At 39.8% G+C, this 230,686-nt stretch carries 220 protein-coding genes and 5 tRNA genes (2 of these 225 running past the window's edge); 83 read left to right on the forward strand and 142 right to left on the reverse strand.

Annotated elements, in window-relative coordinates:
* Positions 1-1,623 carry the 3' end of a vitamin B12-dependent ribonucleotide reductase gene (locus tag EHQ49_RS14375; RefSeq protein WP_135580351.1) on the forward strand. Its footprint begins 1,995 nt before the window's first position, so only the last 1,623 of its 3,618 coding nucleotides appear in the window; its start codon lies beyond the left edge, outside the window; it ends in the stop codon at positions 1,621-1,623.
* 330 nt (positions 1,624-1,953) lie between these two features.
* Here EHQ49_RS14375 and gspN read toward each other — a convergent pair whose 3' ends face one another.
* Genes gspN through EHQ49_RS14445 form a run of 14 tightly spaced genes read right to left on the reverse strand, consistent with a single transcriptional unit; the run spans position 1,954 to position 15,345 of the window.
* A complete protein-coding gene (gene gspN, locus EHQ49_RS14380) occupies positions 1,954-2,916 on the reverse strand; it encodes a type II secretion system protein GspN (RefSeq protein WP_135580352.1) in 963 nt (320 codons plus the stop codon).
* Position 2,917: 1 nt separating this feature from the next.
* Positions 2,918-3,442 (reverse strand): hypothetical protein, encoded by a 525-nt coding sequence (locus EHQ49_RS14385; RefSeq protein ID WP_100720138.1) that lies wholly within the window; start codon positions 3,440-3,442, stop codon positions 2,918-2,920.
* Positions 3,442-5,064 (reverse strand): cell division protein FtsA, encoded by a 1,623-nt coding sequence (pilM, locus tag EHQ49_RS14390; protein ID WP_135580353.1) that lies wholly within the window; start codon positions 5,062-5,064, stop codon positions 3,442-3,444. Before pilM ends, EHQ49_RS14385 begins: the two co-directional genes overlap by 1 nt.
* Positions 5,065-5,066: 2 nt before the next feature.
* A complete protein-coding gene (locus tag EHQ49_RS14395) occupies positions 5,067-6,110 on the reverse strand; it encodes a type II secretion system minor pseudopilin (RefSeq protein WP_135580354.1) in 1,044 nt (347 codons plus the stop codon).
* A 19-nt stretch (positions 6,111-6,129) separates the two neighbouring features.
* Positions 6,130-6,762, reverse strand: coding sequence for a type II secretion system protein GspJ (locus tag EHQ49_RS14400; RefSeq protein WP_425269869.1), 633 nt, complete (start codon positions 6,760-6,762; stop codon positions 6,130-6,132).
* A gap of 11 nt (positions 6,763-6,773) precedes the next feature.
* Entirely contained in the window at positions 6,774-7,301 is a 528-nt protein-coding gene (locus EHQ49_RS14405) for a prepilin-type cleavage/methylation domain-containing protein (RefSeq protein WP_135580356.1), read from the reverse strand.
* Complete coding sequence (locus EHQ49_RS14410) at positions 7,279-7,911, reverse strand: prepilin-type N-terminal cleavage/methylation domain-containing protein (protein ID WP_135580357.1); 633 nt, start codon at positions 7,909-7,911, stop codon at positions 7,279-7,281. The genes EHQ49_RS14405 and EHQ49_RS14410 overlap by 23 nt, the downstream gene beginning before the upstream one ends.
* Positions 7,886-8,347: a type II secretion system protein GspG gene (locus tag EHQ49_RS14415; RefSeq protein WP_135580358.1), complete on the reverse strand. Its 462-nt coding sequence runs from the start codon at positions 8,345-8,347 to the stop codon at positions 7,886-7,888. Before EHQ49_RS14415 ends, EHQ49_RS14410 begins: the two co-directional genes overlap by 26 nt.
* A 5-nt stretch (positions 8,348-8,352) precedes the next feature.
* On the reverse strand, positions 8,353-9,579 hold the full coding sequence (locus EHQ49_RS14420; protein ID WP_135580359.1) for a type II secretion system F family protein: 1,227 nt from the start codon (positions 9,577-9,579) through the stop codon (positions 8,353-8,355).
* A 5-nt stretch (positions 9,580-9,584) separates the two neighbouring features.
* Positions 9,585-11,261 (reverse strand): type II secretion system ATPase GspE, encoded by a 1,677-nt coding sequence (gene gspE / locus EHQ49_RS14425; protein WP_135580360.1) that lies wholly within the window; start codon positions 11,259-11,261, stop codon positions 9,585-9,587.
* The gene (gspD, locus tag EHQ49_RS14430) at positions 11,258-13,018 is read right to left on the reverse strand and encodes a type II secretion system secretin GspD (protein WP_135580361.1); all 1,761 of its coding nucleotides are present in this window, start codon (positions 13,016-13,018) and stop codon (positions 11,258-11,260) included. Before gspD ends, gspE begins: the two co-directional genes overlap by 4 nt.
* 1 nt (position 13,019) lies before the next feature.
* Positions 13,020-13,934 (reverse strand): general secretion pathway protein GspC, encoded by a 915-nt coding sequence (locus EHQ49_RS14435; protein WP_135580362.1) that lies wholly within the window; start codon positions 13,932-13,934, stop codon positions 13,020-13,022.
* 29 nt (positions 13,935-13,963) lie between these two features.
* Positions 13,964-14,962, reverse strand: a complete 999-nt coding sequence (locus EHQ49_RS14440) for a peptidoglycan DD-metalloendopeptidase family protein (protein ID WP_135580753.1) — start codon at positions 14,960-14,962, stop codon at positions 13,964-13,966.
* A 17-nt stretch (positions 14,963-14,979) separates the two neighbouring features.
* Positions 14,980-15,345: a type II secretion system-associated lipoprotein gene (locus EHQ49_RS14445; RefSeq protein ID WP_135580752.1), complete on the reverse strand. Its 366-nt coding sequence runs from the start codon at positions 15,343-15,345 to the stop codon at positions 14,980-14,982.
* Positions 15,346-15,428: 83 nt separating this feature from the next.
* Between EHQ49_RS14445 and EHQ49_RS14450 the strand changes: the two genes are divergently transcribed.
* Positions 15,429-16,907, forward strand: coding sequence for an ATP-binding protein (locus EHQ49_RS14450; protein ID WP_244241499.1), 1,479 nt, complete (start codon positions 15,429-15,431; stop codon positions 16,905-16,907).
* Here the strand turns inward: EHQ49_RS14450 and EHQ49_RS14455 are convergent, their stop codons facing one another.
* The 28 genes from EHQ49_RS14455 to rfaE1 form a co-directional block, all read right to left on the reverse strand.
* Positions 16,908-17,108 carry a hypothetical protein gene (locus EHQ49_RS14455; protein WP_002987385.1) on the reverse strand — a complete coding sequence of 67 codons (201 nt, stop codon included), beginning with the start codon at positions 17,106-17,108 and terminating at the stop codon, positions 16,908-16,910.
* A 103-nt stretch (positions 17,109-17,211) separates the two neighbouring features.
* Entirely contained in the window at positions 17,212-17,559 is a 348-nt protein-coding gene (locus EHQ49_RS14460) for a YraN family protein (protein WP_135580363.1), read from the reverse strand.
* Positions 17,560-17,595: 36 nt separating this feature from the next.
* Positions 17,596-18,783, reverse strand: coding sequence for a cyclic di-GMP phosphodiesterase (locus EHQ49_RS14465; protein WP_135580364.1), 1,188 nt, complete (start codon positions 18,781-18,783; stop codon positions 17,596-17,598).
* A gap of 34 nt (positions 18,784-18,817) precedes the next feature.
* The gene (locus EHQ49_RS14470) at positions 18,818-19,078 is read right to left on the reverse strand and encodes an EscU/YscU/HrcU family type III secretion system export apparatus switch protein (RefSeq protein WP_135580365.1); all 261 of its coding nucleotides are present in this window, start codon (positions 19,076-19,078) and stop codon (positions 18,818-18,820) included.
* Positions 19,075-19,731 (reverse strand): hypothetical protein, encoded by a 657-nt coding sequence (locus EHQ49_RS14475; RefSeq protein WP_135580366.1) that lies wholly within the window; start codon positions 19,729-19,731, stop codon positions 19,075-19,077. Before EHQ49_RS14475 ends, EHQ49_RS14470 begins: the two co-directional genes overlap by 4 nt.
* Positions 19,712-20,362: a ribonuclease HII gene (locus EHQ49_RS14480; protein WP_244241500.1), complete on the reverse strand. Its 651-nt coding sequence runs from the start codon at positions 20,360-20,362 to the stop codon at positions 19,712-19,714. The genes EHQ49_RS14475 and EHQ49_RS14480 overlap by 20 nt, the downstream gene beginning before the upstream one ends.
* Before the next feature lie 113 nt (positions 20,363-20,475).
* Positions 20,476-20,913: a 50S ribosomal protein L19 gene (gene rplS, locus EHQ49_RS14485; RefSeq protein WP_167481627.1), complete on the reverse strand. Its 438-nt coding sequence runs from the start codon at positions 20,911-20,913 to the stop codon at positions 20,476-20,478.
* 8 nt (positions 20,914-20,921) lie between these two features.
* On the reverse strand, positions 20,922-21,575 hold the full coding sequence (trmD, locus tag EHQ49_RS14490; protein ID WP_135580368.1) for a tRNA (guanosine(37)-N1)-methyltransferase TrmD: 654 nt from the start codon (positions 21,573-21,575) through the stop codon (positions 20,922-20,924).
* Positions 21,565-22,101: a ribosome maturation factor RimM gene (gene rimM, locus EHQ49_RS14495; protein ID WP_135580369.1), complete on the reverse strand. Its 537-nt coding sequence runs from the start codon at positions 22,099-22,101 to the stop codon at positions 21,565-21,567. Before rimM ends, trmD begins: the two co-directional genes overlap by 11 nt.
* Positions 22,091-22,321, reverse strand: a complete 231-nt coding sequence (locus EHQ49_RS14500; RefSeq protein WP_002974362.1) for a KH domain-containing protein — start codon at positions 22,319-22,321, stop codon at positions 22,091-22,093. The genes rimM and EHQ49_RS14500 overlap by 11 nt, the downstream gene beginning before the upstream one ends.
* A 7-nt stretch (positions 22,322-22,328) precedes the next feature.
* Positions 22,329-22,586, reverse strand: a complete 258-nt coding sequence (rpsP, locus tag EHQ49_RS14505; protein ID WP_135580370.1) for a 30S ribosomal protein S16 — start codon at positions 22,584-22,586, stop codon at positions 22,329-22,331.
* Positions 22,587-22,633: 47 nt separating this feature from the next.
* Positions 22,634-23,296, reverse strand: a complete 663-nt coding sequence (gene rpe / locus EHQ49_RS14510; RefSeq protein ID WP_135580371.1) for a ribulose-phosphate 3-epimerase — start codon at positions 23,294-23,296, stop codon at positions 22,634-22,636.
* Between the two features lies 1 nt (position 23,297).
* On the reverse strand, positions 23,298-24,317 hold the full coding sequence (locus tag EHQ49_RS14515) for a PASTA domain-containing protein (RefSeq protein ID WP_135580372.1): 1,020 nt from the start codon (positions 24,315-24,317) through the stop codon (positions 23,298-23,300).
* The gene (fmt, locus tag EHQ49_RS14520) at positions 24,314-25,282 is read right to left on the reverse strand and encodes a methionyl-tRNA formyltransferase (protein WP_135580373.1); all 969 of its coding nucleotides are present in this window, start codon (positions 25,280-25,282) and stop codon (positions 24,314-24,316) included. The genes EHQ49_RS14515 and fmt overlap by 4 nt, the downstream gene beginning before the upstream one ends.
* A gap of 12 nt (positions 25,283-25,294) precedes the next feature.
* Complete coding sequence (gene priA / locus EHQ49_RS14525) at positions 25,295-27,247, reverse strand: replication restart helicase PriA (RefSeq protein WP_135580374.1); 1,953 nt, start codon at positions 27,245-27,247, stop codon at positions 25,295-25,297.
* A 1-nt stretch (position 27,248) separates the two neighbouring features.
* On the reverse strand, positions 27,249-28,067 hold the full coding sequence (locus EHQ49_RS14530; protein ID WP_135580375.1) for a hypothetical protein: 819 nt from the start codon (positions 28,065-28,067) through the stop codon (positions 27,249-27,251).
* 1 nt (position 28,068) lies between these two features.
* A complete protein-coding gene (locus EHQ49_RS14535) occupies positions 28,069-29,421 on the reverse strand; it encodes a sigma-54-dependent transcriptional regulator (RefSeq protein WP_135580376.1) in 1,353 nt (450 codons plus the stop codon).
* The gene (locus EHQ49_RS14540) at positions 29,421-31,244 is read right to left on the reverse strand and encodes an LIC_11548 family sensor histidine kinase (protein WP_135580377.1); all 1,824 of its coding nucleotides are present in this window, start codon (positions 31,242-31,244) and stop codon (positions 29,421-29,423) included. The genes EHQ49_RS14535 and EHQ49_RS14540 overlap by 1 nt, the downstream gene beginning before the upstream one ends.
* The gene (locus EHQ49_RS14545; RefSeq protein ID WP_167483012.1) at positions 31,234-31,509 is read right to left on the reverse strand and encodes an HPr family phosphocarrier protein; all 276 of its coding nucleotides are present in this window, start codon (positions 31,507-31,509) and stop codon (positions 31,234-31,236) included. The genes EHQ49_RS14540 and EHQ49_RS14545 overlap by 11 nt, the downstream gene beginning before the upstream one ends.
* Positions 31,484-32,452, reverse strand: coding sequence for an HPr(Ser) kinase/phosphatase (gene hprK / locus EHQ49_RS14550; RefSeq protein ID WP_135580378.1), 969 nt, complete (start codon positions 32,450-32,452; stop codon positions 31,484-31,486). The genes EHQ49_RS14545 and hprK overlap by 26 nt, the downstream gene beginning before the upstream one ends.
* A gap of 4 nt (positions 32,453-32,456) precedes the next feature.
* Positions 32,457-33,878, reverse strand: coding sequence for an RNA polymerase factor sigma-54 (gene rpoN / locus EHQ49_RS14555; RefSeq protein ID WP_135580379.1), 1,422 nt, complete (start codon positions 33,876-33,878; stop codon positions 32,457-32,459).
* Positions 33,879-34,586 carry an LPS export ABC transporter ATP-binding protein gene (gene lptB / locus EHQ49_RS14560; protein ID WP_135580756.1) on the reverse strand — a complete coding sequence of 236 codons (708 nt, stop codon included), beginning with the start codon at positions 34,584-34,586 and terminating at the stop codon, positions 33,879-33,881.
* Positions 34,587-34,641: 55 nt separating this feature from the next.
* Positions 34,642-35,979, reverse strand: coding sequence for an LptA/OstA family protein (locus EHQ49_RS14565; protein WP_135580380.1), 1,338 nt, complete (start codon positions 35,977-35,979; stop codon positions 34,642-34,644).
* Positions 35,976-36,521 carry an LPS export ABC transporter periplasmic protein LptC gene (lptC, locus tag EHQ49_RS14570; protein ID WP_135580381.1) on the reverse strand — a complete coding sequence of 182 codons (546 nt, stop codon included), beginning with the start codon at positions 36,519-36,521 and terminating at the stop codon, positions 35,976-35,978. Before lptC ends, EHQ49_RS14565 begins: the two co-directional genes overlap by 4 nt.
* Before the next feature lie 12 nt (positions 36,522-36,533).
* Positions 36,534-37,379: a 3-deoxy-8-phosphooctulonate synthase gene (kdsA, locus tag EHQ49_RS14575; protein ID WP_135580382.1), complete on the reverse strand. Its 846-nt coding sequence runs from the start codon at positions 37,377-37,379 to the stop codon at positions 36,534-36,536.
* Position 37,380: 1 nt separating this feature from the next.
* Entirely contained in the window at positions 37,381-39,003 is a 1,623-nt protein-coding gene (locus tag EHQ49_RS14580; RefSeq protein WP_135580383.1) for a CTP synthase, read from the reverse strand.
* Positions 39,004-39,066: 63 nt separating this feature from the next.
* Positions 39,067-39,555, reverse strand: coding sequence for a D-glycero-beta-D-manno-heptose 1-phosphate adenylyltransferase (gene rfaE2 / locus EHQ49_RS14585; RefSeq protein ID WP_135580384.1), 489 nt, complete (start codon positions 39,553-39,555; stop codon positions 39,067-39,069).
* Position 39,556: 1 nt separating this feature from the next.
* On the reverse strand, positions 39,557-40,570 hold the full coding sequence (rfaE1, locus tag EHQ49_RS14590; RefSeq protein WP_425269872.1) for a D-glycero-beta-D-manno-heptose-7-phosphate kinase: 1,014 nt from the start codon (positions 40,568-40,570) through the stop codon (positions 39,557-39,559).
* Positions 40,571-40,681: 111 nt separating this feature from the next.
* Between rfaE1 and EHQ49_RS14595 the strand changes: the two genes are divergently transcribed.
* Positions 40,682-41,233 (forward strand): LON peptidase substrate-binding domain-containing protein, encoded by a 552-nt coding sequence (locus tag EHQ49_RS14595; protein WP_244241501.1) that lies wholly within the window; start codon positions 40,682-40,684, stop codon positions 41,231-41,233.
* Here EHQ49_RS14595 and EHQ49_RS14600 read toward each other — a convergent pair.
* From EHQ49_RS14600 to EHQ49_RS14610, 3 genes are all read right to left on the reverse strand, one after another.
* Positions 41,217-41,888 (reverse strand): LIC11631 family protein, encoded by a 672-nt coding sequence (locus EHQ49_RS14600; protein WP_135580387.1) that lies wholly within the window; start codon positions 41,886-41,888, stop codon positions 41,217-41,219. The genes EHQ49_RS14595 and EHQ49_RS14600 overlap by 17 nt on opposite strands.
* Positions 41,889-41,969: 81 nt before the next feature.
* Positions 41,970-43,904 (reverse strand): AMP-dependent synthetase/ligase, encoded by a 1,935-nt coding sequence (locus EHQ49_RS14605; RefSeq protein WP_135580388.1) that lies wholly within the window; start codon positions 43,902-43,904, stop codon positions 41,970-41,972.
* A gap of 135 nt (positions 43,905-44,039) precedes the next feature.
* On the reverse strand, positions 44,040-44,561 hold the full coding sequence (locus EHQ49_RS14610) for a TlpA family protein disulfide reductase (protein ID WP_135580757.1): 522 nt from the start codon (positions 44,559-44,561) through the stop codon (positions 44,040-44,042).
* Positions 44,562-44,563: 2 nt separating this feature from the next.
* On the opposite strand from EHQ49_RS14610, the gene EHQ49_RS14615 reads away from it, so the two are divergent.
* Complete coding sequence (locus tag EHQ49_RS14615) at positions 44,564-44,959, forward strand: hypothetical protein (protein WP_244241503.1); 396 nt, start codon at positions 44,564-44,566, stop codon at positions 44,957-44,959.
* Here EHQ49_RS14615 and EHQ49_RS14620 read toward each other — a convergent pair.
* The 8 genes from EHQ49_RS14620 to recN all read right to left on the reverse strand — a co-directional run bounded on the left by EHQ49_RS14620 (position 44,942) and on the right by recN (position 55,316).
* Complete coding sequence (locus tag EHQ49_RS14620; RefSeq protein ID WP_135580390.1) at positions 44,942-46,081, reverse strand: glycosyltransferase family 4 protein; 1,140 nt, start codon at positions 46,079-46,081, stop codon at positions 44,942-44,944. The two genes, EHQ49_RS14615 and EHQ49_RS14620, sit on opposite strands and share 18 nt — an antisense overlap.
* Complete coding sequence (locus EHQ49_RS14625) at positions 46,075-46,944, reverse strand: 3'(2'),5'-bisphosphate nucleotidase CysQ (RefSeq protein ID WP_135580391.1); 870 nt, start codon at positions 46,942-46,944, stop codon at positions 46,075-46,077. Before EHQ49_RS14625 ends, EHQ49_RS14620 begins: the two co-directional genes overlap by 7 nt.
* 19 nt (positions 46,945-46,963) lie before the next feature.
* Positions 46,964-47,392: an LIC11625 family surface-exposed protein gene (locus EHQ49_RS14630; RefSeq protein WP_135580392.1), complete on the reverse strand. Its 429-nt coding sequence runs from the start codon at positions 47,390-47,392 to the stop codon at positions 46,964-46,966.
* 18 nt (positions 47,393-47,410) lie between these two features.
* Entirely contained in the window at positions 47,411-49,594 is a 2,184-nt protein-coding gene (locus tag EHQ49_RS14635) for an ATP-dependent helicase (RefSeq protein WP_135580393.1), read from the reverse strand.
* Positions 49,595-52,471, reverse strand: a complete 2,877-nt coding sequence (locus tag EHQ49_RS14640) for a BamA/OMP85 family outer membrane protein (RefSeq protein WP_135580394.1) — start codon at positions 52,469-52,471, stop codon at positions 49,595-49,597.
* Positions 52,472-52,475: 4 nt separating this feature from the next.
* Positions 52,476-52,907 carry an ExbD/TolR family protein gene (locus EHQ49_RS14645; protein WP_135580395.1) on the reverse strand — a complete coding sequence of 144 codons (432 nt, stop codon included), beginning with the start codon at positions 52,905-52,907 and terminating at the stop codon, positions 52,476-52,478.
* Between the two features lie 6 nt (positions 52,908-52,913).
* A complete protein-coding gene (locus EHQ49_RS14650) occupies positions 52,914-53,531 on the reverse strand; it encodes a MotA/TolQ/ExbB proton channel family protein (protein WP_135580396.1) in 618 nt (205 codons plus the stop codon).
* Between the two features lie 75 nt (positions 53,532-53,606).
* Complete coding sequence (gene recN / locus EHQ49_RS14655) at positions 53,607-55,316, reverse strand: DNA repair protein RecN (RefSeq protein WP_135580397.1); 1,710 nt, start codon at positions 55,314-55,316, stop codon at positions 53,607-53,609.
* 129 nt (positions 55,317-55,445) lie between these two features.
* Here recN and EHQ49_RS14660 point away from each other — a divergent pair, with 129 nt between their 5' ends.
* The gene (locus EHQ49_RS14660; protein ID WP_135580398.1) at positions 55,446-57,152 is read left to right on the forward strand and encodes a patatin-like phospholipase family protein; all 1,707 of its coding nucleotides are present in this window, start codon (positions 55,446-55,448) and stop codon (positions 57,150-57,152) included.
* Here the strand turns inward: EHQ49_RS14660 and EHQ49_RS14665 are convergent.
* From EHQ49_RS14665 to EHQ49_RS14710, 10 genes are all read right to left on the reverse strand, one after another.
* Positions 57,149-58,150: a PLP-dependent cysteine synthase family protein gene (locus EHQ49_RS14665; RefSeq protein WP_135580399.1), complete on the reverse strand. Its 1,002-nt coding sequence runs from the start codon at positions 58,148-58,150 to the stop codon at positions 57,149-57,151. The genes EHQ49_RS14660 and EHQ49_RS14665 overlap by 4 nt on opposite strands.
* Entirely contained in the window at positions 58,150-58,527 is a 378-nt protein-coding gene (locus tag EHQ49_RS14670; protein ID WP_135580400.1) for an FKBP-type peptidyl-prolyl cis-trans isomerase, read from the reverse strand. The genes EHQ49_RS14665 and EHQ49_RS14670 overlap by 1 nt, the downstream gene beginning before the upstream one ends.
* Positions 58,528-58,534: 7 nt before the next feature.
* Entirely contained in the window at positions 58,535-59,161 is a 627-nt protein-coding gene (gene leuD, locus EHQ49_RS14675) for a 3-isopropylmalate dehydratase small subunit (protein ID WP_135580401.1), read from the reverse strand.
* A gap of 1 nt (position 59,162) precedes the next feature.
* A complete protein-coding gene (gene leuC / locus EHQ49_RS14680) occupies positions 59,163-60,557 on the reverse strand; it encodes a 3-isopropylmalate dehydratase large subunit (protein WP_135580402.1) in 1,395 nt (464 codons plus the stop codon).
* A 77-nt stretch (positions 60,558-60,634) separates the two neighbouring features.
* Positions 60,635-61,453, reverse strand: a complete 819-nt coding sequence (locus EHQ49_RS14685; protein WP_135580403.1) for a hypothetical protein — start codon at positions 61,451-61,453, stop codon at positions 60,635-60,637.
* Positions 61,454-61,457: 4 nt separating this feature from the next.
* Positions 61,458-62,918 carry an FHA domain-containing protein gene (locus EHQ49_RS14690; RefSeq protein ID WP_135580404.1) on the reverse strand — a complete coding sequence of 487 codons (1,461 nt, stop codon included), beginning with the start codon at positions 62,916-62,918 and terminating at the stop codon, positions 61,458-61,460.
* Positions 62,878-63,633 carry an ATP-binding cassette domain-containing protein gene (locus EHQ49_RS14695; RefSeq protein ID WP_135580405.1) on the reverse strand — a complete coding sequence of 252 codons (756 nt, stop codon included), beginning with the start codon at positions 63,631-63,633 and terminating at the stop codon, positions 62,878-62,880. Before EHQ49_RS14695 ends, EHQ49_RS14690 begins: the two co-directional genes overlap by 41 nt.
* Positions 63,620-64,207: an SIS domain-containing protein gene (locus EHQ49_RS14700; RefSeq protein ID WP_135580406.1), complete on the reverse strand. Its 588-nt coding sequence runs from the start codon at positions 64,205-64,207 to the stop codon at positions 63,620-63,622. The genes EHQ49_RS14695 and EHQ49_RS14700 overlap by 14 nt, the downstream gene beginning before the upstream one ends.
* Positions 64,197-64,970 (reverse strand): LBBP_01157 family protein, encoded by a 774-nt coding sequence (locus EHQ49_RS14705; protein ID WP_135580407.1) that lies wholly within the window; start codon positions 64,968-64,970, stop codon positions 64,197-64,199. The genes EHQ49_RS14700 and EHQ49_RS14705 overlap by 11 nt, the downstream gene beginning before the upstream one ends.
* Positions 64,954-65,778: a glycosyltransferase family 2 protein gene (locus EHQ49_RS14710; RefSeq protein ID WP_135580408.1), complete on the reverse strand. Its 825-nt coding sequence runs from the start codon at positions 65,776-65,778 to the stop codon at positions 64,954-64,956. The genes EHQ49_RS14705 and EHQ49_RS14710 overlap by 17 nt, the downstream gene beginning before the upstream one ends.
* A 30-nt stretch (positions 65,779-65,808) precedes the next feature.
* Between EHQ49_RS14710 and EHQ49_RS14715 the strand changes: the two genes are divergently transcribed.
* Positions 65,809-67,692: an O-antigen ligase family protein gene (locus tag EHQ49_RS14715; protein ID WP_135580409.1), complete on the forward strand. Its 1,884-nt coding sequence runs from the start codon at positions 65,809-65,811 to the stop codon at positions 67,690-67,692.
* A 198-nt stretch (positions 67,693-67,890) separates the two neighbouring features.
* On the opposite strand, the gene EHQ49_RS14720 is transcribed toward EHQ49_RS14715, so the two are convergent.
* Together EHQ49_RS14720 and EHQ49_RS14725 are read right to left on the reverse strand one after the other, a co-directional pair.
* Positions 67,891-67,974 (reverse strand) — tRNA-Leu (locus tag EHQ49_RS14720).
* Positions 67,975-67,989: 15 nt separating this feature from the next.
* Positions 67,990-68,060, reverse strand: a tRNA-Cys gene (locus tag EHQ49_RS14725).
* A 132-nt stretch (positions 68,061-68,192) separates the two neighbouring features.
* Here EHQ49_RS14725 and EHQ49_RS14730 point away from each other — a divergent pair.
* A complete protein-coding gene (locus EHQ49_RS14730) occupies positions 68,193-68,606 on the forward strand; it encodes an LIMLP_04285 family protein (protein ID WP_135580410.1) in 414 nt (137 codons plus the stop codon).
* Positions 68,607-68,642: 36 nt separating this feature from the next.
* Here the strand turns inward: EHQ49_RS14730 and guaA are convergent, their stop codons facing one another.
* Entirely contained in the window at positions 68,643-70,442 is a 1,800-nt protein-coding gene (guaA, locus tag EHQ49_RS14735) for a glutamine-hydrolyzing GMP synthase (protein WP_135580411.1), read from the reverse strand.
* Positions 70,443-70,484: 42 nt separating this feature from the next.
* Between guaA and queF the strand changes: the two genes are divergently transcribed.
* The 3 genes from queF to EHQ49_RS14750 are packed head-to-tail and all read left to right on the forward strand — an operon-like array spanning position 70,485 to position 71,359.
* Positions 70,485-70,886, forward strand: coding sequence for a preQ(1) synthase (gene queF, locus EHQ49_RS14740; protein ID WP_135580412.1), 402 nt, complete (start codon positions 70,485-70,487; stop codon positions 70,884-70,886).
* The gene (locus EHQ49_RS14745) at positions 70,887-71,144 is read left to right on the forward strand and encodes a SemiSWEET transporter (RefSeq protein WP_135580413.1); all 258 of its coding nucleotides are present in this window, start codon (positions 70,887-70,889) and stop codon (positions 71,142-71,144) included. It abuts the gene before it with no gap.
* On the forward strand, positions 71,141-71,359 hold the full coding sequence (locus EHQ49_RS14750) for a ferredoxin (RefSeq protein WP_100719354.1): 219 nt from the start codon (positions 71,141-71,143) through the stop codon (positions 71,357-71,359). Before EHQ49_RS14745 ends, EHQ49_RS14750 begins: the two co-directional genes overlap by 4 nt.
* Before the next feature lie 9 nt (positions 71,360-71,368).
* Here EHQ49_RS14750 and EHQ49_RS14755 read toward each other — a convergent pair whose 3' ends face one another.
* A complete protein-coding gene (locus EHQ49_RS14755; RefSeq protein ID WP_135580414.1) occupies positions 71,369-72,253 on the reverse strand; it encodes a LysR family transcriptional regulator in 885 nt (294 codons plus the stop codon).
* Positions 72,254-72,390: 137 nt separating this feature from the next.
* On the opposite strand from EHQ49_RS14755, the gene EHQ49_RS14760 reads away from it, so the two are divergent.
* Positions 72,391-73,059, forward strand: a complete 669-nt coding sequence (locus EHQ49_RS14760; protein ID WP_135580415.1) for a type 1 glutamine amidotransferase domain-containing protein — start codon at positions 72,391-72,393, stop codon at positions 73,057-73,059.
* Between the two features lie 36 nt (positions 73,060-73,095).
* Here EHQ49_RS14760 and EHQ49_RS14765 read toward each other — a convergent pair whose 3' ends face one another.
* The 7 genes from EHQ49_RS14765 to EHQ49_RS14795 form a co-directional block, all read right to left on the reverse strand.
* Positions 73,096-74,499, reverse strand: a complete 1,404-nt coding sequence (locus tag EHQ49_RS14765) for an alkaline phosphatase family protein (RefSeq protein WP_425269873.1) — start codon at positions 74,497-74,499, stop codon at positions 73,096-73,098.
* 154 nt (positions 74,500-74,653) lie between these two features.
* The gene (gene fliM / locus EHQ49_RS14770) at positions 74,654-75,679 is read right to left on the reverse strand and encodes a flagellar motor switch protein FliM (RefSeq protein WP_002974265.1); all 1,026 of its coding nucleotides are present in this window, start codon (positions 75,677-75,679) and stop codon (positions 74,654-74,656) included.
* The gene (locus EHQ49_RS14775) at positions 75,676-76,662 is read right to left on the reverse strand and encodes a hypothetical protein (RefSeq protein ID WP_135580417.1); all 987 of its coding nucleotides are present in this window, start codon (positions 76,660-76,662) and stop codon (positions 75,676-75,678) included. The genes fliM and EHQ49_RS14775 overlap by 4 nt, the downstream gene beginning before the upstream one ends.
* A gap of 61 nt (positions 76,663-76,723) precedes the next feature.
* Positions 76,724-77,323, reverse strand: a complete 600-nt coding sequence (locus EHQ49_RS14780; RefSeq protein ID WP_135580418.1) for a hypothetical protein — start codon at positions 77,321-77,323, stop codon at positions 76,724-76,726.
* Positions 77,320-78,201 carry a peptidylprolyl isomerase gene (locus EHQ49_RS14785; protein WP_135580419.1) on the reverse strand — a complete coding sequence of 294 codons (882 nt, stop codon included), beginning with the start codon at positions 78,199-78,201 and terminating at the stop codon, positions 77,320-77,322. Before EHQ49_RS14785 ends, EHQ49_RS14780 begins: the two co-directional genes overlap by 4 nt.
* A gap of 2 nt (positions 78,202-78,203) precedes the next feature.
* Positions 78,204-79,634: an argininosuccinate lyase gene (argH, locus tag EHQ49_RS14790; protein ID WP_135580420.1), complete on the reverse strand. Its 1,431-nt coding sequence runs from the start codon at positions 79,632-79,634 to the stop codon at positions 78,204-78,206.
* On the reverse strand, positions 79,631-80,059 hold the full coding sequence (locus tag EHQ49_RS14795) for a heme-binding domain-containing protein (protein ID WP_135580421.1): 429 nt from the start codon (positions 80,057-80,059) through the stop codon (positions 79,631-79,633). Before EHQ49_RS14795 ends, argH begins: the two co-directional genes overlap by 4 nt.
* Before the next feature lie 92 nt (positions 80,060-80,151).
* Here EHQ49_RS14795 and EHQ49_RS14800 point away from each other — a divergent pair, with 92 nt between their 5' ends.
* The 3 genes from EHQ49_RS14800 to EHQ49_RS14810 all read left to right on the forward strand — a co-directional run bounded on the left by EHQ49_RS14800 (position 80,152) and on the right by EHQ49_RS14810 (position 82,542).
* Positions 80,152-80,607 carry an NfeD family protein gene (locus EHQ49_RS14800; RefSeq protein WP_135580422.1) on the forward strand — a complete coding sequence of 152 codons (456 nt, stop codon included), beginning with the start codon at positions 80,152-80,154 and terminating at the stop codon, positions 80,605-80,607.
* 92 nt (positions 80,608-80,699) lie between these two features.
* Positions 80,700-81,620: an SPFH domain-containing protein gene (locus EHQ49_RS14805; protein ID WP_135580423.1), complete on the forward strand. Its 921-nt coding sequence runs from the start codon at positions 80,700-80,702 to the stop codon at positions 81,618-81,620.
* 1 nt (position 81,621) lies between these two features.
* Positions 81,622-82,542 carry an SPFH domain-containing protein gene (locus EHQ49_RS14810; protein ID WP_135580424.1) on the forward strand — a complete coding sequence of 307 codons (921 nt, stop codon included), beginning with the start codon at positions 81,622-81,624 and terminating at the stop codon, positions 82,540-82,542.
* An 11-nt stretch (positions 82,543-82,553) separates the two neighbouring features.
* Here the strand turns inward: EHQ49_RS14810 and EHQ49_RS14815 are convergent, their stop codons facing one another.
* From EHQ49_RS14815 to fliN, 3 genes are all read right to left on the reverse strand, one after another.
* Positions 82,554-83,021, reverse strand: coding sequence for an RNHCP domain-containing protein (locus tag EHQ49_RS14815; protein WP_135580425.1), 468 nt, complete (start codon positions 83,019-83,021; stop codon positions 82,554-82,556).
* A 191-nt stretch (positions 83,022-83,212) separates the two neighbouring features.
* Positions 83,213-83,665 (reverse strand): GNAT family N-acetyltransferase, encoded by a 453-nt coding sequence (locus EHQ49_RS14820; protein ID WP_135580426.1) that lies wholly within the window; start codon positions 83,663-83,665, stop codon positions 83,213-83,215.
* Positions 83,666-83,697: 32 nt separating this feature from the next.
* Complete coding sequence (gene fliN / locus EHQ49_RS14825; protein ID WP_135580758.1) at positions 83,698-84,216, reverse strand: flagellar motor switch protein FliN; 519 nt, start codon at positions 84,214-84,216, stop codon at positions 83,698-83,700.
* 87 nt (positions 84,217-84,303) lie between these two features.
* Here fliN and EHQ49_RS14830 point away from each other — a divergent pair, with 87 nt between their 5' ends.
* The 4 genes from EHQ49_RS14830 to EHQ49_RS14845 all read left to right on the forward strand — a co-directional run bounded on the left by EHQ49_RS14830 (position 84,304) and on the right by EHQ49_RS14845 (position 87,731).
* The gene (locus tag EHQ49_RS14830) at positions 84,304-85,554 is read left to right on the forward strand and encodes an AAA family ATPase (protein ID WP_208732235.1); all 1,251 of its coding nucleotides are present in this window, start codon (positions 84,304-84,306) and stop codon (positions 85,552-85,554) included.
* Positions 85,555-85,675: 121 nt separating this feature from the next.
* Positions 85,676-86,509, forward strand: coding sequence for a flagellar-coiling protein FcpB (gene fcpB / locus EHQ49_RS14835; RefSeq protein ID WP_135580427.1), 834 nt, complete (start codon positions 85,676-85,678; stop codon positions 86,507-86,509).
* A gap of 52 nt (positions 86,510-86,561) precedes the next feature.
* Positions 86,562-86,999, forward strand: coding sequence for a hypothetical protein (locus EHQ49_RS14840; protein ID WP_135580428.1), 438 nt, complete (start codon positions 86,562-86,564; stop codon positions 86,997-86,999).
* Positions 87,000-87,002: 3 nt separating this feature from the next.
* Complete coding sequence (locus EHQ49_RS14845; RefSeq protein WP_135580429.1) at positions 87,003-87,731, forward strand: RsmE family RNA methyltransferase; 729 nt, start codon at positions 87,003-87,005, stop codon at positions 87,729-87,731.
* On the opposite strand, the gene EHQ49_RS14850 is transcribed toward EHQ49_RS14845, so the two are convergent.
* Positions 87,721-89,316, reverse strand: a complete 1,596-nt coding sequence (locus EHQ49_RS14850) for a hypothetical protein (protein ID WP_135580430.1) — start codon at positions 89,314-89,316, stop codon at positions 87,721-87,723. The genes EHQ49_RS14845 and EHQ49_RS14850 overlap by 11 nt on opposite strands.
* Positions 89,317-89,473: 157 nt before the next feature.
* Between EHQ49_RS14850 and EHQ49_RS14855 the strand changes: the two genes are divergently transcribed.
* From EHQ49_RS14855 to metW, 3 genes are read left to right on the forward strand one after another with little or no spacing between them, the layout of a single operon-like run.
* Positions 89,474-90,778 carry an O-acetylhomoserine aminocarboxypropyltransferase/cysteine synthase family protein gene (locus tag EHQ49_RS14855; protein WP_135580431.1) on the forward strand — a complete coding sequence of 435 codons (1,305 nt, stop codon included), beginning with the start codon at positions 89,474-89,476 and terminating at the stop codon, positions 90,776-90,778.
* Between the two features lie 8 nt (positions 90,779-90,786).
* Positions 90,787-91,923, forward strand: coding sequence for a homoserine O-acetyltransferase MetX (gene metX, locus EHQ49_RS14860; RefSeq protein WP_135580432.1), 1,137 nt, complete (start codon positions 90,787-90,789; stop codon positions 91,921-91,923).
* Positions 91,920-92,537: a methionine biosynthesis protein MetW gene (gene metW, locus EHQ49_RS14865; protein ID WP_135580433.1), complete on the forward strand. Its 618-nt coding sequence runs from the start codon at positions 91,920-91,922 to the stop codon at positions 92,535-92,537. Before metX ends, metW begins: the two co-directional genes overlap by 4 nt.
* 76 nt (positions 92,538-92,613) lie before the next feature.
* Here the strand turns inward: metW and EHQ49_RS14870 are convergent, their stop codons facing one another.
* The 3 genes from EHQ49_RS14870 to EHQ49_RS14880 all read right to left on the reverse strand — a co-directional run bounded on the left by EHQ49_RS14870 (position 92,614) and on the right by EHQ49_RS14880 (position 96,419).
* Complete coding sequence (locus EHQ49_RS14870) at positions 92,614-93,468, reverse strand: Lcl domain-containing protein (protein ID WP_135580434.1); 855 nt, start codon at positions 93,466-93,468, stop codon at positions 92,614-92,616.
* Between the two features lie 591 nt (positions 93,469-94,059).
* On the reverse strand, positions 94,060-95,292 hold the full coding sequence (ilvA, locus tag EHQ49_RS14875) for a threonine ammonia-lyase IlvA (RefSeq protein ID WP_135580435.1): 1,233 nt from the start codon (positions 95,290-95,292) through the stop codon (positions 94,060-94,062).
* 278 nt (positions 95,293-95,570) lie between these two features.
* Positions 95,571-96,419 carry a flagellin N-terminal helical domain-containing protein gene (locus tag EHQ49_RS14880; RefSeq protein WP_002974229.1) on the reverse strand — a complete coding sequence of 283 codons (849 nt, stop codon included), beginning with the start codon at positions 96,417-96,419 and terminating at the stop codon, positions 95,571-95,573.
* Positions 96,420-96,658: 239 nt separating this feature from the next.
* Here EHQ49_RS14880 and ispH point away from each other — a divergent pair, with 239 nt between their 5' ends.
* The 10 genes from ispH to EHQ49_RS14930 are packed head-to-tail and all read left to right on the forward strand — an operon-like array spanning position 96,659 to position 108,280.
* Positions 96,659-97,606 (forward strand): 4-hydroxy-3-methylbut-2-enyl diphosphate reductase, encoded by a 948-nt coding sequence (gene ispH, locus EHQ49_RS14885; RefSeq protein WP_135580436.1) that lies wholly within the window; start codon positions 96,659-96,661, stop codon positions 97,604-97,606.
* 1 nt (position 97,607) lies between these two features.
* Positions 97,608-99,230: a sensor histidine kinase gene (locus tag EHQ49_RS14890; protein ID WP_135580437.1), complete on the forward strand. Its 1,623-nt coding sequence runs from the start codon at positions 97,608-97,610 to the stop codon at positions 99,228-99,230.
* Between the two features lie 48 nt (positions 99,231-99,278).
* Positions 99,279-100,586, forward strand: a complete 1,308-nt coding sequence (locus tag EHQ49_RS14895) for an ATP-binding response regulator (protein ID WP_135580438.1) — start codon at positions 99,279-99,281, stop codon at positions 100,584-100,586.
* Positions 100,579-100,944 carry a response regulator gene (locus EHQ49_RS14900; protein WP_135580439.1) on the forward strand — a complete coding sequence of 122 codons (366 nt, stop codon included), beginning with the start codon at positions 100,579-100,581 and terminating at the stop codon, positions 100,942-100,944. Before EHQ49_RS14895 ends, EHQ49_RS14900 begins: the two co-directional genes overlap by 8 nt.
* 2 nt (positions 100,945-100,946) lie before the next feature.
* Positions 100,947-101,318 carry an STAS domain-containing protein gene (locus EHQ49_RS14905; protein WP_135580440.1) on the forward strand — a complete coding sequence of 124 codons (372 nt, stop codon included), beginning with the start codon at positions 100,947-100,949 and terminating at the stop codon, positions 101,316-101,318.
* Positions 101,318-103,522 (forward strand): chemotaxis protein CheA, encoded by a 2,205-nt coding sequence (locus EHQ49_RS14910; RefSeq protein WP_135580441.1) that lies wholly within the window; start codon positions 101,318-101,320, stop codon positions 103,520-103,522. The genes EHQ49_RS14905 and EHQ49_RS14910 overlap by 1 nt, the downstream gene beginning before the upstream one ends.
* A gap of 7 nt (positions 103,523-103,529) precedes the next feature.
* Positions 103,530-106,244, forward strand: coding sequence for a methyl-accepting chemotaxis protein (locus EHQ49_RS14915; protein WP_135580442.1), 2,715 nt, complete (start codon positions 103,530-103,532; stop codon positions 106,242-106,244).
* Positions 106,245-106,257: 13 nt separating this feature from the next.
* A complete protein-coding gene (locus tag EHQ49_RS14920) occupies positions 106,258-106,734 on the forward strand; it encodes a chemotaxis protein CheW (RefSeq protein ID WP_135580443.1) in 477 nt (158 codons plus the stop codon).
* Complete coding sequence (locus tag EHQ49_RS14925) at positions 106,735-107,223, forward strand: chemotaxis protein CheD (RefSeq protein WP_135580444.1); 489 nt, start codon at positions 106,735-106,737, stop codon at positions 107,221-107,223.
* A 4-nt stretch (positions 107,224-107,227) separates the two neighbouring features.
* Positions 107,228-108,280 (forward strand): protein-glutamate methylesterase/protein-glutamine glutaminase, encoded by a 1,053-nt coding sequence (locus EHQ49_RS14930; protein WP_135580445.1) that lies wholly within the window; start codon positions 107,228-107,230, stop codon positions 108,278-108,280.
* On the opposite strand, the gene EHQ49_RS14935 is transcribed toward EHQ49_RS14930, so the two are convergent.
* From EHQ49_RS14935 to EHQ49_RS14955, 5 genes are read right to left on the reverse strand one after another with little or no spacing between them, the layout of a single operon-like run.
* On the reverse strand, positions 108,281-111,034 hold the full coding sequence (locus EHQ49_RS14935) for an ATP-binding protein (protein WP_135580446.1): 2,754 nt from the start codon (positions 111,032-111,034) through the stop codon (positions 108,281-108,283). It lies immediately after the preceding gene.
* A gap of 5 nt (positions 111,035-111,039) precedes the next feature.
* Positions 111,040-112,686 carry an acyl-CoA carboxylase subunit beta gene (locus EHQ49_RS14940; RefSeq protein WP_135580447.1) on the reverse strand — a complete coding sequence of 549 codons (1,647 nt, stop codon included), beginning with the start codon at positions 112,684-112,686 and terminating at the stop codon, positions 111,040-111,042.
* Between the two features lie 47 nt (positions 112,687-112,733).
* Positions 112,734-113,075 carry an STAS domain-containing protein gene (locus EHQ49_RS14945; RefSeq protein ID WP_135580448.1) on the reverse strand — a complete coding sequence of 114 codons (342 nt, stop codon included), beginning with the start codon at positions 113,073-113,075 and terminating at the stop codon, positions 112,734-112,736.
* Entirely contained in the window at positions 113,072-115,819 is a 2,748-nt protein-coding gene (locus tag EHQ49_RS14950; protein ID WP_135580449.1) for a SpoIIE family protein phosphatase, read from the reverse strand. The genes EHQ49_RS14945 and EHQ49_RS14950 overlap by 4 nt, the downstream gene beginning before the upstream one ends.
* 4 nt (positions 115,820-115,823) lie before the next feature.
* The gene (locus tag EHQ49_RS14955; protein ID WP_015682429.1) at positions 115,824-116,135 is read right to left on the reverse strand and encodes a hypothetical protein; all 312 of its coding nucleotides are present in this window, start codon (positions 116,133-116,135) and stop codon (positions 115,824-115,826) included.
* 75 nt (positions 116,136-116,210) lie between these two features.
* On the opposite strand from EHQ49_RS14955, the gene EHQ49_RS14960 reads away from it, so the two are divergent.
* The 3 genes from EHQ49_RS14960 to EHQ49_RS14970 all read left to right on the forward strand — a co-directional run bounded on the left by EHQ49_RS14960 (position 116,211) and on the right by EHQ49_RS14970 (position 120,216).
* Positions 116,211-116,283, forward strand: a tRNA-Ala gene (locus EHQ49_RS14960).
* Between the two features lie 114 nt (positions 116,284-116,397).
* Positions 116,398-116,937, forward strand: coding sequence for a peptide deformylase (gene def / locus EHQ49_RS14965; protein WP_135580450.1), 540 nt, complete (start codon positions 116,398-116,400; stop codon positions 116,935-116,937).
* A 24-nt stretch (positions 116,938-116,961) separates the two neighbouring features.
* Positions 116,962-120,216 carry an efflux RND transporter permease subunit gene (locus tag EHQ49_RS14970; RefSeq protein WP_135580451.1) on the forward strand — a complete coding sequence of 1,085 codons (3,255 nt, stop codon included), beginning with the start codon at positions 116,962-116,964 and terminating at the stop codon, positions 120,214-120,216.
* 124 nt (positions 120,217-120,340) lie between these two features.
* Here EHQ49_RS14970 and EHQ49_RS14975 read toward each other — a convergent pair whose 3' ends face one another.
* Both EHQ49_RS14975 and tyrS read right to left on the reverse strand, forming a co-directional pair.
* Positions 120,341-121,531 carry a polysaccharide deacetylase family protein gene (locus EHQ49_RS14975; RefSeq protein ID WP_135580452.1) on the reverse strand — a complete coding sequence of 397 codons (1,191 nt, stop codon included), beginning with the start codon at positions 121,529-121,531 and terminating at the stop codon, positions 120,341-120,343.
* A 71-nt stretch (positions 121,532-121,602) separates the two neighbouring features.
* The gene (gene tyrS, locus EHQ49_RS14980) at positions 121,603-122,829 is read right to left on the reverse strand and encodes a tyrosine--tRNA ligase (RefSeq protein ID WP_135580453.1); all 1,227 of its coding nucleotides are present in this window, start codon (positions 122,827-122,829) and stop codon (positions 121,603-121,605) included.
* A 97-nt stretch (positions 122,830-122,926) separates the two neighbouring features.
* Here tyrS and EHQ49_RS14985 point away from each other — a divergent pair, with 97 nt between their 5' ends.
* Positions 122,927-124,534, forward strand: coding sequence for a glycerol-3-phosphate dehydrogenase/oxidase (locus tag EHQ49_RS14985; RefSeq protein ID WP_135580454.1), 1,608 nt, complete (start codon positions 122,927-122,929; stop codon positions 124,532-124,534).
* A gap of 61 nt (positions 124,535-124,595) precedes the next feature.
* Here the strand turns inward: EHQ49_RS14985 and EHQ49_RS14990 are convergent, their stop codons facing one another.
* From EHQ49_RS14990 to EHQ49_RS15015, 6 genes are all read right to left on the reverse strand, one after another.
* Positions 124,596-125,696, reverse strand: coding sequence for an NADase-type glycan-binding domain-containing protein (locus EHQ49_RS14990; protein ID WP_135580455.1), 1,101 nt, complete (start codon positions 125,694-125,696; stop codon positions 124,596-124,598).
* A gap of 57 nt (positions 125,697-125,753) precedes the next feature.
* Positions 125,754-127,526 (reverse strand): RNA polymerase sigma factor RpoD, encoded by a 1,773-nt coding sequence (rpoD, locus tag EHQ49_RS14995; protein WP_100742789.1) that lies wholly within the window; start codon positions 127,524-127,526, stop codon positions 125,754-125,756.
* Positions 127,527-127,542: 16 nt separating this feature from the next.
* Positions 127,543-129,354 carry a DNA primase gene (gene dnaG / locus EHQ49_RS15000; protein ID WP_135580456.1) on the reverse strand — a complete coding sequence of 604 codons (1,812 nt, stop codon included), beginning with the start codon at positions 129,352-129,354 and terminating at the stop codon, positions 127,543-127,545.
* 11 nt (positions 129,355-129,365) lie between these two features.
* A complete protein-coding gene (locus EHQ49_RS15005) occupies positions 129,366-129,821 on the reverse strand; it encodes a GatB/YqeY domain-containing protein (protein WP_135580457.1) in 456 nt (151 codons plus the stop codon).
* 18 nt (positions 129,822-129,839) lie between these two features.
* Positions 129,840-130,058 (reverse strand): 30S ribosomal protein S21, encoded by a 219-nt coding sequence (gene rpsU, locus EHQ49_RS15010; RefSeq protein ID WP_109019595.1) that lies wholly within the window; start codon positions 130,056-130,058, stop codon positions 129,840-129,842.
* A gap of 87 nt (positions 130,059-130,145) precedes the next feature.
* Positions 130,146-130,970 (reverse strand): hypothetical protein, encoded by an 825-nt coding sequence (locus tag EHQ49_RS15015; RefSeq protein WP_167483013.1) that lies wholly within the window; start codon positions 130,968-130,970, stop codon positions 130,146-130,148.
* 105 nt (positions 130,971-131,075) lie between these two features.
* Between EHQ49_RS15015 and fbp the strand changes: the two genes are divergently transcribed.
* Together fbp and EHQ49_RS15025 are read left to right on the forward strand one after the other, a co-directional pair.
* Positions 131,076-132,110 carry a class 1 fructose-bisphosphatase gene (gene fbp / locus EHQ49_RS15020; protein ID WP_135580458.1) on the forward strand — a complete coding sequence of 345 codons (1,035 nt, stop codon included), beginning with the start codon at positions 131,076-131,078 and terminating at the stop codon, positions 132,108-132,110.
* A 53-nt stretch (positions 132,111-132,163) separates the two neighbouring features.
* On the forward strand, positions 132,164-132,448 hold the full coding sequence (locus EHQ49_RS15025) for a hypothetical protein (protein ID WP_244241505.1): 285 nt from the start codon (positions 132,164-132,166) through the stop codon (positions 132,446-132,448).
* A gap of 87 nt (positions 132,449-132,535) precedes the next feature.
* Here the strand turns inward: EHQ49_RS15025 and EHQ49_RS15030 are convergent, their stop codons facing one another.
* Positions 132,536-133,819 (reverse strand): hypothetical protein, encoded by a 1,284-nt coding sequence (locus EHQ49_RS15030; RefSeq protein ID WP_135580459.1) that lies wholly within the window; start codon positions 133,817-133,819, stop codon positions 132,536-132,538.
* Positions 133,820-133,925: 106 nt separating this feature from the next.
* On the opposite strand from EHQ49_RS15030, the gene pdhA reads away from it, so the two are divergent.
* Genes pdhA through EHQ49_RS15045 form a run of 3 tightly spaced genes read left to right on the forward strand, consistent with a single transcriptional unit; the run spans position 133,926 to position 137,239 of the window.
* On the forward strand, positions 133,926-134,912 hold the full coding sequence (pdhA, locus tag EHQ49_RS15035) for a pyruvate dehydrogenase (acetyl-transferring) E1 component subunit alpha (protein ID WP_135580460.1): 987 nt from the start codon (positions 133,926-133,928) through the stop codon (positions 134,910-134,912).
* Positions 134,913-135,887: a pyruvate dehydrogenase complex E1 component subunit beta gene (locus tag EHQ49_RS15040; RefSeq protein WP_135580461.1), complete on the forward strand. Its 975-nt coding sequence runs from the start codon at positions 134,913-134,915 to the stop codon at positions 135,885-135,887. It abuts the gene before it with no gap.
* 11 nt (positions 135,888-135,898) lie between these two features.
* Positions 135,899-137,239 (forward strand): pyruvate dehydrogenase complex dihydrolipoamide acetyltransferase, encoded by a 1,341-nt coding sequence (locus EHQ49_RS15045; RefSeq protein ID WP_135580462.1) that lies wholly within the window; start codon positions 135,899-135,901, stop codon positions 137,237-137,239.
* A gap of 18 nt (positions 137,240-137,257) precedes the next feature.
* Here EHQ49_RS15045 and EHQ49_RS15050 read toward each other — a convergent pair whose 3' ends face one another.
* Entirely contained in the window at positions 137,258-137,467 is a 210-nt protein-coding gene (locus tag EHQ49_RS15050; protein ID WP_002973897.1) for a hypothetical protein, read from the reverse strand.
* Positions 137,468-137,597: 130 nt separating this feature from the next.
* Here EHQ49_RS15050 and fliG point away from each other — a divergent pair, with 130 nt between their 5' ends.
* Positions 137,598-138,617 carry a flagellar motor switch protein FliG gene (fliG, locus tag EHQ49_RS15055; protein ID WP_004788610.1) on the forward strand — a complete coding sequence of 340 codons (1,020 nt, stop codon included), beginning with the start codon at positions 137,598-137,600 and terminating at the stop codon, positions 138,615-138,617.
* 13 nt (positions 138,618-138,630) lie between these two features.
* Here the strand turns inward: fliG and EHQ49_RS15060 are convergent.
* Positions 138,631-138,707, reverse strand: a tRNA-Asp gene (locus EHQ49_RS15060).
* A 103-nt stretch (positions 138,708-138,810) separates the two neighbouring features.
* Between EHQ49_RS15060 and EHQ49_RS15065 the strand changes: the two genes are divergently transcribed.
* Complete coding sequence (locus tag EHQ49_RS15065; RefSeq protein ID WP_135580463.1) at positions 138,811-139,485, forward strand: CDP-alcohol phosphatidyltransferase family protein; 675 nt, start codon at positions 138,811-138,813, stop codon at positions 139,483-139,485.
* 97 nt (positions 139,486-139,582) lie between these two features.
* On the opposite strand, the gene EHQ49_RS15070 is transcribed toward EHQ49_RS15065, so the two are convergent.
* The 3 genes from EHQ49_RS15070 to EHQ49_RS15080 form a co-directional block, all read right to left on the reverse strand.
* Complete coding sequence (locus EHQ49_RS15070; RefSeq protein ID WP_135580464.1) at positions 139,583-140,452, reverse strand: ankyrin repeat domain-containing protein; 870 nt, start codon at positions 140,450-140,452, stop codon at positions 139,583-139,585.
* 236 nt (positions 140,453-140,688) lie between these two features.
* On the reverse strand, positions 140,689-140,994 hold the full coding sequence (locus EHQ49_RS15075; protein ID WP_015682593.1) for a hypothetical protein: 306 nt from the start codon (positions 140,992-140,994) through the stop codon (positions 140,689-140,691).
* Between the two features lie 468 nt (positions 140,995-141,462).
* Positions 141,463-142,086: a TetR/AcrR family transcriptional regulator gene (locus EHQ49_RS15080; protein ID WP_135580465.1), complete on the reverse strand. Its 624-nt coding sequence runs from the start codon at positions 142,084-142,086 to the stop codon at positions 141,463-141,465.
* Between the two features lie 155 nt (positions 142,087-142,241).
* On the opposite strand from EHQ49_RS15080, the gene EHQ49_RS15085 reads away from it, so the two are divergent.
* The gene (locus EHQ49_RS15085) at positions 142,242-142,886 is read left to right on the forward strand and encodes a class II aldolase/adducin family protein (protein WP_135580466.1); all 645 of its coding nucleotides are present in this window, start codon (positions 142,242-142,244) and stop codon (positions 142,884-142,886) included.
* A gap of 71 nt (positions 142,887-142,957) precedes the next feature.
* Complete coding sequence (locus EHQ49_RS15090; protein ID WP_135580467.1) at positions 142,958-143,689, forward strand: class II aldolase/adducin family protein; 732 nt, start codon at positions 142,958-142,960, stop codon at positions 143,687-143,689.
* A 25-nt stretch (positions 143,690-143,714) separates the two neighbouring features.
* Here EHQ49_RS15090 and EHQ49_RS15095 read toward each other — a convergent pair whose 3' ends face one another.
* From EHQ49_RS15095 to EHQ49_RS15110, 4 genes are all read right to left on the reverse strand, one after another.
* A complete protein-coding gene (locus EHQ49_RS15095; protein ID WP_135580468.1) occupies positions 143,715-144,203 on the reverse strand; it encodes a GyrI-like domain-containing protein in 489 nt (162 codons plus the stop codon).
* 62 nt (positions 144,204-144,265) lie between these two features.
* Positions 144,266-145,126, reverse strand: a complete 861-nt coding sequence (locus EHQ49_RS15100) for an AraC family transcriptional regulator (RefSeq protein ID WP_135580469.1) — start codon at positions 145,124-145,126, stop codon at positions 144,266-144,268.
* A 23-nt stretch (positions 145,127-145,149) separates the two neighbouring features.
* Positions 145,150-146,166, reverse strand: coding sequence for an HD domain-containing phosphohydrolase (locus EHQ49_RS15105; RefSeq protein ID WP_135580470.1), 1,017 nt, complete (start codon positions 146,164-146,166; stop codon positions 145,150-145,152).
* Positions 146,156-149,509: a PAS domain S-box protein gene (locus EHQ49_RS15110; protein ID WP_135580471.1), complete on the reverse strand. Its 3,354-nt coding sequence runs from the start codon at positions 149,507-149,509 to the stop codon at positions 146,156-146,158. The genes EHQ49_RS15105 and EHQ49_RS15110 overlap by 11 nt, the downstream gene beginning before the upstream one ends.
* A 388-nt stretch (positions 149,510-149,897) precedes the next feature.
* Between EHQ49_RS15110 and EHQ49_RS15115 the strand changes: the two genes are divergently transcribed.
* Positions 149,898-150,650 (forward strand): SDR family NAD(P)-dependent oxidoreductase, encoded by a 753-nt coding sequence (locus EHQ49_RS15115; protein WP_135580472.1) that lies wholly within the window; start codon positions 149,898-149,900, stop codon positions 150,648-150,650.
* 342 nt (positions 150,651-150,992) lie between these two features.
* On the opposite strand, the gene EHQ49_RS15120 is transcribed toward EHQ49_RS15115, so the two are convergent.
* Entirely contained in the window at positions 150,993-151,853 is an 861-nt protein-coding gene (locus EHQ49_RS15120) for a flagellar hook-basal body protein (RefSeq protein WP_135580473.1), read from the reverse strand.
* A 112-nt stretch (positions 151,854-151,965) separates the two neighbouring features.
* Between EHQ49_RS15120 and EHQ49_RS15125 the strand changes: the two genes are divergently transcribed.
* From EHQ49_RS15125 to EHQ49_RS15145, 5 genes are read left to right on the forward strand one after another with little or no spacing between them, the layout of a single operon-like run.
* A complete protein-coding gene (locus EHQ49_RS15125) occupies positions 151,966-152,334 on the forward strand; it encodes an RNA-binding protein (RefSeq protein WP_004788891.1) in 369 nt (122 codons plus the stop codon).
* Positions 152,335-153,537, forward strand: coding sequence for an ATP-grasp domain-containing protein (locus EHQ49_RS15130; RefSeq protein WP_135580474.1), 1,203 nt, complete (start codon positions 152,335-152,337; stop codon positions 153,535-153,537). It begins immediately after the preceding gene.
* A complete protein-coding gene (locus EHQ49_RS15135) occupies positions 153,534-154,142 on the forward strand; it encodes a class I SAM-dependent methyltransferase (protein WP_135580475.1) in 609 nt (202 codons plus the stop codon). The genes EHQ49_RS15130 and EHQ49_RS15135 overlap by 4 nt, the downstream gene beginning before the upstream one ends.
* Positions 154,142-155,023 (forward strand): class I SAM-dependent methyltransferase, encoded by an 882-nt coding sequence (locus EHQ49_RS15140; RefSeq protein ID WP_135580476.1) that lies wholly within the window; start codon positions 154,142-154,144, stop codon positions 155,021-155,023. Before EHQ49_RS15135 ends, EHQ49_RS15140 begins: the two co-directional genes overlap by 1 nt.
* A 9-nt stretch (positions 155,024-155,032) precedes the next feature.
* On the forward strand, positions 155,033-157,384 hold the full coding sequence (locus EHQ49_RS15145) for a YhjD/YihY/BrkB family envelope integrity protein (protein ID WP_135580477.1): 2,352 nt from the start codon (positions 155,033-155,035) through the stop codon (positions 157,382-157,384).
* A gap of 53 nt (positions 157,385-157,437) precedes the next feature.
* Here the strand turns inward: EHQ49_RS15145 and EHQ49_RS15150 are convergent, their stop codons facing one another.
* The 14 genes from EHQ49_RS15150 to rimP all read right to left on the reverse strand — a co-directional run bounded on the left by EHQ49_RS15150 (position 157,438) and on the right by rimP (position 172,038).
* Complete coding sequence (locus EHQ49_RS15150) at positions 157,438-157,920, reverse strand: rod-binding protein (RefSeq protein ID WP_135580478.1); 483 nt, start codon at positions 157,918-157,920, stop codon at positions 157,438-157,440.
* A 35-nt stretch (positions 157,921-157,955) separates the two neighbouring features.
* On the reverse strand, positions 157,956-159,107 hold the full coding sequence (locus EHQ49_RS15155) for a flagellar basal body P-ring protein FlgI (RefSeq protein ID WP_135580479.1): 1,152 nt from the start codon (positions 159,105-159,107) through the stop codon (positions 157,956-157,958).
* Complete coding sequence (locus tag EHQ49_RS15160) at positions 159,108-159,884, reverse strand: flagellar basal body L-ring protein FlgH (protein ID WP_135580480.1); 777 nt, start codon at positions 159,882-159,884, stop codon at positions 159,108-159,110.
* Positions 159,885-159,891: 7 nt separating this feature from the next.
* Entirely contained in the window at positions 159,892-160,833 is a 942-nt protein-coding gene (flgA, locus tag EHQ49_RS15165; protein ID WP_135580481.1) for a flagellar basal body P-ring formation chaperone FlgA, read from the reverse strand.
* On the reverse strand, positions 160,833-161,630 hold the full coding sequence (gene flgG, locus EHQ49_RS15170; protein WP_004788667.1) for a flagellar basal-body rod protein FlgG: 798 nt from the start codon (positions 161,628-161,630) through the stop codon (positions 160,833-160,835). The genes flgA and flgG overlap by 1 nt, the downstream gene beginning before the upstream one ends.
* Positions 161,631-161,702: 72 nt before the next feature.
* A complete protein-coding gene (dut, locus tag EHQ49_RS15175) occupies positions 161,703-162,146 on the reverse strand; it encodes a dUTP diphosphatase (protein ID WP_135580482.1) in 444 nt (147 codons plus the stop codon).
* 40 nt (positions 162,147-162,186) lie between these two features.
* Complete coding sequence (locus EHQ49_RS15180; protein WP_135580483.1) at positions 162,187-163,473, reverse strand: M16 family metallopeptidase; 1,287 nt, start codon at positions 163,471-163,473, stop codon at positions 162,187-162,189.
* Positions 163,474-163,510: 37 nt separating this feature from the next.
* Positions 163,511-165,601: a polyribonucleotide nucleotidyltransferase gene (pnp, locus tag EHQ49_RS15185; protein WP_135580484.1), complete on the reverse strand. Its 2,091-nt coding sequence runs from the start codon at positions 165,599-165,601 to the stop codon at positions 163,511-163,513.
* Positions 165,602-165,606: 5 nt separating this feature from the next.
* Positions 165,607-165,873, reverse strand: coding sequence for a 30S ribosomal protein S15 (gene rpsO / locus EHQ49_RS15190; protein WP_100742754.1), 267 nt, complete (start codon positions 165,871-165,873; stop codon positions 165,607-165,609).
* 26 nt (positions 165,874-165,899) lie between these two features.
* On the reverse strand, positions 165,900-166,829 hold the full coding sequence (gene truB / locus EHQ49_RS15195) for a tRNA pseudouridine(55) synthase TruB (protein WP_135580485.1): 930 nt from the start codon (positions 166,827-166,829) through the stop codon (positions 165,900-165,902).
* A 113-nt stretch (positions 166,830-166,942) separates the two neighbouring features.
* On the reverse strand, positions 166,943-167,368 hold the full coding sequence (gene rbfA, locus EHQ49_RS15200; protein WP_135580486.1) for a 30S ribosome-binding factor RbfA: 426 nt from the start codon (positions 167,366-167,368) through the stop codon (positions 166,943-166,945).
* A 10-nt stretch (positions 167,369-167,378) separates the two neighbouring features.
* The gene (gene infB, locus EHQ49_RS15205; protein WP_135580487.1) at positions 167,379-170,111 is read right to left on the reverse strand and encodes a translation initiation factor IF-2; all 2,733 of its coding nucleotides are present in this window, start codon (positions 170,109-170,111) and stop codon (positions 167,379-167,381) included.
* 15 nt (positions 170,112-170,126) lie between these two features.
* Entirely contained in the window at positions 170,127-171,524 is a 1,398-nt protein-coding gene (nusA, locus tag EHQ49_RS15210; protein ID WP_135580488.1) for a transcription termination factor NusA, read from the reverse strand.
* 4 nt (positions 171,525-171,528) lie between these two features.
* Entirely contained in the window at positions 171,529-172,038 is a 510-nt protein-coding gene (gene rimP, locus EHQ49_RS15215; protein ID WP_135580489.1) for a ribosome maturation factor RimP, read from the reverse strand.
* Positions 172,039-172,149: 111 nt separating this feature from the next.
* Between rimP and EHQ49_RS15220 the strand changes: the two genes are divergently transcribed.
* The 4 genes from EHQ49_RS15220 to EHQ49_RS15235 are packed head-to-tail and all read left to right on the forward strand — an operon-like array spanning position 172,150 to position 176,100.
* Positions 172,150-173,256 carry an LIC_12708 family protein gene (locus EHQ49_RS15220; protein ID WP_135580490.1) on the forward strand — a complete coding sequence of 369 codons (1,107 nt, stop codon included), beginning with the start codon at positions 172,150-172,152 and terminating at the stop codon, positions 173,254-173,256.
* Complete coding sequence (locus tag EHQ49_RS15225) at positions 173,257-174,747, forward strand: NAD(P)H-hydrate epimerase (protein ID WP_135580491.1); 1,491 nt, start codon at positions 173,257-173,259, stop codon at positions 174,745-174,747. It begins immediately after the preceding gene.
* The gene (locus EHQ49_RS15230) at positions 174,747-175,364 is read left to right on the forward strand and encodes a hypothetical protein (protein WP_135580492.1); all 618 of its coding nucleotides are present in this window, start codon (positions 174,747-174,749) and stop codon (positions 175,362-175,364) included. Before EHQ49_RS15225 ends, EHQ49_RS15230 begins: the two co-directional genes overlap by 1 nt.
* Entirely contained in the window at positions 175,357-176,100 is a 744-nt protein-coding gene (locus tag EHQ49_RS15235) for a methylenetetrahydrofolate reductase (protein ID WP_135580493.1), read from the forward strand. Before EHQ49_RS15230 ends, EHQ49_RS15235 begins: the two co-directional genes overlap by 8 nt.
* A gap of 60 nt (positions 176,101-176,160) precedes the next feature.
* Here EHQ49_RS15235 and EHQ49_RS15240 read toward each other — a convergent pair whose 3' ends face one another.
* The 4 genes from EHQ49_RS15240 to EHQ49_RS15255 form a co-directional block, all read right to left on the reverse strand.
* Entirely contained in the window at positions 176,161-176,580 is a 420-nt protein-coding gene (locus EHQ49_RS15240; RefSeq protein WP_135580494.1) for a DUF1398 domain-containing protein, read from the reverse strand.
* A gap of 10 nt (positions 176,581-176,590) precedes the next feature.
* Complete coding sequence (locus tag EHQ49_RS15245; protein ID WP_135580495.1) at positions 176,591-177,061, reverse strand: MarR family winged helix-turn-helix transcriptional regulator; 471 nt, start codon at positions 177,059-177,061, stop codon at positions 176,591-176,593.
* Positions 177,062-177,617: 556 nt separating this feature from the next.
* Positions 177,618-177,692, reverse strand: a tRNA-Arg gene (locus EHQ49_RS15250).
* A gap of 18 nt (positions 177,693-177,710) precedes the next feature.
* Positions 177,711-178,553: a hypothetical protein gene (locus EHQ49_RS15255; protein WP_135580496.1), complete on the reverse strand. Its 843-nt coding sequence runs from the start codon at positions 178,551-178,553 to the stop codon at positions 177,711-177,713.
* Between the two features lie 32 nt (positions 178,554-178,585).
* Here EHQ49_RS15255 and EHQ49_RS15260 point away from each other — a divergent pair, with 32 nt between their 5' ends.
* The 5 genes from EHQ49_RS15260 (at position 178,586) to EHQ49_RS15280 (ending at position 183,802) form a co-directional block, all read left to right on the forward strand.
* Entirely contained in the window at positions 178,586-178,942 is a 357-nt protein-coding gene (locus tag EHQ49_RS15260) for an HIT family protein (protein ID WP_135580497.1), read from the forward strand.
* A 65-nt stretch (positions 178,943-179,007) separates the two neighbouring features.
* Positions 179,008-179,763, forward strand: a complete 756-nt coding sequence (locus EHQ49_RS15265) for a polyphosphate kinase 2 family protein (protein ID WP_135580498.1) — start codon at positions 179,008-179,010, stop codon at positions 179,761-179,763.
* Positions 179,760-180,500: a UDP-galactose-lipid carrier transferase gene (locus EHQ49_RS15270; protein ID WP_135580499.1), complete on the forward strand. Its 741-nt coding sequence runs from the start codon at positions 179,760-179,762 to the stop codon at positions 180,498-180,500. Before EHQ49_RS15265 ends, EHQ49_RS15270 begins: the two co-directional genes overlap by 4 nt.
* 1,335 nt (positions 180,501-181,835) lie before the next feature.
* Positions 181,836-182,849, forward strand: a complete 1,014-nt coding sequence (locus EHQ49_RS15275; protein WP_244241508.1) for a PAS domain S-box protein — start codon at positions 181,836-181,838, stop codon at positions 182,847-182,849.
* Positions 182,850-182,989: 140 nt separating this feature from the next.
* The gene (locus tag EHQ49_RS15280) at positions 182,990-183,802 is read left to right on the forward strand and encodes a PhzF family phenazine biosynthesis protein (RefSeq protein WP_135580500.1); all 813 of its coding nucleotides are present in this window, start codon (positions 182,990-182,992) and stop codon (positions 183,800-183,802) included.
* 160 nt (positions 183,803-183,962) lie between these two features.
* Here the strand turns inward: EHQ49_RS15280 and EHQ49_RS15285 are convergent, their stop codons facing one another.
* Genes EHQ49_RS15285 through EHQ49_RS15295 form a run of 3 tightly spaced genes read right to left on the reverse strand, consistent with a single transcriptional unit; the run spans position 183,963 to position 189,217 of the window.
* The gene (locus EHQ49_RS15285; protein WP_135580501.1) at positions 183,963-185,765 is read right to left on the reverse strand and encodes a methyl-accepting chemotaxis protein; all 1,803 of its coding nucleotides are present in this window, start codon (positions 185,763-185,765) and stop codon (positions 183,963-183,965) included.
* Positions 185,766-185,825: 60 nt separating this feature from the next.
* Entirely contained in the window at positions 185,826-187,994 is a 2,169-nt protein-coding gene (locus EHQ49_RS15290) for an adenylate/guanylate cyclase domain-containing protein (protein WP_135580502.1), read from the reverse strand.
* Positions 187,991-189,217, reverse strand: coding sequence for a M48 family metalloprotease (locus tag EHQ49_RS15295; protein WP_135580503.1), 1,227 nt, complete (start codon positions 189,215-189,217; stop codon positions 187,991-187,993). Before EHQ49_RS15295 ends, EHQ49_RS15290 begins: the two co-directional genes overlap by 4 nt.
* Before the next feature lie 100 nt (positions 189,218-189,317).
* Here EHQ49_RS15295 and EHQ49_RS15300 point away from each other — a divergent pair, with 100 nt between their 5' ends.
* Entirely contained in the window at positions 189,318-190,853 is a 1,536-nt protein-coding gene (locus tag EHQ49_RS15300) for a hypothetical protein (RefSeq protein WP_135580504.1), read from the forward strand.
* A gap of 14 nt (positions 190,854-190,867) precedes the next feature.
* Entirely contained in the window at positions 190,868-192,325 is a 1,458-nt protein-coding gene (locus EHQ49_RS15305) for an OmpP1/FadL family transporter (RefSeq protein ID WP_135580505.1), read from the forward strand.
* Positions 192,326-192,380: 55 nt separating this feature from the next.
* On the opposite strand, the gene EHQ49_RS15310 is transcribed toward EHQ49_RS15305, so the two are convergent.
* From EHQ49_RS15310 to EHQ49_RS15320, 3 genes are read right to left on the reverse strand one after another with little or no spacing between them, the layout of a single operon-like run.
* The gene (locus EHQ49_RS15310) at positions 192,381-193,280 is read right to left on the reverse strand and encodes a patatin-like phospholipase family protein (RefSeq protein ID WP_135580506.1); all 900 of its coding nucleotides are present in this window, start codon (positions 193,278-193,280) and stop codon (positions 192,381-192,383) included.
* Positions 193,281-194,519, reverse strand: coding sequence for a C40 family peptidase (locus tag EHQ49_RS15315; RefSeq protein WP_135580507.1), 1,239 nt, complete (start codon positions 194,517-194,519; stop codon positions 193,281-193,283).
* 24 nt (positions 194,520-194,543) lie between these two features.
* On the reverse strand, positions 194,544-196,418 hold the full coding sequence (locus tag EHQ49_RS15320) for a patatin-like phospholipase family protein (RefSeq protein ID WP_244241509.1): 1,875 nt from the start codon (positions 196,416-196,418) through the stop codon (positions 194,544-194,546).
* 164 nt (positions 196,419-196,582) lie between these two features.
* Here EHQ49_RS15320 and ruvA point away from each other — a divergent pair, with 164 nt between their 5' ends.
* Positions 196,583-197,182 carry a Holliday junction branch migration protein RuvA gene (ruvA, locus tag EHQ49_RS15325; protein ID WP_135580508.1) on the forward strand — a complete coding sequence of 200 codons (600 nt, stop codon included), beginning with the start codon at positions 196,583-196,585 and terminating at the stop codon, positions 197,180-197,182.
* Position 197,183: 1 nt separating this feature from the next.
* Here ruvA and EHQ49_RS15330 read toward each other — a convergent pair whose 3' ends face one another.
* Together EHQ49_RS15330 and EHQ49_RS15335 are read right to left on the reverse strand one after the other, a co-directional pair.
* Complete coding sequence (locus EHQ49_RS15330) at positions 197,184-197,789, reverse strand: hypothetical protein (protein WP_135580764.1); 606 nt, start codon at positions 197,787-197,789, stop codon at positions 197,184-197,186.
* Entirely contained in the window at positions 197,789-199,333 is a 1,545-nt protein-coding gene (locus tag EHQ49_RS15335) for a restriction endonuclease (protein ID WP_135580509.1), read from the reverse strand. The genes EHQ49_RS15330 and EHQ49_RS15335 overlap by 1 nt, the downstream gene beginning before the upstream one ends.
* On the opposite strand from EHQ49_RS15335, the gene EHQ49_RS15340 reads away from it, so the two are divergent.
* The 7 genes from EHQ49_RS15340 (at position 199,327) to EHQ49_RS15370 (ending at position 203,910) form a co-directional block, all read left to right on the forward strand.
* Positions 199,327-199,935, forward strand: a complete 609-nt coding sequence (locus EHQ49_RS15340) for an ABC transporter permease (protein WP_135580510.1) — start codon at positions 199,327-199,329, stop codon at positions 199,933-199,935. The genes EHQ49_RS15335 and EHQ49_RS15340 overlap by 7 nt on opposite strands.
* The gene (locus EHQ49_RS15345; protein WP_002973757.1) at positions 199,935-200,606 is read left to right on the forward strand and encodes an ABC transporter ATP-binding protein; all 672 of its coding nucleotides are present in this window, start codon (positions 199,935-199,937) and stop codon (positions 200,604-200,606) included. Before EHQ49_RS15340 ends, EHQ49_RS15345 begins: the two co-directional genes overlap by 1 nt.
* 3 nt (positions 200,607-200,609) lie before the next feature.
* Positions 200,610-201,506 (forward strand): ROK family protein, encoded by an 897-nt coding sequence (locus EHQ49_RS15350; RefSeq protein WP_135580511.1) that lies wholly within the window; start codon positions 200,610-200,612, stop codon positions 201,504-201,506.
* Between the two features lies 1 nt (position 201,507).
* Positions 201,508-201,852: a histidine triad nucleotide-binding protein gene (locus EHQ49_RS15355; RefSeq protein WP_135580512.1), complete on the forward strand. Its 345-nt coding sequence runs from the start codon at positions 201,508-201,510 to the stop codon at positions 201,850-201,852.
* Positions 201,853-201,862: 10 nt separating this feature from the next.
* On the forward strand, positions 201,863-202,816 hold the full coding sequence (locus tag EHQ49_RS15360) for a lysylphosphatidylglycerol synthase transmembrane domain-containing protein (RefSeq protein WP_135580513.1): 954 nt from the start codon (positions 201,863-201,865) through the stop codon (positions 202,814-202,816).
* Positions 202,817-202,907: 91 nt separating this feature from the next.
* Entirely contained in the window at positions 202,908-203,369 is a 462-nt protein-coding gene (locus EHQ49_RS15365; RefSeq protein WP_004788496.1) for a VOC family protein, read from the forward strand.
* Positions 203,370-203,577: 208 nt separating this feature from the next.
* On the forward strand, positions 203,578-203,910 hold the full coding sequence (locus EHQ49_RS15370; protein ID WP_135580514.1) for a YkvA family protein: 333 nt from the start codon (positions 203,578-203,580) through the stop codon (positions 203,908-203,910).
* Between the two features lie 77 nt (positions 203,911-203,987).
* Here the strand turns inward: EHQ49_RS15370 and EHQ49_RS15375 are convergent, their stop codons facing one another.
* Positions 203,988-207,149, reverse strand: a complete 3,162-nt coding sequence (locus EHQ49_RS15375) for an efflux RND transporter permease subunit (RefSeq protein ID WP_135580515.1) — start codon at positions 207,147-207,149, stop codon at positions 203,988-203,990.
* A 112-nt stretch (positions 207,150-207,261) separates the two neighbouring features.
* On the reverse strand, positions 207,262-209,307 hold the full coding sequence (locus tag EHQ49_RS15380) for a methyl-accepting chemotaxis protein (RefSeq protein WP_135580516.1): 2,046 nt from the start codon (positions 209,305-209,307) through the stop codon (positions 207,262-207,264).
* Positions 209,308-209,445: 138 nt separating this feature from the next.
* Between EHQ49_RS15380 and EHQ49_RS15385 the strand changes: the two genes are divergently transcribed.
* Positions 209,446-211,005, forward strand: a complete 1,560-nt coding sequence (locus tag EHQ49_RS15385; protein ID WP_244241510.1) for a hypothetical protein — start codon at positions 209,446-209,448, stop codon at positions 211,003-211,005.
* 16 nt (positions 211,006-211,021) lie between these two features.
* Here the strand turns inward: EHQ49_RS15385 and EHQ49_RS15390 are convergent, their stop codons facing one another.
* Genes EHQ49_RS15390 through EHQ49_RS15400 form a run of 3 tightly spaced genes read right to left on the reverse strand, consistent with a single transcriptional unit; the run spans position 211,022 to position 215,588 of the window.
* On the reverse strand, positions 211,022-213,736 hold the full coding sequence (locus EHQ49_RS15390) for a PAS domain S-box protein (RefSeq protein ID WP_135580518.1): 2,715 nt from the start codon (positions 213,734-213,736) through the stop codon (positions 211,022-211,024).
* A gap of 25 nt (positions 213,737-213,761) precedes the next feature.
* A complete protein-coding gene (locus EHQ49_RS15395; protein WP_135580519.1) occupies positions 213,762-214,007 on the reverse strand; it encodes a hypothetical protein in 246 nt (81 codons plus the stop codon).
* 33 nt (positions 214,008-214,040) lie between these two features.
* Positions 214,041-215,588 (reverse strand): sensor histidine kinase, encoded by a 1,548-nt coding sequence (locus EHQ49_RS15400; RefSeq protein WP_244241511.1) that lies wholly within the window; start codon positions 215,586-215,588, stop codon positions 214,041-214,043.
* Positions 215,589-215,739: 151 nt separating this feature from the next.
* Here EHQ49_RS15400 and argC point away from each other — a divergent pair, with 151 nt between their 5' ends.
* Positions 215,740-216,762 carry an N-acetyl-gamma-glutamyl-phosphate reductase gene (argC, locus tag EHQ49_RS15405; RefSeq protein ID WP_135580521.1) on the forward strand — a complete coding sequence of 341 codons (1,023 nt, stop codon included), beginning with the start codon at positions 215,740-215,742 and terminating at the stop codon, positions 216,760-216,762.
* The gene (locus EHQ49_RS15410) at positions 216,749-217,381 is read left to right on the forward strand and encodes a phosphorylase (protein ID WP_135580522.1); all 633 of its coding nucleotides are present in this window, start codon (positions 216,749-216,751) and stop codon (positions 217,379-217,381) included. The genes argC and EHQ49_RS15410 overlap by 14 nt, the downstream gene beginning before the upstream one ends.
* A gap of 9 nt (positions 217,382-217,390) precedes the next feature.
* Here the strand turns inward: EHQ49_RS15410 and EHQ49_RS15415 are convergent, their stop codons facing one another.
* Both EHQ49_RS15415 and EHQ49_RS15420 read right to left on the reverse strand, forming a co-directional pair.
* Positions 217,391-217,999 (reverse strand): glutathione S-transferase family protein, encoded by a 609-nt coding sequence (locus EHQ49_RS15415; protein WP_135580523.1) that lies wholly within the window; start codon positions 217,997-217,999, stop codon positions 217,391-217,393.
* A gap of 46 nt (positions 218,000-218,045) precedes the next feature.
* Positions 218,046-219,206, reverse strand: a complete 1,161-nt coding sequence (locus tag EHQ49_RS15420; RefSeq protein WP_135580524.1) for a deoxyguanosinetriphosphate triphosphohydrolase — start codon at positions 219,204-219,206, stop codon at positions 218,046-218,048.
* Positions 219,207-219,255: 49 nt separating this feature from the next.
* Here EHQ49_RS15420 and EHQ49_RS15425 point away from each other — a divergent pair, with 49 nt between their 5' ends.
* The 6 genes from EHQ49_RS15425 (at position 219,256) to EHQ49_RS15450 (ending at position 224,470) form a co-directional block, all read left to right on the forward strand.
* Positions 219,256-219,876, forward strand: a complete 621-nt coding sequence (locus EHQ49_RS15425; RefSeq protein ID WP_135580525.1) for a DedA family protein — start codon at positions 219,256-219,258, stop codon at positions 219,874-219,876.
* Positions 219,873-220,355: an LIC11661 family lipoprotein gene (locus EHQ49_RS15430; protein WP_135580526.1), complete on the forward strand. Its 483-nt coding sequence runs from the start codon at positions 219,873-219,875 to the stop codon at positions 220,353-220,355. Before EHQ49_RS15425 ends, EHQ49_RS15430 begins: the two co-directional genes overlap by 4 nt.
* A gap of 166 nt (positions 220,356-220,521) precedes the next feature.
* Positions 220,522-221,424: a TRAP transporter TatT component family protein gene (locus EHQ49_RS15435; RefSeq protein WP_135580527.1), complete on the forward strand. Its 903-nt coding sequence runs from the start codon at positions 220,522-220,524 to the stop codon at positions 221,422-221,424.
* A 20-nt stretch (positions 221,425-221,444) separates the two neighbouring features.
* Positions 221,445-222,452 carry a TRAP transporter substrate-binding protein DctP gene (dctP, locus tag EHQ49_RS15440; RefSeq protein ID WP_135580528.1) on the forward strand — a complete coding sequence of 336 codons (1,008 nt, stop codon included), beginning with the start codon at positions 221,445-221,447 and terminating at the stop codon, positions 222,450-222,452.
* A gap of 21 nt (positions 222,453-222,473) precedes the next feature.
* Positions 222,474-223,169, forward strand: a complete 696-nt coding sequence (locus EHQ49_RS15445) for a TRAP transporter small permease (RefSeq protein ID WP_135580529.1) — start codon at positions 222,474-222,476, stop codon at positions 223,167-223,169.
* Positions 223,169-224,470, forward strand: a complete 1,302-nt coding sequence (locus EHQ49_RS15450; protein ID WP_135580530.1) for a TRAP transporter large permease — start codon at positions 223,169-223,171, stop codon at positions 224,468-224,470. The genes EHQ49_RS15445 and EHQ49_RS15450 overlap by 1 nt, the downstream gene beginning before the upstream one ends.
* 125 nt (positions 224,471-224,595) lie before the next feature.
* On the opposite strand, the gene EHQ49_RS15455 is transcribed toward EHQ49_RS15450, so the two are convergent.
* From EHQ49_RS15455 to fliS, 3 genes are read right to left on the reverse strand one after another with little or no spacing between them, the layout of a single operon-like run.
* Complete coding sequence (locus EHQ49_RS15455; protein WP_135580531.1) at positions 224,596-225,123, reverse strand: J domain-containing protein; 528 nt, start codon at positions 225,121-225,123, stop codon at positions 224,596-224,598.
* On the reverse strand, positions 225,102-225,515 hold the full coding sequence (locus EHQ49_RS15460; protein ID WP_135580532.1) for a flagellar protein FlgN: 414 nt from the start codon (positions 225,513-225,515) through the stop codon (positions 225,102-225,104). The genes EHQ49_RS15455 and EHQ49_RS15460 overlap by 22 nt, the downstream gene beginning before the upstream one ends.
* Positions 225,516-225,527: 12 nt before the next feature.
* Entirely contained in the window at positions 225,528-225,974 is a 447-nt protein-coding gene (fliS, locus tag EHQ49_RS15465; RefSeq protein ID WP_135580533.1) for a flagellar export chaperone FliS, read from the reverse strand.
* 77 nt (positions 225,975-226,051) lie between these two features.
* Between fliS and purN the strand changes: the two genes are divergently transcribed.
* Genes purN through fsa form a run of 5 tightly spaced genes read left to right on the forward strand, consistent with a single transcriptional unit; the run spans position 226,052 to position 230,331 of the window.
* On the forward strand, positions 226,052-226,666 hold the full coding sequence (purN, locus tag EHQ49_RS15470; protein ID WP_135580534.1) for a phosphoribosylglycinamide formyltransferase: 615 nt from the start codon (positions 226,052-226,054) through the stop codon (positions 226,664-226,666).
* Positions 226,663-228,204, forward strand: a complete 1,542-nt coding sequence (purH, locus tag EHQ49_RS15475) for a bifunctional phosphoribosylaminoimidazolecarboxamide formyltransferase/IMP cyclohydrolase (RefSeq protein WP_135580535.1) — start codon at positions 226,663-226,665, stop codon at positions 228,202-228,204. Before purN ends, purH begins: the two co-directional genes overlap by 4 nt.
* Positions 228,204-228,920 carry a hypothetical protein gene (locus EHQ49_RS15480; RefSeq protein ID WP_135580536.1) on the forward strand — a complete coding sequence of 239 codons (717 nt, stop codon included), beginning with the start codon at positions 228,204-228,206 and terminating at the stop codon, positions 228,918-228,920. The genes purH and EHQ49_RS15480 overlap by 1 nt, the downstream gene beginning before the upstream one ends.
* A 43-nt stretch (positions 228,921-228,963) precedes the next feature.
* Positions 228,964-229,635: a hypothetical protein gene (locus EHQ49_RS15485; RefSeq protein WP_135580537.1), complete on the forward strand. Its 672-nt coding sequence runs from the start codon at positions 228,964-228,966 to the stop codon at positions 229,633-229,635.
* Positions 229,636-229,686: 51 nt separating this feature from the next.
* Positions 229,687-230,331 (forward strand): fructose-6-phosphate aldolase, encoded by a 645-nt coding sequence (gene fsa, locus EHQ49_RS15490; protein ID WP_135580538.1) that lies wholly within the window; start codon positions 229,687-229,689, stop codon positions 230,329-230,331.
* 4 nt (positions 230,332-230,335) lie between these two features.
* Here fsa and EHQ49_RS15495 read toward each other — a convergent pair whose 3' ends face one another.
* Positions 230,336-230,686 carry the 3' portion of an HPP family protein gene (locus EHQ49_RS15495; protein WP_425269881.1) on the reverse strand. Its footprint extends 141 nt past the window's final position, so 351 of the gene's 492 nt are visible here — the last part of the coding sequence; its start codon lies beyond the right edge, outside the window — the gene reads right to left on this strand; its stop codon occupies positions 230,336-230,338.

A 230,686-nucleotide genomic window follows, 5' to 3' on the forward strand; every position in this document is an offset into this window, starting at 1 on the left:
GCATTAGAACTTGGTGAATTGTATGGGTACCGTAACGCACAGGTGACTGTGATTGCACCAACAGGAACCATTGGTCTAGTGATGGACTGCGATACAACAGGAATTGAACCAGACTTTGCTCTAGTGAAATACAAAAAATTAGCTGGTGGTGGATATTTCAAAATCATCAACCAATCAGTACCAGTAGCACTTAAAAAACTTGGTTATAGCCAAGCAGAACAAGATGCCATTGTAAACTACTGTAAAGGCCATGCTACTTTTAACGGAGCACCAGGTGTAAACACTGCTCGTTTGAAAGAAAAAGGTTTTACAGAAGATGTATTGGAAAAACTCGAAAAACAACTTCCATTTGTTTTTGATATCCAATTTGCATTTAACAAATTCACATTAGGTGAAGATTTCCTTTCTAAAACATTGGGAATTGATCCGGCAGTTTACAACTCAATGGGTTTTAACCTTTTAGAAACATTGGGGTTTTCTGCGGATGAAATTTCACAATCGAACGATTATGTTTGTGGAACGATGACAATCGAAAACGCTCCTTTTATCAAAGAGAAGGATCTCGCCGTTTTTGATTGTGCAAACAAATGTGGAAAATACGGAAAACGTTTCTTATCTTATCAATCACATATCCGAATTATGGCTGCGGCACAACCATTCATTTCGGGTGCGATCTCTAAAACGATCAACCTTCCCGAGGAGGCAACCATCGAGGATGTTAAAAATGCATACCTCATGTCTTGGAAAGTAATGATCAAAGCAAACGCTCTTTACCGTGATGGCTCTAAACTTTCACAACCACTTAACTCCGTATTCCAGTTGTTAAGCGCTGTGGGTGAAGAAGAGGAAGAACTACAAACTTCTTCTGCTCCTAAAACGGTAACAGAAGTAGCGGAAAAACTTGTTTATAAATACATTGCGGAAAGAAGAAAACTTCCACACCGCCGTGCAGGTTATACACAAAAAGCAATGGTTGGTGGTCACAAAGTATACCTTCGTACTGGAGAATACGAAGACGGCCAACTAGGTGAAATCTTTATCGATATGCATAAAGAAGGAGCCGCTTTCCGTTCTCTTATGAACGCTTTTGCGATCGCAGTTTCTCTTGGTTTACAACATGGAGTTCCATTAGAAGAATTTGTAGAAGCATTCACTTTCTTCAAATTTGAACCAAACGGTATGGTTTCTGGCAACCCTCACATTAAGATGTCAACTTCTGTGATCGATTACATCTTTAGAGAACTTGCCATCACCTACCTGGGAAGATACGACTTGGCACAAGTATCTCCCGAAGATCTAAGAACTGATGAAGTAGGCAGAAAGGCAGAACCGGCGAAGGATCTAGTGGGAAAGCAGGAAAGTAGCGGACTACGTGTTCCGCTACAAGTGGCTCCCATTTCAATGAAGTCTGTATTGGAAGAAAAACCAGAAGCAGTTGCAATCGCTTCTGGGACACCGCCAACTGCAGCACAATCGGCGGCAGCAACTCTGAAAATCATTGCAGAAGCAAGAACCAAAGGATATACAGGGGATTCCTGTACAGAATGCGGTTCCTTTCAGATGGTTCGAAATGGGGCTTGTCTCAAGTGTATCTCTTGTGGGTCCACAACTGGTTGTTCTTAAAAAAACGAACCAACATTTCTAAACTCTGATTGTACAATCAGGGTTCAGTGTTTACGAAAAAAAGATCTCTTGGAATCTTCCTTGAGATCTTTTTTTTATCTCTTCTATCAACTACAGCTAACATTGAATGAAAGATACCTGAGGAATCTAACCCGGTGGTAAGAGAGATAAATTTTGAATCATCTCGCGCGATTTTTAGCTAAATGCAACCGTGGAGATGTCAGGAAAAATCTAGAAAGATTTAAAGAAAAGAAACTAATCCCTTAGTTGTGAAAGTATCACAAAGACAGTTTTGCCAAATATAATCATTTTGATCCAACGAAGTTATACTTAAGGAACTGGGGCCGGTTCGATAGAAGTATCTTCTGCTTTGGGAGCACCGCCACCTAACTGATTTAAGTTGGGCAGGTCGACCTTGGGTGCAGAAAAAGTACCACGAATCGGGATACAGGTTTTTCCACCTTCTTGAGGAAGAAGTGCTACCATTCCAACTAGGTCCTGGCGTTCCTGAGCAAATTTTTCCGTAAGAGTAAAACAAACCTTAAGATCCAATTGTGAATATGAGAAATTATCCGATAAACGGACTACACCTTGAAACTGAAATTTAGCAAGCGAAGATTCCAAACTTCCTCGTTCGATTAGCAATTTACCGGAACGAATTTTAAACAGTACATTCGCCTTACGGATATCAGTTCCTTTCAAACTTCCTAAAAAAGGGATCTCTGCAGATTCTTTAATTTTTCCACCGGATAAGTCGATTTCCCCTTCTCCGTTCCATTTGGTAATTTTATCATCAAGTGGAGAAAGACGGAGAGGGATGTCTAATGTTTGCACACTCATTGCCCATTCACTCCCTTCAAAATTAAAATACCCAATATTCGCATCACCGTCCAATCTCGACTGCATTAAGCCGAGAAGCGAAATTCCCAAACTAACTTCTTCTGCTTTGATCGAAGTTCCAGAAGGAAAACTGGCAATAAAACTATCAAAAGACTTTCTTCCAAACATAGGGAAATGGATTTCTTTGGCATCCATAAAGATACCGGTTTCTTTTCCGGTTTTGATCAGGATAGAACGAACAATCTCATTCAATGGGAAAATAAAAAGAGTAAATACTAAAAAAGAAACAACCGCAATGGTTACTAATGTAACAATCTGTTTACGATTTACTTTGGAATGTTCTTCATCCCCATCCTCATCAAATAAATCACCATCGTCCTCCAAAAGACTTTCTTGGATTTCTTGGTCTTCATCGGTTAGGAAATCTTCTTCCAATTCATTTTCTTTTGGCATATTATTTCCCTTTGGACAAACGACTATAAGATGAAACTTTTAAATTTACATCATAAATTTCTTTTTCAGCAAACGGCTTACGAAAACTAAGTAAATCTACTTTGGCTTGAATTTGTTTGTTCTTTTCTATATCATAAACAAGTTTGATGATATCTTGTAAAAGTACAGACCGAAAGGATACATCAATGGTAATTTTATTATAGTCCTTTTGAATGACATTACTTGTATCCTTCATGGTTTGGACTTTGTCTTTGAGATTGTAACGAACCAAAATTTGATCCAGTTTCGAATACATCACACTCACATCTTCTTCACTTCCACCAGATTGTAATCCACGTAGATAATTGTATTCCCGGATCACTCGGTCAAGTTCCGTAGCTTGCGATCTGGTTTCAAAAATTTCTTCTGTAAGACTATTTCTTAAATCAGAAAATAAAGTGATGATGGTATAAATTCCAAGTAGGGCTACAAAACTAATGAGCCCAGTGACTAAAACTCGTTCTCTATCATTTAAGCGATCAAACATTATGGTTCATCCTTAGGAGTCACAACATCCATTTTGATTTTAAAACTGACTTTGAATTTGTTTACGCCAGTGATTAGTCTTTTGTTTTGAATTTGTATATTGGTAAATTTTTCAGATTTTTCTAAAGCTGACTGAATAGTTCCAATTTCTCCAAATTCATTCACTCGACCATAAATTTGGATTTCCTTTTCTTCGAAATTAAACTGATCCAAAATAAAAGGCAAAACTTCAGGGGAAGGAAATTGTTCAGTGGCTTCATTCAAAACGTCTAAAACACTTTCTTGTGAAAGAAAAAGGCGATAGATTTCCGTTTTTTTTCGTTCTGCTTTTAACTTTTTATTAGCTTCTGCAAGTGGATCTTCTTCTTCCCCGAGCTCCCCGCCAATTCCATTTTTATATTTCTCAAGTAACACTTGTTTGTTAGCAGCAATTTTACGTTTATCTAAAATAATACCTATTAAAAATACTCCAAAGAGGAGCACCAATGATATACTGACAAGGATTAGATGAGGCTTAAAAGCAGATAACTTAAAACGATTCGTGTGAATTCTTTTTGCAAATCCAGTTTCTAGAAAATTAACTCGATTACGAGATTCAAAATGAGTACCAGTAGCTACTGCCGTAACAAAACTAGGATCATTAATTCCTAAAAATTCATATCTCCCTGTTTTGATCCCTAACTTTTCTTCCAAATAGGATGTGAGGCCTGGATATAAACTAGCCCCGCCGGACAAAAGGATGAGGTTTGGTCTTTCTGTTTCAGGAAGAGAGAAAATACTATTTTCTACTTCGTGAATGAGTTGGTCCAGTTTTGCCAAAATGAATTTACGAAGAGTTTTCCACTGAGTCGCAGTGATATGGAATTTTGAAAGAAAATTCGTTTCTTCTGATTTTTCCATAGTATCAAAAAGGAAACCAACGGGGAGAGATTCCTTAAGAACTCGTGCATCTTCTAATTCAATTTTGAGTAAGTTTGCAATCTCCAAACTAACATCTTCTCCACCAATATAAATTTGGCGTGTATGTCGGAGTTTTCCTTCAAAGAGAACATTTAGAATTGTATACTTACCACCTAAATCTAGTTGTAAGATGGTCTGTTCTGTGATTAGGAGTGGATAGTTTTTGGTCACTAAAGAAGAAAGGGCAAAAGAATCCAAAGACAAACAAGATAAGGAAAGATCTCCTTTTGCAAATGGTTTTAAGGCCCGAAGTAATTCCGAATGGTGGACATTGAAAGAGATGACTTCCGAATTTTCTTTATTGGATCTCCAAGTTTTACCAATGACTTCAAGTTCCTCCATGGGATAGGGAACTAAATTTTCTACCTCAAAAGGTAATACTTCTTGGATGGCTTTTTCAGAAACCAAAGGAACTGTTAAATCTCGAACAAAAAGATTGTGGATTCCTAAATTGAGAAGGAACCGATTTTCTTCTGGAAAAAAACTTTGAATGAAACGGATGATATTGTATTCGAAGGGATCTCCTTCAGATTCGTCGAGTTCGACAACCGGAAGGCTTTCCGTCCGTAGGATTACGACTTTGCCGAGTACCTTTTTAAAAAGGACTCCTTTTAGAAATGTCGAACCATAATCGATAGCTAGGTATTGGTCAAATGATAACATAATTAATCTTCAGTATAGTATAACATTTGGTTGTTGGTAAGGTCAAATAGACCAGATACCTTACGAACCACTTTATCCTTTATAATCCCAACCCCTGTGATTTTATAAACTTCGCCTTTGGTTTTAATTCGCCCACCAGAGACATCCGTCCCCTCTCCCGCCAGTTCCTTATACAGAGTGAGATCCCCTGTGGTTTTGACTTGAAATTCTGGCTCCGTCTCCAGATCTTTCAATTCTTTAATATAGCCTCCTTTCTGCAACTTGAGTTTCAAAATTTTCATGGCGGCTTGTTTGGTCATAAAGTCGGAAAGAGAAATGAGGACAAAATAAGGTGCCGTATTGATATTGATCCGGTCATCATAAGAATCACCCGCAGGTAAATAGGCAGTAATATTATTCGAGAGCACATAATCTTTATCGGAACGAAGGGCCCTTTCCTCCTCTGTCATAAAGTCCTTAGAGTTATTTTTGTCATAGTCTCTCGGTTTTAAACTTTCATAAACCACGGACCGATCAAATCCTTTGACACTTAGGAGTTCCGAAAGGGAATAAAATGGTGCATTTTTGATCTTTCTTGGGGGAGTGAGCCGGTTGTAGTAATACTGCTCCGCACCACCGCCGGTCTCCTGATGGTTCTCATCAACCCAATCTAAAATCGGGAAAATCATTTCTCTTTTTAATCCAAATTGATAGAAGAGACGAGTTACCATTTCAATCGTTCTTTGATTGGGTTGGTCGTCATAAATTTTCACAAGAGAGTTGATATTGATTTTTCCATCTTCTGGACTCATGGTGTAATAAATGACTCCTCCCCCGAGTGGAATCGGAGGTGGATCCATGGCAAGACCCGACTGGTACAATACTTCTTCGGGAATTTTTTTCAAAGCTCCCACTGCACCCATAAACCCGGCCTTTGCAAGCATATGGGCCCGAAATCCGTCTGCCTGCGAACGAGCCACTCGGTATTCAGTGGCGGCATCTTCAAAAAATTTAGATGCCGTAAACATAGAGGCAGTTCCTATCGCCATCACCAGGAGATAGACCATAAACCCCTTTTTTACATTTTTATTTGTAGAGGATAACCGGATGCGCAAGCGATTCATATTTAACAAAGGCATTCCCCACTAGTGATATAATTTCAAACCGAATCAGTCTTGGAATTTTTTTGGTGGTACGGGAATTCCAATCATCAACCCATTTGTCTCCGCGTTCCGAAAATTTCATTTGGAAACTTTTTACGTTTTCGAGTAATACATGTTCGACGCCACCTTGAGTTGGGAAGGTGTCAATCATTTCATCTTCCCGACGAATCAGATAGGACAAACCATCCATTTTAGGGTTTGGCATCTTTCTCAAAAAAAAAGAAACTTCTCTTACGGAAGCTTGTCCTTCCTCTTCAGAATTTGGATTGGCAGTAGCAAAAACAACGCGGTCGTTTCTTGCCCCAGTCACACCTTCTTGTTTACCAACAAACAAAATTCTTTTTTGGTTATCTATAAAATAAGTACGAGCAAGAGTCCCTCGTATGTTTTCCATCGCATAAAGAATATCTTTTCGATTTGCACCTTTGTTCGAGGCGCCTTTTTTCGAAATTTTATTCGCTGTATAAAATACAGAAAAAATTCCAGTAAAGATTACAGCCATAATCATCACAACGATGGAGATCTCCACCAGAGTAAAACCACGTCTGTATCTCACCTTCGCAAACATTAGTATTTTGTACTCCGGAATGTTTCCACACTATATGTTTCTTTTTTGTTCCCATCCAAATAAAAAATAGAAACTTTCACCCGGAAAACTTTTAATACTCCACCTGTTTCAAAACTTTTTTTCTGGCCTCTTTTTTTCATTAAATCACTAAAACCTACATCCTTATCACCTAACATATCTTTTGGTGCTTTATTACGTAGTGCTTCTGCATTCGGACCACCAGCTAGTTTGAGTAAGTCCATTTCTTCTTCTTTGATTTCTGTTTCAAAGGTATAACCAGGAAAAGCTTCGATCGAACCCCGAGAGGTATCAGTTTGCATGGTAGTGGAAGAATCCACTTGTGCCATTTTGATTTTGGCCAAATGAACTGCATTGGCAAGTAAAACAGCCTTTTTCTGATAAGAAATTCCCTCTGCTATAAGAGAATAAGTATATGTCATTACCATCGCTGCCATAGCCATAGCAATGGTGACTTCAAAGAGAGTAAATGCCGAACGGATATTTTTACTTAGGTTGGGTTTTCGCATTGGAGTCCACCTGTTCATCCCGTTCGTCCAGTCCATAAGAAACCTTTTGTATAGATGCCGGTTCTGGTTCTGGAAAGTATTCAGTTTTATGAATTTTGATTTTTCCACCATAACGGTAGATTTGAATGGTCCTCTTAATTTCGGTATCGGAACCCACGTATAAAAATAAGTCTGTTGTTGTACCTTGCGGAGTAAAAACGATACGGATTTTTCCTTCCGACCTTGGTTTTCCACCTAAGTCACGTACGCTGACAATTTTCGAATAAAACGGAAGAGTATTTTTTTTTAGAATGGGTTCTTCTTCGAGTCCACCCTCTTCTCTTTTTAAAAGGAAAAACTGATATTCTCTTTTTTCGAAGTCATATTGAAATAAAACAGCTTGATTCGTGAGTTGAGCTTTGTTGTATCCGAACTTAAAAGATTCCTGTAATTTAACAGCGATATCTTCCGTAGAAGGAACAATGAGGTTACGAAGAGTTCCCCCAACAATCACCATGATAAGACCAAGGATGGAGATCACAACGACGATCTCAATTAAGGTGAGACCATCGCGTAATTTTCGTTTGGTTTTCAGAACCGGTATTTTATCGGAAAGCTGCCGGGTAATCATCCGGTGAAAGGATATTAAAGTCTTTACCTTTTCCTTCTCCACCTTCTTTTTTATCTTCACCTAAGGTTAAAATCTGAGGAACAGAACCTTCAAACTTTAACACGTATGGTGTTTTCCACGGATCTTTTAGAACTGCCTTTTCACGGATGATAGGTTCGTAATCATCACCGATTTTATCATCGTCTGGTTTTTCAATGAGAGCTTGTAAACCCTGTTCTTCGGAAGGGTATTTGTCATACACTTCTAAGTAACGTTCCAGAGCTGTTTTGAGAACGGCGCTATCATTTTTCAGTTTCAATTTTTTTTCGCCTTCACCCCGGTTTCCGATACTGGAGTAAAGAATTGCCATAAGAGACCCTAAAATGAGCATTACCACGGTAATCTCGATTAGGGTAAGTCCCTCACGTATCTTTCTGTGTTTCCCTTTAGTTTTCATAAACTCTACATCCCCTGGATTTCTTGAGTTAGTTTGTACATTGGCGTCATAATTGCCGCCATGATTGTAAAAATAATTCCACCCATTACAATGATCATCATTGGTTCTAATGATTGGGTCAAAGATTTTATTGCCGTGTCTACCTCGGATTCATAGATTTCCGAAAGTTTATTCATCATTTCGGGAACTTTATCGGATGCTTCTCCAGCACTGAGCATCCCGAGTACCATTTGAGGAAGGACCTGCGATCCTTGTAGGGAGTCGGAGAGTTTCCCCCCCTCTTTAATTTTAATGATAGCACTATCAATTTCTTCTTTAAAAACCGTATGGCCCACAACATCAGAAACAATGTTCAAAGACACGATGAGAGGTACCCGGTTCATGAGAAGAATGGATAAATTCCGAGCAAAATTGGAAACAAGGATCTTACGTAACAAAGTTCCAATCACCGGAAGGCCAAGTAAAAATTTGTCCCAAACTTTTTTACCTTCCCCCGAACTTTTCCATTTCATAAATCCAAGAAGGCCACCGGCCAAAGCCCCTAAAATAAAAAACCAATAGTTGGTTAACACATAGGATAAAAAAATTACACTTCTTGTGAGTAGAGGTAATTTTGCATCAAATGAAGCAAATAGTTGTTCAATTTGTGGGATCACCACAACGAGAAGGAATATAGAAACACCGAGAGAAAGTAAACCCATAATCATGGGATAAATCATCGCCACTTGGACTTTGGATTTTAATTCTGAAGATTTCTCTTCCAACTCCGCTAACCGGTGCAAGGTGTTTTCATAATTACCCGTTGACTCACCCACAGAAATCAAACTGGGATACTGGTCAGGGAAAACTGTTTTGTGTTTTTTCATGGACTCAGAAAGACTCATTCCTTCCGTAATGTCCGCTCGCATCTCTATCAAAACTTTTTTGAAATAGATATTTTCCACTTGGTCAATGATAGAAAGTAAACATTTATCAAGAGGAATCCCTGCACCAATCAGAGTTCCTAACTGTTTACAAAATAATCCGACTTCCTTTCTTGGGATTCGGTATAATAACTTAGATAAAAATGGAAATAGTTCTCTTTCTTCTTTTTCACGGTCTTCTTGAATGGAGCGAACATAAAGACCCTTCGCCTTTAGCTTGTTCCGTGCCGCCTGCAAATTAGGCGCATCTATGATATTCTTTTCTTCTTTGCCCTTTCGATTGAATGCAACGTAAGTAAAGAGTGGCATAAAATTTAGGATACCCGAAGGACTTCTTCTGGAGTGGTAACACCTTCGATCACCTTGAATTTGCCGTATTCTTGGAGAGTGGAAAGTCCGTTTTTCACAGCAAGTTCTTTGATCCTGTTGGCATCGGCACCTTGTAAAATGGCACGTTTGATTTCATCATTCATGGTGAGAAGTTCATACAAACCAGTTCTGCCTTTGTATCCAGAGTTTAGACAGGAAGAACAACCTTTCCCGCGGTAGAGGACTCCATTTTTTAATTCTTTTCTCTGGATTCCAAGACCTGCCAAATCCTTGTCAGTAGGTTTGTATGATGTTTTACAATCTTTACAAATTACCCGGACAAGCCTTTGCGCCATAAACCCAAGTACGGAACTTGTGATCAAATATGGTTCAATTCCCATATCCACAAGCCTTGTGACAGCAGCGGAGGCGTCGTTAGTATGTAGAGTGGAAAAAACCAAGTGACCAGTGAGAGAGGCTTGAATCGCAATCCTTGCCGTTTCTTCATCTCGAATCTCCCCCACCATAACCACATCCGGATCTTGACGAAGAATAGAACGAAGGCCTGCAGCGAAAGTGAGACCAATTTTATCATTCATCTGCATTTGGGAAATCCCATCCATTTGGTATTCCACGGGATCTTCACAAGTGATGATATTACGTTCTTCCGTATTGATTTCTGAAAGTGCGGAATAGAGAGTTGTCGATTTACCAGATCCAGTAGGACCTGTTACCAGAATAATCCCATAGGGTCTATAAATGAGTTCTTTAAAATCGTTGAGAATTTCTTTATTGAAACCCATCGTCTCGATTGAATACTTTTGATCCGTTTTATTTAAAATCCGCATTACAATCCGTTCTCCGAATTGACAAGGGATGATAGAAACCCGAACGTCCACATCTTTTCCAGCTAACCGAAGTTTGATCCTACCATCTTGTGGCAAACGGTTCTCCGCAATATTCAAATTGGACATGATTTTGATACGAGTTGAGATTCCCGCTAAGTATGACTTAGGTGGACTTAATACTTTCTGTAAAACACCATCCACACGATAGCGAACCACCACGGATTTTTCAAATGGTTCTACGTGGATATCCGAAGCTCTTTCGGAGACGGCTTGCGATAAAATCACATTCACCATCTTAATGATGGGAGCTTCGTTGGAAAGATCGAGTGCATCGGATTCAAAGGCATCGGATAGATCACCAAAACTCCCATCCATCTCATCCATCATTTCTTTGGCTTCGGCAGTGGTTTTATCGAACTGGGAGTGGATGATCCTCATGATCTCGTTTTCTGTAGCGAGAACAAACTGGATCTCAAATCCTTTTAGAAAGGAACGCATATCATCCATAGGATGGAGATCCGTTGGGTCAGAAGTGGCAACGACTACTTTTTTGCCTTTAACTGAGACTGGAACAATTTTAGAACGTTGGACGAGTTTTAGAGGAATTTTCCCAAAAACATCTTCATTGGCAACAAACTCAAGTTTGTCGATAAACTCAATTCGGTGGAGTTTCGATAGTGCCTTTAGAATATCAGTTTCAGAAGCGAGGCCTTTTTTCTGTATGATATGAGTGATCGGAAGATTCGTTTTTTCCTGTTGTTTGGAAATATCTTCGAGATCCTTTAAAGTCAGGATCCCATCTTCTAATAAAATTTGACCTAAACTCTTTCTCATCGCAGTTTCTTTTCTCGTTCGTCGACCATCCTTTCTTGTTCATTTTTCTTTTGGATGGTGATACGATCCGATTTGTCTCGGTCGTCCAGAATATGCGGTGTTAAAAACACCATCAAATTGGTTTTACGATTTTGGTTTGTGGTTCTACGAAAAAGTGTTCCAAGGAGCGGAATCTCCCCTAAAATCGGGATCTTTTGAACTTTCTTTTGTTTGTCATTGGAAAGTAGTCCCCCAATTACAATCGTTTGGATATTGTCCACAACGATTGTTGTTTTGATATCTCGTTTGTTAAAAGTTGGGTTTCCGCCCGTTGCTTCTGAAGAAATTCCTGCAACGTTTTTAATCTCTTGGTAAAGATCTAAGGTGATACGATTGTTTTTATTAATGTGTGGAGTGAATTTCAACTTAATCCCTGTTGGGCGATATTCAAAGTTTGCCACAGTCACAGCATTGTCTCCACCAAGACCGGCGTTACGGTTCTGGGTTCGGACAGGTACATCTTGCCCCACATTGATCTCAGCTTCCTGGTTGTCCAAAGTCAAAATCTGAGGTGCTGATAATACATTGAAGTTTTCATTTGTTGAGTTAGCGTTTAAAATACCAATGATTTGTTGGCCCCCACGACGGATGAAACCAAGTGAAAAACCAGAAAGTGTGTTTACGTTCGTGGGTCGTCCGTTTTTATCAATCACACCCCCTTGAGCCGCAAGACCAGTGTTAAACTGTCCATATGCCAATTCCTGGTAACGCCAGTCGATACCAAAATCATTTAAATCAGTAGAACTTAACTCTACAATCAGAACCTCAAGTAACACCTGTTTTCTGGGTGTGTCCAAAATTTTAATAATTTTTTTGATTTCTTCCCATTCCTGAGGAGTCGCAGTCACAATCAGTGAGTTGGATTCTTTGTGGGCAACAGCTTTGATTTTATCTTGTTTGCCTGGAACTTTTGCTTGTTGTGCCACAGGTTGCGGAGGTGGTGTTGGTTTCCCATCTGGGCCCGGTTCACCGGGAGGACCCTGAGCCGGAGTCGTCGGAGCATCAGGCATATCCAACTTGACTAAAATGGCTGCCAATTTTTCTGCTTCATTGTATTCTAATGTATAAATATGAATATCTCCGGCGGAAGAGATGGAACCTGGACCATCCGCTCGAACATCTAAATTATCAACTAACTTAAGTAATTTGTTAATATCTGATGTAGATCCAGAAAAAATCAAAGTGTTTTGATTTTTAGGAATGATGATGTCTGTATCAGGAGACGTAACTCGCTTTAATATTGGTTCAAGTTCCACTGCATTCGAAAACTCTAAGGGAACAATCTGTGTAATGGTTTTGTTTAAGGATACTTCTGATTCAGAAACCGGATCCTTACCGATACGAACGATAGGAGACTTGGCAAGTGCATCTTTGATTTTGACTACTTTAATGAGATCGTTTTCTTCGATAAGACCAAAACCTTGTGTCTCCAAAACGGATTTCATAAATCCGTATGCATCTTCTATTTTCACTCTTTTTTGTGAAATGATGGTGATCTTCTTTCCTTTCACAGCATCATCAATGAGAATGTTCCGTTTGATGATGGCGCTCATTCCCATAAGGAAGTCTTTGAGTTCCGTATCTCTCCAATCAGCGGTAAAACTTGCCGGTTCCGGAGAAGACTTGGCCTTTGGTTTTCCTTTCTCTTGGGAAAAACTAGGAGTGACTATTAAATAAAGGCAAATACTGAGTACAACGATGGGAAGACGATTTCTCATTTTAATTCCGAATGATAAATTCATATGTGATTATTTTGCCTTGTCTTTCTAAATCCACTGTAATTTTCGGAGCTTGTTTGATCGAACCCCAAATTTCCAACATTTTCTCTGTTTCGTTCAGTGGCATTCCATTGACTCGTTTGATAATATCCCCACCGCGAGCGCCTAGGGAATAAAACACATGGTCTTTTGCCACCTGATAGATCTTGTAACCCTCGATCTTTCCGTCTACCAAATGCGGGCCAAACCTTGCATTTTTATAGATAGTATTCGGGTCTTTCAATTTGCGATTTACGTCCTCACGGGAAAGAACTTTTTGAACCGTTTGGCTGGAAGGTCCTAAATTGGAAACGGCAGCTGCATCTTTCGGCCGGATTCGTTCCTTCGCTTGCGCTGGAGTTTCGCCGATATTCACCCGAAGGCTTAGACCACCCTTTTTTAATACCACGTAATGTTGTTCGATCGTTTGGATTTTATAACCGCCCACCATTTCACCAGTTCCATACTCTTCAGAATCGTTGTTTTGTTTTTCCCGGATGGTCACTCGAGCAAAAGACCAGTGACCCGAAAGAGTTCCGGTAATCAACATTTGGTCATCATCCCCGTTGTCTTGAGCAATTTCCGGATCTAGTGGAGCCCCATCTGCCCCTCGTTTGGTGGCATCATTAGGATCATACACTTGGCCTCGGATTAAATTTCCGGTAACGATATCTTCATAGGTGCTGACAGCCAAAATGACTTCTTGGCGCATTTGTTTAGGTCGGACATTGCCTGCGGCACTAATCCCCGTTTCTGTAGAAAACAAAAGTAAAAGGACAAGTTTTAACAGATAGGCAAGAGAAAAAGAGAAAAGTAAAACTGCCGGAATCAATGTCAAAAATTGACTCGATTGGATTCTTTGAAGGATTAAATTCATGCTCCCCACAAATCGGAGAAAGGCTCCGACTACATTCCGGCTACTTCAGATTTAGGGAGTTTGGTGACTTGTTTTTCCGTGATGCTAAGAGCCGATTCAGGATTCATAATCTTCCCGTTTCGAAACACTTCAAAATGCAAATGTGCACCTGTTGCCGTTCCTGTCCTTCCGACAAGAGCCACAACACGACCCATCTTCACCGTTTCCCCAACCTCAACTAAAATCTGGGAACAGTGGGCGTAAACTGTTTTATAACCGTTTTTGTGTTGGATGGTAACCGAATTTCCGTACCCACCATTGCGGCCTGTAAAAACCACTTCTCCGTCGGCCGAAGAAAGGACGGGAGCTCCCACTTTGGCTGCTAGGTCAAGACCCGTATGATAAACACGGTTGTATTTATTGAAAGGATCAACTCGCCTTCCATACCGAGAAGTCACTCGGCTTTGCGGAACTGGCAGAATGAAGATTTTTTTGAGAACCACTCGAGAAGAGGAAGCATTCTTCACTTGCACTGGGACTTCCAAAACCTGACCAATTTTTAGTTGGTCAGAGTTTAGCCCATTGTGTTTTTTTAGTTTCGCTAACTCAATGGAAAAGGAACGAGCAATCTTTGAGAGATTGTCCTTCTTTTGGACTGCATATTTTTTGATAATGATACCGGACTCGTGGACCACTGTATTGCTGACTACAGGAGAAACATCGATGTATTTGGGAAGGTCGAGTGAGGCTAGTTCCACTTCTTCTTCTTCGGAAGAAGTATTGACACCTACGGAAAAGAGTTTGTGGACTTCAGCTTCTTGTGATTGAGAGCCGAAAAGACGAAACATTCCCGATTCACCGCCAGGTAATGTTTCATTAATCTCTGAATGGATTTTTTGAAATGGATTGGCTATAATTTGGGTTCCCGATAGAACCAAAAGGGAAACTGTTACCAACCGAAGGACCTTCACAAGTAGAATATCGGGACTTGGGGGCAAGAATCTTGAACAAGAAACAAAGAAAGAATCAAAACGAACCACTGGAGACAATACGACTTCCCTAATCATTATTTCTTTTTTTTGACATTGGCTTCGACTAGAGTGAATTTTTTACCAACCCACTCTTCGATATCTTCCAAATCATATTGCTTTTTCTTCACATCATCATTGATGATGTAGGCTGCCAATTTTCCCACAGAAGACTCTCTCGAATCAGCAATGGGATAAACCTTCAACTTTAACAGAGAAGGAGTGGACTCGATATAGATCTTAACTAAGGTTCCTTTCTTCCAAACTTCTGTCTGAGAGAATTTGATTTCCTCTTGTAAGGCATATGTCTTTCCATCATAGAATTCATTGATTTCCCTTAATCTTTCTTTTTTGATCAACCGTTGAGAACAGTGACTGAACGCAAGGAGAAGAACGAGGGGAATTACACGAATGATACTACAATCCAAAGCAAACTCTTAGGAAAAGTCACCATGATGCCTTAATTATGAAAAGTCTTTTTTATTTTTTGGCCCAAAAGAGAGACTTCAGCACCCATAACAGTATGATCCCCAAACGAGCAGAAGTCGGAAGTCTGTTATACGAATGGAATGGAACGAAAGAAATCCAAGTGGAAGTGGGTATCCGCAGAGGACTTCCTAATTTCCAAATTTTAGGTTCCGCAACTTTATCCACCAAAGAGTCGAGAGACCGTATTCGTTTGGCTTTAGAGGCTTCTGGATACCAATTCCCACTCGAAACCATCATTATCAATTTAAAGCCTGCCCATATTCCCAAACGGGTGGTTTCTTTGGATTTGGCCATGGCTGCTGGCATCCTTCTTGCCACAGAACAAATTCCAAATCCACCATATCCTGTTCGTTATCTCGGTGGTTTGGGTTTGGACGGAAGGATCCTCGGAGGAAAAGAACTACTTCCCTACTTATGGCAAAGTCCTGAGTCAATGGATCATTCTTTTTGCCTTCCTGCATCCTTAGAAAAAGAATCTCTCCCTCGTGGAAGGTATCAATTTATAGAACACTTGGAAGACTTAAAAAACCTACCTGAGGCAAGACCGAACACAAGAGATTCAGTGGAACCCACCTGCTCTTTAGTTTGGGATACGGTCCACTTGGATCCTTACCAAATGAAAGTCTTTCAAGGACTGCTTTATTCTATCCTGGGAAGCCACCATAGTTTGGTTTTAGGAAGTCCAGGATCAGGAAAGACAATGCTCCACAGACTGGTGGAACCCTTACTCCCACCAAAAGATGCGAGAGACCAGAGTGACCAAGGCATTTGGACCTCTCGTGGTGAATTTGAAATCCCCACAAACAAAAGACCTTTCCGATCCCCTCACCACTCAGCAACAGAAGTGGGACTTGTTGGCGGTGGACTTCCTTTCCAACCAGGTGAGATCTCCAAGGCCTACGGAGGAGTTCTTTATTTGGATGAAGCACTGGAATTCAAAGACCGTATTTTAGATAGTCTACGGATGCCCATGGAAGACTCCTATTTGGAGATAGTCCGGATGAATGAAAAAACAAAACTTAAAACCGATTTTACTCTGATGTTATCAGCAAACCCCTGCCCTTGTGGGAACTATCACAGTAAGCAGACTTGCCATTGTTCCCTACAGAAGATTCGTCTGTATTTACAAAAAATCAGTGGTGCCTTTCTCGATCGAATCACCATCTTTCAAACATTATTCGAAACAACAAATGATCGATGTATCAAACTAGAAGAAATAAAAATGAAAGAACTTCTATTAGAGCGTTTTTTGTTTCGGAAATCAAGAGTGATCCCCGAGGGAGAGGAAAATAAAATTCAAAAAATCTTAGATACAGAACACCAAACCAAACAACTATCCTTACGAAAGAAAAAACAAATCATTTCTTTAACAAGGACCATTGCTGATTGGAATCTCTCCTCCCGAACAAAGGAAGTACACATCTGGGAGGCAGTTCAATACTGTATCGGTTACCAGTGGATTTATAGTTTAGGGTAATTACTTTGAAATAAAATGCGATATTTCCATCGCAATTTTATTGATCGCATAATCCATATAAGCTGGATCATCAATCTTCTTCTTGTAATTTTCGAATTTTTTCTGAATGGTAGATGCCATTCCCCTTTTCCGGAGTAATACCGGATCTGGACCAAATTCGTCGGTTTCTGCTAAATTTCCAAAAATACTAAATTGTCTCATGCGGTTACTTCCTTGTAACAATCAAACTCTCATCCTTGAGAGCGTTTTCCCTTAAGGGATACATGACCAATCGGCCCGGTTCAAAAATCCCTTGATGAAGTATTTAGAAGATTGACGAATAAAAACGAACTTCCTTTTTTTCAGAGATATGGATCAAATTAAACGAAGGTGTTAGGTGACAAAAAGCAGGAATCTCCGTTAGTAAATAGTAATATACCTTCCGCATTCTACGGCGTTTTGTCTCATGAAAGCATTCTAAGGGATGAAATCCGCTACTTTCGTTCCAGGCCTTTACCTCAGAACAATGTAAAGAATCGTGCCAAATACTAATTATGTCTAATTCACCAAAAGACTTCCGGTAATTCCGAAAAAGAATCAAATGCCCAATTGACTCCAAGTATTCGGCTGCGATGTCCTCGCCGACCTTTCCCCACTTTGTTTTTTCTCGCATTCTGGGAGGTTCCAAAAATGGTTTGAATCGGGAGTTTTAATATATCTGTGAAAAAGGAATGGCTTGTTGGATATAGAGATTCAGGTCTTTCATAAGATCCACAAATTCTAAATGTTTGAGGCGTTTGCCTTCTGTATCTTTTGTCACCCGTACTACCGGGCGAAGGGGTTTGTCTTTATTGGATTCAATGACCATACCCATTCTTAGGTCAGAAAGAATGACTCCGGACCCTACAGGGAACATAGAAAGTTTATTTAAAAACAACCTTACCATTTTTAAATCAAAACGGTTCACGTTTTCGCTAATCATAATCTTCATAGCTTCATAAGGAAGGATGGCCTGTCTATATGGTCTTGGATGGATCATTGCAGCGAATTGATCCGCGATCATAAATACTTTTGTGAGTTCTTCAATTTGGTTGGCTAAAATTCTCTGTGGATAACCGGAACCATCGACTGCTTCATGATGTTGTAAAGCCACAATGGCGAGAGAGTTTTTTAACTTCAATCTTTGGGTAAGAATTTGGTAACCGGTCACCGGATGGCGTTTGATGGTTTTGAGATCCAGTTCGGAGAGGGTCCCTTTTTTTTCGGAAACTTCTTCGGGAACCGTCACCATTCCAATGTCGGCAAAAAGAGATGCGAGGGCCAAATCAATCAGTTTAGGCCGAGAAAACTCTAAAAAGTTTCCGAGCATGACGGAAAAAAAAGTCGCATAACAAATATGAGTGTATAAATAATAACCAGAATGGGAATGAGATAAAAGTAAAATGGGGATCTGTGCATTGGCCTTGGTATGGTCTGCAATCCGTTCGGCAATTTCCCGAAATTCCCTTATCTCCGTATAACGGCCCTCAGATGCTGACCTATACGTTTTTTGGACCAAATCAAAACAATCTTTAAAAACGGCATTAAACTCAACTTTAGTGGTATTGGCTTTCTCTAATAGATATTTGAACCTTGTCGAGTTTTCATCATCCTGATAAAAAGGAAGGTTGGTATCAAAATATCCGGGTCCTTGTCCTGGAGCGGTTTTATCCCCTCCATCAGCCATCACCTTTTCTCCATCAGTTAACACAAAGGTAATTCCAAATTGGACCAAGCGGTCTAAGTCTTGTTGTGTGATAGGTTGGTCGGCACCGACAAAAACTGTATCCTTATCTAGATAAATTGACTTAGTATACTTGGATCCAGGTTCTAAGTCACGTATAGAGATTTTCCGCATAATTGCGTAAATCCTAGTAAGAAGCGTAGAAACTTCAATTGTTTTTCTTTTGTCTCTCTAAAACAAGGATTCGAAACACTGCTGCTACTGCATCATACAAATCCCTTGGAATTTCTTTCCCATTAGGGAGATGATCTAAGGTTTGTACCATCACTTCATCTTGAATGATAAGAACACCTGACTCACGCGCGATACGAATCAAATTCTCAGCAAATCTTCCTTCAGCTTTCGCAACGAGTTTTGGTGCCATATGGAGGGCTGGATCATAAGCAAGGGCAGCCATTTTTTGTTTCATCTATAATCACCGTTAAAGGAATCTTCCTTCCAAGTTTCCATTTGCACCGAACGAATTTGGGGAAAGTCCCGAATTAAATCCACAAATGATTTGGTAAAACTCTCTCCTTGAAAGGACCTTTCTGTGGTGAGTTGTACGAGGATCGGTTTTTCTTTTTCGGGATCATAATGAAACTGGATTCCCATTGCTCCGGTTTCTTTCGATTCCCAAAACACATAGAGAACCAAACCTTTGTTTTTTGGTTCCACAATCATTTGTAATGATTCTTTCGCATCAGGATGAATATAAGAAAGTAGATCCGTAAATCCAGTTTCTCCCAGTAAATAATTCCAAAGTGGTTTTAAATCAGAAACTTCAATTGTTTTCGAATCTGCTTGTGTGGCCATCCATTGGGTCCAACGCATTCGATTCTGTATCTTTCCTGAATTGGTTTGCACTTCCTTATCAAACCCTTTTGCCATCATATGTTTAGAATCAAGAAGATCGTTTTGGATGCGAACCTTCGTCTGCGGACGACCACTACCTATAGTAGATAAGCCTTGTTGTGATGTACTGCTTTCTGATAAGAAAAAGTGATCCTTTTTCTGCTGGGTCAACTTGCCCATAGAAACAAACAAAGGCAGAGGGCTAAGATTAGAAAAGAGTGGGCTCACTCCCTTCCTTTCGGAGGAATTTACAAAAACTCAACCTATGAATGGGAGAAATTCCGAGTTTTCCCAGAGCTTCCCGATGTTCTTCGGTTCCATACCCTTTGTGTTTGGCAAACCCATAACCTGGGTGTTTTAAATCCATTTTTTCCATATATTCATCTCGATAGGTTTTGGCAAGAATGGAGGCAGCCGAAATGGAAGGAATCAAATCGTCCCCCTTCGGAAGAGAAAAATAACCTTCGATGGGTTTTGTGATCTTTAGTTTATAATTTCCATCGGCGAGAAGAAATGGTTTCGTATCTAATAATTGGTCTTCGCTCTGACTTATCTTTTCTTTGCCGGAAGGAGTGGTCGCATTCGAATTTTCATTCTCCTTATTCTTGGATGCCAATAGTGGGAGATGAATCGGCAAACACCGGTTCATACCATAAAAAATGGCCTGATTGATATTGAACCGGTCAATGAACTTTGCACTCACAAAAGTCACACGATAATAAGAAACATATTTTAGGATTTCTGTACGGAGTTCGATTCGTTTGGGTTCAGGAATCTTTTTGGAATCACGAAGTCCTTTTAGGATTTCACCGTTTTTGATTTTTTCCAAGGTCTGGAGATCAAAGGAAACACAACCCACAGAAACGGGGCCGGCAAGCGTACCACGACCTGCTTCATCGAGTGAAAAACAGGTCAGGTGAGGGATTTGAAATTCAGGAAAGAACGGTCGTGTAACGACCGTTTCAAGAGAGATTATGCGCTAGGTGCTTCTGCAGCTTTTGCTTGTGCAAGAGCGGCTTTAGAAGCCTCATCCTGTCTCTTTTTATCTTTCGCAACGATCGCTTGACCGCCTTTTCTTTCTTTGATACGTCCCGCTTTTCCTTTTTTATCACGGAGATAGAAAAGTTTTGCACGACGAACAGATCCTTTACGAACGAGTTCAATCTTTGCAATTCTTGGGCTATGAAGTGGGAAAATTCTTTCCACTCCGATATCATAAGAAACTCGTCTTACAGTAAAGGTTTTGCTTTGTGATTTGTTTGCAATAGAGATCACAATACCTTCGTAAACCTGAACCCGCTCTTTACCAGATTCAACGATTTTGTAGTGAACTTTTACAGTATCACCAATTTCGAAATTAAGTTCGTTCTTTGCTTCGCCTGCGAGTGCTGTTTCTAGAATCTGATTCATGGCTTCCTCTAAGAATGATTTCTTGTTTTGCGGTTTTTTTGCCGCCATTTCCGGATCTCTTCATGATGTCCACCGAGGAGCACATCCGGAACAGTCCAACCCATAAAATCATAGGGTTTTGTATATTGGGGGTATTCTAATTCTTCCGTTTCGTTGTGCGACTCTTCTAGAAGACTTTCTTCTTTTCCTAAAAATCCCGGAACAAACCGAGAAAGGCAATCAGCAACAACGAGAGCAGCTAAATCCCCCGATGAAATAACATAGTTTCCAATGGCCACTTCCCTGTCAATTAAATGCTCCGCGACACGATGGTCGACCCCTTCGTAATAGCCTGAAATCAAGGTGATGGTTGCGGAAGACTCATAAATTTCGCGAGCAAGCGTTTGGTTGAACAATTCTCCCGAGGGACTGAGAAGGATGACTTTCCCTTTATCTTCGCCAAGGGATTCTAGAGCCCGGAAAATCGGGCCCACTTGTAAAAGCATCCCCGGCCCACCTCCGTAAATGGTATCGTCCACCTTTTGGTGTTTGTTGTCTGCAAAGTCCCGGAGATGGACGGTGTTGATTTCCACCACCCCTTGTTTCACCGCTTTCCCTGGGATTCCAGTATCAAAATAGGAGGTAATTTTTTCTGGGAAAAGAGTGATGAAATTAAACTTCAAACCACTGCTCCCAGCCTATGATTTCTAAGGTTTTGGATTCTAAGTTCCAATCTCCCACAAACTGATGTAGAAAAGGAATGAGGACAGTTTCGCCTTCGCCATTTTTTGGTTTTAGTTCCAAAATGGGATGAGCGGGATTGTCAATGACTTGGGTCACTACATAATTTAGAGAACCATTTGTTTCTTTGGAGATGGCAAGGAGACCCACCAAATCTTCGGTATAAATTTCCCCTGCTGTAGGTTTCGGCAATTCATCCCTTTTCCACATCAAAGAAAACCCACGGTATTTGATCACAGTTTCTGGCGTTTCAAAACCTTTTAGTTTTAAAAGGAAATGGTTTCCGTTGGGTTTGATTTCTTCGATTTGGATCGTGGACTGGTTCCCACGAGGATCTTCAACAGTGCAGGTAAGCGGTGGTTTTGCAGAACTTAGGGTGTCACCTTCTGTAAAAAGTTTGATGAACCCTTTGATTCCATGTGAGGATCCGATGACCCCCACTTTCACTAAACTTGGTTTAGTCGACAATTTCTAAAGTATAGTTTTTGCCTTGTTTGGTTCCGGCTGCTTGTAAAACAGTTCGCAAAGATTTTGCAATCCTTCCGTTTTTTCCGATCACCTTACCTAGGTCTTTCGCTGCTACCCGAAGTTCGATCACTGTTTCTTCCTCTCCGGGGACTTGATTGACAGCCACTTGTTCTGGTTGGTCAACGAGAGATGTAACGATATAACGAACTAAGGATTCCATGTATCAATTAACCTTTGAACTTTGACCAAACGTCGTCTTTTTTCAAAAGAGCAAGAACTGTATCAGTAGGTTGTGCACCTTTTTTAAGCCAAGAAAGTGTTTTTTCTTCATTGAAAGTTGCTTTTTTCACAGAAGAAGTAGTTGGGTGAAAGTGCCCAATCGCTTCAATGAACTTTCCGTCACGCGGAGCACGGATATCAGCTGCTACGATGCGATAGTGCGGGTCTGCTTTTGTTCCCGTTCTTTGTAATCTTAATTTAACCAAGGAAAAATACCCCTTTTATAGCGAGTTTTTTGAATAGGGACGATATGTCAAGAGCGAGTTCTAGCACTTGCAGCGAGATCCTTTAATTTTTTGCCCTGTGCATTTGGGTCCCCTGTTTTATAAAGCCCTGAACCCACAACCGTAATGTCCACACCGAGTTTTGCAAGCTCCTCCATATTGGATTCGTTCACTCCCCCATCCACTTCCAATTCAATATTGTAAGGTTTGGTGAGTTTCCGAACGGCAGCAATTTTTTCAAATCCTGATTTTACGAAAGATTGCCCATAAAATCCAGGATCCACTGTCATGAGTAATACAAGATCCAAATAAGGGAGGATTTGCGAGATGGATTCCGGTGAAGTTTGTGGGTTGAGCGATACTCCCACTTTGATTCCGGCCTTTCGGATCTCTTCCGCAAGTCTTACTGAAAAATTCGTAGTTTCAATATGGAAAGTAATACAATAAGGATTGAGGTCAAAGTATTTGGGAACATGGAGTTCCGGATTACTTACCATAAGATGAACATCTAAAGGAATATTAGTATGGGATTTAACTTCCTTGGTAAAAGCTTCACCAAAAGAAATTTGAGGAACAAAGTTTCCGTCCATCACATCAATATGGATGAGGTCGATATTTTCTTTTTTGTATGTGGGAAGCTCTTGTGAAAGTCCCGTAAGTTTTGCTGCGAGGATTGATGCAGAAATTTTCATATTAATAAGTTCCCTTTAATTTCCAAACCTTGGCTACACCGGTTTCTTTACCAGTCAAAGTAACCTTTACATTCCCCGCTCTATGGATGAGAAAACGGACCGGTTCATCTTCTTTTAGTTTTTGACTGATAAAAATTTCTTTTTCGACTTCCGTATCATCGCCGGGCTTCGTATAACTGATTTTAGCTGAATATAAATCATCGTCGTCAACTTCATACTCAAGAAATTCGTAATCTTGAACAAATGTCTCGGATGGATTTAAAAAGAAAGCACCAACTTCCGCCCCAGTCGGTTTTAATTCAAAGGAAGAAACGAGACCATGTAAGTCACGAAACTCCGGCTTGGTGGCTTCTTTCAAACGATAAGGAATTTTTTTGCGTAATAAATAATCCACTACAAAAGGAACCGGAGTTCCCACGAACTTTGTGGAATCTAATGAATCATTTGAGGATTGGTTGGACTTTTTTTCTGTATTTGGCTCAGTTACGAGTAAATAGATTTTTTCACCAGAATGTGTTTCTTTACCAGGACCGGGAATTTGGTCAACGATGGTATCAGCCGGTTCATCACCCACAGCTGGCACATAAGTGATCCCACCAATTTGTAGAGGTACATACACCTCGCCAGAAAGTACTTTTTCTAAAATGGCCTTGGCTCGTTTGAGATCCTGGCCTTTGACGTCGGGGATAGTGACTCGATCAAATCCAATATTAACAGTGAGATAGAGTTTGGATCCGGCTTCCACTTCCTTACCCGGATCAATGGATTGTGCAAGAATGATCCCATCGGTTTTTTCGGGAATTCTTTGGGTTTCTAAACGGACTTTAAGTTGGAGTCTTTGTAATTCGTTATGAACCTCAATGTAGTTTTTACCAATCACATAAGGCATCATCACCTTTTGTTCTTCTTTGGTTCGTACGACTACGACCATAAAAGCAGCCACAAAAAAAACAAGGAGTCCTAAACCAACAAATAGAACATAACCACTGTAAGGTAGGATTTTTAGAAACTTTTCTTTCACGTAAATGATTCTCCGGCTAAAACCCGCGCCCCATTGAAAAACTCAAATCCTTTCATGGGTTTTTTCCCTTCGGGTTGTAAGGTATCTATACCAAGCAGGTTTCCGTCTCCACAGAGGCAGAAAAGCCTTTTTTTCTGGTAGAGGAAAAAGGAACCAGGAGGGAGATCCGGCGGAATCGGAACCGGTTCCTCGCCTTCTTTTAAAAGAAAGGAGGTGATGAGGATTAGTTTTTTTCCCCGAAATTCGGTCACGGCCAAAGGATCGGGATACAGGGCTCGGATTCGGTTGTGGATGTTTTTTGCCGGTTCCGACCAGTTTACGGGACGGTCGCTTGCAGTGATTTTTTTGCAATGGGTCGCTTCGGCTGCCTTTTGTGGTTTTGCCACCCAAGGGGATTCTTTGGATTCTAATTCTCGCAAAAGCTGAATGAGTTCGGCTCCCCCTTCCTTGGTAATCGACTGCAAAAGAGATGCGGTGGTTTCTGCACTTTCCACCTTCCACGACTTTTGAGAAATGATATCCCCTGAGTCTACTTCCTTTGCTAAAAATTGAATCGTAAATCCGGAATTCTCCTCGCCACTCAAAAGAAAACTTTGAACCGGGGAAGCACCACGGTATTTCGGGAGCAAACTTCCATGTAGGTTGATGCTTCCAAATTTGGGATCTTGGAACACAATTTCTGGAACAATCGATCCATAGGCATACACAATATGAACAGGAGAACCGTAAGATAAAATTTGTTTTTGAGCTTCTTCATCGGTTCGGAGTTTCGGAGATTGGATGACAGGGATTCCCTTTGTTATGGCCAGTTCCTTTACGGGAGTTGGTGTGATGATTTGTTTTCTTCCCACTGGTTTGTCGATATTGGTCACAACAAAGTCGACGGTAAACCCAGCATCGATTAAGATAGAAAGTAATTCCTTGGAGTGTTCTGGAGATCCAAAGTATCCAATTGAAAGTTTCATATTTTTTTCCTATTAAACAAGTTCCAGAGGATCCAAATCATATTCAATATAACATTTGGAATCTGCTTTAAATTTGGTTTTGGTTTCGCGTAAAAGATTGCGAAGTGTGGTGATGGATTTTGATTTTAAGAGAATATGGTATCTAAAGTTATTATCAATCTTATAAAAAGGACATTGGCTTGGTCCAAGAAGTGTGATGGATGCATCCATATTTTCCTTTAAAAGTTCAGAATAAACAACAGATTGTTTGTTTGCAATTTCTTCATACTTTGACCGAAAAACAAGCCTCGCCAAACGAGAAAAAGGTGGATAGAACAAATCCCTTCTAAAAACAAGTTCCCATTCAAAAAAAGCAAGATAATTTTGTTCCATGGCCATCTTGAGAACAGGATGTTCGGGATCATTGGATTGGATGAGCACCTCCCCTTTTTTCTCACCCCGTCCTGCCCTTCCCGCAACTTGCGAAATGAGAGAATAAGTTCTTTCGCTACTGCGAAAATCAGGAACACCCAAACCATGGTTAGCATTTAAAATTCCAACAAGAGTGACATTCGCATAATCAAGTCCCTTTGCAATCATTTGGGTTCCAGTAAGGATGTCTAAATTCCCTTCCCCTAACTTTTCAAGTACGTCACGAGTGACTTCTTTATTTTTGGAACTGTCTTGGTCTAATCGTTCGATCCTTGCTTTCGGAAAATGAGAAAGTAAATACTCTTCCAATTTTTGAGTCCCAGCTCCAAACAAATCCAAATCATCTCCGTGAATTTGTTTTAAATTTTGTAAGGTAGATTTATACCCACAAAGATGGCACCGAACCGTTTTGTCAGAATGGTAACAAAGCGTTGCCGTACATTTCGGACAATGGATGAATTCTTTTGTGGCAGTAGAATAAATAAATGGGTTATAACCCCTACGATTGAGAAGAATGATCGTTTGTTCTTCTTTTTTCAACCGATCTGCCACTTTAAATTGTAAGTCCCCCGAAAGAAGTTCACTATCTTCTTTTTTCTCTGTAATTTCCACAGTAGGCAAAGTGGCATGAGGATTGGCTCTTTCCTTTAGTTCGGAATATCCAATTTGACCCGCTTTTGCTAAATAATAAATTTCAAGGCTTGGAGTTGCAGAACCTAACAACAACTTGCCGTTGTTTTTTAAGATTCTTTGTAAGGCAACTTGCCGAGCATGGTATCTCGGAGAGCCATGTTCTTTGTAAGAACCATCATGTTCTTCATCTAAAATGATTAAACTTATGTCAGACAAAGGTGCAAATACAGCGGAACGAGTCCCAATACAAATTCGTTTTTTTCCTTCTTTTAAATCCAAATAGTTTTGGAACTTTTCTGAAGTTCTTAAATGCGAATGTAGTACCGCCACTTGGCCAGGAAAAATTCTTTCAATCCTTGTGATGGTGGGATAGGTCAGTGAAATTTCAGGGACAAGAAAAATCACGGATCCTTTGGGTTTACGTAATATCTCTGCCATCAGATGCAGATACACTTCCGTTTTCCCACTTCCCGTAATTCCGTATAACAAATGAGTGTTGAAATTTCCGTTCGCATTAATTTCATCCAAGGCTTTTTTCTGCGAACCATTTAACGGATGTAATAGATCCGATTGAATTTGAACGGGAGTCGATTTTTCCTGTTTTCGTTTTTTCCCTTTGGGAACCATTAAAAACAAGGCTTCCCCAAGTGAGGATAAGTAGGTATCCGCCATCCAGTGTGCTAGTTCCAATTGTTCTTCGGTAAGAACCGGTTCTAAATCAATTTGTTTTAAAATGGAAAGCGTTTCATAGTTCGGTTCATTCGAGTGAATCTCGATTACCACCCCTTCCCATTCTTTTCCATTTAAAGGAACAAGGACGCGGACTCCCCTTGGCAAACTTTTTATTTCTTGTGGAATTTCGTAAGTGAGAGTTCGACTTTCCCAAGATAGATTGAGGGCCACTTCCGCAAATTGGATCATATTAGAGGTAGGGTTTTAAAAGGGATAAATGGGAAATAAAACTCTCTTCCAGTTCCTGTTTTTCCTTTCCATATTGAAAGAGATTGGTTTCGGAATCGGATTTTTTGGCTTTTTCTCCAAGAAACACCAGAGCTTCAGGAGATCTAGTAGTGACAATAGGAATGGAAAGTCCCGACAGATCCCACTGAGTTTGTTTGCCAAGAAACTCCTTTGCTTTATCGGCACCAAACAATAACTTAGCGGATGATCCTAAAATTACGATCATTTTAATACCATATTCCTCAACAGTTTCCTTTACATGGAATTTACAGTTTTCTACACGAGTGGCCCAATCCAATTCTTTGGAATCCATATGTGAGAATGTACAAGCTGGGTATTCTTGGTAAAAAAATTCTTCAAATGAAAAACCAAAAACCTTTTGTATGATTTCACCCCAACTTGTTTCCGTTAGTTTATCTTTAAAAATTTGATTCGGTTTGGTTTTGGTAAATGGTTTTTCCTTTGGGTTTGTAGCTCCCGTATAGTGTAAAACTAGAACCGGTTTCCTTCCTTTATGCAAAAATTGACGAACCCCACTTAGTTTTCCCTGGCATAAAGTACAAGAAAAATTGACTAAATCTTTATTTTTTCTTTGGTTTTCTTTTTGTTGTTTTTTCTGGATTTCTAATGATTCAGGAACTTTTGACTTCCAAGGAAATCCATGATCATTAGGATCTTTTTCTTCTTGAAATCTATAAACAGAAACAGACTTGTTTTGAATTAAAAACTTTGCTTCTGTTAGAATGTCATGAAACCGTCCTAATATCGTTTTTTGATCCATACTAACCTTCGTTCAATTGTTCCATAGAAATATTCAAAGACCTTAGTTTTCTATATAAATGTGTACGTTCGATCCCCAACGCTTTAGAGGTTCGTGTCACGTTGCCTTCGCAAATCTGTAAAGTTTTGATGATGTATTGGCGTTCAAACTCTTCTTTAGCATGTTTCAAATCCCCACGAGCGACCATTTCATTGGCTTTTTTGAATCCATGTAAGGCTTCCTTTACATCCTTGGCTCGGATGGTATCTCCTGGAACTAGAATACTGAGGCGTTCCAAAATATTTCCGAGTTCCCTAACATTCCCTGGCCAAAAATGAGTGGTGAGTGCATCCAAACCTTCCCGATCAATTGTTTTGGGTGTAAGGTTGTTCTCAGCAATGGATTTTTTTAAATAATATTCAGCGAGTAAAGGAATGTCTTGGTTTCTTTCCCGAAGTGGAGGGAGCTCCAGGGGAATGACACTCAACGCATAATATAAATCTTCCCGAAACCGACCTTCCCTGATGGCTTCGTCCACATTGGAATTAGTTGCCGCAATCACTCGAACATCAACCGGTATATTTTCTTTCCCATTTACCCTGTCTAATTTTTGCTCGAGAATGGCTTTTAATACTTTGGATTGTAAACCGGGACTTAAATCACAGACTTCATCTAAAAATAAGGTTCCATTATGGGCCGCTTCCCATTTCCCAATTTTAGTTTCATGAGCTTCATTGTTTCCAAAGTTTTCTAGCCCAAATAACTCTTGTTCTAAGATATCTTCCGGATATTCAGCACAATTAAACTCAATGTATGGTTCTTTTTTTCTTTTTGAATTTTGATGGATAGCCCTTGCCGTTAATTCTTTACCTGTTCCATTTTCACCGAATAAAAACACCCGAGCATTGGTCTGTGCCGCTTGAAAAATTGCAAACTTAAGTCTTTTAATGGAAGAAGACTCACCCAAAATTTCATCTACCTCTAATTGAAATTCAGGAATTTCTGTATCCTTAGATTTTTCTAGAGAGGATTCGATGGTTTGAATGACTTTCTCTATTGAAAGTGGTTTTTCTAAAAAGTCAACAGCTCCTTTTTTTGTAGCATTGACCGCAAGTTCAATCGTACCGTGCCCCGAAATCATCACAATCGGCAAACCTGGGTAAAGTTTTTTACATTCCCCCAATATAGTCAGTCCGTCTTCTTTACCAACCCAAACGTCCAATAAAACAAGAGACGGTCTCTCTTTTGAGAGAGCTTTGAGTAGTGCCTTTCCGTTTGCAAAATCTTCTACAGAATAATCTTCATCCTCTAAAATCACTCGTAGAGATTTTCGAATTTCTGTTTCATCATCTAAAATATAGATTAACTTTTGCATTAATGATTATCCAAAGGAAGTTCAATTCTAAATTTGCAACCACCTAACTTCGAATTCTCCACAGAAATATGTCCGTGGTGATCGATGATAGTTTTCTGAACTATCGCTAGTCCAATTCCTGATCCATGTTTTTCCTTAGTTGAAAAATATGGTTCAAATACTTTTTCTTTCCATTCTTCTTTCAAACCAGGGCCAGAATCATCAATTTCGATAACAATGGATTTACGTAATGCCTTCTTCTGCAATTTGGACATAATTCGAATTTTTTTCCGTTTGAGACTCAAAATATCGAGTTCTTCTTTGGGATTTTCAGCAGTTAAAATGGCTTCCACAGCATTTTTAATTAAATTATTAACAACACCCAAAAACAAACGTTTGTCCAAAAAAACTTCAGGTAAACCTTCAGCTAACTTCAATTCAAATTCAATATCAGTTGTGTCTTTAAAAAGGGCAACTGCCTCTTCCAAAATTGGATTCAATTTTTGATTGATAAGAACCGGTACCGGCATTCGAGCAAATTCACTAAACTCTTTTACCAAATGTTCCAGAACGCGAACCTGTCCGATAATCGTTTCTGTAGCATCAAAAATAACAGATTCCAAATTCTCCGATTTAGGATTTTGAAATTTACGTTGGATTCTCTGAGCAGACAACTGAATGGGTGTTAGGGGATTTTTAATTTCGTGTGCCATACGCTGTGCAACTTCTTTCCAGGCAGCAATTCTTTGTGTATGCATCAGTTCTTCTGACTTAGCGTCCAAATCACTCACCATTTGATTGAAACTATCAATCAGTATCCCCATCTCCCCCTCTTCTGTTTTTTCCAATCGAATATCAGATTCACCAAGAGAAACTTTCTTAGTTGCATTTGCTAAATTAATGATTGGTCTTGAAATTCTACGAGCAAATAAAAAGGAAAACAAAATAGCAATGAGAAACATAGCAAAGGAAAATGAGGCTATGGTTATCCTTACGCTAAAAGGAATTTTTTCTTTCCATAAACTGACTTTCTCATACGTAGAAGTAGCGTTCACAATATTTTGAACATCTGCTTCCATTCCCTGATGTATTCTTTGTCCCACATAAACTTCGGTGTTTTTCTCTAAAAAAAATTTACAAAGGATGTACGACCGATCATTAAGATATAATCTTCCCAGAAAAATACCTGGATGGTGTGATTCTAAAAAATCGATTCGTTCTATTGTATGATAGAGTCCTCTAGATTCAAAACTTAGTTTTCCCGAGTCCACAAATCCTAAATAATATTCATTTTTTTCAAAAAGACCATTTTCAACGCCTTTTTGAAATACGGTATATCCGTCGGGTTTCAACCCATTTAACCTAGATCTTAAAATACTAACTTTTTCGATAAACTCTGATTCAATTTCTTTTTCTTCATTCTGTATAATTAGATTTGCTGATCTAAGAGCATTAGAAATATCCACTCGATAGAAACCTTCGATGAGTCTACCTGTAAGATTAGAAGAGAGAATAAAAATTGGCAAAGAAGGAACTAATGCGACAAACAAAAAAGCAAGCGTTAGTCGATAACGAATAGAACTACGAATTTTTCCTGTTTCGCGGTTACGCCGGTTGCGATATACATAACTTAAAATTAAAGAGAGGATAAAAAATGGAATGAGGATAAATACATAAGTGTCCAGTTTCGAAAAGAAAGAAATGTCTTCCTCTTGTCTAAAAAAGACAAGTTCGGAAAAGCCAATAGAGATACCTAATGTGAGAAAAAAGATAAAAATATCCCGCAAATAATATCTGTTTTCATCAGATAAACGAGGAAGGATTTTTAAAAATTTAAGTGGCATTGGCTTCAAAATTACGGCCAACCAAAGCTTCTAAAGCGAGAAGCGCCTCCTCCTCTCGTTTTCCATCGGCTTTGACGAAAAATATTGATCCTGGTCCAAGTGCTAACATCATAAGACCCATAATTGATTTTCCATTCACTTCGATGTCATCTTTGACAACAAAAATTTCACAAGGGAAACTTGCCGCTACCTTTACAAATAAGGAGGCAGGCCTTGCATGTAGTCCACTGCTGTCTTCTCTAATCTTTAATTGGATTTGTTTCAATGGAACTCTGCTGGATATAGGTATTTAGTTTATTCGAAAATTCTTTTGCGCTATTTTTTCCCATTTTACGTAATCTTTGGTTCATCGCAGCGGTTTCCACAATGATAGGAATATTCCTTCCTGGTTTGACAGGAATTTCAATATAGGGAACCGAAACTCCAAGAATTTCTTCCATACTTTGTTCAATTCCTGTTCTTTCATATTCACCGGAAGTTTGTTCTTCCCATTCTTTTAAATTGATAATGAGTTCGATCAGTTTATGGTCTCTCACTGACCCAACACCAAACAGATCTTTAATGTTTAAAATTCCGAGCCCACGAATTTCCATGTGATGACGGAGTAAGTCGGAACAAGATCCAATCAAATAACTTTCACTCAGGCGGCGAATCTCTACCATATCATCTGCAACAAGTCTATGACCTCTTTCAATGAGCTCTAGTGCTGTTTCACTTTTACCAACACCAGATCTCCCTGTAAGTAAAGTTCCTATTCCAAAAACTTCAATAAGAACCCCATGACGCATAGTTCTTGGAGCCAAAGCTCTATCTAAAATTTGGGAAATAAGAGTGATAAATCTATGTGTTGCAATTTCTGTTTTAAAAAGTGGAATTCCTTTTGATTTAGCTCTTTCTACAAAGGGAATTTGTGGTTCGTTCCCATGTGTATAGATGATACAATTCAAATGAAACTCAAAAAATTTATCAGTGATTTCGTGTAACTTTTCTTCGGAAAGAGAATTGAGATATGCCCATTCACCTTTACCTAAAATTTGAATGCGGTCATTGGCAAAAAAATCAAAAAAACCAGTAAGAGAAAGACCTGGACGATTGATCTCTGCATTGTTAATACGATTGGAAAGTCCGGCTTCACCGGTGACCAAAATCAATTGGAGATCTTCGTGATCTCTTAAAATTGTGTCTACTGTGATTCCAGGAACTGGCATTGGTTTACCCCTTTAGAGAACTAATCCGTTTCCTTTCGTTGGAAGGAAGGATTCTTAAAACCTTTCTATACTTTGCAACTGTCCGACGGGCAATTTCAATTCCTTTTTTCTCCATGAGTTCAACGATATCTTGGTCAGACAAAGGATTGTTTTCATCTTCGTCTTTTACCAAATTTCGAATCATTTCATGAATTTTTTTGGAACTTTCTTTTCCACCTTCTGCGGATTTTACCCCAGAAGAAAAAAACCACTTTAATTCAAAAATTCCCCAAGTGGTTTGAATGTATTTATTTGTAGTTATGCGAGAAATTGTAGATTCATGAAGATTTAATTTCTCTGCAACTTCTTTTAGGGTTAAAGGTTTGATAAACCCAATCCCTCCTCGAAAAAAATCTACCTGAAAATCAATGATACAACTCACCACACGTTGTAAGGTTTGTCTTCGTTGTTGGATGGAGCGAATGAGCCACTGTGCAGAGCTATATTTAGTTTGAAAATATTCCTTCTCTTTCGGGGGAAGTTTATGGTTTAAAAGTTCTCTATATTCTTCTTGGATCGAAAGTTTAGGTAACCACTCATCATTAATAAAAATATTAAACTCGTTCCCAACTTCTTTAACAACGACATCAGCTACGACATAATCAATTTTTCTTCCTTGGTAAGTTGTCGCAGGATAAGGTTCTAATTTTTTAATTAACCTTGCTAAACTTAAAATCTCCTCTTCAGTGATCTTAAGATTTTTGGCGATTTTTTTATAATCTACCTTTTCTAAATCCGACAAAAATTCGCCGATCAACTGATGTAAAAGTATATTGTCAGGAAAAAGGATTTTACCCTGAATCAGAAGGGTCTCTTGCATATCCTTGGCGCCAATCCCAATAGGATCCAACTCATTCACCACTTGCAAAACCCGTCTCAGTTTCGATTCTGGATATCCCATTTCTTTTGAAACGACAGACAAATCATCGGTAATAAATCCTTTATCGTCAATCATGCTGATAAGGACTTCCCCAATTTCGAACTCTAACTTAGTTAGTTTGATCAGTCTAAGTTGGTTTAATAGGTGTTCCTCTAAAGTTTCGCCACGAGTCGATGATTCTATATATTTTTGGTTTCTATCACTAGCTTCGGTATCGTAAGACCTTGGGCCTTCTAATGAATATGAATCTTGCCAATTAACATCTGTACTTTTTTCATGATTCAATTTCTCTAATCGTTTTACTTCGTCGATAGAGAACAGTTCCGGCATCTTTGTTTTTTCATCCACACCTACTTCATCTAAAAGTGGGTTTTCCAAAAGTTCGTTTTGGATTTTATCTGAAAGTTCTAAAGTAGATAAAGATAATAATTCGATGGACTGACGTAAGTCCTGGGTCATCACTAATTTCTGCGTTTGGCGTTGTGAAAGTGAAGCCCCGAGTTTCATTTATAGTTTAAAATCCTCACCAAGATAAATTCGCCTTGTTTCTGGATCGCTTACCAAATCATCTGCGGTTCCAGAAATAAGAATTCGACCGCTATACATAATATAGGCCCTATCAGTAATTTTTAATGTCTCTCTTACATTGTGGTCGGTAATCAAAATTCCAAGACCTCTATCCTTTAAGGATTGGATTACGTTCTGAATGTCCTTTACCGCAATGGGATCGACACCGGCGAACGGTTCATCCAAAAGGATAAAGTCGGGATTGGTAACAAGGGCTCTTGCAATTTCACAGCGCCGTCTCTCTCCCCCTGAAAGTGTATATCCTTTTTGGTTGGCAACACGCATGATCTGTAATTCCATTAAAAGGGCATCACGTCGCCGAATGATCTCGTCACCTGGAAGATTCATTGTTTCTAAAATGGCTTCTAAGTTCTCGGCAACGGTTAATTTACGAAAGATACTTGCTTCTTGGGCTAAATACCCAACTCCCATCCGAGCTCTAATGTGCATGGGGGCTTTAGTCATATCTTCATTATCGATAAACACATGACCTTCGTCAGGTGTCACAAATCCGACACTCATATAAAAACTAGTTGTTTTCCCAGCACCGTTGGGACCTAAAAGGCCAACAATTTCACCTTTTTGAATATAAAAACTAACACCATCAACAACCTTACGTTTGTTATAGATTTTAACTAAATTCTCCATCCGAAATGTTTTCACATTCGGATCGATTTCTCGTTTGACAGTTTGAGTCTCTGATTTACTTTTTTTCGCCATTCGGTATTACCTTAAGTCCATCTGTCAGATAGGCTCTGTCCGATTTAGGGAAAAGAATGATTTTCCCTGCTGATACTTTGGTGTTATCTTTTACAAGGGTCGGATTCCCTTCTAAAACCAATTCATCTCGCTTTTCATAATAAGTTGCAAATTCACCAGTTGCGTTGGCAGTCTGGGTTTCCACTTGAACATCACCCCGAGCGACAGTTTCGAAACGTTCATCAAATCGCTCCAAAAAAACTGCTGTGAGTTGTCCTCGTTCGTTCAATTCCTTTTTATCTAAAAAAACGATCCGGGGGTTTTCTGTCAGATAAGAATAACCTTTTTCTTTATCATAAGACAAAAGTCCACCCTCCATACGATACCCATTTTCGCGATCCAAATAACTTACGTTACCGGTTGCTTTAATATCTTTATTATTACGACGACTTTCCAAAAGATTTGCTTTAAATTCAGAAGTTTTTCTGTACATAAAAGCATCTCCATTCATGGAAGTAACGGTTTCCTTTCCTTTGTTTTGGTGAGTCAAAGTTTTTCCAGTAAACAAAGTCACCACACGTTCTTTGGTTGTAGTATCTTTTTCTTTGTCTTTTTTATTTTCGTAAGATACTTGGTAGATAGTAGCATCTCCATCCAACTGAATGCTACCTTCCTTCACAAAATAACTAAGTGTTTTACCAATTAAAAAACGATTTTCGGAAAATAAAAATGGTTCTCCTGCTAGATCAATCCGATCTTCTTTTTCTGAAAAAATAGCATCCTCGCCAAACACTTGAAATTCGTCGGAAGTGACAACAACCTTTCCAGCCAATGTTGTTTTTGCCTCTTCCAGATAACGAACAATGGATTGGCAATGAATCTTAACAACCTTACCATCCTTCTTTTGAACAAGTACCGGATTGTTTTCTAAACTTACAGTTCCGGCCATTTTATTATAAATTCCTTTAGCGGCAGTTAAAGTAACTCCATTTTGAAAGTCTTCCACGATGACTTGACCCTTCAAATTCCCAACAAGGGCATCTTCACCAATGATTTCAATTTCCCTGGCACTGAGTTTGATGGTTTTATGCATGATATATGCCCCTCCACCTAAAATATATACCTTCATCGGAATTCCATTGATGATACGTTCTTCTTGGGTTAAGCTACTTCCTCCCCAAAGTACAGGGATTTTATCATGTTTATCTTTTTTTTTCTCAGGAGAAAAAACGGAATTTTCTTTTTTCAAAAAATCTTCCGAGCCATATAACACAGGTATAGGCGATGGATTTGCACGAAGGATGGAAACAACAAATACAAAAAAAAGAATTTGTTTTTTCATGGTTTTTCCTTCAGCGGGTTACTTCCCCCCACAGTCACTGCTTTTGGCTGGATGATAGTGAATTTGTTCAAACTTTTATCGGCCCGAAGCCCTTTTCCTCGAATCGTGGTTCCATCCGAATATACAAGAACATCATCTTCTGAGGATAAGGTTTTTTCATCTAAATTGTATGTTAATGATTCCGATTCGATGTATTTGCCGTCGTTTGTTTTTAATCTAACTTTTCCGCTAAGAACCACTGTCTTTGTGGAATGGTTGATTTCCCCTCGATCTCCCGTCATAGCAGAAGTTACATTCCCTTTTTCCAGTTGTTTGAATTCAAAACCGTAAACAATAGTTTTGTTTTCTTTGGGAAATATATAAGATTCCGCACCTTTCAATTTCCACTCTAGTTCCCCAGATTCTTTATAAGATGAACGGGAAAAATTTCTCATGGAAACCATCGAACCTGATTCTTTTTCTGCTTCGATGCGAAGGTATTCCTTATCTTTGCAACTAACAATTGCTAAGAAAAAGAAAATACTAAGTAACCTTCGCATCATAAAAGGTATTTTTTAATCCTCTAAAAATTTGGTTTTTACCAAACGATCTAATTCCAAAAGTTGAGTTAACAAACCCCTTGCTTTTGCTAAAGGAAATTGAGTTGTCGCATCCGAAAGTGCCTTTTCAGGATCAGGATGAACTTCCATAAAAAGTCCCTCTACACCTACGGATACTGCGCCACGCACCATATGAGGAATGAATTCACGAACTCCACCAGTAATATTTCCGGCAGCTCCTGGAAGTTGTGCAGAATGAGTTGCGTCAAACACAATTGGAATTCCATGTTTGTGCATCATAGGAATGCCACGAAGATCAAAAACTAAATTTCCATAACCAAAACTAGCTCCGCGTTCCGTTACCATGTATTTTTCTGATCCCGATTCTTGGATTTTTGTTTTGATATGACGAGTGTCATCCGGTGCCATAAACTGACCCTTTTTTACATTCACCCATTTACCTGTTTCTGCTGCCTTCGCAATAAGGTCTGTTTGGCGGCTAAGGAAGGCAGGAATTTGAAATATGTCGACAGTGTCTTTTAAAGGATCTACTTGAATGGTTTCATGAATGTCTGTGAGTACAGGAACATTGTATTTATTTTTAATAAAATCGAGTAGTTTCCTTCCTTCCTCTAGACCTGGTCCACGATAAGAATTGATGGAAGAACGATTTGCTTTATCAAAGGAAGACTTAAAAATATAAACAATCCCTAAGTCATCACAAATGGCTTTCATCTCTCCACAGACCCGATCGAGTAAATCTTTGTTTTCCATCACACAAGGTCCGGAAATTAAAAAGAAGGGATTACGACCCCCGATTTTTTTACCGAAAAATTCTCTTTCTTCAATTAAATCGTACATCTTAATCCTCCGTTTTTTTAGCTAGTTTAGATGCGGCTTTAATAAATCCCGCAAAAAGTGGATGTGGGTCAGTGGGTTTAGATTGGAATTCCGGGTGGAATTGAACACCGACAAACCAAGGATGGTTCGGAACTTCGACTATTTCCGCTAAACTTCCGTCAGGTGAAAATCCAGAAAGATTCATACCTTTTTTTTCAAAATCATCTTTATAACGTAGTGTGAATTCAAACCTATGCCTATGTCTTTCTGAAATTCGTTCGGATTTGTATTCGGAATAAGCAAGGCTACCTTTTTTAACAACACAAGGGTAAGCTCCGAGCCGCATCGTTCCGCCCATACGTTCGATTTCTTTTTGTTCTTCGATCATAGAAATCACAGGATAATTGACGTTAGGTTTAAATTCAGTAGAATTTGCGTCTTTGAATCCAAGAACATTCCGTGCAAACTCAATCACCGCACACTGCATTCCAAGGCAAATTCCAAAAAATGGAATTTGTTTGGTTCTTGCATATTGGATGGCTGCAATTTTTCCTTCAATCCCCCGTTCTCCAAATCCACCAGGAACCAAAACTCCATGAACTCCTTTTAGGTGTTCTTTTACATTTTTGGCATCAATATCTTCTGGATTGATTTTGATTACATTGACTTCCACATCATTTGCGATCCCGCCATGAGCCAAAGATTCATAAACAGACCGATATGCATCTTGAAGAGAAATGTATTTTCCAATTAACGCTACTTTTACGGTCTTTTTCGTATTACGAATTTTTTTGACCATATTTTCCCACTGGGAAAAATTCAGTTTCCGAAGATCCATTCCCAATGCATTGAGAACTACTTCATCCAATTTATCTTCCCGATACATTAAAGGAATTTCGTAGATAGAAGTATCGATATCAACGGCAGAAATCACATTTTGTTCTTTTACGTTACAAAAAAGAGAAATTTTATTTTTCATCTCTTTGGACATAGGTTTATTGATTCGACAAATCAAAATGTCCGGTTGGATTCCGAGTGCCAGTAGTTCTTTTACGGAGTGTTGTGTTGGTTTGGTTTTTGCTTCCCCAGCAGCAGTAATGGTGGGAACAAGTGTTAGATGTAAAAACAGAACTTGGTTTCCGCCATGTTCGTACCGCATTTGGCGGATGGCTTCTAGGAAAGGAACTGACTCAATGTCTCCGACAGTCCCACCGATCTCTACAATGACAAAATCTGTTTCTTGATCACGAGTCAGGTTATAAATGCGATTCCGAATTTCATTGGTGATATGTGGTACAACCTGTACGGTTCTTCCTAAATAATCACCCTTTCTTTCTCTTTCAATGACTGCATGGTAAATTTGGCCAGTGGATACAGAATTCTTTCTAGAGAATTTTGATTTTGTAAAACGCTCATAGTATCCTAAATCAAGATCGGTCTCTGCTCCGTCTTCTGTAACATACACTTCCCCATGTTGGTACGGACTCATTGTACCTGGGTCAATGTTAATGTAGGGATCCATTTTTTGTAAAGAGACGGTATAACCTCTGGCTTCTAACAAACAACCTAGAGCCGCAACGGTGACCCCTTTTCCTAAAGAAGAGGAAACTCCACCGGTAATGAAAATATATCTAGTCTTGGACAAACTGGACCTCAAAAAAGAATGTTTTTTACAGACTGGCGGGATTTGGGTCCAAAATCAATACGTTTAGGAAGGAGATTTGGCTTTTTCTAAAATCTTCGTTGTGGATTTTCCTACAACAAAAGGTAAAATTTGAATATCCGCTCCCATCTCTTTTAAAATCTGGTATTCCGGCAGGGTTTCGACTTGGTAGTCCCCTCCCTTAGAATGAACGGATGGTTTCACTTTTTTTAAAATTTCAAGTGGAGTGTCTTCTGTAAATGGAGATACAAAATCAACCGAGGAAAGGCCCGCAAGCACAAGCATTCTGTCCTCACAACTATTGATGGGCCTAGATTCCCCTTTTAATCGCCTAACACTTGCATCCGAATTCACACCAATCCATAGTAAATCTCCTAAATCTCTAGCCTGGGCCAGATAAGTCACGTGACCTGGATGTAGGATATCAAAACACCCATTGGTAAAAACAATCCGTTTTCCTTCCAAAAGTTTTCTTTGTGTTTCGATTTGTTCTGCTGTAATGATTTTTGCATTTAGATGGGAGTAAAAACTCATATTATCCTTCCAAATATCCTAAAGTTAACAGGGCTTCTTCAATTTCAGTCACTGTTACCGTCGCAGCACCTAACTTTCCAACAACGATACCTGCACTGACATTAGAAATAAGAGCTGCATCGGCAATGGCCATTCCCGTAGCAACAAAAGCAGTATAAGTAGTAATGACCGTATCTCCCGCTCCCGTCACATCAAATACCTCTTTGGCAACGGTCGGAATGTGATAAAAGGAATCAGTTTTCCTTTCATAAATGGACATTCCTTTTTCCCCGCGTGTGATCATCATAGCATCTGGAGTGAGTGTGGTTGTTATTTCACGACAAGCAGTTTCAATTTCTGAATCGGTCATCAGTTTTCTACCAAGAGCTTTTCCTGCTTCGTGGTGGTTCGGGGTCATAATATGAATATTTTTATATAAGAAAAAATGGCTTACTTGTGGATCGACTGTAACAATTTTATTCTCTCGGTTACAAATCGCAATCACTGATTGAATGAGTGAAGGGGTTAAATACCCTTTGTCGTAATCGGAGAGGATCACTGCCGAACATTCTTTTAATTTATTTTCAAATTGGGTGAGTATGGATTTTTCCTCTTCCGTTGTGAGGGGTACCACTTCTTCTCTATCCACTCGACAGATCTGTTGATGAGTGGCAATGATTCTTGTTTTTAGAATGGTAGGAAGGGTTTCTGATTTTAATAAAACCAAATCTTTAGGAGTTACAGAATTCCCTAGAAGAAGGCCTTCTAAAGAATCCCCTGCTTTGTCTTTTCCGATCCTTCCAAATACCACTCCTGATACACCAATGGCAGAAAGATTCTGGACCACATTACCCGATCCACCTAAGGATTGTTTTTCGTTCCGAACCCAAACCACAGGAACGGGCGCTTCGGGAGAAATCCTTTCCACCGAGCCAATCAGATATTCATCTAAAATCAAATCTCCGATCACAAGCACTTTGATTTTGCCTAAATCCTCGAAAGATTTATGAAGTGAAGTTTTCTTTATTTTCAACAAAGCCAGATCCTTGAATTGGTTTACAACTAAACAGAGAATCTAAAACCTTTCTCTGTGTCAACCTTCCCCTTACCTCTCTTTCCGCTACCGGATGTATTTCTGTTTCCGGGAATGTTTCTGCCCCTCCATATCTTTGAACCAAGATATCGGATGATGTTGGATTTTTGTATGGAAAACGGCGGAGAACTCGGAATGGCACCTTATCCTAAAAATTGGGTCGGGCTTGGTTTGCCCCCCATTCCGGAAGTGGTGGGTTATGGGCATATCATTCAAAAAGAGTCCTTACCCGATGGCAGATCCAATATCATTTTAGAAGGTATTGGAACAGCAGAAATTGTGAGTTTGGACTCCACGGAACCTTTTTATATTGCTCAGATCGTTCGCAGAGAACACGAACGAAACAAAAACGTCTCCATGGATTTAAAAGAAAAAATTGAAGAACTACTGGTTCTCACCAAACGAATCTTACTTGCTGAAGGCGCAGAAGAAGACCTAATTCTCAAAATGAACCAAATTTTGGTTCACCCTTATCCCGTTGATTTTATTGCTTCCCTGATTTATTTCGACTTCAAAACCAAACAAACAATTTTAGAAACCACTCATTTAGAAACCAAAGCCGACCTTTTGAAAACAGTCTTACTCGGTCTCAATTTGAGTGAGTAGAAGGTTTTGCTTTTAACTCAGCCACTAAAAATAAAAACTCAGGTAAATCCGTAGGTGTTTCACGAAAAAATACTCTTGGGTTGGTTTCTTTTGAATTCAAATACAAATAACTCGAATTTTCCTTTCGAATGTATGCTCTTTCCAAATAATGATTGGTCTGAGAATAATGCAAAAAATCTTTCATCAGATCACTGATTGCTACATCGCCATCACTTTGTTTATTTGTGGCAGAAAAAAATACAGAAGTTGTTTCCTTATCTTGTTTTTCCCAATGGAATTCAGTAGCCCAGTGCCCTTTACCACCAAACTCAGTGATAGGTGGTGTCGTATCTGTCACCAGATTGGGAATAAAATCCAAAGATTCCCAAGAAACCCCTTTGCCTAAAAAGTTTACCTTGGCAAGGTAAGATTTCCAATGTTTAGAAAGTCCTTTCACTTGGAGTTTTGGTAGAGACAAACTTTCCCGTAAAAAACCTCTTAAGGTCAAAAATCCTAAAAAACCTAAATGCACCTGCGAAACCGATTGGAAGTCCCAGACTTCTTCTTGTTTCAGGTGCGATAAAAACAAGGAATCCATCGCATAAAAGTCCTGGTGTTGGTAGGGGTAAAAAACGCCTGTAGATGAGGAAACTAAAGATCCGTCCGATCGATTCACAATAAAAGTATCGACGGAAGGAGAAAAATGGAAGAGTAAAAACCGCCCACACTAGCAGGCGGTAGAGAAAATTAAATTCCCTTAATCAGCAGCATACAAAGTTGTGATTTTATCTTTGTATTTTTCAGTGATCAAGTGGCGTTTCATTTTGAACAGGTTTGTCAATTCATCACCCACTTCAAATGGTTTGGTAATGAGGATGAACGGAGTCACTTGTTCAAAAGACTTAAATCCAGTTTTGGTATTGTTTAGGGCCTTAATTTCTTTTTTATAGAAATCGAGAACTTTTGGATGATCGATCAGTTTCTGTTTGTCTGTCTCAGAAACTCCGTTTTCCTTCGCCCACTCGCTCAATTTGTCAAAATCTGGAACAACAAGGGCACCCAAATTCTTTTGGTCTTGGCCAATCACCATAACTTGCGCAATGAAAGGAGATTCCGTTAGTTTGTCTTCGATCGGAACCGGCTCAACGTTTTCACCACCAAGGAGAACCACAGTATCTTTCGCACGACCAGTGATGGTAAGGGTTTTTTTGAAATTGAACATTCCAATATCTCCCGTATCCATCCAACCGTCTTTCAGAACTTTTGCAGTGGTTTCTGGATTTTTATAATATCCTTTCATCACTTGGGGTCCACGAATATGAATGACTCCACGAGCTCCGTATTTTCCAGAGATTAGTTTTTGGTTGGCATCTACATGAGTCAGAACCTTTCCCAAATCATCCCGAATTTGTACGGAAGTTTCCGGAGTGATCATACCCACAGAACCTTGGACTAACTTTTTGAAAGTGCGAACAGAAATGACCGGAGATGTTTCCGTCATTCCATAACCTTCCAATACGTTGATACCGATATCATTGAAAAATGCATCCACATGTCTTTGTAGAGCACCACCACCGGAAACAGAAGCTTTTAGTTCCCCACCAGTCGCTTCTCTAATTTTAGAGAGTACAACCAAATCGAGTAAGAAGTATGGAATGGCTAAAACAATTGCAACAACCAGATAGTAGAATCCTCTAAAAAGAGAAACAATAGGGTTTCTTCCTACATAATCTACTTGGTTTCCTTTCAAAAACCTTGTGGCTGCATTAAAATGTTTGGAGAAAAAATAAGCCATGTTAAACAAACCACGACGGATCGCAGGAGTTTGTTTTGGATCATTGATTCTTGTATAGATTCCGTTATAAATACTTTCCCAAAGTCTAGGTGCTGAGGCCATAAAAGTCGGTTTTGACTTTTTCATGTCATCACGAAGGTCACGAACATTGGTATAGTAAGTTGCACAACCGGCAGCAATTGCTAAGTATTCAAATACTCTTTCAAATACGTGCCAAACAGGAAGGATAGACAACATCCTTTCGTCTTTTTTAATTTCGATCATACTGTTTAGAATGACAGAGGTTTGGTGGATCATGTTGCTGTGTTTCAACATCACACCTTTAGGCATTCCAGTTGTTCCAGATGTGTAAATGATTGTAAAAAGATCATCAGGAGCAATTGCTTTCATTCGCTCTTCTGCTTTTTTAGAACCCTTTGAACGAAGTTCCTTACCTTTTTCAATTAGATCATACAACTTTAGCACACCAGTTGCTGTGGATTTTTTATCCATAACAATTAGGGTCTTTGCATATTCTAATTGAGAGCGATTCTTTTGGAACTTCTCTAACATTTTGTCATTTTCTAAGAAAACAACTTTTGCTTCGCAATGATTTAGAATATAAGCAATTTCTGAATCGGTAATGTCTGTTCCTCTCGGAACATCACAAGCACCAGACATGAGAATTCCGTAATCGGAAACAATCCACTCCAATCGGTTATCTGCAAGCAAGGCAACATTCTCTTTCGCAGAGACACCCAAATCAATGAGAGCTTCAGCTAAGTTGATACCAAGATCATATACTTCTTGAAAAGTTACGGGTTTATAGGACTTAGATTCGTCCTTACTAACGAACGCGGGGCGGTTCCCAAATTTTTCAGCACTCTGCTGGAAGAGTTCGGGCAAATTGGCTGGCATTATTCTGACTCCTTTCTCAAAAGAAAACGTAAAAAGGTATCTTTAAGGGACTTTTTAAACGAACATGAGTCAAGACATTTTCAATCTTGTCATTGAAATCAAGGGAAAATCAAAATGTTGTTTCGCATTGCACAATTATGGCAGATCCGACGCCGCCCATACATGAGAGCGAATGATTAGACCTGAAAGTTCGGCCTCACTAAGTCCATACTGACGGTACACGATCTTACCAGACCGATCAAATACAAGCAGGCATGGAATTCCCTCTACTTGATAAAAATCTGTCATTTTCCAGTCTTTATCCAGTAAGGTGGGATAGTTCATTTTTAATCGTTCCATATCTTTTTTGATTTTTTCCATGGGTTCCGTTGTATCTGTATTGATCCCACGAAATACAAAATCCTTTTCGGAAACAGAGGCTTTCCACTGGTTAATGGTAGGAACGGCTTTTGCACAAGGTTCACACCATGTAGCCCAAAAATCGAGGACAACCACCTTTCCCTTAAAATCTTCCAATATTTCTTTTCCACCAGTTAGGTTCGGGAGAGGTTCCGAATAAAAATCACTGACAGTCCCTTGCGGTTTACAAAAAAAGAGAGATAGGATACAGATCAGATAAAATCTGGATGTATGGCTGAAAAAAGCCTTGGTCATCATATTTGAATTCATTGATTTATAATTACTTCTCCAATTTAGACGAATGGAATGCTTATGTAAAGGGAAACTGGAGCGGAAAAGGAATTTCTATGATTCCTTCCACAGTCCAACCCTATGAAACGGGAGACGAAACAACTGTTATATGGAAGGCGCACCAAAAAGAAATCAAGTCCCATTTCAAACGGGGAAAATCGGATTTTTCTTTGGTTTGGATTCTGGAAGGGCCAGTGCTTTGTGACAGAATCAAACTCGTTGCCCAAAGTGCAGATTGGGAGTGTGAAATCCAAGCCATGACAAACGATCGTTTTCACCTACATGTCCTTCCCAAGTCGGACAAATCCAAAATTCTATATTCTGGGGTTGTTACGAAAAAAAAGGGGCTATTCTCCTTCCTCTAATACTTTTCGAAATACATCCTCAGTAATTTTTGCTGCGTTTTCCCAAGTAAAATTTTCAATAGATACATTAGGTGGCGTTGGATTCTCATAGAACTTTTTGATTGTCCCAGCCCAAAGTTTTGCATCTTCTTTTGTTTGATACGGAAGATAAGTCACTCCTTGTTTGCCAATTTCATGGAAGGTGGGAATGTCGGAAACCACACAGTTCAAATCATGAAAGAGAGCCTCAACCATAGGAATTCCAAATCCTTCATATTTACTCGCAAAAACAAACAGGCCGGCTCTTTTGTAGAGATGTTGTAATTCAGAATCAGAAACAGAATCCAATATATGGATGTCTTTGTATAAACTACGTTCTTGTAATAATTCTTCGATAAATTCTGGTGATTCCCAACCTATTTTTCCTACAATCACCCAAGGTCTATAATGATGGGGATCCAGTTTACGATACTCACGAAATACCTCGAGTAAAAATGGATAGTTCTTTCTTGGTTCAATCGTGGATACAGATAAAAGATAATCAGTGCCTAAGTCTTTCACTCGGTTAGAAGGTTTTGCATCCAAAAGATTTTTCATCTCAATGGAATTTACACCCGGATAAGAAACTCCCGTTTGGTCCGCGGGATATCCAAATTTATGACACATATCGTCGCTTGTTTGTTTGGATATAGAAAGGATAAAACTCGATCGCCTAACAGAGTAACTTTGAAACAATCTCTGTTGAACTTTGGCAATCCAACGCATGGTTTCAGGATACAAATACAAAACCAAATCACAATAAGTAAGAACAGCTCGTAAACTTCTTGGTAAAAACGGAGGTAATACTTGTTGGGATCCCCAAAACAAATCCAATCGGTGTTTGAGTAAATAAAATGGAACAAAAAGATTGTAATACAATCCCCCTTTCCATTTAAATAATCCGCCTCCGCCAACCCAAGTGACATTCGGTAAATCTAAAACAGCTTTATGATCATCATGGATACGTAAATGGGAAAATAAAAAGAAATCGTATTCTTCCTTATGCGGAAATGCCTTTAAGGTTTCAGCAATCAGTCTTCCCACTCCAGAAACCCTTGTAGACAAAGGTCTGGCATCGAGTCCAATCCGTTTGGTTTTTACCATCGTTCCTTTACCTTAAGTGATAATTGGTGGAAGTCTATTTTGGATTCTAAATATTGCACAGCAGTTTTTTTACCTGCTACCAAACCAAAGGAAAGTGTTTGTGCTTGGTTGAATTGATACCCTTTGTCTTTTAAAGGAAAACAAGTGAAGTTTTCTTCATCCAATAGGGCAATACCCCCACAGATATCCCATTCATTTTTGGGTTTTAAGGAAACAATGAGGTCGATAAACCCTGCAGATAAAAGTCCCAGTTTATAGGCAATACTACCCATCGAACGAATCTCAAAGTCATCATGCCAAAAGGAATCAGAAAAAAGTCCCTCTTTCATTTCAGATAATGAAACAAGAAGGATGGGTTTTTTTGCAACAGGTTTTGATTCCTCTAACGGGTGTAATATGGATCCACTTTCAACAAGTAGGATTCTAAAGTTTTCTTCTGTAGCAAAAGGAGGATGAACTTTGGCAAAAAAAGTATTTCGATTTTTGGAAAAAAACTCACCAGTAGCAGGATTAAATATCACCCCCCAAATGGCTTCCCCATTTCGCACAAGACCCAAACTCAGCGCAAACTGATCGTTTTTTTTAACAAATTCGCGAGTACCATCAATGGGATCTAAAATCCAAACCCATTCTTTATCCAAACGGGTGTTAGTATCTAATTTTTCTTCAGACAAAAAACCATGAGAAGGAAATCTATTTGATATTTTTTCAAAAAGAAACTCACTGGCAAACAAATCCGCTTCTGTGACAGGATCGTTCCCACCCTTGTCACGAATCTGAAAGTCCGATTTATAAATGGAAAGGATCGAATCCCCAACAGATAATACCCAACGCCAAACTTCCCTAAAATCGTTTTCTTCCATTCCGTCCTTATTGGAAAATCTAATTCTTTTTTTCTTCTTTGTGTGCGTTCGACCCGAGGTCTAAACCTTCCGGTTTCTCTAAAACAATTTCTTCTGAGGGAGAAGTCACGTAAGTCTCTGGATCTACAGGAAATTGGTATTGAAAATAATAGTTCTTATACTTCACAAAAAAGGTATTGGTACCTTCCGGACGTTCTGTTTGTAAATCCTGAAATTTTAGGTCTTTTAAATCTCTTTTGGGATTGGCGAGTCGTTTTGATAATGTACTACGAACTGAACTTACCAGATTGGTTTCAAAATTCTTTTTTTTCTGTTCTTCAGTAATTTTTGGATTTCTAAGATAATCATCTAGTTTTGTAAACTCTTCCGCCAAACCAGAGTTTTGCTCCGAGTAAACAAATGTTACCGGAAATAATACAATAATACATAAAGTCCAAATTCGTTTCATCGCCGTTCCTCTTCTAGTTTATGAAATTATCTCTAATGGTGTGTATGCCAATAAGAATTTTTTATCCAAATGAGAGCCAAAACGCACTTCGACCTTACGATTATCCCCTGATCCTGAAATAGTAAGGATCCGTCCTTCTCCGTAAACTTTATGCCGCACCTTTGTTCCGACCTGAAAATCCCCATCACCGGCTTTTGCCTGTACCGATTCAAATTTTTCTTCTGATTTTTGGAACCTTTCTGCCCTTGGAGTAAATTCTGGTCTACGCACTCCATACCGGTTTTCCGTAAATTCTCCCTCGACAAATTCGCTGGGGAGTTCTTCCAAAAATTGAGAAGGAAGCCTTGCATCCACATCACCAAACTTACGTGTAAATCTAGAAAAACTAATCTCTAAATTTTTACGGGCACGAGTTATGGCAACATAGGCGAGCCTACGTTCTTCTTCAAGTCCATCGGGTGAATCAATCGATAGAAAATGGGGAAAGGTTCCTTCTTCCATTCCTGCCATAAATACATGTTGAAATTCCAATCCTTTCGCATTGTGGACAGTCATCAAAATTACATAGTCCGGCAAATCTTTGGTATTGTCTTCGCTAGTTATGAGAGATATATTTCCCAGGTATTCTTCCAAAGTGGCTTCTGGATTATTTTCTTCAAATTCTTTGAGAGCATTTACAAATTCATTTAAATTGGAGAGTCTTGAGAAAGAATCCTCTGTGCCTTCGTTTTCCAAAAATTCCCGATAACCAGAATGTTCTAAAACCTCATAGGCAATTTCAGATGGTGTTTTTTTTCCAAGATCTTCCATGGCAGAATCAAACATTCGATACAAAGAAGCTAACTTTTGCGAGGTGCCTTTTTTAATATCCGGAACTGCTTTTCCCAAACATTCAAATAAGGAGAGACCTTCATTTACGGAATAAGATAACAAACGACTGACCGTTGTGTCACCAATTCCACGCGGTGGTGAGTTGATAATTCGTAAAAGCGATGTGGAATCTACCGGATTCACAACAACTGAAAGGTAAGCGATTAAATCTTTAACCTCTTTCCTATCAAAGAAACGAAACCCACCAAAAATTTTATAAGGAATGGCTCTTTTTCGCAAGGCTTCTTCAAAATACCGGGATTGTGAATTGGTTCTATAAAATACTGCAAAACTTGAATACTTTTGTCCCCTTCTCGCACTGGATTGAATTTTTTGAACAATTCCCTCTGCTTCTTCCATTTCATTTTGATAAGAAGTAACTTTGATTTTATCCCCCATCGGATTTTCAGTGCGAAGGGTTTTATTGGTTCTTTGTTTGTTATTAGAAATAAGAGCAGCCGCAGTTTCAATAATGGTTTTCGTGGAACGATAGTTCTCTTCCAATTTTACAACGACAGCCTCCGGATAATCCTTTTTGAAGTTTAGAATATTCGAAATATCAGCACCGCGCCAGGAATAAATAGACTGGTCATCGTCACCTACAACACAAAGATTTTTGTGAAAAGAAGACAAAGACTGTACTAAATGATATTGAATTTTATTTGTATCTTGGTATTCGTCCACCATGATGTATTTCCAAAGTCTTTGGTATTTTTCCAAAATCACAGGAAAATCACGAAACAAAATAACCGTCTTTAAAATCAAATCACCAAAATCCAGAGCATTACGTAAGTCTTTACGTTTTTCATATTCTAAGAAAACAGAAGCTATGGTCTTTGTATAGGAGTCGTCAGCCTTTTTTTTAGCATATTCTTCAGCTGTCATAAAGGAATCTTTTGATGAAGAAAAGGTATTGGCTAAACTTGATGGCCGAAATTCTTTTGTGTCCATATCTTTGGATTTTAGAATTTCTTTGATGAGGGACTCTTGCATATCACTGTCATAAACAGTAAAATTATTTCCAATCCCCAAAACTTTTCCTTCTCTTCGCAACAAATACAAACAAAGAGAGTGAAAGGTTCGAACCAATGGTTCACCATTTCCTTCTGGCAACAAACTACGGCATCGGATGCGCATTTCTTCCGCTGCTTTGTTGGTAAATGTGACTGCTAAAATTTGATTAGGATATACTTTATGATTTAGGATTAGATTGGCAATGCGGTAGGTAATCACTCGAGTTTTACCAGAACCAGCACCAGCCAAAATGAGTAGAGGGCCGTCTACTGATTCAACAGCCTTTTTTTGTTCGGAATTGAGTCCAACTAACTCCACTTAGAATCGCATATCCCCAATACCAAAAACAAACTGAAAACTATTATTATCTGGATAAAGTCCAAAAGGCCTTTCTTCTACACCCGTATAACGAATCCTTTGTGCAAAATACAAACGAAGTGGTAATACTGGAATTTGAATCCTGAGACCAAAACCCCATGAAAATCGAAAGTTTGACATAGATAAGTTTTTACTGGAAAGAACTAAGTTTCCAGGATCATTTACAACAAGAGGTGACTCTGGAAGTTTTTGGCCATACGAGTTGTAATTTTCATAAAGATAGGTTTCCACTGGTTCCGAATATCTTTGTGCTCGAACCAGGGCATCATAGTTTTTAAAATATTCTTTCCTTTCTCCGACTGCTCGATTGAGTTCTTCATACATTGCGCCCGCATCGAAGAAAACAACAAACCAAAGTAATGAAGGTTCAATCGGAAATCTTAACTCAGAAGTAAACAAGACCCGGCTGGAAGCACCGTTTTTCCATTCATCCGGATAATATTTATCATCAAAGAACCAACCACGAAGAGATTCATACCCTCCAAGAAACAAACGGTCTTGCACCTGAATGTATGGAATTCGTTCTTTATCTTGATTTTTATATTTCGGAGTTCTCTCAAATGTGAATACAGATGAAGTTCTAAATTGTTGCACCACTCGCCATCGCCTAAGAGCATTTTTGCGAATGAGTCCAAAAAAAGTATAATCAAACCAAGTATGGTAGTATTCCAAAATAGGGCTGAATTGGTCGAAATGCGACTCTCCACCAAGGAACTGCCCGACATTGTCCACAGAGAAAATCAAATTAAAACCTTGAGTCGAATTAAATACGTTATCCCTACTATCGTAAGCGATACCATTTGTAAGTTGCGATCGAAATTGCCAACCGCGATCAACTTCCGCAAGTACTTGGTCAGATACAAGTGAGGTCGGACGAGTGGATGCGAAAAAAGACGGTGAGTAACGATGAAAATGTGTCCAGTTGATCAGAAATCTATGACCAAGACCCGCACTCACACCCACCCCAGATCTTTCATAGGAAGCAACTTCTTTAATCCCTTGGTTGTTGTTTTCTGTGATAGATGTGGCTCCCACAAACAAAGTTCGGGAAGAATAAAATGCAGAAAGAGTGAGTGACCAAGGTTTATCCATAAACCAAGGTTCTGTCCAAGATATTTGCAAATAACGGCGAATTGGTCCAAATTCCACACGGCCTGTGATTTGTTGCCCGGATCCATTTAAGTTATTTTCACCTAATTGAGTAAAAATGGAAAACCCGGTAATGGTTCCGTATCCACCCCCCATAGAAACAGTACCTGTTGGTTGTTCTACGAGCTCAATAATGAGGTTCATTTTCGTTTCGTCAGAACCAGGCCTCATATTAAAGTTTACTTCTTTAAAATAACCTAAGTTAAAGATACGTTCACGAGACCGGTTTACTAAAGTGGAATTAAAAAGATCTCCCGGTTTAAAAAGAAGTTCCCTTCGAATCACACGGTCTTGTGTTTTTTTATTTCCTTTAATAATAATATTTTCGATAAAAGCTAAGTTGTTTTCACGAATGGTAAAATCCACGTGAATGAATTTTTTTCCTCTTAGTTTAGGTTCATCTTCGTAAATTTTTCTTAACTTAGCTACATTTAGGCGATTGTATTCTTCATTACAATCAGAAGTAGCATCAGCACTTCCTCGTTTATCACAATTCTCATAACGTGACAGAGAACCATCACTCAACTCGATTACCTTTCTACGAGGTATCACTTGCGCAAATAAATATCCTTTTGCAGAATAGGCTTCGTTGATGGATGCTCTATCCTTCTGAAATTTGGTTTCATCAAAAACTTCACCCACATCAGCCGGAGCAAATTCAAATTGGTCCTCTAAATATTTCACAGGATAAACGGGAGACCATTCTTCTTTAGGTGTTCCGATTGGGTTATTTTCCTTATTTAAAAACTGAGGCATCCCATTGGGAGCAATGGTCATATCATGACTTGTCGAATACCCGTTATAAAAATACTGTTCCCCTTCTATGATTTTAAAATTAACAATAACAACTCGTTTATCTTTTTTTTGAGGATTTTCCCAACGAATTTCCCAATTGGTTCCTTCGTTGCTAAGTTCTGCATCGACATATCCTCTGGATTTTAAATAAGCAGCGATTTTTTGTTTGTCTGATTCAAAAGCCGATTCTTTAAAGACTCCCGATTCAATGATTCCGCTTTCTTTTAAATCCATGATTCCTTGGACATCATAGGTATCAATTTCACTATTCCCAAAGATATTGATTTTACTGACAGGGATCTCTTCCCCTTCATCAATAATGAATTTTACTTTTACAGTGTTTGTGTCCGGGTTAACGGGCTCTGTTTCAAAACGAACGTAAGCTAGGAAAAAACCTTCGTCGCGATACTTCTTTAAAATCACTTCCTTCGATAAAGTAACTTTTTTGGGAGTGATTACCTCATTTTCTTTTAGCGGAATTTTATCACGTAAGTCAGAAGGGAATACTTCGTCGGCACCAATAAAATCAATGTCTTTCACTCGTGGTCTTTCTTTGACTACCACAAGGATTTTAACACCATCCCCGTCTGCTTCGCCTTGGATATCAATATGATAGAAGAATCCAGAAACAAACAAAGCACGCATGTCTGCATTCAGTAAACCTTGAGACAATTGCATGCCAGGGCGCATGTCCATTAAATCTAAGATATCATCAGAAGATGTATTTATATTTCCCTTAAATTCAACTTTAGTAATGACTTTATCTAAGAATACAGATCGATTCGACCAAAGAGAAACCCACTCTGCCGAAACCAGTAAAAGGAGAGATAAAACAAAAAGACTTAAAAACTTTATTTTTTTTCGAATATTCAAAAAATCACTTAGATGTGCCTTTTACCATTGCTAGGTTAAAGCGACTAACACCGGCAGCATTGACTGCATCGATTACCTTAACCACAACTTGGTAGGACGCACCACCATCTCCACGAATAATGACTTTATTTTTTTTCGGATCTCTTTCTTTTTCTGGGCCAAGGAATCCATTGATTTTTTCAGTGAGCCCCTCGAGAGCCACTGGCTCCGAATTTTGATCTAAATATATTTTTCCTTGTTTGTCTACAGTGATCACTAGTTCATCTTTTTGTTTTTCTTTAGCAACACTGGAGGAACGTGGCAACTCCACCTTCAACGCAGTGTTTTTCTCCAAAGTTGCGTTCATCAAAAAGTAAATCACTATAAAGGAAATAACATCGATTAGAGGCGCTAGTTCGATATTATTAAATGATTTTTGCGTTTTGCGAAATTTCATTTAGATCTATCGTTTGTTTAAGTGAGGTAAAACAAGATCAGTCACGTTTTCCATTTCTATAATTCTTTCCTCTTTCATTCGAGTAAAAAGATTATAAAAAATATACGCAGGAATGGCAATTCCAAGCCCCATGGCAGTGGTAATCAGCGCTTCTGAAATCCCAACTTCTGCACCTTGAGTTCCCGCACCCTCTGCAAAGGAACGAACAATTCCGATTACAGTTCCAAGAACACCAAGTAATGGGCCTATTGTGGCAATGGTTCCAAGACCAGTTAGATAACGTTCCATAAGATAAATTTGGCGAAAACCTTCTTGGCGGATGTCGTCTTCCCAAAACTGGACTCCACGACGTTTGAGATCAAACGCCATACGTAAAAGAACGGCTGCAGGTGACTGAACATCTTGGCCGAGTATATCTTTTGCCTCATCCCATTTTTGTTCACGAGCCAATTCCCGAACTCTTCGGAAATGATCTTGTGGGATAGCTTTTAATCTCCAGTAATAAACAAGTCGTTCCACAATGATGGTAAAACCAACGATGGATACAAAGATGATTAAAATGGGAATGGTTTGCGGAGGAACCGAGGAAATGATTGAATCTGATTTAGCGAAAGGAAAAGACATGAATGGGACCCCATTGAAGGATTACGAATAGAGTTTTCAGTCTTCCCTTTTTCGCCAAATACTATTTTTAAGACACTAACCTGCTTTTTTCATTAGTAGATCTGTCGCTGCTTTTAAGACCGCAGAAGTCAACTGTTTACCACCAATCATTCGGGCAAGCTCCCTTTTCCTTTCCTCAAAGTCAAGAATCGCAGCATAGGACACAGTCCTACCACCTTCCTGGCGTTTTTCGATCTTGATTTGATGATCCCCAGCGGCCGCCACCTGTTGTGTGTGTGTGATTAGGAGAATTTGTGAGTTTCTTGCTAGTTTTTTAAGCTTAGTTGCCATCGCCTCCGCAGCCTCCCCACCAAGACCTGTATCCACCTCATCCAAAACCAACATTTGAGGCGAAGGGGCCTGTTTTCCGAGAACACTCCTCAGTGCAAGCATCACCCGGGACAATTCACCACCAGAGGCCACTTTGCGAAGTGGACGTGGTTTTTCTCCTGGATTGGCGCTAAAATAGAACTCAATTTGGTCGAGTCCCGATTCCGAAAGAAAATAAGACTTCGATCCTTCTTCCACTTCACCTTCAGGATTTTCTTCCCAACGAAGAACCACTTGGAGTTTTCCTCCCTCAAGTCCCAAATCCGCCATCTCTTTTTGAACATCCTCTTCAAACTGCGATATCACATTACGACGTAATTTCGAAAGTTGGAATCCTAGTTCTTTCATCTCCGTTAAGCATTGGTCTTTTTTGATTCGTAAAAAATCCTCATCCCCTGCTTGTTCGTTCCAACGTTCGAGCTCCGATTTTTTCTCTTCGAGCAAAAGGTTGATCTCGGTTAAACTGACATTGTATTTTTTCTTTAGTTTTTTAATGTCCTGGAGTCTAGACTGAACCATATCCAAACGTTCTGGGCTAAAAAATAATTCCTCTTCTTCTTCTCTGATAATTGATTTCAGCGATTTTAACCTGTCATAAACTTCTTCCCATTCTTCCAACATTTCCTTCTTTTCAGGAATCAAAATAGAAACTTTCTGAATGGCATGGATGAGAGTTGGGAATACTTTCAAAATTGAGTTTTCTTTCTCTGTCAATTCCTCTAAGACCAAACGGTAGTTCTCCGCTAGTTTTTCGCCATTGGCCAAAAGAGATTCTTCTGAAGATAAACTTTCATCTTCTCCTTCTTTGGGTGAAACGGATTCGATCTCTTCGATTTCATACTCGAGGATTTCTTTTCGTTTGAGCATCGTACGTCTCGTTTCTTCAAAATCGGAAAGTTTTTGTTTCCAATGACGGTATTGTTGTAATGCGGATTTAAATTTGAATTTTAAGGATTCCAAATTGCCATAGCGGTCTAAAAATTCCAACTGGTTGGATTTTTCGAGTAGGAATAGTTGTTCGTTTTGGGAATGGATTTCCGCCATCGTTTTTCCAAGCTCCCGAAGATGGGTGGTGGAAGCCAAACTCTCTCCGATTTTCACCCGCGCTTTTCCATCTTTCATTAGCTCCTTAGTGATGATAATCTCATCACCCGTATAACGAAAGCCTTGTTCCATCAAATAGTCTTTGGCTAAGTTTTGTCCGGTTAAAGATAGAACAGCTTGCAAAGAATACCGCTCCTTTCCTTGTCGAATGTTGGCCGTGGAACATCGCCCTCCAAACAAAGAAGCCAGGGCATCGAAAATTAAGGATTTTCCGGCACCGGACTCGCCAGTAAAGACAGAGAGACCATCCGCAAGGGAAAGTTCCAGGGATTCAAAGAGTGCAAAATCTTTAATTTTCAAATGTGTAATCATATAGACTCCTGTTTGCTAAACATACAATTACCACTTAACAAACAAGTAGTCAATGAAATTTTTTAGTTTTTAGGAAAAAACGAAATTTCTCTCTCTTTCCCCTCTGAAACCCTGGTGGAAAAGGTCCTTATGAAAGATTTAGAAGGAAAAATTCACCTTGTTTCCAGCCTTCCTTTATTTCGGAGTTTATCCCGAAAAGAAAAGGTTTGGGTTGCCGAATCCGTTCATATCGTGGAATCAGAAAGAGAAGAAACACTCTTTACTGCGGGAGACTCTGATCGAAGTTTATTTTTAATTCTTTCTGGCGGAATCAAATTGTTTCTCCCCAAAAAAGGAGAAGGGAAAAGGGAAGAAGAAGTACAATACCTCAAAAAAGGTGAGTATTTTGGAATTCAATCTCTGCTCACAGGAGAAAAACATAGCCATACAGCCGTTACTGTTACTGAATCAAGATTTCTTGTTCTCTCTCAATCTGGATTCCAAAAATTAATCCAAAAAATTCCTTATCTTTCAATTACCTTTTCCAAGATGCTCACCAAATCTCTCCGAGGAGAACTCATTGGTGGAAGAGAATACTTTCGTAATTCTGTGGTTTGTCTTGTACATTCCGACCCTGTGGCAAGCGACCATTTGGCAAAGGATCTAGTTTCTTCCATAGAAGAGGAATCGGGAAAAAAATCCATTGTCCTCCACTTTGCACAAAATGGACAATCAGAAAGCCCTTATCTTAAGTCATATAAGTTCAAAGACTCAGACCGAATCAAAGAAACTCTAGGCAAACACTACGCAAGCCATTCCTTTATTTTTTTGGAAGTTTTTCCTGACACTGACGAAGAACTCAAACGTCTGTTAATTGACGAATCCGACCATATAGAAAACTACCTTTCTCCTGATAAAAAAATCAACCTTTGTGATTCGATTACTAGTGAATCCAAAGAAAATGAAATTCTCTACCATGAAACCAATATCAGAGATTTAATCGAACATGGGAAATGGGAAATCCATATCAGACGAAAGGCAAGAGAACTTTCAGGAGTTCAAATCGGGGTGGCCCTTGGTGGAGGAGCAGCCCTCGGTCTTGCCCAAGTGGGAATCATGAAAGTCATGGAAGAAGAAGGACTGGTTCCTGATATGATCGCAGGCACTAGTATCGGCGCAGTCATCGGAGCATTTTGGGCCAGTGGACTCGGTTACAAAGGAATATTACCACTCCTTGCGGAAATCGACAGTATCTTCAAAATGTTCAAACTTGTGGACTTATCATTCCCTGGCCAAGGACTTTTACATGGAAAACATGTACGTTCCCTTCTTGAAAAGTATTTAGGAGACTTGTATTTTGAAGACCTTCCGATCAAACTGAGACTCATTAGTTGTGATATCACAACGAGACAAGAAATTGTTCTTTCGGAAGGAAAGGTATTGGATGCGGTGATGTCGAGTATTTCGATTCCAGGAGTTTTTGTTCCCCAACCCCAAGAGAATGGAAAAACCTATGTGGACGGCGGAATTGTAAACCCTCTCCCGGTTTCTGCTCTCACCCATGAAGGAGTTGGGAAAATCATTGCCGTCAATTCTATGCCCAGCTCCAAAGATGAGATGAAAACAAATAAACTTTTGAATTTGAATGTTTTGGATATCATTGTGAACAGCCTGTATTCCCTCCAATACCGAATTGGAAAGTACAGTGCTCAAGAAGCGGATGTATATTTAAATCCGATTCTGCCAAATTCCAATTGGTTTGAATTTTGGCGGAGTGCTGAATTCATCCAACTAGGGGAAACCGTTGTCAAAAGTTCCCTAGAGGAAATCAAACAATTGTTTAGCGAAAAATCTTAATCTCTATCAGGCGAAAGGATAACAATGTTGATTGGGTTTCTTTCGTTTCTTTCCGACTCTGGGATGGATTCTGAAAATCGGAGGGCGCCAGTAATCACTGTTCCTGTAGTAAGTCCTGCAAAAATTCCTTCCTTTTCATAAAGATCGGCTTGCAAGTGTAAGGCGTCATCTTGAGTGACATGGAAATAATGATCAATCAATTTGGGATCATAAACTGCCGGAAGTTGGATCCTTTCCCTTTCTTTGGGATTGTCAGTTTTTCCATATTCCATAAATGGCGAGTTTTGTTTTCCAGCAATAATGACTTTGACTCTGCGGTCTTGGGATTTCAAATACCTCCCAATTCCAGTAATGGCCCCACCCGATCCAGGAGCAGAAATCACAGCATCCACTTTTCCTTGTAAGTCTCTCCAAATCTCAGGCCCCGTGGTTTTGAAATGGAAATTAGGATTTGCGGGATTGGAGGCTTCATCAGGAATCCAACCGCCAATTTTTTTGGCTTTGTCTTCTGCAAGTTCTGTAAGTCGTCCTAAATCAGATTCATTACTAACAGTAACTTCGGCCCCGTAACTTCGTAATAGTTGAATCCGTTCGGGAGCCGTATGAAGAGGAACAAGACAAAAAACAGGATATCCTTTTACTTTTCCAATCCAAGTAAAACTAACTGAGGAAGAACGAGCACCCACGAGGACAACAGACATTCCTTTTTTCAGTTTCCCTCTCCTTTCTGCATCCAAATACATAGCGAGTGCTGTGCGATCCTTAGCAGAACCAGTCGGATTTAAAAACTCAGCTTTAAGGTAAAACTGCACTCCCGTATATTCCGATCCAATTCGATTCAAACGGATGAGGGGAGTGTTTCCAATGAGTTGGAGGATATTATCCTGAATAGGTTTGGCAACGGAAAGTTCCTTTCCAAAGATACCTTGTACATTGTTAAGAGCCTGCAACAGACTGTTGCCAAGGTCATCGATGCCTTTGGAAATTGGATCTATCATTATTTTACTTTAATCAGTTCCACATCAAAGATAAGAGTTGAATTCGCCGGAATTGGACCAATGGCACGAGCACCATATCCATATTGCGGAGGGATGGTCAGTTTCCTTTTTCCACCTTCTTTCATTCCTACAATGCCTCGTTCCCAACCTTGGATCACTTGACCTTGGCCCAGTTGGAAACTAAAAGGTTCCCCACGATCCACAGAAGAATCAAAGACTTTTCCGTTGGTTAACTTTCCTGTGTAATGAACAACTACTGTCGTTCCACGAATGGCTTCTCTACCTAACCCTTGTTTGGTGTCTTGAATAAGAAGTTCTTCAGCGAAAAGTCCAGTTGTTACGAATAAAAATCCGACAAAAAGAGAAAACAGTTTCATACAGCGATTATACAGTTTTTGCGTACAACCAGGGAACTTCTTTTTGGTTCTTTTCCTCAAATTTTTGAATAAAATCAGCTTTTTGGAGAGTGAGTCCAATATCATCCAAACCGTTGAGAAGGCAATGTTTGCGAAAAGCATCCACTTCAAATGGATATTTTTTCCCGTCTTCTGTGACCACAACTTGGTTTTCTAAATCGATTTCCAAGTTAGCACCGGGTTTTTTATCTATGGTTTGGAAAATTTCCTCTATCTGCGCTTCAGGTAAAACAATGGGCAACATCCCATTTTTAAAACAGTTATTATAAAAGATATCTGCGTAAGAAGGAGAAAGGATAGATCGAAACCCGTAATCTTCTAAAGCCCAGGGTGCATGTTCTCTTGACGATCCACAACCAAAGTTGTCACGAGTGACAAGAATATTTGCACCTTGGTATCTTGGTGCATTGAGAACAAATTCTGGATTTGGTTTCTTTCCCGCATCATCCAGAAATCTCCAGTCGTGGAATAGGTGTTGGCCAAATCCAGACCTTTCAATTTTACGAAGGAATTGTTTCGGAATGATTTGGTCTGTATCAACGTTTGCCTTATCCAATAAAGCGGCGATTCCTTTTAATTTCGTAAATGCTTTCATCTTATTTCCACTCCCGAATGTCTACAAAATGCCCTTCTACTGCGACTGCCGCAGCCATGGCAGGTCCTACCAGGTGGGTACGTCCTCCCTTTCCTTGCCTTCCTTCAAAGTTTCTATTGGAAGTAGATGCACAGCGATCTCCAGGAGAAAGAACGTCATCGTTCATTGCAAGGCACATGGAACAACCTGGGTTTCTCCATTGAAAGCCTGCGTCTAAAAAGATTTTATCTAGTCCTTCAGATTCCGCTTGTCGTTTCACACGACCAGAACCAGGAACAATGATCGCTTCGACTTCTTTACTAACTTTTTTTCCTTTGACGGTGTCTGCAACAACACGTAAATCTTCGATACGAGAGTTTGTGCAAGATCCAATAAACACCTTATTCACTTTTACATCGCTAAGTTTCTGGCCAGGTTTTAAATCCATGTAAGCAAGAGCTGACTCAGCTGATTTTTTTTGAACTGGGTCTGTGAAATCCGTTGGTGCAGGTACAGTCGCAGTCACTGGAATCACTTGGCCAGGGGATGTTCCCCAAGAAACCATCGGTGCAATTTCACTTGCATTTAAGGTTACCGTTTTATCAAACTTGGCTCCTGCATCCGTGGCATAAGCCTTCCATTTAGCAGCCGCTATATCAAAGGCCTCACCTTTAGGAGCAAAATCTTTTCCTTTGATATAACTTACAGTAGTATCATCAGGAGAAATGAGTCCTGCTCGAGCACCAGCTTCAATCGCCATATTACAGATGGTCATACGACCTTCCATACTGAGAGAACGAATTGCCTCTCCAGTGAATTCGATCACATAACCTGTGGCCCCATCAGTTCCTATTTTACCAATGATAGCAAGTACGATGTCTTTTGCAGAAACAAGAGGAGATAGTTTTCCATCTACTCGAATCTCTAATGTTTTTGGTTTCTTTTGGACAAGTGTTTGAGTTGCGAGAACATGTTCTACTTCCGATGTTCCAATTCCAAAAGCAAGTGCACCAAAAGCACCGTGAGTCGCAGTATGCGAATCCCCACAAACAATAGTCATTCCAGGATGAGTTAGACCGAGCTCTGGTGCCACTACGTGAACAATTCCATTGTCCGGGTGGTTGATATCAAATAATGTGATTCCGTTTTCTTTGCAATTGTCCATCAGGGTTTGCATTTGAAGGACAGAGATTGGGTCCACCGATTTCCAATCGCGGGTTCTTGTGGACACGTTGTGATCCATAGTAGCGAACGTAGCATCCGGGCGACGCACCTTTCGATTGGTTAATTTCAAACTCTCAAAAGCTTGCGGGCTTGTTACCTCATGGACAAGGTGTCTGTCGATGTAGATGAGGCAGGTTCCATCATCCTCGTGGACCAAATGGTCATTCCAAATCTTCTCAAACATGGTTTTCATAACTAGACTCCCCCACTTCCAGTCATAACTCGGACACGGGGTGGTATGTCCAGGGAATTTGGAAAAATAGAGAAGTTCTAAGGAGTTTGGACAGTAGAACCGTCTACGTAAGTTCCTGAAATTCCTGAACAGTGCGCAGCAGCGGTGCCCGCGCCCCCCGTAAGCGGTGCTGTGTAGACACTGATGATATAACCAACACTCGATTGAGTTAGTTTGCAAGATCCCACAACACTGGTCTCTGTACATTTAGACGTCTGTTTGGTTCCCGATAGACAACTCGTTAGATATCCATAATAATTTTGACAGACACCGCCACCGACGGCACAAGCAAATTTAAAGGTTTTGATCGATCCTCCATTCAAAAGGTCAGAAAGATCCGAATCGGAAATGGTTTGTACGGGAGTCCCATCTGTAAGCACGGTCAACGGATTGTTGGCTGCACTTTCCTTTTGATAAAGATAAATCAAATAACTTCCTGCTTTTGTGAAACTAATCACCGTAGCCGGTGAATCAACCTTAGAATATTCAGTTCCTTCTTTGGCGATTACGGCAGAAGAAAGATCCAAAGGACAACTCGTTGATACATAAATTGCAAGTTTCGCATAACGGGAAAGTACGACCCGAGTTCCAATTTGAGCACCGGCAATCTGCATGACTGCGTAATAGGTATCACCAGCGAGAGAAAACGATACTGCTTTGGAAGTAGTTGTGATTCCTGTATAACCTGCCTTAATCTGGGTTCCAAGGCCTGCCACAGTACAACCATCGGCACCAGATTCTTTGGCAAGTAGAAGAGATGAAGTCGCCGCATTGTCCGAGGTCTCACCGGAACAGTGAACTGTGAATGAAAGTAAAACGATGATTAAGACAAAAAATTTATCTAACATACGAACCATAACCCTACCTTCCTCGAAACGAGAGAATCGTCTTTCCGATTTGAATTTCGTCCAAATTATGAAGCACTTTGGGGCGAAGTAATTTTTTACCGTTCAAGTATACCCCTGTTTGTGACACACAATCAAACAATATATACTTTCCCTTTCTATTTTTTACCTTCGCATGAAGGCCGGCAACTGTTGGATCAGGAAGAACTAGGTGGTTCGATTCCCAACTACCAATGGTAACCTCATCGAACTGCAATGGGAATTGATCCGTGTTATGATTGCCATCCCTTAATATCAGAACGGCATAAGAATAGGAGGACCCGGCAAGCGGAATTTTTTCTGCAATCGCTACTGCGATTTCACGATCGCGAGCAGCCTTTTCCATTGTCTCTCCATACATTCGATCATAAACTTGGAGTTCTTCTTTCCTTTCTGAAAACTCAGATTCAACATTTGTTATGGTCGCCAAACTTTGGTTTGTTTCTTCATATCCCCGTAAATAGTATAAAGCAGCTAAACAAAGAAATATCAGAAATAAACTAACAGGAAAAAAGAATAGTGGATCAGATAATTGAAGATACAAAGTTCGAAAAAAGGAAAGTTCATATCGGAAAACAAACCGAATGCCTTGGTCTACTGATACGAGTTTACCTGAAACAAAATTAGTTTTCCATCGGGATAGTTTCCATGGCGATTGATAAACAAGTTCATAATCTTCCTGGCCAAGGGCACGAAGATAAGAAAATAAATCAGAATAACTATCTGATTTGGTTATGGGATAGTGTTTTCCATTGGCATAACTGGCAAGTTTTGTAGCTTCCAAGGAACTCGGTGCTAACACGATCAACTGTAGATTTTTATCCCGAATTCTTTTTGCCAATTCCGGAATCTCGAATCGATCTTGCCATTCCGGTGCAAAACTAACTAAAACAAGAATATGATCTTCCTCGGATTGATTTTTAGCAATTCCCTCAAGGAAGTTCTCCCAATTACGAATGGGATAAATCGGAGCTGGTTCTTTTGGAAAGGGAAAGGAAATATCCAAAACCTGAGAACGAATTCGTTCGAAGGAATGTTTGGTTCCATCGGATTGGATTTGTAATTTTGAAGTCCCACCACTTTGTTCAGAAGATTTTACCAATTGGTTTGCCAACTGAATGATCCAACGTCGGTCTTCTGCGTTTGTATAACTGGGAATAGAAATATATAAGTGAATGGGATTTTTGGATTCTATTGGTTCGAACCGAAAGGATTCTGTAAGTCTTGCTACAGAATCCAATTCTTCGGATAGGACAAATCCTGTCGGATCAATCGGGGTGTTGGAATGGAATCGAATTTTGACTTCTGGGTAAGAACGAATGTCGATGGATCTAAGTTTGAATCCAGGGTCCGCAAAAAGAACCACAGGTGCAAAAATAAGGAAAAGGAAAGTTCCTTTACTGAAAGAGGAGAGAAGCTTCCTTAAGTTGTTTTCCATATTCTGTTTTTGGCTCCAGGTTGTGGTTTAGAACCGGAATGGTTTCTATGACTTCCCCTTCTTTCATTATCGTAACTTGGGAGGCCAGACTTTCGACGATCCGAAGCTCGTGTGTAATAAAAACAACTGACATCCCCATTTTTGCAAGGTTTTGAACGGTTTCCAAGACAATTTTTTCAGAAAAAGAGTCGAGACCTGTCGTTGGTTCATCTAATACCAAAATCTCCGGATTTCGTAAAAATGCCAAAGAAAGAAGAATTCTTTGTTTCTCTCCTCCTGAAAGCGTTCTTGCATATTTTTTCCAATGATTTCGGGGAATAGACAACTGATCCCAAATTAAAAATAGAGATTCGTATGATCCTGTATTCAGTCCTGATAGTTTAAAAAAATCTTTGGTTTGCGCCTCTATAGTACGGAAAGGATGAAATGCTCCATTGGGATTTTGTGGCACCATAAATAGTTTGGAACCTAAACTTTTAGAAAGAACATCTTCACCTAGCACAGTAAAGGTTGTATAGGATAAACGACAACCTGTTGGGACCATTCCAAAAAGAGAAAATCCAAGTGTGGACTTTCCTGATCCCGATTCTCCAATGATCCCGTAAATGAATCCTTTCGGAATTTCTAAAGAAATTCCCTTCCAAATCTTTTGCCCATCCCTTGTTTCAATGGTGGCATTTTTGATTTGAACTACATTCAAATCAATCGAGGCCAAAGAGTTCCTTTTCTATGATGCTACAAAGAATATGACCGATGAGAATATGGCATTCTTGAATCCTTGCCGTGATTTTCGAAGGGACAATGATTTCCACATCTCCCTTACCCTTTAGTTTCCCCCCATCACCACCTAAAAAAAGGACTACCTTCATTCCTATTTTTCTAGCCTCTTCCACCGCCAAAATAATGTTTTGCGAATTTCCCGAAGTGGTAAGACCCACAAAAACATCTGCTTGTTTCCCAAAAGCTTGGACTTGTCTTTGAAAAACATATTCATAACCATAATCATTAGAACATGCGGTAAGAACCGCTTGGTCACTATTGAGTGCAAGGGCAGGAATGGCTTTCCTTTCATTCCCAGATTTATAACGAACCACAAGTTCAGCTGCGATATGGGAAGCATCACAACTAGATCCACCGTTACCACAAAAATACAATAACCCATTTTGTTTTAAGGATTCTACAAGTAACTTTCCCGCCGATTCAATAGATGGCAAAAGGATTGGTAATAACTGCTGTTTTACGGCAATCGAATCTTCAATATGTGATTGGATAAGTGATTTATGATCCATGGTTTTCTTCCTTTTCCCGTTTTTCTTTTATCATGTTAATGGTATTTCCAAATTCGATAAGTGCTGTTCCAAATCCGAATAAGTTTTTGGCTTTCGAATAGGGATTGTTTTGGTCTGTATTTCCCAAATTCAAATAAAATAGTTCGTCTCGAACCAGCCGCTTCTGTCTTTCTGTTGCTACAGATTCAAAAAAAACCCGACATTCCTCACCAATGGCAAGTAGAACAAGGGCCATGGAATTTGGTTTCATTTGTAAAACCAACTGTTCTTTCCAAAATCGTTCCCAAGTGAGAACAACTCTCCAATCTTCTTTAGGAGCATCCGCATCTAAAAATAAATCCGATTTAGGAATGGAAAACGCTCCAAGTAACCCATCCAAACTAGACAGATCTTTGGATAAATTTTTGTTTAATTCACCCTCATCCACAAATAAAACGCCAGCCCATTTCTCATCTTTATTTTTATAAATGTGATTCCCTGTGGCTAAAATAACGGAATAATTTGAGCCTTCAGCACGAAACAATTTGTCATTTGTTTTTGTTAAGCGAAACTTAGGAGTTTCGAAAACGATCCCTGATGTTACCTGTTTGGTACGAAGTTTCTTTTTCCAATTTTCTACGGCTTGTGCCCACTCCATAGCAAAGGATTTTGGTTCTTTTTTTCGTTTTCCCGGATCCTCTTCTTTAGAATTCCTTTTAGAGCCAAACAAGGATAGAACACGTGTAAACCAATTCCCTTGGGATTTTTTATTCGTTTTTGCCATAATCTTTTCTTATATTGGACGGTCGCTCAATTTGTTTACGATCTAGTTCATACAATTTTGCAAATTTAAGAAAGGTAGAAAAGGAAGATGCAATGGCGATCCAAAGCCCTGGGATCCCATCCAAAAACCCAAACTTAAAAATATAAATTTCGATAAATTTTCCGAATGGTTTGAATATGGTTTTTGTAAGAGAAAACCTCTCCCCTTTCGCATAACGAGTATAAGCAACAATACTAGAAAACTGATTGATAGTTGTAATTTGGTGACTAAAGTCAGTAAAACTATAATGAAGGATATCTCCTTTCATTACTTTCCCATGAGAACCAGGTTTTAATTCGATATAATCATGTGGGTTTTCGCCAACCCAAGTGGCCGCATTTTTTTGGAAAAGACGAAATCTACGAAGTGGATACCAACCGCTATACCGAATCCACCGACCCAAATGATAAGTGAGTCTCGCAATTTTAAACCCATCGGCATAAACTGACTCTGATTCTAAAAACAATTCAATAGACTGAATTAGAGTTTGGTTCGCACGTTCATCCGCATCAAGTGATAAAATCCAATCATTGGAACAAAAACCAATGGCTTTGTTCTTTTGTTCCACATGACCTGGAAACGGAGACTCATAGAATTTTACTTTGGAAAAGGAAGTCGCAATTTCTTTGGTACGGTCAGTACTCAATGAATCCAAAACAATGATTTCATCAGCAACTGCCAGAACGGACCGGATACAATCCCCGATATTTTTTTCTTCATTGAAGGTGATGATGGCCACCGACAATTTTCTTTTTCTCTTGCCTTCCATAGGAGTTAAAACCTATTCTGAGAACCAAATATGATTGGGAAAGAAACATTTCATAAGATTTCTGTCGTTTTTCTATACCTTTTTTTTGCACTCTCCCCCTTTTCGATTAGTCTTTGCCAAATCTTTGCCGGGGCCTCTCTATTCTTTTTGTTTTTGAATGTAATTTTAAAACGAAAATTTCAGCATTTCGAATCTCAAATCCTTTTTTGGATCCTTCTTTATGTAAGTTTTCTCATCACTCCGATTCTACATTGGAATCAAACCAATTGGAAAGTCACTATCTTAAAATCTGAGTTTGGTGATGTATGGATGGCATTGTTGTTATTACACCATTCAAACTTATCAACTTTCGAAAAAACAAAATTAAAAAAAGCAGTTCAGATTGGAGCTCTATTTCTCATTGTAGCAGGGCTGGTATCACTGGTTTTCCCTTACAGACTTGCTCCGTTTGTGATGGATGGATTCCAATATACCGAGGGGAGACGTTTACCTCACCTTTTGGCAATTTTTATGGGAAAGTTTCCTCTTTATTTGCCCATTGGTTTCCAAAGTACTCACCTAACATATGGAGGATTACTTGCTCTCTATCTCCCCTCTCTTTTAGATCACAGCTTCCGCATTTTTAAAATAGTCAAACGAACAGCAAAGTTTCGTTTTCTTCTCATTGGATTTTTCATTTTATCTTTGTTTGGACTCGTTTTACTTTTTCTGAACCAAAGTCGTTCCATTTGGTTTGGACTTTTATTTGGATTCTTTCTGATTTCCCTACACAAAAGAATTTCGATTAAAAAATACCTACCTGCTCTGGGAATTGGTGTGTTGGCATTTGTAGGTATTCTCTATTTGCTCTACCAAAACAATTGGCTTTTCCAAAGGGCAATCGATGATTTATTCGCTAAACGCTCGTTAGAGAATCAAAGAATTTGGATTCATAAAATGAATTTTCAAATTCTAAAAGATTCTTATTTCTTCGGAATTGGATCAGGAAATTATACAAATGAGTTTATCACACAAGCGAATGAATTAGTAAACAATCTTCCCGAATTGTATTATGACTTGTTTATCACTCCGAAATCACATGCTCATTTTGACTTCCTACATTTTTGGATTTTGGGAGGGTTCCTCTCAGTGTTTTTTTTCCTCTATTTTTTATATTTAGAAACAAAACTCATTTTAAATACGGGGAAACATACTATTTTCTTTTTAGGATTTTTTGCTGTTGTATTTGCAGGCAGTTTCCAATGTTTTCTGTTAGATGATGAAGTCTTGTTTCCTTTCCTTGGAATTTTATGTTTACTTCCTTCCTACAAAGAAAAAAGAATCATTCAAAATCATTTAACGAGTAAAAACCATCAAAAGAAAATTTTTGGATTGGTCCTTTTTTGGATTCTACTTTCTTGTTTGGGGGCTTTTTATTTAACAAAAACACCTGATCAGGACCTCTTTTTACACCGAACTCGCACTGAACAGAATTTTCCTTCCTTACAAGCACAGTCATCCATCAATGGGAAAGTGCCAATCGTTTTGCCAGAAGGAACCAAAGAACTTTATTTTAAACTTGCGGGATGTTTGGATCATGATTCTAACTTTAACAAAACTTCCGTTATCAGAGAGGCACCGATTCTCTTCCAAATTCATTGGGAAGAAAAACAAAATGGGAATCTACCGGAAACTCTTACATTAGAAATTCGGAAAAGAGAAAGCTTCGACCAAGACAAAGAATACAAAGTCCAGTCGGAACGAATTGTAAAAACTGAAAGTTTTCGAAATACAAATCAGGCCCAAAAGATCCAAATCTATCCTAAAGATCATTTGGGCGTTGGGTTAGAGTTTGTTGATTTTGGATTTAAATATACTTGGAAAGGAGAAAATCCGGTTCTTCCCAGAATTGAGATCTCAGGGAACTGTAATTAGATCTGCATAGTTAAGAGATGTTGATTCTAGTTTTGTTTGATTGAGAAAGTCCGCGGGAATCGCTTCAAACTTCGGCCTTCCTGGCCTTTCGTTTTCAGCCCGTCTTGCTCGTCACCTCAGGCTTCCTGCCTTCGGAAAAAACGCTTTACGCTCCCTATGGGTTGCTACGTTTTTTTTGACTCGCAATCGTTCGATTTATACCTGGAGCGGGAATCGAACCCGCACGGGATTACTCCCACAGGATTTTAAGTCCTGTGTGTCTACCAATTCCACCATCCAGGCGAATCAATCGTGAGAAGGCGTCGGCCGGATTCGAACCGGCGGTCAAGCTTTTGCAGAGCCATGCCTTACCACTTGGCCACGACGCCAATCGTGACTTTGGATAGGCTAAAATAGGAAGGCCTGGTGTCAAATGGAAACTGAATTCACTTTTCATCGGATTGTAACATTTCTCTCAAAAATCAAATTGCGGAACCTTTGCAAAAGATTGGGCTGTAAATATGAACCTAAAGACCTTTCTCATCGTATCCATACTATCGATTGTTTCTCTAAATTCTTATGCGGACACGGTGAAAGTGAAAGCAACCAAAGAGGTACTGGAGAATGTCAAAACTTCTTCTCCAACTGCCAATTATGTTTTGGTCGAATCAAAAGATGGCACCAAACAAGCGTTTAAGAAAACAGCCGTAGACGTCGTATCTCTTCCTGTAGAATGGGAAGCTCCGAAAGAGGAAGAAAAACCTGGATTTTTTGGATCCTTAATCGCTTCCAAAGATACCAAGGAAGAAACAAAAACAGAATCCGCAGCACAGGAAGAACCAAAAGAAAATCCAGAAAACCAAAGTTTTTTCAAAAGAAAACTCCCCGAACTCGCAATGGGTGGAATGGTTCTCCTTTGGTTTTTACTGCCTTAATCTTTTTTCTAAATTTGTTTTTAGAAAGATCCTAACTTATTCCCACTCAATCGTTCCCGGTGGTTTGTGGGTAAGATCATACAACACCAAAGAAATTTGCGGTAAAACTAATAATTCTTTGGTGATCCGTTCCAAAATTTTTCTATCCATCTCATAAAAATTAGCAGTCATTGCTTCGGTTGATTCCACTGGGCGTAACACTACCCCATAAGAATTTTCACGAAGTCCCACAGGAACAAGGACCACTGGCATTTGCCAGATAGACGTATGAATGGATTCCTCATAGAGGATTCGATTCACAATCGCATCCGCCTCTCGTAAAATATCAGAGTGTTCTTTGTCTAAGGTCAGTTTGGTATAATGAAAAGCTCCCGAGAAAGTTTGAATCCCCGGTGCAAAAACCACACGATTGATTTCCTTTTTGAAATTGGTGATCTCAACGGCACATTCGTCCAATTCCTTCCAGTTGGTAGTGAAATCATTTAACACGGCACAGTGCGCATAACTTCTTTGGTCCCCTTGTACCCCGACAGAAAGAATCGGTAAAATTTTCACCGTAGCTTTTTTTCCAGAAAGGGACAAATCAGAAAAATCAAGGACAGGAGGTTTTGTCTCAGGGCTCGCAATCATTCTTACCACAAGGCCTGGGCCCGGGAAAGGATGCCTTTCGATCCAACGTTCTGGTAGGCCGAGAAGCCTTCCGAGTTCTCTCACTTCATCTTTGTACAAATCGGCAATGGGTTCGATGATTTTCCCTTCTTGGATGAGTTTTTCAATTTGAGGGACGCGGTTGTGATGGGTTTTGATTTTATGAGAATGTTTGGTTCCCCCAGATTCGATGGTGTCTGGGTAAATGGTTCCTTGACCAAGAAGCCAATGTTCAGAATCCAAACCAAGGGAATCTGTGGCTTTACTTTGTGCTTCTAAGAATAGATCTCCAACAATCCGACGTTTTTTTTCTGGTTCAAATTCTGATTCTAAGTGTTTGTAAAAGATCTGACTTTCATCCCAAATGGTGAGATCAAAACCAACGTGGTGGAGGTTGTCTATAAGATCCTTCACTTCATTTTTACGCATAAAACCAGTGTCGACAAGGAGTCCTTTGACACGATCTTTCCCAAGTGCTTTGGCAAGTAGTAAGTAGGCGACAGAAGAATCCACACCACCGGACACGAGTAAAAACACATTTTTACCTAGTGGGACTTTTTTTTGTAACTCGGAGATTTGTTCTTCCAAAAACTGCGAAATACTCCAACTGGATCCCGCATTACAAAGATTCACAAAGTTACGAAGTAAAACTTCCCCTTCTTCAGAATGAGTGACTTCTGGATGAAATTGGATTCCAAATTGTTTTTTAGACTCATTAGAAACAAACGCATAACGGCAATTATCCGAAGAAGCAACAATTTGAAAACCATCCGGCATTCGAACCACTTCATCACCGTGACTCATCCAGACTTTCGTTTTAGGAGAAAGGGATTTAGAAAGTAAGGAATCAGGATTTTGAATTTCTAAAATAGCAGGGCCATATTCTTTTGAATTGGAAGAAACAACCTCACCACCAAGGGCCTTCATTAAAAGTTGGTGGCCATAACAGATTCCGAGAATGGGAACAGAAGTGTTAAAAAAACCATCTGGTAGAAGTGGAGCACCCTTTTCGTACACACTACTGGGGCCACCCGATAGAATGATTCCAGCATAGGATGCGTAAACAGACAAAGGTTCTTCGTTGGAGAGAATTTCCGTATAGGCACCAAGCCTACGAATTCGGGATGCGATGAGGTGAGCGTATTGACCGCCGAAATCGACGACTGCAATTTTTTTATCACTTTTCATGGGATGATTCCAAAATAATTTTGCAATTGTCGGGGTAAACAAATGTCGGAAAAAAAATCAGAATCTTCTTACGAGGACAAACAAGACCATATCCCGTCCTGGAAAACCCCGGAAATCGAGTGGTTTGCCAATGTTTATGCCGGAAAAGAATATAATATCGAATTCACAATCCCGGAATTTACCGCTGTTTGTCCAAAAACAGGCCTTCCCGACTTTGGTTCTATTTTTATCGAATACATCCCTAGGGAACGCTGCGTAGAACTAAAATCGCTAAAAGAATACATGATGTCCTACCGGAATGTGGGAATTTTCCATGAAAACGTTGTGAACAAAATCCTCGAAGACTTCGTGGCTGCCGTAAATCCTCTCTTTGTGAAAGTGGTAGGTGATTACAATGTTCGGGGCGGGGTGAAGACAATAGTTAGGCGAGAGTATAAAGCTTAAATGGAAAACCTAATTGGCTACGTTGCTGCATTTTTAACTACGGTTTCCTTTCTTCCCCAGGTATTACGTGTCGTAATGACCAAACAAACTCGCGATATCAGCCGCAATATGTACATTATGTTTTTTTTTGGTGTACTTTTGTGGTTAGTTTACGGAGTATTGCGGTCTGATTTTCCAATCATCCTTGCTAATACTGTGACCATTTTCTTCGTAGCTATCATTTTATATTATAAACTCAAAACAGAGGATAAATCATGAGAAAGGCTTATGTAGACAAAGACAATTGTACTTCTTGTAATCAATGTGCAGATAATATGCCTAAGTATTTTATGATGGATGAGGATGATGTTTCCCAAACTCATATCGGCGGTGAGTCGATCAACGATGCGATGATCCCAGACGAAGATGAAAAGAAGGTGCAAAAGGAAATGGATGAATGCCCAGGGGAATGTATCCACTGGAAAAAACATTAATTTAAACCTTTAAACATTCATCCAATCATACAGTGTAGGGAATTTTTCTTCTAAAAAATCGACATCCTCTTCTCGGCTAACAAGATACAATTGGTTTTCAAAACCATAACAATCTTTATCATTCGTGTATAATGGAGATTTTTTCCCAAGTAAATACGTAGGCAAAACAGAAACACCGCTCCCGAGTTCCAATGCCGTTCTGATATCATGAAGGTTCGGCAAAACAGAATACTCCTTTAATTTCGGCCTGGAATCAAAGTTCACCTTCCAGAACCTGCGAACTATGGCAAAATCCTCACTATACACAAACCAATGTTGGTTTTCCATCCAAGTTTTGATCATTTCGATTTTGGGTTTGGTTTGTCCACGAAATGGAAAATTCGCCTCCAAACTGATGGATTTTGAGGTTACAAATACAAATTTTTCTCTGTATAATTCTTCTAATAAAATCCCAGGAACGTTTAACTTTTGATTGGTGATAACTAGATCGATTTCCTTTTTTTCCAAAGAATCCAAAAGTTCAGGAGGATGACCATACTGCACATGAAATCTTTCTCCTGATGCAGAAAGTTTTGGCAAAATTTTTTCTAAAAAAATCTCCTTGGCTGAACCAATCCTAAACTTGCGGATATTTTCTTTCGGTTTCCATTGCCCTTCCATTTTTTCCAATTCTTCGATTGGGCCTGCAATCTGAACATACAAACGTTTGGCGGCGTCAGTGGGAATTAAGTCTCGAGATGTACGCCGAAATAAAACTTCTTTTCTATGCCTTTCCAAGGATTGTAAATGCAAACTAAGTGCCGGTTGGGACAAACCAAGGATTTTTCCTGCTTTGGTCAAATTCCTCTCCCGATAGATACAATAAAAACTCTGGTACAATTCGATCGGATTCATTCTGATATTATATTTTTAATACCAGATTATAAACACCATCATTATTCTAATAACTAGTTTCCCTTGTCTAAAAAATCAGATAGGAAAAAATTTTCCTAAGGCAGGTATTTAGAACCTGCAAACAAAGCGAGGATCCAATGAAAAAAGTATTATTTGTATTAACAAGCCACGGAGAAAAAGGAAACGCCGGTTCCACGGGTTACCATTTGGGAGAAGTAGCTCACCCATGGAAGGTCTTACACGATGCCGGTGTGGAAATGGATTTGGTCAGTCCGAAAGGGGGTGAACCTCCTGTGGATGGATTTGATTTGGAAGATGTGGCCAACAAAGAATTTTGGAACCATCCCCTTTACCAGGAAAAACGCATCCATACCAAGTCCCCAAAAGAAATTAAGGCAAGTGACTACTCTGCCATTTATTTTGCCGGTGGGCACGGAACCATGTGGGATTTTCCAGACAACGCGGAACTCCAAGGCCTCACAAGATCCATCTATGAATCAGGTGGGATTGTGGGAGCTGTTTGTCACGGTCCCTCGGCACTTGTCAATGTCACTTTGTCCAATGGGTCCAAACTGATTGAGGGAAAACGAGTGAATGGATTTTCCAACGAAGAAGAAGAGATTGTGAAACTAGAAGGAGTGGTTCCTTTCCTATTGGAAGACAAACTGATCGCTGCCGGTGGTACGTATTCCAAATCAGCACCTTGGAACTCTCATGTGGAAGTGGACGAAAGGCTTGTGACAGGACAAAATCCGCAGTCGGCAAAAGCTGTTGGAGAGGCCATTCTTAGTTTATTAAAAAAATAAGAATCACCGTTTCATCCGAATCGGTTTGATTCTAGATTAGGGTTTTGTGGAAACACGAGGCCCTTTGTTTTTTTTCTCTTTAAGACCTAACATATCTTTCACGATTCTAAATACATCTTTTACCGATTGGAATTGGTGTTTTTTTCCCGTTGGGTCATACACAAATCCAATGGTTTTCATCTCAGGGTTTGTATTCCAATACCCATGTCCGTGAATCTTTGTTTGGGACTTGGTAAACACTTCCCCTTTTCTGGTTCCACTAAAAAACATAGATTGCGAAGTCCGTAAAAGTCCTAAAGCATTGGGATGAATTTTCTTTTGCAGATTACGATTCTCCTCGCCTTCTGAGGTTTGGTTGATTCCTTCACCTAACATATTGCTATTAGCAGGAATCCATTCGGCTCCTGGACAGGCCGCTAGAATTTCAGAAACAAGGGATTGGATTTCCGCATCCGCTAGTTTTGCATTCCCACCAGGCAAAAGGACGGCGGTTCCACCAGAACTTTTAAAGGTGAGTTGGAAAGTTCCGTCCTCATCCCGAATGTACCCTTTTTGTTTTAAAACCACATTCGGTGCACAAACCACATCGGCAGAATGAAACCCGTGATCAGAAACGATCACAAGTCCCGGACCTTTGGGTGAAAATGCTCCCACGGACTGTAAAAATTCAAAAATGGCTTTGTCCAATTCCAAAAGTCGGGAAAGGGCTTTTTCTGATCCAGGGCCAAACCCATGGTGGTTGGTGTCCAAATCCGTTGTGTAAACCAACATCAGATCCGGTTTTTTATTTTGAAAGAGCCAAGTGGCTGTTTTTAATTTCACTTCATCTTTTGAGACGTCGTTTAACGGTGCTCCTACGGCAAGTTCCGCTTCTTTATGAAGATCCTTTGTGGAAAGCACTCGAAGGAGTTTGTCATCCTCTGGGATTTTTTTTCTCCAATATTGGGGGAGATTCCAATCGATACCGGCCCCCACAGTGACAGGCCAAAATACATTCGCAGTGGATTTCCGATTCTCTTTTGCCAAATCCCAAAGTGTAGGACTAAAGATGTCTTCCGCATACCACATCCATCCCCCATCGTTTTTTTCAAAAGGATCGGATAAAGTATTGTTGAGGATTCCATGTTCTGCCGGATCTTTTCCTGTCACCATCGAAGTATGTGCCGGATACGTTACCGATGGATTGACTGTTACAATTTCAGAAACACCATACTTTTGGAAAATTTCGTTTAGGTGTGGGAAATAAGAATGGTATTTAGTATCCAATAAGTAGTAAGCAGGAAATCCATCGATAGAAAGAACAATGGTTTGGCGAATCTTTGAGGATTGACTCGCACGTTTTTCTGAAGGTTTATTGGGTTTGGCTTCTAAAGGCAGAAAAACAAACAGAACCAAAAGGAATCCAAAAGCAAAAAATAGAAATTTCCTGATTTGTTGCAAATTTGAAATGCCTTCAATCGCTCTACTATTGAAACAGGTTTTGTACCGGCAGTTATGGAAACACCTGCTTACACAAACTGACGAATTAGCAAAAGCGGACAAAAATACTTCGCTAGGCCTTTTCATTCGCATAAACTCTGTTTAGCGAAAAAACTTAGTATTCTTGTTCCGATCTGGTAGATCCAAGGAGTTCGTCTGGAATGTCCTCAATGCTATCTCCAATTTGGATGGCAAGACGGTTCCCCACACGACCCGGTGTGGCCTTAAACTTACTACGATCCCCTACCTTTACCATAAGGTCTGTTTTGATCGGCGTGTTTTCCAGTTTGATCACATCCCCAACGTGTAAGTTCATGAGATCATTCAGAGAGATGTCCACACTTCCCACTTCTGAAATCAGAGGGATTTTGACTTGGTCGAGTCGTTCTTGGATGACGGCACGGTTTTCGTCCACTTCCCCTTTACGAATCGAGGAATACCAATACTGTGCAGAAAGTTTATTGATGATTGGTTCAATGGTGATGTAGGGAATACAAAGGTTGGTCATCCCTTCCACTTCACCCACTTTGGTTTCCAAAGTAATTAATACCACCATGTCATTTGGAGGAACGACCTGTGCGAATTGTGGGTTCGTTTCAATATTTCCTAGTCTTGGACGCAAATCAATTACCGTAGACCAAGACTCTCGTAAGTTTCCGAGAATCCTGACAATGATACCTTCCATTACCGATAACTCGATATCAGAAAGTTCTCTGTTGACTTTGGAAGACTCACCCTTACCACCAAACAGACGATCGATGATGGTGAACGAAATGGATGGGTCAATTTCTAAAATGGCAGACCCACGGAGTGGATCCATATTGATCACAGCAAGAGTTGTGGGATTCGGAATGGATCGAATGAATTCTTCGTAGGTTAACTGGTCCACCGATGCCACGTGCACCACAACCAGGGCTCGTAACTGAGCCGATAGACCAGTGGTTGCCAAACGGGCAAAAGTCTCGTGCATCATCTGCAAGGTACGAATTTGGTCTTTTGAAAATTTATCCGGACGTTTGAAGTCGTAGATTTTGACTTTCTTTTGTTCCCCAACCGATGAGTATTCATCCTCGGATACTTCGCCCGAGGAGATGGCATTTAACAGGGCATCAATTTCGTCTTGGGAAAGGATTTCCGTCATTTTTTTACCTTTACGAGTAAGTTTTTAATCTGCCAAAATCCAACTCGGCTTCCTTCTTCTTGTCGCAAGGTGTATATATATTCGTACCTTGTTTTGAACCGACCCATCATTCTTTCTACATAAACCTGGACTCTCGCATCCCGTTTGGAGGGATAGTCCACATTCATCACTTTAAAGTATTTTAAAACACCAGAGGGTGTCTCCGTCAAATACTCTTTGAAATCTTCAATGATTGTTTCGCGTTCCCCAAGACCTGCTTCGGTATAGGCACTGCTGTAACGATCATATGCAAGAATATACTCAGAAAAATCGATCCACTTAAAATGGTATTCCCAATGTTTTTTCATCTCAGCACCGAGAAAGAGGAAGATCGTTTCCTCAGGGGAAAGCCCCCCGTTTTCCGTGATTTGGCGGGTGACGGTTTCTTTTCTCTCTGCTTTGGAATTTTGAAATAAGAATCCTACGGTATTTCCAGAGCGAAGGAAAGCTGATTTATCTTCCGTATAATTAGGATAAAAATAACCGGTCACATAGAATTTTTGATCTGGTAAAAAACTATAATGTTCGTCCAGATAGATGGTTTTGGAAAACGACTCATTGCGATGAAGGCTCACTTCTTTATTTTCATCGCCTACCAAATTGACGATGGTAGTCCTACGTTTGAGGATGGGATCTGGAAATTCTGGATCTTCTATAGGTGTGAGGATCCGGTCGTTCTCATCTTTCACAATGATTTGAAAAGAGTAACGGTAGTCGAAGGAAGGAAAGATTCGAACCACTTCCTTACCGGTATTAGTGACGGTAAAAGTCAGTGGCACTCGTTCCCCTGACTGGTAACTCCGTTTCGTTAAAGACAAACTAATTTTTGACTGTAATGAGACAAAGTTATCAATTCGTTCTCCCCGAGCATCCCTATCAGGAAATGCAAATAGGGAATCTACCAATAGAATTCCTAAAATGATACAAGTTCGGAGAGACCGCATACACTTAAAGATTTCGGCAGGACTTGCAATTTTCGAAAGAATTTTTAGGACATAAAACCGGTCATCCGGCCCCCATTTTTGCCTCTTCCAAAATATAATCCGCAATCCGAATGAGCCTTGTCGTCACTCCCACTAACTTTTTGTACTGGTAGTAATTTTCCCTTTGTTTGTCCAAATGTGGTTCGACGAGGGCCACTGTTTTTGAGGAAACTTTTAGGTTTTTGATCTCGTTTTCGGTAACCCCATACAGATTGGCTTCAGAAACAAAACGATTTAGTTCCTTCACCAAACTCTCGTCTGTCAAATCCTGAATTTCGAATACCTTTTCTATTTTTAAAATAAAGTCAGTTAATGTTCGTTTGATTTTCGATTCTTCTTCTGTTGGCCGGCGTTTGGAAGTGACCTGGTTTAAGGATTCGTACCGTTCCAAGGCCGTTTCATACAGGTGGCTCATTTTTGTTTTTTGGCCGAGGATAAAACTGATAAAACTTAGGAGACCGACGAAGGTATCAGGGTAACGATTGATTCCCCCGATTTCATCAAGTGCATTCGCAAATGCTTCTTCATTATGAGGTACGGTCATAATGAATTTTAACACCGGTTCCACGGAGGAACCCGACGTGTATTTTTGAATGACTTCGATTCCTTCTAAGTAGTTCATTGGCGTTTGTCGATGATGACAACCTTTCGAATTGTCGTCTGAAGGTTCCCCTTTTCAATGATTCGGTCAAGTACATCATACCCGGAAACTAAAAATCCAAAGACAGTATGAAGACCATCCAAATGTGGTGTGTCTACCTGATTGATAAAAAATTGTGATCCGTTGGTATTGGGGCCGGCATTGGCCATAGCCAAGGATCCACGAAGAGCCTTTTTACTAGGAACGACTTCATTGTAACGGTAACCCACTCGGTGTAATACTTCCAAAACAGGTAATTCCATAGCTTCTTGGTAAGCTTTTTCTACTTCGGTTCGTTTTTCTTCAAACTCAGCTCTCGATTGGATTTTGAATTCAGCAAGAACTGCTCGTTGCAATTGGGCTTGGTATTGGGGTGCATCTTTGATTTTGAGTTTGTCGAGTCCCAATGCCTTTCCATTGATTTCATCTTCTGTTTGGTATCCAGGCCCACCGGTTCCGTCACCTCTAGGACAGCCACCTTGTGCCATAAAGTTTTCAATGACACGGTGAAATTTCAAACCATCGTAAAACGGTCGTCTTTCGGAACCTTTGTCCGTTCGAAATTCTTTTTCACCTTGGGCGAGATCAATAAAGTTCTGCACAGTCTTTGGTGCTGCATCATCATAAAGTTCCAAAACCAAATCACCTGCTGTCGTTGAGAACACTGCGTAAATGGCGGGTTTTTCAGGAAGTTTGGCTAGGGTTTGATCGGCACGTTTGACAATTACCTTGGAAGGAGAATAGGAAACGGGTTCATATGTTATTTTTTTGAATCTTTGGTCACTACAGAATATGGTTTGTGAAGCAAGTAAAAAGAGAAAGGCGAAGAAAGGGACTTTGTGGAAAAACGTTGGTTTCATACTTATTTTTTACCTTTGGATTCTATCGATTTTAGTTTTTTGGTCAATTCGTTTACCTTCGCTTTCGCCCGTTTGATTTGTTCTTTTTGACGAAAAAGCGAAGTTCCACCCATCACATCTTTTTTGTCGCAAGATGTTTCAAGGGAAATAGCTGCTTCATATCCGGGATCTGTCAGGACGGCATGGATTTGTCCCCTCTCTCCGCTAGGGATGGTGAACAAATCATAACCCTTCGATGAGCAATGTTTGACAAGTTCCCCAACAATTTCATGAGCCGAACGAAATGGAATTCCCTTCGCACTCACTAACCAATCGGCAAGGTCGGTGGCTGTGGAAAATCCGGAACGAAGGCTACGGATTGCATTTTCAGGAAACACTTGGATTCCCTGAACCATATCCCTGACCCCTTCAATACTCAGTTTGATTTGTTTGACAGTATCAAATAATGGAAGTTTATCTTCCTGAAAATCTCTGTTATACGATAAAGGTGTACCTTTTACCATCACAAGTAGGTGGGTTAAACTTCCAATCACACGGCCCGCTTTTCCTCGAATGAGTTCAGCAACATCGGGATTTTTTTTCTGAGGCATAATGGACGATCCCGTAGTTAAATGATCGGGGAGTTTAAAATAACTGAATTCCTGGGAAGTGTAAAGAATGATCTCTTCACAAAACCGAGAGACATGGATCATAAACTGAGACGAAGCAAATAAAAATTTAAAGATATGATCTCTTTGACTTACCGCATCTATAGAATTTTCGGAAATCCGAGAAAGAGACAAATCTTTTTTAAGAAACTCTCTATCAGTTGCATAATTGACACCAGCCAAAGCACCAGAACCTAACACTAATTCATCCGCCCTCTCGTAAGCGTCGAGAAAATCCTCGAAGTCACGTATGTTGGCCCAAAAATGGGAAAGAAAATAATGGGAAGCGCGAATCGGTTGAGCAATTTGAAGATGGGTATATCCAGGGATAATGGTTTTGGTATGTGTCTCTGCCTTTCCTATCCAAGCAACAAGTAAATCAGCAAGTAAAACAAGAATTGTTTCCACTTCCGATTTGATATACAAACGAACATCCTGCGAAACCTGGTCATTACGACTACGTCCCGTGTGGAGTTTTTTTCCCAAATCCCCAAGAAGTTCCGTTAGGCGAGACTCCACAGACATATGGATGTCTTCATTTTCGATTTTAAATTCGAACTTTCCAGAATCGATTTCTTTTTTGATCTGCACAAGACCAGTTTCGATTTTTCTTTGTTCTGATTCTGATAAAATTCCGATTCGTTTTAACATTCTCGAATGGGAAATAGAACCTTCAATATCATGAGCATAAAGTTCTTTATCGAAACTAATGGATTCTCCAATTCGAATCATCAGCGAAGATGGCGGTGCATCAAAACGGCCACCCCATAATTTTTTTTCTTTCATTCTGATTCCTTATTATAAGTATCCGTCCAAACTTTCAAAACCTCTTTATCTTTTTCAGATAACTCAGCACCAGGATGTAGCAACAGATAATCTTTCGGAGGCATCTCGGCTTCCTCCACCTGTTCCCAAACTTCATATATTTTTTTGTTTTGTTTTCTTTCAGCAAGAAGTCCAAATTCTGAAAAATTCAATTCTTCTCGCCCTTCCTCTACATGGTGTGAAATCAATAACGAAGCCGGGAAAATATAAGAATAAGCTGGCCAAACGGTTTCATTCGAATGGCAGTCATAACAACTTCGTTTCAGAACTTCTTTCACTTCTACATTAGTTTGAATTTCGGAAGTGATGGGAGGATTGGTTCTTGCAACTGGGAAAAACTGGAGGATGAGAAAAACTCCCAAAAGAATGAGGAAAATTCGTTTCACACAAGACAGGTTCTTAGCCTTCCTCCGAAATCAAAGTATTATTTTTCTTGCCTTATCTAGAATCCAGTATTCCTTTTCTTTAGAGGAACACATTGGATTTTATTTTTGCAAACACAGCCTATCTATGGATTTTCCTTGGACTCATTTTACTGTTTTCAGAATTTCTCCTACCCGGAACTTTTGTGATGTTTTTAGGAATTGGGGCCATTTTTACCGGTATTTTTACCCGTTTGGTGCCCATTGAATTCTACACCCAAGTGGTGGTCTGGGTGGTTTCTAGTCTTGTTTCCATCCTCGTGGGTGGATCTGCCGTCAAAAGATTTTTTAAATCTGAATCTTCTGTGGATCCTTTCATCCAAGATGATTTTTTAAATCAAATTGTTCCTGTTGAAACAGATATCCTTGTCCAAAGACATGGTGGGAAAATAAAATTCCAAGGAACTTTATGGGATGCGGTCTCCACTAATTCGAAAATTCCTAAAGGAAACTTTGTTCGTATCCTTTCACGAGATAATCTTACCTTCACCGTGGAACGAGTGGATTCATAACCAAAAGATTTCATTTTTTTTTAATCCAATTAAAAAAACCCTTTTCTCTTTTTGATCCACCAGTATGGTCAAACGTCACAGAGGAGGAAACTATGGGCGCAACCGTCATCGTTGTATTTTTGGTCGTTGTTTATATCATCAAAAAAACAATTATCATTGTTCCAGAACAAAGTGTTTACGTAAAAGAAAGATTAGGTGTATTGAATGGTGTTTTGAAATCGGGATTTTATTTTATGATTCCATTCGTAGATCAAATTCGTTACCGACAAAATTTAAAAGAACAAACCATTGATATCGATCCACAAGTTTGTATTACAAAGGATAACGTATCCGTTGAAGTGGATGGTGTATTGTATCTAAAAGTTGTGGATGGAGAAAAGGCATCTTACGGAATCGATAACTTTATGTTAGCAACCACACAACTTGCACAAACCACTCTTCGTTCCGAAATTGGAAAATTAATTTTTGATAATTTACTTTCAGAAAGAGATGAAATCAATGGTCGAGTTGTTTCTAACATTGACCGTGCCACAGATCCTTGGGGAATTAAAGTCACAAGATACGAAATTCGAAATATCACACCTCCCAAACAAATCCTACTGGAGATGGAAAATCAAATGAAATCCGAAAGGGAAAGACGAGCAGAAATCACTATCTCCCAAGGAGAAAAGGAAGCTCGGGTCAATCATTCCGTAGGAGAAAGACAAGAATCGATTAACATTTCCGAAGGGGAAAAAATTCGGTTGGTCAATGAAGCGGAGGGAAGAGCTCTAGAGATCACTGTGATCTCGAATGCCACTGCAAAAGGTTTACAATTGATTTCGGAAGCCATTAGTAAAAAAGGCGGAAAGGAAGCTGTGAGTTTACAAATCACACAAGAATATATGGATGCCCTAGGCCAAATTTTCAAAACTTCGAAAACCACTGTGGTTCCAGAAAACCTTGCCAATATCGGTGGAGTTTTTGAAGGACTTTCTAAAATCACAACAAAAATCCCGCAGGTAGGAGAATAGTATGGAATTCGTATACTTAGCATTTTGGGCGATTGTTGCCATTTATTTAATCTACAATATCTTTCGCTGCATTCGGATCATCCCCGCACAAGATGTTCTTATCGTGGAACGTCTCGGAAAATACTCTCGTAGTTTACGTGCAGGATTTCATATCCTCATCCCGTTCATTGACCGTGATGCTTATTACCACACTCTCAAAGAACAATCCATAGATGTCCAACCGCAGATCTGTATCACACATGACAATGTGCAGGTGAAAGTAGATGGAGTGATTTATCTCAAAATCATTGATCCGGTTCGAGCTTCTTATGGAATTGAAGACTTTCAATTTGCTGCCATCCAACTCGCACAAACAACTATGCGTTCTGTGATTGGAACGATGGAACTCGATAAAACAATCGGTGAAAAAGACTTAATCAATTCTACGATTGTCGCAGCCATCGACCAAGCATCTGAACCTTGGGGAATCAAAGTGAATCGGTATGAGATTCTCAATATTGTTCCACCCAAATCAGTTCTTGATGCCATGGAAAAAGAGAAAAAAGCCCAGATCGCCAAACGTTCCCAGGTACTTCTTTCTGAAGGGGAAAGAGATTCAAGAATCAATCGTTCTCTTGGTTTTAAAGAAGAAGCTGTAAACAAATCGGAAGGGGAAAAACAAAGAAGGATCAACTCTGCGGAAGGAAAAGCAACAGAAATTGAAGCTCTTGCCGTTGCGACAGCAAAAGGGATTGAAGCCATCGCTGGTGCCATCTCTGACCAAGGGGGAGCTTCTGCGATCAAACTTCAGATCACGAAGGCTTTCATCCAAAACTTCCTACACGTTGCCAAAGAAAATACGGAAATCCTTGTGCCTGCAGATGTAATGAACTTACCAAACCTCATTGCAAACTTAACAGAACCAAAGAAACCAAAAACATAACCTAACAAATATTAATCCGGTGGAACTTCCACCGGATTTTCTTCGAACAACCGAAAACTTGGTTTGGCCATAGCTTGGGCCGCAAGTGACAATAACAAAGATTCATTATCGTCCGGTCCAATGCGATTGGCATGGATCACTCCGCATCCCTTACATCGATGTAAGATCACCCATTCTCCGTTACGCACCCAAATGGAAATGGCTTCCATTTTACTTCCACAGTTTGCTTTTCTGTCGCCTGGTGCTGAGTCTATATGCAAACTGGTAAGACAATTGGGGCAATGGTTTCTCTGTCCGGTTCCGTATCCTGGAGGAAAAACCATTTGTTTACATTCTACACAACGGAATTCACCTGTATCGGAACGAAAACGAAAAGACTTCGTTTGAGAATTAGAGGTAGAAATATCATCGTCTTCGTCATCAAAACGTTTTTTCTTAGAGAACTTTTGGAATTTAGATAAATCGGATTCTCGTGACATATCCAGTTTTTGCGGCAAAACAAAAATAGGAGACCAAAACAGTGTATGAGAGGGAAAAGACCGCCTGTGCGAAGATAGCCGCCTCCTAATTGAATTTAGGCGGGGAATCCAAAACAAGTTCACCGTTTTGGCGGTCTATACAATGGCTAGAGTTAACATATGAGTCAAACTTGGTAGAAAGCAGAAAGCTGTCAAGTGAGTTCAGAAACTAATTTTTTACAAAGGAAGTAACAATTTTGACCCTCTGGATAGTTTGAAATTTTTCCCACTTCCTCATAACCCAGTTTTATATAAAACTTAGGAGCTTGGAATCCAAAAGAATATCCAAACACAAGAGTGGCACCGAGAGTTTTAGCCTCTTCCTCAATTTGTTTGAGTAACTTGGTTCCTAAATCCATCCCTCGTTTTTCTTCGGCCACCCAAAGGAGTTGGAGGTTGAGTCCTTTAAAAAATAAATAACATAAGGATGCAGCTACAAGTTCCTCACCCTCTTTTACCAAAAGAGCAAAAAACTCTTTTTTTTCCATACCAGGATCACCTAATTTGGATACGCTGAATTCATGAAGCCGATTCCAAAGATCCGTTTGTAAATCTTCAGAAGGATTTTTGATTCTTTCTAATGTATAAGTAACTTCAAATTCCATTAGGATAACTATCGATTTGCAAAGGGCAAAATCTATAAAAAGGCAGGACCACCAAGTCTTTCCATAGGGTCTACAATTTGAGTGATTTGAACACCGTAGTAATCATCCAAAATAATCAGTTTTCCCCGTCCTACTAATTTTCCGTTCGCAAGGATATCGAGTTCCTCGCCAATGTTTTTATCCAGTTCAACAACGGTTCCTTCTGTGAGCTGGAGGACGTCTTTGATAAACATGGTCGTGCGACCAAGTTCAATGGTGAGTTGGAGAGTGACATCTAAAAGTAAATTGAGGTTTGCAGTATTACTTCCTGGACTGGACTGGGATTTAGCACCTGACCGGGCAGGAGTTGGTGTTGCACTAGGACCTAAAGCTGCTGCAATGTCTGCAAAAGAAGGACCATTGTCATCTCCGCCACTTCCACCGACAAGAGCGTCCAAATCATCCAGGCCGCCTCCGCCTCCGGAACCACCACCCGCAGGAGCATTTCCTCCGCCGCTAAATCCGCCGAGTAATGCATCTATATCTTCTTGTGATAGTGAACCTTCACCCATTGTTCGTACAACCTCTCCAATGTATTCGTCGGAGGAAATCAAAATCCTTCCTTGAAAAAAAAGGGAAAGTTCCGCATTTTGTTCCTTATGTCCAATTCCCTTCCCCATCTAGACTATTTTAAAGCCAAGGAGCTCTTTGCGACCGAACTGAAAGATGCCAACTACCAGTTCGTTCACGAAAAGGAAGAAACCTTATTTCGATTCCGGACTGAAGGTGCTAGTAAGGACCGAATTCTGGACTGTTTGGGAATTGTGCGAAATTATATCGAAAATTTTCGTATCTACAATTTTGAGGAAGGTTATTTGAGCATCCAAACCTTAGGGGAAAATTTGTTTGAGCCGCAGAAGAACCTAACCGGGAAATTTCGAATTCGTTTTTCTTTCAAATCTGATTTAAAAGTAGAATGTTCCAAACTAGGCGATTTTTCCACCAAAGAAGTCCAAACCATCTTGAGCCTCTTCCAATTTTTGAAAGCAGAAGGACAAGCCGCGAAAGATCCCCGCATTCTTCTGCACCAATTGGGAGCGGAAGTTTATGACCCCCAATTAGAAAAAGCAAAAGGAAATGATTTAGGTTTTGATTCTGTTTTTGGTTACGACCAAGTGAAGGCACAAATTTTAGAAAGTTTGGTTTTCCCTCTTTTGAAACCTGAACCCTTTTTGGAGATCACCAAACTCACCCGCCAAAAACCGAGTCCGAACCTTCCTCGTGCAGTTCTCTTTGAAGGGGAACCTGGTGTTGGAAAAACCAGTATGGCAAAAATTGTCTCCCATCTTTGTGGGGTTCCGATGGTCTATGTTCCCATTGAATCCATCTTAAGTAAATATTATGGAGAATCTTCCCAAAACCTGGCCATGGTCTTCGATGCGGCGGCCCTATTCCCACAATGTATGTTATTTTTGGATGAAATTGATTCCTTAGCCACTTCCAGAGAAGACGGACTCTTTGAAGCGACACGAAACCTTCTCAGTGTTCTTCTCCGTAAACTAGACGGGTTTGCCGACCGAAGTGGCACCATCACAATCGGTGCTACCAATCGCAAACGAGACCTTGATTCTGCACTTTTATCACGTTTTGACAGAAAGATCTATTTTCCTTTGCCAAACCAGGAAGAACGTGCCAAAATTTTGGAAGGATATGCCAAACAACTCAAACTGAATGACCGCCAAAAACTCGCAGAAGTCTTAGACGGAGCCTCTGGCAGAAACTTAAAAGACTACTGTGACTATGTAGAACGTCGTTGGATTACGAAAAATTGGGAAAAACCGGAAGGATTGCACGCACCGACCATTTCTTTTTATTTGGAATCCTTTCCGGATTTTGGATGGAAACGCTAAAAAGTAAGAGTTTCGGCTTCAATCTTCTAGGTGATTTACCGATAATTTTTACAGGATATTTGTTTACGTCCATTGGTCGTTCTTTGGTATCCTCAAATTAACCTTTTAGGAAGATTCGGACATGAAAATAAAATTAATTCTCCCCATCCTTTTGCTCAACTTTGGGGTTTTCGCTCAAACTGGTAGCTCAGAAACAGGCTCAACTTCTGCAGGAATTGATTCCACTCAATCTGGTAAGTCCATCACTGAGACGGAAAAAGAACTAGATGATAATATCTCTGAAGTGAATAAACGACTTCGTTTACACACTGTTCTATTTAAAATGAGAGTGAAAACTCTTCCACATCGCACAGTCCTTTACAAAGGAAAACCTAGTGCTGATGGCGAAAGATGTGAAGCAAGTGATAAACAAGAAGCACAAGAAAACACTTGTTTGCATTTAGAAGTTTTTGACTTTGTTGGAAGTGAAGATGGAAGATCAGGAAGAAACCTGGGTGCCAAATTCAAAAAGATGGAACTCTTTTTTGAAGGTTCCAATAATGCAGATCCAGATCCAAGAAAAGAACAACCACGAAACCTAACAAAGATTAGAACTTACATCTATCAAAATAACTTTTTGTTAGAAGATAAAATCATCTCTGTAATTGCAGACGTTGCGCCAAATGGAGCAGCTCCACATGATGATAAAATTGAATTGTTCTACCAACATGATGACTATCCTGTTTGGGGAACTCCAGAAACTCCTTCTGAAAAAGGTGTTGGTAAATACATTCTCTCAAACGTAGAGAACACAAAATCAAACCCAATTAGAAACAATTTCAAAAAACAATTCTATTTCAAAAACTTGGACTACTTCGACAAACTGTTTACTAAACTTTTCGATTATAACGATAGAGATTCTAATAAACATTATAAGAAAAACGTAGAAGCATTGAAGAGTTCTTTAAAGTACTAAGAACGAAGGTTCTTAATTGAATCTCGTTAAACAATGTCCGAATTGTTCCACGATGTTACGGTTCCCTGCTACCCAGGGAACCATTTTGGTGCAATGTCCAGTATGTTCTCATCGATTTACTTTTGTACCAGATTTGGAGTCGGCGGAAGATTCTCTACGACATTCCGAACCAATTCCATCCTTTACCTTTCAACCATCTTTCCAAAGTTATAAAGAACTAATCCTCGATTTACTTTATGCGCCCATCGATTATTTAAAATCAAAACGTGGATCAAAGAAACGAGAGTTTCGTTTGATTCCTATTTTACTTTTCACAATTCTGCTTTTGTATTTTTGGAAATGGTCTTTGACCAGTTCCCAAACGGTAGAAACCAATGGAAATAAAATCCAAAATCCGATTTTAGAACAACCAAGTCCAGAATCAGAACCGGAGCCGACACCGAAAACGGAAGATTCTCTACCCGATAAAAAACCAAGTTACGAGATCTAAGAATTGAATTGGATCCTTATCTATGAAAGAGAATTAGATACTAACAAGATTATCCATCTAACAGGAGAGAGGCATAATCATATCCAAACCATTCTGAAGAAAAATACAGGGGAAACAGTTCAGGTAGTCATTCCTAATTTGGGAAATTTTTTATTTAAAATCCAATCAACTTCTGAAAATTCAACAACTTTGCTCAAAGAAAGTTTGGTTCCTGGTGTTTTGAAACCTTTAGACATCAATATTTTCTTTTCCCTCCCTAGGCCACAAACAGGGAAAAAACTTTTGCATTTGAGCGGTGCTTACGGAATCAACTCACTTTATTTTTATGCGACGGAAACAAAAAATAAAGAATATTGGACTTCCCCGGTTTACAACAAAGATACTCTTTCTTATTTAGAGACCGGACTAAACCAAACAGGAAATAGTCGACTCCCCTCTCTCCATCTAGAGAGAAGAATGGTTTGGAAATCATTTCTTAAGTCTTGGTCTGGAAAAGTTATGGTTTTAGATCGCGAAGGTCAGAATTTCCAATTTAGGGATACTGTAGAAAAGCAGCTCGCTCAAGAAAAAGAAATTCTGTTTCTGTTTGGGCCAGAGTCCGGATGGAAACCTGAGGATATTTTATTTTTTAAAGAGAGTGGATTTCCGCTTTTGAGTTTGGGTAAAATCAACCTCAGAACTGAATTTGCCTATTCGGCCCTTTTGCATCAATTGTTTCTAATTAGAAACTAATCCCACCCGAAACTAAAAACCGGATTTCATCAATACTCACGAATGACTTTTCACTACTATCTAAATAGTATTTACGATAGTTCTGTAACCTAAGGACAATGGGACCAAAAGATTTAGAAATTTCTGCCGCTGCTTGCGTATTATTATCCATTTCAAAAGCTTTGCCTTGTGATTCATATCCTTTCTTTGTATAATAAAAAGACATTAAAAAAGAAGATCCGAGAGGTATATAGGCAGCAGCAAACACTCGTTTGTTTCCTTTTAGTCCGTAATCCTCAACCGCAAATTCAAAACCCAAGTGATAAAAATTGATATAAACGGTATGGTAGTATCCAGTGACTTTCGCATTGGACTGATTTTCTAGATAATCATATTTGGGGCGGAGAGGTGCAGAAACTGGGAACTTTTGAAACCTTTCCACTTCATAGAAACTATCAAAATACATTGGTGCATAGTTTGCCGTCATCTGACGGAACTCTGGTTTTAAAATGATATTTAAATCCTTGGTTCCCAATCGGAAGATACTTCCATAATGAGTACCTTGGGCTCCGTCGAGGCCTTTGATTTTATTAAAATCTAAATAGGGAGTCAATTCTACAAAAGGTAAATTAAGAAGTCGGTATTCAATGTCCATACCTTCCACTGATGCGCGAGTGACCTGTGTGGTTTTGGGATTATCTAAATTCTTTTCTGTGACAGGAGAACCGTTAGTATTATAAGACATTTGTACGGGAGCGGCTCTATCCCAAGCTCTCGTGTAACCTATCGTCAAACGGTTGTACCATGGATCATTGTCTACAAGTTCCATCCGCGAATCTTTGTTAATGGGTCGGAGTTCTTTTTTCCTAGCTTCTTCTACTTTTTTATTTTTGGTTTCTTCCGAACCTGCTTCTTCCTCTACACTCAGTCGTCCTGATTCATCTAGAACATTTCCTCTTAGATTCATCAAATAAACTAAATCAGAAGATTTATCAAATAAAGAAAATAACGATTTACCAATTGCCAAAGGTTTGATATAAACCCGAGCAGCATTTACTTCAAAGTTCACAACTGAATTGGCGAAGTATTGGACTCCCACGTAATCCGTATTTAAGTCGGCCATCACACCAGGATTATAAGAATCAAAGCGTGAAGAACTTTGATATTTGTTCACAATGGTCCCATGACCGACATAACCATCTACCATTTTACCAGTGTAAGCTGAATAGGTAACTTTACCTGGAACTTGTTGGTTATAGGTTCCGTAAGAAATATAATTCAAAACTCGAGAATAGTCATTTTTACTATTATAATCCATTTCTCGAATTTTTCCCGCTTTGCTATCCAATTGCAGCGGATCTTTATCCACCGCGAGTACATTGAGAGGAAGGGAAAAGGAATACCCGAAATTACTGCCGTGATTGTAGGTGAAATTAGGCGCTAAATACCCATAATAATCTTTTTGGAAGCTGGATGCACCAGCATCAAATTGTAAAGCAGAGGCACGTCTTGATTCAGTTCCCGTAGGCACCCAGACCTGCGCTTCCAGGGCAAAAAGTGGGAGTAGTAATAGAAGTCCAAGGCCTTGGGTCAGACGGTATTTCATCACGATACGATCATTATCGTATGGTTTTACCCTGAAAATAAGAAATAATCTCCTACCGAGGCCATCCAATAAAACAGATCAATATTCTATTTTATTGGATATTTTGTTGACAAACAAGAGAGAGATGTCAAATTTGGCCAGACCATCGGAGGAAACCATGCCACGTAATTTTAAACCAGAAACCATCGCACTCCACGGAGGACAAGAACCAGACCCGACGACAACATCGCGTGCTGTGCCTTTGTACCAAACCACATCTTATGTATTCAAAGATACTGACCATGCAGCAAGACTTTTCGGCCTCCAAGAATTTGGAAATATCTATACAAGACTGATGAACCCAACCACAGACGTTTTAGAAAAACGTGTGGCCGCTTTGGAAGGTGGTGTGGCAGCTCTAGCAACAGCTTCTGGCCAAAGTGCGGAGACGTTGGCACTTCTAAACATTGTAGAAGCAGGACAAGAAATTGTGGCCTCATCCTCTCTTTATGGCGGAACTTACAACCTACTCCATTATACATTTCCAAAATTGGGAATCAAAGTACACTTTGTAGACCAATCGGATCCAGAAAATTTTCGCAAAGCATCCAATGAAAAGACTAGAGCTTTTTATGCTGAAACTTTAGGAAATCCTAAACTTGATACACTCGATATTGCAGCTGTCAGTAAAGTTGCAAAAGAAGTGGGAGTTCCTCTAGTGATTGATAATACAATGCCTTCTCCTTATTTAGTGAACCCAATCAAACATGGAGCAGACATCGTTGTCCACTCTCTCACTAAATTTTTAGGCGGTCATGGAACTTCAATAGGAGGGATCATCATCGATGCAGGTACCTTCAACTGGGGAAATGGAAAATTTAAAAACTTCACGGAACCAGATCCATCATACCATGGTTTAAAATTCTGGGATGTGTTTGGAAAATTTGAGCCTTTCGGTGGAGTGAATATTGCTTTTATTTTGAAAGCTAGAGTGCAAGGCCTTAGGGATCTTGGCCCAGCAATTTCTCCTTTCAACGCATGGCAAATTCTACAAGGTGTGGAAACTCTCCCACTCCGTATGGAACGACATTCCAGCAATGCCCTAAAAGTGGCAGAGTTTTTGCAAAAACACCCCAAGGTGGAATGGGTCAATTATCCAGGACTTTCTACAGACAAAACACATGCGATAGCCAAAAAATACCATGAACGTGGACTCTTTGGTGCGATCGTAGGTTTTGAAATCAAAGGTGGAGTGGAAAAGGCAAAAAAATTCATCGATGGACTCGAACTTTTTAGCCTTCTCGCTAACATTGGTGATGCGAAATCGCTCGCCATTCACCCTGCGTCCACAACTCACCAGCAGTTGACAGGAGCCGAACAAATTTCTGCGGGAGTCACTCCTGGATTTGTTCGTTTGAGTGTAGGACTTGAAAACATCGATGACATTCTGGTAGACTTGGAAGAGGCATTAAAAAATATCTGATTAAGACTATGCCTACCTCCGAACAGAATGAGTTTTCCCACGGATCCGTAGGCGTAGTATGCACTCAAATCATTCAATTTGATTCTTTGACCTTAGAGGGGGGTGAAACCATCACTCCTCTCGAAATTGCCTATGAAACTTACGGCACATTAAACGATAAAAAAGACAACGCAATTCTTGTTTGCCATGCTCTTTCTGGTGACGCCCATGCTGCCGGTTTTCATGAAGGTGATAAACGCCCCGGTTATTGGGATTTTTATATCGGTCCAGGAAAAGCCTTTGATACCAATCGTTACTTTATCATTTCCTCCAATGTGATCGGAGGTTGTAAGGGTTCTAGTGGGCCACTCACGACTAACGGGAAAAATGGGAAACCATTCCAATCCACTTTTCCTTTTGTTTCCATTGGCGACATGGTCAATGCACAAGAAAAATTAGTTAGCCATTTCGGAATTAACAAACTATTTGCAGTTGCAGGTGGATCCATGGGGGGAATGCAAGCCTTACAATGGTCAGTTGCTTACCCTGACCGTTTGAAAAATTGTATTGTGATGGCATCTTCTTCCGAACACTCTGCACAACAAATTGCTTTTAATGAAGTGGGAAGACAGGCCATACTCTCCGATCCTAATTGGAACCAAGGTTTATACTCTCAAGATAATCGACCGTCCAAAGGACTTGCCCTTGCCCGGATGATGGGACACATTACATACTTAAGTGATGAAATGATGAGAGAAAAATTTGGTCGTAAACCTCCCAAAGGTAATATCCAATCTACAGATTTTGCTGTAGGAAGTTATTTGATTTACCAGGGAGAGTCCTTTGTGGACCGTTTCGATGCAAACTCATACATTTATGTTACAAAAGCTTTAGATCATTTTAGTTTGGGTACAGGTAAGGAACTCACCAAAGTTCTATCGAAAGTTAGGTGTCGATTTTTAGTAGTCGCTTATACGTCTGACTGGTTGTATCCACCGTATCAATCGGAAGAAATTGTAAAGTCCCTAGAAGTCAATGCGGTACCAGTTAGTTTTGTAGAACTTAACAATCCTGCTGGACATGATAGTTTTTTATTACCAAGTGAACAACAGGATTCTATACTTAGAGATTTTTTAAGTTCTACTGACGAAGGAGTTTTCCTTTGAATATTCATACGAATGAAGCCCTCGGTTTAGATCTAAAAAACAGACCAGATATATCTTACATTGCCAATTTGGTCAAACCAGGTGAAAGAGTTTTGGATCTCGGTTGTGGGTATGGCGAACTTATGTTAATCCTAAAAAACAAAGGGGTTCGTGTTCAAGGAATTGAAAAGGATGATAAATGTATCATCCAATGTGTTAAAAAGAGTTTATATGTTCATCATGGTGATATTGATGATGGTTTGAAACACCATTTAGATCATAGCTTTGATTTTGTAATCCTCAACCAAACCATACAACAAACATTAAATCCAGGTGAAATCATTAAAGAATGTTTACGAATTGGAAAACAGGTCATCATTGTATTTCCAAATTTTTCTCATTGGCAAATTCGTTCTTCTATCCTTCTCAGCGGAAAGACACCTGTGACAGAGCTTATGCCTTTTCATTGGTATGATACACCGAACTTACACTACTTATCAGGAAAAGACTTTGAGGATTTTTGTGACTTCGAACGAATCAAAGTTTTACACCGGGCTTTTTTCAATCAAACTAGACAAATCAAACTATTTCCCAACTTATTTGCAACATTGGCTTTGTTTGTGATTCGTGCCTAAAGCCAAAATAAATCTCGTTTTTTGAATTCAAATTAGATGAGAGAACCGATTCGATTTTTAATACTAAAAATAATTATTATAACTCAGAGACACACCGAACAAAACCGGTGGCATCTTTAAATTCATACGATTGGTTTCCGATATTGAAGTCGACCATATAAGTTTGCTGATCGCCCAACGCCTGAAATGTTTGTGAACTCCAATATCTAGCCGCCTGTGCATTTGGAAATAGAATGGGATCTGCAGTTGCCCCTGCATATTTTGTCATATCTCCAACAGAGGCACAGCCATCTTCACCAGTAATTACACCAGTATTGGTAGCACTACAGCGAATCACAGAAAACATCTCTTGGTAAAATGGGAGACGCCAGAAAGTTCGTAGATAAGAAGAAGAAACTGTACGAGCCAAACAAGAAGTATAAACCTGCCCTACATTGACTAACAAAGAGTTGTTCCCACTATTACAAGCATTAGGATTTGTGGAAGCATTGTAACCTTCTGCTACAGTACAAAAACTAAGGGATTGTGGAGAACCCACAGAACAATCGCCTTTACCAACACCAATACTTGTCCCATCCGGATTCCAAGAAGACCCATAAGTACATCTATCCCAAAGCAAAGTTTTGCCATTCACAACGGTTCGAACAAAGGGACAGGTAATTTTAGCGTTGATAAAACCATCACCCGTCCAGATACCACGATCCCAAACCATACAATGTACGTCTGCAGGTTGTGTGGGAAAATCAAGTTGGATGTATTTAGGAGAGGCATACACAGATAAGGCAAAAGAGCCATTGGTAGGAACAGTCGTATAACTTCCATCAGTTGGAGAGCGAACAACCAAAGGTGAATTGTTAAGTCCAGTCACCGTTCCTCGAATTGTGAATGGACGCGGGTGAGCTACGATCCATTCCTCGACAAATCGAGTCATCCAAAACTCATTCGTATAGGGATCTCCCGCATTTCTTTTCCAATCGGGTTCACAACAAAGAATCGAAAGGAAAATCCCTAAGAAAAGAAAGCAATGAGTAGAAAGGATTCGGTAGTTTCGCACTAAAGGCTTTCTCCAACGAACCAATCATTTCAGAGAAAGGTTTGAATACAACGAGTTTTAATAAAGGAGAAGGTCGCTGGTTTGTTTGTGGAGGTGATACAACGGTATACTATCCCCGCCCTGATCGAACTGGGTGGGGTTATCCACCCGCCACCCAATAACGCCTGTTTACCACAGTATCAAAGAAAAATAAAATCAATTCTTGGAATCACTTTTTTTTATTTTTAAAAGTTCATCTTTATGCAAAAAAGCCCGGCAATCACTCCGGGCTTTTTAGCTGTACGGCGATCATTCAATCACTAAAGATATCGAACGATTTCGAGAATCCTTTAGGGATTTCCTGAAAATTATATAAAAACAGTGGAGTTTCTATACAACGAAATCAAAAACAAACACCAATTTAAGAATTCAATGAAACTGGGGAATGTCAAAACAACTAACGAATATTATTTCATTAAATCACTTTATCTAGATTAAATATTCAAAAAGATTTTCATCTTGGTTGACCAAAGTGTAATTGAGATGGAAGGCATCCATCCTTTCCAACAAAGTTCGGAAATCATCCCTAGATTTTAATTCTATCCCAATCAATGCCGGGCCTGATTCTTTATTATTTTTTTGAATGAATTCAAACCGGACGATATCATCGGTTGGTCCAAGAATCTCGTTTACAAATTGTTTAAGGGCTCCGGGTCTTTGAGCAAACCTTACGATAAAATAATGTTTTAGGCCTTCATACAAAAGGGAACGTTCCTTAACTTCCTGCATCCGATCAATGTCGTTGTTTCCTCCACTCAGGATACAAACGACCTTTTTACCGCGAATTTGATCTACATATTGCTCAAGAGCCGAAATACTAAGAGCTCCAGCAGGTTCTGCTACGATTGCATCTTCATTGTATAGTTTTAGAAGAGTAGAACTTACCTTTCCTTCTGGAACAAGCAACATATCAGCCAACACTTCTTTACAAATTGGGAAAGTGAGATCTCCTACCTTTTTAACAGAGGCTCCATCCACAAACTTTTGAATTTTTTCCAAAGTCACAGGTTTCCCTTGTTTGAGGGCTTCCGACATAGATGGAGCACCCAAGGGTTCCACACCAATAATCTTAGTATTTGGAGAATGGCTTTTAAAATAACTTCCAACTCCGGCACAGAGCCCCCCGCCTCCAACTGGAACAAACACATAATCAATATTAGATTCTTCTTCTAAAATTTCTTTGGCAACAGTACCTTGACCTTCCATAATTTTAACATGGTCAAAAGGAGGAATGAATACCTTCTTATTAGCACGAGCAAATTCAAGAGCAACCAATTGACATTCGTCAAAGGTATCGCCCACAAGGACAATTTCGATCCAGTCCCCACCAAACATCTTTACCTGATTGATTTTCTGTTTAGGAGTGACACCTGGCATATAAATCACTCCATGGAGATTCAACAGTTTACAAGAAAAAGCGACCCCTTGTGCATGATTGCCTGCACTCGCACAAACCACACCTTGTTTCCTTTCTTCTGAATTCAAACTTTGAATTAAGTTGTAGGCTCCTCGAATTTTATAAGAACGAACTACTTGTAAGTCCTCTCTTTTGATATAAATATGAGCACCAAAACTTTCTGATAGTTTTGTATGAAATTGAAGAGGAGTTTTCAAAACAATCGATTGGATCACATTGTAGGCGGAATCAATATCTAAATTCATTTATTATACTCACAATTTCTAATAAAACGTAAGTTCCAATTTTGGAGAATGAATTTATCTTTTGATTTAAAAAAAATGAAAACGGAAGTGTTCCTGAAAATAAAACAAAAATAAGTCACCTTATTTGTAGAGGAATCAGCGAAAAACCGAATCTATTTCAAAAATGAATGAAGGTGAAAAAGAAATATCTGAGAGTAAGTTGAGATGAAAAAAGAAAATCGAGAAACCAAAGGCGGGCCCCAACCACCCTGCCCAGGCCGTTGGTTTCTCTTATCCTATTACTGGAGCAATCTCATCACTGACTGAGACTTCATGTTTGCTTGCGCAAGCATTGATGTTGCAGCCTGAGTTAAGATTTGGTATCTCGTGAAGCTGGTCATTTGTTCAGCCATGTCAGTATCACGGATACGAGACTCAGAAGCTTGTGTGTTTTCATAAGCATTCATAAGTCCTTTCGCAGCATGCTCCATACGGTTGTAATAAGCACCAAGGTCAGCTCTTTGTTTAGAGATCACTCTTAGGGCATCATCACAAAGTCCGATTACGGAGTTTGCTTTACCTGCAGTCGAAAGAGAGATGAAAGTAAGAACCGTAGGGTTTCTTAATCCCAATGCCGCAGTGTTCATTGTTTCAATGTACACGCGCTCTCTTTGGTGCATGTTAGCTCCAATATGGAACCACATACTAGCAGTTGGGTTGAGACGAGCAAAAGCTCCTGTAAGCAGTTTCATTTTGTTGAATTCTGCTTGAGAAGCAATACGATCGATCTCGTCCACTAGCTGTGAAACCTCGACTTGGATCTGTTGTCTATCTTCTTCCGAGTAGATACCGTTCGCAGCTTGCACCGCGAGTACACGAACACGTTGAACGATTTCGTGTGTTTCTTGAAGATATCCTTCCGCCGTTTGAATGAGGGACATACCATCTTCAGTATTCTGTTCTGCACGTCGAAGACCAGCAATCTGAGTTCTCATTTTCTCAGACACTGCAAGTCCAGATGCGTCATCTCCGGCTTTGTTAATACGCATACCAGAAGACAACTTTTCGATATCTTTGCTCAGGTTCGCGTCGTTAGACTTCAAAGTTCTGTGTGCAAAGATCGCACTTACGTTGTGGTTGATAATCATCCGGGTTCCTCCTTGAATCCGTTCCTTCGCCACTTCAGGTTTTCACCAGAAGCCCGAAAAATTGATGAATTTTCGAAGAGGCCATCCTTGGCCCTTTCAAGATAAGGATCGGTCATTCCGGTAGGGAGGATAATAGGGAAAAAGAAATAAAATTTGAATAAAAATAGAACTTCCCCTTTTCTAAAATATGTCCTAGGAATTCTATGGAATTGGATTTCAGAAAAAGGCAGGCTTTTGACGTGTTAGAGACCATTTATTTAGCGAACCCCCGAGGATTTTGTGCCGGAGTGAAATATGCCATCTCCTATGTGGAAACGGCTTTTCAGGAAAATCCTGAGACCCCTCTTTACGTTCGCAAAGAAATTGTCCATAACCAAAGAGTTGTAGAAGAGATGAAGAAAAAAGGAATCCGCTTCATTAGTGAACTCTCAGAAGTCCCCGATGGAGCTACCGTTGTATTCTCCGCTCACGGAGTTTCCCCCGAAGTGGTAAAGGAAGCCACAGAAAGGAAAATGAAAATTGGGGATGCCACCTGCCCCCTAGTGACAAGGGTACATAAAAAAGCCCGAAATATCAAAGACTCACACCAAATCATATACATTGCCCACAGGGGTCATGACGAAGCCATCGGGACCATGGGAGAGGCGGAGATGTTTTTAGTGGAATCTCCGGAAGATGTAGAAAACCTAAAAGGTAAAATTACAAAAGACAAACCTCTTACTTATCTTATGCAAACCACACTTTCTGTAGCGGATACAAAGAGTATCGTAAAAAAAATCGAAGAAGTTTTCCCTTATGTAGAACACCCACAAAAAGATGATATTTGTTATGCGACGACAGAAAGACAGGAAGCAGTTCAATCTATGTTGGAATCAGTAGATGCTATGCTTGTGATTGGAGCTGAAAACTCATCCAACTCTGTAAGACTTTGCCAATTGGCCAAAAAAACAAGACCTGACAGCTTTCAAATTTCACGGAAGGAAGACGTGAATCCCGATCACATTAAAAATTCCAAAATTAAAATACTTGGAATTACGGCTGGTGCCTCTAGCCCCCAAGTCCTTGTAGACGAAATTGTCGGGGAAATTTTGAAACACTTTCCCGATGCCAAAGTATCCCTCTTTCCTGCAAGCAGAGAAGATACTATGAGTTTCAGACTGCCCAAAGAACTTCTCAAACAATACTAGTATGGATTTGGATCCTTGGTCACTTCTCAAAGCCTCACTCGAAGGAGACGACTCAGGAACCAGTATCCTATCCATTGATAAGATCACAAAAAAATTTGAATTCATTCTAAAGAATCAACTCTTTGAATCCTTAGAATCTGGATTTGATTTAGATGGTTTCCTTACGAATAAAATAGACAATACTAATTTTTCAAGGGAACTCATTTACAAAAAAGATGGAATTATATTAGAATCTTCTTTTGGTAAATTCAATCTCCCTGGGCAAAACGAAAACAAGGAATACACAAAGTTTTCCATCAAAGATATCACCACCAAACAACGACAAGAAGAGGAAATTGCTTGGCGGTTACGATTTGAATTAGGGGTTGCCTCATCCATTCAAATTCTCATCCAACAGCCATCCATTCGAGATGGATTACCACATGCCCTTTATCAACTGTTATATTTCACGGAAATGGACTCCATTTTTTTTCTTAAATACGAACCCGTTGAAAATATAGACAAGTTCCATGTTTGGGTCAACGAAAGGAAAACTACAAAATACCCTCCGTTACCAAAAGAACTCCACAACGCTGATTGGTATGATTTAGGACTTGGTCGTTGGGTTCACAAATTAAAAAAAGAAAAAAGTATTTACCTCGCTCGAGACAAAGCTCTAACAAGAGAGAAATGGTTCTTTGACCAAACAAAAGCAGAAACCCTCCTTCTCATTCCAGTACGTTTTGAAAAACGGTTTTTAGGTGTCATGGGATTTCTAAAATACAAACAAAACTCCCCTATCCATCCTGAAAATCTTATGATTTACCAATCAGTAAGTCGGTGGATGGGCCTTTTTGTACAAAGAGATATGGATATTACAGAACTAAATCGTTATAAATCTACTTTAGAGTCTTTGGTCTTAGAAAGAACCTTGGATCTCACAAAAACCAAAGAGGAACTAGAAAGAGCCTACAAAGTCAAAACTGAATTTTTAGCACATATGAGCCACGAACTTCGCACTCCCTTAAATTCGATTATTGGATTTTCGAAACTCATCGACTTACCAGCCACAGACGAAACAGGGAAAGAATATTTAAATTATATTTATACGGGTGGAACCAGACTTCTAAATATGATCAACGAAATCCTAAATTTGATGAAAATCGAATCTGGACAAATTAAGATCCAAATAACAACGTTTAAACCAGAAGATATATGTCGCCAAACTTTAGAATTAATCCAACCACAAGCGAATGCAAAGGGGATGGACATTCGTTTTCGTCCCCCCATCCAATCGAAGCCCCTAACATCGGATTCAGGAAAGATCCAACAAATCCTGCTCAATTTACTTTCTAACGCGATCAAATACGCAAATCAACCCTATATCGAAGTAGATTGTGAATGGATTCATGACTTATTGACTATTTCTGTACGTGATTTCGGCCCAGGGATCTCCGAAGAAGATCAAAATCGTATTTTTCATACCTTCACTCGGTTAAACGATGACGGAAAAATAGAAGGAACAGGGCTTGGACTTTCTATTTCACAGGGACTTGCCATCCGACTTGGTGGCAGTTTGGAACTTGTTTCCCAAGTGGGCCAAGGATCTAATTTTAAACTCAAGTTACCTGAAATTATAAAATAAAGGAATTGAACCCTGTAGAATTCTCCCTTAGGATTTCCGATAATCTATATGGTGGAATCGAACGTAAATTCAAACAAACCCACTCCGACTCGGACGAAGGAACACCTAAGGCGCCCTAAGGAACCTATCCTAATCATTGAGGACAAAAAGGAAAACCAAGTCCTTTTAGATGCCATTTGCAAACGAATCGGAATGGAGACAGATATCGCCGAGGATGGAAAAATCGCCTTGGAGATGGCTGCAAAACGTCCATATAGCCTTTATTTGGTGGATTTGATGATGCCAGTTCTCGATGGAAAATCATTCATCCAAGAAAGAAAAAAACTAGAACCGTCCGCTGTATTTATTGTACAAACCGCCATCGACCAGACGGAAGAAATCATCGAGGTAATGAAACTCGGTGTCTATGATTATCTTTTAAAACCCCTTCACGTAGAAATTGTATCAGATCGTTTGGAAAAAGCATTAGAATACGTCTATTTAAAAAGAATGGAATTTCTTCTCATTGATGAGGAATCAAAAGAACTCAAAAGCCAATTAGAATGGTTGAATTATAAAGAATCACATCGAAAAACAAATGAAATCAATTCCGAGTTACATTCCATTTTAAATCTAAAAACAACTTTGATGCAAGGGTCGGGACTTGGTGCTATGTCTACGATCATTGATTCCATCCAACAAATAAAAGTGGATAAGGGAAACGACTATTCGATCAACAAAGAGTTTTGGGATTTATTGTATGAAAATCATGAACATAACATGGCGATGATGTCTGGCCTAGACCTTGCCGTTGATATCATTCAAAACCCTACAAACTTAGTAAGATCAAAAAGTGAACACCTACTCGAACTATTACCTTCCCTTGTAGAAACGTTCAAAGATGAAATTGCAGAACGCGAACTAAAAGTAAATCTACCGGTAGTTAAACAATCTGTATACCTCGATCTTGATATTGAAGCGATGAAAGTGGCAATTCACGAAGTTTTCACCAATGGGCTCAAATACTCCAAAAAGAAATCTCACTTTGATGTTTTTGTCACTTTTGTTGACGGTTATTTCTGTTTATCAGCCAAAAACAATATCATCGAAGATGAATATGCAAAACAATTAACCCAAGTTGAAAAAAAACTAGTGGAACCTTTCTATCGAATCCATCCACCTGTGGAAAGTTTTTATTCAAAAGAAAAATTTAGTTTAGGTCTTGGTTTAACTATGGTTGATTTTATTCTTCACAGGCATAATGGAATGTTTTTCATTCGAAATGCCATTGATCACACTACGGAAGTTAAAGCAGACTGTATCATCGCCGAAATATTTTTACCAATCAAAAACGAAAAGGAAACAAACCATGAATAGAAAAATTCTGATTATTGATGATTCTGCAGTATTTCGAAAGATTATCTCAGTACACCTAAAAAACGCTAACTTTGATTTGATTGAAGCTGGTGATGGATTAGAAGGTTTAAAACAATTAGAAACGAACGAAGTGGATTTGATTGTTTCTGATATGAATATGCCAAATATGGATGGAATTAGTTTTATCAAAAAGGTTAAAGAAAATCCTAAATATAAGTTCACACCAATCATCATGTTGACCACAGAATCCCAACCTGAAAAGAAACAACAGGGAATGGATGCTGGTGCAAAAGCTTGGCTCACAAAACCCTTCTCTCCCGAAGAGTTGTTAGACACGATTTCCAAACTACTACCTTAACTATGGAACCAGTCCAGACCCTTCGAGAATCCAATTCAGGTTTCGAAATCGTTTGGCAAGGGTATTTAACTGTACCCTTCGTTCAGGAATGGAGGAAACTTTCTGAAATTTGGACGGACACCCAAGGTAAAATCATTCAATTGGACCTAAGTGCAATTCAAAGAATTGATTCGGCGGGTATCCAACTTCTAATGTATTTAAAAGTCTTAAGTGAAAAAAAACATCAGTCCCTTCAACTCAAAAACCATTCGCTCGCTGTGCTTAAGGTTTTAGATATATTGGGACTTGTTAGTTTTTTTGGAGACCGAGTTAAAGTAAAAAAAGAACATTCTGGTGAAGTAGAATTTAGATATGGAACGAGGAAAGTCGGATAATGGATTTAACAGAGGTTATAGATGCCTATCTAGTTGAATCCGAAGAATTTCTTCGAGATATGGAAGCAATCCTTCTTCGTACTGAAGTTTCTAGTCCTTCCGATGATGATTTAAATGCAATTTTCCGAGCAGTTCATACCATCAAAGGTACGGCAGGAATGTTTGGATTCGAGTCTACTGTAAAGTTCACCCATGTTGTAGAAAATCTTTTAGACCAGTTACGTTCTCACGAAATCCCCTTCCAATCTGAACTGACAGAAATTTTACTCAATGCCAAAGACCATCTCTCTTATTTAGTTTCCGAGGAAACCAAAGGTAAAATCCCTGATTCAAAAATCGCAAACGGAAATTCCATTTTGGAAATGATGAAACCCTTTCAAAAGGGGGATATCAGTGTATTTGCAAAAAAAGATTCTAATCAAATTCGAAACGAAGATGAAAAAGAAAGTGGAATGACAAAGAAAGAGGATTTTTCTAAAAGTCCGATTTCGGAACCAAATTCTAGTTATAGAATTCCAGGATATTTAATTTCCTTTCGACCCAACCGAAATGTCTTTTCCCAAGGTTTGGACCCTATTTCATTCATTGGATATTTAAAAAAGATAGGATCCATTCATTCTTTAAAAACTATTTCTGAAATTGTTACTCACTGGGAAGAGTTTGACCCTGAATCTTGTTATTTGGGATTCGAAATCCATTTGGTTTCTGATTCTGATTTAGAAACAGTTCGAAAAGTTTTCAATTTTATTGAAAATGATTCTTTTTTACATGTTCTACCGCAGGGATCAACCATCGAAGACCTTGCCGACCTTTCGGGACAACTCCCAGAAGAAGAAATATTACTTGGCAATATTTGGAAAGAGATCGGAATCCTAACAGACATTAGCCTAATCCATTACTTTGAAGAATTAAAATCGCGGAAAACAGGCTTTTCCTCTTCAGTCAACTTTGGCACAAAACTGTCTTCTTTAGAAGTTCAGGCACAAGAAGTAGCAGAAACAAAACTTTCAGCAAATCCAATCAAAGATCAAAATAAATCGGCAACGATTAAGGTCGATTCCAAACGAATCGACAACCTAATCAACCGAGTGGGTGAACTTGTTGTTTCCTGTGCCAATATGAACCAACTCATTGGATTTACAGAAGATTCAAACCTACAAGAGTCTTCCATTCTTGCTATGAGACTCCTTAATGAAGTTCGTGAAATTTCTCTCAAACTGCGAATGGTTCCCATTGGAGATAGTTTTCAAAAGTATACAAGAACGGTCAGGGACCTAGGAAAAGAACTTGGAAAGGATATCAAACTCATCACTGAAGGTAATGAAACCGAACTAGACCGTAACATAGTAGAGAAGTTAGGTGATCCTCTAACCCATTTAGTGAGAAACGCTTGTGATCATGGATTGGAAACCCCGGAAGAACGAGAAAAAAAAGGGAAACCGAAACAAGGCACAATCAAACTGAATGCCTATCATGAAGCAGGAAGTGTAGTTATTGAAATTACGGATGATGGCAATGGTATTCAAAAGGAAAAGGTATGGCAAAAGGCCATCGATAAAGGTCTCGTTTCTGGTTCCATACCTGATTCGGAAGAAGAAATATTTAAACTTCTATTCCATCCAGGTCTGTCCACTGCCTCTCAAATTACAAATGTTTCTGGTCGAGGTGTGGGCCTTGATGTTGTACTTCAAAACATAGAGTCACTACGTGGTGCCATCACAGTCAAATCCACGCCCAATCAAGGAAGTCGTTTCATCCTTAGGTTGCCATTAACTTTAGCCATTATCGACGGATTTTTGGTAGCGGTTGGACAAAACCAATTCATCATTCCGATGGATATGGTTTTGGAATGTTTACACTTTACAGATGACAACAAAACTGATTCCAATCAATTTTTTGCCCTTAGAGGGAATTTGATTCCCTTTCTCCGATTAAGAGACTATTATCCAACAGACTCCGTCGGGAATACATTACGCGAGAACATTGTCATTGTTAGAAATGGAGAAAAAAAAGCAGGGATCGTTGTAGAACGACTGCTCGGAGAATACCAAACGGTAATCAAACCAATGGGTTCCGTATTTCGACATGTAAAAGGTGTGAGTGGATCAAGTATTTTAGGAGATGGAAATGTCGCTCTTATCATAGACATTCCTTCTCTTTTTGAAAGAACCATAGCGATTGAAAACGAAAGATTATATAAATGAGGATGATATGAAAAATAATAAGATAAACACAACACTAATAGTTTTTTTCCTTACGGGTTTACTGTTTGTGATTTGGACTTCCTTTTATTCTTGGGGAACATTAACAGACTCTTTTCCCTCAGAAGAAACCAAAAAAAATCAAATTCAAAAACAGGAAACACTAGAAACGGTTTGGAACTTAAGCCAATCCATTCAGTCTGATCTTTTTACTATCTTACAATCCCAAGAACTGGATAAAACTTTAGTTGCTAAAATAAAATACGATTTAGAAAAACTAAACTCCTCCTTCGAACGGACTTCCGCCCTTCCCTCCTCTAAAGAGGAATCTTCCATTTTAAAGGTTCTCACTACAGAAAAAGACAACTATGTCAAAAACATTCAGGTGTATTTGAACGAACCAGAAGATCTTTCCAAAAAAGACCTCATTAAATCGTCATTACCACAGTTATGGAAATCTTATTCTAATTCCATTTCTCATTGGAATGTACAACTCGCAAAGGATAACCTTTCGGAAAATACAAACGAATCAAACTCTCCAAAAGAAAAATTTTTACCAATCGTTATTTCCGGTGGAATCTTTGTTTTTATCACAGCGGTTTTATTATTACTTTTACGAAAACAAATGGGAAAACCTTTAAAGGATGCCATTCAAATCAAAACTGCACTTGATAGTGTATCAACGAATGTGATGATTTCCGATTTAGATTTGAACGTTGTGTATATGAATAAAGCCATTCATACTATGTTTGCCAAATCGGAAGCAGACATCAAAACTCAAATTCGTAATTTTTCACTAAAAGATTTAATGGGAAGTAATATTGATGGTTATCATAAAGATCCAAGCCACCAAAGAAAACTACTAGGTACTTTTACTTCCGAACACAAAACCAGTATTAAAATTGGTAACCGAGAGTTCAGTTTGATTGCCAATCCTATCATCACTCCAAGTGGAGAAAGATTAGGCAGTGTTGTGGAGTGGGCCGATGTCACGGAATCCAACGCAAATTCAAGAGCCATTGACAGGTCACAAGCAACTGTCGAATTCAATATGGATGGAACAGTTACTCATGCGAATGAGAATTTCTTAAATTTAATGGGCTATAACCTGACTGAAGTTAAAGGGCAACACCATCGAATTTTTGTCGAATCCCAAGAAGCAAATTCGGAAGGATATCGGCAATTTTGGGCATCTCTCGGCCGAGGAGAATTTCAAACGGCTGAATACAAACGAATTGGTAAAAATGGAAAAGAAGTTTGGCTCCAAGCAACTTACACACCGATCCTAGATGCCAACGGTAAACCTTATAAAGTGATTAAATTTGCCACAGACATCACTGAAAACAAAAAACAAGTGAGAGAATTTATCGGCCAAATTGAAGCCATCAATAAAGCACAGGCAACCATCGAATTCAATATGGATGGAACGATCATTACTGCCAATGATATCTTTCAAAAAACAATGGGATATAGCTTACAAGAAATTGCAGGGAAACACCATCGAATGTTTGTGGAACCTTCCATGGTCAATTCGGAAGACTACCGTCAGTTTTGGGCAACACTCAACAGAGGGGAGTATCAAACGGCAGAATATAGAAGGATCGGCAAGGGAGGAAAAGGAGTTTGGCTCCAAGCAACCTATAACCCTATCCTTGATCTCAATGGAAAACCTTATAAAGTAATCAAATTTGCAACAGACATCACTGACCAAAAAAACATCGCAATCGAAACAGCTCGCATTGTAGACGACCTGGTGATTGGTCTGGCAGCATTAGAAAATGGAGACCTAACTCAACTCATCACTAATGATTACGATGGAGGATTTGCAAAACTAAGGGACTCCTTTAACAATACTTCAAAAAAACTGGTGGATATCATAAACGATGTAAGAACCAATACCGATGCATTGGTGAATGCTGCCGACGAAGTTGCATCAACCGCAAGTACCCTTTCACAAGGAGCAAGTGAACAAGCAGCATCTGTAGAAGAAACTTCTGCATCCTTAGAAGAAATGGGTGCCTCCATCGATCAAAATGCAGAAAATGCAAAACAAACAGATACCATTGCCACCAAATCGGCAAAAGATGCAAAACAAGGTGGGGAAGCGGTAAGGAATACGGTATCCGCAATGAAAGAAATTGCAGATAAAATTTCTATTATTGAAGATATTGCTTATCAAACCAACTTACTTGCATTAAATGCAGCGATTGAGGCGGCAAGAGCCGGAGAACATGGAAAAGGATTTGCTGTTGTCGCTTCTGAAGTTAGAAAACTAGCAGAACGTTCACAAAAATCGGCAAATGAAATTGGAAGCCTAGCTGGAACTTCTGTGCAAATTGCAGAATCAGCAGGAAAACTCATTGAGGAAATAGTTCCAGCCATCAATAAAACTGCAGATCTTGTTCAAGAAATCACTGCGGCAAGTCAAGAGCAGTCCTCGGGTGTGAACGAGGTCAATAAAGCCATGGGACAACTCGACCAAGTCTCTCAACAATCAGCATCTGCTTCAGAAGAATTAGCAGCAATTGCCGAAGAACTCCAGGCTCAAGCAGAGAAACTACTCTCCTCCATTAGTTTCTTTAAATTGGGAAAACAAAGTGCCTTCCAAGCGAGTTTAGAAACAAGACAATCAAAACCTGTTGCAAAATCATCGGGGAGACAACCAATACCAGGTAATAGGAAGGCAAACCCGTCGGATGAAACAGATAAGTTTCAAAAGTATTAAATAGGATATCCATATGCAGGAACTCCAATACTTAACCTTTCTCATTTCAGAAGAACTTTTTGGTTTGGGAATTTTGTACATCAAAGAGATCATCGAATTTGAATCGGTGACTCACGTGCCCATGATGCCAGATTACATTCCTGGCGTGATTAACCTCAGGGGAAACGTGGTGCCAGTCATCGATCTCAATACAAGATTCTACAAAAAGAAAACAGGAACCACTCGTAAAACCTGCATCATCATCACCGAAATCAAACTTGAAACAGAAACCATTGATGTCGGACTCCTTGTAGATGCTGTAAACGAAGTGGTAGACATTACACCTGAATCCATCGAAGAACCTCCAAGTTTCGGCTCTAAAATCCGATTGGATTTTATCCAAGGGCTCGGAAAATTAGATAACAAATTTGTGATTATTTTAAAGGTGAATCAAATTTTGGAGCTATCTGAGTTACAAGCCATCCAAGAAACTTCGTCCAATGTTACTTAAATGGACTCACCCAAAGAAGTTACAGACCGGTTTTTGAACCCCGGGGAAATATTTTTCGGCGGGGCCGAATTTAGAGTTCGTACTTTACTTGGATCCTGTGTTTCCATTGTTTTGTGGCACCCCACTCGCCATATCGGGGGGATGTGCCACTACCTCTTACCCACTCCTGCTGACATTCACTCTGAAAAAACGCATAAATATGGCCAAGATGCTGTTACGTTTTTTTTAACAGAAATTAAAAAACAAAAATCAAAACCAAATGAGTTTTATGCTAAAATTTTCGGAGGATCCAATATGTTCCTCCACGAAGAAAGAGAAATTCTAAAAGATAGTTCTACTTCACATGTTGGATCACGGAATATTGAGTTTGCTAAAAAAATTCTAAAAGAAAATGAATTTAAAATTATATCCGAAGACATTGGTGGAACTTTATCTAGAAAGATCTATTTTACAGTTTGGGATGGCGAAGTTTGGGTAGAGAAAAAATAATTTTATGAAAAAAATCAAAGTATTTGTAATTGATGATTCGGCCGTCGTAAGACAGGTATTAGCTGAAATTTTCAAAGAAGATTCTAGTTTTGAGTTTTTAGGAAGTGCTTCCGACCCTATTTTTGCATTAGACAAAATGAATAACGATTGGCCTGACGTCATTGTTTTGGATATCGAAATGCCAAGAATGGACGGATTGTCTTTTTTAAAAAAAATCATGTCGGAAAGACCTACACCTGTTGTTATCTGTTCCACATTAACTACAGAAGGATCAGATACAGCAATGTTTGCCATGAGCCTAGGTGCCATTGATATCATTACCAAACCAAAAATTGGATTAAAAGATTTTTTACATGAATCGACAATTGAGCTCACAGATGCAGTGATTGCCGCTGCTTCTGTTTCTTTAAAAACATTACCCTCCTTATCTGACAAAAAACAATTTTCTATCAAAACAGAAAAAAAACAAGATATCTCTCAACTACAAGCAACGGAGAAGATTGTTGCGATTGGAACATCCACCGGTGGAACCATTGCTTTGGAAGAAGTGCTGACAAAATTGCCAAAAGACAAAACACCTGGAATTGTTATTGTCCAACATATGCCAGAAAAATTTACGGAAACCTTTGCCAATCGATTGGATTCCATTTGTGATATTAGTGTGAGAGAGGCAAAAGATGGAGACCGCATTGTTCGTGGCCTTGCCCTTATCGCACCAGGAAACCGCCATATGACCGTTCGTCGATCCGGGGCACAGTATTTTGTGGAAGTGATGGATGGTCCTCTTGTAAACCGCCACAAACCGTCTGTAGATGTACTCTTTCGTTCCGTAGCAAGACAAGCCGGTAAAAATGCCAAAGGAATCATTATGACAGGGATGGGAGATGATGGTGCATCCGGATTACATGAAATGAAAGAAGCGGGGGCAGAAACCATTGCTCAAAACGAGGAAACTTCTGTTGTGTTTGGGATGCCGAAGGAAGCTATTAAGAGAGGAGGAGTTGATCACATCCTACCTCTCTCTGAAATTTACAAAACAATTGTGGGTTACGGTTGATTAACCTAAACCCAACTCTTTTGTTACCTTTACTTTTCTAGATCGAATTTCTTCAGGAGATTCTTCCTTTAGAATTTCGTCTGGTTTGATTTTGAAGATAGGTTGTGCTTTCGAAACAATCTTTCCATCAGAATCCACCATTAAATTTTTCACAATGGTTCCACTCACTGGAGCTAGAATTTTGTTAAACATCTTCATAACTTCAATGATAAAGAGTGGTTGTCCTGCTTGGAAATGATCCCCTTCGTTGATGAGAGTTGGTAAATTCGGAGCTTCCTTGGAATAGAACATTCCACCCATTGGTGCCACAATTTCGTCCCCAGACATTTTTGGCGGAGGGTTGAGTGTTTTGATAAAAGCATCTCTTGTATCTTTGCTTTTAAATTCATCAGGAACCACACCATCCAAATCTGCATTCACATCCAAACCAAAGAAGTTTGATTTGATACCGATTTTAGGAAGCAAAAGTAACGTTTCGAGACCGGCTTGAAAGCCATTATGACTTGCAACAGATGCATTCCAAAGATCCTCAGAAAGTGCCTTCGATGGATTTTTACCTTTCGCGAGAGCCTCAGATAATTCTTTCCAAGAACTAAGACCCGTTCGATTCGATAATTCGGAATAAAATGCTTTGGCTTCCAAAAGTAAATTGGCATCGTGATCCCAAATTTTTTCGGAACTTGCTTTTTCTTCCGTTGTATCTAGATTCAAATAGTAATATAAAGAATCTAAAAATTGGATTGGGTTCTCACTGAAAGCCAAATTGTTTCCCGTGCGAGTCCAAAGTTTCCCATCGAAGTATCCGAGAAATCCACCGAGTAAATGTGGGTTCGCGAGAAGACGTTCCATAGGTCGAATGACAAGAGTCATTTTTTTGTTTAGGACTTTTTTGAGATCTGCGTCTGCCGCTTTTGTTTTTTCAGACCAAAGATATTCTAAATCCAAATCATTGATGATGGATTGTAAAGCTCCGATACCTGCCAAATACGAAATCATAAATGCCGTAGATGGTTTGAACATAGCATCCTTACCCAAAATCCACTGGATGAGTCCGTAATGAACAAGTAAGTTTGTTTCTAGGTTTTGACCTCTAAGCTCAGTTTTGCGAAGGATATTTCCTAAAATTTCTAAGTTCTCTGTTCGGCTAGTTCCATAAGAAACGATGAGAGCCACGTTGGAATCGTAGGCACCCGCTAGGTTGTAGTGAACAAAAGCTCCCGTGTCTGGGTTACGAGTACAAATCCCTTGGTCATCTCGAATCTCTTCAGGAAGGGCATTCGACCAGTTTTGGATGATCCCACCTGCGTGAGGTTGGAGAGCACGGTTAGTCGCATTGATTCGAACTTCCGCGCCGGATACATTGCGAACAATACGTTCTGGTTTTGGAACTCTTGGTCCATGAATAGAAAGAACCGCCATCGCTTCCACAAGGGAATCAATGTAGAAAATATCATTCGGATCATTGGGATTGGTAAACTTCATTTTGTATACCATCTCAGTAACCCGATGTTCTACCTGAATCCGCGTGTTTACTTCCATAAAGAAGAAACTATTTCCTTCTACAATACATTCAAAAGTTGAAACAGAATTCAAACGAATGGCTTTACCAAACACCTCTGCTTGGTTTTCCATATCTTTTAAAGTTTGTACATCTTTATCCAAGATAGCTGCTTTTTTAGAATTTGTGGAACGAACGGAATCTGCTTCTTTTTGGAGTAATTCCACAGTCTGCGAAATTTCCAAAAGTTTTTGTTCGTGCATTTGCAAAGAACAATCACGACCACCAAGAGACAAAGACCACTCCCCGTTACCGATGAGTTGGATTTCGTTGTGGCGGGTGTTTTCGATGTTAAGTTCAATTAGAAAGTTTCTATTAGAACCAACAGCAGTGACTTTGGATTCTGCAAGGATTTCCATAACGGCTGCATCAATTTCTGATTTTTCACCGATGACACGTTGCCCTTTTCCACCACCACCACCGATGTATTTGAATCGGATTCGTTTTCCAGGGTATTGTTTCCAAATGTCTTCACAAAGAATCGCAGACTCTTTTTGTAAGTCTGGGATCGAAGTGATGTCTATGGTTTTTTCATAAGAAAGTTGGAGTAAATCTTCTGCATTGTCTTCAAGTGATCTTGAATCATTAAAAGAAAAATTTAAGTTATTTTCTTTAGCAACTTTAAGGAGCCCGTCTTTTGAATTGCCCGTTTTACGAAGTAAAGCAAGAGCTGTGATATTATCAACCCCAGGAGTTACAGATACTTTTAGACTTCTTGCAAGTTTTTTTGCTTCGTCTTTGGCACCAGCACCTTTCGCCACATGGGAACTTGGTCCCATAAAAGTGATTCCAGCTTTTTCAATGGCTTCAATGAATTCGGCATCTTCTGCCATAAATCCGTAACCAGCAAAGATATGAGTGTACCCATTTTCTTTGGTGATCCCAATGATTTGGCGGATCCTTTGTTCTTTCTCTTCTTTACCAGCGCCCATATAATCAGGAACGCGGTGGATGTTTTCGGGGAATCGAAAGTTACGAAGTTCAGGAGCGAGAGCCTTCGGATAAACGATGGAATCTTTTTCAGAAAGTAGAATTCCATATTCCTTCACACCAATGGCATCAAAAACATCCATAGTCTCCTTACGAACAGGACCACGACATACGATGAGACATTTGATCGATTCCACACTGAAAGACCGAATCCATGCAGATTCGGATTCTTGGAATTGAATGCGTTTTAAATTCTTATCTAACATGGAAATTACTCAAACTCCCTTTGAGGACCGGACATTTCCGCCGGTTTGTATTTGGACATCAGGAAACTCAAGTTTTTAGATAATACATTTCTTGTGTAGCCTGGCAAAATGATGGAAGAAACAGAACCAAGAGAAAGTGCTTCTTTTGGATTCATGAGTTCCTTTTCGTATCGTTGTCCGATTTCGAAAAGTTTGCCATCACGAACGGCGCTTGCTTCTTTTTCACTCATTCCTTTTTTCACATTGGCCAAAAATTCTTTTTGGATGGTTGTGATTTCGTCTTTGTAAACATACTCTTTTCCTGCAGGACCCATTACTGCAATTCTTGCAGTAGGGAGAGCAAACACCATCGAAGCTCCCGTAAAATAAGAGTTAAATGTTGCATAAGCTCCACCAAAGGCGTTACGAATGATGAGAGTGAGTCTTGGAGTTCTAAGATCAATGATGGAATCTAGAAGTTTTCTACCTTCGAGAACAATACCATTATGTTCTTGGTCACGTCCTGGTAAAAATCCTGTAGTATCTTCTACAAAAACCATAGGGATATTGTATAAGTTACAGAATCTTACAAAACGAGTTCCCTTACGAGAAGCACCGATATCAATCTGACCGGAAGAAACAGCAGAGTTGTTGGCAAGAAAACCAACTACATGTCCACCAATTCGACCAAACGCTGTTACAATGTTTCTTGCTCTTTGTGGTTGTAATTCAAAGAACTCACCATGGTCACAGATTTGTTGTAAATACAAAGTAATATCAAATGGAGTGTTCATCCCTGTTGGGGAATTAAAGGTCTTACGGAAAAGAATGTCTTCTTCGTAAATGAACCTGTCCACTGGATCCGATGTAGGATAAAACGGCGCAAAACTATGATTATTGTCTGGTAAATAGGAAAGAAGGCGAATGGCAGTTCTGAGTGAGCCAAGTTCATCATTGGTAACAAGGTCTACTACACCGGACTGTCCGTGAACTTTTGGTCCACCCAAATCCTCAGCCGAGATATCTTCACCAAGAACAGACTTCACAACACCGGGACCTGTAAGTCCAAAGAAGGTTCCATCACATTGGATCATAAAAGATCCTTGGCGAGGGAGATAAGCTCCACCACCTGCGTTAAAACCAAACATGAGCATAACGGAAGGAACCACACCACTGATCTTACGAAGTGCGGTAAAGGCCTCCGAATAACCGTCGAGTCCACCCACTCCCGCCGGTACATAGGCACCTGCAGAATCGTTCATCCCAATGAGAGGGATTCCGTGAGTTCCAGCCATTTGGATGAGACGGGCCAGTTTGCTACCGTTCGTTGCATCCATGGAACCAGCACGAAGAGTGAAGTCGTGTCCGTAGACCGCAACATCGCGACCTTTGATATTTAAAATTCCTGTTACAATCGAGGCACCATCGAAATTTGGTCCCCAGTTTTGGTAAGTAATGTTAGGTTCTTCGTCGGTAAGGACTTTGATTCTCTCCCAAACCGTCATACGGCTTTTGGAGTGTTGGACGCGGATTCTATCTTCTCCGCCTCCTAGGAAAGGTTTTTCAATGAGTTCCTTTCCTAGTTTGAGAGCATCATCATAAATTCCGGTTTGAGTTTCCGGAGCCTTGGTTTCTTTAAACGGGTTGTTTAGGGAATACTGCTTGGTTTCCATAAGTTTTTTTCCAATGTTTTGTCTAGGATCACTTAGAAAAGTGATTTTTACTTCAGAGCAGAGCTCAAATCAGGATAAATTGTAAATAGCTGCTGCATTCCAATGATATCGAATACTTTCTCTACCGCAGGTTGAAGACCGCAGATAGAAATGCTTATTTTTTGCTCTTGGCAAAGGCGTAGTGTTGTGACGAGCAACCGAAGTCCTGCAGAAGAGATAAAGGGAACATCACTTAAATTGAAAATGACTGGTTTTCCTGCCGCACCGACAAGGGCCATTAAGTCCTTTTCTATTTTATGTGTATTGTGAACGTCCAAATTGCCTTGGACATGTACAACCAACTTGTCACCAATTGCTTCCGAATGGATTCCAATTTTGTCTTCGTTCATACGATCGTTTTCTCCAAATAGGTTATGTTTTGTTTCCCGTTGAAGTCATAGGACACTTTGTCCATCAGAGTCTCCATTAGATAAACGCCAAATCCGCCCTTCCGTTCCCCTTTTACATTGGCTTCTACGGAAGGTTTAGGAACTTTTTTTCTGTCAAAGGGTTTCCCCTCATCGATGAGAACAACCTTAAGGTTGTCCCCTAACAATTCCAATCTACATTCGAAACTAGGATGGTTTAGTTCCGTATCTTTGTAACTATGCATGACTATATTGGTCGCTGCTTCATCCAAAGATATAAGAATATCATCGAAAGCAAAGGGTTTTGTGATTTTGCCTTCTAAATGTTCAGAAATAAAATCGCGAAGTTTTGGAATCTCGTCTGGAACTGCAGGGAAAATCCGAGAAATTTCAAAACTAACCACTTCCGCAAATTTGAGGATCATAACAGTAAAGTCATCGTATTGTTCTTCGGACCTAGAAAACTTTCGAATGTCATCATAGACCTCTTCCACGATTTTTTGAGAGGATTCTTCTCTTCTTTCTATGATAAATTCGATAAACCGGTCGAGGCCATACTCCTCTTCATCCGGGTTTTTTTCCTCAATGGCTCCGTCTGTATAAAAAACTAGGATATCTCCAGGTTCAATTTGGATTTCACCACCCTGGTAGTTGGTATGTGGAACAACACCGAGTGGCGCCCCCTTCCCTTTGAGGAGTTCAAAACTTCCATCTTTACGAATCCAAATTTGGTCATTATGACCGGCAGATGCAAACTTTAAGGTTCGAGTCCGCCTTTGGTAGTTTACGAGAAATAAAGTCACAAACATTCCCGATTGGGAATCCTCATAAATCAATTGGTTGGCACGAAATAAAAGTTCGGAAGGTGAAAGATCCGTTGTCCGGGAAAGGGTGCGAATGATGGAACTAGACATTGCCATAAAAATGGCTGCGGGTAAACTTTTCCCAGAAACATCAGCCACTAAAAAAGAAAACTGGTCATCTCCAAAAGAATGGAAATCATAAAAGTCACCTGACACTTCTTTGGCGGCAACAGACATCACACCCAAATCAAAAAGTGGAGATTGTAATAAAGAATTCGGTAAAATATTATTTTGGATTTTTCGAGTAATTTCGATTTCTTTTTCAATGGATTTTTTGGTGATGATCTCTTGATTGAGTCGTAAGTTTTCATAAGCCTTTGCCAGCGGTGAAGAAAGGGTCTTCAACATACGAAGGTCAGTTTCATTGAAGGAATGAGCCGACTGTTTTCCACTTACGTATAATGCGGCTCTTAAATTTCCACCCCGAGGAGCAATGGGAAGGATGAGAAAGTTTTTCTTTAAAGTATAAAACTCTAATTCCAAAAAGGATTCCTCTAGTTGTGAGGACACCACAGCCATACGAGGATTTCCCGACTCCATAAGACTTAAAAAAAGCCGACTCTCTTGCATTGGGAAAAAAGACTCTCTCACAATTCCCAGTTGCCTTGCATAAACCTGAATTCTGTTTTTATTTTTTTCTTCAATGATCACCATACCTGCATCTTCACATGACAGTTCTTTGGTGAGAATACTTAAAGTTTTGGACATGAGCCCAAGTTCATCATGAGATTCAAGCACTGCTTGTCCCAAATCAAAGATAGATTCTAAAGTGCTGAGTTTTTGTTTGAGTTCTAAGTTGGTTTCATTTAAGTTTTCGAGAAGCCTCGTTTTTTGAATCGCAACAGCACAGGCACTGGAAAAAGACAAAAAAGTATCTATATCATCTTGGCTAAAATTATTTCTATCGATGGTATTGATGGCTTCGATTACGCCGATCACCTCATCACCTACAATCAGTGGACTTGCAAGAATATTCCTCGTAATGAAATTGGAAGCTTTGTCCACATCCCGGAAGACTCGGTTGTCGTTTTGAGCATCGTTGATGATCATCGGTTGTTTAGTAACAGCGACCGTTCCCGCAATTCCTTGCCCAACAGGAACCTTAATTTTTGCCACTTCTTCGCGTTTTTCACCTGTCACTGTATGAAAGATTAGGTATTCTTTTCTTTCATCTAACAATAATAAAGAACTCGCTTCCGTACGAAACACTGATTTTGCCGATTCCATCACCATAACGAGAACATGTTCCAAGTCTACACTTGTGTTGATGAGAACAGCAACACGAATGATCTCTTCTAAAAAGTATTGGAGCCTATTGTTATTGTTATGGATATTAGCGTTGTCTATGAGTAGTAAAATGGATGTAGTAAGGGAGTTAAAAAATTGTGGTTCTGCTTCAGAAAGAACAGTATCTTTAAATAGTGCATTCAAATTAGCACTAAAGTAATTGATTAGATCCAAATCTTGTTCAGAAAAATTTTGAAAATGTTTGATACCTTCTAAAACAAGAACGCCAAGTGCCAAATCGCCGATTTCATCACCCACATAACAGGCAATATAAGATTCACCAACTGGTCCGTCTGTATCCTTTAGGTGAGTTCCTTTTTTTATGAGAATACTTTTGCGAGTTTTAAAAACATGTTTGGCAACTGAACCCACACTGGATTTATCATTCACCAAACCAAAACGACTTAAGTTTCCCCGTTCGTTGCGAAAGTAGAAGGCCGCCGATTTAGCAGAAACAAGTCGTTTTGCTTGACCCAGTATAAAATGGTACAAGTCATCCAATTCAGAAGAAGAAGAAAGATAGAATCCACCTTCTTCATTTTTTCGGATGATTGGCGGAAGGGAATTGGGTTTCAATGGTTTAATCTTTGTTAAATTTTAGTGATTCTTCTCTTAGTTTACGATTTGCATCTTCCAATGATTTAATTTTATCAAAAGCTGACATGAGTTCATCTCGACTGAGATTAGAGACCATCGAACTTGCTTGAACGGTTTCTTTAGCTTCTCTGAGTTCCACTCGAGAGTAATCAATAATCTGTTCATACATACGAATGATCTCATCTGCGTTTGCTAATTCTTGTTCGTTTAGTCTAAGAACCTTTTCATAGCCTTTGATGATATCCGATTGGATTTTCAGTTTTTTAGTCAGTTCTTCTACCGTATCTTGTCCCATAAAATCTCTGGTTCCTTAGCCATTTTGGGATTCTGTTGACAAGCAAACGCGGTCACTCACCTTGGATTAGCACAAGGGGACGTAGCTCAGTTGGGAGAGCGTTTGAATGGCATTCAAAAGGTCGGGGGTTCGATTCCCCTCGTCTCCAAAATCCCTCCCGAGATTTCAGCGTTCTAACCCTCCCCTGTCAAATTCTTTTTCATTTGGATAGGAGATCACTTGATCAATCAGTGACCTTTTCCAATCTATTCCATATAAGATTATGGCTGTTAGAAAAATCCTCAAGATTGGCAATCCCTTACTACGTCAAACCAGCGAAGACGTTACTGAATCCGAAATCCAAACCAAGGATTTCAAAAAACTGATTCGAGATATGTTCGAAACCATGCGTCATGCTGATGGTGTGGGCCTTGCTGCCCCCCAAATCGGTGTCTTAAAAAAATTGGTTGTTGTTGGCCAGGACGATGAGAACGAAAGGTATCCAGGAACACCAGAAGTTCCGAACCAAATCATCCTCAATCCAGAAATAACACCACTTTCGGGGCCTGGGGATGGATTTTGGGAAGGTTGTCTTTCTGTTCCTGGTATGCGTGGTTATGTGGAAAGACCAGATAAAATCCGAATGAAATGGCGAGATGAAAATTTCGAAGAACATGAAGAAATCATTGAAGGTTACCGAGCCATTGTATTACAACACGAGTGCGATCACCTGTTCGGAGTTCTTTATGTGGATCGTCTTAAAAGTACAAAGTTATTCGGTTATAACGAAGACATTGATACTGCCGGTAAGTTGTTAGATTAAATATTTTTTCCTTAAGGAAGCCATATGGGATCATCCATAGTTCAATACTTTCTATCGAAGAGTTTATTCGTAAACCTTCTAACCTTTCTCATTCTCCTTGTGGGTGGATTCACTGCCGCAACGATGAACCGCGAAGCCTTTCCCAATATCAATTTTGATATTGTGAGTGTGACTTCTGTCTATCCAGGTGCAGCTCCTGCAGATGTAGAAAAATTGGTTACCAAACCTTTAGAAGACGCAATCAAAGAAGTGGATGGAATCAAAGAGTTTCGTTCTGCATCCCTTGAAAATAGATCAGGGATCATCATTACAATCGATCCGAATACTAAAAACACTCAAAAAGTAGTCGATGACTTAAAATCAGCCATTGATCGGATCCAAGATTTACCTGAAGAAGTGGAAGACCCCATTGTCACTGAAATCACAACAGCAAGACAACCTGTAATCGAAATCCATTTAACTTCGGCAACTAAAGATAACAAACCTCTGTTAAATGCAAAAGAACTTCGTGACCAAGCAAAAATCTTGGAAGAAAAACTAAAAGACCTTCCGACGGTAGCACGGATCACCAAACGTGGATGGCGTGAACGAGAGATGAAGGTGGATTTAGATCCGGATAAACTGAGAGCCCTCTCTTTATCTTCAACCCAAGTTATCAATGCACTACGACTACGAAACATCAATTTCCCTGGGGGAAATATCAATGAAAGAACTAGGGAAATCATTGTTCGTACTGTAGGTGAATTTGATACGGCAGAGGAAATTGCCAACGTATTTGTTCGTTCCAATGATGCCGGACGTTCTGTACGAATTCGGGATGTGGCTCATGTTACCGAAGGATTTGAAGACTCTGATTATTTAGACAAATCGAATGGGGACATTGCCATTGCATTAACAGTCATCAAACGAGAAAAAGCAGACGCAATCAGTGTCGTGGATGATTCCAAACTGGTAGTTGAAGAATTCATCAAATCTAGTGGTGGGACCGTCAAACACGCCTTTGTCAATGACCTCTCCAAATACATTCGTCGTCGCCTTGGGGTTTTAACTTCCAATGCAGTTTCAGGACTTTTTCTTGTAACAGCTTCTCTTTTTGTTTTTCTCGGATGGCGGATGGCCCTCATGACTGCCCTTGGAATTCCGATCTCCATCGCTATGACCTTTGTTGCGATGAACTATATGGGGCTAACCTTAAATTTAATTTCAATGATGGGTCTTATCATTGTGGTTGGGATTTTAGTCGATGATGCCATCATCATTTGTGAAAACGTTTACCGCCATTTGGAAATGGGGGAAGAACCGTTTGAAGCGGCAATGCGAGGAACAAGTGAAGTTTTAGCACCAGTTTCAGCGACGGTCACAACAACCATTGCTGCCTTTGGTCCAATGCTTTTTATGACAGGGATTTTTGGGAAATTCATTCATTCCATTCCTCTTGTGGTCATTCTTTCTTTATGTAGTTCTCTATTTGAAGCCTTCTTTATGTTACCTTCTCACTTATATGATGTGAGTAAAGCCACCGATATGAAGGGTGAAGTGAAAGAAGAATCCCATTGGTTTATTAAATTCAAAGAAAAAACTTACCTTCCATTCCTTAGTTTTGCCTTGAAGAACCGTTGGAAGATGGTCGGCCTACTTATGGGTCTTTTTGTTTTTTCCCTCGCCATCCAAATAAAATTTGGAAAGTTCAAACTGTTTCCGGGTGCCATCGAAACCTTCCAAGTACGGGTCACAGCGGAAACAGGTCTTAAGTTAGAAGAAACGGATCGTTTCATTCGAGCCATTGAAGATGCGGTAGGCAAACTGCCTGAAGGAGAAGTAGAAAATTATATATCACGCGTTGGTATCATCCAAAAAGATCCAAATGACCCATTCACCAAAAGGGGAAAAAATTACGCTCAGGTCATGGTTTATCTAACTCCCGATGACAATCGAGAAAGGTCTACAGAGAAGATCATCGAAGTGGTTCGTGAAAATACCAAATTTATGTTAAATGAAAAGGCCCTCCTTCTTTTGGAAGAAAAACTTGCGAAAGAAAACCAAGGCCATGAAGAAGAGTTAACTCATCCTATAACTGATACACCCAAAGAATTTCTTCCTTTAAAAGGAAAGTTGGTAAACCTCGAATTTGAAAAGTTGGCTGGGGGGCCCCCTGTGGGAAAACCGGTAGCGATAGAAATCAAAGGAGATGATTTTGCCACCTTACTCAAAATTGGTGGTGAGTTCAAAGCAGCACTTGCTAAAATCAATGGAGTGACCGATATCGGTGACGATTTTAATGAAGGGAAAGATGAAATTCGAGTTTCTGTAGATGAAACTCTTGCTTCTTTAGCGGGAGTCAGTGTCCAATCAGTATCTCTTGCCATAAACACTGCCCTACAAGGAACCGTTTCTACTAAAATCAAAAGAGCTGACGAAGAAGTTGATGTGCGAGTCCGTTTTCCAGAAGAATATAGATCTTCCCTCGCCCATTTAAATAAAGTTTATGTAAACAACCTTACAGGAAACTTAATCCCAGTTTCTAGATTAACAAGTTATGACAGAAATCCTGGAAGAGCTTCCATCAATCACTTGGATGGGAAAAGACTACTTACAGTTACTTCCAATATTGATGAAACAGTTTCTACTTCGAGACAGGTGAATTTAGAAGCAAAAAAACTAACAGAAGGAATTATAGCTAAATACCCAGGTTATTCGGTTCGGTTCTCAGGAGAAAATAAGGATACAGAAGAATCGATGGCTTCTCTTGGACGAGCTTTCCTTGTAGGCCTTCTCATCATCTATATGATTCTTGCTTCCCTATTCCGCTCTCTGGCACAACCTCTGATTGTGATGAGTGCCATTCCTTTTGCAGTCATTGGAGTGATTTTTGCATTTTTACTCCATGGCCAACCATTTTCATTTCTCGCTTTTCTTGGGATCATCGGACTTGCGGGGGTAGTCGTAAACGACTCCATTGTCCTTGTGGATTGTGCGAACCAACTCCGCCTGGAAGATCCAAGTAAATCGACTTTTGATCTTTTGGTTGAAGCAGGGAGTATCCGCCTAAGAGCTGTAATATTAACAACGGTAACAACAGTGCTTGGACTGCTTCCCACTGCCTATGGAATTGGTGGAAAAGATCCTTTTCTTGTTCCCATGGCACTTGCTTTTGGTTGGGGACTTGCCTTTGCTACTTTCATCACTCTGATTATGGTACCTGTTTTCTATCTCAACCTCTATCTATTCAAAGATTGGATGGTTGGGAAATACCAAAAAAGAAAAACAAAATTTGTCTAAAAATGGGAAACAGAAACCAAAACAACCGTATTGAATCAAACTTTACGGTTGTTTTGAGTAAAAAGAATAGAGATTATGATTATTGAAAGATAAATCTGGTTTCCGATAAAAAAGATAACGGGAGTTAATCTTTTTTATCATTTAAAACTTCAGATAGAGTAACAAATTTATATCCTTTCTCCTTCATCCGTTCGATGAATGTAGGAAGTATATAAATCAATTTATCAAATTTTCTAGGTCCGCCCAAATGCATTAAGATGATGGCACCGTTCATTCCATTTGGATCGGCCTTCTCCCAGTTATCCAAAAAAGTCAGAGTTTCTTCGCCAGTTTTGTAATGAGGATTACGAACCACTTCCTTTTTCCCTTTGGATGTTTTCTTATAAAGGAATTGTTTGCTAATATAATCAGGTAGGTCGAGTGACCCCTTAGAATTATTCGACCACATAATATGATCCGAGTAACCCAAACTAGCATGAGCATCTAAAATCAGTTGGCTAAGTGCACCGTAAGGCAAACGGTAATACTTCTTTAACTCTTGCTTGGTGAGGGAATGAAAGGTATCTTCTACTCGTTTTAGTTCTTCCGCCATCCGCGGTAAATCAAGAACAGATTTAGAAAGGTAATCGAGAACCATTCTTTTTTTAAGAGAAGTCTCAGTGACTGATCTTTGGTAGTTAAAATGGGACCAGGTATGGTTTCCAAATTCTACCGATCCCGTTTTTGCCATTTTTTTAATATAATCTAAATTTTGACGAAGAAAAAAAGAACCATTGATATCGGAAGGCCTTTCATTCGAAAGAAAGAGGGTAACTTTGATTTTATGTTCTTTGATATAATTATATAAAACGGGAAGTTCTTCGCCTGTAGCCAAATCAAAGGTAAGTGCAATTTCTTTTTGGGATTCATTTCCTCGAAGGACATTGCGACCCTTTGTATTTTGACTCACCTCTTTTAGGAACTGAACATTTTCTTCCACTTGTTTGGCAAGTTCCGCATCGGGTTCGGCATCTCCTTCGAGTGCTTTTTCTTCACGGAGTTGTTCTTGGTACATCAGAGAAAAAAGAGATTGTTCGAGTTCGCGAAGGTTCTTTTCTTTTTCTTTTACTTCTGTTTCGAGTTTAGTGACACTAAGACTCAAATAAAGCAAATACCCGCAAAGGACAAGAACGGTAATTCCGGCAAAAGAGAGAGCAGAAATCAGAGCGAACTTACGAAGTTTTTTTGCAAATAACCGGTCCTTCTCGATGTCCTGGGAAAGTTCATGAACAATATCTTGAATTTCCTTTTCTTCATTTGTCGGGTCGAGGGACATGTGGGTATAGGTTTCCTTACTCTCGATTATCGGATCTGACACAACCGTTCTAAAACGGCTGGTGATCCTCTTTAAGTCATTATCTTTAAAAATTTTCCCTTCTTTCCCTGGCGGATCAGGTATTCTTTTCCTGGCTCCAAAGATAAGCTTGCATCAGTGATTTTTTCTTCATCCAAATACAAACCACCAGCCTGGATGAGCCGACGCCCTTCCGACACACTCGGAATGAATTTCAGTTGGGACAATACATAGACAAGAAGTGGGGGTTTTTCTGCAAAATAAGTCGGGTCGAGAGTTTCCGTCGGAATCTCATCGGGTAAGGCTCTGTTTTTGGTATTGTGAATGGACGTCCACTCTTCGACTGCCCTTCGGTTTTCTTCCTCTGGATGGAGTTGATCCATAACGAGGAGAGCGAGTTCCGTTTTGACTTCTTTGGGATGAAGTGATTTAGAAGTAATCCCTGCCTTTCGTTTTTCCACTTCCGATAACGGAAGGTCAGTCAAAAGTTCAAAATAATTCCACATCAGATCGTCAGAGATAGACATGATTTTTCCGTACATATCAATTGGTTTTTCAGTCACACCGACATAGTTACCAAGAGACTTGGACATTTTTTTAACACCATCAAGACCTACAAGCAGAGGTAAGGTCACAACTGATTGTGGTTTTTGTCCGTATTCTCTCTGTAAGTCGCGACCAACTAACATGTTAAACTTTTGATCTGTTCCTCCAAGTTCTACGTCTGCTTTCATAGCAACCGAATCATATCCCTGCACTAAGGGATATAAAAACTCAATCATGGAGATTGGTGTTCCAGCTTTATGACGTTTGGTGAAGTCATCTCTTTCTAACATACGAGACACTGTGTATTTAGATGTTAAAACCAAAACATCTTCGAACTTCATTTCAGAACACCAATGAGAGTTATAAAGAATTTTTGTTTTTTTAGGGTCTAAGATTTTAAAAACTTGGGTTTGATAGGTTTTGGAATTTTCCAAAACCTCTTCTTTCGAAAGGCGTTTTCTTGTTTCCGATTTTCCTGTGGGGTCACCAATCATCGCCGTAAAATCACCAAGCATAAAACAAACTTCATGTCCTAAATCTTGAAAGTGTTTGAGTTTTCGAAGTAAAACAAAATGCCCTAAATGTAAATCAGGAGCTGTAGGATCAAAACCTGCTTTGATGGTAAGGGAAGGTTTGGATTTTATCTTTTCTAAAAGCTCTGCCTCGCTGATGATCTCGACAGTTCCGCGGCGGATGGTATCTAATTCTTGGTTCAATTCTCTTTCAGTTTTCATAACAAATGCAAAAATTTTCGATGGTCGAAATGGTGACTTTTGACAACACTAACCTTAGAATCTCTATAGGCAACCACCAAAGTACGTAAAAATCCTTATGAATCATTTAGATGAAAGAAAACAAACGCTAAAACAATTAGAATCAACGGACTATGATGTCTTAATCCTCGGCGGTGGGGCCACTGGTTCCGGCACTGCTCTGGATGCCAGTTTACGTGGGTACAAAGTCGCCCTCCTTGAAAAACAAGACTTTTCATCGGGAACCAGCTCTCGTTCCACAAAACTCATACATGGGGGGGTTCGTTACCTTGCCCAGTTCCATTTCAAATTGATTTATGAAGCGCTCTCGGAAAGAAAACGCCTTTTACAAAATGCACCCCATTTGGTAAAACCCCTCCAATTTGTTTTACCGACTTTTGTTTGGTGGGAAAAACCGTTTTATTCAATTGGACTCACAATGTACGATCTCCTTGCTGGAAAATCGATCGTTCCAGGTCACGAAAGAATCTCAAAAGATACAGCATTGGATTATTTTGCCTCTCTGAAAAAGAAAAATTTAAAAGGTGGCATTGCTTACTACGACGCACAGTTCAACGACTCACGTTTGAATGTCACTGCTGTCCGTGCGGCGAAAGAAAATGGGGCCGATGTTTTGTCCCGAATGGAAGTGATTTCTTTTTTAAAAGATACAAATGGTAAAATCATTGGTGTCACTGCGAAAGATCTAATCACAAAAAAGAAAATCAATGTCAAAGCCAAAGTGGTTGCTAATACCACTGGAGTTTGGATTGACTCACTTCGCAAACTAGACGATCCAAAAGCAGAAGCCGTCCTTGCTCCAAGTCAAGGAATCCACCTGGTCTTCGACAAACAAAAGTTACCTTGCCGTACAGCCATGATCATTCCGAAAACTGCCGATGGAAGAGTGGTTTTTGTGATCCCCTGGGAAGGAAAAGTGCTTCTAGGAACCACCGACACAGCCATTCAAAAAATTGATGAAGAACCTCTTCCACTAGCATCCGAAGTGGAGTTTTTACTGAAAACAGGAAACGAATATTTGGACACCCACTTGACGAAAGAAGATATTGAATCTGTCTTTTCTGGCCTTCGTCCTCTGATCTCAACCAGTGGCAAAAAAGATACCAAGTCTATATCCCGAGAGGAAGCCATTCTTGTTTCCGACTCTGGTCTTGTCACCATGTCAGGTGGCAAATGGTCAACCTTTCGAAAGATGGCGGAAGACTTAACTGATAAACTCATCTCTGTAGGAAACCTTCCATCTAAAATGAAATCGGTCACAGCGAGTTTTGCTTTTCCCGGTGCTGATGGCTATTCCAAACATTTAGTCGCCAAAATTCAAACCATGTATGACCTCTCTTATGAAACTGCCGTTCGTTTGGTGGATGCCTATGGTGGAGAAGTTTCCTTCATTCTGGGTAAAAAGCCAAAAGAATTAAAGAAAGGTTCTGGTTACTTTCAAGAAGAGATCAAACATTTTGTGAAAAAAGAATTTGCTCTATCGGTGAGTGATGTCCTCGCAAGGCGCCTAAGGGTTGTATTTTTAGATTTAAAACTAGCTGAAGCTCTAGCAGTTCCTGTAGCAAATGCTCTCGCCAAAGAACTCGGTTGGAAGGAAACGGAGAAAAAATCTTCCTTAAATGAACTCACTAGTCATATCAAAGATTTAAAGAAAACGATCACTTGATGTTATCGGTTAAAAGAAAAAGATACAGGATTAAGAGAACTGCTCCACCTATACTTTGTGATTATTTCGGTTTCGGAAGTTCATAATGATAAAAAGTTCTTCCCGATTCTTTTTCTTTTAAGACCAACAAATAATGTGTTTTGGGATTAAACACTTCCGAAAATCGGGTTCCTAGTTTGGTTTTGAAGTTTTCATAGTCTTCATCTCCTACTTCGGCTCGTTTGAATACCCAAGATATATTTCGTTCAATTCCACCTTGGTCGTAATAACTCAAATTGAGTTCCAGTCCTTCTTCTGAGGATTGGAGGATGGTATATGTTCCCACAATGGACGGTAAAAATCCCATAGGATCGCCCTCTCCATACATTTCCGAAAAACTAAAAGTTTGGTCGGATTTAAAAAACACAGGAAGAATGGTACCTTGGTCATAAAAAGAAATGGTTCCCTTTTCATTTGTTAGAATCAATTGCCGAAATCCAGAAAAATGTTTTTCTGCTTTTCCAAATTGTTCGATGGTATGTTTGATTTTATCAAATGAAACCCAAGGATAAGAAACAAATTTTTTTTCCTTTAGTTCTCCAAAAGAAACTTCTGAAATACAAACTCGTCCAGTGGAACCAGAACCGAAGGTTTCTAAAATTTCCAAGCGGACAACATTACCTTGAAACTTAGAATCCAAATCCAAAACTTGAAACCCTGATTTTCCAAACTTTGGTTTGTTTAATTCTAAATCAACGGTCTCATTCATTTTCAATTTTGACTTTAAATCATCAGTTTCCATATCAAATGTAGTGATTCGAATTTTTTTCACCGCATCATTGGATTTTAAATCAACACTCGATTTATGAAAGCCGTTAAACATCTGCAAGGCGGAAAATTGTGAATACGATTTTAAATACAAAGTAAATCCAGAACCGGCTTCTTTGGAACTAGCACAAAATGCAGTGGTGGTTTTATTATCCAAAGCCAGTTCGGGACTGAACCGCCAAGGTTCTTCAGGACTCACTTGTCCGACACTTTGTGTCCGTAAGTAGTCGAATTGTTTTTCTGATCCCTTACATTGGAAACTGAAAACAATTGAGAAAATAAGAAGGTAAAAATATCTAGAACGTTTGGTGCGAGAAAGAAAAAGGTAAGTAGAATGGAATTGGTTCAGACCCATGGAATTCCCAAACCATGAATCTGAACGAAAGGACGATCAAGCGAAAAACAAATTCTCTTAATCGATATAATCTTTGAGTTTTTTGGATCGGCTTGGGTGGCGAAGTCTACGAAGCGCTTTTGCCTCAATTTGACGAATCCGCTCCCGAGTGACCTTAAACTGGTAACCCACCTCTTCCAATGTCTGAGCATACCCGTCATCCAAACCGAATCGCATCCGAATGACTTTTTGCTCACGAGCCGGAAGTGTTTGTAAAACCTGACGGATTTGTTCAGAAAGGATAGAAGATGCAGCTGAGTTCAGTGGTGAAATGACTTCTTTATCTTCGATAAAATCACCAAGTTCCGAATCCTCTTCTGAGCCCACTGGGATCTCGAGAGAAATCGGTTCTCTAGCCACGTTTTTCACCGCTTTTACTTTCTGAACCGGCCAACCAAGTCTTTCTGCAATTTCATCATTGGAAGGATCGCGACCAAACTCTTGGACAAACAATCTTGTTTCCCGAATCACTTTGTTGACCTGTTCAATCATGTGCACAGGAACGCGGATGGTTCTTGCTTGGTCAGAAATCGCACGAGTGATGGCTTGTCTGATCCACCAAGTAGCGTAAGTAGAAAATTTATAACCTTTTTTGTATTCGAACTTATCCACCGCGCGAATGAGACCAATATTTCCTTCTTGGATTAAGTCGAAAAAATGCATTCCACGGTTAGCGTATCGTTTTGCAATGGAAACCACCAAACGAAGGTTTGCTCGCACAAGTTCTCGTTTTGCTTGTGCAATTTCTCTTTCGCCTTTGATGATTTTTTCACCCCAGTCTTTGATTTCACCAACAGGAGATCCCGCTTCCTGTTCCATACGACGGAGTTTTCTTTCGTTGTTGCGAATGTCTTTGATGACTTCTCTAACTTCATCAATATCACAACCCATCATTTTTTCGATTTCATCTAAGTTTTCATTCTTTTCGATGAACCGGTTGAGGGCTTTGATTTCACGAACATCATGTCCATATTTGGCTTTGATTTTAAGGAAATGTTTTTCGATTTCCTTAACACGAAATACCATAGACTTGATCTTTTGAGAGATCTTTTGGATTTCTTTTTGGGAAACTCCAATTTTACGAATGGCTTCGTCAATTTTACCAGTGGATAAATCAATTTTTTCTTTGAGTTCTTTGAACTTCTTAGAATTTTCAGAATATTTACGAATACGGTTAGTGGATTCGTTTAGAACTTTTTCATCCTGTTGGATGAGCTCCATATTTTCAAAAAATACTTTTTCTAATTTGTCCGCTTGCTCTTGATTGAGAGCGTACATTTTGTCCACTTTTACCAAGTCATAAACTTTGATTTTTTTAGACTTAATTTTCGGAATTAGTTTTGCAAAGTTTTGGCGTAAAATTGAAGAACTTAGTATTGTTTCTTCAATGATCTTTTCACCCTTCTCTATTCGTTTTGCAAGAAAAACTTCTGTTTCACCTGAGATCAGAGAAACTTTACCAATTTCTTTTAAATAAAGGCGAATTGGGTCTTCTGAACTTGAGGAAACACTGGACTCTCTTTTTTTACGTGCAGGTTTCTCTTTAGTTTCTTTTGTAGACTCTTCTTTTGTGGTTGTGAGGGAACTAGATTCTTCCAATGATTTTTTGGAATACTCTTCTACAATTTCGATCCCCATCTCGTGTAACAAAGTAAAGACATCATCAATTTTTTCGGAATTTAAGATTTTATCCGGAAGTATTTCATTGATTTCATCATAAGATACCTCTCGATTTGCTTTACCGATCGAGATGATCTTTTGTACTTCTGGTAGGCTTGCTAGATTTTCCATTCTACCTTTATCCTCTTTATACTTCTAACGTTTGGATCGTTCGGAGATACACGGATCTCTTATTTTTTTCACTTTTTAAGAGTGAAAGTTCTGACAAAAGATTGTTCTTTTCTTCAATCGTTAAGTCAGGTTTGGCCATTTCTTTGACAAGTTCTTCCATCCTTGCGTCATCCAACAAATCCGCATGGTAAAGAAACATCCCTTTAAACGTTCCTGGGCTTGTCGAATCATCGGCCGTAAAATGTTCGGCAATCATTCCCAGGTATTCCGAAGGAATTTCTTCCCTCGAAAGAATTTCTGCAGCTGTGAGGTTCTCATTCTGCAAATACTTCGTATATAAATAATCCCAAAGAAAGGCGGATACCTCATCCCTAAATTCTAAGCCTAACAAATCATCAGCGAAACTAAAAAGTTCCAAATTCTGAATGAGCATTGCGATCATCTTTCGTTCACAAACCAAAACAGGAGAGATTTTCCCGGGTTTGGCCTGTGTTCTTTCCTTCTTAGTATCGACCGCAGAGGGGGTCGAAGTTACACCTGGTTTGCCACGAAAATCCTGAAAAAGGGAAGAAAATGAAAGCCCGAGCTGGCGTGCCCCCTCTTCTAAATAGACCTGTTTGTCTGTTTCTTTTTCCATGGGTTTTAGGAATTCAAAAAGTTTTTTAACACCAGCCTGTTTTTCCTCCGCCAAGGAAGAAGGACCTGCCCCCCCTAGGATTTCACGAATCATAAATTGGGAAGCAGGAGCTGCCGCTTCAAGTAAGTCGCGGATTTCCTGTTTGTTGTGGTGGAGAGAATAATCAAAAGGATCTTTTCCTTCTGGAATATGACAGACCTTTACCGCAACCCCTTCTTTTGAAAGTAAATTCACAGCACGAAAGGCACCTTTGGTTCCTGCTTTATCAGAATCCATCATTAAGTACACTTTGTCCGCCATGTTTTTTAAAATACGAACATGCCCTTCCGTAAACCCTGTGCCAAGAGGAGCGACGACAAATTCTATCCCTTTACGAAAAAGGCCAATAGCATCAAACACACCTTCAACGATAACGGCCTCTCTTGTTTTACGAATGCTGTCTTGGGCCAAATTTAAATTATAAAACGTACGACTTTTATCGTAGATCAGTGAGTTCGGGCTATTGATGTATTTGGCTTCTTCTGATTCACCAAGAATCCTTCCAGAAAAAGCAATCACTCGGCCCTTGGTATCAATCACCGGAAACATAATGCGACTTCTAAAAAAGTCATAAGGATCTCTATTTTGGTCTTGGCGTTTAAGAAGACCTAACTGTTCACCTAACTTAACTTCAGCTTCTGTTTTAAACAAATCCGAACGTAAATTCCCAAATCCAGGAAGGCCAAATCCTATTTTAAATACCTTTAAATCCTCTGCATACATCCCACGTGATTCTAAATACTTTAAAGCCACTTCCCCAGCACTGGTATTTAAATTTCTTTGAAAGTATTCCAAAGCTTTTTGAGAAACTTGGTAGAGAGCCTCTTTTTTACGTTCAGACTCTTCCTCTTCTTTGGTTCTTTCTACAAGAGGAATGCCTGAATAGTCAGAAAGGATTTCTAAAGATTTGAGAAAATCTACCTTTTGGTAGTCCATCACAAACCGGAACAAATCACCAGAGGCCTTACAACCAAAACAATGGTAGAATCCACCTTCCGCATTTACATTGAATGATGGCGTTTTTTCGTTATGAAAAGGACAAATGCCGACAAGGTTTCTACCCATACGACGTAAGGGAACAAATCGATTGATATATGAGTCAATGGAGACTTCTCTGCGAACTCTTTCTTTAAAACTTTGGTAAGGATTCACAGTATTTAGTATTAACGGGCGCTAAGTGCTTGTTTTGCGAGGGAGGATACCTTGGAGCCGTCTATATTTTGTCCTTTAAATTTTGCCATAACTTTACCCATCACCTTTCCCATATCCTGGGCTCCGTTAGCATTCAATTCTCCGATGGCTTCATTCACCGCTCGAGAGATTTCTTCATCGGAGACTTCTTCTGGAATATAACGTGAGATGACTTCGGCTTCCTGAATTTCTTTGCTAGATAGATCGGGACGATTGGCTTTATCATATTCGACAGCCGTGTCCTTTCTGCGTTTAAAATTGGATTTGAGGATCTGCATCACAGCAGTATCCGTCAGCTCGGAAGCGCCGGTTTTGGTTAATTCATATTGAATTTCCGCTTTCAAAAGACGCAAAGTACCCAGGACGGTTTCATCCTTGGCCTTTAACGCCGTCTTTAGATCGGTATTGATCGTCTCTTGAAGGGTCATTCGAAACCGACTTAAAGATTAAAGTTTATCTTTTTTAGCGAATAGTCTTTTCTTTTTGTCTCTTTTGCGTCGAGCAGCCTCTACAGCTTTCTTTTTCACAACGCTTGGTTTTTCAAAGTATTCTCTACGTTTGATTTCGCTCATGATACCAGCATTCGCACAATCTCTTTTGAATCTACGAAGCGCCGCCTCGATAGATTCCCCTTCTTTTAAATAAATCCCTACTTGTGGGGTCATAGACAAACAACTGTCCTTTTGTAAAAATGGTCTAGTTTTGACGGTATCGGAAACCGCCCTGATTTGTCAATTCAGCCGAAAACCAAATCAGAAATTTTCAATGAAAATGGAGGAAAATAGAGAATCATCGGCCAGGATTTCTCTGTCGATAGGGAAAATCTTCAGTTTGTAATCCAAAATCAAGTGTTTGGACGGAAAGTAAAGGGATCCAAATCGTTGGTTGGCTCCGTCGAGTGTTTCTCCGGGACAGAACAGAAAGTAAGAACGTGGGTTTAACTGGAAATTGAATTCGTGATCCCGAGTCTCTTTGTGTAAGGTTGCTGTCACTTCCCTTAGGATTTCTTGGCTTTTGACCACACCCAGTGGTTTGAAAAAAGGAGACAGATCTTGGAGATGGAAAAAGGCAATGACTCCCGATTGGATATCCCCCGAAAAAGACCTTTCCATTTTCTTTCGGATGGGATCGGTAATGGTTTGAAAGTCCAAAAGGTTCTTTTCTCGTAAGGAGATCCCTGTGGCACAAAATGTCAAAACTTGGTTGGATAAATCCTCCCAATTTCGTTCGGAAAGTTCTGGTTCTACTTCTTGGACCACGAGAACAAAAACAGGAACTTCTCCCTCCGGAAGGCGCATGATATTGATTTTTAATTCCATTCCCCTTTCGGAGAAAGTGCCAAGAGATTTGGGTTCCATAAATTCCAAACTGCGGGTTAACTCAGCAATCTGATCTGCAACAAGACCACGGAGCCATTCCTCTCTTTCGGTTTGGCCAAATTCATAAACAATTTCACCGGCTAGATACACCCATCCCAGATGGGCACCGACACTGGCAAATCCAAGTCCGAGACGCCTCGAATGGTAATCTGTCATTTGCATAGAGGGGGATGTGCTTACATGAGTTGGATCTATCATCTGATTCTAGTTTTAGTATCGGTAGTGGATCAGGCAATCAAAAGGAGAAAGGATTGCTCCTGACGTTATGCCCCCAAAATGGTGTAAAAACGACTCGGGGAACCTGTGAACGCAACACCGAAACAAAAAAAACTCATCTCTCTATCGCAATTCATCCTAGAAGAGCAACTCAAAATCCCTCACGCCTCCGGAGAATTTACAGCCCTCCTCAGCCACCTAGTCTATGCGGCCAAAATCGTAGGTCGCGAAGTACGAAAAGCGGGACTCCTGGACGATATCCTTGGTGCTACAGAAGATACCAACGTCCAAGGCGAAACTCAAATGAAACTGGACCAATATGCAGACAATGCTTTCAACCAGTCCCTTAAGATTTGCGGTCACCTCTGTGTCCTTGCCAGTGAAGAACACGAAGACATCATTCCCATTCCAGGTGGCTACAATATCGGGAAATACACTATGGCGATTGATCCACTCGACGGGTCTTCGAATATTGATACGAACGTATCCATTGGAACCATTTTTTCCATCCACCAAAGATTAGAACCAAACTCCAAAGAGCCGGGAGATGAACGAGACCTCCTCCAACAAGGTCATTTGCAACGCTGTGCCGGTTATATCATTTACGGGTCTTCCACCATGCTTGTCCTTTCTACAGGAAAGGGTGTTTCCGGTTTTACCTTAGATCCAAGTGTGGGAGAGTTTTTATTGTCTCATCCCGATATGAAAATGCCGGATTCAGGAGATATATATTCCGCGAACGAAGGAAATGCTTCTTATTGGTCTCCTGAAGTGCAAGCTTACTTACAAAAGATCAAATCCATTGAAGGTGGGAAAAAACCAAAAACGGCCCGTTACATTGGGTCCCTTGTTGCGGATTTCCATAGAAATCTACTCAAAGGGGGGATCTTCCTCTATCCCAACGATACCAAATCTTCTAAATACCCGAACGGAAAACTTCGCTTGTTATACGAGGCGGCCCCAATGGCTTACATTGCGGAACAAGCAGGAGGAATGGCGGTAACAGTAAAGGGAGAAAGAATTCTCGATCTAAATCCGAAAGACCTTCATGAACGAACAACGCTCATTATTGGTAGTAAGAAGGAAGTAGAAGAATTCCTTACATTCATTCCCAAAGGATAATTTTCTAAACAAATACAGAAATTTCTTTCAATGGAAATCATAATCGAGTAGTTTTGGCAGAATTAAAAGATTTTAGGAGAAAACTTTCAATGAATAAAAAACTACTCGTTTTAATTCTTGGTGTAACTATGGCTTCTGGACTTGCTTTCTGTAAAAAAGAAGAGCCAGTTGTTGAAGAAAAAATCGAATCTGTTGACGATGCAGCAAAAAAAGTAACTACAGAAGTAGAGAAAAAAGTTGATGCAGCTGTTAAAACTGCTGAAGCAGAAGCTAAAAAAGCAGCAACAGGCGCGATCAAAGACGCAACTAAAGACATTAAAAAACCAGCAGGTTTCTAATCATCTTTTTACTGTAAAAAGAAAACCAACCGAGTTTCGGTTGGTTTTTGTTTTTCTACCCGTCTCTCCTTTGGAATTTTCCTCCAATTAAGATTCAGTGTATTTAATTTTTGCATGTAGTTCTTCTTCTAAAGCACATTTGGGATAAGTTCCTACATCCAAAGAAATTCCAATATGACCAAAAGGATCTTGTGGAGAGATGATCCGCAAATCCCAACCATTCACAATCCAAGGGCATTGGTAATTTTTATCACGGCAAAGAATCTGTGCCGATTTTGGTTTGGGGTAAGCCCAGGCTGAAGTTTGAAACTTACATTTATTTTCTATTTCTGCAATGGTTCGAATGCGTTTGATGGCCTGATCAAATTCTTTGAATCTGCTGATCATAGGATCAGCAAGGTCTTTACGAAAGAGCCCCTTTTCTGCATTGTAAGTAAACATAACAAGGAGTTTTTCGGAAACATGTTCTTTGTCCGTACTTGTTTTTAAGTTTTCCATAATGTAACGTGCAATTTTTAAAGAATCAAGTGTTACTTCTGCTGTATCATCAGCATACTCACCTGCTTCTTCTTCATCGTCACTGGCATCATCTTCCATCCCACTACCAGTCAATAGATCTTGGTTGAGTTGGTGTTTCCGAAGATCATCTACATTGACATTTGCAGGTGAAACACCCGGAATTTCGAACCCATTAGAACCATGATTGTTGATTGCACTAATGACTTCTTCCGGAAGATTTAATTTTCTTGCGATTTCAAGTGAAAGACCAACAGCCGAAGCTAAGGAAGCTCCGAAAAAACTTTGTTTGTAAAAACCTTCTTTGGATACAGAAATATCAGCACAAAGACCAGCAAGGAAACTAAAACGATTCACCATTTTAAAACCGTATTGTTTTTGGATGACCGATCCCAAACTTAAAAGGCCAAAGTCAGCTAAGTGATTAAAAAATTCTTTATGACTCAGTAAAATTCTAAAAAAAGACAATGCGAGTGATTTCGAATAAAAAGAATTTTGAATGATGCCTTTGAGACTCGCCATTCTCTCTGCATTTTGTTCATATAAATGGTAAATGAATTCATTGGACCGATCTTCAATTCGACTTAAGATTGCTTTTGAAAGAACCATTCGAAGCATCCGCATCAAGTCCTTGGACATAGCTAGTTTAAAAGATGGAATATAGTTCCCTTCCATCCCTTCCAACTTCTTTAAAATATTTTCCTTAATGGCAACTTTTTCTTTGATAAGGATATTACCGTTCTTACCAACAACGGGTTCACTGAGAGATACAGAGCCTAACAAATCATAATCAACAGCAAAATTTCTAAATTCATTGAATTCTAAGAATTCGATACCGGCATTCGTAATTTTCATAAGTATCCTAAGGAAAGTGTCTCATACTAGACCCTCTGAGAGCAAGATTTTTGCTTTCCTTCTGCGTCTAAATAGTGTAGTTTTTTAGTCGTTTTGGAGGTTCTAGTTGGTTTCTTCTGTCCCAAAAGACTCACAATCTGTGAGCGAGTTGAAAGAGTTCTACAGACAAATGGTACTTATACGAAAGTTTGAGGAAGCCGCAGCCAAAGCCTATAGCGTAGGAAAGATTGGTGGGTTTTTACATTTGTACATCGGTCAGGAGGCTGTGGGTGTCGGTTCAATCGCGTCCCTGACTCCTAAAGACTATATTGTTTCTACTTATAGAGACCACGGTCATGCACTGGCAAGGGGCCTAAACCCTAAACCCCTTATGGCAGAGTTATTTGGTAAGGGTACAGGTATCTCAAAAGGTAACGGCGGTTCGATGCACTTCTTTGATCGTAATGCTCACTTTATGGGTGGGCATGGAATTGTCGGAGGCCATATTTCTCTTGCTGCAGGGATTGCCTTTGCTTCTAAATTTAAAAAAGAAGATTCTGTTACCATTTGTTTTTTTGGCGAAGGTGCGGCCAATATCGGCTCCTTTCACGAAGGTTTAAACCTAGCTGCCATTTGGAAACTCCCAGTCGTTTTCATTTGTGAGAACAACCATTATGCGATGGGAACACCGGAATACCGAGCTCTTGCAGTCAAAGATGTTTCTGTTCGAGCATACGCTTATGATATCGCTCGTGATCATATCGAAGGAGATGAAGTGAGAAAGGTTCGAGACCACGTGCAAGTAGCTGTCGAACGAGCACGTCGGGGAGAAGGTCCTACTCTGATTGAAGTGTCTACCTACCGGTTTCGAGGTCATTCCATGTCTGACCCTGCCAAATACAGAACCAAGGAAGAATTGGAAGCTTACAAAAAGAAAGATCCTCTCATGCGTGCGAGACACGAACTAGAATTAGGTGGAATTACAACAGAAGAATTAGATAAAATGGATTTAGAAATCCAAACCCAAATTGATGAAGCTTATCAATATGCAGAGACCTCACCGGAACCTCCACTCTCTCAACTACACAAGTATGTGTATGCGGAGGATAAATAAATGGCAATCCTTACTTATAGAGAGGCACTCAACCGAGCCATGGTGGAAGAGATGGAAAAAGATCCATTGATCTACCTGATGGGAGAAGAAGTCGGACATTACCAAGGAGCGTATAAAGTTTCCCAAGGGATGCTCGATAAATTCGGAGAAGAACGAGTGATTGACACACCCATATCTGAAAATGGATTTGCAGGGATTGGAGTGGGTTCGGCCATGGTGGGCCTTCGACCCATCATAGAATTTATGACTTGGAATTTTTCCCTAGTAGCAATCGACCAAATCATTAACTCTGCTGCTAAAATGAATTATATGAGTGGGGGTCAGTTCCCAATGCCGATTGTCTTTCGAGGTGCTGGAGGTGCGGGAGGAAGACTCGGCGCCCAACATTCGCAAGCCTTTGAATCTTGGTACGCCCATTGTCCGGGACTCAAAGTGGTTTGTCCTGCCACACCGAAAGATGCTTACGGCCTACTCAAATCATCCATCAGAGACAATAACCCAACGATATTTATCGAATCAGAAGTGTTATACGGCTCCAAGGGAGAAGTTCCGGAACAAGAATACACCATTCCATTAGGACTTGGTGAAATCAAACGCAAAGGTACAGACATCACACTTGTGACATGGTCCAGGGCTCTCAGTTTTGCTGAAGAAGCGGCAACTATCCTTGAAAAAGAAGGAATCTCTGTGGAAATTGTGGACTTACGTAGTTTACGCCCGTTAGATGAAAATCTAATTTACGAGTCAGTCAAAAAAACAAACCGTGCTTTGGTTGTAGAAGAAGGTTGGCCTGTGGCTGGATTTGGAGCACAAATTGCTTACCTCATCCAGAAAAATGCCTTCGCTTATCTTGATCATCCTGTCGAACGAGTGACACAAATGGACGTACCAATGTCTTACGCAGCAAACTTAGAACGAATGAGTTTGCCCAATGCCTTAAGAGTTGCCGATACCATCCGAGAGATGTTACAGTAGGAGAACCGCAAATGGCAAAAATTCAAGAAATGACTCAACTTTCTCCTACGATGGAAGAAGGAACTATTGTTAAATGGTTAAAAAAGGAAGGAGATTCCGTTTCTCCTGGTGATATCATTGCAGAAGTAGAAACAGATAAAGCTGTGATGGAAATGGAAGCCTTTGAAACTGGTGTGATATTAAAAATCATACACAATGAAGGCGCCAAACTAAAAGTAGGCGAAGCATTAGCAGTGATCGGGAAACCGGGTGAAGATGTATCTTCTCTTTTGGCTGGAATTCCACAAAAATCTACTCCGACACAAAACCCAACTGCCGAAGTAACACCTCCGAAAGACAATCCAAGTCCACCACCTCAAAAGTTAGATCCCGTTGCCACAAACTCGGGAAAAGAAATTACTCCTGTCACAACGCACACACAGACACCAATTCCAAAAGAAAATGGAACAGTCACAGGAGTTTCGTCAAACCGAGGTGGTTTGCGTGTCCTTGCCTCCCCTTTGGCAAAGTCCATTGCCATTGAAAATGGAATCGACTTACACACTGTCATAGGAACAGGACCCGAAGGTCGGATCACGAAAAACGATGTACTCGATACATTAAACAAAGGAAATCTATCCCGCTCCTCGTCGGTTGGTCCTTCCCGTTCCGATGCAGTGGTGACTCTCAATGGAATGCGTAAAACCATTGCCAAACGCCTGACGGAATCGAAACAGAACCTACCTCATTTTTATTTGAATGTGGATGTAAATGCGAAAGTTTTGGAATCTTTCCGAGCCGATCTTTTGGAATTCCAAAAACACTTGGATCCCGAATTACAAGTGAAAGTGAGTTTAAACGATATCATTGTGAAAGCAACTGCTGCGGCTCTCCGCCTCCACCCCAAAGTGAATGCTAGTTTTCAAGGAGATTCTATTTTAGAATTTGGCCGAGTGGATGTTGGGATTGCTGTTTCTCTGGACGGAGGTCTTTTAACGCCAGTTATACGGAATGCAGATTCAAAATCTATTTTAGAGATTTCAAAAGAAGTGAAGGAACTTGCCAAACGAGCCCGCGAACGAAAGCTAAAACCAGAAGAATTTTCTAATGGAACTTTTACGATTTCGAATTTAGGAATGTATGGGATCAGTCGATTCACCGCCATCATCAATGAACCGGAGAGCGCCATCCTTGCCGTCGGTTCCGTAGAAGAAAAACCGGTTGTGGAAAATGGTACTGTGGTTGCGGGAAGAGTTTTGTCTCTGACCCTTTCTTGCGACCACCGAGTGATTGATGGAGCCGTAGGGGCCGAGTTCTTAAAAACCCTGAAGACTCTTCTCGAAAGACCGAGTCTTATTGCGGGTGTTGTTTGAATCTATGAGATCTTAGATTTAAGCGGCGAAAAAATCGGCACTTTGGATGTCGGCGATGGGAATGCGGACCACACCATTGGCTAAGTTCCCGATCACTACATCGTCCATCATTTGGCGATTTTTATCGAGTTCAATGCTTTGTCCGTCTTTGAGGTGAAGAACGATGTCGATTCCACGGTAGTGGATGTATCTTTCGAGTGTGTTTTTGAATTTGTGTGCTTTGTCCATCTGGTTTTGCTTTCCTTTCTCTTTGTAACTTACAAAGGGTATCGTACGAATTTATGAGACCTTTAGAAAATTTTGTCTCATTAGGTAAGTTTTTTTTGACAGTATCAGGAAACCGGGAGAATTATGTCACATGAAGCCTGAGAACAGTACATCCGCCACTCCTGGCGTACGGAAAGCCGCCCTCCTCCTTTTATCCCTTGGCAAAGAAAGAGCTGCCGATGTTCTGAAACACCTAGACGACTCCATGCTCGAAGCAGTGATTCTGGAAATGTCAAAAATTCGGTCCATTTCCAAAGAAGAAAGGGAAGTCATTCTCAAAGAATTTCATAATACCATTGAAGATTTGAACGAAACCACATCCGGTGGCCTCTCGACTGCCAAATCCCTTTTGGAACATACAGTCGGTGCTGAAAAAGCCAATGTGATCCTAAAGAAAATCCACAAAGAAGAAACAAAAAACGATTTTGAATTTCTAAACCAAGTGGAACCAGGAGTTCTGCAAGGTATGCTTGGAACCGAATCCCCACAAATCATAGCGGTGACCCTCTCCCACCTGGATCCCAAGAAGGCTGCCGATGTTTTGAAACTTTTTCCCAAACCGGAACAAGCAAAGATTGCCGTAAGACTCGCCACCACATCCAAAACCCATCCCGATGTGATCCAAAACATTGCACGGATTTTGAAAAAACGATACGAAGAAAGAGACAAACAAGAATATTCGGAAGCAGGTGGAGCACACGTTCTTGCGAACATTTTGAACTTTATGGAAAAAGGCGCTGAGGAAACCATTCTTTCGGAACTGGAAGAATCTTCCCCGGATGTTGCCGACCAAGTCCGAGAAAAACTCTATACCTTTGAAGACATCCTTTCTCTCGATAACAAAGAAATGCGAATCCTCATCAATCGTTTGGCTGATGATACGGCCATCTCTCTTGCCATCCGTGGTGCCGGGGATGAAATCAGGAAAAAATTCCTAAACAACATGAGCCAAAATAGATCAGAAGATATTTTAGATGCCTTGGATATGAAACCGCGAGTCACCTTACGAGAGATTAACGAAGCAAGAAGTAAAATTGTACAAGTGGCAAGAGTATTAGAAGAAGAAAATCAGATTCTGTTTAAGAAAGAAAAAGAAGAGTATATTGAATGAGGGGAAAAACCGATGGCGGAGTTGACGGGGCTCGAACCCGCGACATCCTGCGTGACAGGCAGGCACTCTAACCAACTGAGCTACAACTCCATCGGAATAAAGACCAAACTATAGAATCGACTCCGAGAGTCAACACTGTTTTCATTTGTTTTCTTGCCTTTCGTTAGAATTTTTAGAATCTGGTATTGGTTCTATGCAAATCGAAGAAAAAAAAGCCAAAGACCTTTTCCAGGATCGTATCTTTACCCTTTCCAATTTCCTTTCTATCTCTCGGGTATTGTTATTACCTTTTTTCTTTCAAAGCACTTATACTTATGCAAATGATCCGGCCAACATAAAAGAATTATTTGCGTCCATATTCTATGCACTGGCAGCTGTCTTCAGTGATTATCTAGATGGACTCTTCGCTCGCCTCCTCCACCAAGAAACAACTCTCGGAAGATATTTAGATCCAGTTTGCGATAAACTTGTGACACTCGGAGGTCTCTTTGTTGTTACCATTCATTTTGATTTTCCAAGTTGGATCCTCATTACCTATTTTATCCGAGAAATTCTTGGAGTCTGGCTTGGTGGGTATCTGTATTTAAAACGGGGATTACAAGGCCGTCCCAACTGGTGGGGTAAATTTGGAGTGGGAATCGTTGCGGTCTCTGTGATTTGGTATATGTCGTTGCCTTACTTTTTAGAGTTCGGTGCTCCTTATTCTTTTTTACTCCATCCGGTAATTTCTGCCTATGTTTTACTCTTTGTACTCACGGCAGGAGTTGTGGCTTATATTGTTCGGTATTGGAATATCGTTTTCCATCCCGAAGCCATTGAACTCGATCCAGAAAACAAAAAACAAGCAAAGAAATACCAAAAGATCTGATTCGATTTCTACTAATGATACAATGCCAAACCTTCTTAAGGCCAGAACAAAAACCAAAAGTAGAAATCAAACTTTCAGAAACTTTTTAGTAACCTTTTTACTTCAAAGTTCCCGTTTTCTTTTGGCGGAGCAAATACCATTCATATAGGTTTTGTCCTGTTTCTGCCCAAACAAATTCCGCATAATGGTAGTAAGCTCCATCAGCCGCATTTAGGGTCAGTGCTGAATAATTTTTAGGATTTTCATACACACCTTTTGCAATATCCGCAGACATTTCTGTTACTGCTCCTGTAGCAATGTGTTTGTATTTGGTTAAAATTTTTCCATCCGTTGATTTGGCTTTAACATCGGTAATTTCGAGTTTCTTCATTCCCTTTGATTGTAGGTAAGAAAGGAATTCTGGTTTTCCTTGGGATTTTCTAGCTTCAGCCATTTCCCAAATGGCATTTTTGCCAGATTTATTATATACGTTCACATTGGCACCCGCTTCAACGAGTACCTTTACCAATTCGAAATCAGCGATACGGACGGCATTCCATAGGGCGGCATTCCATAGGGCGGCATCATAATCTGGACCAAAACTATATTCACGGTACCCCGCGATGTTTGGGTTAGCACCTTTTGCCAAAAGTAATTTTGCAATTTTTGCATTGGCCACTCGGTCAAGAGCTGTTCGAGCACCCCAACGAAATTTCATTTTGAATGGTCCAATTCGATCCGTATAATCACATTCTTTAGATCGATTTTCAACCTTTGCCCCTTTATCCAATAAAAGTTTTACGAGTCCTTCATCACCTTCCATGGCGGCGATGGTAAGTGCATGAAAACAGTCAGATGTTTGATTCACATCAGCACCTTCTTCGATCATTTGTTTGGCTTTGTCGAATTTACGATCTTCAATTGTGTAGGGCAAACTCGCACAAGAGACGAATGCCCACAACAGGAATAGAGGGATGTTTTTTTTCATCCCAACATCTTAGTCAATAGAATCAGAAAACAAGTGAAAATTTTGAAGAATCAAATGGAAAAAAATGCTAGGTCTTTCCATTTTAGCACCTGTGTTAGATGTTGGATCAGAAATGTAACAAGGTCTTTGATTGATTGGATTCTTTAGTACAAAGAGAGGGAATCTTGGGATAATAGATTCAATCCAGTTTTCGGAATCCAATTCCGAGCCGAACTAATCCATTACCCCAAACGTCTTTAACGTCTTTTTTTCTTTCTTGCGACTTTCTTCTTTGCTGCTTTTTTCTTAGCAGTTTTCTTTTTCGCAGGTCTCTTTTTAGAAACAGCTTTTTTAACTTTTTTCTTCGCTGCTTTCTTTTTCTTAGCTACTTTTTTCTTTGCAGCCTTCTTCTTTTTAGGAGCTGCTTTTTTAGCTTTTTTCTTCGCTGCTTTCTTTTTTGCGGCCTTTTTCTTCTTAGGAGCTGCTTTTTTAACCACTACTGCTACTTCCGGAGCAGGTTCTTCTTGAATCTGTGGAATTTCTATTGTTTCGTTTTCTTCCATACATGTAACCTTATGAAGATAGTATCAAATCTTCCTTCTGGGTACGATAACAAGGCTAGGATTATTAAAAGTAAATTCATTTTTGTTTTGTATGATAGAACATGACTAATTTCTTGGAAAATCATTCTATTTTAACGATATTTGTTTACCAAAGATCGAATCATAACCCATAAAACCGAAAGAACAATTCACCTAACCCTTAAGATACGAATTCATTCAACCCCGTAGGATTCATAGAAAAATCAGGGTTTGAAAGTATCTTTCCTATCTCGGGCTGGTCCAACTCTCCCAAATCCTTAGTACCATCTCGACTTTCTCTTTTGGTCTCCCTAATGGATCGGTTTCTGGTCCCTTCCCTAAAAATTTCCATATTCTTTGTGAATTCGAATGGGAAAAGGAGGATCTTGAGTTGATGTCCAACCCAACGATCAATTGGATTCGAATCGCTATCGTTTGTTTACGAAAGTTCTATTGTCTGTGTTTTAGGAATTCGGGAAGGTAAGAACGTAAATAAGCGACAGCAGCCCTACCTGCCTCCGTTACCATTTCTTCTGTGATTTCGCCCTCTTCCCGAAAAGAAAACCGGAAAACAGAATCAATGAGAGAAACTGCAATTCCCACCTTACGAGCGATACCTGGAATATCTGGTAAAATGAACCGAGCCTCTACCTGAGAGAGGGCAATTCTTGCAATAGTGGAATCTAATTCCTTTCCCACATGCCTAGTCTCTTCATTGCGAATCCCATACACAACTCGCATAAGAGCCAGGTCTTCTCTGACAACGGACGCTGCTTCCCGAGCAAGAAAGAATACATAGTCCTGCCAAGTGGCAAAGGAAACAGTTTCTACTTTTTCTAATCGTAAAGAAACCAAATCGGAATGCACTAACCGAAGTCCAAGATACATAGCCCCCATATGGGGAAAAAAATGATAAGCAGAGGCTCTGGGAATTTTGGCTCGTGAACAAACTTTGGCAAAGGTAACAGAGGACGGATCTTCTTCCTCACGAAGGAGATCTCGTAACGACTGGATGAGGATCGCACGACGATGATGGTCCTTAGTTTGTGATGAAACTTGTTTGATTTCCGGCATCCAAACTCGACAAAAGCCGATAAATATGCCTATTTCAAGCGAAAATAGGACAAATTTCAAAAAAATAATCAACAATTGCCGGCACATGCTTAATTTATAGTCGACATATGTCGGGTTTTGGCTTTTAATCAATTTGTTGGGGAAGGAGAGAATCGATGAAAGATTCAAAAATAGAAAGAATCAGAAAGGATATGCTTACCGCCTGCATCAAGTTAGCCGATCTAGGATTTTTAGCTGGAGTCGGCGGAAACTTAGCAGTACGAATCGATTCTAAGTTAATGGCAGTAACTCCCTCTGCTACTGATTATTATACCATGAAACCTGAGGACCTTTGTATTTTAGAAATCAATGGACTAAAAATGGTAGAAGGAACCAAACAACCAACCACTGAAAGTGGACTACATGCTTCATTTTTTAGTTTGAGACCTGAGATTGAAGTGAGTTTACACACCCACCAGCCACTGGCAAGTGCAGTTTCCCTACTCGGTTTGGATATGGACATTGCTTCTGAGGAAGGGAAAAAAAACATAGGGCCCTTTGTGCGAATTGTTTCCTATGCACCTTCCGGAACTCCCTTTCTTGTCAGAGCTTTCCGAAGTAGAATCATCAAAGAGACAAATGGTTACCTATTAAGAAATCATGGACTTATCTGCGGAGCTTTTACGCTCGATCAAACAATCGCCAATGTAAAGTTAGTGGAGAAGGAAGCGGCTCGTTTTTTAAGGAACAGAATCGAAAAGAATCCAAACCTGTCTTATATGCCCAATGCAGTGAAAGACCAACTTCTCTCTGCGCTGTGATTGGAATTCCCAATCAATAAAAGTCCACTGTTTATGACACAACCAACACCGACAGGAAAGTAAGAATCATAATGAAAACAACAACCTTAAAAAAACGAAATCCAAAAATCGAAACACGAACAGACATAGTGGAACTCAATCATTTATGGGATCGTTTAGAGTCCAAAGGTTTATTACAGAAACACCAAGCGAACCTTTCCTTTCGGCTTCCTGGAAAGGGAAGTTTCCTTTTGCTTTCCCGAGCAGAGGGAAAACATTCAAAATTAGAAACAGAAGAATTCAAAATCGAAAATCCTACAAGTTCCATCAAAATCAGTTCAAAAACAGATGAAAGACTAGCAGTGATTCGCTTTCATGCAAGTCTCTATTCTTTAAGGCAGGACATTGGTGCGATTGTTTGTTTTCAACCTGTTTGGAGTTCTTTACTCAGAACACTCGATCATCCACTTCCTCTCGTTTTTGACGAACAATGTCGCCAACTCGGAGCACCAGTAAATACCATTCCCAAAAAAATTGATGGTTCCGTAGAATCTGACCCCATTGTTATTTCAGGGGCTAATGCTTTCCTCCATGAGGAAGGAGTGGTTGTCACAAGTGTCACTCGTGAAAAAGCCATTTACAACTGTGAGTTGATTGAAAAATGTTCCAAGGCTTATCTTTTAGCTCATTCCACAGGAAGTCCAATTAGAAGGATTCCTTGGTGGGTTCGTTTCATTGCCAAAAATAGGCTTCTAAAAGACGAAAAAAAAGCCAGTGCAGCCTATGCGTTAGGGCAAAGACCGACTGGATTTAAAGCTTATTAATTTCCTCCGATCCAAACAAAATCTCTCATTTGATACCTAAATAAATATCAAACTGAGAGTGGTTTGGATCCTTTGCATTCACTCCGTAGATTTCTAAATCTGCAATATAAGAGCGGTTCTTCCTTAATTTTTCATCTGACCAAATGGATTTCCAAGTTGTCAGTCCTATTTCGGCAATTGGCCCCCAGGTTGTGGGAACTTGGATATAATCTGAAGCTGGTATTTTAATCGAAGTAAGGTGCTCCTTCAATTCCCCCACGGACTCAACTGCCGCACCAATGAGTATGGTGTATTCACCATTTTCATCCGACTCAAATTCCGTATAGGTTACAATCAATTCAGTGGGATTGGTTTGATTCGGAATCTGAGAAAGAATTCCTTCTCCCCAGAACCTTTCCCAAAGGGCTGCAATTTTTCCATTACCTGACACTTCCTCCCGATTGGAGGTTCGGGCTTTGATTCCCACAAGTGTAAATGGTTTTAAATGAATTTTCTGATCTTTTCTGTTTTCCATAAGGTGATCCTACCCCAAATGGAAATTGGTTTCTTGACAATTTGTGCTTTTATTCGTTTCAGCTATTGAATCGGGATATAGATTTCGGATTCAGGATTAGAGGTTGATTGAAAACGATCATCAAACAAATCAAAATCATCGCTAAATTCTCTTTCATAACCTGTGTTCGGCATCCACGTCCCGTAAATGTATTTCCAACCATTTAAGATATCCTGATTTTGATTTCCTGGAACCGTAAAAACCATATATTTTGCGGGTTTCATTCGATGAGTGACAAACCCATCCGGAATCTTTGTATCAGAACTCACCTGTGCGCCAATGATGACATCGAAATTTTCCGCATAATCCCAGTTTGTATAGATCCCCATAAGAGAATCTCCTAAACGATTGGGTATGGACCCAATAGAACCGCCGGCCATAAACTCTCCCCAAAATTTCGGAATGTCAATTTCGTTTTGGCATTTTTGCATTGTGGTTCGATATGGTTTCCCCATAAGAATGAATTCGTTTTTTGTTACAATTTCTGTTTTGATCCTAGAACCATCTATGCGAATTCCATCACGTAAAATATCAATTTCTAATTTGGGAAAATTTCTGTGTTCTAGTACTTTTCTATATTCAGAAGGATTTATACCGTATTCCGTACGAAACGCACGCAGAAAAGATTCTGGAGTAGTATAATGGTAATTTAGAGCAATATCAATAATTTTATCTTTACCAAGGATGAGATCATTTCCAGCTTCCGTGAGTCTACGTTTCTTTAAATAAGTATAAACAGAATATCCTGTTACGTATCGAAATATCCGTTGAAAATGCCATCTGGATTGGAATGCATTTTTAGATACATCTTCTACATTGATATCATCTCTTAGATGTTTTTCAATAAAGTCTACGGCAAGTTTGATATGATCGTAATAGTCCATACATTTAGTGGAATGGAGCCAAACTAATTTTTAAAACCAGAGCTTGATTCAGATTCTTCCGGCCATTGGTTTTTAATCTCAAGAATTTTTGGTAAAACAGAAATGAATTTTTCTACTAATGTCGGATCAAAATGTGTTCCCGATTCCTTTTTCAAAAACTCGATGGCAACATCCACTTCCCATGCTTTTTTGTATGGCCTTACAGTCGTCAAAGCATCAAAAACATCGGCGATGGCGATGATTCTTCCTTCGAGAGGAATTGCCTCCCCTTTCAACTGAAAGGGGTATCCTGTTCCATCATATTTTTCATGGTGAGTGATGGCAATGGACTTGGCTAATTTCAGTAAACTAGAGTTGTGGTCTCCAATGATTTCGGCACCGATCTGGGGATGACGTTTCATAATCTCCCATTCTTCTGGTGTGAGTTTTCCCGGTTTTTGAATGATATGATCAGGGATCCCAATTTTGCCAACATCATGCATGGGGGCAGCATTTAAAATTTCTTCAGCGGCCTCGGTTGAATAACCAATCGCCAAAGCAAGGCTTTGCGAATAATGACTCATTCGAATTACATGCATTCCTGTTTCGTTATCTTTGTATTCAGAAGCCATTCCCAAACGTTGGACAATCTGTAATCGAGTGGCCTTCACTTCATTTACATTTACCAAAGACAAATGATTTTTTATACGGGCTTTTACAATTGGAGGACTTACTGGTTTGGTAATATAATCAACAGCCCCGAGTCGGAATCCTTTTTCTTCATCAACAACATCCGTTAGAGCAGTTACAAAAATTACGGGAATATATTTTGTTTTTTCATTCGACTTTAGGATTTTACAAACTTCATGACCCGTCATTTCGGGCATCATAACATCTAACAAAATGAGTTCCGGTTCTTGCGATTGAGCAAGTTCAATACCTTTCTGTCCGTCTTTTGCAAACAAAAGTGTATATTCATTTTGCAAAATTTCATTTAATATTTGTAAGTTAGTTGGTTCATCATCAACAATTAAAATGGTAGGTTTTGAGTTAATTTGCACCAGGTTCTCCTGCAATTTGAAGTTTAAGTTGATTTAACTGTTTAATTGTTTTTTCAAAATCAAATTGAAGAATGGAAGACTCAATTTCCGAAACGATTTCCGTATATTCCGTTTCATACAAAAAACCATACAACTCTTTCCATTCCTTTTGATCGACAGCACCTTTAGAAAAAGATTCAGATAAACCGGAAATTAAACCAAAGACAATGTCTTTTTCAGTCTCTAAAAATTTCTTTGTTTGTATTTGCTTTTTTTTAGTTTTTAAAGTTCCATTTCCAAACTCCTCCAAAAACTGAAGGTAAGAAAGACTAAAAGTATCTTGTAAACTTTCAAAATCGGATTTATCTAATTTGGATTTTTGTAATTTAGATTCTAAACGCAGAGCAATTTCAGCGATAGGAACGATACCGAGGTTAGAAGAAACACCTCTCATTTTATGCAAAAATGTCCGTTCCTCTTCCAACTTTCCGATATGTATTGGACTTTCTTCGATTTCGGATTTAAAATCCTTGAAGAATCCATCTAACATTGATACATACTTCTCTAAAGACCCAAAAAGGGAAATTCCTCTTTGAGTTTGGAAGGTATCTCCATTACGTGGAGACCGATTAGGTACTAACGGTTGATTCGAATGACCACCTAAAAGTTTTTTAATTTCAAAAAACAAGTCTTGAATGTCAATTGGTTTGGAAATGAACCCATCCATTCCTGCATCTTTTGCAGATTGTTTATCTTCTTCAAATACACTTGCCGACAATGCGATAATTGGTATATGAGTCGAAGTATCTTTTTCGTACAAACGTATTTGTCGTGTGGCTTCCAATCCATCCATCTCTGGCATTTGGATATCCATTAGGACCAAATCAAAAGATTTTGATTTAAAAATATCCAATGCCTCTTTTCCGTTTTTCGCAATATCCACCTTGTGCCCATTAGATGTCATTAGAAGTTGTATTAACTCTACGTTTTGTTTGACATCATCAACGATCAGTATCTCTAAACTTGGTAAATCAAACTGAATTCTTTCATTGACTTCTATAATAGGAACTCCCTTCTCCAATGGAAGGGATACATAAAAATTGGAACCGACTCCTAACTCACTTTCTACCCAAATTTTACCTCTCATCAATTCGACTAACTGCTTAGAAATAGTAGTACCAAGACCAGTCCCCCCGAATTTTCGACTCATAGAAACATCGGCCTGAGTGAAAGGATCAAATATTTTTTCAATTCGATCAGGAGCGATTCCAATCCCACTATCTTGGATATGGAACTGAATTTTTTCATCTTCTGCCGTGATGTTCAGTTGGATAAAACCTTCCTTAGTAAACTTAATAGCATTGCCAAGTAAGTTCGTTAAAATTTGTCGAATACGAAGGCTATCCCCTTTGTAATAGTCCTCTAGGTTTTCAGCGATAGAATATTGAAATTGTAACCCCTTCCTTTTAGCTTCCATACCCATCGTAGAACAAACTTGGTCAACCAGTGAGATCAATGAAAAGTCGATAATTTCCAATTCTACGGCACCACGATCTAGTTTTGCTGAATTTAAGACATCATTGAGTAAACGTAACAATGATTTGGCGGAGTTTTTAATAGTCTCCAAGTGGTTTTTTTGTTGTCCAATCAACTCCCCCGTCAACAAAACCTCAGTAAAACCAATAATGGCATTCATAGGAGTTCTGATTTCATGACTCATATTTGCCAAAAATGTAGTTTTTGTAATGGCTGCCATCTCTGCCTTTTCTTTCGAATCGATAAGGGCTTCTTCTATCATCCGTCGATCCGTATTATCTAAAATCACTCCATCTAAAAATTTTACGTTTTTATCTTCATCTAATACAAGACCGCCATATTCCAAAACCCAACGAATATCCCCTGTTTTCTGAATGATTCGATAATTTAGTACAAAGGTATCGGATAAAGCGATGGCATTTTGGATGATATTCGAAACATGGGCCCTATCATCGGGATGAATGATTTCTGTGAATGTATGTTTACGATCGGGTTCCAGAAAATCTCGAGAAGGGTATCCTGAAAGATTGAGTATCGAGTCACTCATAAAAACAGTAGTCCAATCCTCGTCCACCAAACAACGGTAAACCACTCCTGGAATGTTTTGAATAAAAGACTTCAATTGTTCTTCATTTTCTTTAAGTGCATTTTCTATCATGATCCTTTCGGAAATATCACTAATAAGTCCAACGAAGATATCATCTTGGGGAAGTTTTGTATGACCAATTGCCAACCGAATAGGAAAGGTAGTTCCATCTTTTCTGATACCGAGAGCTTCCCTTCCTGCCCCAATGATTTTTGCTTCTCCAGTTTTTAGATAATTGGAAAGATACTGATCATGTTCATCTTGAAATGGACTCGGCATTAAAATACTTACGTTTTTTCCGACAATTTCCTTTGCCTTCCAACCAAACATCTTTTCAGCAGTGATATTAAACTCTTGAATGATTCCTTTGGTATTGATCATTACAATCGCATCGGCGGCGGTTTCAATAATCGCACGTAATCTTGATTCACTTTTTAAGAGGTTTTGAAAAAGATCTTTATAACTAATGAAGGCGATGGTAACTACAGCTGAACCAATGACAAAAATACTTCCAAAACCAACCAAAGCGACCATAAACAATTGGTCTGAAAACGAGTTATCTAAAACTTGATTTGGCTCGATCACAAAACGAGCCGCTGCCATCCCCGTATAATGCATTCCGGATATGGCACTACCCATCACAATACCGCTAAACAAAGTTAGATAAAAACTTCGAATTTTTAAATTTGAATTTTTTAATCGAAACTGAATGAAAATGGATAAAATGGCAAAAGAAATCGCCACTACAAGAGAAACCAAAAATAAATATGGATCGTACATCAATCGTGGCCGCATTTCCATGGCAGCCATACCCATATAATGCATAAAACCAATCCCTGCACCGACAAGGATTCCAACAGAAATTAATTCCGTTCTTGTAATTCTCTTTTTAGATAAGGTTTGTAATGCGAAAAACGATGCAAAAAAACTAGGTAGGATCGAAAGAATGGTAACTAATTTATTATAAGTTACTTTTGTACATAATTCAAAAGACATCATGCCGATAAAGTGCATGGACCAAACGGCACCACCCATCGACAAACTAGAGGTAAATAAAATTGCTAAACGAGAATACTTGTTCTCAACGTTTGAAAAACGACTGAGCATGTATAAAGAAATCCAAGAAGCAAAAATGGAGATAAAAATGGAAAGTGATACTAACCAATAGTTATAAGTTCCCTCTACAAAGTACAATTGGCTTGCATCTAAGATAAAAAAATGTTTTAAAAATTCGATCCCCATTTGTACGTTTCCTACACCAACTAGATCCTATCATTCATTTAGGGATTCTTTGGATACCAGCAAATTAGATAGATTCCAATTTCTGCTTCCTGTTTTACGTACTATCACTAAAAAGTATCCGATTATTTCAGATGGATGTGATCAATTGTCATGTTTTTTGCTATAACTGAAAAAGGAGTATTTCTAATAAAGAATACAAAAACAATTCATTGAAATATAATAATATACTAATAGTTTTACTGAAAAAATTATTTAAAAAATAGCCCAACTGGTTCACATTCTTTATAAATCAAAATAGTAGACCAATCGGATCATTTTGAAATTGAACAAACAATAAAAACCAGGGAATTGACTTGCCCTGTTTTGAATCCAAAGGCTACTCTTGGCCATGGACCAAATTTTAAAAAACAAAAATGCAATTGTTACCGGAGGTGCTCTCGGAATTGGAAGAGAAACATCCCTACTACTCGCTAAAAAGTGCGCTCATGTCATTGTATCTGATATCAATCTAACAGAAGGAAACAAAGTTGTCGCGGAAATTGAATCTTTCGGCGGATCAGCTGAATTTATCAAATGTGATGTCACCGTTGAAGAAGAAATCATCACACTTGTCGAAACATTCAAATCAAGGAACCAACGTTTGGACATTATGGTAAACAATGCAGGGATTGCAAACAAACCCACATTTATGCATAAAGTGACAACAGAAGTCTGGAACCGTTTGATTTTAATGGATTTAACAAGTGTCTTCTGGTGCCAGAAATATGCCACAAAACTGATGCTTGGTGATCGTTTAGGCGGATCCATTATCAATGTTGCTTCGATCGCAGGGCTTGGAGCCTCTCCTTCGCTTGGTCCTTATTGTGTAGCCAAAGCGGGTGTGATTGAACTGACAACCACAGGAGCCTTGGAAGTTGCACGATTTGGTGTTCGGATCAATGCGGTTTGTCCTGGTTGGACAGAAACGGCAATCCTCGATGTAGCAGGAGAACGGGGGAAAGAGGCGATGGAAAAAAATATCCCGATGGGAAGGCTTGGCAAACCAGCAGAGGTGGCAAACCTAATTGGATTTTTAGCATCAGAGGAATCGAGTTTCATTACAGGATCGGTGTATCGTGTGGATGGGGGGACAAGGAGTTAGAGGTGGAGGGATTGACACTCTATTAACTAATGTGTTAGAAATCAAATCCTAGTGAAAGGGATGTGGAGGGCTTGGTCTGACAGATGTCAGACGGGAGCGTGAGCGCACCCCGTAGCAGCCCGGCCCCGAAAGTTCGGATCTTGCGGTTTTTAGAAACCTATGATTTGAAATGATAGAAAATCCTTTCGGGGATTCACCCAGAAACAACTGACAGTCCCATTGGGACAAAACTAGAATCTTTCTCCCAAACCAATCATTTCAATTCAAAAAGATGATCTGTTCTTCAACCAAAGTAGGTATCGATTGGAATGAAGAAATATTTCAAAAGGTTTAAAAAAATTCCTACCGCATAATCTCAAATAGTCGACCAAGTAAACTATCTTGGGTTTGCATGGTTTTGGAATTGGCTTCGTAAGCGCGGTTCACCTCTATCATATCCACCATCTCTGTCACAACAGAAACATTGGAAGCTTCCAAATAACCTTGCAGAACTTGGGGAGCGAGAAGGGTTGGAAACTTGGTTGGTTCTCCCGATTCAGGAGTATCAGAATAAAACGAGTCCCCTTCTTTGTCGAGGTGTCGGGGATTTTCTACAGTTCGGATTTTGATCGTGTCCAGAAGGACAGGATCTTCAAATCGGTTTTCACTGAAGTTGGTTCCATCTTTCGGAGCGGTTCCGAGTTTGGAATTGATATAGATCTCTCCATTTTCTTTCACAAGGAAATTTCCTTGGTTCACTTGGATGGGTCCCTTCTCGCCAAGCAGAGGAAATCCTTGCGGTGTCACAACAAAACCATTTTTATCTAAAACAAAACTTCCACTCCGTGTGAGGCGCTCCCCTCGATTGGTAAGAACAGAAAAGAAAGCAGGTTTTTCCATACCAGGTTGGTCTTGGATCATCAAATCAAATATATTATCTGTTTTTTTCACAGCACCTTGTTCGAAGCGAGTGTAGACCTCATTCACTTCGGCACCAAACCCTAGTTTCCCGACCACAGGAGACGTATCAAAGGAGCCCATTGGTGTTTTACCAATTCCATCTTCGGAATAACGATGTAGTAACATTTCAGGAAAGGTTTTGAAAACAGTTGTATCTTTTTTGAATGCGGTTTTATCCACATTGGCCAAATTGTTTGCGATCACATCCATTCTCACTTGTTGGGAAATCATCCCATTGGCGCCTGTATACAGTCCTCGTAACATACCTTTCCTACCTATCATTTCTTTCGGTCAGATTTCGAGATTCCCTAAGAGAAAATGCGACATAGTCAAAAAAGAGTTGAAGTTTTCGTAAAAATTCATAGAAAAGAAAGACATGAAGTTATCCATCGGAAACCTCCCCCAGTCGCTTACCGAAGAAGCCCTCGAAAAACTTCTTTCTGCTCATGGAAAAGTGGAACACCTCCAAATCAAACGGGACAAAATCACCAAGGTATCCTTGGGATATGGAACGGCAGATATGGCAGATGCTGATGCAGCCAAGGCGATTTCTGCTCTCAATGGGAAAGAAATCGAAGGAAAGGCAATTGTCCTAGTCAATCAGGAAGAACTTACGAAATCACAAAATGAAGCCGCCAAAAAGAAAGGAAGCCCTGCTGTTTCCAAACCAACCTTTGGCAGAAACCAAACAAGTGGCGGTGGCAATACAGGAGTCCAAAGGAGAGGCGGTTCTCGCGGGTCATAGATGAAACAACTGACCGGCAGTTACCTCTCCATTGGAGCCGGAGAGAACCAAATCCCTCTCATTCGGGCTGCAAAAGCTAGGGGACTCAAAGTCATCTCCGTGGACACAAATCCGGAAGCCCCGGGTCTTGTAGAGTCAGATATTAAAATATTAGAATCTACTCATGAATATAGAAAAATTCTACATGCCATGAGTCGGGTCCCCCTTCCCTTCAAACTGATGGGAGTGGGATCCAGATCGTACGGCAAAGCAGTTTATACCGTATCTTATTTAGCAGAAAAATTAAAACTTCGTGGGAACCCTCGCGATACAATCAATCTCTTTCTCGACAAAGAAAAGTTTAAAAACTCCGTACAAAAGTATGGAATCCCTGTTCCCAGTTCTTTACAGTCCAACTTACAATCTAGAACCAAAGAGAAAAAACTAGAACTTACATTTCCCCTCATCGCCAAACCGAAAGAGGGTTCTGGTAAAAAAGGAATTACGGTTCTCGAAACTGAGGCAGAGTTCAAAAAATTCAGCCGTTTGAAAACGAGCGAAAGTTTTCTTTTGGAACCTTTCATTCCAGGGGACGAAGTGACTGTTCTTGGTTTTGTCATTGCCAGACGTTTTTATTTGATTTCCCTAACCGACAAAATCACCACAGGGAAACCAAACTTTATTGAAGTGGCACATGTCGCTCCTTCAAAACATATCCCTATGGCTGGGGAATTAAAAATGATCTGTCAAAGCATTGTGACGGCGACCAAATTAAAAACCGGTCCCTTTGTGGCTGAATTTAAAATTACAAAAAATAACGAATGCCTTCTCATTGAATCAGCTCCTGAAGTAGGAGGAGAATTTTTGGCAGATGTTCTCATTCCGGAACATTATGGTTACAAATATTTTAATGATCTACTCTCCGTTACTATTGGTGAAAAAACAAGACCCGGGTTTTTAAAAAAATCGAAAGATGGAATCACTAAATCAGCGTTAGTTTTCACTCTCCCCACAGATCGCCAAAAGAAAATGGGAGAACCCATTACCTTTACAACAAATTTCGGTGAAACCTTATTTTTTCAAAAACAATTGGTTCCCACCGGGACATCACTGGATAAATTAGAAGGAAATCACAAAAGAACTCAAGTTTTTGGAATTACATCCAAACTGTCCATCTCCACCAAAGATTGGTTAGATTCTATTTTCCAACGACTTAATTCATGAAAAATGTCTGGGATGAACACTATGAAAGACCAAAATCAAAATTGGCCTTTCCGGATGAAAATTTAGTCCGCCTTTTATCACGAATCCAACCCAAAAATCGGAATGCTCTAGACTTTGGTTGTGGATCCGGCAGGCATTGTTACCTATTACAAAATGAAGGTTACAAAGTTACCGGATGTGACACCGCAAAAACCACCATTGATCTGTTAAATGGAGAATCCTCACCCATTCGTTTTCTGCACACTCCAGATACCAACCTACCGTTTTCTCCCAAAGAATTTGGCCTCATCTTAAGTTGGGGGGTGTTTCATTACAATAGACGAGAAGATGCGAAAAAACTCCTGTTATCCTTGTATGATTCTTTGGATACAGGTGGTTATCTTTTGGGTTCGATCCGAGCTGATGGAGATACCCACTTAGGTCTTTCGAAAGGAAAAATGAATTTATCTGACTTAAGCGGTGGTTATGCGGAGACCTACTCTCTCGGTGATTTAAAGGAATTCCTTTCGGTTTTTTCCAATCTATCCATTGGGTATTCAGAACGTACACCACTTGGAAAGTTAGAAGAACGAATTTGCCACTGGTTTTTCCTTGCTGAAAAATAATGAATCCTAACCCTTCCTTGAGTGAAAACTGCCCTCTCGACCAAACAAACGATTGGCGCCCCTTATACACAACAACAGGAAAATATTCAGGGTTATCGATTGTTGAATGTACTCATTGTAAACTCCAGGCACTCTTCCCCAGACCCAATCAAAAAGAATTATATGGACAGGACTATTATCAAGGTAAAGCAGAGTATACTTACATAGATGAAAGAGAAAATAAAAAATTCTTTCAGTATGTTTGGAAAGCAAGAGTTCGTAATATAAAAAAATTTGTAAAGACTGGGAACTTTTTAGATATAGGATCTTCTTTTGGAGGTTTTTTGGAATCGGCAAGGGACGGTGGATTTTCGGTTCAAGGGGTAGAAATTTCGGAGTACGCTTCTCATTATGCAAATGAAAACGGAATCCCTACCTTTAACGGAAGTTTAGCTGAAGCAAAATTTCCAAATAACCACTTCAGTGTGATAACTATGGTGGAAGTGATTGAACATATAGAAAATCCAAATCTCTTTTTCAAAGAACTGACACGGATATTAAAACCAGGCGGCCTCCTCCTACTTCAGACAGCCAATTTCGATGGCTGGCAAGCCAAAAAAGAAGGTCCAAATTATCATTATTATATGCCTGGCCATGTGTTTTATTACACAGACAGAATCCTAAAAAATATATTGACGAACCTTGATTTTAGTCGTTTTGTATCTTACTTCGGAGTGGATTTTCCATTACTTGCGAAACTACAAAAATCAAGAGGATCTTTCAAAAATTGGAAAGACTACCTCCAGTGGTTACGCATTTCGTATTACCATTTTCAGTCAAAATGGAAAAAAAATGGATTCCCCCTCACTTCAAGTTACGTTTTGTACGCTTTTAAAAAATAGGTAACCCGAATGAATGATACAATCAAAACTCCCTTACTTGTCCGACTCACTGCCATTCCAGAAAAGAAGGGTTGGAAAAGAAAACTCATCTTAAGCATTCGAGTTTTACTAGTATCTGTACATAGGTTTATGAAAGACGATTGCCTTATCATTGGTTCCAGTCTTGCGTATACAACGATTGTCACCCTCATCCCTACTCTGACAGTAGCCCTCGCCCTAATTACAGTGGCTTCTGGAATCCAAACGCGACAAGGGGAAATGGTAGATGAAATCAATTCCTATCTTCTTCGTAATAATATTCAATTTGATATCTCTCCGTATTTGGATACTCTCACCGATATTATTTCCACAGCTTCCCAAATTGGAGCGGTTGGTTTTGTTGTATTTATTTTTTCAGCAACCGCTGTTTTACGTTCTTTAGAAAAAGCCTTCCATATCATTTGGAAAATTGACCTTCATAGAAACTTTATTAACAAATTTGTATTTTATTTCTTTCTGATCTCTTTTGGTCCCCTTCTCTTTGTCGTCGGTAAAAACATTACCGACAAAATTTCTGATTCTGTTCGGCCACCGCATTTAAAATCAATCGTTTCGACAAAACATGGGGAATTGTGGGTTGCTGGGGAAAAAGGAAATATTGGAACCATTAAAGAATTAAATAAATCCGTATCCTTCATTCCAAGTTCGAGTATCGATTTCGAAAACATGCTCTGTATTGATTTTGAAACAGTAGAAACAGGTACATGCAAAAAACCTGATATCTCAAAAGAAAATTTTTTCCGAATTCGCAGTGTGGGAAACGATCTTTTTACCATTTCCGAAGAAGGATCTTTTTTGTATTCGAATGATCTTGGGAAAACTTGGAAACTCCATTCTCTCAAAGGAATTGCAGTCTCTGACTTTGGCGCGATTGATTATGATACTTTATTCATCCTCACACAAGACACTCGCACCCTCCGATATGAAATCGGAAAAACATTAAAAGAAATCAAAAGGTTCACTGATCCTGCCATCACTCCCATCCGCGTTCGTTTCTTTTCTGAAAAAGATGGATTTATTTTAGACCGAGAAGGCCGGCTTTGGAAAACAAGTGATGGAGGAACCACCTTCTTTCCCCAAGAGATTTCGCAAAAACCACTGAATGACATTGCGTTTCTCAACAGAAACGTAGGTTTCCTCGTGGGCGACAATGGTGCTATTTTCAAAACCACTGATGGTGGTTATACATGGTCTGACCTAAGCCACAGAAAATATTCATACGAACGAGTTTGGATGTTTGCTTCTCCGAAAAAACAGGACTTCGATATCTTTATTTTAACTTCGTTAGGTGATATTCTTTTGTCAGAAGATGAAGGAGAAAACTGGTCTACAGCTTACAAAGGAAAAGCGGGAATGATTCTCGACATGATCCTTATCTCAAAAAAAACGAACGAACCAGAAGTTTTAACAGATGGAACTATTTTACCTACAGAAGACAGTATCGAAATTGAAACACAAGTCGAAGCAGAATCATTAAACGAAAGTATGCTTGGTATTGTTGGGGTTGGAGAATTCAATAAAATCATTCGTGTGGAAGATGATTCCAAAGGCCAAACCATTTGGAAAAAATACCAAGGAGGAAAACGATTTTTCTCTCTTTATTCCATCTTTCAAATTCTACTTCCCCTGCTTGCACTTTGGTTGTTCTTTTTGTTAATTTTTAATATCATTCCGAATACCAAAGTTCCGCTCAAAGCCTCCTCTATCGGAGCTGCCATTACCGGGATCATTCTCATCATTTTCTTTTGGGGATTTATTAATATTTACCTAACATCCTTTACCGAAAAAACAATGTTAGTGTATAAGGCACTTGCCGCTATCCCGATTGCTCTACTTGCTATTTACTCGATTTCTCTCATCATTCTTTATGGTGCTGAAGTGACCGCAACTTTGCAGTTCCCTGATCGATATCTACTTCCCAAACATCCGTTTGATGATATAGACAGTAATCTTTCCTATGAGTTTTATAAAACCATTCAAGTTCTGGCTCTGACTTACGACCACCAATCAAAAAATGGGGAACTGATTAAACTTTCGGTTCTAAGGAAGACACTTCTGATGCCAGAAAAAGATTTAACGGAGATTTTAGAAAAATTAAACAATACAAAGTTCATTGAGATTACAGAAGACAAACGAATTGCTCCCGTAAAACTCAAAGAACAAATTGATCTCGTATCTCTCTACGAAAATACATCTAGTTTTAAATTGGGAGCTCCCAAAGAACTCACCAGTGTATCCCCTAAACTCAATGAAAGCTTGGGACAACTGGAAGGAAAATTAAAAGAAGAACTAAAAAAGATTTCTTTTAAAGATTTGATTTAGAAGACACAAAACGCGTGATTTTATTTTAGATTTAGTGGAGAAACAACACTAATCTAAAAATAAGGATTCTTTTTTACTGGCGGAAGAGAAGCTGACATCTGTTTGTAAATCTCTTCTGCAAGTCCCATCGATTCGTTCTGGGAGATATTTTTAGCATACTCATCATAAAGCATATCTTCAAAAATTTCTTCTGCATAACCACCATCGATCATTTTCTCTTTGTGAATGGTGTTTTTCATTTCTTTGAGCATCATCTTCACAAAAACAGATTCAAATTCCACGGAGGCATCATAGAGTTTTTTTCTATAAGGATCTTCTTTGATCTCCTCACGAATGTTTTGCGGAACTCGGAGAGAAGAAGAACTCACCTTCCCCATGATTTCTTCATGTGTTTCGAGTAGGTTCTGAAAATCGGACATACCTTCTTTTTTGGCAGTTTTTGTTTCATCCGAATAGGATTTCATCCGGTTCAGGATGGATTCGTCCTGGGAACGGCTAAGACGATTCGAATAGTCTTGGATTTTGTGAATGTCCATATTATGTCTACTAAACCTATCGGCAGATTCCCAAATTACTGAATCACAAGTTCTGCTTTTAAGGCCCCTTGTTTTTTTAAGGCCTCTAAAATCGAGATAATATCCCGAGTCGAAGCTCCGACTTTATTCAAAGCACCCACCACATCCGAAACTTGCGTGGTTTCTTTTAAAACAAAAACGGATTCACCCTTTCCCTCATCTTGGATGGGGAAAAAATATCGAGACTTGTCTCGGTTCGCAATTTGGATGGTGAGTCCTTGTTGGGAAATGGCCACTTCATCGATGGCAATATTAGCACCCATCACAATGGTCCCCGTCCTTTCGTTGATCACCACACGAGCCACGGGTGAAGAATTCACAGTTAGGTTTTCTAATTTCGCAAGGAAGGCCAAATCGAGTTTGGGCTCTCCGGCTGCCATTTCCCCACTGGGATTTTGACCTGAGGTTTTTAATGGCAGGGGAACAAGGACTTCGGTCGGAGAAACCACTTCTGGAACCACCGCAAGTTCGGCAGTAATGGCATCCACAATCGCACCCATCGTTGTATAATCTTTTTCTAGAAGTGTGAGTTTGACTGATTTAGTCACAGGAGCATTAGGAACCGATTTTTCTAAAATCGCACCCATAGGAACAAGAGCCGTATTGGATCCTGATTTTTTATCAGCCCCTCCTCGTTTTTTCTCTTTTCCACCAAACGCGAGTACGCCGGAAGCAACGGCAATGATTTCCCCATTCCCGGCTTTTAAAGGAGATTGTAAAAGAACTCCTCCTTCAAGAGAACGTGCATCACCGAGGGAAGAAACTAAGACATCTATTTTATCCCCTTCTTTAAGATTTACCGGAACATTGGCAGTGATGAGAACAGACGCAGTATTTTTAGCATCTCTTAAGTTCTTTTTAGTATTCACACCAAGACCGGCCAAATAATTCTGTAAGGCTTCTTCGGTGAGTGGATTTTTTGTATCTCCTGTTCCGTTAAGACCTACCACAAGACCAAATCCTGTGAGTTGGTTTTCACGAACGGCGTCAATCCGCACCAAATCTTTTAGTCTTGTTTCAACCGCAAAACTAGGGAGAGTCGCAAAAAGGAAAACAATAACAGCAACAAATGGATTTCCAAAAAATTGAAAATCTTTTTTGGCGAACTCTAGGTTAGATACATTTCGATTCAAAACAGTCATTGCCACTTACTCACTTTCACCTAAGAGTCGTTTGATATTCTTTAAAATGATTTCTTGTTTTTCTGGTTCCGACAGTTCCGCTTTTTCGGTTACCGTTCCGTCGGGGTTTGTGATCCGTTTCATTTGAATATTGGGATTTGTGAGTTCTTTTGGATTTAGAGTTCCTTGGTATTCCACTCTTAGGTTTGCAATCAGATCACTTGAAATAAAACGATTTTTGTCTAAATCTTCCGGAGAAATGGTTCCCGACAAACGAAGGTTAATTCTTTCTTCCGATAAATTAAATACCTTACTTCCTTCCAGCTCCAAATTCCCGGTTCCTGGATCAATGCCAGTGACAAGGACTGCCATCACTCCCACAACTTTTCCTTGGGATTTGGATTTTCCTACTTTGGATCTCATATATGTGGAATTCGAGTTATAAGTTGGAAGATCAGGGACTAACTTTTTATCAGGAACGGTTTTGATATCATTATCAAAAGTAGCTTTGTATTCGGACTCATACTCCACACGAAGTCCATTTTTTAAAACGACCTTTACCACAGTTCCTGGTTGGATGGTTTTAGGATAAGAGTAAGGGTCTTTGTCTTTCCAAAGAGAATCCGCTGCAAATACGGTTAGCCCTGTGAAAGTTAAAATGCCGATGAAAAGAAATTCGAATAAAAATATCAGGATACTTCTTCCGATAGAAGATCGAACCTGAAAATTTGTTTTGAATTCTGCCTTCCGATCTAAATTCGAATGCGGAATTAATTTTGAATCTAAATGCCTATTTGGTTTCATAAATATTTCAAATCTCTTCGAGAAGGCAGATCCCTTCGTCTTGAACACGGGCCTTGATGATTTTTTGAGAAGCTAAGTTGAGGACAGATATCTCATCTCCACGATTTCCCGATGCCAGAGCTCTTGTTTTAATTTTTAATAAGAGATTACCCGTGGTGTAAACAAGTTGTACTTCTTGTCCCCTTTCAATGGTGTGAAGGGTTCGGACTTGTTTTTTTTCAATTGTCATATCGCTCGCGAGCGCCCCAAGTGCCGTTTTTCCGACAGGACTTTCTTCCACATACTCACGGTTATGGTCTGCTGTGAAAAAAGTGCGGATTTCTACGTCTTCCTCAGTTAACACTGTTTTTGCGGGAATTTCTCTTTTCGTAAAATAGGCTTTTTTCTTTTCTTCAATCAGAAAGGGAACCGATTCCGAATGAACCATTTTTCCTTCATAATAATAATCCAAAGGAAAAAGCCTTTTTCCTCCATGAAGGGTGCGACCCGTATTTCTCCAAACAAGTTTGGTTCCAGAGATAACTTGTAGAGAATCTTTTTCAGAACTCAATCGGAAGGATTCTCCATCTTCACCGATTGTTTGTTCTACGGATTCTTTCAAGTTTTGCCAAAGAGAACGTTCTAGATCTTTTTTAGGAACAGAAGTGGTTTTAGGGAGTAAAATCCCAAGGTTACCCATCACTTCAAATGATACAGACTCGCCCGTTTCTTTTGTATGAATCGAATTCAAAACATCCACTAAGGATTCCGGTGTTAGAATTTTTGGTGATTGTAAATTCTGAAAAACAATAGGGTTCCAATTTCCTTTCCAGTTGGTAAAATCAGATAGACGAACTTCCCCTGCGCCCACAATGGTTTTGGGTTTTAGGTAGAGCCGAAAATCTTTTTCCTTTGCCAAAACAGGCAAAGAAAGAACCAAACTAAAAAAGAATAGGAACCAAACTTTCATTAACGTTTTAAACCGATCGCCGTAGAAAGCATGTTATCCGATGTTTGGATGGTTTTCGAATTTGATTCGTAAGCCCTTTGTGCCACAATCATATTCACCATCTCTTCTACGATTTTAACGTTACTCATTTCTAAAAACCCTTGTAGGACACTTCCGTATCCTTCTTGTGAAGGCATGCCTGGAATTTCAGGACCGGATGCGACTGTTTCTCGAAATAAGTTTTTACCAACGGCTTGGAGACCGGCCGGGTTCACAAATCGGTAAAGCTCCAATTGGCCGATGGTTGTAGGACGGATATCGTTTCCGATTTTTACCGTCACTTCTCCCTCTTCGGAAACCATTAAAGTATTGAGGATGGCATTTTCGGGTAAGATGATGGGTGGTTCGAGTAAGTATCCGTTAGAGGTAACCACTTGTTGGTTGGAATCAATTTTATAGGATCCGTCTCTTGAGTAGGAGAAAGTTCCGTCTGGCATCTGGATTTTGAAAAATGCCATCTCACCTGTGAGGGCCAGATCTAGTTTGTTTCCTGTGGCTTGAAAAGAACCAATTTCAAATAACTTCTGTGTGGCGGCCACTTTCACACCATGACCCACATTCACACCGGTAGGAATTTCGGAAACTGAGGTGGCTGGAGTTCCCGCAAGCACTTGGTGTTGGTAAACTAAATCTTCAAAGTCCACACGGTTCTTTTTGAAACCAGTGGTGTTTACGTTCGCAAGGTTATTGGCAACCGTATCAATATGGAATTGTTGGGCAATCATCCCGGTAGCACCGGTCCAAAGGGATCGCATCATAAAAAGGCACCTCTACAGCTTTCTATCGGTAAAGCCCGAAAAAAGCTAAGTGTCTTTTTTTCTAATTATGTCTTATTTTCCAGTGCTCCCAAATCCGCCGGATCCCCTTTCGGTGCTCGAAAGTTCTGCTAGAACCCGGACAGGAAGTTTCGCTACCGCTTGGAAAACAATTTGGGCCACCCTTGTTCCTGGCTCCAAAACAAAGTCCGCCCCACTTAAGTTTAGGAGTGGGATGAGAATCTCTCCCCGGTAATCCGAGTCGATGGTGCCTGGGGTATTTGGCATGATGATGGAATTCTTCGTGGAAAATCCGCTTCTTGGTCGAATTTGACCCTCATACCCTTCGGGAATTGCCATCGCAAGACCTGTGGGAACAAACACGACTTTGCCATTCGGCAGGATGAGGTTTTCTGTGAGGCAAACAGACAAATCCATCCCCGCCGAACCAGAGGTTTTGTATTCGGGGAGAACGGCTCCCTCTCTTAAAATTTGAACGTGTAAATTCGGTTGGTTCATTTTAGTCCTTAAAAACAGATTCTATGCGGCTTTTGGTCTATCAAACACCAAACTGGACGGGGATTTTGGAGAATTGACTTTCTGACATATCTCCCACACAAGACAAATGGACTTTCTTTAAATCAAACAGTTGTTTAGCTGTTTCGTTAATTTCATCCAAGGTCACTGATTTGATGGATTTCATTCGATCTTCCAAAGAAAAGTACTTACCGTAATAGATTTCTTGGAGGCCGATATTATTCATTCGGTTTTCAGGAAGTTCATACCCAATGGCAATGGAACCCATTTGGTTGGATTTTGCATCAGCTAGTTCTGTTTTAGAAAAACCATTTTTCGAAATACTTTCCAATTCTTTTAGGATGAGTTCCACACATCGTGCTGCCTTTTCTTTGGAAGTGGCAGAGGAAATGGAAAAAAGCCCTGTGGTTTTGTAATAAGAAGGAAAACTATAAATGCTATAACATAACCCTTCTTTCTCTCGGATGTTTTGGAAAAGCCGCGAAGCCATTCCGCCGCCAAGAATTGTCGAGATAAGTTGGGTCACAGTCACCGTTCTGTAATCCCTTTTGTTTCCATTCACACCAAGCATAATATGGAACTGTTCAATCTTACGGCGTTCCAAATGCTTCGAATAACTTTTTTTAGGTGCAGGAATGATGAGTTCCGTGGGATTTTTGCCCTTAGGATTTTCAAAAGAAAAATATTTATTGGTTAGATCTAAAATTTTTTCCCAAGTGAAATTTCCAGAAACAGAAATCACCATATTTTTAGGGAAATAATGTTTTTCAAAAAAAGTTCTGATGGATTTTTCCGTTACACCTGTAACAGACTTTTTTGTTCCAATGATATCACGGCCATAAGGTGACTTACCAAATATATTACGAAAATAATAGTCATAAACAAAATCATCGGGTGCATCTTCATAAGAACGCATCTCTTCCATAATGACACCCTTTTCAATTGAGATGTCTTCTTTACGAAAAAGAGGACGAAATAACATATCGGAAAGAATATCAAAAGCAAGTTCGGCTTGGTCTTTGATCGCCACTACATAATACTGAGTGTATTCACGACCAGTGGAACCATTCAAAATCCCACCCACTCGTTCAATAGATTCAGCGATTTCTTTACTGGTTCGTGTTACCGTATCTTTAAAGAGCATATGCTCTAAAAAGTGAAAGTATCCGTGTTCCGAATTAGTTTCGGCAAGACTGCCCTGTTTCAGAAAAACACCCACCCCCATAGAGGATGCGTGTTTCATAGGTTGGAAGAGAACCGTTAACCCATTGGGTAAAACGGTTCGTTTGCATTCGATGACGGATGCCATTGGTTTCACTCCCCCCAAACAGTCGTTTGGGGACTGTTTAGTTGTCTAAAAGAACATCCTTTCTGGAAAGGTCGATTTTTCCCATTTTATCAACGGAAATCACCTTCACTTGGATTTTGTCCCCTTCAGAAACAATATCACGAACCGATTGCACTCGTTTCACATCTAGTTTAGAGATGTGGCAAAGGCCCTCTTTTCCTGGAAGAATTTCAACAAAGGCACCAAAGTCAGCAATTCGTTTGATCACACCGTCGTAGATTTTTCCTACTTCGATTTCTTCAAAAATTCCATCGATCATAGCAATGGCTTTGTCTTTCGCTTCTTCACTTGGAGAAGCAATTGTAACCTTACCAGTATCATCTACGGAAATTTCAGAACCGGATTGTTCGATGATCGCACGGATCATTTTACCACCAGGACCAATGAGTTCCCCAATTCGATCTTTTGGAATTTGTTTGAGAGTGATGCGTGGTGCATTGTTACTCAAATTTCCTTTTACAGCAGAAATGGATTTGTTCATTTCGCCAAGGATGTGGTCACGACCCACTTCTGCTTGTTCAATGGCTTTTTGTAAAACTTCCAAACCAAGTCCGTTGACTTTAAGATCCATTTGGAAGGCAGTGATCCCTTTTTTGGTTCCTGCGAGTTTGAAATCCATATCACCAAAATGATCTTCGATTCCAGCAATGTCAGAAAGAACGGCAAAACGACCCTTTTCATCACTGAAAAGACCCATAGCAATTCCTGAAACGGGACCAGAAATCGGAACTCCACCGGCCATAAGAGCCAAGGTTCCCGAACAAACGGAAGCCATAGAGGAAGATCCATTGGATTCTAAAATTTCAGATACAATTCGAATCACGTAAGGAAAGTCAGTTTGTGATGGAAGAACCTTTTTAATCGCACGTTCCGCCAAGTTTCCGTGACCAATTTCACGTCTTCCAGGGCCGGAGTTACGACGCACTTCCCCAACAGAGAATGCAGGGAAATTGTAGTGCAACATAAAGTTCTTTTCTTTCGAACCTTCCAAAGTTTCGTATCTTTGGTTGTCGGAAGTAGTTCCTAGAGTCACAACACCAAGTGATTGGGTTTGTCCACGAGTGAAAACTGCCGATCCATGAGGTCCAGGAAGAACATCCACTTCGCAAGAAATTTGACGAATTTCATTGGTTTTACGACCGTCAAAACGAATTCCTTCGCCGAGCACTAGTTCGCGGACCACTTCATATTCTAATTCATGTAGGAAATGTTTGATATCTTTTGATTTGTCTTCTGGAGCGAGTAGAGTTTTAAAATGTTCTACTGTTTCTTTGTTGATGGCTTTGATGTCATCATTACGTTTTGCTTTGTCTGCATTTTTGTTAGCAGCAGTCAAACGGTCAAAAGCGAACTCACGAATTTTTGCATGAAGTTCTTTGTCAGGAGCTTTTAAAACTACTTCCTTTTTTACTGTTCCGTTTTTCTTAGCTAATTCTTCTTGCATTGCAACAGCAACTTTAAGTTGTTCTTGTGCAAAACGTAAAGCCGCCATCATATCTTCTTTGGAGATTTCGTTTGCTTCCCCTTCGATCATGACGATAGCATCTTTGGTTCCCGCAACTACCAAATCTAAATCAGATTTGGTAATCTCTTCGTTCGTAGGGTTCAGAACAAATTCTCCACCAATACGACCGATACGAGCACCAGCAATAGGGCCAGCGAAAGGAATGGAAGAAACAGAAAGAGCCGCCGAAGCTGCGTTAATCGCATGGCCTTGGACAGATACTTGTTTGTCTGCTGATAAAACTTGAACGAGAAGTTGTACTTCAGAGAAGTATCCTTCTGGGAACATAGGGCGAATCGGACGATCCAGAATTCTGGAAAGTAACACTTCGTGTTCTGCTGGTTTTGCTTCGCGTTTGAAGTAACCACCAGGAAAACGACCTACCGAGTAGGCTTTCTCTGTGTATTCGCAAGTAAGTGGGAAAAAATCTTGTCCTTCTTTTGGTTCGTCAGCCGCACAAACTGTGGCGAGGAGAACCAAATTTCCGGTTTTGTATACAACCGACCCGTGCGCTTGTTTTGCCCACTTGCCGGTCTCAATGGTGATAGAGTCTCTACCCCAAGAACCAGTGAACTCTGTAGCCATAGGAATTACTTCCTAAGGCCGAGTTTTTCAATCAGCTTTTTATAACTTTCTACGTTGGACTTTTTAAGGTATTCCAACAAACTCTTTCTCTGGTTCACCATTGCGATTAGACCGCGGCGAGAGTGAAAGTCCTTCTTGTTCGCTTTGAAGTGCTCAGTAAGGTCTTTGATTCGAGAGTCGAGAAGAGCGATTTGTACTTCTGCAGAACCTGTGTCGTTTGGTTTGCTACCGAATGTAGCAATGATCTGCTGTTTTTGTTCTTTTGTGATCATACTAGTGTCCAGATTTTAAGAAGGACTCATTTAGAAAACATAATTTTTGCAGAAGGGTCAAAAAATACTTTTCTGTACCGGTAGGGAATGTGCTCCGGTTTCCCTTCGTAATCACACCAGGCAAGAACGGTGGTTTCGTCCGCGTCCACGATATAAAACCCGTTTTCTACAGGTGTCGGGAGTTTGTCCCAAATGTATCCCCCGTGGATGACGGCCTTTTTTTCTTGGGCGTCTACGATCCGGACAGGAAGCGGGAACACTTCTTTCCAATTTCGCAAGTCTTTGGGGGAAATTTGGTCTAGGGTTTTCACTCCGTTCAGATGGAATTCGCCAATGGATTCCCGCACAAGCCGTCCCAGAGAAAGAGGAATCCCCCATTTTTCAGAAAGGTCTAAAATGATTTTGCGAATGTATGTTCCGGAACTCACATGGATCCGAAACGAAAATCCAAACTCTGTCTGCAAAACATCTTCTACTTTGTAGATCGAAATGGGTCTTTCCTTTTCCTCTACGACGAGTCCCTCTCGGACTAGATCCGACTGGCGTTTCCCTCCGACTTTCAGAGCCGAAATTTTCGGTGCTTTTTGGGAAGTCAGTGTTGTGAGTTGCGTAAGTTCCGCGAGCAATCGTTCTCTTGGAAATTCGGAGACAAAACGGGGAAGGAAGTTTTCCCTATCGTCTACTTCCACCACTCCTTCCGGATCCCCAGAATCGGTTTTGAATCCGACCACCACTTCCGCAAAGTAAGACTTATCTTTTCCGAGAAACACTTGGGAAAAAGCAGTATAATCCCCACAAGGCAAAATGAGTAGGCCTTCCGCAAACCGGTCAAGAGTTCCGGTATGTCCCACTGACTTTTGACCTAAGATCCGTTTGGTTTTTAGAACCAAATCGGAACTTGTGATTCCCGGTGGTTTGTAGACAAATAAATATCCAGAATGGTAGGGTTTAGACATAGGATAGAATCACCTAATCAAAGCAAATTGTAGTCAGTGTAAAATCACTCGAAGGCAAATTTACCTTCGTCTATTTTTTACTCTTTTTCCCAACCACCACCATCTGTTTTCATTTAGGATGGAGAATCTGAATCCGTATCGTCACTATCTTCTTCGGTTTCGGATTCTTCAGGATGGAGTTCTTCGAATAAAGTTTTTGGTTTGGATTCATCAATCAGACGATTCACTTCCAAACTTTTGATGTAGTTATTGTCCCAGACAAATGTAAATCTTGGGTTGGTATGAAGGTGGAGATTTTTTCCTACAAGAGAAGAAAGAAAACCAGCACAAGAAACAAGTCCTTGTGTGAGTTTTTTTCTTTCATTGTTATTACAAAGAGCCGTGAAATAGACCTTCGCATATTGAAGGTCTTCACTGATCTCAATCCGATGGAAACTCGGTAAAAAGACTCTGGGGTCCTTTACCTTACCTTCCAAAATCGCAGTGGAGATAAGGCGAATGATCTCCGATTCGAGTTTTTTCATTCGAATGGGATTCATTTAAGCCGCCTTACAGTTTACGAGCAATCTCGCGAATCTCGTATGCTTCGATTTCATCACCCACAACAAAGTCGTTAAAACCATCGAGTAAGATACCGCACTCGAATCCAGTGAGAACATCTGCCACATCGTCTTTCATACGTTTGAGGTTTTTGATCTTACCTTCCCAAGTGATTTCACCAGACTCGCTCGAGATCACTCGAACGTAAGCTTGTTTCGTGACCTTACCAGATTTAACCATACAACCTGCAATGTTACCAACTTTAGAAATTTTGAATACGTCTCGGATTTCTACCTTACCGATTACGTTTTCTACTTTTTCAGGTTCAAGCATTCCTTCCATGGAAGCTTTCACTTCGTTAACCACATCGTAGATGATGCTGTAGTATTTGATTTCTACTTTTTCTTTCTCAGCGAGAGATACCGTTTTTGGATTCGCACGTGTGTGGAAACCAATCACGATTGCATTGGATGCCGATGCCAAAATGATATCGGAATCTACGATGGCTCCCGTTCCTGCATGGATTACATTCAAACGGACATCCACAGTAGAAAGTTTTTCTAATGCTTCTTTTACCGCTTCTGTAGATCCGCGAACGTCCGCTTTGATGATGACTTTGAGTTCTTTGAGAGCACCTTGTTTGATGATCTCACTCATGTTATCGAGTGTGACACGAGTGGCCGCATTTTTCGATTGGCCAAGCCTTTCATAATCTTGACGGCTATGAGAGATAGAACGTGCTTCTTTGTCATCGATCACCACATCAAATGGTGCTCCTGCATCTGGAACTCCATCTAGTCCTGTCACAAGGGCAGGGAAAGATGGACCCGCTTCACGGATGGAATGACCAAGGTCATCATACATGGCTCGCACACGACCTGCGTGAACTCCCGCAACAAAAGCATCTCCTACACGAAGAGTTCCGTTTTGGATGAGAACAGTTGCCACAGCACCACGACCTGGATCGAGTTTTGCTTCGACAATGGTTCCTTTTGCTTTTCGTTTTGGATTGGCTTTGTGATCCAGAAGTTCTGCTTGGATGAGAAGCATCTCTAGAAGTTTATCAATTCCAATATTATTTTTAGCAGAAATCTCACAGAAGATGGTAGTTCCACCCCACTCTTCTGGTTGTAATCCGTAGTTAGAAAGTTCTTGTCTCACCTTTTCTGGATTAGCTGCTGGTAAATCAATTTTGTTTACTGCAACGATGATCGGTACTTCTGCTTCTTTTGCGTGGTTGATGGCTTCAATCGTTTGAGGCATGACCCCATCGTCAGCAGCAACAACAAGCACAACAATGTCAGTAACCGAGGCACCACGTGCTCTCATGGAAGTAAAGGCTTCGTGACCAGGAGTATCGAGGAAGGCAATTTTACCACGATTGGTTTCTACTTGGTAGGCACCAATGTGCTGAGTGATTCCACCTGATTCTCCTTCTGCCACTCGTGAAGAACGAATGGTATCCAAAAGTTTGGTTTTACCATGGTCAACGTGACCCATAATGGTAACAACTGGAGGACGAGTGATATAGTCTTCCGGTGCATCCTTTTCTTCTTCGATCACAGTTTCATCGTAAAGGGAAACAATCTTCACTTTACAACCGTAATCATCAGCGAGGATGGATGCAGTTTCGGCATCGATCACATTGTTAATGGTAACCATCATCCCCATTTTCATGAGTTTACTGATGACTTCACCAGGTTTTAAATTCAGTTTTTTAGCAATCTCTCCCACTTGGATGTTTTCCAAAATGGAGATTTCTTTAGGAACAGCAGCAAGAGCTGCGGCCTGCGCTTTTTGTTTGCGGAAAGATTGTTTGAAGAACTTAGTGTTCTCGTTTTCTTCTCTTCCACCTTTTTCTTTATCGAATACTTTCTTTTTCGCACCGCCAGGTCCGCCCGCACCAGGGAGTCCACCCGGAGCACCAAACGGAGCATCACCAGGGGGTCTTCCAGCACCGGGGCCACCTTGACCAATGGGTCTTGCACCACGGTTTCCTTGATATCCACCAGGACCACCTTGGCCTGGTCCACGATTCCCTTGGTATCCACCGCCACCTTGGCCTGGTCCACGATTCCCTTGGTATCCGCCACCACCTTGGCCTGGTCCGCGATTCCCTTGGTATCCGCCACCACCTTGGCCTGGTCCGCGATTCCCTTGGTATCCACCGCCACCTTGGCCTGGTCCGCGATTCCCTTGGTAACCGCCACCTTGGCCTGGTCCACGATTCCCTTGGTATCCACCGCCGCCTTGACCTTCCGGTCTTTGCGGACGAGGACTTGTCGGGCGGGATACGATCGGGTTACGATCTTCTTTTCTAAAATAACCTTGGTTTCCTCCCCCTTGTTGGCCGCCTTGGCCACCACCAGAACGGTAGTTAGGAGAAGAAGTATCACCAGAGAGGATGGATTCTGGTTTACGATCCATCGGAGGTCTCTCTCGTTCTGGTTGTGGTTCCGGTTTTCTTTCTGGCCGGGACACAATTGGTGATGCTTGGGAAGGAGCTTGAGGACCGGAACCGAGTCCCTGTCTTTTGGCTTCCTCACGAATGAGTTCATTCAAATCCTTTTTTTTGTCCGAAGCAGGAGAAGTTGATTTCGCTTCTGCGCTTTGTGGACTCGCACTGGATTCTTTTTTCTCATCTGCAGGTGCCGCTTTTTTCTTGATGACAAGTTTTTTCTTGGTTTTGTCACCACTGGCTCCCTGCTGGAGGGTTTCTTTAATCGATTTTTGCTCTTCCATAGTATGCCTTAAAACTTAACCCTCTTCTACCCATTCGATAGATTCACGTAGCAGACGCAAAATTTGTTCTGCTGTTGTTTTCCCGATTCCGGAAATTTTCGAAAGTTCCTCTTGGCTGAACTCGAGAAGGGTTTCCACATTTTTGATCCCGCCGGCTTCGAGAAGACCAACGATCCTTGGAGTGAGTCCTGGAACTTCGGATAACGGAGTGTATCCGGAATCCTCTTCATCCTCGTCTGCACTTTCACCATATTGGTCTTCCGATTCTTCCATTGCCTCTTGTTGGGCATTGAAGAGTCGATCCAGTTTTTCACGAGCTTCCGGAGAAGCCAGTTCTTGGTTGTATTGGGATACAGTTTTGATATCGATTTTGAAACCAGAAAGTTGAGATACCAATTTTACATTGGATCCGTTGATTCCGATGGCAAGAGAAAGAGATTCATCTGGAACGATGACAAGAGCATCTCCTCTTTTTCTATCCACATGCACTTCTACTGGTTTTGCAGGAGAGATCGCATTGGCAATGAATACACTTGGTTCATCTGAGTGAAGGACGATGTCGATTCTTTCGTTTCCAAGTTCGCGAACGATGGCTTGGATTCGAACCCCTTTCATCCCCACACAAGCTCCCACAGGATCTACATCAGACTTACTAGTGGTAACTACCACCTTAGTTCTGTAAGATGGAATGCGAGCTACATCTCGGATTTCCACAATGCCATCGTACACTTCGGGAATTTCCATCTCGAAGAGTTTTTTGACAAAGTCACCAGATGCACGTGAAAGTGTGATGACAGGCATTGGTTCGCGAGGTCTTAGTTCCACTCTGGAAATGATTGCTTTGAGACGATCCCCTTGGCGGTATTTTTCCCCAGGGTTTTGGTCTTTTTTCAACATGATCCCTTCTACCTTACCGAGGTCGATGGACATGATGTCTTTTTTCCAACGTTGGAAATATCCGTGTGTGAGCTCGCCTTCTTTGGATTTATACTCTTGGTAGAGTAATTCTTTTTCCATATCACGAAGACGTTGGAAAACCATTTGTTTGGCTTGGCTAGAAAGAACCCGAGATAAGTCTTGAGGTTTTTCAAACACACGCATTTGGGTTCCTACTTGTGCAGTAGGTTCCAATTTGGTTGCCTCTTCCAGAGATATCTCTAAAGGGTTTGTTGTTTTATCTTCTACCACGTCACGAAGGACAGAGATGATGATTTCGTTTTTGTTGTCGGAACCGAAGTCTACTTGGCAACGGTCATCTGTCTCTGCTTCCAAACCGACTTTTTTGCGATAGGCGGCGAGAAGTGAGTCTCGGATGACACCGAGTACGAGTTCTCTATCAAGAGATTTATCCTGACAGAATTGTTGGATGGCTTCGAATAGCCCAGTTTCTTTCGTTGCTTGTTTTGTCGCCATAGTCTTAAATTTCTAAATACAAATTTCCCTTTCGTATTTCTGCGATGGGCATAGATACCGATTTTTGGTTCTTTTTGTGTCGAGTTTTACGATCGTAAAGCGTAAGCTCAACTGAATCCCCCGAAACCGGTCCCAAACGATACAATCGTTTGTCCCATTTCCCTGCTTCCAGCGGCACTTCTAGTTTGACTAAAAGTCCTTGGAAACGACTTAAATCCTCCGGCAGACGCAAAACACGTTCTGCTCCCGCGGAGGAGACTTGGAGAGTGAAATCAAATTCCTCTCCCCATAAATCCAGCTCCTCTTTGAGTCTCCTAGACACAGTCTCACAGTCTTCTAAACTAGCGGAGCCAGTTTTGTCTGCGAGATGATCCAGTTCTATCTCAATGAGGGCGTGGTTTTTCCGATTCTGTACTTGGAGCGAAAAAAGCGCTAGAGGTGGAGCGAGAACACGTAAAATAAGTTCTCTGATGTTTTCCTCGGTATATACCAAACCATTTCCAAAAGATTCCAAAAGGAATCCGTATAAGAGACCCAGCTCATGCTAAAATTTAACATGTCTACTGTCAAGCTAGGAAAAGCGAGTTGTCCTGTAAATAAAAAATTAGGGAATGGATGTTGCACCATGCGAACCCTTTATCTTTTCCTCACCCTCATCTTTTCCGTATCCTGCCTTCGTTTCCGAGTGGAAAACTTAAAAGAAGAAATCCTATTCCGCATCCCACTGGGACAAACAAATGAAAGTTTTGAGGGTGTTGTGGTGAACCAAGTACTCACCAACGTTCCATTGACCATCCCCAACTCCTCCAATATTAGCGCAATGGCGGATAATAAACAAGCCGTAATCAAACTTTTTGACAGAAATGGAAGGCTTGATGCCACTCTTGGGAACCCTGATTTCAAATCGGTTTCCGGAATTCCTCATTACCCATTTCGATTTGGTGGGATTGGAATCGTGGCCATGAACGAAGATGGAGACCTAATTGTACAAAATAGGATTTCATCTAAGGGAATGGAACTTCCCCAAGGCCAAGAAAACCTATACAAAACGTACAGTGGTGCGTTTTCGACTCAAGGAACGACGGTGCTTCCTTCTTTTCTTGTACAAATTTCACAAAAAGGTGTCGTGAAATTTATGTTAGGGGCTTCTGGAAAAAACTCAGAACCCTTTCGTTACATTGAATTCATTTTACCCGGCGAAGGCGAAAAATTATTTGTCTACCACCGCATTGCAGAAGAAATGCGACTTTCTTATTTTGAGGAAGGAGAACTCAAAGGAAACTTAAAAGAATCGGGCCTCGATGTATTTGCGAGTAATGATGCCAAAGAATATGACATCACTCTAGACAAACTCCTCCCCCATCCAGAAGGTGAGTATGTTCTCGGATCGTTTAGTTATTATTCTAAAAAAGACAAAAGGTTTAAGTTCAGACGGATCTTTCGTTTTGTTTTTGATTCCAAAAGTTCAGAATTTTTAAAAGAAATCCAAGACCCTTCGGAAATTTTATTTTCCATTCGCAACAACGGGGAATTTTATATTTGGGAAACAGAAGACGGTGGGAATGCAGCAAGGCTCCAAGTCCACGATAAAGAAGGAAACCATATCAATAACAAAAGGATTCCTTTTTCCAGTCCCCGTGGCCAATGGCGAGAAACTTATACCGATGCTTTTGATAATATTTATTCGGTTCGTATACGCGCAGGGGCCTTGGAAGTCTATCGTTGGATTTAAATGAAACAAAGTCCTCTTTTCACAAATAAAGAATCCAAAGCACTTGATTCTCTTGCTATAAAAGAACTTGGGTTTAGGGAAGAAACCCTTATGGGAATGGCGGCTCTTTCTGTATTTCATGCCAATGAAGATTTATGGAAAACCGCAGAATCGATTTGGATCCTTTCAGGAACGGGAGGAAACGGAGGCGATGGTTATGCCCTCGCCCATACTCTTTACCAAGAAGGATACAAAGTTCGTTCGTTTTCCACTGCACCAAACAAATCAGAGGCGGGAAAGTTCTATGAAACCTTGGTTTCTAAAACCCTGGGTGCTATTGGAAGTATTGATGATTTTTACAAGGAATGGGAAGAGGCAAAAGAAGACTCGGTTTTACTTGTAGATGCGATTCTCGGAACCGGATTCCAAAACGAACTTTCGGAAGAACTCACAGAGCTGATTGAAACCATCAATGATTCCGATGTCTTTTTTTACCGGTTGTCACTCGACAGTCCCAGTGGTTGGAATCCTTATGCACTCGGGAAATCAGAAGAACCAAATGTTTTTGTTTATGCCGATTCCATTGAAGAACTAGGAACAAGGAAATGGGAAAACGTAGGATTTATTTATGAAAAAGATGCCATCATTCCTAGATACTACGAATCCATTGGATTTCCGATCAGAACTCACCTAAGTAATGTTACTTTTTCGAATCGGTATTATTTAGAAGCAGATCCGGAATCTGCCATCCAAACCCTCAAAAGAAAAAACAAAGACCATAAATACAGTGCCGGTTCTGCTATTTTCTATGGTGGAGAAACAGGAATGGAAGGAGCCATCCTCCTTTCGGAACAAGCTTTCTCTAGACTCGGTGGAGGGATTAACAAAATTTTCTCCCCTTCTACAAAAATTTCCTCCCTCGTTTTAAAAGAAGATCTTTCTAAAATGGCCCAAACATCGTCCATCTCTGAAATTTCGAATGATCCATTTTTTGCTAAAACAAAAACTTTGGTAGTCGGTCCTGGACTCACAAAATACCCCAAAGATTTGGAAGGATGGACTCTGCCCGAAGGTAAAAACCTGATTTTGGATGCAGGCGCCATCCCAAGTTTCGGGAATAAACTCCCACGAGGAAACCAAATTCTACTCACTCCCCATGTCGGTGAACTGAATCGAATGACGGGAAAAACCCATAACTCTGTGCAGGCCGCCTACGATACATTAATCGAATTTTGCCCACAAAACAATGTTTATGTGTTACTCAAATCCTTTGTGAGTTTACTTGTTTGTCCTGATGGTTTTTCTTATGTTTGGGAATCACCCAATCCTAAACTTGCGACTATGGGAACTGGAGATTTGTTATCAGGAATCCTAGCACGTTACTTAAGTTTGGATTTAACAATCCCAGAATCTGTGCAGTTAGCTTTATCATTACTTGACCATTCCAAACAATTGGAAGAACCCTATCCTTCTGCTCACCAAATCCTAAAGTCTCTTGTGGAGTTAGTGTGATGAGTAAAGGATATCACTCTCGTTCGCCGGAAGAATTTCGCGACTACCTAAAACAGATTGGGGATAAAAACAAAAAAACAAGATGGAGACAAATTGTCATCCTCATTGATTTAGTTCTTGTGATTCTTATTTTTTACATTGGATTTCGAGCTTTAAATCCAGGAAGTTTCCAAAACAGAACTCAGTCCGACAAACAGATCGTAGACGGATACCCTACTTATTTAAGTTTGTCCAGAGAGGAAGATGAAAAGTTCCAAGGTTATTTTTTATTTATAGAAAATAATACAAAAAATCCACTTCAAGTTCCAAACCCTAAGTGGAAATCGGAATTTCGAATCAAAACAAAACAAGGCATTTTGTGTTTCCAGGAAGAGATTGTTTGGGAAAGTAGAAATATTCCACCAAATGCTAACGGATTTTTATACCATTCGGTTTCCAAAGAAAAATGGAAGTCCTTAATCACTGAATGTCGGAAAGAAATTTTTGATGAAGAAGCCTCTATTTTTCGTTCCAAGTTTCGTTCTTTAGATTTAGGATTTTATTCTCAAGTGCTTGTTCATTCTGAGGACAGAACGTATACCTTTCAAATCAAACAAAAACCCTATCCAAATGAATAAAATATTACTGGAACTTGTTCCAAGAGACCTTGAGACAATCTTAAATGAAGCAAACTATGTCAAAGACAACTGTAGCCAAATTTCAGGAATCAATATACCTGATTTATTGCGATTTGAAACACGAAGTTGGAATGCAGCTGCAAAAGTTAAGTCTATTTTTCCAAACGTAATTCCTCATATACGAGCCATTGACTTTGATATTGATAATTGCGACCAAATCATACAATCTCTCTCTGAAAATCAGATTTCCTCTGTTGTAGTAATCAAAGGTGATCCACCGACCGATATGTCGAAAAAAGTCTATCCGACAACTTCGATCAAAATGATAAAAAAGTTAAAAAAAGAAATTAGTTCTCTGAAGGTTTATGCTGCTGTTGATCAATATCGAGTTGGTATCAAAGATGAATTTGATTATATAGAAATGAAAAAAGATGCAGGTGCTGATGGATTTTTAACTCAGCCTTTCTTTGACTTAAGACTTATAGATATCTTTTCCGAAAAACTGAAAGGAATGGATGTATATATTGGGATCAGTCCAGTCATCACAGATAAATCCCAAAGTTATTGGGAATCGAGAAATCGAGCTTATTTTCCCAAAGATTTCAAACCGACAATGGACTGGAATATTGGTTATGCAAAAAAAGTGATTCAATATTGTTCCCAAAACGAATTGAATTTGTATTTGATGCCAATTCGAATTAACCTAGAAGGATATTTAAAAGATTTATTCGAATAAAAAGTGGCGTATACAAACTGCCGGTTGATACCGCCATCCCAAAAATCGCAAAAACTAAAATTACTTTGGAAGAGTCACAGCAGGATACTCTTCTAAATAACTTTCTCCTTTGGCTCCGTAATAAATAACTTTTCTTCCAATCAAATCAACATCATATCCGACAACACCTGCTTCCCAAGCTGATTTGAGAAATTCAAGGAAACTACTTTTCCCTTCTTGGTCTGTGCGTAGAGCTTTGATTAAACCTTCACGATTAAAGATAGGAATCTCATGGACTCCCGTTACAATTGGGTTACCTTGTTGGACTACAGAACCGTCTTTCATATGATAGATGGCTTGGCAAGAAGGTAGAACCCAACGGTTCATACTGACTCCAGCTTCCCTTAAGACTTCCGCTAAGGTTGGGAAACCGCCTACTTTGGGTCGAATGGACATCGCCAATTTTTGTGCTTCCGTGAGTTTTGTGGTTAGATTGGTCATTGTTATCTCCTCATTCAATTGGGTTTAAATTTAATTTATGCGTTTGGGCTAGTTTGATGAGAGTCTTTCGGAGTTGGTCTTTTTCCGATTTGGAAAGCAAAGAAAAAAAAACGGAATCGTTTTCATCTGCGATTAATGAAAGTTTAGGAACCAGTTTTGCTCCTTCTTTTGTAAGTTTGATTTCTTGGTAACGCCGATCTTCACTTGCTTCTTCACGACTCACAAGGCCTTTGTTGAGTAATCTGTCGATGAGTTTGGATACGGCTCCCCGACTGAGTCCGGTGATCTCTGCCACAACACTCGGTGAAGTATTAGTGTCATAAGAATACATTTCCCTGAGGATCACCCATTCCGCAACGGTCACATCCAAAACTTCAAGTTTCCTCGCAAAGGAATGAGAAACGGCATTAGAAACAACCCGCAAATGGTATCCCAGATGAGATTTTAAATGACTTGGTTCTACAACACCCGGTTTTGTCATAAAGAAAATATAGTTTCCTAGGAAACTATTGTCAAGGAAATTAAATGAATTAAATCGATCTGATGAGGGAATTTTTTACCATTTGAATGGATAGAAAACTAATCATGGACGAAGGGTGAAAGGAAATGAAGACATCTATTTTCCATTCATAAAATGCGAAAGGGATACGACGGGCTTGGTCTGCCAAAGGCAGACGGGAGCGAACGCGCACCCCAAAGTAGCCCGGTCCCTGGAAAAGAAAAAACTCCAATAAAGAATGGATCAATTGGTAGTATGAAAGAGACGAGGGATTCGCCCCCTCTCTTATGTTCTGTAAGATGAGGTTCGAATTTCGAGTGATAAAAAATTTGGTGCCCCAGGAGGGAATCGACCTCGCCGCTGGTTCGCCATCATGGCTCACCAACGCTTTGAGGCACGGTTTTGTTCGTCGCCTCCCATCCGGGTCGGCTTGTCCAAAGCACTGCTCCCTATGGGTCGCAGTCCTTTGGCTCACTAAACTGTTCGATTCCCAGTTAAGTTCAGTTAGCTATATTTGAATTTCGAGTGATAAAAAAATTGGTGCCCCAGGAGGGAATCGAACCCCCACTGTCGGTTCCGAAGACCGATGTTCTATCCGTTGAACTACCAGGGCATGGTGACAGATGTATTGTCAGGATAGGGGGGGCCTTTCTTCGGGCAAATGATTTTTTGGAAAGGAGAAGCCCATACGAACGATGTAAAGGGCAAGGAGTATGGTCCAGGTGATGAGGAAAAATCGTAAGAAGAGGAAGATATAATAAATGGGTTTAGGTTCACCAGGAACAATGAAGATGGTGAGATCACTTGCTAAAACGATATGGGAACCGGGAAATTTTTTACGGATGGAATCAAAAGCCTTACGAAAGTCACCTAACCTTTCCGATGGATCCAAATGGAAATCATTTGTGTAACGTAAAGAACCTTCATCACCAAAGGCATAAAAATGGGACTCCCAACCGAGAAAACTAAATTCAGCGGGAAAAGAACCCGGAGGATTTTTTAGAAAAAAATAAAGGGTTCCTCCTTCGTAAGTGAAAGACGGGATTTGGCCTTCGAGTCTTATTTTTTCTTTGCTATACCCATCTTCATAAAAATCCGACCAATCACCCCATTGGTATACTGTTTCGGTTTCTTCTTTCCAAAGGAAACCACCGAGGCTCGGGAGTCCTTCAAGTGATTCCGCAAACGAATGGAGTTTTTGATTTTTGGTTTTGGCGTCTAATTTTGTAAGACTTAAAGTACGTAGAATGTTTTTGAGTTGGATGCGTGTGTCCCGGATTTCGGCGGCATTGGATTCCAGGATTCGTTTGCGAATTTCTGTTTCTTCTTTGCGAAAGGGATTTGCAAATACAACTTCAGACAGAGAATAAATGAGTTCGGTCAATGGATCCTTTGAATCACCCTGTGTCTGTGAAAACACCTGATTTGGCCCTACAAGAGATAACAAAAGGATGATTAAAAAATAGATTCGCATCTCTTTACCTATCGGCCAAACTGGGAAGAATGATGAACTGTAGCATCTGTGATGCCCATAAAAATGAAACAGAAATCCTATTCCAAAATGACGATTGGATTCTCAGAAAAGCAGAACAAAACCTAGATGGGTATTTGTATTTAGAACTTCGCCGTCATGTGGAGTCCTGGTTTGGACTTGGGATCTCTGTGTTCGAAAATTACGGACGAGCCATCCACCAAGCTACGGAAATTTTAAAAGAATATAATCCTGAAAAGATGTACATTGTGGCTATTGCCGAAAGAGTTCCTCATTTACACGTCCATTTGATTCCTCGTTATGAAAACCAGGACAAGGGACTCGATCATATTGCAAAAGCCACAGGGCCCGGGTTTCCAAAACCTATGTAATTGTAATGAAAATCCGGAATAAAAAAAGGTAGGTTTTTTAAAAAACTTACCTATGCTGATTCCTTGTGATTTTAGAAAGACATCCAAACAGTCAAATTCCCAAGTATTCGTCAAGTGATCTGACCGACCTACAGGAACGATTTTTCTTGTTACAAAGAGAAAGCTTCAAACAAAAGATTGCGCATATTTTTTTGTTAGAAGGGTTTGCCTCTACAGGAAAAGGTTCCATATTACAATCATTAACGATTCGTTTGGATCCAAGAAAGTTCAAAGTCCATTCTCCTTACGTGGACCAATCGGAAGACAAAGGTTATCCCTTTCTTAGGAACTTTTGGAGAGTGGTTCCTCGTTATGGGGAATTTTTATTTTATTTGAATACTTACTATAGCCGCCTCGCCTACCTTCGTTCCGAAAAAAAAATCGGACTTTCTGAATATGACCAAAGGTTGTTATCTATTTTAAATACAGAACGAATTCTTTCCAAAGACAAAATCATTGTTCATAAATTCTTTTTGCATATTTCCAAAAAAGACCAAAAAAAACGTTTGGAAGATGCAAAAAAGAAAAAAAAGGAATGGGAACTTTCGCATTTTGACAAAGACCAAGGGGAACATTACAACCGTTACTTTGAAATCTTTGATTCCATTCTGAGTGCTTCGAGAACCATCGACTCTCCTTGGGAAATCATCACAAGCGATAAAAAGGAAGATACGAAACTTTTGGTTTTTGAAGCCATTATTGAACGTTTGGAACGGATTTTACAATACGATTCGAGGACAGCCCTACAATCGATCAATCATGGAATGGAGCTTATCCCATGAAATCCAATCAAATGCCAACTCGTATCTTACATTTAAACCAATTAGACAATACTCAAACACTATCACCTGACGAATATCAGGCGAAAATGAAAGTTTTAAAAAATCGAATCCGAGAACTTACCTTCTTATCCAAAACCAAAGAAAGACCTTTACTTTTTATTTTTGAAGGATGGGACGCTGCTGGTAAAGGTGGAGCCATTCGCCGGCTCACACAAGAAATTGATCCCAGACTATTTGAAGTTCATAATATTTCGGCTCCGAATTCAGACGAGATCCAACACCACTATCTTTGGCGATTCTGGAACCGAATCCCCAAAAAAGGACAAATTGGAATCTTTGATCGTTCCCATTACGGTCGTGTCCTTGTAGAACGGGTGGAAGGATTTGCTTCTGAATCGGAATGGTCAAGGGCTTACGAAGAGATACTACTCTTCGAAGAACAATTGTTAAGTTTCGGTACCATCATCATTAAATTTTGGCTTCATATCGATAAAGAAGAACAACTGGTTCGGTTTGAATCTAGAAAAAACGATCCCCTCAAAAGGTGGAAACTCACAGACGAAGATTGGCGTAACCGCGACAAATGGCCACTCTACGAAGAAGCGGCCAACCAAATGTTTCAAAAAACCAATACACCCAAAGCCCCTTGGATTTTAGTTCCGGCCAATGACAAATACTTCGCAAGGAAAATGGTTTTAGAAACGGTTGTGGAACGTTTGGAAGAAGAATTGGAATGACGGTGTTTGCAAAATCTTCACTAGTAAATAACTCATTTCTTATACGTTTGGTAACATAAAGCTAAATATTCAGCAGCGGATATCTGTTTTGATGAACTTAATGAATTATTATTTTGTGGATTTCTCTCTATATCGATTGCAACCAACTGGCAAAATTTAATTTTTCGATCCGGATCTATCGGGTCTGATTGTTTTCCGCAGAACGATGAAAAAATGAATGATACTAGCAAAATTAGAATTTGGTTCTTCATATTACAAAAAACCTATGTGATTTTAGTAATAGGTTCAGTTTACCAAAATTCATAAGGTTTATCCTCGCAAATTCAGGGCAAGTCCCGAAACAACAACAAACTATAAACATTACGATAGTTTGGCGACAAATTTTTATTTCTACTTCGGGACCGGGCTACTTCGGGGTGCGCATTCGCTTCCGTCTGGCATTCGCCAGACCAAGCCCGCCGTATCCCTCTCGCGGAATGCTTTCGACTATGAATCTAATTGATCAGAACAACTTCGTTATCAATTCAATCATACCGATTCACTTTCAAATCCATAAAATCTACTGTTTTCATAACAGGGCCACAATAGATAAGACCTAATGTTGGTCCAATGTAAGATGGCCCTTGTAGTAAATGCCAAAATGAGACGTGATTGTTCCGAGTGGAACCTTTACGGAAATCAATTTCAAGAATCCCTTTTTTTGTTATGTCGATTTTCGGACAAACTACAGATTTCCCTGAAATCCAATCACATTGGTCTTTATGATAAAATTCAAGTGGTTGGAAAGGATCAAAGGGTTCCTTGAACTGAAACCCATGGTAAATTTTTAATTCACTGAACTTACAATTGAAAAAAGAGACTTCTAGATAACTAACTTTGGAGATCGCATCATAAGAACCAGTATCCAGTTGGATGGGGAAACTTTGCTGGATGTTGTCCAGAGAACCAACCTCTTCCCAATGGCCTTGCGGATAACAGTCACGATCGCTAAAACATTTCTCTGGATTTTGAAAGAGTTTGGCCTGGATGGATAGTCGCCCATCAAAAAGAGATGTTCTAAATTTAAAATACCCATACCCCGCATTGGTCGGTATTGTATTTGATTTTCCTTCTTAGAAAAACAAATACATAGGGAAATGGATAGAAATCCAAAAAGGAATCACTTGGGAATGAAAAAGAAGGTTTTGGAATTTTGTCGGTACATCGAGAAGATTAATACTAGGAAATGAACTAAGAATTCATGACGGTTCTGGTACTTACCACCTAACTAAAGCTTCCATGAGTGGAACTACTATGGCAATAGAAAAACCTCTTCATTTTCTGATTTACTAAGGAATGGAAAGTGAAACCATCTACTCAATGTCTCCCGAAAGACCCTTAGATTATGCGCAAATGGTTTTGGATAATTCCACCGATGCCATTGTACTTATGGGTTTAGATTATTCCGTTCTTGCTTTCAATCAAAGTTTGTTAGACACACTCAAAGCCTACTCCGGAAGAATGATCCAAATAGGTGATGATTATAGAAGTTTTGTGACAGACCAAGACAAAGAAGTGTTCCATGGACTCGTTGAAAAAGCAATCCAAGGAGAATCGACGTTACTCGAAAGGCATTCCGACCACAAAGGTATATCCATTTGGTTTGAATACCGAATGAATCCTACTTACGATAAAGAAAAAAATCTTTTAGGAGTTTGTCTTCGTGCGAAAAACATTGATGTCAGAAAAAAAATGGAAATTGCACTATCAGAGAGTGAACAAAAATTTCGCAATCTCATTGAATCGGCACCAAACGCTATCCTCATTGTGGATACAGAAGGAAAAATAGTCCACTGCAACTTAGAAACGGAAAACACATTTGGATTTAAAAAAGAGGAACTCATTGATAAGTCTGTAGAACAACTTGTTCCGATGCGTCATAGAACAGGTCATGACCGCTTAGTGAATGGTTATTTACAAGCACCCAAACCCATGAGGATTGGAAAAAACCAAGTGGCATCGGCAGTAAAAAAAGACGGAACCGAAATCCTTGTGGAAATAAGCCTAAATGGATTCGAAGTCAACCAAACCAACTATGTTTCCGCAATCATCGTAGATATCACGGAAAAAATCCAGATTGAAAACAAAATCAAAGAACAAATCCATGAATTAAAAGAGATTGCAAGAATCCAATCTCACGAAATACGAAGGCCTCTTGCCAACATTTTAGGTTTATTGGAACTATTAGAATCAGGAATGTCCGAAGAGAAAACGAATGAAATTCATTCCTATCTAAAAGAATCTGCCAAAGATTTAGATCTATTGGTTTGTGAGATTGTCAATAGAACAGCCATTAGTTTCTCTAAATAAAATATCCAATAGATTTACAATCAAACTAAAAAACTGGATTTAACTAGCAATCCAGACAGATTCATATTTTCTAAACTGTATACTTTCAATTTTTCAAACTGTATACATACTGTTTCTTTTCCTTCTGATACACTCATTTTATGTTTCAAACCATATATATTGTAGATGCCTTTACTCATACTCTGTTTTCGGGAAATCCAGCAGCAGTTCTTGTCCTCCCCCAATGGCCGAGTGAAGAATGGATGCAAAATATCGCAAAAGAAAACAATCTTTCCGAAACTGCTTTTGTGGTTCAGGAAAAAAACCAATACAGAATCCGTTGGTTCACTCCGTTTGTAGAGGTAGATCTTTGTGGTCATGCGACCCTTGCTGCGACCTATGTCTTAAAAAATCATTACGGTGAAACCAGAGAGCAGTTTGATTTTGTTTCCAAGTCGGGAATTTTACCTGTCTCTATCGAAGAGAATTTAATTTATCTAAACTTTCCCACCTATCCAGAATTTAAAGAAAGCCAAACCATAAATTCCAACCTACTGGAATCTATACTTGGAAAATCACCTTTAGAAATTTGGGAAGGAAAAGATACGATCTTTCTCTATTCCTCTCCTTCTGATTTGGATGTTTTAAACCCAGACTTTCAGAAACTAAATAAACTACCAACAAACAGGGGATATATTGCTCTCTCCATCAACGAATCAGGAAATGGAGCGCCCGATTACGAGTTCCGATTTTTCGGACCCGGACTTGGGATTCCGGAAGATCCAGCAACAGGATCGGCTCATTGTTCGATCGCTCCCTTTGTGGATGTAAGGCTCGGAAAAAAAACATATAGAAGTCGTCAAAAGTCCAAACGCGGTGCTGATTTTTATATCCAATGTTTGGGAGACCGTGTCTCCATCGGGGGATCTGCGGTTCTGTATTTACGAGGGGAAGTGGCAAAACCAAAAGATTAAATCCAATGCAATCGTTCGAAAGTTCTCGAACTTTATGCCAGCGATTGCAGCGGATATCCTTTCCCAGAGGGAAAGATAGAAGCGGAAAGCGCGGTCGCCGTACAATGATTAAGTTGCATTAAACAAAATCATTGGCGAGGCGCACATAAAAACAAATAGATCAAATTTGAAAGAAACTAATGTCGCGTTTGAGAGTACCTGCTTGGTCAGAAAGTGCAGAACAAAGTTTATCAATTTCACCAACAAATTGATTTAAATATTCAGTTCCTTCTGATATGGTTGCAATACTTTGAGCGAGTTCCACTGATGTGCGAGCTTGTTCATCTGTGTTTTGTTCAATCTCAAGAGCAGACCTTGTTAAATTCACAAAACTATCTTTTACCGTTTTGGATATACTCATCTGTTTTTTTGTCAGCTCGGAAGAGGATTTGATTAGATTGATGGTTGTATCAACTGAGTGTCCGATTTGATGGAATGTTTTTTCCGTATTGGATACGGCCAACCTACCAGATTTGGAGGCTTCATAAGCCTTCTCAACTGCTTCCAAAATCCGTTTTGTATTCTCAAGAGTCTGTTCACCTAACTTAGATATCTCGCTTGCGACAACAGCGAATCCTCGGCCTGCATCACCTGCTCTTGCCGCTTCAATGGAGGCATTCAAAGACAAAAGTCCAATTTTGTCAGAGATATCACCGATAACCTGGATGACATCGGATGTATGTTCCACACTGGTTTCTATTTCTTCCATAGCAACCAAGGTGGACTGTAAAGCCGATTGGCCCAAATTTACTTCTTCTTCCATTCGTTTTGTTTCAATTTCGGTTTTTTCCATAGAAGAATGTACATCAACCAATGCTGATTCCATATCAATTATTGATGTCAGAGCATCTTGGGTAATTTCATTTTGTTTTTTGGCGCCCTCTGCCGTTGAACGAATGCTAGCCGTCATCTCTTCTATTCCTGAAGACATTTGTTCAGTAGAGGATGCCTGTTCCATCATTGCATGAGAAAGTCCTTCTGTGTGAGATGCAATGACTTTTGAATCATTACTGACTCGATCTGACTCAGTAATCACCACCGAAGAAATTTTACGAAGACTTTGGATAAAGGAATTGAGGGCCAAAGAACCATGACCCAATTCATCAGTGGAAACCATAGGAACCTGTTCCCGTAAGTCTCCTTTGGCAAGTCCTAAATACCTTTTTACCATTTGGTCGGTATTTGATTTTAAAACCCGAACAAAAAGTGAAGTTAAAACATAAATAGCAATGGCAATAAAAACTGACAGTAATGCGATCGTAAGGCCTGCATTGTTCAGTTTGATGATTCCGGTAACTTCTGTTACGAGTAAATATCCAAGGGTTGTCATCCCCATACTGAATACAGCAAACATCGTAAAAAAGACTCTAGGAAAAATCCCAATTTTGGGAATTTCACCTACGGGCAAAGTTAATTCGTTAAGTGCAGGTAACTTTAAAATCGGTGCTAACCTAAGTTCCGCGAGAAAAAAATGGGACACACCAAGAACCGGATAAATAATCAAAGGAAGCATTACATAAGGAAACATTTCTGTGATTGTTGGTTTGAAAAACAAAAAAGTAATATAGGCAGCGAATGGAATACCAAGCGACCATTGAACCAAAAAATATCCAAGATGGTTTCTTGGAAATTTAAGCAGTTTCATTTTAGTTTTTTGTTTTTCTTCGAGTGTTTTCTTTGAAAACGAATCGGGACTTGTTTCCAAAATCAGATTTCGTAACCGAAAAAAACGAACCGTTGGCACAATATAGGAAATGGTGAGAGCAATGGTTGCCCCAATCACTACATAAATCGCCTTTTCTAAGTTATAGTTTCCACCAGAAACAATGAACAATACGGCAATGGGAACCGCAAGTATTGATGTCAATAATTCCAAACCTAAAGTTAGCTTCCAACAAATCGAATTTGTTTCCTTTTCGTCCATAACGCATATTTCCTAGTCCAAACTGAGTTCTATTTTTTTTATTTTTATATATATACGAAATTATTTAGAAGTTCTTGTGAACACACCATCCCATCCCACAGCCGGCGGATTTTTAAATAGAGCCTGGCACCTTTTGATTAGAAGTTTACTTGTTACATCAGGTGTTCCATAAATTTCAGAAACCTTTTCGAAAGAGCTAATCGCCTTTTCCCATTCCCGATTCAGATAAAACTGAAAACCTTCTTCATATTTTTGTTCTGCTTCTAAAATTATGGGAGTTAGTTCTGAAACAAAAGATACCAAACTATATATTTTAACAGGAGCTTCTTTACCTTTAACACGGATCCAATCTAAAAAGCGAAAATGAAATTCGCCCTTACATGCAGTCTCAATACTTTCGGAGACAAGAATCGAAACTCCATAATCCTTTGCTGCCGCTTCAAGTCTTGCGGCCAAGTTGACTGTGTCTCCCATCATGGTGTAGGATGCCAAACTATCAGTTCCCATAAAACCAACCTTAGCTGGTCCACAATTGAGCCCAATCCGAAACGCCATCTCTCTTGCAGTTTCGGTATAATCCATTTTTTCTTTCCAACCGGCCCTTAGAACTTCCAACTCGCTAACCATCTCGAGAGCCGTTTTACAAGCAAGCCTTGGATGTTCTTTGTTTTGGATGGGTGCACCAAAAATTCCGACGATGGCATCTCCAATGTATTTATCCAAAGTTCCTGAATTGGATTTTAGGATTTTTGTCATTGCGGATAAATATTCGTTGAGCAAACGAGCAAGGTCACTCGCACTTAGTTCTTCACTGATTGAGGAAAATCCTGCCACGTCAGAGAAAAAAGCTGTGATCTCCCACTCTCCCCCCTTTTTCAAAGTATCCATGTCTTCTAGAGCTTCACTCACAACACCGGGATCGACTAGGTTTCGCAAGATATTATTGAACTTTCTCTTTTCTTTTCCTTCTGTATAAGTCAGATAAGCAAATCCCATCAAATAAGATAAAGGGAAAGCGATGATAAAAGAAGAAGTGGCAAGAACCAAATCAAGTCTGTATAAAAAATAGAATAAACCAACAAACATCGATATAGCGAAGATAGGATAAATATTTCTTAAAAAGTGGATTTGGTTGACAAAAAGGATAACCACTCCGATGACAAGAATGAATAAAGTAAATGCGATCCCCCAAATTTCAGGAAGTTCGCGTAACATATGTCCTTCGATTAAGTTGGAAGCAAACACAGCCTGAGCAATCACACCAGGAAATAGTCCATGAGGGGTGACCACATCATCGTGTGTGGAAGCAGCAGAAGTTCCTATAAGAACAATTTTGTTTTCAAAAACAGAAGGAGGAACAAGAAGTTTTTCAGGATCTTCTACTTCATTGGCATTCAGTTCATTTAAAGATTCAATGATTCCTGCAGCCGAATAACGTGGAATGTTTCGCAGCTCTGCTTCCGTATAAAAATAAGCCCTTACAAGTCCATCTTTCCCCAAAGGAATTTCTCTTTCCACTCCATCCTTATGGATTCGAAAACGTCCTTCTTTCCATTCGGATTCGTAACTCTCACCGGAAGCAAACGCTTGCAAGGCGAGTGTGGGAAAATGTTTATCTTTCCAACGAATGAAAGGAGTGAACCGGCGAAGGATCCCGTCACTATCGGCGATGACATTCACCACATGGATCATCGGTGCAGTTTCCCCTACTTGACCAATGGGAAAGGCAACATTTTCATACCGAGGAAAAGGTGTGTCAGTTGGAAGGGGGACACTAAACTTTTCGGAAATAATTTCTTCTCCCTTTCTTGGCACAACAATCCCCCCATCCCGAAAATTGGCAGCATGGGAAATTTCCCCTAAGTTGAGATTGGCCGCAACGAGAGCATCGTCATAATCAGAACGCTCTGTAAACATAATGTCGATGATGGTGACTTTGGGTGGAGAGATGAGTTTCGTATAACCAATAAGTGTTGGGTAAATATGCCTTTTCCAAGGCCACTGTCCCAGTTCCGGATGGTCTGCATACTTTGCGATACTTTGTTCATCAATATCGATAATGATAATGTCTTTGGAAAACTGATGATGGGGGGGAAATAAATGAAATAACGAATCAGATAGTTTTCTATTGAGAGTATTCGATAAACCGAATAAAGACAACAATCCCAAAATGGCCCCGGGAATCAGAACCATTAGAAAAAACGGCAAAAGATATTTTTTTTGTTTCATGGTTTTAGTTTGGGTTTGAATTCACTCCAACGATCTTTTATAAATGCGGTATTCTCTGTGGAAACAGACGATTCAATATACACTAGTTTGGCGATCCGAATGGTAGTATCTGGATGTGTTTTTTTAAAAGAATCTGTTCCTTCTGATTTGGAAAGAGTGTTTAAATAATTAGATAATCCAACAGGAGAATATCCGGCTTGGCTTGCCAGTCCCACTGCGGCTTCATCTGCTTCTAATTCCAATTTCACATCTCTACCCGTTTCAAATAATTGTTTTTCCATTTCGTCAAGGGCAGCAGAAGCTGCGGCATTCACAACCTCCCCACCTGGGGGTGCCAAAAGTCCAGAAAGGATATCCAAAAACAAATTCGATTGTTTGAATTCTCCGTTATGAAAGAGTACAATATGTCCGATTTCATGCCCAATGATTCCTGCAAGTTCCGATTCTGTTTGGATTTTTTTGAGACTGCCTGTCGTAAAAAAAACAAAACCACCGGGACAAGCAAAGGCATTGATCTCTGGTGATTCAATGACACCAACACGAAAACTCAAATCTTTCCGAGAAGAAACAGCAGCAATTCGAGAAGCAATTGTGTTTAGATAACTTGTGAGTTCTGTATCTTTTACGATCGGGTATTTTTTTAATAACCGTGCCGCAAGAGAACGGCCAAGTTTTACCTCTGCTTGTGTTTCTTTTAAAACATCCAATTCTGTATTCGCAAATAAGGAATTGGTAATCGATTGGTTTTCTTCTTTTCCAGTGCCTTGGCTCGGACTTACACTGGCTGAGGTAAAAGGTACAGACTCAAGCCAACGCAAAGATTCAAAGTCATATAAGTCGCCCTCTCCTCTTACCCTCATCTTCTGTGTTTCGGAAAGTCCCCTTGCTGCCGCAGTTTTTGTAAAGTCAGAGGCCCTTTGTCTTGCCACCACTGCCTCTGATGAATTGGAAGTAACACCAAGTTTGATTTGGTTTCCAGGAGGGAGAGGTGATACAAATAATTTGGAGACCCAACCTGAACGATCCTGCGACCGAACTTGGACAAATAGTCCTTGTTCACTGATGGGGGAAAGTGCATCCCCCATTTGTAAGGGAATCCCATCGGCACTGAGTTTGGGTTGGGAAAGAAGTTTCGCCTTTGTGCTTTGTACGTATACATTGCCCTTAGCGATCAGTGTTTGTGCTAAAAAAAGAAACAAAAAGGTGTGAGATAGTGCTCTCATGCAAGAAATTATGTTTTTTCTCTAACTGTTTGAATACTCTTTTTTTATAGAAAGACTTTAGAATTGACATTTCCTTTCGCACTCATGAAATGAATGCCTGATGAATCATCTTTTCCTAATATTCTTACTCGTTTTCTTTACTTTTACCAGTTGTAAAAAAGAAAAAGATGAAAGTAATTCACTCTCAGCGTTGGTGACTCGTTTTCTTGTCCGAAGTCTTCTTAATTCCAATATCAATTCCGAACTTCCATCCAACTTGAGTGTTGCAGTGCCTCGTTCGATTCGAAAACCATCCTCGGGTCTTGGTTCTTCTCTCGGTAAAACTCCCAAAGTAACCAAAACAAAATTCCTCTCCAAAGGAATTGCACAAGATACTTTTGATTATGGATTTACAGGGCAGGCCTTTCTCACAGAAGGAACCTCCATTGTATCCGAAATTCTACGTGATTCCAAAAGGGATTTGGTTCTTATCAGTGGGGCCTATAATGTTGCCAAAGCAAGTCCCGGTGTTTGTGTTCCCGGTGGAACTTCTACTGTACGAATCACACAATCGATGGAAGAAGAATTCCTGGAAGGGATCATACGACTGGGTTTGAGCCAAGAAGAAGCCCGTGGGGAACTATCAAGTTTACAAAACGAAGGAATTTTACCTTATATTGGACAAGCCGTACCCACACCGGCTATGATCTACAGAACTCTAACAAATAACGAGTATGATGCGGAAATAGAATATTCATTTGCAGATTCGATTGGAACTCCCCAACCCTGCCCCGCAAACAATAAGTTTCAAAAAAGTCTTAAATTCAAATCAGACAAATCTAAAATTTTTAGTTCGATCACTCGTTCCTTAAAAGTATTTGGAATTTCTCTCAGTGTAGAAGCTTCCATCACTTATATTACCCAAGCAGGTAAAAAAGACAAAGCCATACTCAATATCAAACAAGTCACTACAACTTCCGGGAGCACGGATAAATCAACCACTAGGTTTACCTTTGAAGAATGTGACAATGATACCAATGCCAATGCAAACAATTGTGTCACACTTAGTTACAGCAATGTTTACGATAATGCTGGAGATAAAATCACAACCTCCGTCAAAGGAAAAACAAATGATTTTGGCGGGTATGTGACCACTGAATACATAGACAATCCCAATGGTTATGAATACTATTTAGAAGAAACCTATGATGAAAATGGTGATACCGGATATTTTGCAGTAGATTATTATGATTTGAATGATAACTCGAATGATGAATATGAAGAACTAGGATACTTTGATTATGATCTTTATGGTGAGTTTTATGAAACTGGCGCCAATGCTTATCAATTTGAATGGGATGCATTTGTAGAATTTACCACAGCATTACCTGGAGGTGGTGTTGGGCAAGGTGCTGGTTTTATGGAATACGATGCCTATGTGATCATGCCAGTCGGAGTGAACCCCAATACCTATCCAGATGAATACATAGGTTGGGGAGAATATTTTAATAACGTAAACAGTGGTGGAGCCGTACATTATGTAGATTTCTACGGAACTGCGGACCAAATCCCTACAGCAGAAGTTTGGCGGTATTATATCGATACTAATGGTAACGAACAATACACTCCATTGGCAAATACAATCGTACAAATATAATTTAAAACAAACCCATGTTAAACAAAAAACAAATTCGAAATTTTCTCCCCATTCTTTTCCTTTGCCCAAGTTTCCTCTTTTCCTCGGAACCTTTTCATAACATCCAAGGATTTTATGGAGAAAGGGCTGCGGGTCTTGGAGGTGCCTTTACCGCCATCGCCGATGACCCTTCCGGTGCGTATTACAATCCGGCCGGACTTGGATTTACTTATCATGATGGGATCTCTATCTCAGCGAGTAATTTCAAGGATGTCAAAAGAAGTTATATCAACATTGATACACCCGGTCAAATCTACAGCCAAACCCACCAAGGTTTTGATCCAAACTTCATTGGTTTGTTGAAGAACTTTGATCGATGGAAATTTGCATTTTCCATAGTGAATACTTATAATTATTCTTATAATCGAGTCGACCAGGTCAATTACCCGCTTGTATCCCCTTCGATCAATTCCACAAGGAATTACACAAAAGAAAAATACAACCAACTCCTGGTGGGACCAAGTGCTGCCTACCTACTTACCGACAAACTTTCTATTGGTGCCACTCTCTACTATATGAATGATACGAAAGAAGTATCAAGAACTCAGTTCCAACAATTTTCTGACCTTAGTTATGTCATGCGCTCCTATGTAGACAACCGTAGAACCTCAGGGATTATGCCTGTTATCGGAATCCAATACCAACCCATCCAAAAAGTTTCCCTTGGGATGAGTTACCGCCGTATCTTTGTTATGGGGGGGAACCGACTGTATAACGAGGTGTATGCGGATTCTACAAGAAGACCAGGTTCCTCGGCAATTGATTATATTGAAGGAACTGGGGACGGGGCATCTTCCATTGAAGCCGGTGTTCTCACACAAAAACCAAAACTCACTACATCCATTCCGCAAACCTCTGAGATGCGATTTGGTATCGCTTTTTTCCCAACCTCAAGGTTTCTTGCTTCCTTCGATATGATTTACACAACCGGATATAAATCTAGAAGGAACCAAGACGAAATCAGCGCTTTCGGAAGGAGAGTTACATACACTGTCAATGATACGGAAGTCCGTGAATTGACAAGAGCCTCCACAACCAACTTTGCAACCGGAATGGAATACTACGTAGCAGACACATTCTCCGTGTTAGCTGGAATTTACACAAACGAACCAAATACCAAACCAATATCCTGGACAGAGTCTGCCGTCGATTTATACTTACAAAATGCTCATGGAAATCAAGTCCAAGTAAATTCAGGGGACAATAGCCTAATTTATAAAGCACCAAGGTCTGGGAATAACCCAAGAAATGAGTATTCCAGAAACAAAGGCCTCAGTTTAGGATTTTCTTGGGTGACTTCGAAATCTTCGGTTTCTGTAACTTACATTCGTGAGGTGGGTTATGGAAATTCAAGGATTGATCCAAATTCCCTTTCTCAATCCTTCGAATACAGCGCTCATTCCGTTTACATCATGGTTAGTTCGAGAAACTAACCAGAGAAAGAATCATAAAAAAGGTCTTTGTTCTGAACATAGACCTTTCCTATTTTTATTTGGAAATTGGATTTGCCGTAAAAAATTCCTTTGCATCTTCATATCCATGTAACAAAAGAAGTTCGGCCTGTTCCTTTTTAAAATTCAAGATACTCCCGAGTCCTAACATTCGTTTGGGTGCAATGACAGAGATTTTTGCATTTTTAAACTGAGTACGAAGGCCAAGTAAAAAATTCTCAACCGGGGTAAGACCCTTCATTACTGTTTTTCTATATTCCAACCCTTGTTCCACACTTCGGTAAGATCCAAGAAGATACAATTCAAACAATCTTTCTAATGCTTCGTCTTTTGTTTCTGGTGCTTCCATCATCGGCACTCCCCCGACAGGTGAGAGGAGAACCACAACAATCTCGGAAGCTTCATGAGTGAGAGCAGGAAGGATGGGAGTGTTTGCCATCACTCCTCCATCCCAATACGGTTCCCCATCAATGATCTGCCAAGGAAAAACCATCGGAATGGCAGAGGAAGCAAGGATATGTTCAATACGAAGATTGGGATTATCGAAGAACTTCAGTTCCGAAGTGAGAATATTCACCGCAGAAATAACCACTTTGGTTTTAGATTCGTTTAAGGTTGTAAAATCTAGGTTTTCATGAATGAATTTTTTAAGAGGATACGTTTCGACAAGGGGGTAATACTTTCTTCGGAACAGTCCCTTTAACATATTCCATAACGAATAACGCATGATATTTTTTTGATTGAGACGTAACCATAATTCAGACAGCCGACTCGAATTCATTCCCGAACCGATGGCACAAGCATTAATGGCACCAACCGATGTTCCACAAATGATATCAGGTTTCCAGTGGATCTCTTCTAAATACCGCAAAACACCTGCTTGGTAGGCGCCCCGAGCCCCACCTCCAGATAAAACCAGTGCTCTTTTTTTACCCATCTATCTCCCTCCCGAAAAAATATCCCGACCCGTAATGTATCGTTCCTTCCACCACTTTTCATCTAAAGACTGAATCACAACTCCTCGACTTGTAGAGGCATGGATAAAATTTCCATTTTCTAAAACCATTCCTACATGAGTAATTTTACTTGTGTTTGGTGATGCGGAGAAGAAAACTAAATTTCCAATTTGTTGTTTGTCCCTTGTAACGGACTTTCCAATTTGAGCTTGGTCTCTCGCTGATCTCGGAATCATTTTTTCGTTCATTCCTATTTTAGGATCGGTAAGGATGGATTTAGTAAGACCGGAACAGTCCACTCCGCGCCGAGAATACCCACCATAAAGATAAGGAGTGCCGATCCAAGGACGACCGACAGAGTCAACTAACTTTCGTTTATCTTTATCTCCACTATTTATGGGAGGATTTGTATTTTGTTCCTGTAAAAAGATAAGATTTGGATCCAGTTTCGGACGTTCTTTTGTGACCCACTCCCCTTGTTCATTCCAAACAATTTCTGTCCGTCTTTCGGATTTTTGAAAGTTCTCTTTCGAAGAGGATAAAGAAAGAATTTGGATGGTATCAGTTTTAATAGTCTCCCAATCCTTCGCATCTACCTTTTTACCTTCACCCAGATACCAATCGTTCAGAAATTTATTTTTTTTCTCATCACTTAGGGTTTGTATTTGTTTGGGAAGCATGGATTCCAATTTTCCCAGTGTGATATTTGGATTTTCTTCTTTTTTTCTAGATAAAACAATTAGCCTTCCTGCCACAAGAACGGAGGCACCACTCCACTGTTTGGACTTAGAAACACGTAAGATATCGGATACGGTTTCCTCTGGAAGTTTAGAAAGAGACATTTCTTTAAAGAATTTTCCCAAATAGGGGATGTCTTTTTTGTTCGGTTTGGTTGTGATAAAATATGGTATGAGTTCTTCTGTTTCTTCCCAACTGAGACCATAGTCCCGAAGAATCACAAACCTTTCCACTTCTTCTGCAAACTCATTTGCTGGCATAGATTCCAATGCCGCCCAGACACGAAGTGATTGGACAATGTCTTTCACAGAACTTTCATTGGCTCGGTCTCCCAAACGTTTGCGAATTTCATTACGAATGAGAAGGGTTTCTTGTTTATTATAAACGGATGCAACTAACGAATCTAAGTTTTGTGCAACAAGAGAACTGGTTAAAAATGACAAAAGAAAAAAAACATACAGAACGCTACGAAATACGAACATAGTTTGTATGATAGTCTATTGTTTCTAATGTAAAGTCGGATTTAGAAATTTCTCTCGACTTCGATTGATTTTATCAATCGAAGAAACATAACCAAGTTCAATGAGACGTTCGTAAGCAAACCAATCCAAAAGTCCGAAGTTATTGGTAGGAATTTGTAAAAACAAATCCGATATCTTTTCTGTTTGGCGGATCCGGTCCCTACTGGATGCAAGAATGGAACGAATGATGATATCACCGATCGGCGGAAATTTGGGACGAAGGATTTCATTAAAATTGATCAGGTTTGTAATTTGTGTCAAAGGGTTTGTCATCACACCGGGATTTGTTTTATCAAAGTAAGCACAAAGTTCTTTATCTTGGTCAGGATAAATATCACCAAATACATCTACAGAAATCACCTTTCCAACACCCCTCTCCTTCAAGGAAATTCCAGGAACATTGTCAAGAACTCCCCCATCCACATAAACGACCCCATCATCGATGAAAGGAGGAACCACACCTGGAATGGAAGTACTCGCTCGGATTGCTTTCCACAAATCCCCTCGATCATGGACATGAATTTCGGAATGAGAAAGATCGGTGGAGATCGCATAATAAGGAATCCATAGATCTTCAATTTGGATGGAACCAAAAAATTGGCGGATGGCCTCTGTATATTTTTTACCAGTTGTGAGAGATAAAATAGGAACCGTATATTCGTTTAACAAGTCTTTGGAGACCCAAAATGCTTTTGCTTTTTCTTTACTACTGGCACTGGTTTCTCCCATAGCAATGAGAGCCGCAAAGATGGAACCCGCACTGGTACCGGACACCATATCAATCGGAATTTTGTTTTCTTCCAAGGCAGAGAGAACACCCAAATGAGCAAAACCTTTGGCACCACCTCCACCGAGAGATAGACCGATCGACTTTCCGAGTAATCCACGACCCAATCTTTCCCAAGTATCCAACCGATCAGAATGAACATGGAAGTGACGACGATATTTTCTTTTCTGTAAATGGCGAATGGTTCCAGGGAGTACATCTTTTGGATCTGGTTGGAGTAGAACTAGTATTTGTTGCCTTTCTTTAAATTGTTTTTGGTCAAGAAGGGATTCTAAAGGAATACAATTTGGGTCAGCCTTTGCCTCTTTGATGAATATAATAGAATCGGATTGGCGAAGGGCTCGTTTCACCCAAGGTGTGATTGTATTTTGGTCTTCTAATCGATACAATACGAAATCAAACTCGGCTTCCAGCTGTGAAAAAAAACGAATGATCCAAGTTTCTCTTTCCGACTCCTCTAATGCCTGCATATCACTTGTTCGTTCCAGAAAGAACTTTTCATCCACAACACAGAATGATCCGTAACGGAGTAAAACAAGACCGATCTTATGGATGATTTCATCTAAAGAATCTTTCGGAATCGAACTTAAGATGGAGAAGGTGCGAGAAACAGGAACAAAACCTTTACTCTCTGTTTTAGCATGTGCTAACCTTGCTGCAATGATTTTGGTGATTTGTAAAAGACTATCAGGATACTTGAGTAGGATGGACAAAGCCACATCCCTCGGAACTCGAATGAGTTCAGAATCGCGAATCGCCTTCACGGTAGCAGAACGTTTTTCACCGGTGAACAAACTAAGTTCTCCAATGATGTCCAGACGTTTGAATTCACCTACATCGCGGAGGGTTCCATCAGCTGCCCGTTTTTCATATCGCAGTTTCCCAGCCGCTAAAATGTACAAATCGTTCCCATCCGAATTTTCCTCAAATAACACTTCTCCCCCGGCTAAAAATTCCCTAACCGTACTTTCTTTCATTTCGCGAAGTACAGTATGTGGTAAACTTTTAAAAAGATCTGCCAAAGTAAGATACTGTGCCAGGGCATGGTGTTTCGAGATTCGAATTCGTTTCACTCCTTTTGTTTACTAGGTAAATTCAAAAAACACAACATCCTTTTCTTTTTTAAAAATACCCGGACATCTCCCTTTTAGTGGATTCACGGAAAGTGAGATGGCTCGGACAAAAGAGTTGTCGCCATAAAGATGGATTCCTAGATTTTGGAAGGGGGATTTAAAGGATGATCGCAAGTTTACGTGGAAAATTAATTCAATTAGAAATGGACCATCTTGTCCTTGAAGTGGCAGGTGTCGGTTATGAAGTCCATATCCCCTTTCCTTTACATTTAGAATGTAAAGACAAAATGAAAGAGGAGATTTTTTTACATATCTTTCATTCTATCACGGATAGAGGGGAACGTCTTTTTGGATTTTCTACAAGAAAAGACAGAGAACTTTTCCAACTCATCAAATCACTCCATGGGATTGGGGAACTCACTGCTCTCAAAATCCTATCCTTTTTCCATGCAGATGATTTGTATAAAATTGCCAAAGAAGACGATAGAAAAACTTTGGAAAAAATCCCGAAGGTCAAAGGTAAAACCTCAGAAAAAATCCTTTTTGAAATCAAACAAAATCTGAAAAAATTAGAGATCTTTCTCAATGATGAATCAACAAAAACAGATTCAGAAGATAGAGAAAGTGATCTGGCAACTCTTGCCCTCATCCAGTTAGGTTTTGATGAAAAAACAGCCACCAAACAAGTAGCAGATGCAAGAAAATTAAATCCAGGTTATACTGCTTCAGAAATTGTCAAACAAGTGATTACCGGAACTCGGTAAATCAAAACATACGGAGGAGATACCACTTCCCGTCCTCTTTAACAAAACTCGGATTGATCAAATACCTTTCGAGTTTGGGATTTTCTAAAAACCGGAATTTTACTTCCACTTCTTCGCTAGAGCCCGCATAAAAATCCACCCAAACCTGTTTGGCAGAAAGGAAAACCTCTCGAACGGTAAGGTTACCTACACTGCCTTTCTTCTCATCTAATTTTTTAGAATCAAAGTAGTAGACTTGGAAGTATCCATTCGGATCGGCCAAATCTTTTTTTACTTCTACATATGTCCAATAACCTTTTGCATCCACATACAGACCTTTAGTGGGATGAACAAGGTTTGGGAGATGAGAGAAGGAACCTGCACAAAGATCAGCAAGTAATACTTTTAATTCCGCAAGGAGACAGGTTTCATCAAATTTAGTAAGGGTAGTTCCATAAACAACTCCCTTTGTTAAAGGAATGGGACAAGCAGTTTCTCTAACACTTACATCAGAAAGAGGAAGAGTTTCAGCAGATTGAAGTTTTTCTTTCGTGAGCTGGCAGGCGAAACTGAAACAGGAAAAGAAACAAATTGTATAAAAAAAGAAAAGTTTAGGAAAACGGTACATCACATTGTTTTGTTGAGAAGGTCCTCAAACAAATCCCCACTGTACATCTCAAGAGCTCCATTACTTGCAGCGATGATTTTTTTCCCGGCTTCTGTAACATCAAAGTTTCCAATCACATAACCTTTGGTAGCACCTAACTCTTCCATTTGGTTTGTCATCTCTCGTAAAAATACATCGGAAACTTTGGCATCCTTCCATTTACGAACGCGAAACAAAGCCCTTTTGTTTACATCTTCTTTAGAAGATGCAAGTAAATTCACACCATCTGCCTCAGGATTGGACATCTCTTTGGTGACACGATAACCCATACTCATCACCATTCGAGTGGCTTGATTTTTGAAATTGGTACCGGGAAGGCTGATGAACTTTTCAAATTTATCAAGACCCAACATATCTAGTTTGGAAGTTAGTTTTTTTCCGCCATCATCTACCATACCTTTGATATTGAATGGTTTCGAGGAACGCATTCCACTCAGTTCAAAATATCTAGAGTTTGGAAATAAATTAACAGAAAGTAAATTCAGTTCTCGTGTGAGATCATACTCATGAGTCAAAGATTCAACGGTTCCTGTTTGGCGTTCCAATCGATATTTTAAATTGGCAAGGGCCACCACATCAGGATCATCAAGTCTTTCTGCTTCCGCTTCAATTAAATATTCGGAGGCATCATCGAGCCTGCCCATATACACTGTGATCATTGCAAAGTGAATGCTACATTCAATGATTTCACTTGGCCAAGCATTGAGCCTTGCCATCTCCAAACATAACCTTCCGTATTTCAATGCTTCCGGAAAATTTTGCATAAGGATCGCTTCTGTCATTAAAAACTGAAATAAGGTAAATCGAACAAACTCGTCTTCGATCTGTTCGCTGATGGCCACAGCCGTTTTCACAGCATCTTTGTGTTTGTTTTCACGAGAAAGAGAAAGGGCATATAAAAATCCAGAGACGGGTGACTTTTCTAGTTTGAATGCCTTTTCAAAGTATTCTCTTTCTTTCCCCCCACCTGTCACACCAGAGATCACACCACGAGCAATGAAGTAAGAAGAGAGATTGATTTTTTCTTCTGGAATTCGTGAGAAAAAATGTTCCGCAATTTTGAATTCTTTTTGTCCGAGGGCCATAAATCCCAGTCGGAGACAAGCGATCGGATTGGAACGATCTGCCTGGAGGGTGTCCAAATAGTGAAAGAAAGCCTCCTCAAAAAAATCTTTGTTATAATAAATATCTGCAATCCGGTTCGAGACCGTTACGGAATCGATTTCTTTTGTATACCGATTGTTCTTTTTAATGATTTCTAGATGTTTGGCTTCGTTGAGGGGGTCATTCTCCATGGCGTAGATCTTAGCCATGACATAGTGACCATAGGGATTTTGATGGTCTTCTTCGAGTTTTTCGCGTACAAGAGCCCTTGCATCTAGAAAATTCCCTAAGGTGGCAAGACTCAAAGCCTTAGCATAACTATCCCGTCTCTGCCCGACAATGAAGGTCAAGAGAAACCCGAGCATAATGACTGCTGCTCCCACAAAGATAAAAAATGCCAAATTCGATTACTTCCTATTTTCCTATTTTAGTTGGTAAAAAAGAGTCTTACGTCAATTCTGTCCTGGAAGTGATACAACTCACCTACATTTCGTTTGCTCTTCGCCTTCTCTTCCGGGATCGACTCTATTCGGTGGCCTATGGCCTCGTCGGAGCCCTGGTTTTTACATTCTTCTTACTCGCTATAAGAATTCACTTCCATTTGTATTCGGGAGTGTCCCTTACTAGTATCGTTTCCTTTGACCAATCTCCGCAGATTCTTTTTTATTCGACAAGCTTTGCTCTCATGGCTCTGTTTTTCTTCCATTGCCTACACGGACTCGGTGATATTGGTGTCATGATGGCCATCGGTGGAAACCGACTTGGTTGTATTTGGCTACATTCTTTGTCCCTATTTTTCCTATTTCTTCCTAGTTTCCTATTGGCCATCATTATCAATCTCGGAAACCTAAATCCACCTGCCGATTTTGGCATTCTCCAAGAATTGAAATCCATTTTTTCTTGTTTGGTTCTCTTCATTGCCCTGGGACTTTCCGTATCCATTCCAACCATTGGAATCAGTTCCTATATTGATCCTTACAAATCCATTCGGAGACAAAAATAATGTTACTCCGAGTCCACAATCTAACCAAACGATTTGGAAAAGACGAAGCCGTCAGTTCCGTAAGTTTTGATGTAAACCAAGGTGACTATGTTGCCATCATTGGCCCTTCCGGATCCGGAAAAACCACTTTGCTTTCGATGCTCACGGGAATGCTCTCTCCGACGGAAGGTGATATTCTTTATGACCAAACCAAACTCTCCCAAATTTCGAAACAGGAACTGGCAGAAATTCGCGCACGCGACTTAGGTTTAGTGTTCCAGTTTTCGGAACTTGTAGGAAACCTTACCATCAAAGAAAATATCCTTCTCCCAGCCCTTTTCACCCGAAAATTCTCGAATGATGACTACATTCGTAAATGCGATTATTTGATCGAACATTTAAAGTTAGGTGATATACAAAATTCGTTACCCAGAACTTTATCTGGGGGACAAATCCAAAAAGCAGCAATTGCCCGTTCTCTCATCAACGATCCGGCCATCCTATTTGCGGACGAACCGTCCGGAGATTTAGACCCCGAAAATAGTTACTTAGTCCAACTCCTTCTCAATGAGTATAACAAACGAAACCATTCCATTATTCTTGTCACACATGATATGAAACTTGCCTTCGATGCCCAAACCGTTTACGAAATGAAAAACGGAAAATTCGACCAAGTCATCAAGGGAGAATGAGTTTTGCGTAAGGCCATTGGAGTGGATATCGGTGGAGGTAGCATTCGTGCAAGCCTCTTCGATGAAAGTGGAAAAGAACTGGAATCCATTGTTTCCCCTACCCCGGAAAACTTGGACAATCGTAGTTTTTTAACCATCCTAAAAGACACCATTCAGCCTCTCGCCAAAAATTGCCTTGGAATTGGCGTTGGTTCCCCCGGCCCTTTAAACAATGAACAAGGGGTAATGATCGCAAGTGCCAATCTGCAAGGACTAAAGAACCTTCCGATAAAAGAATCATTGATAGAAGCATTTTCTCTTCCTGTTTGGTATGAAAATGATGCAAACTGTGCTGCCTTAGGTGAAGCCTATTTTGGACTTTATAAAGATACAGAATCACAACTAACCGTTACCTTGGGAACCGGTGTTGGTGGTGGTTTTGTGAACAAAGGAATTTTGTATTCGGGGTATCTCGGAAATGGAATAGAAATTGGACACACCACATCCGTAATTGGTGGAGCCTTATGTGGCTGTGGTGTTCGAGGATGTGTTGAAAGTTATTTTTCCACTCGAGGATTCCTTGGTCGTTATCAGGAAAAAACAAACCGAAGGCTCGGCCATGCAGAAGAGTTTTTCCAATTGGTGAGAGAAAAAGATGCTCTTGCTCGGGAAATTCTAGATTTTGGAATTTTGGCTTTGGCTCATGCGGTTCGTGGCGCAATTCAACTACTCAATCCAGAAGCCGTTGTATTTGTCGGTGGTATCACAAAATCTTATGATCTCTTTGGTAAAACCTTAGAGAAAGAAATTCGATCTACCATATTTCCAGTGTTAAATGATAGATTAAAAATTGGTTCCGGGGGTAGTCTTTCCGGAGCCTTAGGTGCCGCATCCCTTGTGTTTTCTAAGGAGAAAGTATAATATGGAAAATTGTCTTTTCTGTAAAATTGCGAGTGGAGAAATCCAAAGCAAAAAAGCCTACGAATCAAAAAATATATTAGCATTTCACGATATTACTCCCCAAGCTCCTTTCCATGTTCTGATCATTCCCAAAACCCATATCTCTAGTATGAACCAAATTGGAGATTTGGATCCAGAAATCCTAAAAGAAATTTTGCAAAGTATTCCGAAAATTGCCGATGAAAATGGAATCGCAGAAAAAGGATACCGAGTAGTAAACAACTGTGGAAATTTTGGCGGACAAACCGTAAACCACATCCACTTCCACCTGCTAGGTGGTCGCCATATGAAGTGGCCACCAGGTTAAAAAGGACAATATGAGAAAATTAATATTTGGAATTATCGTTTCAGGAATTGCGATCTATTTCCTTTCCAAAAACTTTGATCTTACTGAATTCGAACGTTTAGAAGGAAAAATCAATTGGTGGATTTTCCCCTTATTATTTCTTTCCAACCTTTGGGCCTTTGTTCCCTTTTCCATTCGTTGGTATTATCTATTAGAAAAAAAGATTCGTTTCTCCCAAGCCTTTACAACCTCGATCATTGGTGTGGGACTCAATATGGTGCTTCCAGCACGAGGAGGAGATTTAGTTCGTCTCATTATGAATAAACGAGACACGGAACTTCCACTCACCCATCTTTTCAGTCGGATTTTTTTAGAAAAGGTAATGGATCTAGGTTCTGTAGTTATCATTGGTGCCGGTGCTCTATTTTATATGGGCCTTGGACAATCTAAAAATTTAAATCTATTACTCATCTCCACCCTTGTCATTTTTGGAATGATTGTAGGTCTCGTACTTGTTCGTTATTTTTTAGATCCGTTACGTGGAATTGCCAAAAAACTTTTTAGACTCATCGGTAAACATAGTTTATACGAAGATAAACTAGATCACCATCTAGTGGAATTTTCTTCTTTTCTAAAAGGTGATAAATTACTAAGACCTGTGCTCTATTCAGTTCCTACCTGGGTCTTTGGTTATGCAATTTCCTATTACCTTGCAGGCCAACTGATAGGTATGCCCATTCAGTTTCCGGAAGCACTACTTTTTATGTTTCTCGGTGGGATGGGTGTTGCCATCCCTTCAGCACCTTCCGGTATCGGAGTCTTTCATGCGGCCATCATTTCAGGTTTTATTATCGTAGGTCGTGATCCAGGCGAAGGACTTGTTTATGCCACAGTTGTCCACCTAACACAATTTGTGATTACAACAAGCCTTGCCCTTTTTGCTTATTTGTATTGGAGATGGACCCATGAAAACCCAAAACCCTAGTGAAAAATAATTTTCGCTTAAGGGTCTTTGGAAAAACATGGTGAAGATACCATTATATTTTTGTAAAAAATTAAATACAGGAGAGTGATTCATGTCACGACCTTTTAAAGTTTTAGGAATCCAACAAGTTGCTATCGGTGGCGAGTCCAAAGAAAAGTTATCCAAGTTTTGGGTAGATGTTATGGGACTCACAAAGGTTTCTGATTATAAAAGTGAAAAAGAAAACGTGGATGAGGACATTTTGTCCATGGGAAATGGACCTTTCAAAGTCGAAATTGACCTCATGCAACCCATCGACCCAAACAAAAGCCCAAAAGTTCACGATCCCAAACTCAACCACATCGGTCTTTGGATTGATAAGTTAGAAGAATGTGTGGACTACCTTACAAAACAAGGAGTTCGTTTCACACCAGGTGGGATTCGAAAAGGAGCTGCAGGTTATAACGTTTGTTTCATCCATCCCAAAGGTAATGAAGAGTTCCCACTTTGCAGCGAAGGAGTGTTAGTTGAACTAGTGCAAGCTCCGGAAGATGTAATCAAAGCTCTAGGTTAGATTTTAAAACAAAGAAAGTAACACTGGTTTGCTTAGCGTTCCCAATGGAAAAGAAAACCCGAATCCTTTAATCGAAGGGACGGGCTACTTCGGGGTGCGCTAACGCTCCCGTCCTTCGGACCTTACGCCCTACCTATCCCTAACGCTAGGAATTTTCATTATAAATATCCTTGCTTATGCCTCTGGGTAAACTTACCATAAATTTCATATGGAAGAGAATCAAAAACTCAAGTTTATCAAAACCAATTTTTGGAAAAAAATCAAAGAGACAGGTAAAAAAATCCCCTTCTTAAAAGATGTAGTTGCGATGTACTACTGCCTCATGGATGAAAATACATCCCTATCCGCAAAAGCATCAATCGCCTTGGCCTTAGTTTATTTCATATCTCCCGTGGATGCCATCCCTGACATCATCTTTGGACTAGGATTTACAGATGATGCAGGTGTGATCGCAACCACCCTGCTCATCATCAAATCCCAATTAAAACCAGAACACTATACAAAAGCAAATGAATCCTTATCCAACGAAAAGGATTCATAATTCAAACTAAATCACTGACCAACCGAACAAAAATACGCAAACAATGACCTGTCTAAGCTTCCATTGGTATTTCCACTCTAACTCTTTCGCAAAAGTTTAGAAAAGGATATCTTCGAAAAGATATGTTTGAAATCCTCTTTGATTCTGTACAAAACAGGCACAAAGATAAGTGTCACCCCTGTAGCAAAAAATAACCCCCAACCAAAGGCCAAAGACAGAGGTTGCACAAATGGATCCAAAGTAGGAATCCCGTACGCACTAGGAACAAGTCCAATCACTGTACTAATGGTAGTTAAAAAGATTGGTCGTAAACGAATGGCACCGCCGTTGATGATGGCGTCCTCAATCGACATCCCTTGCATTCTTAATTCCTCAATAAAAGTAATGAGAATGAGAGTGTTTGCCACAATGGAACCACTAAGAGCTACGATCGCAAGTGTACTCATAAAACTAAGAGGCATTCCATGTGTCATCAGAGCAAAAAGAACACCCACAATTCCAAACGGAATGGATCCAATGATCACAGTTGTTGTTCCTACCGAATTAAAAAACACGATAAAAATCCCAAAGATTACGGCCACTGCAAGTAACATAGAAATTCCTAAATCTCGAAAGGACTTTCCTGCATCTTCTTGTTCCCCACCAAAGATCACCGAATAGGCGTTTGCTGCATATTTGTCGACGTTTACTAGATTTTTTAATTGTCGGTTCACAAACAAAGAAGTAGTTTTATCTGTATCAACGGACGCTTCCAGACGGACAACCCTTTGTAAATCTTGGCGGTTGATCATGGAATAATCTCTATCCTTTCCAAAATAAGCGACCTGACTCAGTGGTATAAGCCTTCTATTTTTATTTTCTACTTTTACTAAGTTTAAACTGGATACAGAATGTCTTTCTGCTTCGGGAAAACGAACCAGGATATTGATTTTATCTTCGCCTTTACTGATTGTAGAGGCCACCTCACCGTTAAAAGCAGTCCGAACCGAACGAGCAATATCACGTGCACTTACGTCCGTTCTACCTGCAATTTCATCTTTTACAAAAAATCGGTATTCTTCCTTACCGAGCTCCAAATCAATACGAATGTCAGATACTCCATCCATTTGTTTCAATTCTTTGATGTAGAGATCAGCAATCTCTTGGATGACACCAAAGTCTGCTCCACGAATCTCCAAACTCACAGGTTTACCTACAGGTGGTCCTTTGATCCTTGCGTTCACATCGTAAATCATTTCTTTAGGAAAATTTCCTGAAACCTTGTTTTCCGCAATGTATTCGCGAATTTTTTTCACAAGAACTCTTGCATCTTCCCATTCCTTTCTATCCGCTGCCGTCACAAGCTTCAATGTTAGATGAGATCTATGAACCTCTTGTCCTGGTTTTGGATCTGTAATAGGATTTTCATGAATCCCTATTCGACTACGTAAATGTACAAAGTCTTTACCTGCCATTTTTGTAACAACAGGTTCTATTTTTTCAATGATTTCTAAATTCTTTTGGAGAGTGGTTCCAATCGGCATCCAAACTTTGATTTCAATATCTTCTTCACTTCCCGAAGGAAACATCACAAAAGGTAAAAATCTTCCCGCAAGGAATAAGGTGAAGAAAAAGATAAATGTAAAAATAGAAAGAACAAAGATCCTATGTTTTAGAGCAAAGGTCATGGTTCGTTTATAACCAGAAATAACGTATCCGAATGCCCCTTCTTTCTCTTCGATGGATTCTTCTTTTTTAATTTTCCCTTGGAAAGTTTTTGGTAAAAACTTATTCAACCAGTTTGGTAAAAACACAAGTGCAAACAAAAGAGAACTTGCCAATGTGATAAGGACCACAGCTGGAATTCCTAAAATGAATTTACCAATCACCCCACTCATAAACAAAAGAGGGAAAAATGCTGCAGAAATCACAAGAAAGGAAACAAGAAGTGGAACTAATACATCTTTAAAGGTTTGTAAAATGGCATCCCGTCTCTCCATACCTTCTTGCATCAACCGATAGGTATTCTCTGCCACAACAATGGAATTATCCACCATCATCCCAAGAACCATCACCATTCCAAAAATAGTAATGGTATTGATGGTAAACCCAAACTGTTTTAAAAATATAAAAGATATGAGAAAAATAAATATGATGGCAACACTAATCATAATACTCAATCTCATACCCAAAATAAAGATAAGAGAAAGTAATACGAGAACGAGTCCTGTTTCAAAATTGAGAATTAGGTCTCCGAGTTGGCGGCGAACATCCCTACTTTTATCATCATAAATTTTTGTTTCTACTTCTGGAAAATTTCCCTCCATGGAAGAAACTAATGTTTTTACAGTATCGGCAGTGGTAATGATGTCTGCTTGGTCAGTTTTCCAAACTCGTAAGATGATGCTATTTTTTCCATTTAACTTCTCGTAGGTTTTTTCTTCCTCAAAACCATCCACCACTTTTGCGATGTCTTTTAGAACTGTAGCAAAACCAAACTCATTCCCGAGTATGGGAACAGAAAGCATGTCTTTTGCTTCTTCAAAATCTCCGCGAGTTCGCAAAAGATATTCCGTACCATTGACCTTCAAACGTCCAGAAGGTATATTGATATTTCTGGAGCCGAGTGCATTTAGGACTGTATTGAGTCCAACTTCCTTTGCATTTAAGGCATGAGGATTGACTTCCACAAGAAACTCACGATTTCTATAACCAATTTTTTCTATCTCAGCAATTTCTTTGATCTGAAAAAATCTGTCCTCAAAAGCCTTCGCCGTATCACGTAACTTACGATAGTCGGAAATTGCGTCACCGGTATCCTCTTTTAAAGAAAGTGCAAGGCTGATCACCTCTTGTTTTTCCGTGGTAATTTCTCTTACCTTCGGTTTTTGCGCATTGTCAGGAAGGCGAACGGAATCAACCGCATCTTTGATATCATCTAAAACTTTTTTTGTATTTTTGGTTCCTTCAACAATGAAGACCATAATCACACTGACGTTTTCTAAGTTATAACTTCGAATTTTATCAATCTTTGCAACGGCTCTGAGTTTTTTTTCAATTGGGATTGCCACCAAACGTTCGATTTCTTCTGGAGTGGCACCGGGAAGTGGCGCTTCAATGACAATTTTATCAAGGGCCACATTCGGAAATGCTTCCCTATGCATAGAAAGTAAACGAGAAAGTCCGATCAAAACGAATAGGACTAAAATAAACTGAATGATAAGAGTTTTATCGGTAATGAATTTGGCAATGTTCTGCATCCGCTACTTCCCAAAAAGTGAATCTAAAGACAAAAAAGTTGACTAACTGGTCAGTTTTTATTCTGACATGGGGAAGACAACAGATTTTGCCGGGGAAAAGCGAATTTCCAAATTATGGCGAAAGTTTGAATTGGTAGGCAATTTCCTTCATATCTTCTGCGGCCTGGGTCAATTCTTGAGAACTATCAGCTGTTTGGACGGAAGCATCGCTGATTTGGTTAGTTCCCGAGTTGATTTCGCCGAGAGCTAAGGCATTTTGATTCATGGCATCCGAAACGGAAAGAATGGCCTGGTGGACTTCCGTGATACTAGAACTAATTTCCCGAGAAAGAGTAAAGGTTCGTTTGGCGAGTTTATTGATTTCTTCCGATTGAGCCCGGTATTGGCGACCCGATGCGGCCACCTCTTCATAGTCAGGGATGACTTTTTCTGTAATCATACCGAGGAGTTCTTTGACCGAATCCACCATCTCGATCATTGCTTTTTCGAGTTTTTTGTTGAGTTCGACAATCTTTTTCACAGTATCTTGCGATTTTCCAGCTAAGTTGGATACCTCTGTCGCAACGACAGCAAATCCACGACCATGTTCCCCTGCCCTTGCAGCCTCAATTGCTGCATTTAACGAGAGTAAGTTGGTTTGGTCACCAATTTCAGAAATCATACTGGCAAGATCACGAATTTCTTTTATGGCTTCGGCATCCTTCACTGCATTTTGAATTTTTACATTAATGGTTTCAAAGAGAGACCTTGCTTCACTTAATGATTTTCCAGCAAAGGTTTCCAGCTGACCTGCCTTTAACTCTATATTTTCTGCACCCTTAGAAACAAGTTCCATTTCATCACCGAGTAAACTCAACGTTTCCATCATCGAATTGGATTGAGAAGAAATCTCTTCTGCCGATGCGGATACATTTTCGGCACTGGCAGATAGTTCTTGTACAGAAGAAGCAATCTCTTCCATAGTCGCAGAAGAATCTGATGCCAATGAAGAGAGATGTCCACTTTTTACTGTCAAAGCCTCAGACAAAGATTGAATTTTTTTTACGATGGAAATTAAATTCTTTCGCATTTTCTCTAAACTATTTGCCATTCCACCAATTTCGTCCTTTCTCTCTAATTGGTTTTTGGGAACTTCCACTGTTAGTTCGTTATGTGATATTCGATTCATAAGAACGGATGCTTCTTGTAATGCGTTGGTTACTTTTGTTAAGATATAACCCATTCCGAAAGAAACAAAAACAACAGAGAAAACAATACTCAAAATGGTAAAAAAGGAAATAGAATCAAGGGACTTGGTCATTGTAGCCACAGGAACTCGATAAATCACACGCCAAGGTACGGAACGTAATTTATATGCACCATAAATACAATCACTACCCAGTTGGTTCTTTCCTTGAAAAATAATCACCTCTTCCTTAGAGTTTTTTAATTTTTCGGAAATCCCTTCAGGAAAGGCAGTTTTTATATCTTGATTCAACAATTTAATATCGGCCGCGAGTTTGATTTGCCCATCCCCATCCACAAGCCAACTCTCTCCACTGAATTGGTCCACTTGTGTGAATTGTTTGGAAGCATTTGACACATCGATTCCTATGGAACTAATCAAAACGGGTTTTCCATTTTCAATCCGAACACCATTTACAAAAATAGCATAGGACTTATACTCAGCCGTATAATCCATGTTAATCGTCATTTCTTTTCCAGAAGCGACCAGTTCAAAAAACCAAGAATCATCTGGATCATTGGCACGAAGGGTATCAATTTTTTCGGCTTTTTGATTGAAGTAATTTTTTGTTAAAGGATTAATTAATCCTAAATAAGTTATATAACCGAGTTTTCCTTTATACGCCGTAAGACTTTTGAACAGGTTGTCCGACCTCTCTCCCTTAGGTTCTCCCGACTTTGCCCAAATGACACTATTCTCGTCTGAAACAAGCAAAGTGGCTGTTTCTTTGGCACGTTCCAAAATGGAATCAATGGATGCCGACTTCGATTCTAAAATTTTTAATATATCAAAACTTTCTAATTTTGAAATGATCGTACTTCTACCAACATAATAACTTAAAAAACCAGTTAAACTGGCAGAGATCGCAACAGAGAGAACGGTAAGCAGTAATAATTTTGTACGTAGTGAATCTGGTTCCCATTTCAATTTCATCGAAGTGATTTCCTTATTGTATATTAAAATTCGAATGTTGTTTGCAAATCTACTACAAGAGTATAGAGTGTCATAACATTTATGACCCCCATACCTCAAGGAAAAAAGCATAGGTTCGAAAAAGTTTATCCTTTCTTTATGATGATCCTCTTTCTATTGCCAATTTTCAGTTTGGCGGCAGGACCCAAAAAGAAACCCGCAAAGGAATCTACCGAAATCCCTAAAGAATTACAAACTCCCGAGACCAAATTAGGTGAGACAGGACCCAAAGAATCCCTTCCCTTAAGTGCCCTGGAATACAAAATCACGGGTATGTTCAAAACAGACTTTGCTTATGCGAACAATTCGGTTCTTTCCTTTGGATTTGATAACTTAGTGGCACCTACGATGGCCAAACGCCAAGTTCAGGCAAGGGATTCAGAATCTCGTTCCGGCATTTATCCGACAAGTTCCTTACTTGGAACAGAGATTACTTATGGAACCAAACTCAAAGGAGTTTTCGAAGCTGACTTTGTGGATGTATCCAAAAGTTCAGCAGGTCCAGAAACCAAAGCCCGTGTCCGCCAAATCTATTTTAAATACACTCCGAACCCCTCTTTGGAAATTTTTCTAGGACGAACTTGGGATCTATTTGCCGGAGTTTTTCCTCATTCCTTTAACTCTAGTGCCTTTATGTCTGCTACGGGAAACGTGGGCTGGCAAAGAGAACAAATTGGAGCTTGGTACAAATTAGGTAAGTTTAAATTTGGCACTGCCATTGGAACCACTGGGTTTCACAATGACCCCCAAGTCAAAATCAACGTAGAAAGAAATTCGATGCCAACAGTTGCTGTGCGTATCGATTGGTTTCCAACACCAACCCTTATGTTCACAACTTCAGCTCTTGGCACCAAACTTAAAGTAAGTGATCCTTATACTGATACCACAAGAGATGGAAGTTTTTTACACTACGATCCCAGTCGTCAAGATCCGAATGCCACCCCTATATCAGGACTCTTACAAAAAGAATCCAACAAAAGAACAAACCTTGCCGCCGGTGGTGTTTCTTTTGGATTCACTTGGAAATGGGGACCTCTCGAATCCAAAGGCGAAATCACTTACGGAGCCAATCTAAATTCAGTGACCGCTTCCGGTATTTCTCCATTCCAATCCACTACTTATGGAAATGAAATTACAGATAGCCAATGGGGATTTTTATCCGGAGGTTATTTTAACGATGCCAAAGCCAGCACAAGAACCAAATACAATTCTCCAAGAGAAGTCACTGGTTTCTTAAGTTTCAATTACGAAGTCACAAAACAATTTGGAATTGGTATCCATGCCGGTGTGTCTAGAGTTACGAATCCCGAAGTCCTTGTCGGAGCCGATTACAACCAACTTACCATTAGTAGGTCAGATAGTTTCCAATGGACATCAAACCCACGTGTGATGGGAGCACTCCGGGAAAATCATGATTATGGATTTCGAATGTATTATGATCCTGATGAACGGGTTCGATTTTTTTTCCAAACAGATTTGTTCAGAACCTTTTATAAAGATGTGGACAGGTATTCAGGACAATCGGCACATATTGCCAGTTACGATCCAGTTACCGGTGCGGGGGAACTGCGAGATCCAGGAAACAAATATGTTCGTGCATCGGCTCTAGGGGAAGCTTATTCCGTTCGACTCGGTGGCCTTTTTCGTTTTGATCCTTAATAGATGTTTTACGGCACTAACCTAACCAGTTAAAAAGTGTTTGTTTCAAATTTTCTTTTTGGACTGGTTTACTGATATAATCATTCATTCCGATCTCTAAACATTTTTCTTTTTCCCCTGCGATGATCCCGGCTGTCACGGCGATAATCGGTAAGGTTTTGCCTTCGGGAAGTTTTCGAATTTCTTTTGTTGCATCATAGCCATTCATAATCGGCATTTGAATGTCCATAAGAATGAGAGAAGGTGTTTCTCCCTGGAATACATGAATGGCCTCTTCCCCATTTTGTGCTTCCAGAATCTTTGCTTCGGGAAGGATTCGTTTGATAAAATTCTTCATAAGTCCAAGGTTTACAGGATTGTCTTCTACCACCAAAATTTTGGTAGTTTCATTAACTGCAGAACGATTCCGATCCCCATCCTTAGAAAGATTTGTTTCTGATTCCGAAGGTTTTAACTCAGGATCAAACTCCGGAACTCTTAATAAGATATCAAAATAAAACTCACTACCTTCACTCAATTTACTTTTTAATTGTAAGTCAGATTTCATAAGCGCAAGAAGTTGTTTACATATAGCAAGGCCAAGTCCCGTTCCACCAAACTTTCGTGTTGTGGAAAAATCTTCCTGAGTAAATGAATCAAATATTTTTTTCTGACTATCCTCTGCAATTCCAATCCCAGTATCCTTTACAGAAATTCTTAACTTTACCTGTTTGGAATCTGCGAATTCTAATCTTTGAACATTACATTCCACAAAACCAGATTCAGTAAACTTAATTGAGTTTCCAAGTAAATTCAATATCACTTGCCTTAACCGATTGGAATCAAACATAAGAAGTGGAGGAATATTTTCATCAATATGAAATTGAATGTCGAGGCCCTTGATTATGGCTTGGATATTCATGATTTTTATGGCTTCTAAAACCAATTTCTTAAGATTGTACGGTTCCTCCGCCAGTTGTAATTTCCCTGCTTCTGCTTTGGAAAAATCGAGAATATCATTTACAATATTAAGTAGTACATTTGCTGACTGTTTTACTATTTGAGCGTATTCGCTATAAGAAGAATTTTCCAGAGTTTCTGCAAGTAAATCGGAATAACCAATGATCCCGTTGAGCGGAGTCCGAATTTCATGACTCATATTGGCTAAAAATTCTGACTTAGCACTATATGCTTTTTCTGCAAATTCTTTTGCATACTTTAATTCTAGTTTGGTTTCATATGCTTCTGTAATATCTCGGGTAAACATAAGAATTCCTCCAATACCACCACCTAACTGATTCCAAGGGCGAATTTCCCATTGTAAAACTTGGTCTTTTTCCCAACCAGGTGGGCGCCAAACATCTTCATCTTTTTTTAAAACTTCCCCACATAATCCGCGAGCATGAATGTCTTTCCACACCGGGCCAATATTCGGGAAAATTTCATAATGACTTTTTCCGATGATTTCTTCTTTCGACAACGGAATTTTATAATCTTCGATCCAACGTTGGCTAAGAGCTACATACCGCATCTCTTGGTCTAACATGGCAACGGCGGCCGGTGCATGTTCCACAAATGACCACAAAATGGCTGTTTGTGCAGCAAGTGCCATTTCCCATTTTTTAAGTTCATTGATGTCTTGGATCGTTCCGTAAATTTTTACAATTTTTCCATTTTCATACTCTGCACGGCCAATCGTCCGAACCCAAGTTTGGTTCCCTTTAGCGGTTACCATTTCCAATTCTAAATTGTATTCTTTTCCTTCTTTTAAAAGTAAATCTACTGCATTGGATATCTTTCGATGGCTTTCTTCTGATTGATAAAAACTGATTCCCCCGGCTACACTCGGAACAAAATCGTCTTCCACTTCGTGAATTCTTTTGGTTACATTAGTCCAATTTGCTTTGTTTGTGGTTAAGTCCAAATCCCAACCACCTATTTTTGCAAGACCGGCAACTTGGTCGAGAAGTCGTGATAGGTTTTGTAATTCTAACTCCGCTTGTAAGGATTCGGTGATATCTAAAATTTGAGAAAGATAATATATTGGATTTCCTAAATGATCTCTGATGATGGACTTACTGAGCACGGCCCAAATCAAACGTTTGTCTTTAGTGATATATCGTTTTTTAATTTGAAAACTTTGAATCGAACCTCTATTGAGTTTCTCCAAAAAAGAAAGTTCAACTTTCAAATCCTCTGGATGGGTGATATCTGAAATGGATTTCGTTTTTAATTCACTCGCCGAATATCCAAGCCATTGGCAAAAGATAGGATTGACCTCAATCACTTCCCCATGAGGATTTTCAATTTCCATCCCAATACTGGAACTACGAAAAGACGAGGAAAATAGATCACGAGAAAGTTCCGTAGATTGTAAAATATGAGGATTCGTATTGTTTGGCGACTCTATTGTAGTATCCAAAACAATGAGAATGAAGTTTTTACCTGACTCCGTAAAATCCTTCAAATGCATCCGAAAGGGAAAACCCGCGCTATTACTTGGATCAAAACAAATACGACCGAGAATGGCCTCTTTACTACCAATAGCAGTATCCAAACGAATTCCTGAGTTGGTAAGAATACATTCTGCAGGAAAAGACTGATCCTCTTCCAGCGCCATAGACTTGGATGCAACGGGACTAGGATATACAACTCCAATGGACATGTCCCAAACTAAAAATCCATGTAAGCCATTTGACAACACAAGATCACATAACTCTCGTTTGCCTGATATCAATTTAACTGGATTCATTATTTTTACAAATTCGGGAATTTACTTAGAAAACTTCACCGAAAAGGGACCCCTTCGATCCCAAACTTTGTAACCAATAGTTTGTGGTTTGTTTTGGACCTTGGCCACTCTCCATTAACGATTTGTTTCGTTGTTTGTTGAATCTCATTAGAATTCCCTGGCACCTGACTAAAAAACCCATAATTGAAATGGGGATGAATACTCTCGCAGAATCATCCGACGTGAGGGTTTTGATTGGAAATACACCAGTAATGATTTTTAATTTTTCCATATCTAACAACATGATTCCCTCACTCTAGTTTTTTCATTCAGCAATAGGTAAAAATACGGAAAAAACCGTATTTCCTGGAACACTATAAAATTCGATCCGACCCATTTGGTTTTCAACAATTTCTTTAGCGACAGGGAGTCCTAATCCACTCCCTTCTCCCTTTTCTCTAGTTGTAAAAAATGGTATGTAGATAAATTCTTTTTGAGTTTCCGGAATTCCGTCTCCATTATCAGTGATAGAAACTTGAATTTCTTTTTCACTGAACTTTGTTACTTTTACCTTGACCATTCCATTCACTGGATTTGCAGCTTGAATGGCATTAAAAATCAAATGAGTCCATACAAGTTTGATTGCAGACTCAGAAAGATTCGACTCTAAACTATCATCGATCTCAGTGATAAGATTACGACCCATATCGAAGTATTGATTGTATAATAATAAAATATCTCGAATGCTATCACCTACCCGAACATTTTCTTTATCCTGATAAGAAAACGGTTGGGAAAATTGTTTGAAAGTAGAAATTATTTTTTCTGTTCGGTTGATTGCATTTACGACCAATAAATTTGCCTTCTCTACGGTTTTAAATTTCAACCATAACAAAACAAACTCCCATTCTTCATTGAATTCTAATGTTAATCCTTCAAAACTCAAATGGTCAATTCCAAGATCAATACAACGTTCGGCCAAAAAATCCAACTCAACTTTCGGTAAAAATTTATATAAATTGCGAATAGAATCAAAGTCTTCTCGTTTTTGTTTCCTAGTTCGGTGGATCCAAAGAATTTGTTTCTCCTTTTCTTTCCAAAGTGGGTCTTTACGATTCAAATAGGCTTCTTCTTCTGAAAATAAATATTCATTCATGGACTTAATACCTGCTAGCGGGTTGTTAATCTCATGGGCAACATTAGAAGCAAGAGTTCCAAGTGTAACCAACCTATCATTTTTTAGTAAGGAAGTTTCTCTTAAGTTTAACTCTTCAGCTAACCTTTGATTGTTGTTTTCTAAAATATCCAAAAGAAACGAAACCAATTTGACTACGCAAATTGTTTTCCCTAATAACAGAATCAATTTTAAGAACTCAATAGTGAGAACAATTTTACCTGGAGTCTGCATTTCTAATCGATATTCAGTAAAAACTTCAGTACCTCTAGAGACTGCGATTCCAATTCCTCCCATATAACCAAGAATTACGATAAGCCCCATCACTGTAGAAAATCGGCGGTTGAGATAAAAACCTATGTAAAGTTGGTAAAAGAAAAATATCGAAAAGAAAACAGAATTTTGAATCGGGACGGCAGCATATTCTTTTGGATAACTAAGAATCGCCGAATAAAATCCGGACAAAATGACAAAAAAATCGAAAGCCAAAAAGAAGGTAATGATTCCATTCCCTGAATCTGAACTTGTTTTTTTGTTCACATATAGATAACCAAAAATGGAAGAAAATAGAAAATAAAGAGTCAGAATGCCTGCAACGGGAAAGGTCGGTTTTCCAAAATTTAAGAGGGTTGCAATGAATGCGATCCAACCAATTACCATTCGTATAGAAATCAAAATTCTTAGACCCTTTGATTTCATTTGGATGGAAAATTGTTCCAGGAGGGTTGACGAGGTAACCATAATAAAGGTCAGATCAATAGATCGGAAGATTTCAAAAAATCAACTCAATTCTAGATTAGAGCCGTTTGACAGCGTGCCCCAATCCATAAATCTTGACCTTGGTTCCTATATGAAACAAACAAAAATGGCAATCATCGGTGCTGGTGGTCTTACCGGTAAAGAACTCACAAAACTCATAGCCCATCATCCAGGTTTTGAGTTGGTTCATGTTACATCCAATCAAGTCGACGGGAAACATATTCGAGAAGTTTTCCCCGACCTACCCCATTTACCGGATTTAAAGTTTCAGAAACACGATGCTCCTGTTCCCAAAGATGCAGGCATTGTCCTTGCCACCCCCAATGAGGCCTCACTTGAGAAGGCTCCGATTTTTCTTAAGGAAGGCCGCAAGGTCATCGATCTTTCCGGAACATTTAGGCTCCACAACAAGAACAAATTTGAAAAGGCTTACCAATTTTCTCACACTGAATTTGGGTTGATGGACCAAGTGGTTTTTGGTCTTCCGGAACTCTTTCGAGAAAAATTAAAAAATGCTAACTTTGTTTCGAATCCTGGTTGTTATGCGACCTCTGCGATTTTACCCATTGCCCTTCTTGGAAATTTAAGAAAGGAAATCCAAGGCCCAGTCATTGTCGATGCCAAATCAGGAGTCAGTGGTGCCGGTGGAAGGACCGAAGAAATCAAATTCGCTTATACGAATGTTTATGAAAATTTTAGAGCTTACAAAATCCTCACTCACCAACATGAACCGGAAATGGAAGAGTATGGATTTGTAGGATCGGAAGAAAGAGAAATTCATTTTACACCCCACCTTCTTCCCATCTACAGAGGAATCCTTGCAACCATTTACATTTCTTTTCCCAAAGGAATTGATTCTAAACTTGTCGAAGAAAAATTTCAAGTCGCGGCTTCAAAAGAACCTTTTGTTCGTTTGTATTCCACTCCAGAAGAAGTAGAAATCAGGAAAGTGCAAAACACAAACTTTTTGGATCTGGGATATCGTATCAAAGGAAACACTCTCGTCATTGTATCGGCACTCGACAACCTAATGAAAGGAGCGGCAGGACAAGCCTTACAAAATTTGAATTTAATGTATGGATATGCTGAGACGGAAGGACTTGTTACCCTTTAATCCCAACCAGACTTTGATTACAGGAGCTTTCGAAGGAGAAATTGGAATCCTTCGTACATCAAAAAGGTTTCCCCATCTCGAAGTGATGGGGATTGGAAACTTAGAAGCTGCTATCAATTTATCTGATTATCTTTTTCGAAATAAAGAGATCAGACATATTATCTTTTTTGGATCTTGTGGGGCTTATGAATGGACTGGAATTCCGAAGAACTCTTTCGTATCACCAAATCTTGTTTATACGAAAGAACTTGCACACTCGTTAAAAATTGCAAAACAAATCCCCGAATCACAAGAGTTCTACGGACTCATCGCTGACAACCGCTTTCGTACCGTACGTTGTAATGCCCCAACAACGATCACTCTTGCAGAACTAAAATCCCCACCAGATGTTTCCTTTGCGAGATTAGAAGTTGAAAATTTGGAGTTATTTGGAATTGCTAAAGTAGCCGCAAAGTTTTCCCTTTCGGTCAGTGCTTATTTAGCTGTGACAAATATTGTTGGACCAAAGGGATCCAACGACTGGGCAACCAATTGGAAAGAACTCTCCCATTCTTTACAAAATCAGTTTTTGGAAAAACTGATGAACTTTCCTACTGATCCACTCACAAAACCAAACTAAAAATCAACTTTAGTCAGCAAGTATTTGAGAAACAATTGGTTCTTTTAATACTCGTTTGACCCAATTTTCTACAAAAGGCGGAACTTTGATTTCCATCAGTTCAATTTGTTTGATAAAAGGAGCATATAAAATTTCTAAAAAACCAAATTGGTTTTCATGTAAATAATCATTGGATTCCAAAATCTCTTCCAATATATCAAAATGCCTTCCAATCCGTTTTAAAGAATCTTTCATTCGATTTTTATCCCATTTTTCTTCCGGGACAAATTTCTTAGCAAAATAAATAACACTTCCTGGAAAACAAAACTCTGACTCACAACGTTGGATTGCTTGGTTCAGAAGGGCCCTTGATTGAATATCCTTAGAAAAAAAATGTCGTTCAAACGAATGTTTTTCCTCCAAATAACGAATGATTGTTTGTGACTCCGCCAAACAAAACTCATCATCGACAAGGACAGGAACTTTTCCATAAGGATTGATTTGAATAAAAGGTTTTTTTCTATTTTCTAATTTCTCTAAAGCAATGGTAATCGTTTCATAAGGAAGATTCCTGTATTGCAAATAAATATGTACCCTTTTGCTATAGGGGGAACGGGAATTGGAATACAATTGGTACATTCAAATTTCTCCAAAGTTTTGAAATCAATTTAGATCTATTTTTCAATTAATAAGGAACCCAAAAAATTCCCTCTCTTTTTAATTGCTCTATGGCATATCGGTCTGTCATTCCCGCAATATAATCGCAAAGGATTCGCATCCGACCCTCTTCTTCCTCTCGGTTTCGATAGGACTCAGGGATTGAATCAGGATGAGATTCAAAATGTTTGAAGAGTAAAAATATAGTTTCTTTTCCCCTTTCACTCATCTTTGATACTTCGGGATGGCGGTAGAGTTTCCGAAACAAATAGGATTTGAGTTCTTGAAATTCTGTTTGGAATTCCTCAGAAAATTGGACCAGTTTTTTTTGGTTTTGGAAAGCAAGAGAGACATCTTCCCTAGACTGAACAGAATGTTTTTGTAAAAGACTCTCAACACTATCGATTAAATCAGAAACCATTAAGTTGAGTAAAATCCGGCCAGCTGACCTAGAAATAGAATCTTGATCTGACGGATTTGTTTTAGGAAGGGAATCCTCAATTCGTTTCCAAACTTTTAATTCTTTCAGATCCGAAAGAAGAAGGAGTCCACTTTCCAATCCATCTTCCAAATCATGGGCGCTATATGTAATTTCATCAGAACAATCTACGATCATCGCTTCTAAAGAAGGACCAGAGTCCCGACGAACATCTAACAGTTCAGATTTTTCATAATCTCCACCATGTTTCATAATCCCAAGTAACGTTTCCCCACAAAGATTGAGGCCTGGAAACTCAGGATATCTACGTTCCAACTTTTGAACCACACGTAACGATTGTTTGTTGTGTTCAAAACCACCCTTCCCTCGCATCAATTCAGAAAGGGCTTCTTGACCCGCATGGCCAAAAGGAGAGTGGCCCAAATCATGGGCCAGAGCTATGGTTTCACTTAAATCCTCATTGAGTCCAAGTACTTTGGAAATGGTTTTCGAAATCCCTGCTACCTCAAGTGTATGGGTGAGGCGATTGCGAAAATGATCCCCTTCCGAATACACAAAAACTTGGGTTTTGTATTCCAATCTTTTGAATGCATGGGAATGAATGATACGATCTCGGTCTCTTTGAAAGGGAAGCCGGTAAGGATGTTCTGGTTCTCTGTACTCGCGCTCACCCGGATTTCTACTCCTGACAGCATAGGGAGCAAGGATTTTTTCTTCATCGTCTAGGAGCTCATTTCTCCCTTTCTTCATAAATCACTTTCCTTTTTGAACGAAACCATAAAATCAGTATAAATCCCTCATGGACTTTCTACAAACTCTAGTTTCCATTTTTATGCAATACGGTTATTTTGCCGTTTTCGGAATTCTGATCCTTTGTGGGTTCGGTCTGCCTGTTCCTGAAGACATCTCTCTCACGGCTGGTGGAGTGATTGCCGGTCTCGGTTACGCAAATGTACACATTATGTTTTTTGTGGGAATGGCAGGAGTATTAATTGGCGATTGTTTTGTTTTTTGGTTAGGAAGTTATTACGGTGAAAAGGCCCTTACCCTTCCTGTTTTAAGAACAGTCCTCCACCCAGAACGATTTGAAAAGGTTCGAGAACAATTTAAAAAATACGGACGTTGGGTGGTCTTCTTTGGGCGTTTTATGCCAGGGCTCCGAATGCCCATTTTCTTTACAGCGGGTACTTCCAAACAAATCAGTTTTGTTTTATTCTTACTGACAGACGGGTTTGCCGCTGCCATCTCCGTCCCTATTTGGGTTTATCTCGGGTATTATTTTGCTCATAATTTCGATGAATTGATGACCTGGGTTCGCAGTGGCCAAACCATCATCCTTGCCCTAGTTGCGATTGCACTTGCAATCATTGCTTTCTATTGGTGGCGGAGGAAACACCGAGAAGCTCGAGGGCAAAAATGAATAGAGTTCTTTTTTTAACCCGCGCCTTCTTTCTGGTTTTCTTAGGTTTCCTTGGCTTTGGTTGCACAAATTACTCCACAACAGCAGCTGTCCAAGCTCCCCCTACCTTAATTTCCATTACTAATAATGGAAATTCCAATTTCACCATCAAAGTGAGGGCGCAAAACCCGGAATTCATCTTTCAAGGATACCGGCTCTATTCAGGTGCTACGGAAACTTTAGCCCAAAACCCGGCAGATCTCAATTTAGGTGCCCAATGTGTTCTAGCCCAAGCGACCTTTGTCCAACCGATCGAATACACCTTCGAAATCGATCCTTCCACCAACCCCAATACAGCAGGGGTATCCTGCCGAATTTTTACCACCCTCACCCCCGGAACCTATATTGCCATGCGCACTCTCGGACTTTCGGTCAATTTACAGAATAGCACCAGTTCGTTTAAGGTTTCCATTTCCTCAAACACTCTTATTGTCCCTTAAAATAAAACTTTCTTGCATTTAAGTCAAATGCGTGTATTTTTTTCCGGAATCATGGGAAATCTTTGCGCTTTTTTAGAATTTTTCTAATTTTTTAGGCCAAAGAGAATTCATGAGGATACAAATAGAAAGGGATTCACTCCCTGTTATCTTTGGAGGATGATACAAAATGTACCAAACCAAACATTGGTCAAAAATAGTAATGGCAGCAGTTGTTTTAGTTTCTGTTGTTGCCTGCGGAAAATCCAGACAAGTAAAGATCTCTGACTCAAACGTAGAGAGAGCTACTGCCCCAGCAAAACTTCCAGCTGATATTGAAAAACTCTGGAAAAACAGACAAAACGAACAAGACCTAAGACAAGCCCTTGTTGGTTTAGAAAAATTTGCGACTGAGAATCCTCAATATGCAGACGTAAAAGTTCTCCTTTGCCGTGGAAATTATCTTTTGAGTGATGGACACCTTTGGTTAAAACTAACTGGTGATGCCGAAGCAGACGAAAAAGTAAAAGAAGAATCCATTCAATTTTACGATGCAGCTGTAAATTGGTGTGAAGCGGCTCTTGCACTCAATGCAAAGTTCAGAGATAAGGTAGTCAAAGAAAAACTAGAGATTGAAAAATCTTTGGATGTTCTTGGACCACAAGACATTGATGCTCTTTATTGGAGATATGCATCCCTTGCGAAATGGTCTCGTTTAGTTGGTTTTACAACTCTTCTTTCCAATCGCTCTAAATTCTCTGCGATGATCAACAGAGTGAAAGAAATCGAAAAGTCAATGGGTAAAGAATATTTCTACTCTGCAACACTCAGGTATGATGCAGCGAGTAATGCACTTTCTCCTACTGGAGACAAAAAACTCGCAGACAAATTGTTCGAAGAAGCAATTGCAAAACACCCTAACTACTTTGCTGTACGTGTATTGTATGCAGAAAGTCGCCTAAAAGGAAATGAAGACAAATTCAAAAAACAATTGGAATTTGTATTAAAAGGCAAGGCAGCATCCCTTTCTGAAATCGAAGCGGATCAAATCGTAGAACAACGTAAAGCTAAGAAATTACTCGACGAACTATAGACATTAACTAGGAGAACTAGATGTTTTTAAGACAATTAAAGTATTTAGTTTGTGTAAGTATAACCCTCACAATCAGTGGGGGTTTGTTTGCCCAAACAACCGTTAAATTGGCAACAGTAGCACCGGAAGGATCTCCGTGGGCGAACGAACTTGCCAAAATCAAAAAGAAAATTGAATCAGAATCACAAGGCCAAATTAAATTTAAAATTTATCCTGGTGGACAAATGGGTGGAGAAAACGAAATCCTCCAACAAGTCATCCGTGGGAAATTACAAGGTGCTGGTCTCACAGCGGGGGCCCTTGCGAATACTGTCAAAGAACTAAACGTACTCGAGATTCCTTATTTATTTAGCTCTTACGCACAAGCGGACTGTGTTCTTGATGATCACTTACAAGAAGACTTTCGTAAACTTTTTGAGGCGAAAGGCCTAATCTTTGTTACTTGGGCAGAAAATGGATACCGTTCCATTGGAACCAAATCAGCTCCTGTTAAAACTCCTGACGACTTAAAAGGTGTTAAAATCAGAATCCAAGAATCTCCAGTGCACATTGCTTATTGGAAACAATTAGGTGTGAGTGGAATTCCGATTGCGATTCCAGAAGTTCTTCCTTCTCTCCAAACTGGGGTGGTAGAAGGTTTTGATAATACTCCCCTATTCACTTTAGCAGCAGAGTGGCAAACAGCGATTAAATATTTTACGTTAACTCGCCATATTTACCAACCAGCAGCCATTCTTTATTCCAAAAAGTTTTGGGACACACTAAACGATGAACAAAAGAAAACTCTTATGGGTGAAGGTAACAAACTAGCACCTGGAGCAAGACAAGCAGTTCGTTCCATTGAAAAAAACATGATTGCTACTTTGAAAAAAGCAGATGTAGTCGTTTATGAACCTTCTAACTCTGATTTAGCGGGATTTAAATCAGCAGCTGCTGCCGTTTCAGGACAAGTTCTTGGAAAAATTGGTGGTCAATCCAAACAAATCTTCGACAAAATCCAAAAAGCCAAAGCTGCTTGCGGCGGATAAGTTAAGGAAGGATATAGATACATGAAATTCGTCGAACGAATTCTAAACACTTTAAGTTTCGGCGAGAAATGGGCGGGGGGAATTTGTTTCCTTCTGCTCACTCTTCTCATGATTGCTGACGTTTCCAAACGAGAAGTAATCGATAAAGTTATCAATTGGATCATGGAAGTAACAGAAGCCTATCCTAACACCGGTTTTGCTGGTTTTATAGGAGATTGGAGTGTTTACATTGCTGAATCCATCCACGGGGGAACCTCCGGATTTATAGAGTGGCTCGGTCTTGGTGGAATTATTTGGGCACAAAAACTTTCCCTTTATTTTATGTTATGGGGAGGACTATTTGGTTCGGCCCTTGCTAGTGCGAAAGGTTCGCACCTACGTCCAGAAATTGCGGACAAAGTATTACCAAAAAAACTTTTACCTTACGTTAAAATTGCAGAACAATGGGTAATCGCGGTTTTCTTTCTGTTCCTTGCTTACCTATCAGTCATTTATGTTCTAGAAAGTATTAGTTTAGATGAAGTGAATCCTGTAACGGAACTTCACTTATGGAAAGTACAACTTATTTTTCCTTACATCTTTATCTCTATGGGATTTAGACATATGTGTTATGGAATTTTTCCGGCACTGATTCCTTCCGATATCAATGAAGCTACAGAAGCTTTGGAACTTGCGGAAAAAGAGCTTTCCGAATCTAATTCACGGGGGAATCGCTAATGGGTTCTTGGGGAATACTCCTACTCTTACTCGCTTTAATTTTACTCAGACAACCTTTGATTGTACTTATGGGTGCAATCACTGTCTATTGTTATTACTTCCTACCAGATCCACCTCTTGAGTCCTTTCAGGAACTCAACAGCATCATAGGGGACTTGTTCTTTGCCGGTGATAAGGAAATCCTTCTTGCGATTCCCCTATTCATCATTGCAGGAAACTTGATGACCCATGGAAGTATTGCGAGACGACTCATTCGAATTGCCCAAGCAATGACAGCTCCTATTCCTGCAGGCCTTGCGATTGCAGGGGTATTTTCTTGCGGAATTTTTGCTGCCATTTCTGGATCCTCTCCGGTGACTCTCATTGCCATTGGTGGACTGATGTATCCTTCCTTAACTAAGGCTGGTTACCCAACTCAGTTTTCTATGGGTCTTCTCGCTTCCGGGGGAACTCTTGGGATCATCATTCCACCAAGTATTCCGATGATCGTTTATGCAATTATGGTGGGTGTTTCTGTGACTGATCTTTTCATCGCAGGAATTGGACCTGGAATTTTACTCATGTCTCTCCTTATGATTTATTCCGTGTTACGTGCCGGAAATGTGGGTCGAGGGAAATGGGACTGGACTGAAATCCGAACTGCATGGAAGGAAGGTGTTCTTGCTCTTCTTATGCCAGTAGTTATCCTCGGTGGAATCTACTCTGGTTTTTTTACAGCAACAGAATCTGCAGCGATCGCGGTATTTTATGCCATCCTCGTTGAAGTCTTCATTCACAAGGAACTTAGTTTTCCAAAAATCCCTAAGATCATGGCAGAAAGTGCAGAGATGCTTGGGATTCTATTCCTGATTCTAATCCTTGCAGTCAGTTTGAACAAGTTTATGATCGAAAACGAAATTCCACAAAATCTCGTAGCGACCATGTCTGGACTCATTTCAAGTCCAGTAACTTTCCTCATTGGTGTAAACGTATTGTTACTCATTGTAGGGATGTTTATGGATATCATGAGTGCCATCCTTGTTTTAGCACCACTACTTGCACCTATGGCTGTCAATTACGGAATCAATCCAGTTCACTTCGGAATCATTATGATTGTGAATTTGGAAATTGGATATTTGACTCCACCAGTAGGTGTGAACTTATTTGTGGCTTCTGGTATCTTCAAACAACCGTTAGGTAAGGTGATCCAATCGGTTGCCCCTATCGTGGGATTGTTCCTCATTGGACTCATCCTCATTAGTTGGATTCCAGAAATTTCACTTGGTCTTGTTGGTGGAGAAGGAGCAGCTCCAACACCATAGATTCCAAAAATCTCTGAATCTAGAAGATTCTTTATGCTTAAAGCACTGATGTTTAGTGGCCCAAGGCAAAAAGAACTGGTTTCGAAAAAGAAAAAAGCCGGAGCATTGATCCGGCTTTTTTTAGTTTAAGTCCACCAAACACGAAGGCGTTCTAAAGAATCTTTGGCATCATTTGCCCAAATGCTTGTGGGATGTTTTTTTAAAATCTCCGCATATACAGACAGAACAGGTTCCAGATCTTTTCTTAATTGAACCAATTCCTTGTTTAAATTTTCCGAAAGTTCAATGGGATGGAGGTTTCTTTTTTCGTAATAACGCAATATTGCTTCGGTTTCTTTTTCTTTGGCAAGTTTGTATTCTTGGAATACTGGATCCTTGGACGGTTTGGAACCGGGAGGAACTTCAGAAGAAATCGACACATCTCTACTCCTAGAAAAAGAAGACTCCTCTTCTGGATGGATGAGAAGATGATCTTTTAAGGATTCGTAATGTTTGTTTAACTCCAAAAACATAACATCACTTGTAAACTCACCGGAATCAGGATGGTATTTTTTTGCTAGTTTATGATAAGATTCTTTGAGCTCTAATTCTGTAAATCCAGGAGAGAGGCCTAAAAAATGGAGGGAATCATTTAACAGTAATTTTTTGTCCATGAGAGACCAGAGGACTGAATCAAATGAAACTTTAGCTTTCGTTTGATACTAAATTCCCAATACTCTTTTTTACTCTCATTCATCTCGAATACAAGTAATTCTTGTACCTTTTGTTGGAGATTTCTTGCTTCATCCAATCTTTCAAAAACAGTTTCGGAAATGGCAATTTCATCTGCAGAATAAACTTCAATTTCCTGCCTTTCCCACAGTTCCCGGTCGACCTCTTCCAACTTCCTTACATAAGTTTCATTTTTAAATTCCAACTTCACTGCGGAGTCTGCATCTCGGTAAGACAATAACTCATCTTCCCTTTTTAAATTGGAAATAAGAGAATCCAAATATTGGATTTTCTTCTGTAAAAGTTGTTTTGTGGTTTGTTTGGATGAAATCATAAGTAAAACAAATTAACCGGTAATGGAGATTCCCGTAGGTCGTGTGCCAGGATTTGCACTTGGATTGGGAGTGTCCTTTTTTTCTAACTCCTCCCATGACATTTTTAATTCGATGAGGATTTTGATACACTCTTCGATGATTTTTTTGTCTTTCAGCATATTGGCTTCTAACAATCTTTTCTTCAAATAAACGTATAAGGACAATAGATTGTTCGCAACCTCTTTCCCCTCTTCCATATTGAGAGAAAGTAAAAGTTCGGTGATGATGTCTTGGGTTTTGATGATATTGTTGTTCACAACATCGTATTTTCGGGGAGTCATATTGTCTTTTGCCACACCTAGGAATCGGATGGCTCCGTCAAAGAGCATCACAATCAGTTTGATTTGGCTAACGGTAGATATCTCATTGGCTTTGTATTCATTGTAAGCAGAGGCACCGGTTTTTCTCGCAAGCGACATTTTTTTCTCCTGAGTATTCCCATCGACCAAAAAGGATACTTGCTTAATGACCCAAGTGAATATTCTTAGAATATCACATGGGAAAAATAAAACGTGTCGTTTTTTTGGCCTCGGGTAGAGGGTCCAATTTTACCGCTTCCGTCGAGTACATTCGTAAAAAAAAGCTAAAGCTCGACCTGGTAGCCCTTGTGACAGACAACCCCGAGGCAAAGGCCCTCGGCATTGCTAAATCCTTTGGAATCGCGACAAAGGTCATTCCCTACACAACCTATCCCCAAAAGGCCGAGTACCACAAAGATCTCCTTGGGGAAGTCGAAACTTTCGACCCAGATCTCATTGTGGCTTGCGGTTACATGAGAATTCTAAAATCAGAATTTGTTCTCCGGTTCCGCAATCGGATCATCAATGTCCACCCAAGTCTCCTTCCCGCCTTCCCTGGACTCGATTCCCAAAAACAAGCATTGGACTATGGGGTAAAAGTTGCAGGGTGTACGGTTCATTTTGTGGAAGAAGGTGTGGATACAGGTCCCATCATATTGCAAAAAGCGATTGCCATTGCTCCCGAATGGACTGAAAAAGAACTATCCCTTGCAATCCTTGCGGAAGAACACAAAATCCTTCCGCTCGCTATACAACTGTTTTGTGAAGATAAACTAAAAATCAAAGAAAGAAAGGTAGAAATCCTAAAATGATCGAAATCAAACGAGCACTCGTATCCGTATCCGATAAAGCCGGAATCACGGAGATATGTTCCTTCCTCGCGAAAAACGGAGTGGAAATTCTTTCCACCGGTGGAACCTATGATGCCCTCTCCAAAGCAGGTATTCCTGTCAAAAAAGTAGATGAGTTTACTGGTTTTCCAGAAATCCTACATGGCCGAGTGAAAACCCTTCATCCGAAAATCCATGGTGGACTTCTCGGTGACACAACAAACCCCGACCACGTAAAACAAATGGAAACTAATGGAATTGTTCCCATCACTCTTGTGATTGTGAACCTTTACCCATTTGTAAAAACGGTGATGAAACCAGATGTAACATTAGAAGATGCGATTGAAAACATTGATATCGGTGGACCGTCTATGCTCCGTTCTGCGGCAAAAAATCACAAAAATGTTGTGGTTCTGACTGATCCAAAAGATTATGAATCTTTCCAATCAGAGTTTACGGCAAACAAAGGAAAAGTATCTAGAGAAACTGCTTTTCAATATGCTGCTAAAGTTTTTTCGGAAACTGCATCTTATGATTCCGCCATATCTACCTTCTTTAATAAAAAGTTAGATATCAAATATCCTGATAAAATTACTTTTGCTTTTAACAAAAAACAAAAACTGCGTTATGGTGAAAACCCACACCAAGATGCTGCTTTCTACGAACCACTATTCATCAAATCACAGTTTGAAGCCTTACAAGGAAAAGAACTCTCTTTTAATAATATGTTGGATTTTGATGCAGCATTTCACGTGGCAAGTTTACTTCCCAAAAATGCAGTTTCCATTGTAAAACACTTAAACCCATGTGGGATTGCTTTTGGCGAAAACGTTCTGGAATCCTTTGAACTCGCAAGGAAAACAGATCCTATTTCTGCTTTTGGTGGAATCATTGGAATCCATGGCCGTGTGGAAAAAGAATCTGCGGAAGAGATCACAAAGAACTTTGTCGAAGGTGTGATTGCCGAAAGTTTTTCTGAGGAAGCTTTGGAGATTTTCGGGAAAAAACCTAACATTCGTTTAATTCCTATTGCCAAATTTGATGAGGCCTTAGATGAACTAGATTTACGTTCACTTCATCATGGACTTCTCATTCAAAATCGTGACTACGATTTGATCACAAAAGACAAACTAAAAATTGTTTCTAAAAAACAACCAACAGCTGATGATTTAGAAGGTTTGATGTTCGCTTGGAACTGTGTGAAGTTTATCAAATCCAATGCAATTGTTTACACGGACCAAAACTCAACTCTTGGAATTGGAGCCGGACAAATGTCCCGTGTGGACTCGGTGGAACTCGGTGCCATGAAAGCTCAAAAAGTGGGACTATCCGTTGTCGGTTCTTATGTCGGTAGTGATGCATTTTTTCCTTTCCGAGATGGAATCGATGCCATTGCCAAAGTGGGTGCGAAAGCCATCATCCAACCTGGTGGATCCATCCGTGATGAAGAAGTCATTCAAGCGGCAGACGAACATGGTCTCATTATGGTTTTCACTGGAATGAGGCATTTCCGTCACTAATGGAATTTTTTCTTTTCCTCTTATTTCTCACCTTCTTTGTTTTGTTTACGGCCGTATTAGTTTATTATGTTAAGATACTATTCTTTTCGGCCAAAACAAATTACCGCAGAGAGGAACTAACAGACATTCGCGGGGATGTGTTCCGCATTTGTTTGGATGTTTTGGAATCGGGAGGAAATTTGATCTATGGGATCGGGGCATTTTTCGGTAGTGTCCTCCTTGTTTGGCTTTGGTCCCTTCTTGGTTCAGTCCTCGGAGAAAAGGGGCCTGGACCTTTCGAACATATCTTCCATATGCCAATTTTCTTTTTGGCTCTTTTCTTTTCCTTTCCCTTCTTAAAAGAGGCTTACCGCGGAGAAAAATACCTCGCTCTCGTAAAGCCGGCACTCTCAGGACTAGCACTTGGGAATTTATCTGCGGGAGCTGTTCACTACGGACTCGACCGCGACCTTTTCTTTTTGTTTTACTTACTCCTTCTCCTATTACAAATTCCGGTTCTTGTTTTCCTTTGGAACCGGGAGCCCATTTTGGGGATGAGCTTTGAAGAAAACAATTCTTCCTATGCCTATGAATCTGAGGATGATTGGGGTTCACCTTCCGGAGCTTCCAGTTCTGTACAGGACAATGTTTGGGAAGAGGAAGAAGAAGGGCCATTCACAGAAGAGACAGATGATTTTGGTTTGGGGGATGACCCTTTCCACGACGATTTTAAGTAAGAAACAGTTTCTCTTTTTTGGAAATTTGACCGATAGAAATCATATGAAGAAATATCTGATTTTCCTTCTTTTTCTACTTCCTGGACTTCTCACTGCCCAAACAGAAATGCCCAACAGTTTGGATGGATTTGCAGAAGCTTCTTGGGGGATGACCTTTGAATCCATCCGCGAAAAATTTTTGTCTATGGCAACGAACCCGGAATCAAAGGAAAAGATTGAACTCTTAAATGAAAAAAAAGAGGAAAGCCTTCTCATCAAACGAAATGGGATCTTCTACCTTTATCGTTTTTATAAAACACCGGAACTGCTCAAAGAAGTCCGCCCGAAACGAGAGGGTGCTGCAGAAAATGATCCTTCCATTGATGGACAAACAGAGTTTCGCGAAAATGGAATCCTCTTCTCCGTTGGGGTGACTTTCAACTTGGTCCCTTCCGAAAAAATCAAAGAGAAGATGGAGAAAAAATATGGCAAACCCAGAAAGGAAGCCATTGGGGATGATAAAGTTTCGGGAGCGGCCATTTGGGAACTTGTGGAAAGAAGAGAAAACCCTCCTCGCGGTGGATTTGCCGTCGTTTGGAGAGAAGGTTACAAAAAAGCTCCTTACACACGTCGGATTGATTATTTTTCGGCCAACTTAAAAGAGGTAATCGCTAAAGATTATGTCGATTTCTTCAGCGTTCAAGAAACAAAAACCTTGCGGGATTTAATCCCGTAGTTACCCTGTCTCGTGAGGCTTGGTGCATCCAAGCCATCCATACGAGGCAAAATGAATTTATTTTTAGACACAGCCAACATCGACGAAATCAAAAAAGTCCATGAACTTGGCCTCCTAGACGGGATCACCACCAACCCATCCATCATCGCAAAATCCGGCCGTAAGTTCACGGAAGTCATCAAAGAAATTTGTAGTTTTGTAAAAGGACCTGTGAGCGCAGAAGTCCTTGCCACTGATGCTCCCACGATGATTAAAGAAGGTTTAGAACTTTCTAAAATTGCAGAAAATGTAGTCGTAAAAGTTCCCCTCATTCCAGAAGGAATCAAAGCAGTGAAAGTTTTCTCGGAACAAGGAATTCAAACAAACGTCACACTTTGTTTTACTGCAAACCAAGCCCTACTTGCTGCCAAAGCGGGTGCTAGTTTCATCTCCCCTTTTGTGGGTCGTTTGGATGATATTGGTTATGATGGATTAGAACTTATCTCTGAGATCCGAGACATTTATGACAACTACGGAATCGAAACTCAAATCCTTGCAGCATCTGTTCGTCACCCTATCCACTTCAAAGAAGTAGCTCTTCGTGGTGCTGACTGTGTTACCCTACCTTACTCTGTATTTGAAATGCTTTTCAAACACCCACTTACTGACAGTGGACTTGCAAAGTTTGTTGAAGATTCTAAAAAATTAAACTGGTAAAAAACTAAAACCACACCACCGGATACTTTCGGTGGTGGACCAAATTATTTACTACTAAAGCATTCACAAGTAGAATCATTATCCCGATAAACACGGGAAATATAATAAAATCAGCCCCCACTCCTCCGAGTACTCCAATCATAGCCGTTGCACCACCTGGTGGATGTAAGGTGTGAGTCATATACATCACAAAAATCGAAAGTCCCACAGAAAACCCGATGGTAAAAAAATTGGTCCCGAGGGTCGCCACAAGAATCACTGCAATGCTAGCAGAGATCAAATGACCTCCGATTAAATTTCTTGGTTGAGAAAGTGGTGCATCTGGTACTGCAAATAAAAGTACGGCTGTGGCCCC

The organism is Leptospira perdikensis, from assembly GCF_004769575.1.
GTDB lineage: Bacteria > Spirochaetota > Leptospiria > Leptospirales > Leptospiraceae > Leptospira_A > Leptospira_A perdikensis.

What these genes read in the sequence shown, in the direction of transcription:
- EHQ49_RS15420 (WP_135580524.1), bottom strand. Translation starts at nt 219,206, where the DNA reads ATGAAGAAAGGGAGAAATGAGCTCCTAGACGATGAAGAAAAAATCCTT.
- EHQ49_RS14890 (WP_135580437.1), top strand. Translation starts at nt 97,608, where the DNA reads ATGGATTTGGATCCTTGGTCACTTCTCAAAGCCTCACTCGAAGGAGAC.
- EHQ49_RS14990 (WP_135580455.1), bottom strand. Translation starts at nt 125,696, where the DNA reads ATGGGTCTGAACCAATTCCATTCTACTTACCTTTTTCTTTCTCGCACC.
- EHQ49_RS14925 (WP_135580444.1), top strand. Translation starts at nt 106,735, where the DNA reads ATGGACTCACCCAAAGAAGTTACAGACCGGTTTTTGAACCCCGGGGAA.
- EHQ49_RS15125 (WP_004788891.1), top strand. Translation starts at nt 151,966, where the DNA reads ATGAAGTTATCCATCGGAAACCTCCCCCAGTCGCTTACCGAAGAAGCC.
- EHQ49_RS15085 (WP_135580466.1), top strand. Translation starts at nt 142,242, where the DNA reads ATGAAAGATTCAAAAATAGAAAGAATCAGAAAGGATATGCTTACCGCC.
- EHQ49_RS15260 (WP_135580497.1), top strand. Translation starts at nt 178,586, where the DNA reads ATGAACTGTAGCATCTGTGATGCCCATAAAAATGAAACAGAAATCCTA.
- EHQ49_RS15415 (WP_135580523.1), bottom strand. Translation starts at nt 217,999, where the DNA reads ATGTACCAATTGTATTCCAATTCCCGTTCCCCCTATAGCAAAAGGGTA.
- argH (WP_135580420.1), bottom strand. Translation starts at nt 79,634, where the DNA reads ATGAAAGAAAAAAAATTATGGGGTGGCCGTTTTGATGCACCGCCATCT.
- EHQ49_RS15090 (WP_135580467.1), top strand. Translation starts at nt 142,958, where the DNA reads ATGAAAACAACAACCTTAAAAAAACGAAATCCAAAAATCGAAACACGA.
- EHQ49_RS15005 (WP_135580457.1), bottom strand. Translation starts at nt 129,821, where the DNA reads ATGACCCTTCAAGAGACGATCAATACCGATCTAAAGACGGCGTTAAAG.
- fcpB (WP_135580427.1), top strand. Translation starts at nt 85,676, where the DNA reads ATGAAAATAAAATTAATTCTCCCCATCCTTTTGCTCAACTTTGGGGTT.
- queF (WP_135580412.1), top strand. Translation starts at nt 70,485, where the DNA reads ATGTCGGAAAAAAAATCAGAATCTTCTTACGAGGACAAACAAGACCAT.
- EHQ49_RS15445 (WP_135580529.1), top strand. Translation starts at nt 222,474, where the DNA reads ATGAAATTCGTCGAACGAATTCTAAACACTTTAAGTTTCGGCGAGAAA.
- EHQ49_RS15385 (WP_244241510.1), top strand. Translation starts at nt 209,446, where the DNA reads ATGATGATCCTCTTTCTATTGCCAATTTTCAGTTTGGCGGCAGGACCC.
- EHQ49_RS14625 (WP_135580391.1), bottom strand. Translation starts at nt 46,944, where the DNA reads ATGGAAGAAAACGATTTTAGGGAAGTTTGGCGTTGGGTATTATCTGTT.
- nusA (WP_135580488.1), bottom strand. Translation starts at nt 171,524, where the DNA reads ATGGCGACAAAACAAGCAACGAAAGAAACTGGGCTATTCGAAGCCATC.
- EHQ49_RS14405 (WP_135580356.1), bottom strand. Translation starts at nt 7,301, where the DNA reads ATGCGAAAACCCAACCTAAGTAAAAATATCCGTTCGGCATTTACTCTC.
- lptB (WP_135580756.1), bottom strand. Translation starts at nt 34,586, where the DNA reads ATGGAGAATTTAGTTAAAATCTATAACAAACGTAAGGTTGTTGATGGT.
- EHQ49_RS14850 (WP_135580430.1), bottom strand. Translation starts at nt 89,316, where the DNA reads ATGAAATACCGTCTGACCCAAGGCCTTGGACTTCTATTACTACTCCCA.
- EHQ49_RS15220 (WP_135580490.1), top strand. Translation starts at nt 172,150, where the DNA reads ATGCGAACCCTTTATCTTTTCCTCACCCTCATCTTTTCCGTATCCTGC.
- EHQ49_RS14830 (WP_208732235.1), top strand. Translation starts at nt 84,304, where the DNA reads ATGTCCAATTCCCTTCCCCATCTAGACTATTTTAAAGCCAAGGAGCTC.
- EHQ49_RS15230 (WP_135580492.1), top strand. Translation starts at nt 174,747, where the DNA reads ATGAGTAAAGGATATCACTCTCGTTCGCCGGAAGAATTTCGCGACTAC.
- EHQ49_RS15120 (WP_135580473.1), bottom strand. Translation starts at nt 151,853, where the DNA reads ATGTTACGAGGACTGTATACAGGCGCCAATGGGATGATTTCCCAACAA.
- EHQ49_RS14905 (WP_135580440.1), top strand. Translation starts at nt 100,947, where the DNA reads ATGGAACCAGTCCAGACCCTTCGAGAATCCAATTCAGGTTTCGAAATC.
- EHQ49_RS15130 (WP_135580474.1), top strand. Translation starts at nt 152,335, where the DNA reads ATGAAACAACTGACCGGCAGTTACCTCTCCATTGGAGCCGGAGAGAAC.
- EHQ49_RS14690 (WP_135580404.1), bottom strand. Translation starts at nt 62,918, where the DNA reads ATGGAAAACAACTTAAGGAAGCTTCTCTCCTCTTTCAGTAAAGGAACT.
- EHQ49_RS15435 (WP_135580527.1), top strand. Translation starts at nt 220,522, where the DNA reads ATGTACCAAACCAAACATTGGTCAAAAATAGTAATGGCAGCAGTTGTT.
- EHQ49_RS14895 (WP_135580438.1), top strand. Translation starts at nt 99,279, where the DNA reads ATGGTGGAATCGAACGTAAATTCAAACAAACCCACTCCGACTCGGACG.
- EHQ49_RS14755 (WP_135580414.1), bottom strand. Translation starts at nt 72,253, where the DNA reads ATGAATCCGATCGAATTGTACCAGAGTTTTTATTGTATCTATCGGGAG.
- EHQ49_RS15040 (WP_135580461.1), top strand. Translation starts at nt 134,913, where the DNA reads ATGGCAATCCTTACTTATAGAGAGGCACTCAACCGAGCCATGGTGGAA.
- EHQ49_RS15110 (WP_135580471.1), bottom strand. Translation starts at nt 149,509, where the DNA reads ATGGGGATCGAATTTTTAAAACATTTTTTTATCTTAGATGCAAGCCAA.
- EHQ49_RS14435 (WP_135580362.1), bottom strand. Translation starts at nt 13,934, where the DNA reads ATGAATTTAATCCTTCAAAGAATCCAATCGAGTCAATTTTTGACATTG.
- EHQ49_RS14785 (WP_135580419.1), bottom strand. Translation starts at nt 78,201, where the DNA reads ATGAAACCAACGTTTTTCCACAAAGTCCCTTTCTTCGCCTTTCTCTTT.
- EHQ49_RS14900 (WP_135580439.1), top strand. Translation starts at nt 100,579, where the DNA reads ATGAATAGAAAAATTCTGATTATTGATGATTCTGCAGTATTTCGAAAG.
- EHQ49_RS14705 (WP_135580407.1), bottom strand. Translation starts at nt 64,970, where the DNA reads ATGGCAAAAACGAATAAAAAATCCCAAGGGAATTGGTTTACACGTGTT.
- EHQ49_RS14750 (WP_100719354.1), top strand. Translation starts at nt 71,141, where the DNA reads ATGAGAAAGGCTTATGTAGACAAAGACAATTGTACTTCTTGTAATCAA.
- EHQ49_RS15015 (WP_167483013.1), bottom strand. Translation starts at nt 130,970, where the DNA reads ATGATAGATCCAACTCATGTAAGCACATCCCCCTCTATGCAAATGACA.
- EHQ49_RS15360 (WP_135580513.1), top strand. Translation starts at nt 201,863, where the DNA reads ATGAGAAAATTAATATTTGGAATTATCGTTTCAGGAATTGCGATCTAT.
- EHQ49_RS14710 (WP_135580408.1), bottom strand. Translation starts at nt 65,778, where the DNA reads ATGGAAGGCAAGAGAAAAAGAAAATTGTCGGTGGCCATCATCACCTTC.
- EHQ49_RS14715 (WP_135580409.1), top strand. Translation starts at nt 65,809, where the DNA reads ATGATTGGGAAAGAAACATTTCATAAGATTTCTGTCGTTTTTCTATAC.
- EHQ49_RS14955 (WP_015682429.1), bottom strand. Translation starts at nt 116,135, where the DNA reads ATGGGACAAGATACGGTAGAAGAACTGACTAAAAAACTGAAAATCCAA.
- EHQ49_RS14645 (WP_135580395.1), bottom strand. Translation starts at nt 52,907, where the DNA reads ATGAAATTTCGCAAAACGCAAAAATCATTTAATAATATCGAACTAGCG.
- rpoD (WP_100742789.1), bottom strand. Translation starts at nt 127,526, where the DNA reads ATGGAAAATCTAGCAAGCCTACCAGAAGTACAAAAGATCATCTCGATC.
- EHQ49_RS15375 (WP_135580515.1), bottom strand. Translation starts at nt 207,149, where the DNA reads ATGCAGAACATTGCCAAATTCATTACCGATAAAACTCTTATCATTCAG.
- EHQ49_RS15425 (WP_135580525.1), top strand. Translation starts at nt 219,256, where the DNA reads ATGGACTTTCTACAAACTCTAGTTTCCATTTTTATGCAATACGGTTAT.
- EHQ49_RS14385 (WP_100720138.1), bottom strand. Translation starts at nt 3,442, where the DNA reads ATGTTTGATCGCTTAAATGATAGAGAACGAGTTTTAGTCACTGGGCTC.
- EHQ49_RS14780 (WP_135580418.1), bottom strand. Translation starts at nt 77,323, where the DNA reads ATGAACTACTTAGAAGGAATCGAAGTCATTCAAAAATACACGTCGGGT.
- EHQ49_RS14840 (WP_135580428.1), top strand. Translation starts at nt 86,562, where the DNA reads ATGTTACGGTTCCCTGCTACCCAGGGAACCATTTTGGTGCAATGTCCA.
- EHQ49_RS15390 (WP_135580518.1), bottom strand. Translation starts at nt 213,736, where the DNA reads ATGAATCCAGTTAAATTGATATCAGGCAAACGAGAGTTATGTGATCTT.
- EHQ49_RS15255 (WP_135580496.1), bottom strand. Translation starts at nt 178,553, where the DNA reads ATGCGAATCTATTTTTTAATCATCCTTTTGTTATCTCTTGTAGGGCCA.
- EHQ49_RS15275 (WP_244241508.1), top strand. Translation starts at nt 181,836, where the DNA reads ATGGAAAGTGAAACCATCTACTCAATGTCTCCCGAAAGACCCTTAGAT.
- gspD (WP_135580361.1), bottom strand. Translation starts at nt 13,018, where the DNA reads ATGAGAAATCGTCTTCCCATCGTTGTACTCAGTATTTGCCTTTATTTA.
- fliS (WP_135580533.1), bottom strand. Translation starts at nt 225,974, where the DNA reads ATGTCGCTTGCGAGAAAAACCGGTGCCTCTGCTTACAATGAATACAAA.
- gspE (WP_135580360.1), bottom strand. Translation starts at nt 11,261, where the DNA reads ATGAGAAAGAGTTTAGGTCAAATTTTATTAGAAGATGGGATCCTGACT.
- EHQ49_RS14685 (WP_135580403.1), bottom strand. Translation starts at nt 61,453, where the DNA reads ATGGTTCGTATGTTAGATAAATTTTTTGTCTTAATCATCGTTTTACTT.
- EHQ49_RS14880 (WP_002974229.1), bottom strand. Translation starts at nt 96,419, where the DNA reads ATGATTATCAACCACAACGTAAGTGCGATCTTTGCACACAGAACTTTG.
- EHQ49_RS14670 (WP_135580400.1), bottom strand. Translation starts at nt 58,527, where the DNA reads ATGAAACTGTTTTCTCTTTTTGTCGGATTTTTATTCGTAACAACTGGA.
- fsa (WP_135580538.1), top strand. Translation starts at nt 229,687, where the DNA reads ATGAATTTATTTTTAGACACAGCCAACATCGACGAAATCAAAAAAGTC.
- EHQ49_RS15480 (WP_135580536.1), top strand. Translation starts at nt 228,204, where the DNA reads ATGGAATTTTTTCTTTTCCTCTTATTTCTCACCTTCTTTGTTTTGTTT.
- EHQ49_RS15345 (WP_002973757.1), top strand. Translation starts at nt 199,935, where the DNA reads ATGTTACTCCGAGTCCACAATCTAACCAAACGATTTGGAAAAGACGAA.
- rbfA (WP_135580486.1), bottom strand. Translation starts at nt 167,368, where the DNA reads ATGAATCCCATTCGAATGAAAAAACTCGAATCGGAGATCATTCGCCTT.
- EHQ49_RS15295 (WP_135580503.1), bottom strand. Translation starts at nt 189,217, where the DNA reads ATGAGAGCACTATCTCACACCTTTTTGTTTCTTTTTTTAGCACAAACA.
- EHQ49_RS14460 (WP_135580363.1), bottom strand. Translation starts at nt 17,559, where the DNA reads ATGCGAGAAAAAACAAAGTGGGGAAAGGTCGGCGAGGACATCGCAGCC.
- EHQ49_RS14985 (WP_135580454.1), top strand. Translation starts at nt 122,927, where the DNA reads ATGAATCATTTAGATGAAAGAAAACAAACGCTAAAACAATTAGAATCA.
- ruvA (WP_135580508.1), top strand. Translation starts at nt 196,583, where the DNA reads ATGATCGCAAGTTTACGTGGAAAATTAATTCAATTAGAAATGGACCAT.
- purN (WP_135580534.1), top strand. Translation starts at nt 226,052, where the DNA reads ATGGGAAAAATAAAACGTGTCGTTTTTTTGGCCTCGGGTAGAGGGTCC.
- EHQ49_RS14610 (WP_135580757.1), bottom strand. Translation starts at nt 44,561, where the DNA reads ATGATGACCAAGGCTTTTTTCAGCCATACATCCAGATTTTATCTGATC.
- EHQ49_RS15285 (WP_135580501.1), bottom strand. Translation starts at nt 185,765, where the DNA reads ATGGACGAAAAGGAAACAAATTCGATTTGTTGGAAGCTAACTTTAGGT.
- EHQ49_RS15305 (WP_135580505.1), top strand. Translation starts at nt 190,868, where the DNA reads ATGTTAAACAAAAAACAAATTCGAAATTTTCTCCCCATTCTTTTCCTT.
- EHQ49_RS14805 (WP_135580423.1), top strand. Translation starts at nt 80,700, where the DNA reads ATGGGCGCAACCGTCATCGTTGTATTTTTGGTCGTTGTTTATATCATC.
- EHQ49_RS15380 (WP_135580516.1), bottom strand. Translation starts at nt 209,307, where the DNA reads ATGAAATTGAAATGGGAACCAGATTCACTACGTACAAAATTATTACTG.
- EHQ49_RS14605 (WP_135580388.1), bottom strand. Translation starts at nt 43,904, where the DNA reads ATGCCAGCCAATTTGCCCGAACTCTTCCAGCAGAGTGCTGAAAAATTT.
- dctP (WP_135580528.1), top strand. Translation starts at nt 221,445, where the DNA reads ATGTTTTTAAGACAATTAAAGTATTTAGTTTGTGTAAGTATAACCCTC.
- EHQ49_RS14565 (WP_135580380.1), bottom strand. Translation starts at nt 35,979, where the DNA reads ATGAAAAAACAAATTCTTTTTTTTGTATTTGTTGTTTCCATCCTTCGT.
- EHQ49_RS15145 (WP_135580477.1), top strand. Translation starts at nt 155,033, where the DNA reads ATGAATGATACAATCAAAACTCCCTTACTTGTCCGACTCACTGCCATT.
- gspN (WP_135580352.1), bottom strand. Translation starts at nt 2,916, where the DNA reads ATGCCAAAAGAAAATGAATTGGAAGAAGATTTCCTAACCGATGAAGAC.
- EHQ49_RS14700 (WP_135580406.1), bottom strand. Translation starts at nt 64,207, where the DNA reads ATGGATCATAAATCACTTATCCAATCACATATTGAAGATTCGATTGCC.
- EHQ49_RS14420 (WP_135580359.1), bottom strand. Translation starts at nt 9,579, where the DNA reads ATGCCACTCTTTACTTACGTTGCATTCAATCGAAAGGGCAAAGAAGAA.
- pnp (WP_135580484.1), bottom strand. Translation starts at nt 165,601, where the DNA reads ATGGCTACAGAGTTCACTGGTTCTTGGGGTAGAGACTCTATCACCATT.
- EHQ49_RS15300 (WP_135580504.1), top strand. Translation starts at nt 189,318, where the DNA reads ATGAATCATCTTTTCCTAATATTCTTACTCGTTTTCTTTACTTTTACC.
- EHQ49_RS14395 (WP_135580354.1), bottom strand. Translation starts at nt 6,110, where the DNA reads ATGGTCTATCTCCTGGTGATGGCGATAGGAACTGCCTCTATGTTTACG.
- EHQ49_RS15400 (WP_244241511.1), bottom strand. Translation starts at nt 215,588, where the DNA reads ATGAAATCAAAGGGTCTAAGAATTTTGATTTCTATACGAATGGTAATT.
- EHQ49_RS14665 (WP_135580399.1), bottom strand. Translation starts at nt 58,150, where the DNA reads ATGATAGATCCAATTTCCAAAGGCATCGATGACCTTGGCAACAGTCTG.
- rplS (WP_167481627.1), bottom strand. Translation starts at nt 20,913, where the DNA reads ATGAATCAGATTCTAGAAACAGCACTCGCAGGCGAAGCAAAGAACGAA.
- EHQ49_RS15225 (WP_135580491.1), top strand. Translation starts at nt 173,257, where the DNA reads ATGAAACAAAGTCCTCTTTTCACAAATAAAGAATCCAAAGCACTTGAT.
- EHQ49_RS15455 (WP_135580531.1), bottom strand. Translation starts at nt 225,123, where the DNA reads ATGGACAAAAAATTACTGTTAAATGATTCCCTCCATTTTTTAGGCCTC.
- EHQ49_RS15140 (WP_135580476.1), top strand. Translation starts at nt 154,142, where the DNA reads ATGAATCCTAACCCTTCCTTGAGTGAAAACTGCCCTCTCGACCAAACA.
- leuD (WP_135580401.1), bottom strand. Translation starts at nt 59,161, where the DNA reads ATGAAAGCATTTACGAAATTAAAAGGAATCGCCGCTTTATTGGATAAG.
- EHQ49_RS15450 (WP_135580530.1), top strand. Translation starts at nt 223,169, where the DNA reads ATGGGTTCTTGGGGAATACTCCTACTCTTACTCGCTTTAATTTTACTC.
- EHQ49_RS15330 (WP_135580764.1), bottom strand. Translation starts at nt 197,789, where the DNA reads ATGTACCGTTTTCCTAAACTTTTCTTTTTTTATACAATTTGTTTCTTT.
- EHQ49_RS14620 (WP_135580390.1), bottom strand. Translation starts at nt 46,081, where the DNA reads ATGGTAAAAACCAAACGGATTGGACTCGATGCCAGACCTTTGTCTACA.
- rpoN (WP_135580379.1), bottom strand. Translation starts at nt 33,878, where the DNA reads ATGAAACTCGGGGCTTCACTTTCACAACGCCAAACGCAGAAATTAGTG.
- EHQ49_RS14760 (WP_135580415.1), top strand. Translation starts at nt 72,391, where the DNA reads ATGAAAAAAGTATTATTTGTATTAACAAGCCACGGAGAAAAAGGAAAC.
- EHQ49_RS14730 (WP_135580410.1), top strand. Translation starts at nt 68,193, where the DNA reads ATGAACCTAAAGACCTTTCTCATCGTATCCATACTATCGATTGTTTCT.
- rpe (WP_135580371.1), bottom strand. Translation starts at nt 23,296, where the DNA reads ATGAAAATTTCTGCATCAATCCTCGCAGCAAAACTTACGGGACTTTCA.
- EHQ49_RS14535 (WP_135580376.1), bottom strand. Translation starts at nt 29,421, where the DNA reads ATGCAAAAGTTAATCTATATTTTAGATGATGAAACAGAAATTCGAAAA.
- EHQ49_RS14410 (WP_135580357.1), bottom strand. Translation starts at nt 7,911, where the DNA reads ATGATTACCCGGCAGCTTTCCGATAAAATACCGGTTCTGAAAACCAAA.
- EHQ49_RS15135 (WP_135580475.1), top strand. Translation starts at nt 153,534, where the DNA reads ATGAAAAATGTCTGGGATGAACACTATGAAAGACCAAAATCAAAATTG.
- EHQ49_RS14775 (WP_135580417.1), bottom strand. Translation starts at nt 76,662, where the DNA reads ATGCGGTCTCTCCGAACTTGTATCATTTTAGGAATTCTATTGGTAGAT.
- EHQ49_RS15340 (WP_135580510.1), top strand. Translation starts at nt 199,327, where the DNA reads ATGCCAAATTCGATTACTTCCTATTTTCCTATTTTAGTTGGTAAAAAA.
- recN (WP_135580397.1), bottom strand. Translation starts at nt 55,316, where the DNA reads ATGATTACACATTTGAAAATTAAAGATTTTGCACTCTTTGAATCCCTG.
- EHQ49_RS15430 (WP_135580526.1), top strand. Translation starts at nt 219,873, where the DNA reads ATGAATAGAGTTCTTTTTTTAACCCGCGCCTTCTTTCTGGTTTTCTTA.
- EHQ49_RS15080 (WP_135580465.1), bottom strand. Translation starts at nt 142,086, where the DNA reads ATGCCGGAAATCAAACAAGTTTCATCACAAACTAAGGACCATCATCGT.
- metX (WP_135580432.1), top strand. Translation starts at nt 90,787, where the DNA reads ATGCCTACCTCCGAACAGAATGAGTTTTCCCACGGATCCGTAGGCGTA.
- EHQ49_RS14940 (WP_135580447.1), bottom strand. Translation starts at nt 112,686, where the DNA reads ATGGAAACCAAGCAGTATTCCCTAAACAACCCGTTTAAAGAAACCAAG.
- flgA (WP_135580481.1), bottom strand. Translation starts at nt 160,833, where the DNA reads ATGAAAGTTTGGTTCCTATTCTTTTTTAGTTTGGTTCTTTCTTTGCCT.
- EHQ49_RS15395 (WP_135580519.1), bottom strand. Translation starts at nt 214,007, where the DNA reads ATGGAAAAATTAAAAATCATTACTGGTGTATTTCCAATCAAAACCCTC.
- EHQ49_RS14465 (WP_135580364.1), bottom strand. Translation starts at nt 18,783, where the DNA reads ATGCGGAAAATCTCTATACGTGACTTAGAACCTGGATCCAAGTATACT.
- EHQ49_RS14870 (WP_135580434.1), bottom strand. Translation starts at nt 93,468, where the DNA reads ATGACTCGATTTGTCGAGGAATGGATCGTAGCTCACCCGCGTCCATTC.
- EHQ49_RS14745 (WP_135580413.1), top strand. Translation starts at nt 70,887, where the DNA reads ATGGAAAACCTAATTGGCTACGTTGCTGCATTTTTAACTACGGTTTCC.
- leuC (WP_135580402.1), bottom strand. Translation starts at nt 60,557, where the DNA reads ATGAAAACCATGTTTGAGAAGATTTGGAATGACCATTTGGTCCACGAG.
- EHQ49_RS14470 (WP_135580365.1), bottom strand. Translation starts at nt 19,078, where the DNA reads ATGAAACAAAAAATGGCTGCCCTTGCTTATGATCCAGCCCTCCATATG.
- kdsA (WP_135580382.1), bottom strand. Translation starts at nt 37,379, where the DNA reads ATGTACGATTTAATTGAAGAAAGAGAATTTTTCGGTAAAAAAATCGGG.
- EHQ49_RS14855 (WP_135580431.1), top strand. Translation starts at nt 89,474, where the DNA reads ATGCCACGTAATTTTAAACCAGAAACCATCGCACTCCACGGAGGACAA.
- fliN (WP_135580758.1), bottom strand. Translation starts at nt 84,216, where the DNA reads ATGGGTGAAGGTTCACTATCACAAGAAGATATAGATGCATTACTCGGC.
- EHQ49_RS15235 (WP_135580493.1), top strand. Translation starts at nt 175,357, where the DNA reads ATGAATAAAATATTACTGGAACTTGTTCCAAGAGACCTTGAGACAATC.
- EHQ49_RS14945 (WP_135580448.1), bottom strand. Translation starts at nt 113,075, where the DNA reads ATGAACGAAGACAAAATTGGAATCCATTCGGAAGCAATTGGTGACAAG.
- tyrS (WP_135580453.1), bottom strand. Translation starts at nt 122,829, where the DNA reads ATGAAAACTGAAAGAGAATTGAACCAAGAATTAGATACCATCCGCCGC.
- EHQ49_RS14975 (WP_135580452.1), bottom strand. Translation starts at nt 121,531, where the DNA reads ATGTCCCTCGACCCGACAAATGAAGAAAAGGAAATTCAAGATATTGTT.
- EHQ49_RS14810 (WP_135580424.1), top strand. Translation starts at nt 81,622, where the DNA reads ATGGAATTCGTATACTTAGCATTTTGGGCGATTGTTGCCATTTATTTA.
- EHQ49_RS15245 (WP_135580495.1), bottom strand. Translation starts at nt 177,061, where the DNA reads ATGACAAAACCGGGTGTTGTAGAACCAAGTCATTTAAAATCTCATCTG.
- EHQ49_RS15070 (WP_135580464.1), bottom strand. Translation starts at nt 140,452, where the DNA reads ATGAAAAAAAACATCCCTCTATTCCTGTTGTGGGCATTCGTCTCTTGT.
- EHQ49_RS14930 (WP_135580445.1), top strand. Translation starts at nt 107,228, where the DNA reads ATGAAAAAAATCAAAGTATTTGTAATTGATGATTCGGCCGTCGTAAGA.
- EHQ49_RS15485 (WP_135580537.1), top strand. Translation starts at nt 228,964, where the DNA reads ATGAAGAAATATCTGATTTTCCTTCTTTTTCTACTTCCTGGACTTCTC.
- fmt (WP_135580373.1), bottom strand. Translation starts at nt 25,282, where the DNA reads ATGAAACTTTCAATTGGATACTTTGGATCTCCAGAACACTCCAAGGAA.
- rfaE2 (WP_135580384.1), bottom strand. Translation starts at nt 39,555, where the DNA reads ATGAGTTTTTACTCCCATCTAAATGCAAAAATCATTACAGCAGAACAA.
- dut (WP_135580482.1), bottom strand. Translation starts at nt 162,146, where the DNA reads ATGAACCAACCGAATTTACACGTTCAAATTTTAAGAGAGGGAGCCGTT.
- purH (WP_135580535.1), top strand. Translation starts at nt 226,663, where the DNA reads ATGATCGAAATCAAACGAGCACTCGTATCCGTATCCGATAAAGCCGGA.
- EHQ49_RS15095 (WP_135580468.1), bottom strand. Translation starts at nt 144,203, where the DNA reads ATGGAAAACAGAAAAGATCAGAAAATTCATTTAAAACCATTTACACTT.
- EHQ49_RS14530 (WP_135580375.1), bottom strand. Translation starts at nt 28,067, where the DNA reads ATGGATCAAAAAACGATATTAGGACGGTTTCATGACATTCTAACAGAA.
- hprK (WP_135580378.1), bottom strand. Translation starts at nt 32,452, where the DNA reads ATGCCAGTTCCTGGAATCACAGTAGACACAATTTTAAGAGATCACGAA.
- fliM (WP_002974265.1), bottom strand. Translation starts at nt 75,679, where the DNA reads ATGACGGAAATCCTTTCCCAAGACGAAATTGATGCCCTGTTAAATGCC.
- guaA (WP_135580411.1), bottom strand. Translation starts at nt 70,442, where the DNA reads ATGAAAAGTGATAAAAAAATTGCAGTCGTCGATTTCGGCGGTCAATAC.
- EHQ49_RS15365 (WP_004788496.1), top strand. Translation starts at nt 202,908, where the DNA reads ATGTCACGACCTTTTAAAGTTTTAGGAATCCAACAAGTTGCTATCGGT.
- argC (WP_135580521.1), top strand. Translation starts at nt 215,740, where the DNA reads ATGAAACAAACAAAAATGGCAATCATCGGTGCTGGTGGTCTTACCGGT.
- EHQ49_RS15370 (WP_135580514.1), top strand. Translation starts at nt 203,578, where the DNA reads ATGGAAGAGAATCAAAAACTCAAGTTTATCAAAACCAATTTTTGGAAA.
- flgG (WP_004788667.1), bottom strand. Translation starts at nt 161,630, where the DNA reads ATGATGCGATCCCTTTGGACCGGTGCTACCGGGATGATTGCCCAACAA.
- EHQ49_RS14415 (WP_135580358.1), bottom strand. Translation starts at nt 8,347, where the DNA reads ATGAAAACTAAAGGGAAACACAGAAAGATACGTGAGGGACTTACCCTA.
- EHQ49_RS15180 (WP_135580483.1), bottom strand. Translation starts at nt 163,473, where the DNA reads ATGGCATCCGTCATCGAATGCAAACGAACCGTTTTACCCAATGGGTTA.
- infB (WP_135580487.1), bottom strand. Translation starts at nt 170,111, where the DNA reads ATGGAAGAGCAAAAATCGATTAAAGAAACCCTCCAGCAGGGAGCCAGT.
- EHQ49_RS14915 (WP_135580442.1), top strand. Translation starts at nt 103,530, where the DNA reads ATGAAAAATAATAAGATAAACACAACACTAATAGTTTTTTTCCTTACG.
- EHQ49_RS14815 (WP_135580425.1), bottom strand. Translation starts at nt 83,021, where the DNA reads ATGTCACGAGAATCCGATTTATCTAAATTCCAAAAGTTCTCTAAGAAA.
- rpsO (WP_100742754.1), bottom strand. Translation starts at nt 165,873, where the DNA reads ATGATCACAAAAGAACAAAAACAGCAGATCATTGCTACATTCGGTAGC.
- fliG (WP_004788610.1), top strand. Translation starts at nt 137,598, where the DNA reads ATGAAGCCTGAGAACAGTACATCCGCCACTCCTGGCGTACGGAAAGCC.
- EHQ49_RS15160 (WP_135580480.1), bottom strand. Translation starts at nt 159,884, where the DNA reads ATGAAACCAAATAGGCATTTAGATTCAAAATTAATTCCGCATTCGAAT.
- EHQ49_RS15240 (WP_135580494.1), bottom strand. Translation starts at nt 176,580, where the DNA reads ATGACCAATCTAACCACAAAACTCACGGAAGCACAAAAATTGGCGATG.
- EHQ49_RS15065 (WP_135580463.1), top strand. Translation starts at nt 138,811, where the DNA reads ATGCAAATCGAAGAAAAAAAAGCCAAAGACCTTTTCCAGGATCGTATC.
- EHQ49_RS14970 (WP_135580451.1), top strand. Translation starts at nt 116,962, where the DNA reads ATGGGATCATCCATAGTTCAATACTTTCTATCGAAGAGTTTATTCGTA.
- EHQ49_RS15355 (WP_135580512.1), top strand. Translation starts at nt 201,508, where the DNA reads ATGGAAAATTGTCTTTTCTGTAAAATTGCGAGTGGAGAAATCCAAAGC.
- priA (WP_135580374.1), bottom strand. Translation starts at nt 27,247, where the DNA reads ATGATCCAATTTGCGGAAGTGGCCCTCAATCTATCTTGGGAAAGTCGA.
- EHQ49_RS15310 (WP_135580506.1), bottom strand. Translation starts at nt 193,280, where the DNA reads ATGGGTAAAAAAAGAGCACTGGTTTTATCTGGAGGTGGGGCTCGGGGC.
- rpsU (WP_109019595.1), bottom strand. Translation starts at nt 130,058, where the DNA reads ATGACCCCACAAGTAGGGATTTATTTAAAAGAAGGGGAATCTATCGAG.
- EHQ49_RS14540 (WP_135580377.1), bottom strand. Translation starts at nt 31,244, where the DNA reads ATGCCACTTAAATTTTTAAAAATCCTTCCTCGTTTATCTGATGAAAAC.
- EHQ49_RS15150 (WP_135580478.1), bottom strand. Translation starts at nt 157,920, where the DNA reads ATGGACATTCACAAAATCCAAGACTATTCGAATCGTCTTAGCCGTTCC.
- EHQ49_RS15115 (WP_135580472.1), top strand. Translation starts at nt 149,898, where the DNA reads ATGGACCAAATTTTAAAAAACAAAAATGCAATTGTTACCGGAGGTGCT.
- EHQ49_RS14500 (WP_002974362.1), bottom strand. Translation starts at nt 22,321, where the DNA reads ATGGAATCCTTAGTTCGTTATATCGTTACATCTCTCGTTGACCAACCA.
- EHQ49_RS15050 (WP_002973897.1), bottom strand. Translation starts at nt 137,467, where the DNA reads ATGGACAAAGCACACAAATTCAAAAACACACTCGAAAGATACATCCAC.
- EHQ49_RS14630 (WP_135580392.1), bottom strand. Translation starts at nt 47,392, where the DNA reads ATGAAACGAATTTGGACTTTATGTATTATTGTATTATTTCCGGTAACA.
- EHQ49_RS14910 (WP_135580441.1), top strand. Translation starts at nt 101,318, where the DNA reads ATGGATTTAACAGAGGTTATAGATGCCTATCTAGTTGAATCCGAAGAA.
- EHQ49_RS15315 (WP_135580507.1), bottom strand. Translation starts at nt 194,519, where the DNA reads ATGTTCGTATTTCGTAGCGTTCTGTATGTTTTTTTTCTTTTGTCATTT.
- EHQ49_RS14650 (WP_135580396.1), bottom strand. Translation starts at nt 53,531, where the DNA reads ATGTCTTTTCCTTTCGCTAAATCAGATTCAATCATTTCCTCGGTTCCT.
- EHQ49_RS15460 (WP_135580532.1), bottom strand. Translation starts at nt 225,515, where the DNA reads ATGATTTCATCCAAACAAACCACAAAACAACTTTTACAGAAGAAAATC.
- EHQ49_RS15290 (WP_135580502.1), bottom strand. Translation starts at nt 187,994, where the DNA reads ATGAAACAAAAAAAATATCTTTTGCCGTTTTTTCTAATGGTTCTGATT.
- EHQ49_RS15100 (WP_135580469.1), bottom strand. Translation starts at nt 145,126, where the DNA reads ATGGACTATTACGATCATATCAAACTTGCCGTAGACTTTATTGAAAAA.
- EHQ49_RS15075 (WP_015682593.1), bottom strand. Translation starts at nt 140,994, where the DNA reads ATGGAAGAAAACGAAACAATAGAAATTCCACAGATTCAAGAAGAACCT.
- def (WP_135580450.1), top strand. Translation starts at nt 116,398, where the DNA reads ATGGCTGTTAGAAAAATCCTCAAGATTGGCAATCCCTTACTACGTCAA.
- lptC (WP_135580381.1), bottom strand. Translation starts at nt 36,521, where the DNA reads ATGATGCGAAGGTTACTTAGTATTTTCTTTTTCTTAGCAATTGTTAGT.
- ilvA (WP_135580435.1), bottom strand. Translation starts at nt 95,292, where the DNA reads ATGAATTTAGATATTGATTCCGCCTACAATGTGATCCAATCGATTGTT.
- EHQ49_RS15280 (WP_135580500.1), top strand. Translation starts at nt 182,990, where the DNA reads ATGTTTCAAACCATATATATTGTAGATGCCTTTACTCATACTCTGTTT.
- pilM (WP_135580353.1), bottom strand. Translation starts at nt 5,064, where the DNA reads ATGTTATCATTTGACCAATACCTAGCTATCGATTATGGTTCGACATTT.
- EHQ49_RS14660 (WP_135580398.1), top strand. Translation starts at nt 55,446, where the DNA reads ATGAAAGATTTAGAAGGAAAAATTCACCTTGTTTCCAGCCTTCCTTTA.
- EHQ49_RS15045 (WP_135580462.1), top strand. Translation starts at nt 135,899, where the DNA reads ATGGCAAAAATTCAAGAAATGACTCAACTTTCTCCTACGATGGAAGAA.
- EHQ49_RS14935 (WP_135580446.1), bottom strand. Translation starts at nt 111,034, where the DNA reads ATGTTAGATAAGAATTTAAAACGCATTCAATTCCAAGAATCCGAATCT.
- EHQ49_RS15030 (WP_135580459.1), bottom strand. Translation starts at nt 133,819, where the DNA reads ATGAAAATTACGAATGCCGGTATCGAATTCTTAGAATTCAATGAATTT.
- EHQ49_RS15270 (WP_135580499.1), top strand. Translation starts at nt 179,760, where the DNA reads ATGAAATCCAATCAAATGCCAACTCGTATCTTACATTTAAACCAATTA.
- EHQ49_RS14455 (WP_002987385.1), bottom strand. Translation starts at nt 17,108, where the DNA reads ATGAGACAATTTAGTATTTTTGGAAATTTAGCAGAAACCGACGAATTT.
- EHQ49_RS14595 (WP_244241501.1), top strand. Translation starts at nt 40,682, where the DNA reads ATGTTTCTGCCCCTCCATATCTTTGAACCAAGATATCGGATGATGTTG.
- truB (WP_135580485.1), bottom strand. Translation starts at nt 166,829, where the DNA reads ATGTCTAAACCCTACCATTCTGGATATTTATTTGTCTACAAACCACCG.
- EHQ49_RS14820 (WP_135580426.1), bottom strand. Translation starts at nt 83,665, where the DNA reads ATGGAATTTGAAGTTACTTATACATTAGAAAGAATCAAAAATCCTTCT.
- EHQ49_RS14920 (WP_135580443.1), top strand. Translation starts at nt 106,258, where the DNA reads ATGCAGGAACTCCAATACTTAACCTTTCTCATTTCAGAAGAACTTTTT.